The sequence below is a fragment of the Streptomyces sp. NPDC093097 genome (genome assembly GCF_044754325.1).
Taxonomy (GTDB): domain Bacteria; phylum Actinomycetota; class Actinomycetes; order Streptomycetales; family Streptomycetaceae; genus Streptomyces.
The window spans coordinates 1-179,811 of the sequence record NZ_JBIVOW010000019.1 but is presented as its reverse complement, the minus strand read 5'-3'; the positions used below and the strand labels follow the sequence as shown (position 1 = coordinate 179,811).

Here is a 179,811-nt window from a genome sequence, read left to right as displayed (position 1 = left end):
GCGGCCTGGATCAACAAGCCGGCACCAGACGGCCCACTGATCCCGGCACAGCGTTAGGACGATCTACCTGCCTTGATCGCTTTGACAGGTTCCGCCGTGTCAGTCGATGCGTGCAAGTACGGCACGGCCTCTGGCCTCATTGCGTCCTGGACGATGAACGTGTTCCCTCCCCGCTCGGCCGGAAGCGGGCCCGGTGTGGGGGTGCGCAAGTTGCTCCGGCCCCACATGCTTCAGAGACATGCGGTGATGCGGCTACTCGGTGAGGCCGTGCTGCGCGAGTTCGGCGACCGCTGCGTGGAGGTCGATGGCGAGTTCGTGAAGGAGCTGGGGAGCGGCGTGGCCGCGGGACCAGGCGACGGCGGTACGGCCCTCCAAGTGCCAGTGACGGTTGGCAAGTTGCGGTCCGCCGAGCACCTCGGGTGTCGTCACGGTGCGGTAGACGCGTCCGTCGGCGACGATCACGGTCGTGTCCGTGTGGCCGGGAACGTGGACGGGCCATACGTGGAGGAGGCGCTTCGGGGTGGAGGCGAAGTCGCTTGTGGTCGCGGGCCAGTACGGGCTCCGCGGGTAGACGCCGAGCAGGGGGAGCGGCCGGGGGAACCACAGGATGACGCCGGAGGACGGCAGCTCGTACGAGCTTCGGCCGGTGGGGCCCCAGCGGCGCTGGGTGCGCTGCCACAGCAGCGCTTCGACGGGGCCGTCGGTAGCGGTCAGAGCGGGCAGTTCGCCGGTGGCGGCGCGTTGGAAGGAGCAGGCGTAGAACAGCGGGCGCGGGGCCCGATCCTCTGCGGCTCGCCGCGCCTTACGGTCCCGCAGCGCCCGCCAATCAGGGCCGATTTGCTCCCATTCGGCATCCAGGTCTTCGGGCGTGAGTGGTGCGGGCCGGGGCGCTCCCTCCGGCCGCCTGCGTCGGCCGTTGCCCGGTCGAGCTCCATCCCTGAACGGCCACACGCCCGTCTACCTCCCGGAGTCGGATCCGCCGGCGCTCGCTGCTTCGTCGGGACACTGGACGGCTCCGTCCTTGTCCGTCATCTCCCGGCCGGCTTCCGGGAGATGGCTGTTGGTGAGGGTGCGTTCGATGACGCCGCCGCCGGCGTGGGCACCGCCGTTCGCCGCGATCTTGAAGCCTTCGCGAAGGGTCCCCTATAACGGCCCTCGGCGTTCTCGCGCGGGTAGGCGTGCATGTGGTGCGCACTCCAGCCGTCCGAGACGAAGCTGGTCGCGGTGGCGACCGCCGCGTATTTGTCGGCGGGCGTCTGGAAATTGGGAGCTTCGCTGGTGCCGCTCACCATCTCCGTGTACTGCGAGGTGGCTTAGGTGCACGTGTCGAGAAGCCCGAAAGCCTCACCGATCTCGATCGAGCGCATCGTCGACGAAGACCTCGATGTGCGCGGTGAGTTCATCGACGAGGGCGGTGAACTCGCCTGCAAGTTCTCGTATCTCGTCCGGAGGTGCCTGGAAGTGCTCTGCCGTCATGCTTGGTTCCCCCCGTCAGGTGCTCGTCGACCCATCCGCGGGTATGGGTGCGGCGGATGAGCCACCTGACCGTATGAGCCCGGGGCTTGGAACTGTCCGAACCGTACGCCGCTCTGACGTGCTCCATACGACTTCTTGCGCCGGTGCTGAGCGGCGGGGGACGGCAGCCCTCTTGAGGGGCTCCAGGGACCGTCCGATGGGCTGCCAGATGGGTCGACGGATGACCCAGCCGCGCCTACCGATGCGAAGAGGCCGTTCGTGACACCCGCAGTTCCGTGAGGTATCGCTTGGTGACCCGGCCTCCGTATCGCCTGTCGATCAGCCTGGCGATGCACTCCAGCAGTCCCTCCCGGGCCTCCGGCGGCAGCGCCCGGTGACCGGAGTAGGTCCGCAGCACCTCCAGGTACTCCGCCGTGGTGTAGGTCAGATCCCACTCGTAACGCCGGAAGACCACGGGTCCGAACCGACCGCTGCGTGCGGCCTCATCCGCGTGGTCCGAGGTGTCGACGTCGGCTGCGGCAGGAAGCCGCAGCCCCGGAGGGGTGGCCGGATCGAAACGCTCGTAGCAGTCCTGGACCTCGACGAAGAACTCCTCGCTGCCACCCGCCACATGCTGCGTGGCGACCACGGCGAGGGCACCACCGGGCCGCAGCGCATCAGCGGTTTTCGCCATCCGCACCGCCGGATCGATCCAGTGGAACGCCGTCGCCGAGACGACCACGTCGAACGGCTCCTGAGGCAGCGGCCAGGTCTCGAAGTCCGCCGTCACGATCTCCACCGTTTCGAACCCGGCCAGGTTGCGACGGGCGACGGCGGCCATGTCCGCGCCCAGCTCGACGGCCGTGACCCGCCAACCGCGTTCGGCGAGCGGCAAGGTCGCCTTGCCGGTGCCCGCTCCCACCTCAAGAACACGACAGCCGGGGCCGGTGCCGGCCAGGTCGGCGAGGTCGTCGAACAGTTCTGGCGGATATCCGGGTCTGGCGCGGTCGTACAGCTCCGCGTCCTCCTCGAAAGTCCGGCTCAGGTGGACACGGCGCGTTTCGTCAGGTGTGTCGTCACGCATGGCAGCCCGTTCTTCGCAGAGGGGACGGATGAGGCCAAGCATCAGGGGCCGGCTGGTCAACGTACACCTTCGTGCGGTGTTCCGGCGCCGCGTTGCGACATCGGCTTGCGCCTGCTCAGGGGCGGTGGAGCGCGGCCACCAGTTGCGTGTCGGCGGTGTGCGGCCCTTTGGCGGTTGACGGCAGTACGTCGATGCTGATCCGGGTGAACCCGGCCTCGTCCGGCGCCGTCGTCCACCCCTGCTCCTGAAGCACCCAGCGGCGGGTGGTGGTCGGTTCTGCGTTGGTCGTCTGGAGGGCCTGGTTTGAGGGCCTGCGCGGCCCAGCGCCTTGCGCGCCGATGACGGCGGCACTACGGAGGTGGGCGCCTCGTGCTGCTGCAGCCGCACGAGGCGCCCGGGTGCTTCAGTTGAGTGGTGGCTCAGCGGAAGGCGGCGATGTTGCGGGTCACCCAGTCGTTGAAGGGGCGGGGGGCGCGGCCGAGGACTTGTTCCACGTCCGGGCTGATCCGCAGTTCGGCCGGATTCGGGGCAGAGACGATGTCCAGGGTGTCGTCGGCGAGTTCCACCGGTACGAAACGTGTCATCTCGGCCTTGGCCTCGTCGCGGGTGAGTTCGTGGAACCGTACGGGCGAGCCGAGCGCGGCGGCGATCGACTCCGCCTGCTGACGCGGCGTGATGACCTCCGGCCCGGTCAGCTCGTGCACCCCGCCGGTGCGCCGGTCGTCGAGCAGGCAGGCCGCCGCGACCTCGGCGATGTCCGCCGGGTCGATGACCGGCACTCCTACGTCGCCAAACGGCGCGGCGACCGTCCCTAGCGTGCGGACGGACTCCGCCCAGGCCAAGGCGTTGGAGGCGAAACCGCCCGGTCGCAGGACGGCCCAGTCCAGGCCGGACTCCCGCAACGCGTCCTCCAGCGCGCGCATCGCGACCCGCGACGGGCCGTGCGGCCTGGTCGCCACGCCCTGCGAGGACAGCAGGACGACCCGGCGGACCCCACTGGCCGCGGCCAGGGCGATGATGTCGGCCGGCCTGGCTTCGGGGGAGTGCAGGTCGCCGGACAGCAGGAGGAACAGCGCCTTCGCCCCGTCCAACACGCCTATGAGGCTTGCCGGTTCGGCCAGGTCGGCCGCCACGTGCCGGACTCCGTCCGGCATCGCCACCGCGTGCCGCGACACCCCCGTCACCTGCTCGCCCGCCTCGGCCAGGGCCTGCGTCAAAGGTCGGCCCACATTCCCGGTAGCCCCGGTCACCACGATCATGTCCAGCTCCTAGTTCGTTGTGCACTGCGGGAATTGACGCTAGGAGGTGGGCTTACGTTTCGTAAGGACGTACCCAGAGGTAAGCTCCAAACATGAGGGAAGGCGCGCAGCTCACACAGGCTGAGACCGGCAAGCGGTATGACGTGTTTCACACCGACTGCCCTGCACGTGAGATGGTCGACCACGTGACCAGCAGGTGGGGAGTCTGGGTGCTGATCTCCTTGCGGAGCAGCGACCTTCGGTTCTACGAGCTGCGCGACAGCATCCAGGGCATCAGCGAGAAGATGCTCACTCAGACCCTGCGCGCGCTGGTCCAGGACGGTCTGGTCTGGCGCGAGGTCGAGCCGACGACGCCCCCCAAAGTCACCTACGGGCTGTCCGAGTTCGGTCAGGAAGTCAGCGAGCCACTGACGGACTTGTTCGACCGGATCACACAGCGGCTGCCGCCGCGCAGCCCGGGATAGTGCGGTAGCGGTCGGCCTCGAAGGTGAATCCGGCGTGACCCGGTGGCCTGTGTCGACCGCACGTGCCTGCGCTTCCTGGACACGGTGACACTCGATGCGTTCCTCACCGAGACCGGGTTCGAGATCGAGGCCCGGTATGGCGACTGGAGCCGCGGACCCGTCACCCCGACGAGCCCGGAGATCGTCACGATCGCCCGCCGGCCATGAGCAGATCGAACGGCCGGACGCTGCGGCCACCGCTCGATACGAGTGCCTGGGCGGTGCCTGCGGCAGCCGCGAGTGGAGCAAAGCAGCGTCGCCGTCGTTTCCAGGGAAAGCCTTTGCGGGTGTCGGCGCCTGGATGATGAGGTGGCACGATGACCAACCACGATGAGGCGGCTGTCCGACCACTGACCCTGGCGTGGGTGAGCCGGCACCTGGAGGTCGGCGAACGGATCGTCAAAACCGAGGCGTTGCACGGCGGCATCACCGCCGAAATGCGGCGGCTGACCATCGGCACGCCGGACGGCGGCACCCGTGACCTGGTGTTGCGGACCTTCGTCGACGTGGAGCACGCCGAGGACTGGCTGGACAGGGAGGCCGGCGCCCTGACCTTGCTCGCGGGGACCGGCGTGCCGGCTCCCGCACTGGTCGCGGTTGATCCGACCGCCTCGTATTGCGAGTATCCATCCCTCCTGATGACACATCTGGCGGGACGGACAGTCCTCGACGATGAGGGATTGGAGACGCGCGTCCCCCTGCTGGCCCGTCAACTCGTGGCGATCCACGCGGTGCGACCCGCCGAACGGCCCAGGAAGTACGTGGCGTTGACGACCGCCGACACCGTCGTGACTCCCAAGGGCGCCGACGCGGCGGTATGGGATGCGGCGATCAACGTGATCCGCAGGCCCGCACCGCCTTATGAAGGGCGGTTCCTGCACCGGGACTTCCAACCCGGCAACGTGCTGTTCGACGTGCCGCCCCCAGGACAGGCAGATGCCCGGATCATGGGGGTCGTCGACTGGGCAGCGACCTCCTGGGGTCCGGCGGATCTCGATGTGGCGCACTGCGCGACCGTCCTCGCGCTGCTGCACGGCCCGGCGTGGGGTCTGCGGTTCTCAAGGGCGTATGAGGAGGCCGGCGGGGTGCTGGCCGCGACGGCGAGCGAGCGGCTGTACTGGCAGGTGCGGGACGCGCTGGCGTGCTCGGAAGAAGTGCAGCAGGTGGCGCAGCCATGGCGGGAGGCAGGGCGGACAGAGCTGACGACGCGAACCGTGGAGGAGCGGCTGAATGCCTATGTCACCGCCCTGATGGAGACGTTGGGCTGAGCCGAAGCAGCCCGGGATGCGGGCCCGCGCGGCGAGCGCCGGGCCTGGCTGGCACGCCGGAGACGGGGCGGGACGCCGGCTGTGGCTCCGGTCCGCTGTCCGCAGCACCGCGCGACCGTGGTGGCCGTCGTCACCGGCGTCGACACCGGCGTCCGAAGTACGTATCGTGCGCGGGCCGTTGCCCGGTGACCAGGTAGTCGGTCACGACGTCGTTCCCGCAGGCGTTCGAGCCCGTCAGGTAGGCCACGTGCCCGCCCTGGTCGAGGGTGACCATCCGGGCCCGCTCGCCGAGGGCCCGGCGCGTACGCAGCGCCTCGGAGAGCGGGGTCGCCGGGTCGCGGGTGTTCTGGACCATGACGATGTCGGACGGTCCGCGATCAGTGATCCGCACTTTCGGCTCCGCGGGGGCCGGCCAGAAGGCGCACGGTCGGATGTTGGCCGCGAACGCGCCGTACATCGGGTGGCGGACGCGGTCGACGGCGACGTTGTGCTGGTAGGTCGCGAGCGCCGTCGGCCAGCGGGAGTCGCCGCAGATCACGCCGAGGTAGGCGGCGGGGTAGTTGTCTGTGTACGCGCCGCCCCTGGGGGTGTTGGGGCCCGGGAGCGGCTGGTTCGTGTCCAGGGCGTGCCAGATGGCGGCGAGGTCGGCGCGGTCGCTGTCCGCGCGGAGCATCCCGGCGGTGACGACGCGGAAGGCCGTGCCGTCGTATCCCTGCATGGACTTGTCGTCGAGGCGCGCGGCGAGTTGGAAGTACTTCGCGCGTACCGCGGCGGGTGTGCTGCCCAGGTGGTACTGGTGGTGTGCGGCCGCGGCGAACTTCGCGAAGTCGGGGAAGCGGGTCTCGAAGCCCGCGCTCTGGCTGCGCAGGTACCCGATGTCGTAGCCCTCGGGTGGCAGGCTGCTGTCGAGCACGATGCGGTCGCCTCGGTGGGGGAAGAGGGTGGCGTACACCGCGCCGAGGTAGGTGCCGTAGGACTCGCCGTAGTACGAGATCTTCGGTACGCCCAGTGCCGCTCGGATCCGGTCCATGTCCCGCGCGGTGTTCGCGGTGGTGATGTACGGCAGGAGGCTCGCGGTCTTCGACGTCGTGCACTGTGTGGCGAGCCTCTGCGCGGTCGCGGCCTGCTTCGCCACGTCGGCCGCACTGCCGGCGTTGGGCGGGTTGGCCGCCGCCTCCCCCCTGAGCGCAGGTGAAGTCGCAGGTCAGTGGGGTGCTTTGGCCGACTCCGCGGGGATCGAAGCCGATCACGTCGTAGCGGTCGCGCACCTTCTGGGGCAGCTTCATCAGTGCGGGAACGGGGAGCCCGGGCAGGCCGGGTCCTCCGGGGTCGAGCAGGAGCACGCCGCGCTTCTCGGCCGGTTTCGTGCTCGCCAGCCGGGACACCTCGACGTCGATCGTCCGCCCGTCGGGGCGACGGTAGTCGAGCGGCACCGCGAGCCTCGCGCACTGCAGGGACGCCTCCGTCGGGCTGGGGCACGCGCCCCATCGCAGCGGGGGCCGGGACGGCGCGCCCGCCCGCGACCGGGACTGCACGTCTGCCGTGGGCGTCTGCGCTGTGCACGAGGTCACTGCCGCCGCGCCCACCGTGACGGCGAGCGCCGCGAGCCAGATCCTGCGCATGGTTGTTCTCCTCACTTCAAGAGGGCAGCAGTGGGTGTCGGCACGTTCGGCCGGGCGTCAGCCGCTCGGGAGGGAGACCGGCCGGACGGCTGCCGCTGCCTGCCTGCGCCGCCTGCGCAGCAGGACGACGACGAGAGCGAAGACCTGGAGCACGAGGTCCAGGCCCGGCAGGTCGGCGGTCGCCTCGCAGTGGACGTGGCCGCTGTGGCGGATCGTGCCGGCGGGCGCACCGTCGTCGCCGATCATGGTGTACTCCCGGCCTGCCGCCGCGGTCCGCCGGAACGGGGTGACCCGCCCGGAGCACGTCCTGTGCCAACTGCGGCGCACCCGGTCCGTGGTCGCGAAGGCCGTCCCGTCGCCGTCGAGCAGTTCGTAGACACCACTGAGGCGGTGCGTGCGCACGAGGTAGGCGACCCCGCGCAGCGTGAACCGCGCGCCGCTGCGGCTTCTGCGGCCGCTGGGCAACGAGAACGTCGTCAACGCCCGCCCGCTCTCGGTGAGTTCGTACTCCTGGCTCGGCGGATGGATCCTCTTCGCGTGCAACATGACTTCACTGCACCATCGGCCCGCCGGTCGGACCCATGTCATGTGTCATGCATGACCGGGTGACAATCCGCACGGGGCGCCGGTCCTGGGTGGGCCATGCTTGTCTGCATGACCATGCCTCACTTCCCGGGCCGCCACTTGGGCACCGCTACGGCAGCCGGGCAGAGCATGACCGACGTGGGTGCACGCGGTCCGGACGAGTTCTCCGCCCGCCGGTGGCCGGACTGGAGTTTCTGGAAGGACCAGCGACCGGGCGGCCCCAGGGCATGGAGCCGAGGCCGTGTGGCTGTCGCCACGGCCACCGCGCTGGCCTCCCTCGCCTTGATCGCACGGGCCGAGGACCTCGCGCACGGCACCACACCTCCCCTGCTCGCCTCGCTCGCGATCGGCTTCATCGCCTGCTACGGCATCGGCTGCGTACTCGCGCCCTGGTACGGGCCGGTGGCGCCGCGCCGGGGGCGGATCGCCATCGTGGCCGCGATGTTCCTGCTCGGAGCGGCACCGGCCGTGCTCCTCGCATCGCCGTCCTACCTGACCGATCTGACCTATGCCCTGTCGATCGGACTCATGCTGCTGCCGCTGCGCCATGCGCTGGCGCTCGGCCTCGTCACGGTGTTGGGGCAGATCGTCTGGATGCGTCTCGCCCAGGGCCAAGTGGCCTGGGCGCAGGTGGCACTCCTCGTCGGCGTGACCGCGGCACTCGGCACCGTCTTCGCGCTCAACTTCACGATCGGTCACCTGCGGGCCGCGCGCGAGCAGGTCAAGAGGCTGGCCGTGAACCAGGAACGGGAACGGGTCGCCCGGGACATGCACGACGTCCTCGGCCACAGCCTGTCCACGATGACCGTCAAACTGGGGCTGACCCGGCGCGTCCTGGAGTCCTCCGCAGACGTGGCCCTCGCGGTCGCTCAGGTCACCGAGCTCGAAAACATGGCCCGCACAGCGCTGTCCGACCTGCGGGCCACCATTTCGGACTACCGCACCCTGTCGCTGGACAGTGAACTCGCCGGCGCCCGCCTGGCGTTGCACGCTGCCGGCATACGGGCCGAACTGCCCGCCGCGACGCACTCCGTGCGCGCCGAACTGCGCGAGGCGTTCGGCTACGTCGTGCGGGAGGCGGTCACCAACGTGCTGCGGCACTCCGACGCCGAACGGTGCACCGTCCGCATCGGACCCGGCTGGGTCGAGGTCACCGACGACGGCACTTCCGGCCGCGCGGCGAGGGCCGGGAACGGACTCACCGGCCTCACCGAACGGCTGGCCGCCGTGTCGGGCACGCTCGAACACGGACCTGCCCCTGGTGGCGGGTACCGGGTCGTGGCCCGCGGTCCGGCCCCGTCGATCCCCCTCGCACCTTCGAAGGAAGCCGAGCCGACATGATCCGCGTCCTGCTGGCCGACGACCAGGCACTCGTACGCGGCGCCCTCGCGTCCGTGCTCCGACTCGAACCCGACATCGACGTCGTCGCCGAAATCGGCACCGGGTCCGAGGTGCTGCCCGCCGCGCAACGGACCGCGCCCGACATCGCGCTGCTCGACGTACAGATGCCCGGCAGGGACGGCCTGACCGTCGCCGCCGACCTCCAGCGAGCACTGCCCGGCTGCCGCACCATCATCTGCACGACCTTCAGCCGACCCGGCTACCTCTGGCGGGCGATGTCCGCGGGCGCTGCCGGATACGTCGTGAAGGACTCCCCACCGGAACAACTGGTCGACGCGATCCGCCGCGTCCACACCGGCCTGCGCTTCGTCGATCCGGCCCTCGCCGCGGAAGCACTGGCCGGCGGCGCCAGCCCACTGACCGAGCGCGAGACGGACGTGCTGCGCGCCGCCGCCGACGGCGGCACCGTGGCCGACATCGCCAAGGCGCTCCGGCTGTCCCAGGGCACCGTGCGCAACCACCTGTCGTCGGCGATCGGCAAGACGCAGGCCCGCACCCGCGCCGAGGCAGCCCGGCTCGCGGAGACCAACGGCTGGCTGTGACCGCGGGGCCGTCGAACCGCAAACAGCGAGGGGGCGATGGAGACATGTCGACGGCGTTCGGGCGTTCAGTCGGCCGGGGTGGTGGGGCCTGGAGCGGGCCGCTCGGTTGCCGGGGAAGCAGCGGTCGCGGTGCGTCGGAACTCGCTTGGGTTTGCGCCTCGGACCCGTTTGAACGCCGCACTGAAACCGAACGGGTCGGAGTAGCCCACGGCGCGGGCAACGTCCGCGATGGTCATGGACTTCTGCTCGACCAGGAGGTCTGCCGCGAGTGTCATGCGCCAGTGGGTGAGGTAGGTCAGCGGCGGTTCGCCGACCTGGTCGGTGAACCGCTTGGCCAGCGTCGAACGCGACACTCCGGTGCGCTCGGCCAGCGCGGAGACCGTCCACGGTGCCGCCGGTTCGGCGTGGAGCAGGCGCAGTGCCTCGCCAGCCACCGGGTCGCGCTGGGCGGCCCACCAGGCCGGCGGCTCGCCGCCAGGCCGGTCGAACCACTCGCGCAGCGTGCAGACCAGCATCCAGTCCAGCAGCCGGTCGAGCACCACCTGCTGCCCCGGTGCGTCGACGCGGACCTCGGCGGCAAGGTGGTCCAGCACCGGGTCGGCCGTGTCCCCGCCGCCCACGCGCAGCACGACGGGCAGCGCGTCCAGCAGCCGGCGGCTGATCTCGCCGCGCACCGGATAGGCGCCGACGATCAGGGTCGTCGCACCGGCGCCGTCATCGGCGTCCCCGCCGCAGTCGTGCCAGCCGAGCCGGTGCCGGGTCCCGCCCTGCTCGGGTGTCGCGCAGTGCTCGCCGCACACGAGCGGTTCGGCGCGGGTGCCGGCCTCGTCGACGAAGGTGAACGTCGCGGGGCCGCGCACGATGATCGTCTCGCGGGCGCGAAGCGGCTCGGGCGGCCGGTGCTCCGGCACGATCCAGCCGGCCCCGGTGAGGACGGTGCACAGGGTCAGTGGCGCGCCGTCCACGAAGTGCAGTGCCCAGGGCGGGGACAGGGTCGAGCTGCCGAACAACGAGCCGTGGGCCCGCACCCCGCGGATGAGGTCACTGAACACGTCCACCCCACCAAGGTTAGACGGATACACAGATGATCCGGATCCTCACCCATGGGATCGTCCGAGTCGGCCGTGTTCAATCGGCGTCATGCGCAACGAAACCACTCTCGTCCTCGCCGCAACAGGCAAGACCGGCCGGCGGATCGCCGCCCGGCTGCGACTGCGCGGCACGCCGGTACGCGCCGCCTCGCGATCGAGTAGGACCCGGTTCGACTGGTCCGACCCCGGCAGCTGGGACGCGGCCCTGCGGGATATCGCCGTCGCCTACGTGGTGGCCCCGCGCGTGCCGGGCCTCGTGCACGAGTTCGTGGCCCGGGCCGAAGCAGCCAGAGTGCAGCGGTTGGTCCTGCTCTCCGGGCGCGGCGCCGACACCTGGGGCGACTCCGCGTTCGGCCTGGACATGCGCTCGGCCGAGGACGCCGTACGCGGCTCGGCGCTGGAGTGGACCGTCCTGCGACCGTCGAACTTCGCTCAGAACTTCGACGAGGACGTCTTCCACGCCCCGCTGGTCGCCGGGGAGTTGGCGCTCCCGGCCGGCGCGGTTCCCGAGCCGTTCATCGACGTCGAGGACGTTGCCGACGCTGCGGCTGCGGTGTTGACCGAGACCGGCCGGCACGCCGGACGGGTCTACGAGCTGACCGGGCCGCGTGCGCTCACCTTCGGTGAGGCGGTTGAGCTGATCTCCCGGGCGTCCGGGCGGCCTCTCAGCTACCGGCAGATCTCCTCCGCCGCATACGCCGCGACGCTGGTCGAGCAGGGCTTGAGCGAGGACGACGCCCACCATGTCGCCGAGATGTTCGTGCTGATGGAGCGGGGGCTGATGTCCACGACGACCGATGACCTCGTCACCGTGCTGGGACGGGCGCCCCGAACCTTTGAGGACTACGCCGTGCGGGCCGCAGCCGCGGGAGCCTGGCGGCGATGATCGGTCGGCGGCTCCGGCCTGCAGGACGCCGATCGATGAAAAGCGCTGCGTCCCGAGATGCCCGCCCGACAGCGGGTGAGCTGCTCGACCTCAAAACCATTCCCCCTCGTCTGTCAGAAGGGCCGTGATGAGCACCGACGCCAGTTCGCTGACTACCCAGGACCTTGAGTTCCTCCGGCGCCCCCTGTACGGGTTTCTGTCGACGGCCGGGGGTCCGCTCCCGCCACAGCCCCGGCCGGTGTGGTTCGAGGTCACCGCCCAGGGCACGATCCAACTGTTCACGGACCCGGAGTCGCTCAAGGTGCGGCGTCTACGCCGCGACCCCCGCGCCTCGATCGTCGTCGCCGCCCCCGTGGGCGAACGCGAGCGCTGGCTGTCGGTCGCCGGCCGCACCACGGTGGAACCCGACGGAGCACCCGACCTGTGCGCCCGCCTGGCCGCACGCTACTGGGACCTCGGCGACCCGGCCCGCGCCGACGATCTCGCCGGGATCCTGGCCGCAGACTGGGTTCGCCTCGTCATCCACCCGGAGACCGTAAGTCGCTACGCGTTTTGACCTCCGCGACAACCACGACCGCCAAGGCAAGCGGCTCGATCAGTGGATCGCCGGTGTCCAAGCTGATGACTTGCCTGCAAATGCGTGCGACAGCTACGTCTGTCCATGCAGTAGCGACCTGCTTGCTGGAAGGCCCTCCGGCGCGGTGCCCGGCGTCCTCGATCGTGGCGATGCGCTCAGTCCAGCCGGACTCGGCGATATCCCGAGGGCCTGGGTGAGACAGGTTTCGGCGACGTGCACTGCTTCGATCAGCTCGCCGAACAGCGAGGGTGGGATGGAGCCGTGACCGAGGCCGGCGTTGTGGACAAGCATGTTCAACAGTTGGTTCTGAGCCGTAGTCATCCGGCGGCGGACGGCATGGTGGCGCAGAACTTCTTTGGCTGCGAGAGCATCGCCGGATTCCGTGGCGTCTCGGATCAGCTCCGTGCACAGCCCCTCTTCCTGTCCTGGGCATGCCTGTGTGGCGAGGTCGACTGCGGTCAGGCCGAGTCGGAATCGGAAGAAGGTCTCCGCTCTGCCGGGCAGCGAGTGCATGGCGTCACGGACAGTCTCCAGCATCATCGCGACACCCTCAGCGTTCAGCCGGTCTATACGCAGGTCGGCGAAGGCGCGCAGGCATGCCGCTGCTGCCTGCTCCCATGGTTCGGCGTTCACGTCGGAGTCGAGGAGTGCGAACGCCGCGTCGGCGTGTCCATCGTTTAGGTGTGCGATGAACTGGACTTGGCGGGCGTCGCCCAGCCGCTCACGGGTTTTGTCGAAGGCCGTGGCGTGTGCTGCGGCCCTTGTCCACTGGTTGGTGGCGACCAAGAGGCGGGTACCGTCTTCGAGCAGGACATTCCGCAGCCACGGGACGACTTTGTGGCGGTCGGTGCTTGTTGTGGTGAAGGCATCGAAGGAGACGGACCGGCCGTGTATCTGGGCGCTCCCGGCGCCGTGTTGAACGGCGTGGTTCATGCTGTGCAACACCTGGTAGGCGTTATCAGGGTTGCCGGCCCGGCCGGTGAGGCGGGCGAGGTTGACGAGCGGCTGGAGCGAGGCAATCGCTATGGGGCCGGCCACTGGCCACGCCTTCTGGAGGACCTGGAACTGCCGCCAGCTCAGGTCGGCGGCGAAGCCTGGCATGCCGCAGTCCGCCACGATCAGGGCGGCTAGGTTCCAGGCAGAACATGCCCGTTCGAGGCGGCCCAGCGGGTCGGTTCGCCCTTCGCTTTCTTGGGCATACGCGCGGGCTTTCGTGATTCGGGTTTCGAGGTCCGGGCAGGTCAGTCGAGCGCGGGGCACCAAAGGGAACCGTGCGGCCAAGTCGCGCACGGCGGGCGGGAGCAGACCGCTCGACCGCGTGTTCGTCTTCCGGACGAGCGGGCCGAGAATGGCGGCGCGGGCCGCCCACGCGAGGATGCTCTGCTTTCGCGCGGGCAATCCGAGGCGGTTCCAGTGGAAGATCACGTGGTAGCTGAGGATGTGGCGCAGGCCCCGGTCCACCGTTCCGGTCCGGGCCGCTGTTCCGAGGGAGGCGCCTGCTTCACGGAAGGCGCCAGCCCAGTCGGCGGCGAACGAAAGAGGTCTGTCGTTGCCCAGCAGTGGCCCGTCCGGTGTGGTGTCGGCGAGCATCAAATGCTGCAGAGCATTGGCGAGTTCCTGGAGCTGGTCGGGACGAACGTCGTCGGGGAGGGGGCGTTCCTGGGCAACGCGGTGCCATACGTCTCCCTGCTCGTACCACTCCAGGGCGGCGGCGCGTAGCAGGGTTCCGCAGAGCATGATGGACAGTTCCCGGCGGCCGAGCGGGAGTTCCTTGTACAGGTTCAGGTCCAAGATGGCGCGGCTGTCGACGTGGAACAGCTCGTGGGCGATCCGCATGCTGTCGGCATTTCCGAACGCAGCTGCTTCCGGTTCGTAGATCCCCGTCCACCAACGGTGTAGGTGGCCGCTTGCGGTGAGTTCGTCCAAGCCGGAGCCGATGCGATCCTGCAGACCGTGGTCGTGTGGCCGTATGCGGAGCCTCCAGCAGGGGTGCTTGCGGATGAACCACCACTTGGTGGCGGCGCCGTCCGCTGCCGCGCTGTTCAGCAGGGGCATCAGGTGGCTGGATGCGACGTGCTCGGCCGCACCCCAATCTGTGAACTGGAGGTTCACCTGCCACCAGCGCTCGTAGGTCTGCTCCTTGAGCGTCGCCTTGTCCGGCTTGGACAGGGCGGTGTCGTCGAGGGTCAGTCGATCAGTAGGCATGCATCCCATCCGGAGGTTGGCGCCGTGTCCCGGGCGGCGGTGGTCAGGGCAAGAGCGCTGCCAGCGCTTCCTTCGAGGAACCCAGGCTCCCCTTCCGCGTCGGGCTCAACGTGGCGGATCAGAGTTTCGGCCAGGTGGGGCAGGGCCTGACGCAGTGCCGGGGTGGCAGCGTCACGGGCTGCGTGCCAGGCAGTCTGGTAGACGCCCGCCCAACCGTGGCACAGGCCGGCGCCGGTAAGGCGGGCCAACTGTGTTGGATCGGCGAGGCATTGGGCGAGCGCGATTTCGTAGAGGTGCTTGCGGTGCTGGTCGCCGGTGGCAATCGCGGCGAGCTGTCCGGCGCGGGCTATGCCCGGAGTGCCGTAGCACCAGCTTGGCCGTGCAGGTTGGGTCTGGCTGGGCTTGCCGGAGCGCAGCTCGGCTCGGGTGATGTGCTCCGGCCACCACGGGCCGGCCGCCCCGTCTTGCCGCCAGGCGTCCAACCACGTGCAGATGGTTTCGACGGCCTCGTCCTGGCCGTCCACGGTGATCCCGCGCCGCAGGGCTTGGCTCAGGAGGAGGAGCGGTCCGGTAATGCCGTGCGCGGTGCCGAGATTGCCATGTCCGCCCGGGTAGCGGGCGGACGTGCGGAAGCGTGGGTCATGGGCAACCCACCAGCCGGGCAACTCCTGGCCGTCGGATTTGAGTGGCTTGGTGAGCGCGACGAGATAGCGCAGGATCCGTTCCAGGGAGCTGCTGCCCGGGGAGCGGTGCAGGACAAGGGCGCCGATCCCCGTTAGGCCGTTGAAGATGTCGTACTCACGGAAGGCGGCGGGTTCGCCGCGGTGGATGCGGGCCATGGCCGTGTCGGTGTGACGGTGGGCCAGCGCAGCGACGTGCCGGTCCATGTGCTTGAGGGCGTCGCGGTATCGCGTGGTTGAGCCGATGCTGGCGGCATGCAGCATGTAGGCGATGGCGGGTGCGCCCAGGTACAGGCCGGTGGTGTCAGCGGCGCTGATCTGGCCGGCCGCCGCGTTGCTGATCCAGGTATGCGCCTGCTCCCAGGTGCCGTCGCCAATGTGGGCGCGTTCAATGTGGAGCAGGGCGATTCCAGCTGCACCTTGGGCGAGAGACTGTGCTGTCCAGGGTCGGTCGGGAGGTGGAGGTTCGGGCACTGCGAGGTGCTTGGCGAGCTGTTCTGCTGTGCTGGCCAGCTCAGTGGTGAAGAGCGCTGGGACGGTCATTGGGTCCTCCCGGCTGTGTGGCGCAATGCGCAGGCTCGTGCGAGGCGGCGGGTGACCCGTCGTTGGTCGGCATTGACACCGAGTGTGCGTACGTGGTGAAGGCGCAGGAGGGGGTGCAGCACCGTGAGCGGTTCGCGCTGCGCTGCCAAATGTTCTCGGTAGGTCGTCAGCGCGGCGGCACGCTTTTGCCAGGTTGCCGCCACGTTGACGCCGCCGCGAAGAGATCGCAGGGTTGCCCCGGGACCGTGTGGGTCAGCGACATCAAGGGCTTGGTCTCGCAGCGTCTTGTCCAACCATCCGTGTTCTCGCGGGAGTTGCTGGGTGAGCCAGGTGAGGCCGTCGTTGATCGACATTGCGAAGTGGGCCGCCAGATCAACCATGCTTGCCGCGGTGAGGGCCAGCGGGTTCACCTTGCCCAGGGTCGTCATGCGGATCTGAGCAAGGGCCGCAGCCGAGTCTGCGGCGAACACTTTGTAGGCAGCCTCCAGCGCTGGGCCGTGGCCGTACTGTCCTGACTGACGTTCGTAGGTGGTGAGAGTCAACTGTGCGATCAGGTGTTCTCGGCGCAACCGTTCCGCCCAGGTGTGGAGCTGTTCGGCGGCGCGGCTGTAGTCGCCTGGTTCGGGCAGGCGCAGGCACAGGGCGAGATGCTGATCAGCGTCGGGGCGAGGGTTCGTGCGATGACGGCTGAACCACCACAGCGGTGCGTGACCGAGGCCCTCGATCAGTCTGGGCAGGTGCTCGGTCAGGATCTCCTCGTAGCGTGCCGGATGGGCGTGCACCTGAGCGGCCAGGATGGTGGAGTGCCCCGGCAGGTGTCCGGTACTGGACGCGACAGAGTGCACAGGCATCGGTGCCGAGAAGGATTCGGCATCGGTGGGTGCCGTCGAGACCAGGGGGAGGAGGAGCTCGTGGGCTCGGCCGAGCCACGCCAGATCGCGTGGATCGGGGGCTTCGCGTAATTCGAGGCGCCCGGTGGCGTTGAGGCGGGTGCGGAGTACGAGGCGGTGGACGGGGTGGGTCAGGTCCAGGCGTAATCGCTGATCGTGTTCGGTCAGCGTGACGCGGTCAGGTAGGCGTAGCCTGGCTCGCCACGCCTCGAACTTGGCGTCCCACGCGTCCGCTTCGGCCTCCCGGCCCGGCAGGTCGCGACGGGTCAGCAGCCATCGCGCCGGCGCCAGAATGGTGCGTTTGTAGCGGACCTTGGGCAGAAACGGCAGGCGGGCGGCGGCCCCGAAGTCGAAGGACTTGTAGACGGCGCACCGGGCCGTGGAGATCTCCGCGAGGAACCGTGCGAGCGGAGGGGTGTGCACGCCGGCTTCCAGCGCGTGCAGGACCCGCGGCTCAACACGCCTACCGGTGGAGAGCTGCACAAGGCAGAGGCGGCGCGTGTCTGCGGTGACGGCGAGGTCCGCCAGCGGTATCGCGTCCTCGCTCGGCGCGTCGTGTTCGGCCAGGGAGATCACATGCGGAAGAAGACGCATGGTGCGTGCGACATTCTCGTTGCGTCGCCGGCGCGGCACGAACGAGAGCTGTGCCGCGAAGGCGCCGGGGGCGGCGGCTTGAAAGGTGCCAGCGAGCTGGTCTCGATCTCGGACGGGCAGGAGATGGGCGAAGCGTCCGGCCATGCTGCTGGCTGGCCTCGGCGTCCCGGTGACCAGCAGGTGGAACGCTCCGCGCGCCAGGGCGTCCGTAGAGGCGGCGTGGATCTCGACGGACACCTCCGCCCGTGACGCACACAGGGCGTCCGCGCCGCCGTCCGCCAGGTCGCTGATCAGCGGCTCGGTCAGCACGATCTCGTCACTGCCCTCCAGCATGGCCTGCTGGACGAGACACAGGAGTTTTTCGTCGCGCTCGGTCAGCTGCCGAAGAGCGTCGTCGTACGCAGAGCCGAGGAAGCCCGCAGGTAGGCCGAGCCCGCTGTCGGCCACCAAATCGAGTACGGGAACGACCGCTCCGAGGCCGTACCTCGCACGGAACCGGGCGTGGTAGTTGCGCCAGGCCGGATACCCCGACGGGTAGGGCGACAGGCGGTGCAGGATGCCGACAGCCTCCTGCGCCTCCACGGCCACCTGTTCGGGTATCTGGACATCACAGTTGAGGGCCGTGTCCGTCACCAGCGGCACCGACACATCACTGAGCTTTCGCATGCGATCAGCCAGACCAGAGCGCGCCGACCGCGCTTCGGCCGCCGCCGGACCAGCGAGCTCGCCGCGTATTACGAGCAACTCACCTACGAGGCTGGCGATGTCGGGGATGTCGTGCGCCGCGACGGTGCCGAGAATGGCACACACGTGCTCAAGGGCATCCAGGCGCGTCATGGGGGCCCGGAGGTTGGTGACCAGAATGTTCTGCGTGACCAAGCCGCCGAGCATGGCGTCGATCCGGCCAGCGGGGGCAGTCGGGAACTGCCGCGTCAGCAGTTGGCGCAGTTCGCGGTACTGAATGGGGGCGTGGGCAGCGGCAAGAGCGGCAGCGACCGGCCGCGTGTAGCGAACCGATACTTCCACGGGGGCCAACTCCTGCTCCTGTCCGTTCGTCGGCGAACCCGGCACGACGTAGCGGTCCCCTCGCACCTGCCCTGCGCCGCTTGAGACCACCGCCAGACGCTCGAGTAGCTGGGGACACTGGTGCAGGCGGGCGACAATGCTGGTCAGCCATTGCGCATCCGCCCGCAACGCCGCGTGGTGCTGGAGTCCCCACACAGCTTTCGGTGCCTGGGCGATCTGCACCGGGGCGACCCCGGCGAACAGCCCGAACGGCGTGGGGCGCTGCTGCCAGCGCAGCAGATAGGAGGCCACGGAGATCACGGCCCGGCGCACCTGACGCGGCTGGGAGCGCTCCCCGGCCAGCACCTCACCGATCCGCTGGCACAAGGAAGGGCTGGCGGCACTCAGGGCGTCGCGTACATCCTCGCGCCGCCACACTGCGGCCAGCCATCCCCGTGCCGCCGTCGTGTCACCGAAGAGGTCAAGATCTCGGGGTAGGTCCAAACCGCCAGGGTCAGTAGTGGCGCGGAGCATCGCACCAGGTCGCCATTGGTAGTTGACTGCTGATCTCACAGGTCGCCTCCACAGCAGTAACGAGGGCGCTGCTGGGGCGCCGGACAAGTGCCCAGCACCCCAGAAGCTGTTGAACCGTCAGGCCGGGTCGCCGATGAACGAGTCGCAGGCGCTGGCGCCGTTCTCGCAGGTGTTGCCGCAGCCGTCATCGGTGGGGCAGTCGCCCATCTCGGCCAGGGGGCCGGTGGCCACGACGACTCGCACATCGAGCGTGAAGTCGTCGTCCCCGCCCGGGTGTTCAGCCAACTTGATCTCGTCGTCCGCGAAAAGGACGTTCGGCATGGTGACCACTCTCCTTATTCGGTGGTGTGGTGCTGGGCTCCCTGGTCCCCGCCCGTCATCGCGGTCGAGGGCCAGGAGAGTGTGACCCGGCAGTGGGTTTTGTCGATCACCCGTGCGCCGGGAAGTTCGGGAATCTGGTCATCGGGGGTGCCGGCCGGGTAGACGGCGATGCGCGGGCCTGGCCCGCCGCGGTGTTCCTTGTCCCAGGTCTGCACGTGGTCGGCAATCGCTTCTGCCGCAGCGGGAGCGTCCGGGCCGAAGGCGTGGACCCCGTATTCGAAGGACTTGTTGTCGTCCGTGATACGCACCGTGAGGTACGCGAAGTTCGGACCATCCAAGTTGGCCATCGAGAACCGCTTGTTGTACGGGGCGACCCGGCCGGTGTCGAGGTCCGCGTCCACGGACATGGTGCAAAAGCCCGGCAGCACGGTGGCCATGTACATCTGGAGCCTGTCCACCGGTACCCCACGCTTGACGAAAACCCCGGTCCAGGTCTCTGCCCGCGGGCTGCGTACCGCGTTGTTCAGCAGGCTCGGCTCAGCGCCCGCGGGCAGCCCGTCATCGAACCGTAGAACGATCTCCTCGGTGCCGTTGAGCAGCAAGAGCTGAGCCTCGTGCTCCCCGGCGCCCTGCATGGATACGAATCCACAGATCCGCTCCGACGTGCTGACCAGGCGATTCTCCTCGCGCTGGAAGGCGATCGAACGTACAAGCCCCCGGATCCGCAGCGGTACAACGAGGCGCCCGTTGCCGGTGAGCTGCGCGACCCATGCCGGCGGTACGTCCCACGCTCCGACGGTGACCATGATCACGTCGTATGGGGCGTGGGCCGGAACACCCTCTGTGGCATCCGCGAGGATCACCCGCACATCCGAGTAGCCCGCTTCCGCCAGTAGGCGGCTGGTTCGTTCGGTGACTTCCGGGTCGATATCGACTGTCGTGACCTCGCCTGCGTCGCCGACCAGCTCAGCCAGGTAGGCCGCGTTGAGGCCACCGGAGCCGACCTCCAGCACCCGCATCCCCGGGCGGATCTCGGCCTGTTCGAGCATGAACGCCTGGATCTGCGGTGCGCTCACCGAGCTGACAGCCCTCCCGTGTTCGTTCCGCTTGGTGACCACGGCGTTGTAGGTGTGGTATGCCTCCTCCAAGCTCGCCTCGGGAGCGAACCGGTGCCGTTCGACCTTGCGCATCACGGCTTCAACTTCCTTCGAGGTGATCTCGCCGCGTTCGACAAGCTCGTCGACGACCGCGTCACGCAGCCGCGCAGCGCGCTCGTGGTCGGAGGTCACGTCGGTCATGTGAGGGCCTTTCTGCCGTTCATAAGACTGTTGAGCACGGTGTGACTACGGACAACTCCGTTATGAAAACGGGTGTTTGGCTTCGACCGTCTTCACTGAAGCGGAGGGTAGTCACGGGAAGCCATCCTTCTCGACGCCGCGCACCGTCAGCACGGGGAGCGATCAGAGATGACCGAAATGAAGGCATGACGTTCCCAGCGATGAGGGCGATCACCGCTGGAGAAAACGCCCCTCCTCGTGACGAGCACGCGTCCTTTCCAGCCATGGAGTGCACTCCCTTCGATGGCCTCCTGCCCACCCGGCGTTGCCGGGTGGTGCACCCGCCCGCCCAGGTGGACAGGTTGGGCAGGTCCGGGTGGGGCGGCTGAAGTCAGTGGTGGTTCAGCGCACCGGGCCGCGCAGAACGATGCCCTGCACAGACCCGCCCACGGTGATCGGGTAGCGCATCACGTGCTGCCAGTGGCCGTCGTCGAGCGCGTTGACCTCGCCCAACGTCAGGCCGCAGTGCTTGTGCTCCGGCGGCGTCAACTCGCGCACAGCCGTGGTGATGTGCAAGGTGCCGGTGCGCTCCCGCAACCACCGCCGACAGCCGCCGAGGAAGCGATGTCGGTCGAGGAACGGGAGCGACAGGCGGCAGGTGATCAAGTCCACTGTGCCGGGCCGGAGCATGTGGTGCTCCGAGTCGGTGGTGAAGTCGTACCGGTCGAACCGCAGGTTCTCGAACTCCTGGAACGTACCCCGGGCCGCGTCGATCGCGACCTCGGAGAAGTCGAGCCCGAGGACGTTGAGCCCCCAGCCGGCCAACGTGGCGGCCAGCGAGCCGCGCCCGCACCCCGCGTCGACGGCGAACTGGCCCGACTTGACCTGGGCGAGCGCGCGCAGCAGCTGCCGCTCTTCCCGTCCGACGGACAGGAAGCGGGCGCCCTGCCAGTAGGCGCGGTCCCAGTATTCGGGGGTGCGGGTCGCAGACACCAGCGAGGTGTGCTTCGTGGTGATCATGCCGCGGGCTCCGGCTCGTACACGAGGCCGGCCAGCCGCTGCGGGTAGCTCACGCCGGGCTTGACGCCGGCCGGAAGCTCCTCGGGCCGGGGCGTGGCGGGCGTGGCCTGCTCCAGGGCTTCGGAGGGAGGGGGCAACGGAGAACCTTTCAGTGCGTGGCGAGTCCGACCAGCAGGAAGACCATGAGGCCGGTGAGGACGGCGACGTAGAGGATCTGGGCGGCGATCTGCCGCCAGCCAATGTCGTGTTCATCGAGCCAGGTGTGAGGCGGCTTCACTGCTGGCCCTCGGGAATGAGGAGGTACAGGAGCGCGTTGCGTTCGCCGAGCCAGCGGACTTGCTGTTCGTACTGCGTGTAGTCCGCGGTGATGGTTGCCATGTCCGGGATGACGAGGCCGTCGGCCCGGCCGGTGTAGATCATGCTGATGGCCTCGGCATAGCCCTGCCGCTTGCGCAGGTCGCAGGCGGTGGTGTCCGTGATGTAGTAGATGACGTGGCGTCCGCGATCCTCCGCCAGTTCGCGGAGCCGGGACTGCACGGCGGAGGCGTCCGCCCCGGGCGGTCGGATCACGTAGCTGACCAGCCGCCGGTGCGAGCGGCCCGGGAACAGCTCCTTGACGTGGTCGTTGTACGACCCTCGAAGATGCCGAAGCCGTAAGGCCAGGTCCACCGCGATGCACGGCCGCCGCCTGAGCGTGAGGTCGATGTCCCGGTCCGTCCACGCGGTGTTGCGTGGCGTCTGGTTGAGCGCAGGGCGGACGAGGTGGTCGGCCATCAGATGCCTCCCAGGCCCAGGTACGGGTCGCACTCGTAGCTGTCCCAGAAGGCGGGGTCACCGTGGCGCAGGCGGAAGTCCCGGTGTTCGGTGGCGAGCGTGCGCCGTGTGTCGCGGGCCTTAACGCCCATGGCCCGCCTTCGTGCCGTTTGCGTCGCGGTCCGTTTCGGATTGCTGCTGTTCTGCTGCATCGTCGCCTCCAGCAAGCCAGTAGAGACGTGGCAGTGCCGACGTTCGCTTCTCTGGGCACAGCCACTCGATGCCGCGAGAGCTGAAAGCAGCCGTTCCTACTTCCAGGCATGCGGCAGGAGTTGGGCAGCCACGCTGGCCAATTGTGATTGCGCGATGACATCGCGTTACTGCCCGTCATCAGCATGCCGGTGTGCACATCGGTGCGCAACATGTGCACCCGAAAAAGCACATGTGAAACCTCAAGGCCATCGACGCGTGCAACCTGAAGAGGGCACAATGCAACCTGTCGGGTACAGCCACGCACCTCAGGTGCTCAACGGGCACCGCAGAAGGGCAGGATGATGCCGAATCAGAGAGCGAAGCCGACGCTTCGGCGTAGACAGCTCGGCAAGATGCTGGAGAAGTGCCGCGAGGACGCCGGCCAGACGCAGGCGATTGCCGCAGCCAGCATGGGGTGGCCGCACCACAAGCTCTCGAAGATCGAGAACGCGAAGGCGCACATCCCTGCGAAGGACGTCGAGCCGCTCTTGAAGAAGTACGGCGTCACAGACAAGGCGTTCATAGCCGCCCTTGCCGCACTGGCCAAAGACGCCGGCAGGAAAGGCTGGTGGGCCGGATATAGCGATGCGATCCTCACCACCTACATCGACCACATCAGCGTGGAAACGGAAGCAACCCGCGTTCGCTACTACGCGCCCACGCTGATTCCTGGCCTACTCCAGCCCAGAGGCTACGCACGGGAGGCCATCAAGGCGACTGGTGCCCTCGAACCAGAATTGGTCGAGGCGCGCGTCGATGTGAGGACGGCACGACAAGCCGTTCTGACGAGGACGAACCGGCCGTTGAACTTCTGGGCAGTGATCAACGAACCTGTCCTTCACCAGGAGTTTTGCGAGAGCCCAGATGCAATGTACGAGCAGCTGGCCCGCCTGCTTGAGCTCAGCGAACGACCGACCATCACCATCCAGGTGATGCCGGCGCGAGCCGCGTCCCATCCGGGGCTCCTCGGCTTGTTCAGCATTCTCGATTTCGACAAGCCTTACCCGTCGATTGTGCAGGTCGAAGACCTTCGAGGAAGCTCGTTCATTGAGGACAGTAGCGATGTGCAGACGTTTGAGGCGGCTTGGGAGCGAATCGTCGCTGCTGCCCTCCCCGAAGACCGCTCACGAGAGGTGATCAAGAAAGTGATGGAGGAGCATAGATCGTGATCGCTAACCCAACTGGCCGCGCTGCTAACGAACTTACGAAGGCTGCATGGTTCCGGTCGTCCTACAGCGGAGCCAACGGTGACTGCGTCGAGGCGGCGGTCAACCTGCCGGGGATCGTCCCGGTGCGGGACAGTAAGGACCCCTCGGGGCCGGCCCTGATCGTCGGGGCGACTGCCTTCGCTTCGTTCATCCGCGAGGTACGCAAAGGGCGCTTCGACCGCTGAAGCACTGCATGAAGGCGCCCTGCCCCCGGATAGCTGGGGCGGGGCACCTTCTTCTGTGTGCGCAACTCGAACGTACCCGCCCTCTCTGACAATGAGGCGGTGCGCGAGAGTGGCACGCTCTCTCGGCGTCGGTTGAATCGTGGTTCTGGATCACCTTCAGTGCTGGAGCCACGGAGGGTCACCAAAACCGCGATCATGAACGGCCGTGGCTGATGTCTCCCTCCCTCCAGAACCTGTGGTTCCACCAAGTCGAAGGCGTCGTGATCGAAAGCGTCGTGCTCGCTGATGAGTTGGTGGTCGTGCGAGCCTGGACGGCTTCAAGGCAAGCGGTGTGTGAGACCGGCAGGCTTCCGGCATCGCCGTCTACTTCGCCGACCCGCACAGCCCCTGACAACGGGGCACGAACGAGAACACGAACGGCCTGCTTCGCCAGTTCTTCCCGAAGGGCACCGACTTGTCCAGATGGAGTTCGAAGGAACCTCGAAGCGGTCGCCCGAACACTCAACAACAGGCCCCGTAAGACACTTGGATGGCGAACCCCGACGGAAGCCCTCGACGATGAACTACTCTCGCTCCAGGCCAGCGGTGTTGCGACGACTCCTTGAATCCAAGCAATATACGTTCATCAAGCTCACAACCCGGCTGGTACGGGCGAGAATTGAAGCGTTAATGGGTTGAGTCGGGGACAGTTACGACAATGCCCTCGCGGAGAATCTGTGGATGCTGGTCAAGATCGAGGGCCTCCGCGGCCGCACCTTCGCCACCCGGGCCGAGGCGAACCTCGCACTCTTCGAGTACATCGACGGCTTCTATAACCCCCGGCGCATCCAGGAACGGCTCGGCTTCCTCGGCCCGATCGAGTTCGAGGAGAAGCACTACACCGAGCACGTGACGGCCGATAAAGCGAACCTGAACACCCGTCAACCCTCCCTGACCTGCTGATCAGCACCTCCCGAGCGACGGGGAACCTCAATCGCGGCCGAGCCCCCCCCGCACGGGCGTTTCCGTCTACCGTCAGTACCGCGACTACGCGGCCGAGTACGGCATCGCCCTCGCCGTCGTCGGCAACAAGGTCACCGCGGCCGACGACGTGGCCTTCCTGAAGGATCAGGTCGGTGACGACTTGCTGGCCTGCCTGGAGTACTCCCCGTACGTACGCGCCCAGGAACAGGGCCGCCACGGCGCGCCGGAGGACCTGTACGGGCGGCCGGCGGCCGCATCAGAGGGTGAGAACCATCAGGATGTCGTCGCGGTCGTCCTCGGGTGCCACTCGCAACGCACCCGGCCGGCGGCCGACCTCCCGCCACCCCAGCCGGCGGTAGAAGCCCTCCAGTCGCATGCCCGCTCGGGCCGCGAGGTGGAGCTGCTCCAGGCCCATCTCGTCCCGCGCCGGTTCGTGGACGCGGCGCGTCTGCGCGGTCCCGATGCCCCGGCCGCGGAAACGCGGAGGTGTCTGGAGGTGGTTGACCTCGCCCCAGCGCGCGATCAGGGCATGCATGTCACGGCGGACGAGCAGCCACTCCGCGAGTTCGTCCCCGACGGTGGCAAGCAGTAGTCGGCTGCGCAGCGGATCGAGTTCGGCGATCAGCCGGCCGACCTCCGGGGCGACCTGCCCGGCATCGACTGGGGGAGGGGGAATCCGAGCGGCACGACCGGACCGCCGGCGTTGGTCATGGCCGCCCGGCACTCGATCAGCTCGCGCCTGCTTTTCGGGGGCATCTCCGGTGGCCAAGCGACCTGCCGGAACTCGGGCGCGTCATGTTCGGCCATGGTGGCAGTCATGGCGCGCAGGCTGCCAGACCTCCACAGCCCGGAAGGCCCGCCCCGTCGGGGGGATGCCATGGTCGGTCAGGGGCAGGGACTGCGGCCCGTGGAACGGCTGAGGTCCGTCGCCGAACAGCTTTTGCATATGACATTCGTTTTCATGTAGGTTGGGTGTCCTGCTCGTCTTTCCGATTCGTCTCCCGGAGGTTTCGACCGTGGCTGTGCCCAAGCGCAAGATGTCCCGCAGTAACACCCGCCACCGCCGCGCGCAGTGGAAGGCGAGCACTCCGGAACTCGCCCCGATCCACGTCGACGGTGTCGAGTACCAGGTGCCCCGGCGCCTCGTGCGCGCCTACGAACGCGGGTTGCTGCCGCTACCCGGGAAGAATTGACGGCCCCTCCGCCACCGCAGCACGCACGCCCGTACCCCGCTCCGTACGAGAACTGAGGAAGCCGTCCCGTGTCAGCCCCCGCCGCTCCGCCCCACCGCCGTCTGCCCGTCACCGTACTGTCCGGATTCCTCGGCGCGGGCAAGACCACGCTGCTCAATCACGTCCTGAACAACCGCGCGGGGCTGCGCGTGGCGGTGATCGTGAATGACATGAGCGAGGTCAACATCGATGCGGAGCTGGTGCGGGACGGGGGAGCGGAGCTGTCCCGTACCGAGGAGCGGTTGGTGGAGATGACCAACGGCTGCATCTGCTGCACGCTGCGGGACGACCTGCTGGAGGAGGTGGAGCGGCTCGCCCCGGCAGGCCGGTTCGACTACCTGCTCATCGAGTCCAGCGGGATTTCCGAGCCCATGCCGGTAGCCGCCACGTTCTCCTTCGCACGCGACGACGGCGCGATGCTCGCGGACGTCGCGACCCTGGACACCATGGTCACCGTCGTCGACGCCGCCAACTTTCTGCCCGAGCTGGCGCGCGGAGACGAACTGACGGAGCGGGGCCTCGACCAGTACGAGGACGACGAGCGCACCGTCAACGATCTGCTGATGGATCAGGTCGAGTTCGCCGACGTCATCGTGCTCAACAAGCTCGATCTGGTCACCGACGCGGAAGCCGACCGGCTGCGAGCCACTCTGGCCCGGCTGAATCCCTCCGCCCAGATCGTGCCCGTCAGTCACGGGCGGATCGACCCGGCCTGCGTTCTCGGCACTGGGCGTTTCGACGTGGAGAAGGCTCAGCAGGCCCCGGGCTGGGTCGCCGAACTCAACGGTGACCACGTCCCGGAGACCGAGGAGTACGGAATCTCCAGCCTCGTCTTCCGCGCCGAACGCCCCTTCCACCCCGAGCAGTTGTGGCGCTTCGTCGCCGAGGAGCTGGACGGTGGAGCGTACGGCGACATCCTGCGTTCCAAGGGATTCTTCCGGCTTGCCACCCGCCCCGTTGTCACTGGGCTGTGGTCCCAGGCCGGCGTCGTTGCACGCTTCGAGCCGGCCGGTGTCCGCGGCGGGGAGCAGCAGGCGCAGGAACTGGTATTCATCGGCACCGGCCTGCGCAAGGAGGCTCTGGCCGAACGGCTCACCGCCTGCCTCCTCAAGGACGGCGAGTCCGTGACCGGGCTGTGCGACCCGTTCCCGTCCTGGGAGACGTACGGCATCGACGATGCCTGTGAGCACGAGCACGCGTCCGGGCGCATCCACGCGGGCTGAAGCGAAGGCGATCGCCGGACCCATGGGTCACGCCGGATCGGGTGTGCCCCGGCGGCTCGATCGGGGTCAGGCCGTCCGGAAGAAGACAGCGGTCATCCGCTTGTCCTCCAGGGGGCTGCCCCAGTAGCCGGCGCGCTGTGCATCAGGTTTGCGGTGCAGAAGAGCAGCCGGATGCAGCGGTGCGGCACGCGTACGGCCTCGGTGAAGGAGTCGGGTGGACCCCAGTGCGTGCCGAGCGCGTCGACGAGGTTGTTGTGCGGCGCCGGCACCGTGTTCCCGCCGAGCCTGCCGCCCGGCAGGCTCTGGCGGTGGAAGCTGGTTACGCAGTCCTTGGGCACGTGCGGGTTGAGGTAGGGCATGGCGGCGCAACGGCACAGCGCGCGGGAGTCGGTGTGCGGGCGTGTGGCTGCGGAGGTCTCGAGCGAGAGCACATGTTGATGGGTTCCGGCATCACTCGTCGTCCGGAGAGTGCAGGGATATCAGTAAGAAGTAAGAGCACGTGAAGCGACACGGGCTCGCAGTGGCCGCGTGCGGGGGTAGTGCGGACCGTGGCAGGATGACGGCATGTTGATCCGAAAGGCCGATGCCGCGTAGGCGTCCGAAGGGGCTGCGCGCGGAGCGTTGGCGGCCCAGACGAGGTGTCCTGGTTCGCCGGATCCGTGGTGTTTCCGCGGCGACTCGCGTAGCGATCCGGAAGTTGGAAGAAGAGCGTCTGTGGCTGGGGGCTGTGGCCGCTGCCCTGGCGGAGTGCCGGTGGTATCTGGGGCAACCAGAGCGCGTTCTGCCAGATCCGGTGATGGGCTGCGGCTGCTGTGATCCTCTGGTTGCGCGAGACCGTCTGGAGGACGTGCTGCTGTGGCTTCCCCGTGGTGCTCGGGCAGACCTCGGCAGGCTCGTTGCCAGGTTGGACGCCGAGTTCGACCGCAGGTCCGTCCCCCTCAGCTCTCACCTCGTGCTGGCAACTCCGTTCAGTGCTTGCGGATATTGGCGCCGGCGATTCATGGAGAGCTGAGACCTCACGATGCCAAGTTGTCAAGCTGCTACGGCCAGTTGGGATGGGAACGCGATGTGCTCGTCGAACAGTTCACCGGTCTGGATGCAGTGGTAGAGCTGGCCGATCATGCGGTTGAACAGGTGCCGCTGGGCGGCTGCGTGCCAGTCTCCTTGCTTGCGTCGGCGACGGTAGTGGGCGTCGGCTCCGGGTGAGGACCGCAGGGCGGAGAAGGCCCACAGATAGCCGGCGTGGTTGAGTCGGTCATTCTTGACCATGCGGCGTCCGACATGGTGTTTCTTCCCGGATGCGCGGGTGACGGGGGCGGATCCCGCGTATGCCTTCATGCCGCGGGCGTCGGCGAACCGCTGACGGTCGTCTCCGATCTCGGCGAGTACCCGGGCGCCGAGCTGAACCTCGAGGCCGGGGAAGCTCAAGATCACCTCGGCGTCCGGGTGTTGGAGAAAAGACGCCTCGACCGCCTCGGTGAGTTCGTCAGCTGCGAGGCAGGCGGCTTCCAGCTGTCTCAGGAGGGCGAGGGTCTGTTTGCCGAGTGCGTCCTCGATCAGCCACGGCTGGCTTGCGTAGTCGCCCCGGAAGATCTCGCGGAGCCGCTCGGACTCTGCTTCGATGCCGCGGCTGCGACCGGCCCGTTTGAGGGCGGAGCGGAGCTGGGCGCGGGTGAGCCGCGCGGCCTGTGCCGGCGTCGGCGCCACCTTGAGCAGTTCGCGGGCTTCGGGGCGGCATAGGCCGTTCTGCCATCCGGCGAAGGCATCCAGGGCAGCGGGATAGTACTCGCGCAGTAGGGAGCGGAGCTGGTTGGCGATCTGCTGCCGGTTCCAGGTGGCGTCCTGCTGAGCACGGGCCAGGACTGCGATAGCGCGGGCCAGATCGGTGTCGTCCGGCAACGGGCGGTGCATGAGCATGTCGGTGCGGGCGATGAGGTTGCCGCGGATGTCGACCAGCCGCAGCCGCTGGACCGGATCTGGTCGCAGGAGTGAGTGTCTGGCGCAAGCTTCTCTGCTGGGGCGTGTTTCAAAAACACTGATCTCGACCACTTGAAGGGGACACCCACGGAACATTTCTGACGCGTTATGCAGAGCTATCCCCACCGGCACCGAGGCCGCTGAGGAGTTCGCTCGCCTGATCACGGGCGCGACCGATCGGGTCCGGGAAGATGCGCAGGCCGTGGGCGACCAGGGCTCCCTCGTGAAGCAGCATGAGTGTGCCGGCCAGCTCGCGGGCCTGGTCCGGGGCGAACTCCCGGACCAGGTCGGTGAACAGGGTGAGCATCCACTTCTTCTGGCCGGTGATGATCGCGTACGCGGGGTGGGACGCGTCGCTGATCTCTGCGTGCGCGTTGACCATGCTGCACCCCTTGGGGCTGCTGTCGGCCATCCACGCCTTGGAGGCGTCGAAGACCGCGAGGACGCGGTCGACGGATCCCGGCTCCATACGTTCGAGCCGCTCGGTGACGCATGCCCGCCAGCGTTCGTCGCGGTCGGCGAGGTAGTCGACGACGATCTGCTCTTTGGAGCCGAAGCGGTCGTAGAGCGTCTTCTTCGTCACCCCGGCCTCGGCGGCGATCAGATCCACTCCGACGGCATGGATGCCGCGCTCGTAGAACAGCCTCGCAGCGGCCTCCAGGACGCGCAGTGCGGCTGGCGTCATCGCGCTGCGTCGCAGCCTCTCCACAGTCTCCACGGCATCGAGTATACCGATCTGTATACTCAGCCGGGTAGACCGATCTGTATACCAGAGAGGATCATGTGAACGCCCTGCTCTCGATCGCCTTCGTGCTCTGCTGGAGTTCCGGGTTCATCGGAGCCAAACTCGGCGCGGACAGCGCGCCTGCGGTCACGCTCCTGATGTGGCGCTTCCTGCCGCTGGCGGCCATCCTGCTCGCCGTCGCCGCGTTCAGCGCCAGGACGTCGTGGCGACGGCTCACGGCACGGGACGTGGCCCGGCAGGCCGTGATCGGGGTGCTGTCGCAGAGCGGCTACCTGCTGACCGTCTTCTCCGCGATCCAACTCGGCGTGTCCACCGGCACCACTGCCCTGATCGACGGCATCCAGCCCCTGGTCGCCGGAGCACTCGCCGGACCGCTTCTGCGCCAGTACGTCACCCGCACCCAGTGGCTCGGCCTGTGCCTGGGGATCGGCGGCGTCGCCCTCGTCACCACGGCCGACGCCACAGCCACCACCGGCGCGGCCTGGTGGGCCTACCTCATACCGTTCCTCGGCATGCTCTCGCTCGTAGCGGCCACCTTCCTCGAAGGCCGCTCGCGCACACAGGTCGCCCCCGCGGTGTCGATGACCATCCACTGCACCACCAGCGCCGCCGTCTTCACCGCACTCGCCACATGCACCGGAGCCGCGAAACCGCCCGCCGAGCCCTGGTTCTGGGCCGCGATCGCCTGGCTCGTGACCCTGTCCACCTTCGGCGGGTACGGACTGTACTGGCTCACCCTGCGACGGTCTGGGATCACCAAAGTCAACACGCTCATGTTCCTCATGGCGCCCGTCACGGCCGTCTGGGGCGCCGCCATGTTCGGCGAACCGTTCACCCTCCAGACCGCCATCGGACTGACGGTGGCCCTCTCGGCCGTCGCCGTCGTGCACAGCGCCCGCCCACGCACACGGGAGGGGGCCGTTACCGCCACCCGTTGATGGCCGCGACGAGGATGGTCGCCTCGTAGGGACACCGGTGCGGGTGCGGAAGCGGATCCCGTTGATGAGCTGTCGCTTCGTCCACCTCGGCGGACGTCCCGGCCTCTTCCTCTTGGGTAACAGCGGTTCCAGCAGGGCCCACTGTGCGTCTGTCAGGTCTCCACGCGCCACGATCACCGCACGACCGAGATCCACTTTCGAAATGGACCCTGGTGCCGGCGGGTGCGGATCACGTCTCGTCGGAGCCGATTGCGGCGTTCAGCGCGCGCAGGGCGTCATCGTATGGGTGACGGTCGAACTGGAACGGACCGAAGGTCGTGTAGTCGCGGGTCTTGCGATGAGGCTGCTCGAAGGAGTCCCAGATCACGAGGTCGGCTGTCGTGGTGATGCGGGCCATGAGCGGCCAGCATCCCCACTCGCCGCATTCACAACCGAGAACGGGTGTCTTCGGCCTCCGCGCGGTGGTGGACCGTCCGAGGAAGTGATCCCGCATCGGGCCGAACCGGAAGAACTCCGGGATCAGACCACCGTAGGCGTCGCCTGCGGGCTGCATCCCAGCGGCGATCTCGAAGCTGTCGATCAGCTCGGTGAGTGGCGCTCCGTCGATGCGGGGGAGGACCACGAGCATGCCGCCGTCGCCCCGTTGTTGGCAGTCGAACCGAATCTCATTGCTGGTCATCCAGTGATTGTCTCAACGCAGTTGTTCCCTCCTCCCGCGTACTGGCCCGCTCGGCCCGCGGTCGCGGCTGGCTTCGTTGATTTCCAGGAACAGCTGTCCTTGGACGGCGAGGTCAGTCGGCTGCGAGGTGGTGACCCGGGCGGACTTGCACGCGCAGGATCGGGGTTTCACCGCGGCGTTCGTCTCGGCCTTCCCGCACGCGATCGACTCCGCCGTGGACCGGGATCGGGCACTGGGCAATGGCGCCGAACTCGCCCGCCGGGCCAAGGCGGGTGCAAGCTGCGCCCGGACTTCGTCCTGGAAGACCTGGTCGTGGTGCTCATGGCCGAAGGTGGCATCCGGACCACCTCGCCGGCCGCAGCGGTGGCCGCCTCCCGGAGGTTCGCCGCGCGGCTGATCCACGGTATACGGACCGAGCCGGCCATTCCGCCGCTGCTGCCTGCGGTCCGGCTGCCGCTGACGGTTGTGCCTTGGCTAGTTGTAGAACGCGCGGATGCCCTGGCTGCCGTCGCGCTGCTTGACGAGTTTGAAGCTCTGGGACCGGCTGCCCTTGTAGGGCTTGCCGCTGACGTCGGAGCGGTCCATGGTGAGGGCCAGGCCGGAGTACTTGTTGCGGATGCCTGAGCTGCCGTCGCGCTGCTTGACGATGTAGAAGCTCTGCGTCTGGGTGCCTTTGTATGGCTGGCCGGTGACGGAGGACTTGTTCATCGTGAGGGCCCGCTTGGAGTACTTGTTGCGGATACCTGAGCTGCCGTCACTCTGCCTGACGATGACGAAGCTCTGTGACCGGCCGCCGTTGTAGGGAACACCGAGGACGCGGGAGCCGTCCATCGTCAAAGCCGTGGGGGTGGCCGCCTGAGCCGGCGGTACGCCCAGTCCGGCGAACGAGAAGACGAGGGCGGTGCCTGCGAGGGAGCCGCCGATGCGCTTGTGTAGGGGGAGTTGAGCCATTCCCGAGCCTCCGAGTGTCACTGCAGGGCGGTGATGTTTCTCCCCGCCATGCCATGGGAGCCCACCCGTGCCCGTGTGCACCAGATTCAATACGGACGGTTACCTCAATCGGCCTTCGGGGGAAGCGGGGCCTGTGGGATCGAGGATGGGGGGCGATCGCTTGCATCTGACCATTTCCGGCAATTTCCCGTCGTGGGCGGAATGATGACTGATCTCTTCGATCGAGAAGTGACTTCGAACTGGACGCTGTGATTGGCTTGTTCCAGGTGGTCCTCCCGTGAGCGGCGTCGTTGTCGTCCCGGGCGCAGGGTTTCCAGGAGCTGATCGCGGCGCTCGACTGTGCTTCCGGGGAGGAGCCCGTTTCGTAGGAGAGATGTCCAGCTCAGGCGTTGGGGGCAGGCACTGTCCGGACGGTGGGGGCGCTGTCCGGGGTGGCGTCGCTCGGAATTTCGCGTGCCCGCCCGATGGGTGGTCGCCTAGCGTGTGCGGTATGACGCTGCAACTTGTTCAGGTGAACTTCAAGGCCCGGGACGACTCGACGCTCGGCCAGTTCTGGGCGGAGGCGCTCGACTGGGGAGTTTCCAGCGAAGGGCCCGGCGTCACCAACCTGGAACCCGCGGGCTTCGACTGGCCCAACCCGTCCGCCGTCTGCATCGACCTCGTCCGCGTCCCGGACCCGGAGACGGTGAAGTGCCGCGTGCACATCGAGCTCGCCACCACCTCCGACGCCCATCAGGCGGAGTTGGTCGCACGTCTGAAGGAACTCGGGGCGACGCTCGCTGATGTGGGCCAGGACGACGCGCCCTGGACGGTGATGGCCGACCCGGAAGGCAACGTGTTCAGCATCTTGGAGCCCCGGGCGCGCTACCGGGACACCGGACCGATAGCCGCCGTGGTCGTCGCCTGCGCGGACCCACGGGCCATGGTCCGGTTCTGGGGCGAGGCGCTCGACTGGACCGTCCACGAGCTGACCGACGACCGCGCCCTGCTGCGCTCAGTCAAGGGCGTCGGGCCGTACCTGGAGTTCCGCCGCACGCCCGACGACGAGGTCGTATGGAACCGCGTCCATCTCGACGTGATGTCCGACCCCGTCGAGGATCAGGCGAGGGAGGTCGCCCGGCTCGAAGGCCTCGGCGCGATACGGGCCGACGTGGGTCAGGGGGACGTCTCCTGGGTCGTCCTGGCCGACCCGGCGGGCAACGAGTTCTGCGTCCTCGGCCGGGGCTGACGCGGAATTCCGTCCGCGCCCTGATGGCGCCGCGGCCGTGCGCGGCGCCGGCTCCGCCCTCCCCGGCCGCCAACTCGCGACAGTCCGACCCGCACATACGACAGGAGAGCCCTCTTTTCGCTGTCGGCCCGATCGGCGGTCGGTGCTGTTCGTCGGCCACGCTCACCTCCACCGGTGTGTGATCGATCCGGACTTGCTCCAACAGCCTGGTGATTGCGGGCGGGCCCCCGGCCGACCGCAGCGGACGAGCCGTCTCGTTTCCCTCCCGCGCTGCGACCGAGGCCACCGCGCCCAGCCGCGCGATCCGGTGCAACACCGTTCCCCGCGAGGGAACCCGCGGCCGCGAACCCGGCAGCGGCGCGCAGCGAGCCGGGTCTTGGCCACACTCTCGGTCGACGGTGGCCGCTCAGGCGCCTCGACGCGGCGCTCAGTCGCGGGTCGGTAGCCCGGCGACCTCCGCGGCTCGGCGCAGCACGTCGCGGAGCATGGTGGGGGTGAGGGTGCGGGTGGACATGTTGCGCTGACTGGGGTGGTAGGTGCCGATCAGGCACACCTCCCGTTCGCCCTGTGGGTCGACGATCAAGGCTTCGGCGCCGTGCCCGAAGACCGGGCGTGGTCGGGGCAGCCGCCATCCGGCGCCGGCCAGCACGGGCAGCAGTGCCTGCCATGCGAAGGCGCCGAGGGCCACGAACGTCCGTAGGGTCGGCCGCAGCAGTTCCAACTCGTGGACGAGCCACGGGCGGCAGGTATCGCGTTCGGTGGTGGTGGGCCGGTTGTCGGGAGGTGCGCAGTGCACCGGAACGGTGATCCGTACCCCGTACAGCTCCATGCCGTCGTCGCGGTGGGTGGAGGTCGGTTGGGAGCAGAGCCCGATGTCGTAGAGCGCGGCGTAGAGGGCGTCGCCGGACGGGTCACCGGTGAAGATGCGCCCGGTGCGATTGCCGCCGTGCGCGGCCGGCGCCAGCCCGATGATGACCAGTGGTGCGTCCGGAGGTCCGAAGCCAGGCACTGGACGCGCCCAATAGTCCCAGTCCATGAAAGCCCTGCGCTTGACCCTGGCGACGTCCTCCCGCCAAGCCACCAGCCGTGGGCAGGCCCGGCAGGTCGCCACTACCGAATCCAGGTCCCGCACCGTATGGGCCCGAGGGGCCGTCACCACGGGAAAGTCGTCTTGTTCCTCCGGGTTTCTGGTGGGCATGCGGTGTTCCTCTCCCGGCGGCCAGGCTCCCAGCCTGCTCCCATCGGCCATCCTGCCAAATTAGTCAACATGTCCCAATTGGGCGTGCTGGCGGTGTTGTTGCGGCGGCAGTCGTCGACCGGTCTCCTGGTCGGGCTGACCGATGGGCCTGGCGGTACCGTCATGGCCAGGCAGGTCGCCTACCAGCGAAGCTACGAAGAGACCTCTCCGGAGGACGGCGAGCCGGTGTTCGTCCACCGCGTCTGGCCGCGGGGCGCGCCCAAGGAGGACGCCCGTCTGGAGGAGTGGCTGCGTGGTGTGGCCCTGTGCCGCGGAGCGCCTCGTACGCCTGTCGTCCCGTGGTGTCTCCTGACGTGCCGGCGCGCCGCCGCAGCAACGTACAAGCACGACACGATGCAAAGGAACGAACATGCCGTTGCCCACGATGTACATCCTCCAGGTCGACTTCCCGAGTAGCGGTCCCTTCGGAGATTCGATGGCGACCGAGTACCGGGAACTGGCCGAGAGCATCAACCGCGAGCCGGGGATGGTCTGGAAGATCTGGACCGAGAACAGCGAGGCCGGCGAGGCGGGAGGCATCTACCTCTTTGAGTCCGAGGCCACCGCGCGGAAGTACTTGGCCAAGCACACCGAACGGCTGCAGGCCTGGGGTGTCACCGACATCCGTGGGCGAGTCTTTGTCGTGAACGAACCGCTTTCGGCGATCAACCGAGCCCCGCTCGGGCGTGATGCCGACTAGTCAATCGTGATGCGCGCGACTGGGGACCTGCTTCCTCGTGCCGTCCACGTGTCACGTGCCTGGTGGTCGTAGACGACGCCGTACTGCCGACGGCCCAGGGCAACAGGGCCGGCCCGCCATGACGGAGTCCCGCGCCGCCGGGTGGGTCCGGCCCGCCCGGTGGCGGGGCCGACCGCACGGGCGCACAGCCCGGCCTGGCATGCGGTGGTGGCCGCGGTGCGCTGCTCCCTCGGCATGCGCCGCCGCGTCGCCGTGATTACGCTTTGTCGGCATGCGATTCCCTTGCGTAGTCGCCGGTTTCGCTGCACCGGCCCGGGCAGGGAGTGGCGCGGGCCGAGGAAATTCCTGGCAGCAGCCTCGAATCGGAGGAGCCCCATGAGGAATCGTGTTCTCGCCTACGTTCTGCCGATCGCCGCCACCGCCGGCCTGCTGGCCGGGCACATGGCGTCGACGGTGGCGGACACCCCGTCGAGGGCCGTCCAGACCGGCTCCCGAATAGCGGTCGGCACGCAGTACAACACGACACACGTGTACGTCCGGCCCGGTACGACGCCGGCCTTCGCCGCTGCCTGGAAGGCCACCTTCGGCGGCACCACCAGCACCGCTTCGGTCGCCGATGTCACCCCCACCCCGAGCCGGACCAAGTCCCAGCTCATCTTCTCGCCCGTCGGCACCCTGTCGGTCTTCGACTTCCAGACGCCCATCCCGTTCCCGTTCGGGACGGAGCGCACCGGGTGGCTGATGACGAGCATGCCCGCGGGGATCCAGCAGGCCCGGGCCAGCGGGGCCAAGGTCATCGTGTCCCCCTTCCCCGACCCGGTGGGCCAAGACGCGGTCATCCAGTTCCCCGGCGGGGTCAACACCCAGCTGTACTGGCACACCACGGCACCGGCGTACGCGCCGCTGCAGACCATCCCGGAGAACCGGGTGTACCTGTCCGCGGACGCGGTGAGCGCGTTTCTGAGCTCCTATCTGAGGTTCACCAGCGGGTCGGTCGAGTCGGACGTCCTGAAGGCGAACGCGAGCGAGATCGGGCTGCCTGGGCAGACGTTCCGCAGGATCCGCATCACCTCCCCGTTCGGCCGGACCGTCGTCTCGGTGACCAACGGCCACCTGCCCTACCCGTACGGGCACGAGATCACCGGCTACAGGGTGGCGAACCTCGCGACGACGCTGGGCAAGGCCAAGGCCGCCGGCGCCACGGTGCTGTCGGGTCCCCATCTCTCGGGTGGCCGCCACAGCGCCGTCGTGAAGTTCCCCGGCGGCTATGTCGCCGAGATCCACGACGTCATCACCGGCTGACCTTGCCATCGGTGCGCGCCTACGTACTCCAGATCGGCCAACAACCGCTCCATGTCCGTCATGAGCGAGCCGTAGACGTGCCACGCGCCTGGCCTGGTGAGGGTTCCCCGGCCGACCAGATCGGTCATGGTCTCGTGCCAGGCCAGCACGTCCTCGATCGCCTTCTGCAGCCGTTCGCGAGCGTCTGTGGGGTCGTCTTCCGCGCGCAGGTCGTCGACCAGACCATGGACCACCGCACCCGCCAGTTGCAGGATCTCGGCGTAGCGGTCCAGGAACTGGAGGCCCGGATGGCGGTCGGGGTGGTGGTCGTAGGCGCTGTCGGCGAGGGTCCGTGCGATTCCACGCACCTGGAGTGACACCCCGCGCAGGGTGCTGAACAGCTCCCCGTGCGTCACGCTGCAGTGTCGGGCGTGCGTGACGCAGCGCGCGTTCCAGCGCAGACTCTCGTCGGCCTGGCGCACCTGTTCCTGGGCGAACGCCAGGTGCTTTTCGAGTCGGCGCCCCCGGTGCAGCCAGCCATGGGCTTTGGAGCGCAACTCCCCCTGGGCCAGGCCGGCACCCATGTCGTGAAGCAGTTCCCCGAGGGTGTGGGCGAGGGTCCTTACGGCGGAGTCGGACTCGTCCACGTGCAGCGGAGGCAGCACCAGGGCGTTGACCGCGATGCCGACGGCCGCGCCGACCAGTGTCTGGAGCGCGGGTGCGACCAGGCCGCCCATCGGATCGCCCGCCATCACAGCCAGCGCGACGACCGCGGTGGAGGCGACCTGCAGGCGTCCCTCGGTCGTGCGGCGGGGGCCCGCCAGGACCGTGAGCAGGGCGATGACCGCGATGGCGCCCGCGGTCGGCCCCAGCAGCCGAACGGTCATCAAGGCGAGGACCAGGCCGACGACCTTTGTCGCGATGCTCTGCAGGGCGTTGGTGACCGAGCGGTACACCGTGGACGCGTTGACCATGAACAGGGCTGTGGCGACCGCCAGGTAGGCGCGCCCGTCGGGAGCCGCCGGGCCCGCGAGGGCCCAGGCGGTCAGTGCCGCTGTCAGTGCCTTGATCCCGTAGACCAGCTGGCTGGGCCGCCGGTGGCGGAACCTGCCGACGAGGCGGTGTACTCGCCTGACCGCGGGCACCGGCGGAAGACCGGGCAAGAAAGTTGAAAGTTGCACAATTGGATGATTGCACCCTATGCCGGGTTCGCGCCGGATGGTGGGCGGGTGACATCCCTCACCGTCGGGCCGGTGCGGTACCGGTCACGGCTCCAGCTCTCTCCACTCCCGGAGTGTCTGGGGGCGATAAACCAGGCCGAGACGAGGTCGTCGACGATCGCCAGGCCGCGCCCGTGCTCGGCCCGGGCCGTTTCCCCGGGCGGGACGCGTGCGACGGCGTGCGCGGAGGGTCACCGCGGGTAGGCTTGCGGGTGGCCGTGACCCACTTCACGCGGGAGGCCTCTTGAGAGTCCTGGTCGGCGCCATCGGTGCGCTGATCGTCCTTGGGACGTTCTCCTCGGTGCTGCGCACCCTGCTGGTCCCCCGTGCCACCCGGTCCGTCCTTACGCGGGTACTGCACAAGATGGTGCAGGTGCCGCTCCAGTTCCTGGCGGACCGCTGCCGCAGCACCGAGGCCAGGGAGCGGGTGCTGGCCCCGATGGCGGCCCTGTCCGTCGTGTTCCATCTGGTCGGCTGGCTGGCCGCCGCCTGGCTGGGTTACTCGATGCTCCAGATCGCCGTCAGCGGCTTCGGTGTGGGGGACGCGTTGAGGGAGACGGGCGTGGCGTTCTTCACCCTGGGCTTCGCCAGCAGCCGGCACGTGAAGCTCACGGTGCTCGACGTAGTGGCGGCCGCGACCGGCCCCATCATCATCGGCCTGCAGATCGGCTATCTGCCCGCGCTGTACAGCGCCTACTCCCGCCGCGAGGAGGAGGTGACGATGCTGCAGGCACGGGCCGGCAGCCCGCCCTGGGGGCCGGAGATCCTGGCCCGCTACGCACAGATCGGTCTGACCGACCGCGTGGGGGAGTTGTTCCGAGCCTGGGAGCGGTGGTCGGCCCAGGTCAGCGAGAGCCACACCAGCTATGTGGTGCTCAGCCGCTTCCGCTCGCCGCGCTCCGGCGACAACTGGCTGATCTCGCTGCTGGCGGTCATGGACGCCGCGGCCATGCAGCTCGCCCTCAACCCCGGCCTGCCGCAGGGCGATGCCCGCCTCGCGCTGCGGGCCGGATTCGTCTGCCTGCGCAACATCGCCGGCGTCTGGCGTGTTCCGTTCGATCCGGATCCGTCCCCCGACACGCCCATTCAACTCACCTACGAGGAGTTCGCCGAGGCGGTCGCCCACATCACCGCGTACGGCTACCCCGTCGAGCGCACCGCGGAGCAGGCCTGGCCGTATTTCTGCGGCTGGCGGGTCAACTACGAAGATCTCGCCTACGACTTCGCGCGTCTCCTGGACGCCGTACCCGCCCCCTGGTCCGGACCACGGCGCAGGCACACCGGGCATGTCGCTCCCGTCACTCCCGTGGACCGCACGCCGGACGCACCCCGGTGATGTCGGCGGACACCGGCGGTCCGAGGGTCGCGTCCGCCTGTTCTACCCGCCATCTCCGATGCCCGGCCGCACCACGGCAGCGGTGACGGCGACGCTCAACGCGCTGATCAACAGCGGCCAGCCCAGGTCGTGTTGGAGGACGAGCCAGCCCCCCAGCATGGCCCCGAGAAGCAGGACCACGACGGTGACGATGCGTCGTGGCGCGCGCAGATTGGTGCCGCCGGCCAAGGGGGAGTCGAAGGCAAGCCCGGTGACCGTCAAGGTCAGGACCGTCGTCGTCATATCCGGCACGCCCAACTTGCGCACCGTACCGTTGCGCATCCCCATGGCCACTGCCGTGAGGGCGATCACGGAGTACCTGATCCCGGACGAGGCGGTGAAGGCGACCGCCGTGGCGGCGCCGAGCAGCAGTGCCTCCACTCCGAGGCAGGTGCGCAGCCAATGGTGGCGCGGCCGCCGGCGCAGCGCCAGCTCCAGGCGCCCTGCCGCTACGGCCCCGACGGCGAACGCCGCCAGCGAGAGCAGAGACGCGGACACGGAGAACCCCGTGGCTCCCACCAGCGCGAAGGCGATGATCACCACATTGCCGGTCATGTTCGCGGTGAAGACGTGACCGAGCCCGAGGTAGCTGATCGCGTCGACGAGGCCGGTCACCATCGTGAGGACGGTGAGCACGCCGAGCAGCCAGGTGGGGTGGGTGGGATGGCGTCCGGTGCCGAGACTGTCCGAGTTCATTCTGAACTCATACCGTTCACGGTGTCGTCTCCGCGGTAGTGGCCGCGGCGGTTAGCCCGGGCGTGCTCGCGGAAGCCGGCTGGAGTGGCGGCAGAGGCCCCGCGGCGCACGCGGCGGCCGGCGCCGACAGGCCCGTCACCAGGCCGAGCGTGTCGTCCGGCTCGTCGCAGCCCTCAAGGGCGGGCTCTCTGCCTGGCCCGGCCGTTGTCATGGGAAACACCCGATCGCGCGGGTCGATTGAGATGCCTCCGTACAGGATTGCGACTAACCTCCAGAAGAGGGATGTAAGAGTGTTTTCGCCATTTTCGGTGCCGGTTCTCCGCGGTATGAGGCCGGCACTGCACGCTGAACGGCGGGCTCACGGCGCACAGTTGCCTCCCTGTGGGCCCGAGTGGCAGCCAGCCCTCCCGGCTCGCCAGGCCAGCAGTTCCTCCAGTGCGTAGCCCGACACCGCTCGACGCCGGTTTCCGCGCACTTGCCATCTGACCTCGCCCGGCGGCCAGTACGGACCGGGCCCGCAGCCCCGTGCGCTATGGAGCGTCCAGATGATCAACACCATGTCCGTAGACGGCATCGCCGTCGACCCGAACGCACAAGAACCGGCCGAACTGGTCATCCGCAACGGACGCATCCATACCGGAGACACCGCCCGGCCCACCGCCGCAGCCCTGGCCGTACGCGGCGGGCGGATCGTCGCCATCGGCGACGACGCGCGGATCGCCCCCTTCGTAGGGCCGGACACCCGCGTCATCGACGCGCTCAACCGACGCGTCATCCCCGGGCTCAACGACTCCCATCTGCATGTGATCCGCGGTGGTTTGAACTACCTCCTGGAAATGCGCTGGGACGGCGTCCCCTCGCTGCGCACCGCCCTGTGGATGCTGCGCGAGCAGGTCGCGCGCACGCCCAAGGGCCAGTGGGTGCGAGTGGTGGGCGGATGGACCGGAGAACAGTTCGCCGAACGCCGCCTGCCCACGGTCTCGGAACTGAACGCCGCAGCACCTGACACCCCCGTCTTCGTACTGCACCTGTATCAGTCCGCGATCCTCAACCGCGCGGCCCTGAAGGCGGTCGGATTCACCAAGGACTCCGTCGCGCCCCCCGGCGGACAGATCGTCCGGAACCACTCCGGTGAACCCACCGGCATGCTGCTCGCCGCGCCTGCGGCCGGCCTGCTCTACGCCACCCTGGCCAAGGGCCCCACTCTGCCGGAGAACGAACAGCTCGGCTCCACCAGGCACTTCCTGCACGAGCTGAACAGACTCGGCCTGACAAGCGCGATCGACGCCGGCGGCGGATTCCAGAACTTCCCCGAAAACTACGGGGCCGTGATGAAACTCGCCGAACAGGGCCTGCTGACCCTGCGCATCGCCTACCACCTGTTCCCGCAGACCGCCGGACAGGAACTGGACGACCTGCGCCGCTGGATCGGTTCGGTGCGGCCCGGCGACGGCGACGAGTGGCTGCGGCTCAACGGGGCCGGAGAGAACCTGGCCTGGTCGCCCGCCGACTACGAGAACTTCACCGAGCCGCGGCCCCTGCGGCCCGAGCGCGCCGACCGCGAACTGGAGGCAGCGGTACGCCTGCTCCTCGACAACGGCTGGGGATTCCGTCTGCACGCCACCTACGGGGAGACCATCGACGCCAACCTCGACGTGTTCGACAAGATCGCGGCCGACGGCGGCTTCCCACGCGGCGTCCCCTGGTTCTTCGACCACGCCGAGACCGTGTCCGAAGCGGCCCTGGACCGCATCGCCGCCATGGGCGGTGCACTGTCCATCCAGAACCGCATGATGTTCCAGGGCAGCGCCTTCCTCGACCGGTACGGGGCAGCCCGAGCCTCCGACGCGCCACCGATCCGCAAGATGCTCGACCAGGGCCTGACGGTCGGGGCCGGCACCGACGCCACCCGGGTCTCCAGCTACAACCCCTGGCTTTCCCTGGAATGGCTGGTACGAGGACGCTCCATCGGCGGACAGATTCTGGCCTCTCCCGAAAACCGCGTCGACCGGGACACGGCCCTGCGCATGTACACCGTGGCCGGGGCCCAACTCACCGGTGAGAGCGAGGTGAAGGGCATCCTCAAGAAGGGCTACTACGCCGACCTGGCGGTTCTGTCGGCGGACTTCTTCACGGTCCCGGAAGAGGACATCTCGCACATCGAGTCCCTGTTGACCGTCGTCGGCGGGCGCGTCGTCCACGCGGCGGGGGAGTTCGAAGGGCTCGCCCCGCCACTGCCCGGCGTGGAACCGTCCTGGAGCCCCGTCGCCTACTACGGCGGGTACCACCGCACGATGTTCCCGACCCCGCCTTCCGGACTTGGCCAGGCCCGGGCCCTGGTCGACGCCGCGGCCGAGTCCGAGGAACACCGCCAATGGCGCGTCGCCCGCGGCTTCGCCCCCGACGGCGACTCCGCCGCATCCGAGATCTTCGACGCCTGCTTCGTCCTGTGACCGACCGCGGAAAGAGACCGAGTGGCCGGCCGCCGACGGCCCAGATCGGCACCCGTCCAACCTGCACCAGCTGAAGGGTAGAAGAGACCATGGTCAACATCCAGGCCGTCAAGGCAGACCCAGCCGCGCAGCTCCTCACCCCCCACGACAGCGTCGTGGTGTTGGTGGACCACCAGCCGCAGATGTTCTTCGGCACCACCAGCACCGACCGCGGTGAGATCATCAACGCCACCGTGGCCCTGGCCAAGTCCGCCAAGGTCTTCGGCGTACCGGTCGTGCTGACCACCGTCGCCTCCAAGACCTTCTCCGGCCCCCTGCTGCCCCCCCTGGCAGAGCAGTTCCCCGACCAGCAGCCCATCGACCGCACCACCATGAACTGCTGGGAGGACCAGCGCGTCGTCGACGCGGTCAAGGCCACCGGGCGGCCCAAGATCGTTCTGGCCGGCCTGTGGACCGAGGTCTGCATCTCGCTGGCCGCGCTGTCCGCGACCGACCAGGGCTACCAGGTGTACGTCCCCACCGACGCCTGCGGCGGCGTGTCGGTGGACGCCCACAACAACGCCATCCTGCGCATGAGCCAGCGGGGTGTCGTCCCCACGACCTGGCTCACCACGCTTCTCGAATGGCAGCGTGACTGGAGCCGCACCGAGACCTACGAGCCGGTCACGGACGTCGTCATGCAGCACGCCGGAGCCTACGGACTGGGCGTCACCTACGCCCACGCCATGATCGGCGGACACTGATCCCGGCACGCCGGGCCGCATAGCCGCAACACCGGCGTGCACCACCACCGTTCATCCGCCCCTGGGCCCGCCACTACCACTCCTCCCATCCGAGAGGAACTGGGATGACTCCACCTGCGAACGGCGGTACGGCGGCCCCGGCCCAGCCGCCCGCCCCGCCGTCCAGCACCGCCTCGTACTGGGCGCCGCTGCACGTTCCGGTGTTCCGGACGCTGTGGCTGGCCCAGTTCGTCTCCAACATCGGCAGCTGGATGCAGACGGTCGGCGCCCAATGGCTGATCACCGAGCAGAGGGGGTCGCCAGGCCTGATCGCACTGGTACAGACGGCCGCCAGTCTGCCGGTCCTGCTGCTCGGCATTCCCGCCGGGGCCCTGGCAGACATCGTCGACCGCCGCAAACTCCTGTTCACCGCCCAGCTGGTCATGCTCATGGCCGCCGCACTGCTCGCCGCTCTGACCGCGCTCGGGCAGATGAACTCCTACGGTGTTCTGGCCCTGACCTTCGTCCTGGGCTGCGGCACGGCACTGATGAACCCGGCGTGGCAGGCCATCCAGCCCGAGCTCGTGGCCGAACGCGATCTGATCCCGGCCGCCGCCGCCCTGGGCGGGGTGAACATGAACATGGCCCGCGCCATCGGCCCCGCGCTCGGCGGTCTGGTCGTGGCTCTGGCCGGCACGGCCGCTGTCTTCGCCGTCAACGCCGCGTCGTTCCTCGTCACCCTGGCCGCACTGGCCACCTGGCACCGGCCGGCGAGCGCCGACACCATGGCCGCCGAGCGCATGGTGCCGGCGATCAGGGCGGGCTACCGATACGTGCGCCATGCGCCGAGGATCCGCAACATCCTCGGCAGACTGTTGCTCTACGTCCCCTGCGCGGCCGCGCTGTGGGCCCTCTTGCCTGTTGCGGCGCACCAACAGCTCGGGGTGGGGGTGGGCGGGTACGGCCTGCTGCTGGGCGCGGTAGGAGCAGGAGCCGTGCTGGGAGCCGTGGTGTTGCCACGGGCGCGCCGCAAGTGGTCCAGCAACACCACGCTGGCGGGCGGGGGCGTACTGCTCGCACTGACACTGCTCGTGCTCGCCGTGGTGCGCATCCCCTGGGTCGCCGGCGTGGCTCTGGTCTTCTCCGGCCTCGCCTGGGTCGGCGTTCTGTCGATCCTCAATGCCCAGATGCAGGTGACGGCTCCCGAGTGGGTACGGGCCCGAGCGCTGGCCGTCTACCTGACGATCTTTCAGGGTGGCCTGGCGATCGGCGCCGCGGTGTGGGGCACGATCGCCGACGCCATCAGTGTGCAGGGTGCTCTGCTGGTGGCGGCGGCGGTGCTGGTGATCGGTTCCCTGGCCGGACTGTTCATCGCCGTGCCGGACACCGACCTGGACCGGTCGCCCTCGATGCACTGGCCGACCCCTGCCATGGTCCTGGACCCGTCGGCATCCACCGGCCCGGTCCTCGTCACGGTCGAATACCGCGTCCCGGCCGACCACGCCGACGCGTTCACCCAGGCGATGGGAGCCGTGGGCCGCTCTCGCCTGCGCACCGGCGCCCTGCGCTGGGACCTGTTCCAGGACGGCTCCCAGCCGGACAGATACCTGGAACTCTTCACGGTGGCCTCATGGCAGGAACACGAGCGGCAACATGGCGGCCGGCTCACCGGATACGACCGCTCGGCCGAGGAGAAAGCAAGGTCGCTGCTGGAACCCGAGCACCCGTTCACGGTCTCCCACTACCTCCCAGTCCACCGAAGCAGCGGCTGAACCGGCGCCCGTACCAGAGCTCGTCCGCGGCCGTCGGCCCAGCGGCGCCGCCGATTCGCCCTTCCCGAACTGGAGGAGGAGTGCCATGCCCCAGATCCCAGCGCCCCCCAGCGCACCGAGGGCGGCCGACGGAAGCGACCCCCCTCCTCCCTCGCCGGCGGTGATCGCAGGCCACAGCGCCCTGGAATTCCTCCTGACACTGGTGCTCCTCTTCGGCGTCACCACCATCGTGCGATGGGTGATCGGCCCGTCCTCCATCTCCGAGTGGGCCCCGCAGATCCACCTGCAACTGCTGATCGTCGGCGTAGCGGTCGGGCTGCTCATCGCCGCTCTCATCCTGAGCCCACCGGGCCGGATGACCGGCGGACACATGAACCCGGCGATCTCCTTCGCCACATGGCGTTTTGGTGTCTTCCCCGGAGTATCCGTCGTCCCCTACATCGGGGCGCAACTCATCGGATCCGCACTCGGCGTACTCCTGGCCGGCGCTGCCTGGGGGCCGGCGGCCCAAGAACCACCCACCGCCTACGCCGTACTGCAGCCCGGCGCGGGCTGGACGGCCGCCGAGTTGTTCTTCGCCGAGGCGGCCAGCATGGGGCTCATCGTCTACCTCGTCGGGTACTTCCTACAGACTCCTCGTCTGGCCCCCCTGGTCCCCTGGCTGGTCGGAGTGCTGATCGGGGGAGCCATCGCCGTACTGGGCACCACCACAGGAGGATCGGTCAACCCGGCCCGCCAGTTCGGACCGGCCGTGGTCTCCGGCAAACTGCCATTCCTGTGGGTGTACTTGCTCGCACCCATGGTGGGAGCACTCGTCGCCGCCTTCATCCTCGACCGGGTGGGCAGGCACCGCGCCGTCCTGACGCATCGGCTGTGCGGCACCCAGGAAAGCGGTGCCCCTCTGCACGAACCACCCGATGAGAACAGGCTGCCCTGAATCAACCACCACCGCATCCAGGAAACCGCCACCATCGCCATGCACCGCACGGAACGGCCGCGCCTCATGCGTGCGGTGCGTTTCGATCATTTCGAGGACCTGGCCCGGACCGCTGCGCGGTCATCGCCGACACCCCGCACGACGTGGCGGGCGCGCATGCGGCCGAGGTCGCCTGCGTCGGCGTGGCCAGTCACCACGTCAACTCCGCCCAGCTCACCGAGGCCAAGGCCGACCGGGCCATCGATTCCCTCGAAGGCGGCCTGCCCAACGAGGCCCTGGAGCAAGACCTCCTGGAGCGCTGCTCCAGAGGCGGCCTGAGCCAGGAATCCCCTCCCTGAGGAAAGAGAGTCCACAGTCAACGGAGACGACTCATCGGGAGGTGGTGATGCTGGCCTCGGCGATCGACGGACTGGCCATGAGCGCGTCGATGATCTGCTGCTGAGAGGCTCGCGTGCGGTCGTCCATGGCGGCTCGGGCCGCGACCGGATCGCGGTCGCGGATCGCTTCCCAGACCGCGCGTCGTTGATGCGCGGCTGATGCCGAGAACGGAAGCGATTCCAAGGTGATCCGCAGAACTCGTTCCAGCTCGTCGAAGACCTGGATGACCGACCGGGCCAGCCTGTCGTTGCCGCAGTTGTCGGCGATGATCGCATCGAACTCCAAAGTGGCGCGGAGGAACGCCTCGATGCTCTCTGCATCGCGTAGCTCGTAGGACTGGCCGAGGAGTTCTTCCATACGGGCGAGATCACCCTGCGGGCAGCCGCGCTCTGCCGCGAGGGCGGCGGTCTCCGTCTCCAGAAGCCGGCGGAAGGCGCACAGATCGCGTGCCCCCTTCAAGGTCACAGGCAGGATCCGGTATCCCGAGCGGGGGAGCACATCGACCAGCCCATCGCGCTGCAGCCGGGTCAGGGCCTCCCGCACCGGCATGGTGCCGGCGTCGGTCAACCGCGTCAGATCAGTCTTGGTGACATGGGCGCCGGGCGCCAGGTCAAGCTCGATGATCCGCCGCTTGATCGCGAGATATGCGCGCTCGGTGGCGCTCAGGCTGGGGTGGTCCGTGCTGAGAATGGCGGGCAGATACTTCACGCACCCATCCTAGGGATGTGGTATCTCAGCTGGAAGTTCTTGGATCTTAGCGGTGGATGCAGGAGGAGCTGGATCCGGCAGGTGGTTCCGTCCGGGGAGATCATGTGCCGCACGTGGCGGCCGACGCCGTAGAGGTGACCCACGAGACGCCGGCCGTGATCGTCTTCGCGGCCGGCTGTCGGCAGCGCCTCGTGGCAGTTGCCGCCGCTGTCCGGTCTTGCCTGGCCCGACTGTCGGCATTCTCCTCGTCGGACCTCGCGGGGGCGCAACCGAGCCCGTCGGCCTGAGGGTGGCGAAACAGGGGGCCAGGGCAAGCGATCAGTCCGCCGTTGCCGTCCACTGCTTCACAAAGGTGTCTGCGACCTGCGCAACCCACTCTGGATTCTCAAGCGGCGGGTAATGCCCGATGTCAGGCGCCCTCAGCAACTGCGCCGCCGAGCCCATCTCGGCGACCGTGTCATCGACCAGCTCATTCTGCACGAAGAAATCGTCGGTGCCCTGGACGAGCAGGACCGGGCACCGCACATCGCCGAGCCGGCCGCGCAGATCGTGGGAAGCCCACGCCTGACCGTCGAACTGACCGGCCTGTTGGGAGGTGCTGCGTTGCAGCCACCTCAGCTCGGTTTCCTGCTCGGCTGTCAGCTTCTTGCTCGCCGAGGCCACCGCCGCATACTCGAGGTGATCCGTCCAGCCGGCATCGGGCGCGCTTGTCCGACCTGCCAGCAACGCGGCAGCCTCGGCCGACAGCGGTGTCCACGACGCTGCTTGCATCGCGACGACACCTCGATAGCTCTCTCCGTGGTGAGCGGCGAGATCCAGTGCCGTCAGGCCCCCGACAGAGGCGCCGAGCACAAACGGCGAGATTCCAGGCAGCACCGTGCGCACGAACGCGTGCACGAACTCGGCGTGGTCGTGAATGGAAGTCCCCGGCTGCCACTGCGCCGGGTAGGAACGGCAGTGCCCGGGAAGATCGGGCGCGATCGCGCGATATCCGCGTTCAGCGAGCAACGGCAAAAGGTGCCGATAGATCCGGGAGTCCGTGGCCCCCGGATGAACGCACACGATCGGGACGCCTTCACCGGCCTCGTCGAAGTAGGTGCGCGCACCGTTGACCGCGACATAGCGGCCCGTGATCGGTTCGAAGATCGTCATCACTCAACTCCTTGATGGTCACATGTGGGGATTTTTCTGCTGCATAGCAGCGGCCCACTGTCAGCATTAAGACATGTGAGATCTCTGTAAGGCAAACTGAGATCTCAGCCACCGGTCCGGCCTTGAGGGTGTCTTCCGGCAGGACCTTGGCGCGGTCGTAGGCGAGGTCGGGCACCTGGTCCGCGCCGGCCATCGAGAGGATGGCGAACTACCCACCCCGCCCTTGTGGTTGGCGGCCAGGAGGTTGTCCATCGAGGTCTGAAACAAGGCGGGAGAGGCCTCGTCGAGGGTCGGGGAATTCGTCAGATTGACGGCCGCAGCGGCGACGGCGGCGGAACCTCTTCGGCGTCTATTGGCGCCGGGGTCGGGGCGGTGTTGCCGGTGCGGCAGGCCGGCCGGCATCTTTGCAGCTCAGGGGTTGTGCAGGGCGGATTGGCGCGTGTACATGTGGCCTCCGGTGGACTGCTGCGCAGCCAGGCGGGAGTCCAGGGCAAGAAGGTGTACTCCACGTCGTTCTGCGACGAACACACCCGCCGCCTTACCCGCACGGTCCACGACCGCGACAGCAAGGACACCAAGAACAGCCGGATCGACGACACCAACTACACCTACGACCCGGCCGGCAACATCACCAAGATCGCCCGGATCCCGGGTGCTTCGATGCCCGACGGGGGCCAGCCCGGCACACAGTGCTTCACCTACGACGCACTGCGCCGGATGACCGGCGCCTGGACGGCGACCGACGCCTGCGCCAAGGCCCCGTCCAAGGAGAACGTCGGTGGCCCGCAGCCGTACTGGCACAGCTACGGCTACGACGCGGTGGGCAACCGAACCAAGCTCGTCGAGCACGACACCGAGGGCAACCTCGCCAAGATCACCGAAGGGGACCAGACCACCGAGAACCTCTACGACGCCGACGGTGAACGCCTCATCCACCGCGCCGCCGATGGCAGCACCACGCTCTACCTCGGCGACACCGAGCTGACCGAAGACAAGGACGGCAAGCTCGCCACCAACCGCTACTACGAACACCCTGACGGCGCCGTCACCGTGCGCACCGCCACGGAGGGCGATGGCACCGGCGGGAACGGCAGGCTCGAACTCCAGCTGACCGACCACCACGGCAGCGGCACCACCCAGATCGGCCTCGGCCAGGAGGGACTGCCGGTCGAACGACGCCTGCTCACCCCCTTCGGCACCAACCGCGGTGCCAAGCCCGCCTCGTGGGCAGGCAACCGTGGCTTCGTCGCAGGTCGCGAGGACGAGCACACCGGGCTCACCCAGCTGGGCGCCCGTGAGTACGACCCGACCACCGGCCGCTTCCTCTCGGTGGACCCGCTCATCGACTTCGGCACCCCGCAGGCGATGAACCCGTACGCGTACGCCAACAACGCTCCTGTCACGGAGTCCGACCCGGACGGCCTCTTCTGGGGCTTGATCGGCAGGATCGGGAGCAAGGTCGTCTCCAAGCTGTTCAAGGGCGACAATAAGGCAGCCCGCAAGGGTGGCAAGGGGAAGAGCGCCAAGCCCAACAAGGGCCCCTCCGCGGCGCAGAAGGCCCGGAACCGGGCAATCGCACGCCAGCGTGAAGCCGAGAAGCGCATGCGGCAGCAGCTGCAGCGCGCACAAAACAGGGCATCCCGCGAGGCCGCCCAACGTGCCAAGCGGGCCAAAGCGAACGCACTGCGCCAGCGGGCAAAGGCCAAACAGCGCACGGCCAACAGGGCAGCACCCAAACGCGCGTCGAAGTACCGCCACGTAGCCAAGCAACGGCCGAAGCCGCGCGCCAAACCCACCTACCGTCCCCGGACCAAGCCCGCGCCTAAGCAGGCCCGGCCACAGGGCTCGCGCCAGATCAAGCGAGAGATCAAGAGCGAGGTCAAGGAGCAAGCCAAGGAACAGGTCAAGGAGGCGGTGCAGCCGAGCAATGGCGGAAGTCGTCCTCAGAACGAGACGTCAAGTCTGAGTACTGCATGTACCAGATCCTCCGACTGTTCCATCCATACCAATCAGCCCGACAAGATCACCGGATACACGACGCATGGCCTGCATCAAGCCATCGGCCGAAACGATGGTCGAGGCGTCAATATAAGCAAGATGGTCGACGCCATGAGGAACCCTAAGTTGGTCACCCATGAAGAAGACCATCGAGGTGTCGGTTGGACGTTCACAGGAAGAGGAAAGAAGAAGGAAGTGGTCGTCCTAACCCAACAAGGTAGAGTCATCACGACATTCGGCGCGTCACGCGGAACCAATCCAGGAAAACGATCCTCGAGGCCGCGGTGGATGCACTAGCCGAGAACCTGAAGAGAGATCCGGCCTAGGAAGGCAGTTCAGTAGATGAACGAACACGAGGAGGGGCAGCCCGAGTGGTTCCCCGGCGGGAATCGCCTCTACCGCCTCCTATTGGAACTGACCGAGAATTCTCCTTCACCCCACGCCATCGCTTCCTCATCTACTTCCCCAGTGGAAGACGAGGCGGAAGAGCTGCTGGATTTCCTCTCTGCAGTTCTTGTGCGTAGAGGATTTGCCGGAGACTGGGAAATCACCCCCCTGGGAGACGATATCGAGACGCTCATCGACATCGTGAATCACATGATTCCTGAGGATTAGCTAGCGCTATCAAAATTTCTGGATCTCAGCAGCGCCCGACGCGTGCGCTACTCCAACATTTGATCTTCGTCGAACCCAAGTTCGTCTTCGATCTCCAGCTCGACGGCTGCGTGCCATCGGACAGGGTTGGGCCATGGCTGGGTCGTCATCTGACGAACGCACTCAAGCGACTCCGGCGTGCCAATCTCTCCCAGAGAGGCGATGACCTTCTGGCACAGCCAATACGCTGGCGCGTCCTCGACCACCGAACGTTCCGCCACCTGAGACAGGCAGGTGACCGCGCTCACATCCCGGATCTCGCCCAAAATATCCACGAGGTCCTCTTTGTTCGCTCCTGCGGCGCCTGAATCAAGGATCCCCTGAAGAATCTCACCCAGGCCTGCTACTCGAAGAGGAATGGCCAAGTTGGCAAACTTCCCGACCCTCGTCCAATTTCCCGCATCCGCCGCCTCGCGAATCCAGGGAATGATCACGTCGCAGATCCCAGGGTGCATTTCTGCAATAGACCTGGAATCCCGTTCCGTGACGAACCCATTCACGAGTGATTCCACTAGCTCGGCTTGAGGCCGTTGGCTGTTTTGCTGGGTCACCAGTCGCCCACCCTTCGAAATCCCGAAATTCTCGAGTTGCACACTTCGACCGATCCAGGCCTAAGGTCGAATGTTTCATGGCCGCGCTCCGATTTCAGGTGCACGGCGCCGCCATCTCGGCCAATTTTATCCGGAGTTTTACCTGACGAGATCAACGCGCTGCGGGTGCCCGGAGTCATTTCAAAGCGAACGGCTGGACGCCGACTCGACTGATGCTGACGGTTTGCTGACCCCTGGCCTGCCACTGCCGTCATGACCTGTAAGAACGCAGATCCGATGCCTGTGCGGGTTCCACAGGAACACCGCGATCCAGTGGGCGGCGCTTGCCCAGGACAGCTGGGCCGGCTACCTCGCGGCCCTCAGAGCTATCAAATAGCGCGGTCGGACCTCCGCCGACCTTCATCAGTCCGCGGAGTGCCCCAGCTACTGAAGAACGACGGTGACACCGCAGCGTTTGAGCAGCCGAACGATGTCCTCGAAATAGGAGAGACCCTCATCAGGTTCCGAGACGACGGCTGCCAGCGCTCGGCGGGCTACGTCCGCGTCGTGCCAGATCAGAGTGAAGGGCAGGGCCACGCCGAAACCACCACCCAGGCAGTCCGTGAACGCGTTCCACCCCCGGCCGAAGTAGCCCCCGGGCCCCACGAGGGCCTCTGCCATCGCGCAGTGCAGACCAGGCACGTCGGTGACGAACTGGCCGTCAAGATGGTGGGTGCCGCCGGAGCGGTCCGGGCGCTGGCCGCTGATGCGGGCGGCCGTTAGGTCAAGCCACTCGGATCTGCCCTGCGCGGAGTACGGGGCCCACTGGTTGCAGGTTGTTGGTGCTCCCCGATACCAGGTCTCCCAGATAGGCCGGGCCAACAGCGGAGGCCGATCGTCGCCGCCGTCGGCGAGCGTGATGTCGACGAGGGTGCCTCCGAGCACAGACGGCCGTGTCTTCTCGATGCGCAGGTACACGTTGTGGCGGTACATCACTTCGCCGTGGTGGTCCAGCGCCCACAATTGCACCCAGTCCCGGTCCCACTTGCGGGGTCGGCGCAAGACGGCGAGCAAGGGTTCAGCGGCTTCGCACCCGATGAGGTGCAGTGGAGTCGATGGCGGGGCCCCGCGCGAGACGAACAGCCCGTCCACTCCGACGCAGTGTCCAGCGGGACTGGCGGCCATGGTGGTTCCTGTGAACAGTTTGAACTGCGGAGACATCGGCAGGGTGTGGTCCCATGCGTGCTCTTCTTCGACCCCGGCCCCCACGACGACATCCACCAGGGCCGGGTCGCTCCGGTTCGGCTGGTGGGCGAGGACGACTGTGTCCACGAGGGTCCACCACTGCAGCGGCTGCTGCTCGTCCCATACCTCGACACACACATCGCCCAGCAGTCCAGTCGACTCTGCGGCTGGCGACAGGGCATTGCGCAACGCACCTGTGGGAGTACATCCTCGCAGCGTCAATACCTCGCGCGGCGGCACCTTGTCCACAAACATGCCCTCGACGCTCGCGCACCGCCCCCAGTACTTTTCCTCGCCCTCCTCGTCCTCACGGACCAGCAGGTACTTGACCGGGAAACCCCGATCCCAGGCAGCGTGATCTGCGATTCGCACAATTCCCCCGAACACTCGACCGATCTCCTGCCCAAGATACGGCGTCGGTCGGGAGACCACCGTCGCGGGTGACCGGGTGCTCAGCTGCTTGGTTGCTGTCGCTCTTCTCCGGGGCGGTACGGCGAACACCGAGGAATTGCGCAGGGTCGGAACGCTGCCTCTTCACCAGTAGACCGGCCGGGGTCGCCACCGACACCACAGGTCGACGACAAGCTCAGCGACAGGTGGTCGGCGAGGGCCACGGCAGGGGCGCCGAGCTGGACGAGCTGCGGCGCGGGCGCGCAGCCGCCGCCGTCGGTCTGAGCGGTGGCGGTCCGCCCGTTCCAGGGAAAGAGCCCCGGTGGAAGCGGCGCGTTGCCTCCAGGGGCGATCCATGGAGTGCCACGCTCACAGCATGATTGTTGCCTTCTCCGTCACGCCTCTCGGGGTCGGTGAGCACCTTTCTGACCTCGTGGCTGACGCGGTACGCGTGGTGCGCGCCTCCGGACTGCCGAACCGCACCGATGCGCTGTTCACCTCTGTTGAGGGCGAATGGGACGAGGTCATGCCAGTGATCAAACAGGCGGTGGAGGCGGTGACCGCGCGGGCACCGCGATCGTTGCTCGTCCTCAAGGCGGATCTGCAGCCTGGCGGTGGCGGTGGTCTGACCCGCAAGGTGGAAAGCGTCGAGCGCAGCCTCAGCGGCGGCTGACGGGCGCGGGGGACCACTGGCGCTCGACTGCGTCGGAAACGCCCCGCGGGCCTCCGGGCGCGGGAAGCCCCAGTCATCGGCTGTCCCGTCGCCCCGCACCCGTGTCCCGAGGTCGGAGCACCACGAGCTCTACTCACACCCCGTCAGAAGTTTTGACGGCTATGCCGGTCTTCTGGTTCCGACTCCTACTGGCCCCCAGCTACCGCAAGTTGATGCGGGAGAACCAGCGCATCGTCGCCAGGGCCGACGCACGGCTGCGGTCCGAGATCCGGCGGGAGCGGAAGCACAGGGGAGTGGAGGGCGAGGCCCTGATGGAGGCGACGCGGGTGCCTGTGGTGGACCCGCGCACCGGGTAGCCGGCTGTCGGTCCTGTCATCGGTCGCGGTCCTCCGGTCCTCCGGTCGTCCCGGTCACGGTCCGCCGGCCGGGGCCTCGGCCGTTGATCAGGCGTCGTGGCCGAGGTAGGCGGTGACCAGTTTCGGGATGTCGTCGGCCAACGTGTCCCACGGCATGGCGACTACCTCCTCCATGTCGGGCGAGGTGGCGACGCGCCACTCGAGGAGGGACTGCACGGCGCGCAGGGCGAGCAGGATGTTGCCGCGCGTGATGTGCGGGGGGCGGTCGGGAAGCGCCATGAAGACGTCGCACCGCTCCTGCGCCAGCTGGTCGAGTCGCTGCTGAGCGGCTTCCCGCAGCGCCGGCACGGCAGCCGCGTACACGATGAACTCGCGGACCAGGCAGGCGTGGTCCCGGAACAGGGCGAGCAGTTGCTCCGCGTACAGGGAGACGGCCCGGACGAAGTCCGGCTGCTGCACCGCGACCGGCAGGAACTGCTCCCGCTGGGTCCGGGCGACAGTGTCGAGCCAGCGTTGCTGGGTCGAGACGAGCAGGTCCTCCTTGTTGGCGAAGCGCTGGTAGACGGTGCCCACGGCCACGCCGGCGCGCGCGGCCACCGCGCTGAGGGTGAATCCGGCAATGCCTTCCTCAGTGATCAGTTGCTGAGCGGCTTCCAAGATCCGTTCCATCGCCGCTTGGCTGCGTTTTTGCTGGGGAGGGCCGGGACGCGTGGTCATGGGCTCATCCTCACACAGTTAGAAATGAATCTGTATTCACGTTCATGTTACGGTCGTGGAACCAGACGGTGGCCATGACAGGGCCACCTGCTCGAACCAGGAGGTCGCGGTGCTCACCTATGCCGCTATCGCCGGAGCCGGGCTTGTCGTCGGCGCGATGTACGCGCTGCTGCGCATGCGCTCACCCGCTCCTTCGCTGATCGCCCTGACCGGACTGGCGGGAATGCTGATCGGCTACGGAATCCCGAGAGCCCTGACATGACCGGCATCCGCGCAACAGCCGGGCGCTACGCCCTGTCCCTGGGCGCGGGCATCGCCGCCGGACTGCTGTATTGGGTCATGGGCGTGCGCTCACCGGCTCCGCCGTGGCCGGCACTGCTCGGCCTGCTCGCCATCGTGGCGGGCGAGAGCGGAGTGCGCGGTCTGCTGACGCGGATGCGCTCCGCACGCACCAGGCCAGGGCCCCACCCCGGCCCTGATCACGCGGGCCGCGGGACGCCGGCTGTACCGGCCGCCGCACCCGACCCCGCGATGACACACGGAAAGTGAGAATGGGAATGCCTTTCACCGGCCTTGACGCTCTGCTCGCCCCGGCCCCGCTGCCGCTGGAGACCGGCTTCGAACGTGATGCGGACGGAGTCCTCCACATCGCTTGCCGTACCGACCTGCACGGCGTCAGCGGCGAGATGTTCGAGTGGTGGTTCCGCTCCCGTCCCCTCACCCAGCAGTACATCTGGTGGCACCCGATCGACCACGTCGCCAGCAACTGGGCCGAGGGAGTCGAGGGAGAGTTGCCGGGCTCGGTTCACCTCGCCGAGGAGCGCTTCGGGCATCTGCCCGCACAGCAGGTCGCCGTTCAGTTCCGTGACCCGGAGGAGTTCTTCACCCCCGCCGCCTACCGGCAGGCACGCAGCGAGGGCCGGATCACCGGCGCGGTCTGCGGCCGCATCGGCAACGGCTTCGATGCCGAACGCGACGAGGACGGCCGGTTCCTGGGCAACCGGCTCATGCACCTGTGCCGCGACACGCCCTGGGGCAGCGCTCTGCGCAGCAACTTCTACTTCGGCGTGGATCTCGTCGGCAAGCTGACGCCGCAGCAGATGGCCGAGACCTTCACGGATGAGTTCGGCCGCGAAGTGCTGCGGCACTGCTACAACGAGTTCACCTTCCTTGCGCGATTCCTGCCCTCCCTCTACGCGGGCGAGCACCGCGACACCATCCCGGTCCCCGAACCCTGGTGACCTGCCCCGGATTCTGGTGCCTTCCCTCCGGGACCTTGGTGATCTCCCCGGAGACAGTCCGACACGCGCTGCCTCCGGGGGTTCGCCGTCGGCATCGGCCTTGTCCGGCACATCACCGACCGGCTCGGCAGCCACAGGTCGCGGATCGCCTGGCGCTGTATGAGGATGTTGCCTGATTCCTGTGCTGGCTCATGGGTGTGCCACCCCGGCCCCGCCGTGGATTGCGCTGGTCGGCCTGTTCGGCATCGTCATCGGCGCATCCGGAGGACGTCTGCTACTCGCCCGGCTGCGCCGCCGCCCCGCCACTTCGTCCGGTGTCCCCGCTGTGGACGGCGGCGAGTCCGCTCGTCACGTCGACGACTGAAAGAAGGGCCGTGCCATGCTTCCCGTGACCTACTACCCGGTCGCCACCCAGGCTCTGTTCCGGCACAACAGCGAACGGATCAAGGGCAAGCCGTACGCCAAGTATTTCAACGGCGACCTGTGGCTTCACGACGACGTGATGCCCGCCATCCAGAGCGCCATGCCCTCCGATGCGGCCATCAGCAGCTCGCCCGAGGATCTCAACACCCTGCTGGACGCCGGCTACCACAAGGTCGAGACCGGCTTCTGCGTCACCGACGACGGCCACCCGTACGTCACCAGCCTCACCCGCTTCCCCGGCTGCACGCCGGAGATGTTCACCTGGTGGTTCTGGTGGCATTCCGTCGAGCCCGAGCGCTACTCACTCTGGTATCCCTACAACCACCAGCAGGCCGTCCCCCGCGACCAGAACGTCCTCACCCGGCCCGGGGTCACTGACGTCGATCGCTACATCGGCAACACCCACGACGTCATCGAGTACATCGGACCCATGCGCTCGGAGCTCACCATCCGGTTCCTCCACCCTTGCGAACTGGGCTTCGACACCAGCCGCTTCGCCGAGTCCGAGATCAGCGCCCACGCGTGCGGCAAGCTCAGCCTCAACAACGGCGTCATGCTCCACCTCGTTCGCACCACAGCCGACGGTTTCGAACTGCGCAGCCGCTACCTCTTCGACCGCGGCAAGACCTACAGCACCGACGAGGAACGCAGTGAGGCGCTCGGCTTCGCCTACGAGATGCTGCTGCACGACCAGACCGAATTCACCCACCTGTCCACCTTCCTGGCGTCCATCTACCAGGAATTCGCCAACCAGGGATGAGCCGACCGGGCTGGTCCCGGGCGGCCCGCCGGACGAAGAGTGTCGCCGGCGGTCGAGGCGGTGCGGACGGTGACCTTGGCGCCTTCCAAGGTCACGAAGTCGCGGGCTCCGCAGTTCCCCGAACCTCCGAGGACGTCCCTGCCGCCCTCGACGTACAGATCCCAACTGCTGGTGCCACTGGGCACGTTGACGTTGGCCCAAGGCGGTGCCGTCGGTGGAGACAGTCCGCCGAGCGACGAGCAGTAGGTCGATTACCCGGCCAAGGCTGCCTGGCGAACCACTAGTAGTACCCCTTTGCCCCGTCGAGCAGCTCCCTGACGATGTCTGCGTGCCCCGCGTGGCGTCCGGTCTCCTCGACGAGATGGATGAGCATCCAGCGGAGATTGGCGTTGCTGGAGCGGAAGTCGGGGTGGCGGCCGACGTCGTCCAGGGAGGCCGCGGCCACGATCTCATTGCTTCGGGTGCACTGGGCCTCGTACTCCGCGAGCAGTTGCTTCAGCGGGACACCGTCGACTCGCCAGTCAGCGCTCTCGTCCGTCTCGTCGAAGGACGGGTTCTGCGTCTTGTCGCCGCCCAGGAACAGCACCTCCAGCCAGGTGTGTTCGACCCACCGCATATGGCTGATGAGCCCGGCCATCGTCATCGCCGGCGAGGTCGGGATGACGGAGCGGTGCGCGTCCGCCTCGCTCAGGCCCTCGCACTTCCATCGCAGGATCTGTCGTTGCAGATCCAACCAGCCGATCAGCGCGGTGCGTTCGTCGGCCTGGAAGGGGGGACGCTCAAGTGAAGGTGCCATGCCTACGGACGTTAGGGCGTCCGGTTCCCGGCTGTCGCCTGATTTTCGACTGCGCACGGCATGGGATCCCCGCTCCTGTCGACGACCACGTAACTCCCCAGGGGATGTAGTCACATCGTTCCCCACGTGGTGGCTGTAGCAGCCGTTCGGCGTCCGCATCCGGCCGGCCGATGAGCGGGTGGATCTGTCCGATCAGCCCAGCGATGCGCTCGCTGCACGCAGCTCGTCCAGGGCCGCCAGGACGTATCCGGCGAGTTCGTCCTTGCCGTCGCGGTCGCCCTCGGACCATTGGGCGAATCCGCGCTTGAAGGCGAGGATGCCCAGCTCGCTCGCGAGGGCCGCGGTGGGGTCGGGCAGGCCGCGGGCGACCAGGGCGGCCGTCATCGCGGCGGCGAGGCTGATGGTCTTGAGGGCGTCACGCTCTTGCAGCTCGGCGCTGGCGGCGACGGCCGCCTTCACGCGCGGGGCGAGCTCGCGGTTCATGGGGCCCATCGCGCTCGACGCGCGCTCAAGGCCGGCGGCGACCGCCTCCAACGGGGTGGCGCGGCCGGGGGACTCGGCGATCCCCTCGGTCAGCAGCCGGCTCAGCGTCTCCTGTCCGGCCACCAGCAGCTCGCGCTTGTCGGGGAAGTGCCGGAAGAAGGTGCTTTTGGTGACCCCGGCACGCTCGGCGATCTGCGCGACCGTCGTGGCGTCGTACCCCTGCTCGTTGAAGAGGTCGCACGCGGCCACGACGAGGCGTTCGCGTGCGCCTGGTTCCCATCTACCCATAGGGCCAGCATATGTGATGGGACTCTTGTCCCGTCGCCTGATAGCGTGTGACGGGACAAGAGTCCCATCGCTTGAAGGGGTTTCCATGCGTGTCTTCGTCACCGGTGCCACCGGTCTGATCGGATCCACCGTCGTCGCCGAACTGCTCGGCAACGGCCACACCGTCCTCGCACTCGCCCGCTCCGACGCGTCCGCGCTTGCCGCCGAGGCGGCCGGCGCCGAGCCGCTCCGGGGAGCCCTCGCCGATCTGGACGTCCTCCGGGCCGGCGTCACCCAGGCCGACGGGGTCGTCCACCTGGCGTTCGGCAATGACTTCAGCAGCCCCGAGGCCCTCGCGAAGAACGTTGCCGAGGAGAGCGCCGCCCTCGCGGCCCTAGGCGAACAACTCGTCGGCAGCGACCGCCCCTTCGTGACCGTCTCGGGTACGCCCCAGGCCCCCGGCCGCGCCTCCACCGAGGCCGACCCGGTGCCGACCGACGGACCGGTCGGCGGTCGCAGCCGCGCGGTCTCGGCGGTCCTGAGCCTTGCCGCGCGCGGGGTCCGGAGCACGGCCGTACGCCTGCCGCGCACGGTCCACAACCAGGGCTCGGGCGGGTTCGCCGGCCTGCTGACCGGCATCGCACGCCAGACCGGGGTGTCCGGCTACCCGGGCGACGGCACACAGCGCTGGCCGGCCGTCCACGCGCTCGACGCGGCGGTCCTCTTCCGGCTCGCCCTGGAACAGGGGGAGGCCGGCAGCGTCTGGCACGCCGTGGCCGATGAGGGAGACCAGGTGCGAGACATCGCCGCGGTCATCGGCCGACGGCTGGGCCTGCCGGTCGAGTCGGTGCCGCCGCAGACGTACGGCCCGCTCGGCCCGATCTTCGCGGCCGACCAGCCCTCGTCCAGCGCCCATACCCGGCAGGCCCTCGGCTGGGAGCCGAAGCACCCCAGCCTCCTGGAGGACCTGGAGAACATCCAGCCCTGACCGGCGACCGGGAGGTTCGCTTACGACGCTCGCACCGACAACGGCAGACCCACGCCCCGCACCTACGTCACTCGCGCTCAGCACGATTGTCAGCGGGCGGCACCCGCGGTCCCCGGCGAGATGGATTTTGCTGGTGAGTCCGCCCCGGGACCGGCCGAGCAGAGCGGCTTTCAGTCGGAGCCTGCGGCGTCGTCGGATGCGCCGTCGCTCTTCCCTGCCGGGGTCGTTTCCGCTGCCTTGCCCGTTGTGTCCCTGTGATTCACCCCTTTTTGCCGGGCCCGCTCCTGTTCGGCAGCGGCTTCCTCCAGCGCCTCCAGTACCTCTTTGTCGATCCTCATCCCGGCGGCGTCGTGGTGTGCGCGGACTGTCGTGGAATCCACGCTGATCAGGGACAGGTCTGCCTTCCCTCGGCGGGCGGCCTCGGCGATCAGGCATTCCAGGAGTGCGGTGAACACACCGGCGTCACGCCAGATTCGGAAACGGCCGTAGACCGTCGGCCAGGGGCTGAACTCACCGGGCATCTCCCGCCACTGGGCACTGGAACGGAATCGCCAGATCACCCCTCGAACTGGTCCCGCAGCCGCTGCGGGTACGGGCCGTACTCACCTATCGGCAGATACGGCTCGATGAACTCCCACTGATCATCGGTGAGTTGCCTGCACGTCACACCCGACGTCCTACCAGGTTCGGCTCCCGAACGGGACAGAACCCGAGAATGATCACGACCTCACACAGGCCCTAGCTCTCCAACTTGACGGATATGGCGGGGCGTTGGGCCCTTCCCGTCACCCCTCGCAGACGCGACGATCGGCGCCAACTTGCCGCAAGCGTCACAAAAACCGACGTCGAGTCGGCGGACTGTGACTGCCGCCAACGGAACACACGATCAGCTGCCGGACCACGGCGCTCGGCCGCGGTCCGGGGACCGGCTGGCTTCGTCGGAGGTCGACGCAGTCTTCGCCTTGGTCGAGCAGGGCTCGTATGTGCGGGGTCCGGTGAAGCCGAAGCCTGCGGTGACGAGGATCGTTGCTTATCGGTTGTGGGTCGTGGTGTTTTCGCGTTCATGCCAAGCGGTGTTCCTGGGGCGAACTGGTGATGAGTTCGTCAGTGACCCATCGTGCAACGCCTGCGGGGTAGGGCGCCGGCAGGCCGAGGATGATGTGGTGGAACCCGGCGCTGATGGCCTCGCCGATCGCGTTCCGGGTCGTGTCGGGGTGGTCGTAGGAGACCGGCAGCACGGTCGAGCGGGCGATGGCGGCGGGGTCGCGGCCGATCTCGGCGCAGTAGCGGTCCAGCAGTGCGTTGCGCTGTATCGCGTCGTCGATGTCGCCGCCGGGGATGTTCCACACATCGGCGTGCTGGGCCACGACCCGCAGCGTCGAGGTGGTGCGTCCGCCGATGATGAGGGGTGGGTGGGGGCGTTGAACGGGTTTGGGGTTGCCGAAGGCGCCGGTCAGTTGGATGTGGGTGCCGTGGAAGTCGAACGGTTCGGCCTCGGTCCACAGTCGCCGGATCACGGTGCAGGCTTCGGCGAGGTGGGCCACGGCGCGGTCTGTGTCGTGGAAGGGCAAGCCGTGGGCTTCGTACTCGCGCCGGGCGCCGGGGTGGCTGGGGCGCGATCCGACGCCGATGCCGAAGTCGAGGCGTCCGCCGGAGATGACGTCGACGGTCGCGGCGATCTTGGCCAGTAGCGCGGGCGGGCGGAAGCGGTTGCTCGTCACAAGCACGCCCAGGCGCAGTCGTCGGGTGTGGGCCGCGAGGGCGGAGAGGAGTGTCCAGCCTTCGTAGGTCACCCCGTTGGGGTCGCCGCCGATCGGCATGAGGTGGTCGAACAGCCAGGCGTGCTCGATCTCAGGGATGGTGTCGGCCTCGTGCCAGACCCGCAGGATGTCGTGGTATTCGACCTGCGAGGGAGCCGTCATGATCCCGAAGCGGGGAGGAAGGGATTGCGTCATGGGCGTTGGGTCCTTGTTCGTTCGGATGACGTGCGGTGCGGACTGCTTGGTGGTGTCGGCAACCCCTGCCGGGCGCCTCTCGGGCGGGGCGGGCGGCACCTCGCGGCCCGAGGCAGGGGCGCCCGGGTGTCCGCTCCCCGTGCCGCGTACCGGCACCGCGCAGAGTGGGTCCCGGTGCGTTCGCCTACTTGCTCTGCAGCTTCCCCAGCGCGTTGGGGTCGCCTTCCAGTGCGGTGGCCGCCGCCTTCCAGCCGGCGTCCTCGCCGTGCAGGGCACTGCGGAGGAAGGCCGTGGTGAGGTGCTGGATCAGGGCGACGCGCTTGGGACTCTCGTCCGTCGTTTCGGTGACCTGGTGGCCGGGGATGCCGCCGAGCGAGTGCTCCGCTCCGAACAGGGTGAGCAGGCTCTTGTTCACCGGGCTGTGGGTGTAGGGGTCGGTGAACCAGTCCGGTCCGCGGGTGGACAGGTGGGACTGGTCGTGGTCGCCGGCGACGATGAGGGCCGGTGTGGTCATGGTGGTGAAGGACGGCTTCATGAAGGGGAAGTGCTCGGTGGCGAACGGGGTCAGGTCGTCGCCGAGGCCGGTCAGGGCGAGCAGCACACCGGCCGTGACGCGAGGGTCGGACATGTCCTCGCCGGGCGCGCCGTCGGAGTCGAGGACGCGGGCGCCCAGCAGCGTGCTCGCTGTCTGGGCTCCCCAGGAGTGGCCTGCCACGGCGATGCGGTCGCGGTCGAGTCGTCCGGCGAGGCCGGGCACGGAGGCTTCCAGGACGTCGAGTCCGTCGAGCGCGCGGGTGAGGTCTTCGATGCGGAAGCGCCAGATCCGCGGCGTGCGGGGGTCCTCGGCGGAGATGCCGAGTGTGCGGGAGTCGAGGTGGGTGGGCTGGATGACCACGAAGCCGTGTGCGGCCCAGTGGTCCGCCAGCGGGGCGTAGCCGTCCATCGACCAGCCGAAGCCGTGGGAGAAGAGGATGACGGGCAGGTTGCTGCCGGTCGCGGGGGCGGCCACGCGAACCTGGAGGTCCTCGCCGCGGTCCGGGGCGGCGAGGACGACTGGCCTGGCGGAGACCACCGTGGTGGGTGCGTCCGCGATCTGCTGGGTGTTCGCGGTGTTCGAGTGGGACATGGAGGCGCCTTCCGTTCAGTGTCTTCGCGCTGTCTGGTTCGCTGGCGGCGTCGCAGGGCTGGCGCGGGTGCGGAGCGAGGAGTGCTTCTCTTGAGACGCCGCTTCGGCGACGGCCACCGGCGGGCCGTGCTCTTCCGTCCGGGTGGAGCACGATGGCAGCAGCAGCGGCCCTGGTGGACCGCTCGCCGGTACTATCGGATAGAAACGGAACGTTGCTCCGCTCACAATACGGAACGCCGTTCCGGTTTGCAATGCGCCTCACGAAAGGAGTGCCGCGGTGAACGACAGCGGCCAGGTCCCGGGCAGCTCGGCCCAGTCCAAGCGCAAGGACGCCCGGCGCAACCAGCAGACCCTGCTGGACGCTGCCGCCGCGGTCTTCATCGCCTCGGGAGTGGAAGCGCCGGTCCGCGACATCGCAGCCAAGGCCGGCGTCGGCCTGGGCACGATCTACCGGCACTTCCCGACCCGTGCAGACCTCGTCATCGCCGTCTACCGACACCAGGTCGACGCCTGCGCCGAGGCCGGCCCGGCGCTACTGGCGGCCGGCCCAACACCCCACGCCGCCCTGGGGAGGTGGGTCGACCTCTTCGTCGACTTCCTGGTCACCAAGCACGGCCTGGCCGCCGCCATGCAGGGGGACGGCGCCGGCTTCGAGACGCTGCACACCTACTTCCTCGAACGTCTGCTGCCGGTGTGCACCCAGCTCCTCGACGCTGCCGCCGCCTCCGGTGAGATCCACTCCGGAATCGATGCCTACCAGCTCATGCGTGGCATCGGAAACCTCTGCATCGGCGCCGAGAGCGACCCCCGGTACGACGCACGCCGACTCGCCTCACTCCTCGTCTCGGGGCTGAGTCAAACACGATGACAGCATTGCTCCGGCGCCCGCCTTCGGCGGCTGCGAGCCACGGGGCCGCGGCACACCCACCGGAAGGACAGCCGACGCTTCCCAGTGGGTTCACCTTCCAGTAGGTTCACCGCCGTGAGTACGGAACCGGGCGACGCCGTCACCCAAGCGGCCAACGAGCAGGAGTTCCCCAGCAATTGGGGCCGATGGGGTACGGACGATGAGCTGGGCACGCTCAACCTGATCACCGAGGAGGCCCGGGCCAGGGGCGCCGCGGAGGCCCGTACCGGACGAGCGGTCTCACTGGCCCAGCCGATCCGGCCGGCACCGCTCGTCAGCGGCCCCTTCACGCCCACGACCCAGGACGGCTCGCCGGTCCAACAGCTGATGCAGTACACCGGAAGCGCACCCGCGACGGCGGACGTGATGCTGGTGACCAACCATCACGTGCGCTCGACCCACCTCGACGCCCTGAGCCACCAGATCCTGGACGGCCAGGTCTACCCGGGACGTCCCCTCTCTGAGAGCGTGACACCGGCCGGCGTGCGACACGGCTCCACGGCAGCGTTCGCCGCCGGGATCGCCACCCGGGGCATCCTGCTCGACCTGGCATTCGACGGCCCGCTGCCCGTGGGGCACCCGGTCACCTCGGAGGACTTCGAGGCGGCCGAGGCGCGCCAGGGCGTACGGCTGGAGTCCGGGGACGCCTTGGTGGTGCGCTGCGGGTGGGTCCACACCATGGACCCCGACAGGCCCATGCCGGGCATCAGCCTGGACGCGGTGCGGTGGATGCACCGGAGCGGCGTGTCCCTGTACGCCGGCGACCTCGGCGACGCCGACCCGCCTCTGGATTCCGCCGTCCCCGGCCCCCTGCACCGCGTCGCTCTGCCGCTGCTGGGCATGCCCCTGATCGACGCCGCGGAGCTGGAAGAACTGGCCGCCGTCTGTGCGGAGTCGAACCGCTACGCCTTCCTGCTCACGGTGGCACCCCCGCGCATCCACGGCCTGACCGGCATCCCGGTCAATCCGCTGGCGATCTTCTGACGGAGCCTGCCCTGGTGTTGTCTGCGACCAGGTGACCCCGTCGTGCTGGCGCACCGCGGTCTACCCGACCTCGTCGCTCGAGTGACCGCAGAGCTGGGGGCGCTCGCGTTGAAGATCTCCTACGAGCGGTGGAGCGACTTGGGCAACACCGATGAGTTCAGCGCCGTTGCCCGACAGGCCCTTAGCGAGGTACAAGCCGCCACTTCGACCGTCCGAGGGTGTCATCGCCTTCCGACGGGCGCAGCACCCACCCCATGAACCCGGACATTCCCGGGCACCGATGGGGCCGCGGCGCCATCCATACCGCCGTCGCCGACCTCCTTCCCGAATGCACCGCTGGCCACCAGGACACCCCTGCCCCGGAACTGCCGGTCACTCTCGCGATGCCGGGCAAGGTCACCGACTTCCTCCTCGCAGCCGAACTGGAGCCCGCCGTCCGCGCCACGCTCGACCGAGGCGTGACCCTACGACGTGGCCAGGGCTACCCCCTGTGCGTCGCTGCCACCCCCACGGCACCAGGCCGGCCGCAGGCGCGCCGCATGATCGCGTCCAGTGCCTGGCGGTCGCGGCAGGGGCACTCGTACCGGCAGTTGTGGCGGCTATGAAGTCCGCCTGCAGACTGGTGGAAGTCGTCGTACTTGGCGGGAACGTTCAGCGGTCGGCGTAGTAGGTGGCGGCCTGGCGGACCATCTCCAGTGCGGGGCCGCTGCCGTCCATGGGCAGGACGGTCCGCGACGCGATCGACCACCGGCCGTCTTCACGGACGAGGGACCATCGGTTGGCGACGATGCGATGGATGCGGAATCCGGTCGACGTTCCGTGGTTCGCCAGTTCGCGCTCTTGCCCCTTCTCGTCCGGCGTGATGAGGGCGATATACGACGTGGCGACGGCGGTGTCGCCGTGCAGTTCGACGAGCGGTAGGTTGCCGAAGTGCGCGAGCCCGCCGGCGATCGCGGTGTGGTGTGCTTCACTTTCGACGAGTTCGACCATCTTGTCGCGACCGCGTACGCCAGACAGCCCGGCGCCGCGGTCGAACACGAAGGCCCCCGTGTAGATGGATTCGATGAAGTCCGGCTCGCCGGTGTCCGCACTGAGCGGGTGCGAAGCAAGCAGGTTGTAGATCGCCAGCCGGTCTTCGATGACGCGTAGCCGGTCGTCCAGGGACTTGATGTCGTTCATCGGCGGCCTTTCTCGCGTGGAAATCTGGTGGATGGGCCGAAGGTCGGTTCAGGTCGGCTGCTCGGCTGTCACCGTGGTCGTGTCACGGGGACCTTGTCTTCGCCGTCGCGGGGAATCGGGGTGCCTTGAGCAACAGGGCCGTCGCGCCGAAGCGCAGCCCCGCCGGCATCAGATTGCTCCCGGTCGCGGCGCGCCACGCCAGGAGCAGCGGGCCGCCGCCGAGGCTCGGCGTGAACAGTCCTTAGGCGAACAAATCGATCATCTTCTTCGTGTCGTAGAAACCGATGATCTCAACGATCCGATCGTCGACGACCCGGATCAGCCAGCAGTACTGCATGCTGAAATCGGATCCGTTGTGCCCGTGGACACCCTCACTGCGGAAGCGCACCATCGCCCACTCTCCGTCCACGAGCATCTGCTCGACCGTCGGGCGGATCGGGGTGGCCAACCGTTCGTGCAGCCGAGCGAGGACCTTTTCGCTGTACTCGGCCTTGCTGGTGTAGCGCCCGGCCAGCGGTGAGGTCCCGGTGGCGGTGAACACGAGGTCATCGGCGATCCGGTCGAGAAATTTCTTACCGAATCCGGATTCCGAGACCGAGCGGAAGACGTCGTCCAACGTCGCTCTGGTTGATCCATCGCCCATCGATGCTCCACTGCGGACGAAAAATACAACTGGTGAGTTGGATTTTAACGTGCCGCCCGAACGAGTACAACTGACGAGTTGGAGATTGGTACCATGACGTCATGGCCTGGGACACCGAGCGAACCAGGCAGCGGCTGTTGGACGCCGCGGTCTTCGAGTACAGCGAGCACGGCCCGCTGGGCGCGCGAGTGGACCGCGTTGCCGCCCGTGCCGGGGTCAACAAGGAGCGGATCTACCAGTACTTCGGCAGCAAGCAGAAACTGTTCAGTGCGGTGCTGGAACAGGAGATGAGCAAGCTTGCCGTCGCCGTCCCGCTGACCGAGGAGCAGGCCGCGGACCTCGGGGAGTTCGCCGGCCGGGTATGGGATTACCACCGGACCTACCCGCACTACCTGCGGTTACTGTTGTGGGAGGGGCTCGACCCGGATCCGCTGCAGTCCGGCCGCGCGTCGCTCGCCGCGGCCCGGGAACGGTCCGAGCACTACGCGGACAATGTCCGCGCGATCGCCAAGGCCCAGGCCGACGGGTACCTGCGGACCGACGTCGCCCCGGCGTACCTGCTCTATTCCGCCCGCGCGCTGGCGGCGTGGTGGCTGGCCGTGCCCTCGGCAGTAACACTCATGCTGGGGGAGGCCGCGAACGAAAGCTCCCAGGAGCGGCGGCGGGTCCTGGTGAAGCTCGTCAACGACGCCACGAGGAACCCGTGACTCAGGCGCTCGTTGCTCCGGCCTCGCCTGAACCCGTCCGGTCCAGGGAGCCGAAGAGGGTGCGCAGGAACGCGTCACCGTGCCCGAAGTCCTTGGCGACATCCGGGCGCAGGCCGACCTGCAGGTTCGTCGGCAACGTTGCCCGATCGGCTTTCCACCCTGACCGGCGCCCGACGCGGCACGAGTTCACGTGCAGAGTTGAGTGCGAAGTTTCGGCTGGGGCGAGGGCGTCAGCCCTCGCCCCAGCCGCGTGGGGCTGACCCGACTTACGCCACCGGGGCCCATCCGCCCCGCCTGGTGAGCCAGTAAGTCACTGGCCTGGACTATCGCAGGTCACCAAAGAGGAGCCAGGGCAACGGATTTGCGCATCCCGTGTCGGGGATGCGCAACACGTCGCGGACGGGCGTGAGAATCACGTCGGCGCGGCAGGGAAGACACTCAATCGGCAGGCGGTGATTGAGTTGCAGTCAGTCCTGAGCGCGTGGCTGCGCTTCACTCAAAGAACCAAGAAGTCCGACTGAGCGGCTATCACGTTGTCTCAGCCGAGGCGCCGCTGCGCACGAGCCGGTCGAGGGGCACTGCCCCTGCCTTCCCAGTCCATCAGGGTCAAGGTCGGGCCGGTGAGGTTGGCCCAGTGCAGGTCGCCGTGGCAGGTGGTGAAGGTGATTTCGCCGGGGGTGATGCCGGTGTGCTCCGGGACGCGGCGGCGAATGTACTGCTCGCGGACCGCCTGACGGCTGGTGGGAACGGCCGCGAGGTGTTCCAGCGCCCGGTGCAGGCCATGCCACCAGGCCTCCGGCAGCTGCACTTCACCGACGGCGACCGGACTGCGGCACACCGGCGGTGCGGTGATGCGTTCGTAGAACTCACCGCGGTAGTCGAAGCCGTCAGCGGACCAGTCCGCCAAGTCGATCAGTCGCGGCCGCGGCACGACGGCGGGCACCGACGCCTCGGCTTCCTTCGGGCCCTCCCACAACTTCCCACCGGCTTTGCCTGCCACTTCGCTGACCAGCCGCAACCGGGCGGGCCCGCCCGGGGCCTCGGCGGGGCCGGACAGCGTCCGGCCGGCTTACCCCCACACCTCGCCGCCCGCGACGCGATCCAGGCCCAGTAGGGCGTGGGCGTGGTCGCGGGCGGCGAGCGTGCGGTCCCTGACGTGGGGTTCAGGGGCAGTGAGCATCGGGGCTACCTTCTGTGGCTGACGGCGGCGACGTCGGCGGTGACCAACTCGGTTGCCAGGGAGGCGATCTGGCCGACGGAGAGCTGCGAGGCTACCGCCAACTCCCCCAGCGATAGGCTCCGTCCCTCCGTCAAGGACTTGATCACCGTCAGAGCTGTGGCGGCGAGCGTCCAGTGCTGCCCGCCCGCGCCCATCACGAGGCGGCCTTCGTCGTCCACCTCGTACCAGGCGCCCGAGGCGGTCAGACGGACGAGGAGGTCCGTCTCGGCGGGGATTCCGTCGACGTACGGCAGCGAGGGCGTCGGCCGGCCCGGGTCCATCGTGCCCCGCGCGGCCAGGAACTCCTCGATCACCCCCTCGTGCAAGCCGGCAGTGAACTCCTTCAGCAGCGCAGCCAGATGGGCGAGCTGCGCCTTGCGGGGAGCGTGGGTGGGGAGGTTGGCGCGCACCGTTGCCGAGGCCCGCAGCTGATCTGTCAGCCAGGTGAGCAGGTCGGCGCCGGTGGTGGGGGTCAGGCCGCAGGTCAGGTGCAGGGAGCGGCCTTCGGTGGCGTTGACCGCGTGCCACCAGCCGCGCGGCAGGTAGAGCATGTCGCCGGCCCGCAGCACGATCTCCGCAACCGGCTCCCCCTCCGGCGGCGGGGGCGCTTCGACATCGACACGTAAGGGGTCGATGCGGGTGGGCGGGTGGATCTTCCACCTCCTAATGATGTTGTCAAGCCGTAGCGGTGACGGGGAGGTTGCTTTGGTGGCACTGTCCGTCGCGGATGAGAGCCCACAGGACGTTTACGTGTCGACGTGCCAGGGCGAGGACTGCCTGGATGTGCCGCTTTCCTTCAGCACGCTTGCGTTCGTAGAAACGGCGCGAGTCGTCGCAGCTGCGGATGCTGATGAGCGCAGAGGTGTAGAAGACACGTTGCAGGCCGCGGTGGTAGCGCCTGGGCCGGTGGAGGTTGCCGCTGACGTTGCCCGAGTCCCGGGGGACCGGAGCTACTCCAGCAAGGCTGGCCAGGCGATCGGCGGTGCCGTAGCGGCTCATGTCGCCGGCGGTGGCCGCGAGGAACTCAGCACCCAGCAACGGTCCGATGCCGGGCATGCTGGAGATCACTTCGGCGAGTTCGTGGTCGCGAAACCGGGCAGCAATGAGCTTGTCGCTGTCGCTGATCTGCTCGTTGAGGTTCATCACCTCTGTGGCCAGGGAGTGGATCACCTGCGCGGTGATCTTCTCCCCGGGGACGGCGGTGTGCTGGCGTGCAGCTGCTTCCAGGGCAGCCTCGGCCAGGGCCTCGGGACTGCGCACGCTGCGGTTGCGCAGCCAGGTCACCAGTCGCTTTCCTCCGGTCCGACGAAGGGCGGCAGGAGTCTGGTAGCCGGTCAGGAGGACCAGCGGTCCGGCGATTCCCAGGTCAAGGGCCCGTTCCAAGGCCGGGAATATACCGGTGAGTTGACCCCGCAGGCGGTTGATCCTGCGAGTGCGGTCCGCGGTCAGGTCGGCCCGGCGGTTGGTGAGGACCCGCAGCTCGATGGTGTGCTCGTCGTCCGGCCGCAGGACCGTCAGGTCTCGGCGCATCCGGGCCTGGTCGGCTATGACGGTGGCGTCCTTGGCGTCGGTCTTGCCCATGCCCCGGTAGCCCGCCGAGGCTCGGTTGACGGCCAGGCCGGGTATGTAGACGAGGTGCTGGCCGTGGTTGAGCAGCACACTGATCCACAGGGCGGCCATGCCGGCGGCGACGTCGACCGCCCAGACCACGTCCTCGTCGAGGGCAAGCACGTCGGCGAGCAGGGCCAGCAGCTCCGGCTCGTCATTCAGGATGCGCCGCGACAGCAGCCGTTCGCCCTCCGCGTTCAGAACCACGCAATGGTGATGGGTCTTGCCGATGTTCGTACCCGCCCAGATCCGGGCCACCAGTTCCTCCGGTCGTTCGATGTGCTGTTCTCCCGGACGACCTCGCCGGCGCGGTCCTACTCAGCGATCCGCTCGAAGGCGTTCGCAGCTCCTAATCAGCGGCCGAGTCGTCGTGAGACACCGGGCGGCCAGGTGGATGGAACCATCGCGGGCAACCGCTTGGAAGCCATACCCGGTGTCCCTGAGCCTCTGGACCTTACGACGGCCCGTCCAACCCACGAACAAGGTAGGACCGCTTGGGCTGCGGGACGAAGCCCCTGCCCTGGTCGTCCGGGTTGCGTCGGACCACCTCGACGGTGATGTCCAGGAGTGCGCCGTGGATGATGACCTCGTCCTTGAAGCCTTGGTCCACCAGGGCTTTCTCCAGGCGGTTTCCACACCGTGCGGCCGCCCTGTCGAGCAGGGCCACCCCGGCGGCGTTGTCGTGTGCCGACGCGGCCAGGACGACAACGCCGATGATCAGTCCGAGCGCGTCGACGGCCAGTCCCCGCTTGCGCCCCGGCGTTTGCTTGTTGGCGTCCAGTCCCGTGGTGGTCTTCGGGACACCCGCGGCCGCACGCACCGACTGGGTGTCGATGACCACCAGGGACGGGTCCTCTCATCGGCGGGCCTTCTCCCTCACCTGGCAGCGCAGGAGTTCCTGGATTCGCTGGTCAAGCCCGTCCTGGCGCCACAGCGTGAAGTAGTAGAAGACCGCCGAGCAGGCCGGCAGGTCATGGGGCAGATATCGCCACTGACAGCCCGTCCGGTTCTGGTAGAAGATCGCGTTCACGACCTCCCGGAGATCGCAGGACCCGGGGTCTCCCGTCGCTGACCGGCTCACCCGGTCCTGCTTCCAGGCAGTGATCATCGGCTCGATCAACGCCCAGTGCTCGTCCGACAAGTCGCTCGGATACGGTCTTCGCTCCATGCCCCGCATCCCCGCATGCACATGCCGAAAAACGGACCCGTGCGACGATCAGTACCACGAACGAGCGATCACGAACCGAGAGGCAAGGGACTTAACGACCTCTCACATTCGGCCCTGATGGACAGAGTGCGACGTCGAGTCGGGGACAGATGCATCCTGGAACTGGTAAAGGCTTTCCTCAAGTCGGGCATCCTCGGAGAGGACCGTCTGCTGCGGGAAACCACCGCCGGGACCCCACAAAGGTCAATTCTCGCGCCCCTGCTCAGCAACGTGGCGCTGTCGGTCCTGGACGAGTACATCGCCCAGGCGCCGGGAGGCCCGGCTGCCAGCAAGGTGGACCGTGCCAGACGGCACCGCCATGCGGAAGCGGTCACCGCCCTCGTAGGTCAGATATCCGCTGGCGGCCATCGCGGCGAGCCATTCGCGGACGTTGCGCTCGGTGGTCCGGGTGCGCTCCGCAAGCTGCTCCGGGGTGACGGCTTCGCCGTCCACGAGGGTCCGGAAGAGCCCCAGCCTCTCCCCGAGCAGAGCCAGGGGCACCGCCGCGACCGCGCCCAGGTCGGTCATGACCTTCCCGAGGAGTTCGTTCAACTTCGCTTCGTCCACAGTGCTCATGTCGACCGACACGACCACGTCTCCGATCGATCAGGAAGAGCAAAACCGATCTTTATGCCATCCCCTGAGTCTGTCTGTCTGGGAATGCAGGAGTGCGCCCGAGCAGCTCGGCGGCGCGTTCGGCGATGGCATACACGGTGGCGTTGGTGTTGGCCGACACCAGGGACGGCATCACCGAGGCGTCGGCGATCCGCAGACCGCTGATGCCGTGCACCCGCAGCTCCGGGTCGACGACGGCCATCTCGTCGTCGCCGATGGGGCAGGTACCGCAGTAGTGGAAGTAGGCGAGCAGGCTGCGGCGCAGGTAGCCGAGGACGGCGGCATCGTCGCGGACGTCCGGGCCGGGCTGGACCTCGGCCTCTCGCCAGGAGCCCAGGGCGGTGGCGCCCCCGATCTCGCGGGCGATGCGCAGACCGGCCCTCATCGTCGCCACGTCCCGTTCGTCGCCGAGGTAGTTCGGGTCCACCAGCGGCATCACCCGGGGGTCCGCGGCGGCCAGCCGGACCGAGCCGCGGCTGCGGGGGGCCATCGCGGCGAAGCCGAGGGCGTAGCCGTTGTCCGGCCCGGTCAGCGAGGGTGTGCGGTAGGGCAGGCTGACACAGACGATCTGCAGGTCGGGGCCGTCCGTGGCGGCACCTGTGCGGACGAGGCCGACGGCCTCCCCAGGCGGGTTGTCGGGGTTGTGGGAAACGGGCCGGCGCGAGCTGTAGACGAGCGTCGACATCGGGTGGTCCTGGAGGTTGGCACCAACTCCGGGAAGATGCAGCACCGCCTCGACACCGACCTCGCGCAGATGGTCCCGCGGCCCGATGCCGGACACCATGAGCAGCTGTGGGGTGGCGATCGCTCCGGCGCTGAGCACGACCTCTTCCGCGCAGTCGGCGGCCCGCTCCAGGCCCTCGTGGAAGTACTCGACCCCGGTGCAGCGCCCACCGGTGACGCGCACCCGGGTGACAGTGGCCCGGGTCACGACGTCGAGGTTGGGCCGGTCGCGCAGGACCGGCCGCAGATAGGCGTCGGCGGCGCTCTGCCGCCGGCCGTCGGCGATGGTGTTGTCGCACCAGCCGAAACCGGTCTCCAGACCACCACTGATGTCGTCCGCCCTGCGGTGGCCGACCTCGACGGCCGCCTCGACGCACGCGGTGATCACTGGATGCGGCCGGAGCGGCGGCCCGACCGTCAGCGGACCGTCCTGCCCACGCAGGGCGGGGTCGTGGCCGGGAGCGTGCTCGCTGCGTCGGAAGTACGGCAGCAGGTCAGAAAAGCCCCAGCCGGCGGCGCCCAGGGCCGGCCACCGGTCGTAGCTCGAGCAGTGGCCGCGCACGAAGTTCAGTCCGTTGATGCTGGAGGACCCGCCGAGCCCGCGTCCTCGAGGAAGGGGCATCGTCGTCCCCGTGAACCGCTGAGCAGTCGAGACACCGGCCCAGTCGGCGCTGCTGCCCATCAGCGCGGGCCACGCTCCGGGCGTGGCCATCAGGTCAAGCGGTCCGGCTTCCCCCGCCTCCAGCAGCAGCACATGTACGTCGGCATTCTCCGACAGGCGCGACGCCAACACGCTCCCGGCGGTGCCTGCGCCGACGACGATGTAGTCGTATCCCATGATGGTCGATCCCGTGATCGTTTCTTTGGGGCAGCCGAAGATGAGGACGCCGCGAATATTCTTGCCGTTGCGGAGGCCCTGGTATCCCTGGTTCACCCGATCCGGCGGGTATGTGGCGGTAACCAGACCGTCCAGCTGGAGACAACCGGAGCGATGCTGGTTCAGCAGCCGGGGAATGTCTGACCGGGGATTCAACGAGCGCTGAGCTTCCCCCGAGATGAGGTCTGAGACCGGATTTGGCGCGGAGGGACGGGGGAGCGGACAGGGGTGGGGTGTGGTTGGGGCCTCTGCTCAGTTCACGGAGTTTCATCTGTCGCCGTCTCCAATCATGAATTGCATTGCTTCATCATTCCCGTACTTTTCAAGGTGCAGGCCGACCAGGAAATTGATTAGAGAAGTCCCGGATCGTATGCAGAGTCGACATAGTCGGCCCTTTAAGTGGCAGCTGCGTGCAGAACAGACGAGCAAGCCGATCGGCTGGAGGTGACACTGGAGGTAATAACGCACCAGGACCGCACCGCCTGGCGGGTCACGTTGCGGGCGGGGTGTCCGTCGGGGACTGGAGAAGGGGTGACCGTGTCATGCAGGAGGTGCGTGCGCGCCGCGTTTATGAGCACGCCGGACCGTCCGACGGTAGACGGGTGCTGGTGGACCGGCTGTGGCCTCGCGGCCTGTCCAAAGAAAAGGCCCACCTGGACGAGTGGCTCAAGGCGGTGGCGCCATCCACTGAGCTGCGCCGTTGGTATGGCCATCAGCCTGCCAAGTTCGCCGAGTTCAAGCGCCGCTACGAGAGCGAGCTGACAGAACCGGAGCGGGCCGAGGCTTTGAGTCACCTGCGTGATGAGGCCCAGAGCGAGCCGGTGACGTTGCTGACCGCGACGAAGGATCTTGAGCACAGCGAGGCAGAGGTGCTCGCACAACTTATCCGTTCGGAATAGAACGCACGGACCGCTGCCAGGGGGCGAGTACGCCGGAAACCAGGCGCCCGGTGTCGGGCCGGCACGGGCATGGCCAAGCCTGTTGGCAAAGGGGCCGCTGCGGTCCCGCCCATCACGTTCGGTGGAAGACTCGAAGGTGATGCGCGTCCGTAGGCCCGTTGGATCAGCTCGTGTGCCCCTACGTCTACCGGGGAGCGGCAGGCGCCGCCACCGCGGTGCGGCGCCGCAGCGCGAGGTGGTTGTCGGTCGTGCCGACTACTCGGAGGCATCGATGCGGTAGCGCAAACGGCAGATGACGGCGTCGGTGTGACGGCGGATGGCGCGGTCAAGGATTGCGCCGCGTTGGTTCTGCAGCAACCGAAGCCAGGGGCGCGACAGATGCACCTCCGGGATCAGCACCACTACGCGCTCGTGCCGGCCCTCGGCATCGACCTTGCGAAGGTAGTCGACGACCGGACGGGTGAGTGAACGAGTGGGACTGCGCACCACGGTCAGCGGGACTCCCGGCTGCCATGCGCTCCACGCCGCGCGAAGCTGCTCGGCACGTTCTTCCGGCGCTTCCGTGTGGACGATCGTGAGGGCCCGGACCTCGTCGCTCAAGGAGAGGGCCTCGCCGAGTGCCTCCTTGGTGATCACGTTGACGGCGCCGACCGGCACCACTACCAGGGAGCGCCGCTTCACCGGCGGGCCGGGCGCCTCACCGAGACGAATGGCCGTGCCGATCCGCCGGTAGGCACGCTGGGTCGCTGCGAACAAGGAGGCGAGCACAACCACCGCCACGATGACGAGCCAGCCGCCCCGATAGAATTTGGCAATCAGCTGGATGACGAGGGCTACAGCGGTCAGAACCGCTCCCAGACCGTTGAGGGCAGCCCGCCAGTGCCAGCCCGGACCGCGGTCCAGGTACCAGTGCCGCACCATACCGGCCTGGGAGAGGGTGAAACCGACGAAGACCCCGATGGCGAAGACCGGCACCAGCGTCTGAGTGTTGCCCTCCGCCGCAATGATCAGGATCAGCGCGAGAACGGCGAGAACCACGACGCCATAGCGGTAGACCTGTCGGTCGGCGCGCAGCCAGAAGACGTGCGGCAGGTTGTTGTCACGGGCCAGCAGCGAAGCGAGCACGGGCAGGCCGCCGAACGAGGTGTTCGCCGCCAGTGCCAGCAGCGTCATCGTTGCGAACTGGACCACGTAGTAGCCCACGTTGTGGCCGATCGAGGCATCGGTGAGCTGCGCCAGCACGGTCTTGGTGGGATTCGGTGCGACATGGAACTTGCTGATCAGCACCGACACCCCGAGAAGCAGCAACCCCAGCAGCGCACCGAGGGCGACTTCGGTGCGCTGCGCTCGCCTGACTCTGGGCTTGCGGAACGTCGGCACGGCGTTTGCGATCGCCTCCACCCCGGTCAGCGCCGCGCTGCCGGAGGCGAACGCCCGCAGCAGGAGCAAGGCCCCGACGGTGCTGACAGCCGTGCTGGAAGGGTGCGTGGGAGCGGTCACCGGATGCGAGCGCAGTAGCCCGGTCACGATCACCGTGAAGATCGCCCCTACGAACACCACAGTCGGCACGATCATCGCTTTGGCGGCCTCGGCGATCCCGTACAGGTTGACTGCCGTGATGAGGACGAGAATCAGCACGCACAGCAAAACCCGATTGCCGTAGAGGGAGGGGTAGGCCGAGGTCAGCGCGGCCACTCCGGCGGTGATCGACACCGCCACGTTCAGCACGTAGTCGATGATCAGTGATGCCGCTGCGACCAGGCTGGCATGCCGGCCCAGGTGCTTCCCGGCCACCGCATAAGCGCCACCACCCTGCGGGAACGCCTCGATGACCTGGCGGTAGGAGAGGGTCAACGCGATCAGCAAGATCACGATCGCCACCGTGACCGGCAGGGTGAACGCAAGGCCCGTGCTCCCAGCCACAGCCAGGACGACCACGATCGCCTCCGGGCCGTAGGCCACGGAGGCCAACGCGTCCAGCGACAGCGCCGCCAACCCCTCCGGTACCGTCAGCCTCTCGCGCTCACGCTCGCCCGCCGGGGCGTCCCCTGGCCGGTCACGAGGCGAACGCCCCGCACCCGTGCCGTTCGCCTCCATGACACCTCTCTCCCGCAGATCGCTCGATGCCTGTCACGCGCGCCTACCGCATCTTGAGCGGCCACAGCTCGGTGCGGCGTGCTGAGGACGCCAAGTGGGTCAGCCAGGCCGACTTCCCATCCCGCGGCGGCTCGGGTGACTGCGGGCGAGTAGGACGCGAGGCAGCGTCGGAAGGAGTGTGCCGATCACTGGTCGGGCCGAGGGGGATTCATCTGGCCCACTGCCACAGTCGCCGTTCTTCCCCATGCCTGAACAGTGACTACGGCGTGAGCTGGTCGGGGCACGCCCGTCGAGGTCATCGTGGACGGCCCGGACGTTTGCCCGTTCCGGGTGGATCTGTGACGGTGTCAGGCGGTGGCACGGCTGAGGAAGTCGCGGATCTGCTGGGTGATGGTCTCCAGATGGCTCTCCAGTGCGAAGTGCCCGGATTCGATCAGGTGGATCTCGGCCGCGGGCAGGTCCCGCTGGAAGGCGCGGGCGCCCTCCGGGCCGAAGATCTCGTCGTTCGCGCCCCAGACGGCCAGCAGCGGCACCTGGGAGTCACGGAAGTACTGGTGCACGGCAGGATAGAGATCCACGTTGGTGGGGTAGTCGCGGAAGAGCTTGAGCTGGATCTCGTCATTGCCCGGCCGGTCGAGCAGCGCCTGGTCGTGGATCCAGTTGTCGGGGCTGACGAGGCTTTGGTCAGCCACGCCGTTCACGTACTGCCAGCGGGTGACCTCGGAGGTCAGCGCGCCGCGCACCGGTGCTTCGGTTTGTGGACCCGGTGCCTTGGCGTAGGCGAACAGGCCGTCCCAGAAGGGCTTGACGAAGCCTTCGGTGTAGGCGTTGCCGTTCTGACTGATGATTGCAGTGATGTGTTTCGGGTCCTGCAGCGCAAGCCGCCATCCGATGGGTGCGCCGTAGTCCTGTACGTACATGGCATACCGGTTGATGCCCAGGCGGTCGAGTAGCCCCGAGGTGATCCCGGTGAGGGCGTCAAAGGTGTAGGGGAACTCATCGAGGCTCGGCATCGCCGACTGGCCGAAGCCGATGTGATCGGGCGCGATGACCCGGTAGCGGTCCGAGAGAGCCGGGATCAGATGGCGGAACATGTGCGAGCTTGTCGGGAAGCCGTGCAGCAGGAGCACGACGGGTGCTTGCGAGTCACCGGCCTCCCGGTAGAACACCTCCAGGCCGTCGACGGCCTCGGTACGGTGGTGCACGGCGTATGCCATCGCTCCGGCCCTTTCGTTCAGCACGACGAGGAACGCCGGGCCGGACAGCTCTGCCCCTGCATGAGGCGCAGAGACGCAGGAGGGGCGGGACCGCAGCGGTGAGCCGTTCGCGTGATCGCACTTCCAACGCGGTGTCGCCCGATGCTTGTTGGAGCCTTTACGGCCGCCGGCCGACGTCTGATCACCAAGGCAACCTCAGCGACGGCCTCGCGGCAAGCCGGGACCAGCAGATCCGAACCGATGCCGCGTCGGGATCGGCATGCCCCCGGCGTGCAACCTCCGAGGGAGCGGCAGCCGCGTGTGGTGCGCGCGGTCAGCCTGCTTGTGCGGTCGCGTTTTTCCAGTTCAGCGGTGCAGCGAACCAGTTGCGAGCCACCGGCGGGCCAGTGCCGAACCACAAGCGGTCCAGCGGCGAGCCACGGGCGGGCCAGTGCCGAGCCACCGCGAACAGTGCTCCTCTGCGAGGGAGAGGCGGTGCGTTGCGGTGGCCAGGGGGCCTCATGCCGTCCGTCCATTACCGCGGGGCAGGCCGCGCGGGGTCACGTCACGCGTAGTCGCGTAGGTCGGGACAGGCCCCCTGTCCCAGGGGCGGCGGAGGCGGTGCTGAGGCCAACGTGGCTGCCCTGTGCGATGTTGTGCAAGCCGTTGGGGCGGGCGGCGGCTTCGCGGACGTGTCGGACGTAGTGGGTGGCGTACCGGGGGCGTAGGTGGGGCCGAGGGCGAGCACCCACCGGGCCAGTGGTGAGCCACCCCGGAGCCGCTGCCGGGCCACGTGTGGCCGGGTTCGATGGATTCGCAGCTACGGGGGCGGATTTTCTCTGTTCGATTGCGGACGGCTCGGGAGGGCAGACGAGGCTGGTCAGGGGCGCGGGCCGGTGGCATGACGTCGTACGTCGCGGTCCACTGGGCCGGTCGTCGAGCGGGGGTGGAGCGGAGCCGGTCTGTGGGTGGCGCGAGGGGGTGACAGGGGTGGCGGTGAACGTCGTCCGCCCACTCCCGCAAGGAGCAAGCGCATGCGCCACCTCTCGCCTCTTTCCTCGCGTTCCTCTGCCTGTACGCGGTCCAGTGACCCTTCGCCGCTGCACAGACTGGAGGAGTGCTTCCTCGCACTTGCCACGGCGCCGGAACCGCTGACGCTGCCCGCACACCTCGTCTGCGAGGAGCCGGAGCAGGCCGCGCTGCCCGTCGACCAGTTCCGCTCCCGCCTGGCCCACCCCGGTACGTCACCGGTGTTGCGGAAGCGGGCCTGGTGCGAGGCCGTCGACCGTGCCCAGCGGCTCGGGGAGCCGTGGGACACGGTGGCCATCGGGCTGACCGTGCCGGTGCTCCACCGGATCCTGGCCCGGCTCGGGCGCCCGGTTCACCTGGAGCGTGCGGAGCTGGAGCAGGAGGCGCTGGTCGCGGTGACCGCGGCCCTGCACGGGGTGGAGGCGAAAAGCACGGACTGCGGCCGGGAGTTGTTCGCGGCGGCTGATCGGGCGGTGCACCGGCTGGTCCATGCCGCACACCGCCGCGCCGCGCGGGAGGTGGCGCCGGAGGAAACGGGCCCGGGCCGGTTCGTGGGCGCGACAGACCTCGCCGACGCGTCGGCCAAGTCCCTGGAAGCGGTGGGTGGTGAGGGCGGGGACGCGTACTCGGCGCTCACCCTCGCCGTGACCGCACACGTCATCAACGTTGCCGAGGCGCGGCTGATCGCTCGTACGCGCCTGGAGGGTGAACCGATGCAACGCCTCGCGACCGAGCACGGGGTGAACATGCGTGAGCTGTACCGCCACCGTGCGGCTGCCGAGCAGCAACTGGCGGCGTATCTGCGGTATCAGCTGCGCGAGGGGTGAGGCACCCGTACGGGGGAGATTTTCCGGGCGGATGTCAATTCCGCGGCCGCAGATCTCTATTACAGGTGAGCGCCCGCTGCTGGATGCGCGCCATGCATCCGGCGGCAGGCGCCCGGCACAGTACGGCGGCCATGGTGCTGCCGGGCGTTGTTGCCGGTGGTGGGGTGAGCGCATCCGTCTCGTGCTGACACCCGAGCCCTGTTCCCGCCGCTTTCCTGAAGGAGGACGGCCCGGACAGGGGATCCGCGCTCACCCCACCGCGGCGGCAGGTGCCTGGCACGCGCCTTCCGCTGCCGCCCGTCTCCGGGTTTTCCCTTTCTCCTGCTGTCCGTTGTCTGTTGGAGGTGCGTCCGCCATGTTCGCAAGGATCCGCCGGCCGTGCTGCCGGCCGCTCCGCCCGGCCGGCCGGTGGGTCGCCCGGTTCGTCTGCACCGCTGCGCTCGTGGTGGTGATGTCGGTGGCGAATGAGCCGCGGGGATGGGCCGTCGCCAGCATCCCGACCGTGATCTCGAACCTGCGGAACTGGATCATCGGCATCCTCGCCGCTCTCGCCACGCTGTTCCTCACCTTCGGCGGGCTGCGCTACCTGATGGCCGGCGGCGATCCGGGGGAAGTAGAGTCCGCGAAGCGGGCGTTGCGGGCCGCCGCGATCGGCTACGCGCTGGCGGTACTGGCCCCGGCCCTGGTCACCGTGCTCCAGGGCATCGTCGGGGTCGGGAAGTGAGCCGCGCCGGGCGCCTCGTCCCCGCCCTGCTGGTCCTCCTCGGCTCGGCTGCCCTCGCCCTGGGACCACCGGGTGTCGTGCCCGCCGCCGCGCAGGTCCCGCACACCGTGGTGGTGACGCCGACGGTCCCGGAGCCGCCGCGGCCCGAGCCGCAGCCCGTGCCGGCCCCCACCCCGGCACAGTCCAAGCCCACGTCACCGCAACCGACACCCACGCCCGGGCCCACGCCCAGCCCAGGGCGCCCCTCACCTCAGCCGTCGCGGTCGCCGTCTGCGGAACCGGCCCCCGGGCCCACGCCGCCGGCCTGCGAGGCCATGGGGAAGGAGTGCGTCAAGGACACGTCCTCGGGCTGGGACGCCCTCACCGACATCCCCGGCATGATCGTGAACGCGATCACCTCGTTCCTCGGCACGCTGATCGAGCAGATCATGAAGCCGGTCCGGGAGTTCCTCGCCGACACGTTGCTCGCGACCCCCGACGTCACGAAGCACGCCGACATCAAACGGCTGTGGAAGGCGATGCTGGGGATCACCGCCGGCATCTACGTGCTGTTCGTGACCGCGGGCGGCATCACGGTCATGGGCCACGAGACCGTCCAGTCCCGCTACGCCCTCAAACAGATCCTTCCCCGGCTGCTGGTGGGGATGGTCGCGGCCGCCACCTCCCTGACCGTGATGGGCAAGGCCATCGGCCTGGCCAACGCCCTCGCCCACGCGATCATGGCCACCGATCTGGCCGACGCCGGCCAGGGCATGGTCGAACGCGTCCTGCCCTTCGCGCTCTTCGGCGCCGCCGGACTCAAGCTCTATCTGGTCCTGCTGGCGATCGCGGTGATCGCCCTCGTCCTGGCGGTACTGATCGGCTTCATGGTGCGGGTCGCGGTGATGGCGCTGCTGGCCGTCTGCGCACCCCTGGCCCTGGCGTGCCACGCCCACCCGGTCACCGATCCGGTCGCCCGGATGTGGTGGCGGGCGCTGGCCGGCTGTCTGACCATCCAGATCGCGCAGTCGGTGACGTTCGTCCTCGCCCTCAAGTTGTTCTTCGCCCCCGGCGCCTCCACGTTGGGCATCCCGAAGTCCGACCAGTTGGGCACGCTGCTGGCCGGACTCGGGTTGTTCTGGGTGCTGTTCAAGATTCCCGGCTGGGCGCTCCAAGTCATCCTGCGGGGCACGCCGGCACCGCAGCCGCAGATGTCTGCGGCCGTAGGGGTGTTCAAGCACCTGGCGATGTACCGGCTGGTGGACCACTACCTGCCTGCCGCCCGTCTGCTGCGGCGCCCTCACGGCGGTACGGGCGGCGGTGGGGGAGGGGGGTTCGGGCGGGGCCGTGGCGGGCCGGGTGGCAGGCGCGGCGGGCCCGGTTCCGGGGGAGGGGGCGGCAGTCGGCCGCCTGCTTCGGGGCCTGGACGTGGTGGCGGGGCTCGGGGGCCTGCCGGTCGGCCGGCCGACCGGTCCGGACCTGCTGCCGGGAGCCGGGGGACAGGCGGTGCGCCGGCGGCCGGTGGAGCGCGGCGGAGCGGCTCGACCGGCGAGCGGAACACGATGCCGGCCGGCACGACAACTGCCCGCCCAGCGCTCAGACACAGCCCTTCCGGCCAGGCTCGCCAGCGCCTTGGCCCGCATGCCGCCCCCGTCACCGCCCACGCAGTGAACGGCCCAGGAACCGCGCGCCACCCCGCCCAGGCCGGTCGGCGCGGGCAGCTCGCCGGGCCCGTTCCCGCCGAAGGCGTCCCGGTCCGGCCGTCCCGACCGGCCCAGGCACCGTCGCCCCGCCCCACCGAACGCCCACCGGCATCCCCGGAGGCCCGGCGGACCAGGGCGTCGCCGCCCCCGCGCTCCGGTTCCCCCGCGACCGTACCCCCGCCGCCCGCGCAGCGCCCGGTACACCCCAGGCCCACCGAACGCCTGCGCCTGCGGCCACCGCGCCCCCTGCCACTGCAACTCCCCTTCGAACCGCCCCGGAGGTAACCCATGCCAGGACCCGACGACCCGGCCGACTACGCCAACGCCACGCGCATCCCGGCCGACATCTCCCGCCCGGACCGGATTCTGGGGCCGCTCACCGCCCGCCAGTCGGCGATCCTCGCCGCCGCGGCACTGGTGCTCTACGGCGGTTGGTGGGCCACCCGCCCGGTCATCGCTCCGCTCGCCTACGCGGCCCTCGTGCTCCCGATCGCCGGGGCGGTGGCCGCGCTCGCCCTCGGGCGACGGGAGGGGGTCGACCTCGACCGCTTCCTGGTCGCCGCTCTCCGGCACGCCCGAACCCCCAAGCGCCGCGTGCATGCTCCAGAAGGCATCCCGCCGCTGCCAGGCATCGTCCCCGCCCGCTGGGCGCAGCGCGCGGGCCCGCCTCCCACCGCGCTGCACATGCCCTACGACGGGGTCACACCCGGCGGTGTGCTCGATCTCGGCAGTGCGGGGAAGGCGGCCGTGGCGGAGTGTTCATCGGTCAACTTCGAGTTGCGATCGGCCGCCGAACAGCAGGGCCTGAGCACGGCGTTCGCCCGCTGGCTCAACTCCCTCACCGGCCCGACCCAACTGCTGGTGCGCTGCCACCGCATCGACCTCGCACCGCTCGTCGACGACCTCCAGCACCACGCCGCCGCGCTGCCGCACCCCGCACTGGAGCGGGCCGCCCGCGACCATGCCGACTTCCTCGCCGACCTCTCGCTCCGCCGTGACCTTCTGGGCCGGCAGATCCTGCTGGTCGCGCGGGAGGAGAGCGCGGGGCGCGGCGTGCGGGGCGCGGCGGGGGAGGGGCGGGCACTGCAGCGTCTGGAGGAGGCGGCCCGCGGGCTCGCCCCGGCCGATGTCGCCGTCGCGCCCTTGGACGGGCGCCGGAACGCGGCACTGGTGCGCGCGGCCTGCAACCCCGACACCCCCACCCAGAGCGGCAACCGACCGGAAGGCGGCCTGTGATGCCCCGTCCCCGCATCCTCCGCGGCCGCCGTCGTCCGCACACGGTGCCGCAGGTGACCGATGCCGGTGCGCTGCTCGAAGCGTCCGGACCCGAGTCCGTCGAGGTCCACGCCCGGGCGCTGGCCGTCGGAGCGGGGGTGGCCACCACGCTGGTCGTCACCGGCTATCCGGCCGAGGTCACCCCCGGCTGGCTCGCCCCGCTCCTGAATTTCCCCGGACACCTCGACATCGCCGTGCACATCGACCCCATCCCCAACCCGGTGGCGGCCGCCGGGCTCAAGAAGCAGCGCGCCCGTTTTGAATCCGGTCGCCGGGCCGGCTTCACCAAGGGACACCTCGACGACCCGGAGGTGGAGGCCGCCGCCGCGGATGCCGCGGAACTCGCCTACCGCGTCGCCCGCGGCGAGGGGAAGCTCTTCCACGTCGCCCTGTACCTCACCGTCCACGCACCGGAGGAGGACGCGCTCGCCGACCAGGCCGCCGCCGTGCGGGCGGTCGCCGAGTCGCTGCTGATGACGGTGGCACCGACCACCTACCGCGCGTTGCCTGGATGGCTGGCCACCCTGCCGCTCGGCATCGACACCCTCAAGATCCGCCGCACCCTCGACACCGCCGCCCTCGCCACGTGCTTCCCCTTCACCAGCCCCGACCTGCCCGTCCCCGCCACCGCCGACGGCGTGGCGCCCGGGGTGCTCTACGGCCTGAACACGGTCTCCGGCGCCCCGGTGCTCTGGGACCGCTTCGCGCAGGACAACTACAACTCCATCACCCTGGCCCGCTCCGGCGCCGGCAAGTCCTACCTCGCCAAACTGGAGCTGCTGCGGCTGCTGTTCACCGGCGTCACCGCCTCCGTGATCGACCCCGAGGACGAGTACGTCCGCCTCGCCGAAACCGTCGGCGGCCACGTGGTCGCCCTCGGCTCCCACGGCGTCCGCCTCAACCCCTTCGACCTGCCGACCTCCGCGGCCGACGGCGAGGACGTGCTGACGCGGCGCGTGCTGTTCCTGCACACCTTCCTCGCCGTCCTGCTGAACACCGAACCGACCGCCGCGGAGAAGGCGGTGCTCGACAAGGCGATCCTCGCCGCCTACGCACACGCCGGGATCACCACCGACCCCCGCACCTGGCAGCGCACCCCGCCCACCCTCGCCGACCTCGCCGCCACCCTGGGCGAGGACGGCCACGAAGCCGCGACGACGCTCGCCGACCGGCTGACCCCGTACACCACCGGCTCGCACGCCCCCCTGTTCAACGGCCCCAGCACCACAACCCTCTCCGGCCACCTGGTCGTCTACGCGCTCCGCCGCCTACCCGAGGAGGTCAAGGCCCCCGCCATGCTGCTCGCCCTGGACGCGATCTGGCGCCACGTCACCTCCCGCCCCCACACCGGCCGCCACCTGGTCGTGGTGGACGAGGCCTGGACCCTGATGCGCGAGGGAGCCGGCGCCCACTTCCTGTTCCGCCTGGCCAAGGCCGCCCGCAAGCGCTGGACCGGACTGGCCGTGGTCACCCAGGACGCCGACGACGTCCTCGCCTCCCCGCTCGGCCGGGCCATCGTCTCCAACGCCGCCACCCAGATCCTCCTGCGCCAGGCACCCCAGGCCATCGACACCGTCAGCGAGAACTTCCACCTCTGCCACGGCGAGCGCGAGTTCCTGCTCACCGCCTCCCGCGGCGAGGCCCTCCTGCTCACCGGCGACCGCCGCCACAAGGTCGCCCTCACCAGCGTCGCGGCACCCGGCGAACACGACGTGATCACCACGGACCCCAGCGAACTCGCCCCACCTCAAGGCGACGAACCCGCCTACGCCGCCGACGGATACGCCCCCGAACTCCCCCTGACCGGCCGCGAGGAGAGGATGCCATGACGCGCCCCGCCCTCTCCCTCGCCCTGGGCCCTCCGAACGGTCCGCTGGTCGGCTTCCTCACCGATCCGGGCAGCCTCTGGGAGCACCTCGGCCGCACCACCGCCCGCGCCCTCGCCACCCACGCCCCGATCCTCGCACCGTGCGCGGCGATCGCCGTGACCTGCGTCGTAGTGCTGCGTCGCATGCTGCACCGGTGGCGTCAGCGCCACCTGGCCGCAGGCGCCCGCTGCGTGGAGGTGCTCGCGCCGCCCGACGTCGCCGCGAAGGGCGGCGAGGTCCTGTGGGCCCAGCTGTCCGGCCTCCTGCGGCCGTGGTGGCGCCGCCTGACCACCGGGCAACCACACCTCGCCTTCGAATACACCTGGTCCCACGCCGGGTTGCGGATCGCCCTGTGGGTGCCCGGCACCGTCCCCCTGGCACTGGTGCGGTGCGCGGTGGAGGCCGCCTGGCCCGGGGTCCACACCCGCGTGATCACACCGGCGCCCCTCGTGCCGTTGGCGCATGAGGTGACCGCCGGGCGTCTGCGCACCGCCCGTACCGACGTCCTGCCGCTGCGCACCGACCACCCCACCGACCCGCTACGAGCGCTCCTGCAAGCCGCCACCGGCATGGCCGAAGGCGAAACCGCCTGCGTGCAGATCCTGGCCCGCCCGGCCACCGGAGCCGCGCTGCGACGGGCCAGACGCCAGGCACGCCGACTCAAGGCCGGCCACACCGCCGCCCGACCACCGGCCCTGGCCGCACTGTTCCTCCACCGCCGCCAGGTGCCCGCCACCGGCAAGCAGGACCCCGAACACGGCACCGTCGTACGGCAGTCGGCGCAGAAGCTGACCGGCCCGCAGTGGCAGTGCGCCCTCACCTACGCCACCACCTGTCCCCCCAAGCACGAGCGTGCCCAGGACATGGTGCGGGGCCGGGCTCACGCATTGGCCTCCGCGTTCGGCCTGTTCGCCGACCGCAACCACCTCGTCCGCACCCGCCTGCTGCGCTCCTGCCCCCACCTGAACGCCCGGTCCTTCCCGGCGCGCCCCACGCTGCTGTCCGTACCGGAACTCGCCGCCCTGGCCCACCTGCCCACCGACACCGACGCACCCGGCCTGCAACGGGCCGGCGCACGCTCCGTCCTCCCGCCACCCCAGATCCCCCGGCCCGGCCCCGGCAACAGCGTCAAACCCCTGGGCCTCGCCGACACCGGCGCCCGCCGCGAAATCGGCCTCGCGGTGCCCGACGCCCGCCGCCACCTCCACGTCATGGGCGCCACCGGCTCCGGCAAGTCCACCCTCGTCGCCCACCTCGTCCTCGACGACGTCCGCAACCACCGCGGCGTCATCGTCATCGACCCCAAAGGCGACCTCATCACCGACCTGCTCGACCGCCTCCCCGACACCTGCGCCGACCGCCTGGTCCTCATCGACCCCGACGACCCCCGACCACCCCCCTGCCTCAACGCCTTCGACGGCCCCGACACCGACGTCGTCGTCGACAACATCACCGGCATCTTCCGCCGCATCTTCGCCGCCTTCTGGGGACCACGCACCGACGACCTCATGCGCGCCGCCTGCCTCACCCTCCTCAAACACCGCGACCACACCCACCAACAGGTCACCCTCGCCGACATCCCCCGCCTCCTGAGCGAGTCGGCCTACCGCCTCCGCATCCTCCCCACCCTCAACGACCCCGTCCTGCGCGGCTTCTGGGCCTGGTACGAGTCGATGTCCGAACCCTCCCGCGCCGCCGTCGCCGGCCCCCTCATGAACAAGCTCCGCGCCTTCCTGCTGCGCGACTTCGCCCGCCGCGCCGTCGCCGGACCCTCCACCTTCCACCTCACCGACGTCCTCGACGGCGGCATCCTCCTCGCCCGCCTCCCCAAAGGAGCCCTCGGCGAGGACACCACCCGCCTCCTCGGCTCGTTCCTCGTCGCCGGCACCTGGCAGGCCGCGACCGCCCGCATCCGCACCCCCGAACACCAGCGCATCGACGCCACATTGAGCATCGACGAAGCCCACAACTTCCTCACCCTCCCCTACCCCCTGGAGGACATGCTCGCCGAGGCCCGCGGCTACCGCCTCTCGATGCTCCTGGCCCACCAGCACCTCGCCCAACTCCCACGCGACCTGCGCGAAGGCATCTCCGCCAACGCCCGCAACAAGATCTTCTTCAACGCCTCACCCGAAGACGCCGCAGCCCTCGAACGCCACACCCTCCCCGCACTGGCCGCCCACGACCTCGCCCACCTCGGCCGCTACCAGGCCGCCGCCCACCTCCTGACCGACGGCGCACACAACAGCGCCTTCACCCTCACCACCCGCCCCCTCCCACCCCCCGTCCCCGGCCGCGCCGCGGCCCTGCGCACCACCACCGGCCGCAACCGCCCCCGACCCACCACCCACCCCTGAAACACCCACCGCAGACCCGACCCGAGGAACCTCCCATGCCCGCACTCCCGCGCCCCGCCTCCGTCTCCCGCTACGTCGCCCGCGCCGTCACCACCCGCCCCCGCCCCCACCACCGCATCAACGTCGCCCTCCTCTCCCGCAACCTCACCGACCGGGACCTCTGGCTCGTCCACATGCTCCACGAACACCGCGTCCTGACCACCCACCAGGTCACCCGCCTCGCCTACCCCTCACTGCGCACCGCCCAACGCCGCCTGCGCACCCTCCACCAACACGCCGTCCTCGACTCCTTCCGCCCCCTGACCGCCTCCGGCTCCGCACCCGAGCACTACGCCCTCGGCCCCGCCGGAGCCATCCTCCTCGCCGCCCACACCGGCCTCGACACCACCACCCTGGGCTGGGACGCCTCCGCCATCGGCCGCATCGCCTACTCCCCGTGCCTGGGCCACGACCTCGGCGTCAACGAACTCCTGACCCACCTCGCCGCCCGCACCCACAACGCCCCCACCACCGCGCTCCGCCTCTGGCTGTCCGAACGGTCCGCAGCCCGCCGCTGGGGCGACATCATCCGCCCCGACGCCTACGCCCACTGGCACCACGGCGACCGCCTCCTGCCGTTCTTCCTCGAATACGAGACCGGCAGCCAGGCACTGGCCCGCGTCGAGGCCAAACTGCCCGGCTACGCCGCCTTCACCGCCACCACCGGCACCCGTCCGGCCCTCCTCATCCACACCCGCACCCAATGCCGCGACCAGGCCCTGCGCCACCGCCTCGCCGGTACCGTCCACGAACTGGACCTGCTCGTCGCCACGGCCTCCGCCGACCTCACCACCACCACGCCCTGGGGCCCCTGGTGGACACCCCTCCACCCCGACGCCCACCGCGTCACCCTCGCCGAACTCGCCACCCACTGGCCCCGACTCAGCCCCGCCACCGGCCTGGAACCCACCGACACCGACACCGCCCTCACCCGCCCCGTCCCACCCCTGCCACCCCTCGCCCGCACCCAGGCCGGCACGTGACCTCCCTCCTGGGAAAGGCGATCGGCGGCATCGGCTGCGCGGTGCTCTGCCTCCCCCTGCTCGCCGCCGTCACCGTCGCCGCGGCCCTCGGCGGCCTCACCGCGGACAGCAGCACGGCGGCCGCCCCCAGCACCCACGCGATCAACGACATCCCACCCCGCATGCTCGCCCTCTACCAACGCGCCGCCCTCGCCTGCCCCGGCCTGTCCTGGACCGTCCTGGCCGCGATCGGCAAGGTCGAGACCGACCACGCACGCCACCCCACCATGGTCTCCACCGCCGGCGCCGTCGGACCGATGCAGTTCCTCCCCACCACCTTCCACGCATACGCCCACCCCGTCCCGCCCGGAGGCAGAAACCCACCCACACCCTGGGACCCCGTCGACGCCGTGCACGCCGCGGCCCGGATGCTGTGCGCCCACGGCGCCAGGAACGGCAAGAACCTCCCAGCGGCCGTCTTCGCCTACAACCACTCCCACACCTACGTCAGCGACGTCCTGGCCACCGCCCGCCGCTACGCCGCCCGCACCCCGGCCCCAACAGGCGCCGCAGCGCAGGCAGTCGCCTTCGCCCGCGCCCAACTCGGCACCCCCTATGTCTGGGGCGGCAACGGCCCCGCCGACGGCGGCTTCGACTGCTCCGGCCTCACCCGGACCGCCTACGAAACCGCAGGCATCCACCTCCCCCGCGTCGCACAAGCCCAATACGACACCACACCCCACCTCCCCGCACACACCCAACTCGCCCCAGGCGACCTGCTGTTCTACGGCACCGACCCCCACCACCTCACCCACGTCGCGCTCTACACCGGCAACGGCAAGGCGATCGACGCACCCCACCCCGGCGCCACCGTCCGCCAACGGCCCGCACGCACCGCCAGTCCCACCTTCCAAGGAGCAACCCGGCCCACAGCCAGAGCACGAGGCGGCGCCCGATGACACCGGACGCCGCCACAGGCGACTCGCGGGCCTCAGCTCACCGCGACCTCCTGACACCGTGCGATGCGGCCGGCGTTCAGTTCCATGTGCCTGCCGGCGAAGCGGTTCCGCAGGCGGCGGTCGTGCGTGACGACGACGACCGCGCCTCGGTAGCAGGCCAGGGCTCCCTCCAGTTCCTCGACCAACGCGGGGGAGAGGTGGTTGGTCGGCTCGTCCAGCAGCAACAGGTCGACGGGCTCGCTGACAAGGCGGGCCAGTTCGATCCGCCGACGCTGCCCATAGGACAGCTCGCCCACCCTCAGGCGCAGGTCGGCGGGGCCGAACAGGCCGAGGGACAGGAGACAGTCAGTGTGCTCGTCCAGGTCGCCGCCGCGGCCGTGGGCGAACGCCTGCGGGACGGTCAGGCCGGACGGCCACGGTGTCTCCTCCTGCCTCAAGTACCCGACCCGACCCCGCGTGCGCACCATCCCCTCATCGGGCCGCAGCTCACCGGCCAACACCCGCATCAGCGTCGTCTTGCCGGCCCCGTTGGGCCCGGTGACCAACAACCGCTCCGCGCCGCCGATCCGCAGCGACGGCACCCGCAGCCGGCCCTCGACCCGAATATCGGCGAGTTCTGCCGCGGCCTGTGACGTCTGACCGTCGGCGGTGGTCATGCGGGCGGCGAACACCAGCGGTTCGGGCGGCGGCGCGACAGGATCGTCCGTCAGCCGTTCGAGGCGCTCCTTCGCGTTGCGGATACGGACCGTCGCCCCATGACCACGGCCGCGGGCACGGAAGCCGCCGTGGCCGAACACGGCAAACGGCAGCTTGCGAGGGATCGCGTCCAACCGTGCCACGTTCGTGGCGGCCAACCTCTGGTTGCGGGCCAGTTCCGCGCGCCAGTCCGCGTACTCCTGCAGACGGCGCCGTCGCTCCGCGGCCTTGGCGGCGAGATAGCCGTCGTAGCCGTCGCCGTAACGCCGCACCTTGCCCTCGCCGACCTCCAGGATCGCGGTGGTGACCCGTTCCAGGAAGACCCGGTCGTGGGTGACCGCGAGCACCGTGCCGCGATGCGCCCGCAGATGCGCCTCCAGCCAGCCCACCGCCTGGTCGTCCAGATCGTTGGTCGGCTCGTCCAGCAGCAACAGCTCAGGCTGGGACGCCAAGGTCGCCGCCAGCGCCAGCCGTGACCGCTCACCGCCCGACAGCGTGCCGAGCGGCCTGTCCCGGGCCAGGCCAGGCAGCCCCAGTCCGTGCAGGGCGAGGTCGACCCGCGCATCGGCCTCGTACCCGGCGCGCGCCTCGTACCGGGCGACCAGGTGGGCATAGGCGTCCAACGCCGCGGTGAGCTCCGCCCCCGCCAATCCCTTGAGCCCGGCTTCGGCGTGGCGCATCCGCGCCTCCAGATCACGCAGCTCGGCGAGAGCCGTATCCACCGCGTCCTGGACGTCGGCCTCGGGCGGCAGGGACAACGACTGGGCGAGATAGCCCAAGCCGCCCGGTGCGACCACGGCCAGTTCGCTGTTGTCGGGCCGGTCCTGCCCGGCGATCAGCCGCAGCAGGGTGGATTTCCCGGCCCCGTTGTCCCCGATGATGCCGACCCTCTCGCCGGGCTTGATGCTGAGGGACACGTCGTCCAGCACAACGTGGTCGTCGTAGCGGCGGGTGACGTTCTGAAGAGATAGCTGTGAGGTGAGCACGGAGCCCCCCGTTCTCGGCTGCGCCGATCTGCATGGGTGGACGGACGCATCCGCGCACGCCGGCACCCTCCGCGACGACACGCCAGACAGGCGGGATCACGGGAGAGCGGAAGCACGGATGAGAATGCGCGACGGCGGAGCCAAGCTCAACGCAGCCGCACGGGGAATGTCACAGGGAACCCATGCGCAGCACCATAGGCGTGAAATCCGCACGCCGACAAACCATTTCTCCGCCCGACCGGCCCCTGACCCAGGCCACGACACCGCCCGGAGCCCCCAGACCGGAGCACCACCCACCGACCGGCAACGCCCTCGCGACACACCCGGCGCTTGACTTCTCGCACGAGCAGAGCGTCCATGGGTCGTGGCCGACAAGCGCAGCGGGTTCACGATTACTCAACCCGCTTGCTCTCACGGCCCGTTCGCCCGGAAGACCGCGCTGCGCACGCGCCGGGCAACACCGCGAACCGCACACGCGGCCGCACCCCGGCCGGGGACCTCAACCACCCGCAACACCAAGGAAATCGAGGACCCCAGATGTCCAACCCGACCCCCGATACCGCACCCGCACACAACGGCCCGTTCACGGGCCTGACCGGCGCAGCCGCCACCGTCTACACCGAACTGCTCGGCCAGACCGAACCGGTGACGGTCGCCGCCCTCGCCGACGCCGCAGGCCTCGGCCACTCCACCGCCGGACGCGCCGTGGCCGCCTTGGAGAAGCGCGGCCTCGCCCACCGAACCGCCGGCGGCCACGACGGCCCACGCCGCATGCCCGACCGCTGGCAAGCGGCCACCTCCTCACCCGCCCCAGACACGGCCAACACGCCGTGCAACGACGGACATCCGCCCCGCGACCAGGAGGAGACCACACCCGACGACGCCGCGCAGCACAACACCGACGGCAGCACAGAACCCTCCCAGGATCCGCAACGGGGGAGCACGCCCAACGACCCTGCGCCGCCCAGCGGCGAGACAGCCGACTCCAACAAGGAGAACGAAGCCCACGCCCTCCAGGAGATCTCCGACGATCCGGTGCCGGCGCCCTCCGAGCCCTCCGAGCCCTCCGAGCCCTCCGAGCCCTCCGAGCCCTCCGAGCCCTCCGAGCCCTCCGAGCCCTCCGAGCCCTCCGAGCCCTCCGAGCCCATGGAGCCCCCGGAGCCCATGGAGAGGACTTCCGGGAACGAGGGGGACAACGACCGGAACAGCAACAGCCCGGAGAGCGAGCACAGCACCGAGGGCCACTCCGCAACACCGAGGGACACCGAACCGACGGCCACGCCCTCGACCACACAGACAGGCCGGCTGGTGCCGGGAGCACTCCGGCAGATGGTCATCGACCACCTCCAAGCACACCCCGACGAAGCCTTCACCGCCACCCGCATCAGCCGCATCATCGAGAGGTCCTCGGGCGCCATCGCCAACGCCCTGGCGAAACTGGCCACAGCCGGCATCGTCGAGCAGGTCACCCACCAGCCCCGCACCTACCGCCTGACCCGATCCACTCCCGCCACCCCGACCAACCACCGCTGAACCCCACCACGCCGGGCGCACCTCGCACATCGAGCAGGTGCGCCCGGCGCAGTCCTGGCGCCCGAATCCCCACAGGGCACAGGGCTGTTCACCACCACCGGGCAGGCCCGCCGCACCAAGCATCAAGCCGATGGCGCTGTCCTCGCGCCACGGCTTCCACCGCGACAAGCTGTACTTCCTCGACTGCGCCCGGCACGCCCCGGCGGTAACGGACAGACGACATGAGGCGCCCTGACCGCTGCACCACCGACCCTCGCGGTGAGTCGCCGCCGGCGCCTCCACGTCAGCAGGCACTGGTATGGGGAGCGGCAGGTGACCAACTCGACGAAGCACCACGGGAGCCGAACCAGGAGCCGAGCCGGAGATCGTCCACACCGAGCTCGACTGACGACGCCGCTCCCCACGCCGCGTGGCGGACCGGCTCCCAGACAACCGGCCCGGACGCGGGGCACGACACCAGGCCGCGCCACCCACTCGGGGCAACCGTCGACGGCCGGCACGTGCAGTCCACCGAGCGTGCTGCTTGGGTGGGGGTGAATCCGCTGCAGGGAGGCTGGGATCAAGAGCACTCAGGCACCTGGAGAGTCCCGTGGCGCAGGCGACTGCGCACGTCGTCGCGGCCGGCCCGCGTCCGGCCCGAGGCGGACGGGCTGCGACGCATGAGCGCGCGACCGATCGCTGACCACGCTCTGCTGTCCGACTGCCGCTCGGCCGCGCTGGTGACGTCCGACGGCTCGGTGGACTGGCTGTGCCTGCCCCGATTCGACAGCCCGGCGATCTTCGCTCGACTCCTCGACGAGGACGCCGGCCACTGGTCCATCCGACCCACCGCCCCCGCCGATATCAGCCGCCGCTACGTCGAGGACACCCTTGTTCTGGAGACGACCTTCCACACGCCCGGGGGGCGGGCGGTCCTGCGCGATGCGCTCGCCCTGGGGCGGCGGGAACGCGGGCACGCGCTCGGCATCGCCTCCCCCGGAACGCTCCTGCGGCAGATCACCTGCACCGAAGGACAGGTGGACGTCGAGATCGCCTACGCTCCGCGTCCGGAGTTCGGACTCGTCTACCCACTCCTCTCAGCCGTGCGGGGCGGGCTCGCGGCATATGGGGGAGCCCATGTTCTGCTGCTGTCGAGCCCTGTCGACCTGCAGGTGAGCGGCTCCACCGCATACGCCCGAATCCCGCTCTCCGCGGGGCACCGCCTCGGATTCGCCCTACACGTCCGGCCGGCGTGGGAAGGGAAGTCGGTGGGCTGGCGGGCGGGGCGCATCCGGCGGCGCATGTCCGACACCATCAAAGGCTGGCGCTCCTGGTCGAAACTCCACCGCGGTTACCTCGGCCCCTGGCAGGACGCGGTGGGCCACAGCGGACGCGTGCTGCGAGCCCTGACCTTCGCTCCCACCGGGGCCATCGTCGCCGCGGCCACCACCTCCCTGCCCGAGACAAGGGGCGGGATGCGCAATTGGGACTACCGCTACACCTGGGTCCGCGATGCGAGCTTCACCCTTCAGGCACTCGGCACGGCCGCCTGCGAGAAGGAACGGAACCGGTTCTTCGATTTCCTCGCCAGGGCCGCGGCAACCCAACTCGACCGCGGCGTCGACCTGCAGATCATGTACGGCATCGGCGGCGAACACGACCTGAGCGAGCGGCTCCTGCCGCACCTGACCGGCTGGCGCAACACCGGCCCCGTACGGATCGGCAACGGTGCCTGGCGCCAACGCCAACTCGATGTCTACGGCGAACTCCTCGACGCCGCTCATCAGACCCTTCCACCCGGTGAGCCTCTCGCCCCGACCACCCGGACCTTCCTGGTCCAGGCAGCCGAGACAGCAGCCCAGCGGTGGACCCAACAGGATCAGGGCATCTGGGAAAGACGCGGACCCAGCAGGCACTTCCTGCACTCGAAACTGATGTGCTGGGTCGCCCTGGATCGTGCCATCGCCATGGCCTCCGCCCTCCAGGCCCACGAACGCCTGCCCTACTGGGAGTACGAACGCGACCGGATCCGCCAGGCCATCGAACAACGCGGTTGGAACGCCCGCCTGGGCGCCTTCACCCAGGCATTCGGCAGTGACGACCTCGACGCCTCCGCCCTGATGCTGCCCATCGTCGGTTTCCTGCCGCCGAACGACCCCCGAGTCCAGTCCACCGTGCTGGCCATCGCCACCCACCTGACCGACAGCAACGGCATGGTCCGCCGCTATCTCACCGACGAGCTGCAGGAAGAAGAGGGCGCCTTCTTGCTGTGCACCTTCTGGCTTGCCCAAGCCCTCGCCCTCACCGGGCACCTCACCCGTGCACGACACGCCTTCCAAGCCGCCCTCGCACACGCCAACGACCTCTGCCTGCTGGCCGAGGAAACAGACGCCACCACAGCAGAGGCCCTCGGCAACTTCCCCCAAGCCTTCAGCCACATCGGGCTCATCAACGCCGCCCGCGCCATCCGCGATGCCGAACGACAGACAACGCACGCCCAGTAGGCGAACAACCTCTGTGTGCGCCGTCGGCGGCCGTTCCTGCCCAGGAGCGGCCGCTCCGCGTACTCGGTGCCGCGTATTCGAGACCGGAGCCAGTCGGTCATCACGCTGTCGTTGCTGCCGCTTCTGCAGGGGGAGGATGGCCACAGCCGGCAGGAGCGAACGCCGGAGCCGACAGACCACTGGTCGGCTTGCGGTCCTGCACCTTCGCCCCACGGACACCTCGCGGGGGTCAGCGCGACCACCGTCCACCGCTGATGCCCACTGGGCCGATGGCTCGCCGGCCAACGAAGCCAGCAACAACGCGGCGTCCTGTCAGCTGAACGGCAGCAGGCCCTCGCTGCCATCGACCCTTGGTGGCGCCCGCCCTGGAACCTGAAATGGCAACGCAGCTACCATCGCGCCCGAGACGCCGCAGACGGTCAGCCTCTCCGTCCCGACACCGGCTTCATCGACCTCGGCGACGCCCTCGCCGCGCGATGGCCGGCCCTCGGGCCGGGACCGCCGCGTGCCGAGGACGTGTGCCAGGCGCGGCGCCGTGCAACCCGGAGCCTGCGGCCCCCGGTATGGGGCCTAGAAGACGTCGCGCAGGGTCTCCACGAGGCGGGCGATATTCGCTTCGTCGCGGCGGTAGTACGTCCACTTGCCTCGCCGGGTGGCGACCACCAACCCTGCTTGCCGCAGCATCGTGAGGTACTGCGAGGTAGTTGGCTGACTCAGACCCGCACGCCGCTGGATGTCGGTCACGCATACACCGATCTCGACGTCGTCGAGCTCCTGGCCGGGGAAGCTCATCGGCTCCTTGAGCCACACCAGCATCTGGCGGCGGGCCGGATTGGACAGGGCCCGGAACACAGCCAGCAACTCCGCCTCCGAAAACACATGCGCATCGTAGCCCAGATACATATTGACGATTTGAAATATGCCAATCTATGGTTGCCGCATGTCGACTTCGATGCGTGTGATGGAACTCGTCCGCTTCGGTGGCCCGGACACCGCGTTCACCACCCGAGAGCTGCCAAGACCTACTCCGGGGCCCGGCCAGGTACTGGTGCGTGTGATGGCCACGTCCGTGAACCCCCTCGATCTGCAGACCCGGCGCGGCGACTACCACGACCAGGTGGCGCTGCCTGCGGTGATCGGCAACGACGTGTCCGGCGTGGTGATCGAGACCGGCCCCGTGGCAGACGACTTCCAGCCGGGCGACGAGGTCTGGTACATGGCGCCGGTGTTCGCCGGGCAGGGAACCTATGCCGAGTTCCACGTGGTCGACCAGGCATTGGTCGCCCACAAGCCCGCGCGCTTGTCGCATGTCGAGGCTGCTGGTCTCGCGCTTGTGGGCGTGACGGTGTGGGAGGCACTGGTCGAACGCGCCGGAGTGCGGGCCGGGGAACGGGTCCTGGTGCACGGCGGAGCGGGCGGGGTCGGCTCGGTCGCCGTCCAGATCGCCAGCGCGCTCGGGGCCGAGGTGGTGACCACCGCGCGGGCCAGGGATCACGAGTTCGTCACCGAACTGGGCGCCGACCTCGCGATCGACTTCTCGACCGGTGACTACGTGCCGCAGGTCCGCGCGATGGGCGGGGTGGACGTCGTACTGGACACCGTAGGCGGGGACACCCTCACCCGCAGCCCGGAGGTCCTCGCCGACCGAGGCCGCGTAGTGTCCCTCGTGGACATCCCCGAACCCCAGAACCTGCTCGCCGCGTGGGGCGTGAACGCGACCTACCACTTCGTCTTCGCCAGCCCCGGCCGGGCGAAGCTCGAGGCCCTCGGCCAACTGGTCGACCAGGGAGAACTTCGACCGATGATCGGCGCCGTGCTACCGCTGGCCGACATCGCACAGGCGCACACACTGCTGGAAGGCGGCTCTACCAGTGAGGGCCGCAGACGCCCCCGCGGCAAGATCGCCATCGCCGTGCACCCCCTGGACCAGCCGCCGCACGGGACAGGGCCCTTGGCTCGGAAGAGCTAGCAGAACCGCTTGACGCCCATGTCCTTTCGCCCATCGGCTCACTGAGCAGGTCGCGAGGAAGAGGCCCTCATACGTCACACGGCCCTGCGTCCGCGCCACCTCCAGCCAGCGCCACACTGTGCGCACATCCACCCCACCGACCTGGGCGCCCGCACGCACATGCGCCGCCCTCAACGCCCCTGCCGCATCGAGCTCCAACAGCCTTGGGGGCTGCCGCCCAGCCCGTGGGTCAGCGGCGGCCGGTGCAGACCGCATAGCCCTTGGGATCGCGCCAGGGGCCTTGGTTGCTCGCGAACCATCGCCGTACCTCGTCGCTGATCCCCGCCGCGACCGCCTCGCGGTGCGAGGAGTCGTCCCCGACGCCGTAGAAGTTCATGAGCGCTTCTCCGAACGCGATGACCGGCTCGGACGAGTCGAAGACGAGGCAGTTGTCGTACACCACCGTTCGGACCTCGTCGAAGACATCGGCCAGTTGGTCCGGCAGGCTCCCGGAGTTCACGGTGGCGTTCGGCGAGGCCATGGGCGCGAGACCGCGCGCCGCCGCCTGCTCCCGCACGACGGAAGCGATGCGGGGAGTTACCTCGGCGTGGTTGACGACGGCCACGACTCGCCCTCCAGGGCGCAGGACTCGACTGGCCTCCTTCAGTGCCTGCGACACATCTGAGACGTGGTAAAGCATGTGACGCGCCGTCACGGCATCGAACTCGTCATCCGGGAACGGCAACGCGATCGCGTCCCCGGTCACGGCCCGCACGCCCCTTACGGCGGCGCACGCCTCCGTCGCGGCTGGGGAGGAATCCAGCCCACTCAGGGCGCCGATATGTCCAGACTCCCGAAGGCGGGACAGGAACGAGCCCGTACCGCAACCGACATCAAGCAGCGATTCGGCGGCAGCCAACCGGAGTTCAGCGAGGACGGCGGCCTCCACGTCGTCGACACGCTCGCTGTACCGGCGATGGGTCTCGATTCGGGTCTGCAGGGGGCCAAGTCGCAGGTACTCTCCGGAGAAAATGGACATGGACCTCGTCCTCACAGTTGGATCGCCGTGGCGGCGGGGAGTTTCCTCATCAAGAGTGTCTGCTGGATAGCGCGCTTGCTGCGCTCGAAGTACACCGCAGGAGACTCCGCCGCCCTGATCTCCGGATGCCTCGACATCACCTCCCGCCAGACCTTCGCGCCGCCGACCAGGCCCTGGTCACGACGGCCAACGGTCCCCGCTACCCGGTTGCGTTCAAGGGGCGCTGATCGGTGCCGGGTTCTCGGGGAGCTGCCAGCTGCCGCCGCGGTCCTCCTTCGAGAGGCGGGCGACGAGGTCGGGGACGTGCAGGAAGCAGGCGAGCGCGGTGGCGGCCTGGAAGGCGCCGATCGCGCGTCGGGTCGTCGGCATCCCCAGACGCAGGAGGCGCGGATTCACCCCGCCCTGGATCTCGTCGACGAAGGGCCGCAGCGTCCTGTCGTAGTTCGCCAGCGCGGTCGGCAGGTCGCCCGGGTGGCGGTTGATCTCACCAGCCAGGACGTGGGCGCCGACCAGGCCGCCGGAGATGCCCATGCCGCTGTAGGGGGAGGCGCAGTGGGCGGCGTCGCCGACGAGGACCACGCGGCCCTTGGACCAGGTGTCGGTGCGGACCTGTACGACCTCCTGGGAGTAGAAGAACGGGCTGGTCCGCATGCCCTCGATGAAGCGCTCGGTCTGCCACCCGGCGTCGCGGAACCTGCTCGCCCAGAACTCCTGCTGGCGCTCGACGGGTGCGCGGTGGATCGCCGAGGCGTCCTCGGACTCCTCCCGCATCACGAAGTACACCTGGGTCTCGGTCGGGTTGTGGCTGCGGCGCATGATCTGACGGCCGCCCGGGACCATGTAGGTGTCCCGGATGTTGCCGTCCGACGCGATGCGCGGAACGAACCAGTACGCCATGTGGACGCCCACCCGCCAGTACGGGTCGAAGCCCTTCGGCAGGATCGCCCGCCGGATGCGCGATCCCTGCCCGTCCGCGCCGACCAGGAGGTCGAATGCGCGGGAGGGTCGGTCGGAGAAGTGCGCGACGACCTCGTCCTCGTCCTGCTCGAAGCCGTCCACGGCGGTGCCGAAGACGTACTCGGTGTCGTCCTTCGTCGCGTCGTGGAGGATGCGCACCAGGTCGCCGCGCATGATCTCGTACTCGGACGTGAGGGTCTGTCGGCCCCGGCCGGAGGTGTTGGCCATGATCGTCGCCTTGGCCCTGCCGCGGTCGTCGACGAAGGCGACGCCCGCCTCGTCCACGAGCTTGCCGCGGATGGCGTCGAGGAGCCCCATCCGCTCGGCGGCCTCGATGCCCTGCCCTCGGAGGTCGACCTGGGCCCCGGCGGCCCTCAGCGCTGGGAAGCGCTCGGCGACGGTCACCCGGTGGCCGCCCTGCGTGAGCCAGTAGGCCAGGGCCTGGCCTGCGATCCCGCCGCCGGCTATGAAGATCCGCAGGGGCTGCGTTCCCGACGTCTGTGCCATATCGCGATCACCCCAGAATTTATCAGTGAATGATTCCTTCCCAGGGTTGTTTATCAGCGATAGATTGTCAACGTGACCAAGATCAACCGTGCGGCCGTCGTCGCCGAGGCGCTTGACCTGCTCGACGAGGTGGGACTGGACGCCGTCAGCACGAGGCGCCTGGCGAAACGGCTCGGCGTGGAGCAGCCGGCGCTCTACTGGTACTTCCGCACCAAGAAGGACCTCCTCGCTGCCATGGCGGAGGCGGCGATGGCGCCCCACGCGACCGCCCCTCTGCCGGAGCCCGGCGACGACTGGCAGGAGTGGTTCCTGGACAACACACGCAGCTTCCGGCGCACCCTGCTGATGCGCCGGGACGGCGCGCGGGTGCACGCCGGCAGCACTCCCGCCGGCGACCTCGACCGGATCCGCCGCAAGATGGACTTCCTCGTCACCTCCGGAGTGCCCGAGCGGGACGCGCAGATGGCGATGCTGGCCGCCGGCCGCTTCACGGTCGGCAGCGTCCTGGAGGAACAGGCGGATACCGGCGCCAGCGCGGAGCTACCGGCTGACGTGCCGGTGATCGATCACGAGTCGGCGTTCGAAGCGGGCCTCGCCCTCATCCTGAACGGGTTGGCGCAGCGCGCCGGGACGTAGAACTGGGCCCTGTTCTCCCGAAGTTACGGCGAAGTGGTAAGCAGCTCTCTGCAATCAGAGTGGCGCTCGATCAGGGAGAGCGAGGCGAGGTCCAGGGACTTCGCCGGCCTGGAGGGCGGCGAAGTCGGCGTGGGCTTGTTCGACGGCTTCGGGGTATGCCTCGCGCTTGGGGTGTTCGGTGAGCGCCCGGTAGATGCTGGCGACGGAGGGGTTCTGGCTCTTGCGCTTGCCGGTGGGGATGATCGGGTCGGGCTGGATCTGCTCGACGGACTCTCCGCCCGCGCGGTGCCGGAGCACGGTGTGGAGCATGTCGTCGGGAACAGCAGCTCGCCCGGGCCTGTGGGGTCGTAGAGGCCAGGCAGGGGCAGGCGAGCATCTCCCGGAGGATTTCAAGTCCAGTGAGACGGTCGTGATGCTACGAGGTTTGTGGTGCGGGCTCCCTGCGCTTGGCTGGGTCGTTGATCCACGCCGTCTGGGGTATCTCGGGTGGTCGGGGGCAACGTCGACGCGGTCAGGCGCGGTGCAGAGGTCCAAGGAGTCGGTGCGAGTGTTGGGGTCGACGTAGTATGCAAGCCACAGAGGGTTGGATGAGTTGTTGGTGACGGTACAAATCTTCCACATAACAGTGTTCTCCTATCCCATGTGTCGACCGTAGTCAGTCGGATTGGGCTTGATTCGGATTGACGGACATTCAAGATCAGGGGTTCTGCCCCGGGCTGTGTCTGGCCGCCGTCATCGACATCACCACCCGCTGCGTGATCGGGTGGGCCACCGCCGACCACCTGCGCACCGAGCTGGTCGCAGACGCTCTCAACGACCATCTACGAAGCTGATGGGTTTCCTGCTCGTTGGTGGTGCGCCAGCAACGAGCAGGGACGGATGAGTTGCTGGAGAACTTGGTGCGCGGGGCGGTGTTCAGGCGATGTTGGACTACGCCCTGGCCGATATCGGGCACACTGGTGTGCTGTGGACCTGCGCCTCGGTGAGGGTGCTGATCGAGCTGGTCTGCGGGGTGTCGAAGACCGAGCAGGGAGTGGGCACATCGCACGTGGCCGCGCCGGCACGGCCTGCCCGCCGCTCGTACTGGCAGTAGCCGGAAGCAGTGCGGGCGTGGCCGGAGGAGGAATATCCGGCGATCGCCGTGTGGGCGAAACGGGAGTAGACCGAGCTGGTCCGGGCCGATTGGTGCGGTCGGCGCCCAAGGCCGCCCCGCCGGGCCGGTCTTGGGCGCCGACCGGGCAGACCCCGCTGGTGCAGGTCTACGGCCACCGCTTCAAGGCAACATCATGCCTGCTGTCGCCTCACGTGGCGCCCTGTGGTTCACCGTCTTTCCCGGCAAGTTCACCGCGGAGGTGATGTGCTCGTTCCTCGAACGCCTCGCCCGTCAGGCCGACCACAAGGCCCACATGAGCGCCGACCGGCACCCGGTCACCGCAGCAAGACCGTCTGGGCCTGGCTCGAGAAGCACGCCGAGCGCCTCGAGCTGCACCTGATGCCCGGGTATAGCCCCGAGCTCAACCCCGACGAGCTGTTGAACGCCGGCCTGAAACACCATGTCCAAGCCCCCCGCGCCGCCTTTCGTCGGCGACAAGACCTGGCGCTTCCTGCACCGCAGAAAACGACAACCCCGCATCGTCTGTGGCTACTTCAGAGCCCGCCACGTGCGCTACACGATCCTGCAGGAAACCCACCATTTTCGGTTCAATAGCGGAACATCACATGAACCTGGCCGTCGAAAAGGGCGAGGCCTGGTGCCTCAGGCATGCTGTTGTCCTCGGTGATGCTGAAATCATGGGTCCAGGAGGTACTGCCATCAGGGGGTGTGGTGCTGCGCCCGACGTGTACGTGGTTATCTGGGCCGAAGTAAGCCATCCACAGCTGTGAGCCGTCAGCGGCCATCGATGGTCCAGCCTGGGTGCGCCAGGAGTCGATATCACCGTATTGAGTCTTAGCCCAGACGCCACTTTGACGAGTGGCGACATTAATACGGAATTCGGTCCCCCTACGGGCAACGCGCAGAAAACCGTTAGCGTTGCAGGCCGCTACAGGGCTTGCAGTATTCCAGTCGGGGATGAGTTGCGGCGAACCCCACCCCAGAAGGGCATTGTATTCGGTGAAATAAGTGCTCCCGGCCACAGCTCCCCGAAACACCAGAAATAGACTGTTCCCGATTCCAGCAAGCGCAGGCGACATTGAATCGATTGAACTGCTGGTGCCCGGGACGCGCTCAGGGGAGCTCCAGCTCGAGCCGTTATAGAAGTTCACCCGAATGGTGCGGTCGCCCCTGTCGATATAGGCGCAGTACAGTCGGTTATTCCAGACAGTCAGCGTCGCGGCGAAGTTTGACGCGAAGGACTGGCCTACGGGGCCCAGTGTTTGTGGAGTTCCCCATTCCCATGCCCCGTTACTGTAGCGATTCCACACCAAGGTCCCGTCGAGCCTGGCGAAGACAGCGTACAGCTTACTGTTGTATTCACAGAGAGTCGGCGCGGTCGAGGCACTCCACCTCTGGCTGGGTGCTTCGTACCAGTTATCGCTTCCCCTGCGGATCCAGTGGTGGACAGGATTACCGACGGTGAAGTTGTCGTCGAGGGAGACCTTGCCAAGCCTGGGAGAGAGAGCCCAGGTGGCAGCGTACGTAGCGAGCTGGGACTGAGTGCCGAACTGCCCGTACAGGAAATTGGTTGCCCTGTCGTGAACCGTGTCCTGAAAGTCCTCCAGGGGAACGAGGCTGGATGCGCTGGTTCCGGCCTTGTTGGGGAAATGGTTGCGGATGAGCTGTGGGCTGATGCCAAGGTCGGCGCCGGTGGCGAGGATATTGAGGATGGCCTGTTGGGACATCTTCGCGGTCTCGGAGGCGATACGTACACCGTCGCCACCCTTGAGCATGGTGTCATCGCCCCAGATCTGGAATGGGATGGTACGTTCCGGGGCGGAGACCCACAGGGACTGTTCATTGTAGTAGTCGTGGAGGGCCGCCGTGGACATCTGGGTGACGCCGTTGGTCAGGAAGTGCAGGTAATTACTGTACGCGGTGTCGAGGTCAGGGCCGGATACGCCGGAGGCGGCCCTCCGTTGTTCGTAGGTATCCATCTCCTGGGCCGTTTCGGGATCTTTGACGGTACCCGTATAGGGCCAGCTGGTGTACATGCTGCGCGGGGCCAGCCCGGGCTGCAAGTCTGTCGTCATCGTCTTGATCTGATCCCAGTCCCCAGTGGGGATCCCCCTAATCGCAACCCATTCGACGAACCACTGCATGACCCAGGTCTTGTTGATGAGGTGGCCGGCGGCAAAGGAGTCCTGTAGGAAATGGTCGGCGTAACCGTGATAGAGCCACGCCTTGTATTGGTTCTCGGCCCTCGAAGCTCCATCTACCGCGTTGAAGGAATTCATCGCGTATTCCCGGGAGATCATGTGGAACTGATACCAGCGATGCCACGAATACGGCGCGAAATGGCACGCGTTGCGGGCAAGTAGCCCATTGTAATGAGCGACCCCATGTTCGCCAACATCCCTTGTCAGGTAATTCATCGCCCCGGTCTCGAGAACCTTCTGGACCCACCCCAACCATCCCCAGTCAACCAGATTGTTGGCAAAGTTCGCGCTTGGCGCATTCAGGAGCCAGTCCGCCCCAATCTTGTTGTACGTCTCCTGGCGCACAGTCTGCAGGATGGGCAACAGGATGTCCTTGCCCAGGGTGTCCAGGACGGCTGGCTGGGGCAGGTAATCGGCCAGAGTGTTCAACTCTCCATAAGTGACGAGTAGTTGGCTGCCCTGCAGCCTGATGGCGTGAATGTCGGGGAAATGTGCCTGCATCTGCGCTTCTGTTACGCTCTCGGGATTCGTTTGCCACAACTGCAAAAGCTGGCGCATCTTGTTCAGAAACGTCCCGGAATCACCCTGACTTTTGTTGAGGGATCTGGCAACCACGTCCAGCGAGTTGGTATTGCAGTCGCCGAGCATGCGGTGTTCCCAGGAGGAATGGCACTGAACCAACATCGTTGCGGCATCTGTAAGCCGCTGTGGAGCCGCCGCCGGGCCCGGCACCTTCCGACCGGACACCACAAGAGTGGCAACCTCGTCCGCCACGTACTCGCTGAGGTCGTCATACGGCTGTACCCACTCCGCGTCAGCCGCTCCAGACCCATCGCCCTGCCGCGCAGCGTGCGCCACCTCATGCGCCAGCAGCCATCGCCCCACACTGCTTCCCGGATTGAAACAGCCATCCCGGAAGAAAATATCGGCGCCCACCGTAAACGCCTCAGCCCCGAATGCCCGGGCCAGCCCGTCAGCCTCGGCACCTGTGTGGATACGCACCTGCCCCATATCCACGCCGAAGCTACCTTCAAGCCACGACCGCACCGTCTGTTCTAGCGCCACACCTCCACCCAGCTCCCTTCGAACACGACGCGCAACTGAATCGCGAACAACTGGCACAGGAATCACCAACCAATCAGTGAGAAATCAGATACAGATACCCGAAAAGGCAGTAGGATTCGTCGCGATAACACGGAGAGTGGGGGGTGATATTCAACCGGTGCGGCGGGAAGAAAATAACCGAGTTATTGGAGCTCTTCCATCCTGGGCAACTGCAGGTAAGGAGGGTGCGGACGGCCTGGACGACGCCGCTGACGCAGCTGGTGGAGCATCGGGCCCGGCGGAAGATGCATCAGATCTTCAATCGGGCGAAGACGCGTTCCCCGGGAGCCCGCATCTTGGCGTGGACGTGGTTGAACCGCTTGCAGTGCCCGCGGAGTTCACGGTGCCCGCGGTACGGGATACGGAAGACTGAGCCGCCTCCCCAGCAGGCCCGGTCGGCGAGGGCGAGGCTCCGTCGGAGGAGACAGGACTGCACAATGCCGTCGGCTCTGGCTGCAGTCAGGTCGTGGGTCCGTCTCGACAGCGCACGGGAGAACCACAGCGGGACCTCGTCGGCACGCCCGATGACCTGCACGTTCATCCCGTGACGCTCGTGCTTGTGCGAGGAGTACGGCGCATCGGCTGCGATCCGGCCGGTGGGGACGAGAGCGCCGTCAACGACGACGAAGTGCCCTTCACCCAGGCCCTCCGGAGCTCCCGCGAGCCAGGGGCCCAGGCCGCAAGGACCTCGAGCGTCTCATCGACGTACCGCCAAGCAGCCGCCACAAAGAGTCTGAAACCTGCCCCGACCTACGCGAACGTCTCGTTGTCCCGCAGATGGCCGGAGCGAGCAGGGCCTGCTTGAAGCAGACCAACCGCCGCCCCCAGGTTCCGAGTTCACGCCGACAGGCGTGGGTCGGCCACGAGACAGGCTCGACCCGCTCATAGGGACATCGAGCACGGCAGATACGGAACCGACGAAGCCCCCTCCGCCCGGGCGCCGCACGTCCTGGTCGGCCGCGTGAGGAGTGACATAAACTCTTATAGTCCACACCGCAGCTGTCTCCCTCACGTGAACTGCCCCGAGTTTCGGAACGGCATGTGGGTGTGTCAATCTTTACGGCTCTGTCTCGCTTTCGGTGGTGATGGAGAGTCGTGAGGGAGCGTTGATATCGGTGTCATGGACGTCAACGAGCTTGTGCAGACGGGGACTTCCTGGCTGCCGAGCACTGGGTGGACGCCGGCTATCCCACCGCTGCTCGCATCCTCGGCGCCCTCGACGATCACGGCGTCGAACTGCACGGGCCGCTGATCGGCAACGCATCGGCCAAGCCAAAGGCGCCTTCGGGCTGGACGCGTTCACCCTCGACTGGGAACGCAGGCAGGACACCTGCCCAACGGGGCCACCGCCACGCAGTGGTACCCTGCACCGATTCCAAAGGCCTGCCGGCCATCCGCGTGCGGTTCCCTGACAGCAGCTGCGGCCCCTGCTCCGACCGGCGTTCGTGCATCAACTCGGCCACCAGCCGCCGCCGCGAGATCATGCCGCGGCAGCAGCAGGCCGAACACGACGCCATCCGCACCATTCGCGCCGAGCAACAGACCGGCACCTGGAAAGAGCGCTACAAGATCCGCGCCGACGTCGAAGGCGTCATCTCCCAGGACGCCGGACACTGCGGCCCGTGCAGATCCCGCTACCAGGGACCAGCGAAGACCAGCCTCCAGCACCAGCTCACCGCAGCAGCCCTCAACCTCGCCCCCATCGACGCGCACCTCCCCGGCACACCCCGAGCCCGCACCCGCACCAGCCACTTCGCACGACTTTGCCCCGCCGAGCTGACGCTCGACGGGGCAAATCAGGGGCCGAATCAGCCAACAGCGTCGGCAGACACAGCGCGGCCCCTCCGTACCTGCACCCGCTCTACGCCGCCGCGGCGACCTTGGACTGCTTCAACCGCCGGACGCAGCTGACACGTAGGAACGCGTGCTCAGGACACCGGCTCGAGGCGGAACCTCTGCGCGTAGAGGTCCCTGCACGGGTACTGGTCAATCAGAGCGCTATCCGCGGTGCTCCCATCCCGGACGGTGAAGCACTTGTCCACAAACGTCAGGATCTCGACCCGCCCGTCCTCGAGCGGGCGGATGCGGAACTTCTGTGCGACGAGGTCCACGCAGTGGTACTGGTCGATCAGAGCGCTGTCCGCGGTGCTCTCATTCCAGACCGTCAGGCACTTGTTCGTGAACGTTCTGATCTCCCACCGCCCGCCACTGACCGAGTGGAAGGTGAACCTCTGGGCGCTGAGGCCCCTGCACGGGTACTGGTCGATCAGAGCGCCGTCCTCGGTGCTCTCATTCCGGACCGTCAGGCACTTGTCCGCGAATGTCACGATCCGGTAACTCACGTCTTGTGAGATGGAAGCCTCAGATGCTGCGGCGGCCTGCGGCGCCCACATCAATGGGGACAGAACTGCCACCGTCGCGGCTGCCTTGACCACCGACCGCCACGGAACATTCCTCATCTTGCCGATCACTTGGATCCTCCCTCATTCACGGCGGGACATCTCCCGCGCTGACAACCGGCGTCGGACCTGGACGGCCGAGCCGTTCTGGCCATCGGACGGGCAGCGCTGAGGAGATGAGCCAAACCACCTGAGCCGGAGGCGCAGGAAGCATCACAAGAAGCGCCAGAACCGCCCCCGCCCGCCGTCGTGCGCCTGCCATGCCCGCACGAGGATCCCCGTCTCACAGGCGATGGCGAAGGCGTCCGGGAGTGTCCGGGACCTCCACCCTGGCCTGCTTCACCTCGCTGCCGACACCACCTGCTTGAGACGACTCCGAACCTCATTCTGAAACGATCAGTAAGCTTGTCGTTTAGGGTCCGGCGTCGAACGCGGATCGAACTTGACCGGCGTTTTCGCAGTTCAGTGGACGTAAGGGCGGCCTTCGACTGATCCTGTGCTCCGTCACAGAGGCAGAGGATCAGCGCGAAGGCCGTGGTCGTGAGTTTGGTGCATCAGAGCGTCCTGCGGGATGCGTTCGCGGAAGTGTCACACTTCCGGTCGGAGCTGTACGCGTGTCTGACCGCCCGAGGCGACGCCTTGGTCGAGTTGTGCGACGCGCTGCTGTGCACAGACGGGCCGGTGCGGACACTGGTCGATCTCGCGCTCGCGCCCGAACACCGCCGTGGGCACGGAGCCCTGTATGGCGGACTCAACCAGGGACGGGTCGACGTCGCCCGGCTGCGTCGGGCCCTGGCCGGGGCGCCATTGCCGAGGGCGGCGGACGGTCGGCTCGTGCCGGCGGTGGATGTCTCGCCGTGGCTGCGACCGGACGCCAACACGTGTGCTGACCAGGCCTTTTGCCACACGTTCGGTCGGGGCGAGGGCAAGCATCAGATGGTGCCCGGCTGGCCATACTCGGTGGTCGCCGCGCTGGAGACTGGCCGCACGTCCTGGACGGCAGTGCTGGACGCGGTCCGCCTGGAGCCCGGCGCCGACGTCGCCGCAGTGACCACGGTGCAGATCCGCGAGGTCGTCGAGCGCCTCGTCGCCGCCGGCCAGTGGCGACCGGGTGACCCGGAGATCCTGGTCGTGCTGGACGCCGGATACGACGCCCCGCGCATCGCCCACCTGCTGGCCGGGCTGCCCGTCGAGATCCTCGGCCGGCTCCGTTCGGACCGGGTGATGCGGCGTCCGACCCCCTCCCGCGAAGAGTTCCACCTGGCCAACCCCGAGGGCGGTCGGCCGCCCAAGCACGGCGGCGAGTTCGTCTTCGGCGATCCCACGACCTGGGGCGCCGAGCAGGCCGTGACGGTCACGGACACCCGGCTCTATGGGAAGGCGACCGCGCAGGCGTGGGACCGGCTGCACCCGCGGCTGACCCGCCGGGCCGCGTGGCTCGACCACGACGGGCCGCTGCCTCTCATCGAGGGCACCGTCGTCCGCCTGGTCGTGGAGAAGCTGCCCAGCGGCGGGGTCAACAAACCGGTCTGGCTGTGGTGGTCACAAACCGGAGCCACCAAGGCGGATGTCGACCGCTGCTGGCAATCCTTCCTCCGCCGCTTCGACATCGAGCACACATTTCGCCTGTTCAAGCAGACCCTGGGGTGGACCAGGCCCCGGCTCCGCAGTTCGGAAGCGGCCGACCGGTGGACCTGGCTCGTGATCGCTGCCTATGCCCAGCTCCGGCTCGCCCGACCGCTGGCCGCCGACCTCCGCAGGCCCTGGGAGAAGCCGACGGAGCCGAACAGGCTGACACCCGCCCGCGTCCGCAGAGGGTTCAGGAACCTGCACGCGAAGACCGGGTCTCCAGCCAGTGCACCGAAACCCTCAACACCCGGACCAGGAAGGCCATTTGGCTCGAAGAATCGCCGCCTGGCCGCCCGGCATGACGTGGGCAGAGTCCTCGCCACCGGCGAGGCGTTCAGCCGCCCCGCCCACCACAAAGTCGGTACGAAACCGCGTCGAACTGGATAGACGACAAGCTAACCGGAGATCCGGTGCCAAAGGGGGCAATGCGTGCGCAGGGACGGCCCAGCAGCAACCGCTGCTCCGGATGCCCGGCCATTCCTGCCGAACTCCCTTATTTCGTCGCAGAGGTAAGCGCGACGAGGGAGATCGCCCTCATGCCCTGCGCTGGAGTTCTCTACGCGCTCGATCTACGGGCGTCTTCGACGGTCCGCGCCCGGGTCCTGACCGGTTTGTCGGCCGGGTGGGCGAGGTGGGCCCTGGTGGCGGTCCCGCCGGGGATCTGTGCGTCGAGATCCCCTGGGTGCTGCCGCGCCATTCGATGGGTCAGGGTAGTTCGGATTCGAGGCGGCGCTGCAGCTCACCGAGGGTCTCGCGTGCGAGGTCGAGCCTTTTCGGGTCGAGACCTTCTGTGGTGCGGAGGGCAAGCTGGGTGTAGGCCGCCTGCATCCTGTGCAGTGCTGCGCGGCCGGTCGGGGTGACCTCGAGCAGCTTGGCCCGCTGGTGCGCGGGATTGGGTCGGTAGCAGGCGAGTTCGTCCTCGACGAGCAGGTCCGCGACGCGCTGGACTGCCTGGCGCGTGTGGCCGAGCCGGCAGGCGATGGCGCCGACCGGGGCGGCTTCGTGTTCGACCTCGGCGAGGACCTGCCAGCGCGCCAGGCTCTGGCAGGTCGGACGGGCGATGCCGTTGCCGATCGCCTCGACGGCGTCGGCGAGTCTGCCGACCTGGTCGATCAGCGCGCTGTAGGCATCACAGGCCCGGTCGCCATCCTTGACAACATGTTGTCGTGTCACTACCTTCTCGGGCATAGCAACATGTTGTCATGTTGCGCTTCGGGCCGCAATGAGCGAATGAGGAGAACCGCATGTCCTCCGTACCCCGCCCCCTCTTAATCTCACGCAGCATCGTCATCGCCGCACTACCCTCGGCGGTGTTCTCGGTGCTCGCCGATCCGCACCGCCACGCCGACTTCGACGGCTCAGGCACCGTGAAGAACGCGGTCTCGGGACCCGACCGCCTGGGCCTGGGCGACACGTTCAAGACAGCCATGAAACTGTTCGGTGTGCGCTACCAAATCGTGAACACGGTGGTCGAGTTCGAGGCGGACCGGCGCATCGCGTGGTGCCACCCCGGCAAGCACCGCTGGCGCTACGAACTCGAAGCGGTCGACGGCGCCACACGGGTCGTCGAGACCTGCGACTTCTCCACCTCGCCTGTGCGCGGGCTGCTCCTGCGCACACCGTGGCCCCGCTGGAGCGCCGAGGGCATCGAGAAGACCCTGCCGCGGCTCAAGGCTCTGGTCGAGAACGGCGCCTGAACCGACCAGCCGGGGCGGCCCGACCCACCTGCCGCGGCCGACCGCACACCGTGCGGTCCCCCCGGGTACTCGGACTGCCGGGACCATCGCACCACTTCGACATGCTGCGCGGAACGGTGGCATGTCGCCGAACCACGACGCGCAGAGGCGAATGTTGCCGCGCGCCCAACACCACCTTCAGCGGTGTGCCGCCGCAGTGTGCACTGCACAAGCCAGGTGAGTCGCATGGCATCCGAACACCGCCCCTTCCGGATCGACATACCCGAAGAAGATCTCATGGACCTCGCGGAGCGCCTGGACCGCACCCGCTGGCCCGATGAGCTGCCTGGGGCCGGTTGGTCCTACGGCGTCAACAGGGCATGGCTGCGGGACCTGGTCGGTTACTGGCGCGAGGGCTACGACTGGCGAGCGCACGAGGCGGCGCTGAACAGGCATCTGCAGTTCACCACAGAGATCGACGGGCAGAACATCCACTTCCTGCACGTCCGTTCCCCCGAGCCGGACGCGACACCCCTGATCATCACGCACGGCTGGCCCAGCACGATCGCCGACTTCCAGGCGATCCTCGAACCGCTCACCGATCCCCGTGCACACGGAGGCGACCCGGCCGACGCCTTTCACGTCGTCGCGCCCTCCCTGCCCGGGTACGCCTTCTCCGGCCCGACCCGCGAGCGCGGCTGGGGCGTCAACCGCACCGCCCGCGCCTGGGCTCAGCTCATGGGCGACCTGGGGTACGAGCGCTACGCGGTCCAGGGCGGGGATTTCGGCAGTCTCATCGCGCCTGAGCTCGGTCGGGTTGCCGGACAACAGGTGATCGGAGTGCACGTCAACGCATTGGCCTTCGCCGCGTGGCCCGTGTCCCCCGATGAGCTCGACATACTCGGCGAGGCCGATCGCGAACGGGCGCTCGACCATGAGCGCTGGTGGTATGGGCGTTCCGGCTACATGCACGAGATGAGCACCCGCCCACAGACGATCGCCTACGCGCTGAACGACTCGCCGGTCGGGCAACTGGCCTGGAATTCCGAGTGGTTAGTCGACTACGACCCCACCGCGACCAAGCACACCGCCATCGACCGGGACGCGATCCTGACCAACGTCAGCATCTACTGGCTGACCAGGACAGCGGGCTCGGCCGCACGCCTCTACTTCGAGGCCGGGGCTGAACTGCCTGCGGGAAGGCCGTCGCCGTCGGGGGTCCCGACAGCGGTGGCGAACTTCCCCGGGGACCACGCGATCCAGGATCTGGCGAAACGGTCGCACATGATCACGCGCTGGCGGGAGTACGAGCGAGGCGGGCACTTCCCCGCCCTCCAAGCCCCCGAGCTACTCGTGGCCGACATCCGGGAGTTCTTCCGAAGCCTGCCCGGCACACCCTGACGCAGGACTGACCTCACCACAGAGAGGGACCACTGTGCAGATCGGCATCGGACTTCCGAATCAGGTCCGCGATGTCACGGCGTCGACCGTTCCACGCTGGGCGGTTCGGACCGAGGGCGCGGGGTTTTCCACCCTCGCCACGACCGGGCGCTACGCATACCCGGGCGTGAGCGACACCGTCGCGCTCGCGGCCGCGGCCGGGGCGACCACCACGATCGGACTGCTCAGCGCGGTCCTGCTGGCCCCGACGTGGCCCGGTGCCCTGCTGGCCAAGGAGATCGCGGGCATCGACGGTGTCTCCGGCGCCCGTCTCACGCTCGGTGTCGGCGTCGGGTCGCGCGAGGACGAGTTCACCGTGCCCGGGCACGACATGCACGGTCGTGGCGCGCGGTTGGAATCCGACCTGGCGACGTACCGCGAGATCTGGAGCGGGGCGCCGGTCGGCAACGGACCGAACCCGGCCGTGCCGTCGGGCACCCGGCAAGTCCCCATGTTGTTCGGCGGGTACTCCGCTCGTGCGCTGGACCGCATGGTGCGCTGGGGAGAGGGCTACATCGGCGGTTCGCTGCCTCCGGCCATGACAGCGCCCAGCTTCGAGGCGGCGAAACGGGCCTGGCGGGAGGCAGGCCGCCGGGGCGCCCCGAAACTCGTCGTCCTCGCCTATTTCGCACTGGGCGACCCCGAGGCCGGACGGGCGAACATCGAGGACTTCTACCGGCTGGCCCCCAAGGACATCGCCGCCAACGCGGTGCTTCACACCACCCGGGAGACGATCGAGCGGTCCATCACGGAGTACACCGACCTCGGTGTGGACGAGATCATCTTCGTTCCCGCCACGGACGACCTCGATGAGGTCACGAGGCTCGCCGACATCGCCACCTGAACAGCTGTCAGGAGCCGACATTCAGCAAGACCTTCAAACGTTCCGTGAGCATCACCGAACGTGACGAGTGAGGGTCTTCCTTCTTGGGTGGGTGTGCGCGCCCTCCTCGCGCTCTCGGTCTTCGTCGCCGTCGGCCGCTTGGCTTTGTGCACCTCAAGCAGCAGCGTTTGTCTGCTGGTTTGGGCAGCAGTTGGTGATCTTGAAGCTCGTAGATGTTCGGCTCGGCAGCCCGATAGCAGGTGCGGCGCAGGCCGAGTTGGTGGCCACCAACTTGAGATCGATCAAGGAAGCGCGCAACGAAAGTGTGGCGCTGTGCACTTGTCAGGCGTCGAAATGACGGCGCGCGTCCTCGATGTGACCGAGGTACTGGTGGGTCCAGCCGCATATGGCGTCAACCGTGGCGCGCAGGGCCCGGCCCGGCTCGGTGAGGGTGTACTCGACCCGCGGTGGCACGGTGGGGTACACCTTCCGGTCGACCAGGCCGTTGCGCTCCAGTATGCGCAGGTTCTGGGTGAGCATCTTGTGGCTGACGCCCTCGACCTCGTTCCGCAGTTCGCTGAAGCGCAGGGTGCGCTCGCCGAGCGCCTCGATGATCAGGAACGCCCACTTGTTGGCGACGTCCGAGAAGATCTCCCGCGCCAGGGAGTCCGCGCGCCTCAGGTCAGCGTCCTCAGGCAGGTCCTTGAGCAGTTGCTTGGTCACCATCAGGTTCCTCAGTCACCGAAAAGTGCGTTCTTCCAGTTCAGCCGTCACTCTCCTACGGTTCCTGAGTAACCACAAGAGAGCAGTTCAGGAAGGCGAACACCATGACCGTGATCGATGTTTTCAACCACAACGTGCGGGCCGAGAGCGACTTCGGCTACTCGCAGGCGATCAAGTCCGGCGACCTGATCCACGTCTCCGGACAGCTCTCGCTCGACGAGGCGGGCGTGTTCCTCCACGCGAACGATTTCGCCGCCCAGCTCAAGCAGACCTACGTCAACATGGACAAGGTCCTGGGCCACTACGGAGTCACCCGGAAGCAGATCGTCTCGCAGGTTCTGTACGCGGTGGACCTGCAGCAGAACGCCGCGGCGACGCTGGAGGGCAACCTGGCGTACTTCGGCGACCACCGCCCGGTCAGCACCGTTCTCGGCATCACTGAACTGACCTTCCCCGGCCAGGCCATCGAGATCAGCTTCGTCGTCGACACGAAACTGCCCGCCTGAGCTCGCCCACAGCGCGCGGCGCGTCCAGGCCCGCCCACAGGATCCCGTCGATCACCGGCTTGTAGGGCTCCGGCAGCGCGACGGCCGCAGTAGCGGCCATGGGCGGTGGTCTCCCGGCCGTCAGGCCGCCGAACGTAGAGCGCCGATCAGGAATGCCCTCAGCGGCCGGCCCTCGACTACGCGCAGATGTCAGGTGGCCTGAGCGGCAGCGCCTCGTCCGAGGGTGGCCCAGAGGGGCTGGGGGAGTGCGCGCGGTGTGCGTCGTCTGCCGCCAGTCAGGCGCCGACTCCGGGCATGGACGCCGAGTGGCGCAATCGGGCTATCTCGCGCAGAGTTGAGCCTATCGGCCAAAACGGCTCCATATCGGCTGTGTGGAGCCGTCCAACCGTGAATACCAGGAGGAGTCATGGAAGAAGTCCGCGACACCACCGAAGCCGACACCGAGGTCCTGGAGCCCGTGGAGGAGGAAGACCTTCCCGAGTTCGCCCTCATGGTCGACGTTCCCCGCTGACTCCGGACCTCTGTTCGGACAGGGGTGTTGTAGAGCGCCCCAGGTGCGGGGCCGGGCTTTGTCCGGCCCCGCACCGCGCTGTTCACCGCACCGAGAGGGGTGGCAACGTGCAGGTCGCGCCCGACGTGGAGGCCGCCCGGGAGGACGAACGAGGAGTGGCCCGACTGGTGCACGCCAGCCTGTCCCGCGTGCTCCCCCTGGTCTCCCCGCCTCTGGACCACGAGATCGCCTACCCCGGCTACCACGCCGCCGCCCACCGAGCGCAGCGCCTCGCACGCCACGGCCTACCCGACGCCGACCAACTCGACCGATTCGCAGGCGAGTTGAGCGCCGTCGGTGACCGTGCTCGCGCCAGTGCCGCGCGGGCCGCCCGGCGCACCGCGGACGGGCGGTGGCTGGTCGACCTGCCACCCGCGGAGGAGCACCTCAGAGCGAGCCTGAACCGAGCCCGCTCCTGCATCCCACGACGACCCGACCGCGCCGCGGACCTCGCCGCGCTCACCGTCGCACCCTGGAACGCCCGCCACCACCAGGCCTTCGACGAGGCCTATCGCCTCCTGGGCCAGGTCTGGCCGGAGATGCTGGCCGAGATCTCAGCCGTCGTACGACAGGTGGCGCTGCTGGAGGGGTGGGGCATCGACGGGTTCACCGACTTCACCGTGCACGGCGTGGTCTTCGTCAACAGCGCACGGGTCGTCCCGACGGCCGACCCGCACAACCCCGACGCAACCCCCCTGCCCGCGCCGCTGCCCCTGGTCGAGGCCCTGGTCCACGAGGGAACACACAACCGTTGCGACGCCGCCGCGGCGAACACGCCCTTCCTCACCGACGCGTCGGGGGAACTCCTGCGGACACCGCTGCGCGCCGACCCCCGCCCGCTGTCGGGCCTCTTCCAGCAGGTCGTGGTCCTGGCCAGGAGCGTGCTGCTCTACGAACGGCTCCTGGCAGCGCCCCACGGCATGCTCCAGGACGGCAGGGCCGCGGTCGAGGCCCGGCACGACCTGCTCACCCGCCAGGGCATCGACGGCTGCAACGCCTTGGACGAGCAACACGACGGACTCACCGACCACGGCCGCTCGATGACCGCGCAGGCACGCCAGGTGCTGGAACGGGCCGCGCGATGACGTCCGAGCACGCGGGTGATGAGCCCGGGCGGCCATGGCCGGTGCAGACCTTCGTACCGTTCCCCACCGCCCCCGACCTGTTCTTCGCGCGCACCGCCGCCCGGTCCCAGGCATTCTCGGCGAACGACGCGGCAGGCGGCCGGCCCGTCCTGATCGGCGCCGCGGCCGGAACGGACCGCGCCGAGGTGGCCGTCCGCGCCCGCGGGGAACTGGCGGAACGCGTGGACAACGTCCTGGCGGGCCGCCAGGCGGAGGCCGGCAGACGCGGCAGTGTGGCGGGCTCCTACGACGTGCTGCGCCGCAAAGGCACCCCCGTCCTCGACCCCGCGACCTGGCCCGAACTCCGCAGCGCCGCCCACGAGTTGCGCACGGCCGAGATGCTATGGGTGCCCGGCACGTCCCTCACCCATGGCCACCAGACCCTGGTCCCGGCGTGTGCGGTGTATCTGGCGCACCGCCCGCCGCCCGGCTGCGCCGCACCGCTGCACCCGGGCTCCACCGGCCTGGCCGCCCACCACACCCGCTCCCAAGCCGGACGGCACGCCGCCCTGGAAGTACTGGAACGCCATCTGCTGTGGCACGCCTGGTACTCCAACGGCCCCCGCACCGCTTACGCGACGGGGGCCGAACCCACCCTGTCGCAGCCCCTGCGCGAGACCCTGACGGCGCTCGGGGTGCTGGCCACGTTCGTGGTACTGCCCGGCCCGGCGCATACGGCCTGCGTCGTGGCCTGCCTGCACGCAGCGGACCGGACCGGACAGAGCTTCGGCGCCCGCGCGACACACCTGACCACCACCCACCACGAGACCCTGCCCCGCGCGGCGGCGGACGCGGCCTGCCACGAGGCGCTGATGGTGCGCTGGAGCCTGGGCACGACCGCCGCCCACACCGCCTGGCGCCGACTGCAGGCAACCGGCGACGAACCGCCGTACGGGCCACTGGAACACGCCCTGCACACCTACCACCGGCAGGACAGCCTGGCCCACCTGCTCACCGGAAGCACCCCACAGACCCCCAACAGCCCACCAGGCCGACACCGGCCCAAAACACCCGGCGACGAACTCACCCACCTGGCACACACACTCGCCGACCTCACCGAGAACGACGTGGTCCTGGTGGACACCACCAGGGCCACCGGCCACCACGGACCGGGCGAGGCCGCCGCCGTGGTCCGCCTGGTCGCCCCCGGCATGCACCGCCTCCCTGCCGACGAACGCACCCAACGGCCGCCGACCGACGCCCGCACCCGCCTGCCCCACCCCCTGGGTTGACCCTCCCCACGCCGACGACCCCGCACCACCACCGAGGAGACGCCTCCATGTCCGCCGACACCGACACCGGCTCCGCCCACCAACCCGCCGCCGCACCAGCACCGGGGGAACCGGCCGACTCCTACGCCACCCGGTTCGCCGCACGCTACGACGACTGGTTCGGCCACGCGGCCCCCACCGAGGACACCGTCGCCCTCCTCGCCCAACTCGCCGGCCCAGGACCCGTACTGGAACTGGGCCCCGGCACCGGCCGCGTCGCGCTGCCACTGGCCGCACGCGGCCTGGAGGTCCACGGCGTCGAGGGATCACCGGAGATGGCGGCCGAACTGCGCTCCCGACCCGGCGGCGACCGCATCACGCTCACGATGGGCGACTTCACCGAGGTACCCGTCGACGGCACCTACTCACTGATCTACCTCGCCAGCGGAACGTTCTTCGAAATCCCCTCCCAGGACGCCCAACTGCGCTGCTTCGAGGCGGCGGCACGCAGACTGGCACCGGGCGGGGTGTTCGTCTTCGACGCCCTGCTGCCGGAGACCCTGTCCGCACCGCAGTCGGCCGCCGGCTGGGTGCTGCCCACCGCCGACGGCTCGCTGGTGGTCCGGCACCGCCAGGTCGACCAGGCAACCCAGCGCTACGCCTCCCACTACCTGATCACCAGCGAGGAACAGCTGCACCACGTACACGTCCGCTTCCGCTACGCGGGGGCGGGCGAGCTGGACCTGATGGCGCGTCTGGCCGGTCTGCGACTGCGTCGACGCCACGGCAGCTGGGCCGGCGAACCGTTCCGGGACGGCTGCGCCTACCACGTCTCGGTCTACGAACACACCGACCGGCCCTGACCGGACGCACAGAAGGGCCGCCACCGTGTTCCTCCACGCCGTCCTCGAAAGCACCGCACTGGTGCTGCTCGTCCTGTTCGTCGTCTGGGGCGTACGGACCTCCCCGCACCGGCCGTTCTCCTGGGGGATGTACTCCGGATCCTCCAAGGGATTCCTGTGGACCCGGGCCGAGACGGACGGCGCGCGGTGGCGGCCGGTGCGCCACCGCGAACTGGGACTGGAACCCGAAGGCCACCTCCTCAACGTCCCGGAACTGCACCGCCTGCTCGGCACCACCGCACCACCGGTGCGATTCGACGGCCTGATCACCGGCTCGGCAGGTGACTGGCGGATCCGCTACGAAGCCGGCGAGCCAGGAGGGCCGGCGGGCCGGCTCTACGCAGCCCCCCTCACCCCCGGCACCGGACACGCCCGCCTCATCGCGGCACTGCAGGAGCTGCAATGACCGTCCCGCACGGCCTGCCGGCCCCGATGGCCAGCGCGGCAGCCATGTGCTGCCTGGCCCTCGCCCTCGCCTGGCGGGCCGGCTTGGCACTGCTCGACGACCGCCTCATCCGCCGCAGCTACCCACGGGCCGGAACCTACCGCCTCGGCCGCGGCTGGGCCGGACCGGACGACTGGGCCACCCAACGGCACCGCGCCCTGACCGGACTGGCAACCGCCGCGCTGCTGCTGCCCGCGGCCTTGCTGCCCCCCTCACCGTGGACGGCCGGCGCCGCACTGCTGTGCTGCGCCGCCGCCGCGGCGGGGATCCTGCGGGAGGGGGCCCACCGATACACCGGCGTGTGCCTGCTCGTCCTGCTCGCCGTCCTGGCCCTGCAGCAGACCACCGTCCTGGCCCGGGGCATCCCGTCCACCGCGCTCGTGGGCTCCCTCGCCTCGTTCTTCGCCGCGCAGATGTACCTCGTGGCAGGCATCCGCAAGCTCCGCTCACCGCACTTCATCAGCGGCCACGTCCTCATGGACAACATCGCCTACAACGCCTGGCAAGCCGCCGCCGGCAGCCGCGACTTCCTCCCTGTGCCACGCCTGCCCCACCTCGCCACCCTCCTGCGCACCCCGGCGTTCCGCTCCGCCTGCAAGGCCGCGGCCCTCGCGACCGCCGCGGTCGAAGTCCTCCTCGGCCTGGGCGCCGTGGGCCTGCTCCCCGCAACAGTCACCCTGCTGCTGGCCATCCCCACCCACCTGGCATTCACCGCGATCAGCCCCCGCCGCATCGTCCCCTTCTCCGCGGCATCCCTGGGACTCCTCCTCCTCGCCCTGCCCCACCCCCTGCTCACCACGATGAGCTGGTGAAACCGAGGGCCCCCTTCTCCCGTGAAGGAAAGGTCAGCCGCCCGTGCGAGGCTCGGCCAACAGGGCCTCCACCCCATGACGAGGGCGGTAGCCGAGCACCGCACCCGCCCGCGCCGACACGTACACACGATCGATCGACGTCGGAAGCGCCCATCCGTTCCGGCCGAACCCGGCCACCACCTCAGGGGCCCGCCGCCTGACGAGCGCGACCGGATCGTGCCGCAGCCCCGTTCGGTCCTCCGCCCGCCACGGATACGGACCCGCGATGTTCAGCACCCCGGCCGCCTGCTGCCGCCCACGGACGGCGGACAGATGCGCCTCTGCCACATCGGCAACGTCCACACCCCGGTAAAGCCGGTGCCGAGCCCGAATCGCCGGCGGCTCGGGGAAGCACCGGGCGATGCGCAGGCACACCGCGCCCATCGTGCCCGCCGCGGAGAGCACGAGGCGTTCGGCCGCCAGTTTCGTCTCGTCGTAGATGTCCCGCGGCCGGCAGGTGACGTCCTCGGTGACCCAGACAGCCTCGTCCGCCGACTCCAACGCATGCCCGTACACCGAGGTCGAGCTCGTGTACACAAAACGGCGCACCCCTGCACTGGCCGACGCCTCCAGCAGATCCCGGGTCGCCCCGACGTTGACCTCACGGAACTCGTCATCCGAATGCACACCGACATGCGGTGCGTGCAGAGCTGCCGTGTGGACGACCGCATCGGCCCCGGCCAACGCGTGCCGCCACGCCGCGGCGTCACGCAGGTCCGCCACCACGGACGTGTCAGGAGACGACAGGCGGTCGATTCCCACGACCGGGCAGCCCGCGGCCCGGAGACGGCGCACGATCGCCGAACCGACGAAACCGGCGCTCCCGGTCACCACGACCTGCGGCTGCTGCCCTACCACTGACACCCTCCCTGGGTGAACTGACGTGCACGACCCACACATTGAGCGTAGAACACACCGGAGGGACGGGGCTTGTCCATTCTGAACTACACGCTCCTACTGGGGCTTTGCCAGGTCCTGCAGTGTGTGGTTCTGGGCGTGACGCTGGTTGGACGCAAATGCGGCAGGCGCCGGTCCAGGTGGCCAGGAGTGTCTGTAACGCGCGGAGGACGGCGTAGAGGGGCAGGCCGGCGCAGGGACTTCTGGGTCGATTCGCAGCATCATGCAGATGATCCACGTTTGTGGCACGTGCAGATCTGACGGATGCACAGTGGGCCCGGCTGGAGCCACTGTCGCCCAAGGGCAAGAAGCCAGGTCGGCCGCCGGTATGGACCCGGCGACAGCTGATCGACGGCATACGGTGGCGGACCGGACCGGGACGCCGCGGCGGGACACCCCGGAGCGGTACGGGCCCTGGAGCCAGCCGTACGACCCGTTCCGCCGCTGGCAGCGGGACGGAACCTGGGCCCGCATCTTCACCCGGCTCCAGACCGAGGCAGCCGCGAAGGGCCTGATCACCTGGGAGAGCAATGCCGACTCCACCGTCTCGGCTGCCGTGCGCCACACACGGCGTCACGTCCCCCCGTTCGACGGATACGACGGTTGATCCGATGCGGTTGTCATCCGGCGGGGACACCTTCCTTGCCCGGGCACCGGGGAAAGCACCGTCCGAAGAAGAACCCGCCTGCCATGGGGGTTCCACACCGCTTGCCCGCCATCCACCTGCATGACTGCAGACGTGGTTGCAGAAAGGACGCTTGAGTTGACTGATCCCGTCGTCCTCATCACAGGCGCGCTCACCGGCATCGGCCGCGCCACCGCCGTCGCCTACGCCCGCCAAGGCGCGAACCTGGTGGTCTCCGGCCGCCATACGGACGCAGGCGAGCAACTCGTAAGGGAACTGACCGACCTCGGCGCCACAACTGAGTTCGTGCGCGCCGACGTCCGCTTCGACGCCGAGGTCAAGGAGCTCGTCGACCGCGCCGTCACGCGGTTCGGACGCCTCGACGTCGCCGTCAACAACGCCGGCACCGAGGGAACAAACAGCCCGGTCACCGAGGTGACCGACGAGCGCTACCAGGCCACCTTCGACACCAACGTCAAGGGAACACTGTTCTGCCTGAAACACCAGTTCCGCGTCATGAAGGAACAGGGCAGCGGGAGCATCGTCAACGTCAGCTCCTGCTTCGGACTGATGGGATACCCCGAAACGGCCCTGTACGCCGGCAGCAAACACGCCGTCGCCGGCATCACCAAGGCAGCCGCCCTCGAAGGCGCCACCCTCGGCGTCCGCGTCAATGCGGTCGCGCCCGGCTTCATCCGGACCGCCATGTACGAGCGGTTCACCGGCGACGACACAGCACGCACCGCGTTCGACGCAGTGCTGCCCATGCACCGGCCAGGCACCCCGGAGGAGATCGCCGAAGCCATCCGGTTCCTGGGATCAGACGGAGCGAGCTACGTCACCGGACACATCCTCCTGATCGACGGCGGCCTCATGGCCGGCGGGCCCCTGCTCCCCAGCTCGTGAACCACGAGGCCGACAGCGACCGTACCGGCCTCAGCGGGCCCGGGCTGTACCGGGCACGGAAGCGGACGGAGCCGATGTACCAGGCTGTTGTCGGCGCCGGAGCCCATCGCGGCCCGCTCGGGCGGCACACCGTCGACCGCGAGGCTCGGCGTGCACTGTCGGTCGTCAGTGTCCAGGCTCCTCGTCTGCAGCACGGACGATGGACAGGGAGCGCTTCTGCCGGCCTTCAGCGTCGAAGTTGTCGGGCGAGAGCCATTCCCGCAACGCCTTGCCGACGCGCGGCCATTCGGAGTCGATGACGGAGTACCAGGCGGTGTCGCGGCTGCGGCCCTTGTAGACCATGGCCTGGCGGAAGATCCCCTCGAAGGCGAAGCCCAGCCGCAGGGCCGCCTTGCGCGAGGGCGCGTTGAGGCTGTCGCACTTCCACTCGTAGCGGCGGTAGCCGAGTTCGTCGAAGGCGTAGGACATGAGCAGGAACTGGGCCTCCGTGGACACCGGAGTCTGCTTCAGCAGAGGTGAGAAGGCCACGCTGCCGACCTCGACGACGCCGTCGGACGGATCCTGGCGCATCAGGGAGAGAGTGCCCACGGCCCTGCCGGTGCGCAGGTCGACGACCGCGTACTCCAGGGGGTCGTCCACCTGCGTCGCCGCCGTCACGTAGGCGCGGTAGTCGGCCGGGTCCTCGAAGGGACCGGACGTCATGTACGTCCAGTCGCTGCCGTCCGCCGCGAGGGCGTAGGCGGCGTACAGATCGTCGGCGTGGCGGTCCGCATCCAGGGGCTCCACCCGGCACAAGCGGCCCTCAAGGGTGACCCGGGCGGGCGCGGGACGCGCCGTCCAGTCGGGCAGAGGGGGGCCGACGGGCTGGCCGTATGCGTTGAGACCTGCGGACATGCTCTTCTCCAGGTGTATGCCGGTCCTTGCCAGGCTGGGCAGGACGAGCTGCTGCGCGGCGGGCACCGCTGCGAACAACTCGCCCTCGCCCACGTCATGGACAGCGGCCAGTACAGCAGACACCTCGCTCGCCTGCGCCGCCTCTACCGCCGTCGGCGAGACACGCTCAGGACCGCACTGCCCGAACACTTCGACGTGCCCCCAACCGACCCGCCGTACCCACCGCCGGTCCGCAGCCTGGAGACTGATCCGGGCTTGATCCAGAGGCGGACCGAGCGGCGGGACGGTTCCATAGCCGGAAGCTACGGACAGGGCTCCTCGGAGCGGTCGGTCAGGACAGGATCTCGACGTACCCGTCCGTCCCGTGCACGCGGATCCGCTGCCCGTCCCGAATCAACCGGGTGGCCTGCTCCACGCCCACGACGGCCGGCAGGCCGTACTCCCGGGCGATCACCGCGCCATGGGTCATCAGACCGCCCACCTCCGTCACCAGGCCCGCGATCCCGACGAACAACGGCGACCAACTCGGGTCCGTGAACGTCGTGACCAGGATGTCGCCCGCCTCAAGATCAGCCTCCGCCATGTCCAGGATGACCCGGGCCCTCCCCTCGACCGTCCCGGCGGAAACCGGCAGCCCGGTCAGGGCGCCGGCCGGCACATCGTCGCGCCGGTACGCCCCGGTGACCGCCTCACCGTCCGAGGTGAGCACCCGCGGCGGGGTGAGCGCCTGATACGACCGGAACGCCTCCTTGCGCTGCTCGATGAGCGCGTCATTCACCCGGTTCGAACGCACGACGTCATGGAATTCCTGAAACGTGAGGTAGAAGACGTCCTCCTTCTCAGGAAGCACGCCGGCCTCCACAAGGCGCCCGGCCTCCTCCAACAAGGCCTGCTTATAGACGAAGTAGCGGCTGACGATGCCGTACTTCGGATACTCCCGATACCCGATGAAGGTGCGGACCCGGTCGATCATCCGCTTCGCCTCCTCGGCCTTCCCGTCCCCGTCCGGCAGGGCCCGCAAGCGGGACAGCACCTCCTGCTCCTTCGCCTGCGCCTTCTGCCGCCCCTGCTCGAAGCGCCGCTCGGCGGCGCCCGGCTCGAAGTTCCGGACGTTGTCGAGGATCACCGGCACCAGCGTGGTGGGACGCTCACGCCAACGCGGCCTCGTGATGTCGATCTCGCCGACACAGCGCATGCCGTACCGGTCGAGGTAACCCTCTATGGCCTCGCGCGCCTCGGCCCCGCCCGCAAGCTTCGGCAGCTCCTCCAGGAAGCCCTCGTCCTCGACGCCCTGCAAGAACGCCACCACCTCAGGCCGCGCACGGATCACATCCGCGACATCGAGCAGCGCCAGTCCCATCTCCGACGTGACGTTGTCGGGCGCGGACAGCGTCAGCGTGTCGGCCACGTTCTTCTCGCCCAGCCACTCCTGCAGCTTGTCGTTGAGCCACCACGTGGCCTCCATCCCAGCCATGATCGCCTGAACGCTCAACGGATCGCGCAGGACGTGCTTGTGCTCCTCGATGGCCTTGAGCAGGAAGTCGAACAGCGCCGGTCCGGACTTCGTCCGGATGTCGCGCTCCAGAGCCGCGACGACCGCCTGGCTGCGCTCGATCAGCTCGGCGACGATGCCCGGATCGGTCTCGATCGGGGCGGGGGCACCGCCGGCCGGGCGCCCACCGGGACCCGCGTCCGGCACCGGCAGGGGGAAATCGTCACGGTCCAGGACGGTCTCCAGAGCATCCCTGACCAACGGATCTCCCCTCCCCATGAGGTCCAGGAGAGCGGCACGGTTCACGGGCGAGGCCAGGCGCCCGGTGGCGTCGACGAACAGCCTCCCGCCGGCCGCATGCATCGGCACCATCGCCGTCAGCTGCCACATGGAGAGCCCCAGAGGCTTCATGGCGTCGGTCATCATCTGCTGATGACCGACGGAGACATAGACGTGATTGTCCTGGTCGCCGATCTCGGGGAGGGGGAACAGCGTCGTGATCGGCCGGCTCTGCACGATCCGGAAGCCGCCATCGACCAGGCACCACTCGATGTCCTGCGGACGACCGAAATGCGCCTCGATCCGCCGCCCGAGCCGCACCAGCCGCACGACCTGCGCATCCGTCAACGCCGGCTGCTCCTGCCGCTGCGAGCCGATCGCCACCTCCTGCGTACCGCCCGCCGGCAGGGCGTGAACAGCACGCTGTTTGGCGGCGATCGTCCTGGCGACGACCTCACCGTCGCGCACCGCGAAGACGTCCGGGTTCACCAGGCCGGACACCAGCGCCTCACCGAGGCCGAAACCGGCGTCCACGGTGGAGACCTTCCGATTGCCCGAGACCGGGTCGGCCGTGAACAGAATGCCGGCCGCATGCGGGAAGACCATCTGCTGCACCACCACGGCCATGTGGACCGTACGGTGGTCGATGCCGTTGCGCTGACGGTAGGTCACGGCCCGCTCGGTGAACAGCGAGGCCCAGCACCGGCTGACGTGCCGGAGGATCTCCGCCGGCCCTACCACGTTCAGGTACGTGTCCTGCTGCCCGGCGAACGAGGCCGTCGGCAGGTCCTCTGCCGTCGCGCTGGACCGGACGGCGCAGGCGGCCTGCTCGCCGAGCCTGCCGAGCGCGCGGGTGATCGCCGCCGCGAGATCGCCCGGGATGGCAATCCCTTCGATGGTCCGACGCATCTGCGCACTGAGCGTGCGCAGCACCTCCCGGTCGTCCGGCTCCAGGCGCGACAACCGATCGAACAGACCGTCCATCGACGGCGCTTCCGCCATGATCCGCCGGAAGGCGTCCGTCGTCACGCAGAAGCCCCCCGGCACGCGGATGCCCTCGATCCGCGACAGCCCGCCCAGATGCGCACCCTTGCCGCCGACGACCGCGACCTGCATCTCGTCGACTTCTTCCAGACCCAACACGTACTGCTCAGTCACTGCGACACCTCCAAGGCAACCGTGCTCCGTCGTACTGCGGTGGCCGATCGCCTCACCGGCGCCCCCACCTCTGCCGAACCCCTCGTCGAGCACGCCCTCATCCCTGATCGCCTTCCCTCTGACGAACCGGCCGGCCGCCCCGCCCGGTCAAGCGGCGCGCACCCCCGCACCTCCGCCCCGAGCACCCACAACTGCACTGACCGTCCCACCGCTGGCTCGACGTCAGCGTCTCCCGCATACGCCGACAACAACACACGCACGTCGTGCCCTCATTTCCGCAGGTTGTGGCATCGGCCGATGATTCTGCGCCCTACCCCGGGCCTTGTGGCAAGCCCCCCTGTGCGCTATATGTTGAGAGTGGCAAGGAGAGTGTTCTCCTTGCCATTGCCATTGCCGCCCGACGGAACTGACAAGCCTCTCGCGAAGGAGAGGCGCGACGCCTACGCGTACGCGGCGTCGGCCCAGGCAGATGTCGTGGACACCGGCGACGGGCCGGTGCCGGCGCACTCCGAGACACAGGACGCCAACGCGACCTGGAAGCGGACCCCCGTACACCACCCCCTGGTCGCATACGTCGACCACACAGCAGCCGGGCCCGGGAAACCAGTGGCCGTACCGCTGCGGCCGGGCAACGCCGACAGCAACACCGCAGCCGAGGAAGCCGAGCCCTCACGAGCCACCGCACCAAACCCGACCCTGCGGAAGGCCCCTCAGGTCACGTCGTCCCACCGCCGGCGCGGTCGGCGTCAGCGTCCGGCTGCCCGGGCAGGCCCTGGCGGGCGGAGACCGATTCCACCTCGCCGATGTCCTGCGGCGTGACGTCGAGGTCGGAGATCTCGTCATCGCCTGGTCCCGCTGCCTCTCTTCGGGCCTTGCGCCGGTCATGGAGAAGCGAGAAGACGACGGCGGCGAAATAGAGCACCCAGATCGGCGCGGCCAGCGCCAGCATGGTCAACGGGTCCGCGCTCGGCGTCGCCACCGCCGAAAAGATCGTGATCCCCATGACCATGCCGCGCCACCGGCCGAGAATCCGTCGGCCGGACAGCATCCCGGTGAGGTTCAGCATCACCAGCAGCAGCGGCATCTCGAAGGCGAGACCAAAGACCACCACCATGCGGGTCACGAGGTCGAGCAGATCGTCCAACGGCAGCAGGTTGTCCACCCCGTGCGGGGTGAAGCCGATCAACACCTTCGCGGTCGCGGGCAGCACCCTGTAGGCGAAGAAGGCGCCGCCGAAGAACAGCGGCACGCCCGCGCCGACGAACGCGTAGGCGTACTTCCGCTCGTGCCTGTGCAGACCAGGGGCAACGAACGCCCACAGCTGGTACAGCCATACCGGCGAGGCCAGCACGACGCCGGCCATCAAGGACACCTTCAGCACCAGGGTGAAGGGCGCCAGCAGACCGCTGATCGTGATCCGCGCGCAGGTGGTGTCCGCGGTCTGCCTGGCCAGATCGGCGAAGGACGTCGGGCAGCCGACGGAGTCCAGCACCGGCCTGGTGAGGAAGTTGACGATGCCCTTGTAGGAGAAGGCCGCGGCGATCGTGACGACCAGGATGGCAAGAACGGCCTTGGCGAGCCGGTTGCGGAGCTCACGAAGGTGCTCCGCGAGCGGCATCCGCCTCTCGGGATTCTTCTCCTTGTTGCGGGCCGAATGGGACACGCCACGTCCTCATCTCGTGCGGCAGAGCGGGAACCACCGGCCCTGCGTTGGTACTTGATCGTCCCCGCCACTCGGTGGGGTGCGAGTTGGCCACGGCGCCGGGTGCGGCCGGCAGCGCGTCCAGGAGGCAGTCGGCCCAGGTCGGTACCCCGTGCCGCGAGCTGATCTGCCCTGACCGGCCCGAGGGCGGGCGGCTGACGAAGGTCCGTGGACCGTCCGCCGTCACGCGCCGCCCTCTCGTGCGGGGATGAGCCAGGGCGCGCAGGACCGGGCTCAGTCTCCGTGGCCGGTCGGACTGTCCGTGGGGGCGGTGCGGGCGCTGGCGGTGTCTCCGGGAGCGTCCGAGACCGTCCGCGGTCCCGGTGCAGGCTCGGACTCGGGGCGCGGCTCGTTCGAGGCGCCGTCGTCCTTCATGGCCTTGGTCTCGCTCTTGAGGATCCGCATGGACTTGCCCAGCGCCCTGGCCATGTCGGGAAGTCTCTTCGAGCCGAAGATCAAAACCACCACCGCGACCAGGATCAGCAGATGCCAGGGTTCCAACGCATTGCGGAACATCGTCACACCACCCCTTCGAACGCGCCGGCCTTCAGACCTGCCTCGGCGATCCGTGCCGCTTGCTCCCGCGCGGCAGCGGTGAGAGCGGGAGCGGGAGTGCCCGCGGCGCAACGTGGAGCGCCGCCCCAGGCATGCGCCCATCGGGCTCCGGGCGCGCGCAGGCCGGCGTCCGCGCCCGCGGTCTCGTGCGCGGGCGCCTGGGAGGTGGTTTCCCGGTGCACTGGGCACGGCGGTTTCACTGGTGTCCGCCGCCGGCGCCATCGGGAGATGCGCACGGCGTCGTCCAGCCAAGCCACGCACGTGAATGCATCGCCCGTCGCCGCCGCAACGGTGGGCAGCTCGACCGGCAACGGGTGTACAACGAGGCGCAGTTCGCCGCCTGATATCTGCCCGGCCACCGGTGCCGGCTGCCCGGTCCGCGGAGTGTACGGGGGCGTTGGGGTCGGCTGGCGACCCAGCCGCTGCCCCTGGGAGCAACCACGTTGGGGCATCCGGCACAGTCGATGGGTCTTCACGTTCGGCCACGGTGTGCTCATCGGCTTTCCCTGGATCGGCCGTTCCTCTCGCCGACCGGCGCGCTGCTCACACGTGGCTGTCGGGTGCGGAAGGCGAGGCGAGTGGAGTCGGCCGGCTACAGCGGGGGACTGCCGGGTGTCGATGTCCTTGCGGGTCATGTCTCCTTCTTCCGGTCGGGCCGGGGCCCAGTCAGCTGCCGGGGCACCCGGCGGCCGTCCAAGCGGCGTACTCCTGGCGGACGTAGAGGCGGTGGCTGGGCGCGAACGCGGTCGCGTCGGGGTGGTGCGGGCCGGCCACCAGGTCGGGATGGCGGCGGTCGTGCAGAACGAGTTGCTCGGCGGTTTCGGCAGCGGCCGCGGCCGGGCCGGGGCTGGGGTCGTCCAGGGCCATCCGGTCCATGAGGGCTGCCTGGCGGAGCCGCCAGGCGCGTTCGGCGGCCGCCGCATCGACCGGAGGGCCGGTGACGGGCCTGGCCTGACGGCCGTCACGTTCGGCCCCGAGAGCGAGCACGTGGTGCATCTCGCGGCGCAGGTCCGGCGCATGCGCGTACGCCTCATGCGGAGACGGGGCGCTGATGACCTCACCGCAGTCCGGGGTGACGTCCACGTTCACACCTCCGCCGGTCCGTAGGGGCGGGACCCGTCGCTGTACGGCAGCGCCGGCCCCGGCAGGGGAGCGCAGCTCGTGCCGCACGCCCGGCCCGGTCATGACGAGCACCTCAGACAGGCACGGACTTCGCGGCCGCTGCGTGTCTGGTGGACCTCGGTCGACTGGGCGAGGCACTGGACGATGCCGGTGCCGCGGCCGTGTTCGTCGGGGGCGATGTCCGGGCGATGGCGTTCCACGGGCGTGCCGGAGTCAGTGACCACAATGTGCAAAGTGCCGTGGTCGAGGGCGAGCAGCAGGGTCATGCGCTCGCGGCCGTACCGCGCGGCGTTGGCGGCGAGTTCGTCGACGATGAGAACGGCGGAGTCCCGCTCGCTTGCGGGCACGCTCCAGGACTCCAGCAGATCGGCCGTGAAGTGACGAGCGGTGGCGACGTGCGCCTCCTGCGCGGGCAGGGTGAGCAGCGCCTGGCGCCGGCAGGGCCGGCCGAGCAGCGAACTCGGACTGGGGGAATCGGTCACAAACATGGTCTTCCGGCTCTTCCGTGGAGGTGCGGATGCTGGAACGGTGAGACCGCCGATAGCTTCCGGGACGGTCGGTGGACGGGATCCTGCATGGCGCGCTCACTGAGTTCCACGGGCGGCGCATGCCGAACGGTTCGAGTCATCCGCCCCTTTTGTGCGACTTCTTGTGAGCCATGCAGCGCGGCCCGCCCGGACCCACTCGCCTCTGCCGGACCTCGATGCCGTACGCGGCCGGACCAGACACCGGCGCCTCGGTCTCCTCGCCCGTGGTTTTCCGGGCGGCGTCGCGGAAACCTCACGCCGCAGAGCCGGACGACCGTCCCTGCCTGCATCTCGGCTTGATCGCGACACTCGGCGCGCAGGCATCCTGGATCCCCTTCTCCGGGCTGCACGAACTCCGGAGGAAAAGAAGAGCTGAGGCTGTCGGCCGGTTGGTGAACCGCATCCCGCGGCTCGCGCGGGGGAGGGGAGAACACCTCGGCCGGGCCGTCGTGCAGACCGGACGGCGCCACCGGCCAACCGGACAGGGAGTGCACGCCCCGCCCGCAGCACGACCCTTCGGCGGCGACGTCCTCTTGGCCGCCTGTGCCGCCGTGCGCTCACACCCGACAGCCGCGGTCGCGTCACGCCCGCATGGTGACCAGCTTCTGACCGTTGTCTGCGTGGATCTCGAAGCTCTTGATGGCTCCCGGGGACAGGGCAGTCGCTCCTGGGATCGTGGTGCCGGGCGCGTACTGGCCTGCCCGCCAGGTAGCGACATCCGTCCTGGCTCCACCGGGCCCGACCGCCTGCAGTCGGCAGGTGATTCCGGCGGGTGCGCCCTTGGCGTAGGCCTGCAGGGTGCTGCCCCAGGCAGAGGGCGAGACCTTCACCGAGGCGGAGACGCCGGTGGTGGGATCGCTGCCGGAGAAGGTGCGCCAGGTAGCCGGCGCGGTCGGCCCAGGCGGCTTCGCCACACTGCCCACGGATCCGACAGCCGCCAGCCATGTGCCGCCGGCCGCTGCCGCCATGAGCGCCAGCGAGGCGGCGGCGCCGGCCAGTTGCAGACGCCAGGTCCTGCGGCGCCGGGACGCGGCCTGCTGGAGCAGTCCCTCCAGCACGCCCCCCTCTGGTGCCTGCGACCCCGCGGGCGTGGCGGGCCGTTCGGGCGGGGGGCCCTGCGCGTCTTCGGCTGCCCGTGCCACCAGCCGGTCGGCCAGCTCCCCGTCGGCCGCCAGCACCGTCCGGCCCGTGGCTTCGGCCTCGGTCACCATCGCCAGCAGGTCGGGAAATCCTGCCAGCTGGGCGTATTCGGCCTGGCATTCGGCGCATTCCGCGAGGTGGACGCGTACCTGTTCCCGTTCCGCCGAGGGCAGCGTGCCCAGGACGTATCCTCCCAGCGCCAGTCGGAGGGCGTCGTGCTCCGCAGTCATGGTCGCCGCCTTCCGCCCGTCACGGTCATGGCTCGATCCCCCGCTCCTGTAGCGCCAGCCGCAGGGCATGCAGGGCGTAGTACGTCCGCGACTTCACAGTGCCCAGCGGGATGCCCAGTACCTGCGCGGCCTCCACCATGGTCCGGCCGCGGTAGTAGGTCTCCAGCAGGACGGCGCGGTGGTCCGGGGACAGCGACCGGATCGCGTCGGCAATCTCCCAGCTCTGCAGTGCCTGCTCGATCTCGTCCTCGCCAGGTCTCTGCTCGGCGGCTCGCTCCAGCACCTCGCCGCCGACCTCGGCCGGCCTGGCCTGCCGGGCCCGATGGGCGTCGATGACCAGATGCCGGGCGACCGTACACAGCCATGCCCGGGCCGGGCCGCGTGCAGGGTCGAACGCGGTGGGATGCTGCCACGCTCGCAGCATGGTCTCCTGCACCACATCCTCCGCCCATTGCCGATCTCCTGAGGTCAGTCGCAGCACGTAGTGGAAAAGTGCTCCCGCGTGCTCCGCGTACAGAGTGCGCAGCAGTTCCTCGTCTGCGGTCGAAAGGGTCCCTCTACCAGAGACACGGTGCGCGGAGCGATCCGGATCGGTCCTTCGGCCGCGTTTTCGGGAACTCCAGGGCATGAGCTGATCATCGCGCACATACACCGCTTTGTCCTGTAACGCACGGAATGCCGCACGTGGCGCTCTGTGGCCGCGGCGGGCGATACGTCCCTGCCAGGCCCTGCGACACCACCAGGACCAAGCGTGCGCGGCCCCCAGGGGAGGTCGGCCGATCCGCCGCGGCATCAAGAGGTCTCACAAAAAGTGCGTATCTACCGAACCGTGGGAACCCCGCCGTCCGTGGAGCCGGACAAGAGCCGACTCGCACGCAATTCCCCATCGATTCCCCACGCAACAAAAGGGGGACCAGAGGTGACCGAAAAACGCCGCGCGACGCACGCACTCCCGGCACCGGCCACGCCCACCCCGCCCCCGCGCACCGAAGCCGGCGACACCGCACAACCTCGACCGGTGCCCGATCGCCGGGCCCGTGCGGGGCACGCGCCCACGTACACGGCATCCCCACACATCCCCGCGGTTGCGTGCGCCCAGCCGGAGCGGACCCCGTCTCCACCCGATCAGTGAGGAACGGACACCATGTACCTGAACTTCCGCACACCAGCCCGTCGATCACGGGCCGCGGCCGGACTGGCCGTCGCCACCCTCGCCACCGCCGGCACCCTGGGGCTCCTCAGCTCGTGCGGCCAGCCGTCGCATTCCTCACCCACCGGAGCCGGCGCCCTCACACCCGGTCCGGGCCAGCACCAGACGGCAGGCATGCCCGGAGCCACGGGGCCGGGGAACACGACAGGCTCCACTTCCGGCCACTCGCCGATGCCCGGCATGCACAAGCCGATGAACCCTTCGGGCACGGGCGCACCGACCGCACCGGTCGCCGGAAACACCGTGGCGATCAAGAACTTCGCGTTCTCCCCGACCACGCTGAAGGTCAAAAAAGGCACGACGGTGACCTGGACCAATCGGGACACCGACGCCCACACCGTCACCAGCGCCGGATCGGGCGGCCCGCTGCATTCAGCCGCCCTGACCACCAACGCCACCTTCAGCTACACGTTCACCAAACCCGGCACCTACGCCTACGTCTGCACCATCCATCCGTTCATGACGGGCACCGTGGAGGTGACCTGATGACCGACCACTACGACAGCCACGACGGGGCATCGACCGGAGACACCGGCCGGCCCGATACCGAACACGGCATGAATCGACGCCAACTCCTGCGGCACGCAGGGTGGTTCGGCGGCGCGGTGGTACTGACCGTCGCCAGCGGCGAGGTGATCAGCCACATCGCGGGCTCCCAGGACACCAACGCCAGGGCCGCTGCAGCCGGAAGCGGCACGTTGCGGTTCGTGCAGGTCTCCGACAGCCACATCGGATTCCAGGGACCGGCGAACCTGGACGTGGTCGGCTCCTTCACCGAAGCGGTCAACCAGGTCAACTCGCTCGGATTCAGACCGGACTTCGTCATGCACAGCGGCGACCTGACCCACCTGTCCACGGCCGGGCAGTTCGACCAAGTCAAGCAGCTGATGACCGGCATGAAGACAGACCGCATCTTCACCGTGCCGGGCGAGCACGACTCCATCGGCGACGCAGGCCGCGCCTACCGGCGGACCTTCGGCATGGGCACACTCGGCGACGGCTGGTACAGCTTCGACACCCACGGTGTGCACTTCATCGCCCTGGTCAACACCCTGAGCCTGGAGAAGCTCGGCCACCTCGGCAACGAACAGATCGACTTCGTTCGCAAGGACATCGCCGGACTGTCGTCGGACACCCCCCTCGTGGTCTTCAGCCACATCCCGCTGTTCGCCATGTACCCGCAGTGGGGTTGGAGCACCGACGACGCCCTCAAGGTCATCGCCCTCCTGCGCCGCTTCTCCTCCGTCACCTGTCTCAACGGACACGTCCACCAGCTGTTCACCAAGACAGACGGCAACATCACCTTCCACTCCGCCACCACCACGGCCTACCCCCTGCCCAAACCGGGCCGCGCCCCCGCCCCCACCCCGCAGGTCGTCCCCGCCCGGCAGCTCAAAGAGGCACTCGGCATCCGCAGCGTCGGCTACCGCCAGGGCGACCGCGAACTGGCCATCAAGGATCAGAGGCTGGCATGAACACCCGAAGACTCCCCGCCCCCGTCCTGCGGGCGGCAACCGCCGCAACCCTCGCCGCCGGCGGATACCTCCACGCCCAGCTCTACCTCGACGGGTACCGCTTCATCCCCGTCATCGGCCCCCTGTTCCTGCTCCAGGCCGGCGCCTCCTTCGCACTCGCCGCCCTCCTGCTGATCGGGACGCCACCCCTGCTGCTACGGACCGCCGCGGCAGGCATCGCGCTCGGCGCCCTCGGAGGCTTCATCGCTTCGCGCACCGTAGGCGTCTTCGGATTCACCGAGCACGGTCTCCAGCCCGAGCCGCAAGCCATCCTCAGCCTCCTCGCCGAAACCGGCACGCTCCTGCTCCTCGCCATCTGGCAGGTGACGATGACCAAACAACCCCGCGCTGCCGAAACGCCCGTCAGGACACCCGACCGGGCCACCACCCGCACACCATCCCACTGAACCACCACGAAGCCGCCCGGGATGCCTGCATCCCGGCTCGGGGGCGGCGGGCCCGGCGGCGCTGCCTGCGCCGCCCGCCCCTCATCAGGAAACCAGGGAGTACCCCCATGTACCTGGAACCGCGCCCGGGAATCGCCTGGCCGACCCCGCACCTCCGCGAACTGAAGGATGCCGTACGCGCCCTGCTCGGCCTGGACGACGACACCGCCGTCATATTCCGCCAACTCGTACTCGTCTGTGGCGAATTCGGCTGCCCCCAGAGGGAAACCGTCGTCGCGGTGCTGCCGATGGACGGTGAGGCCCAACGCTGGACTCTCCACCGACCCGCTGAGCAGATCACCGAGAACGAGCTACGGGCCACCCTGCTCCACCACCGACCGAGCTGACCGGAACCTGACCTGACTGCCCCGGCCCTGCCGCCTTCAGGAGCCATAGAGGTCAAGGGAATCCGGCGTCGTTCGGGAGTCCGGCCCGCTTGGTGTCGCGTCCACCCATGGCCGTCGTTTGCATCAGGGGACTTTGGACAACAGCGAGCCGGTATCGCTGTCGATGATCAATCGCCGCACGGCGTCGACGACGCACTGGGTGGCAGACTCGTCGTCAAACCGCGATGGACAGACCGCATTGGCGCGTACGGAGTACGGTGCTCCGCCGCTACTTCAAGCCGTCCCCAGAGGCGATCGCCGAGCGCACGAGCCTGCTCGCTCCCGGCGATAACAGCCGATGAGCCTCGTTCCTTGATCGTTCTCAGCGCTAACGGTGCCGGCCCCATTCTCCTCGCGGGGCCGGTCCCTTGACACCGCGGCACCTTTTTGGCCTTTTCGGCCCTCGGTCATAGTCGGCGCCATGGACTATGACGTAGTGGTGGCCGGAGGCGGCCCGGTCGGACTGATGCTGGCCTGCGAGCTCCGGCTCGGAGGCGCGCGGGTGGCCGTCCTGGAGCGCCTCACCGAAGTGGACCCGACGATCAAGGGTGGGGCGATCACCACGCCCAGCGCCGAAGCGCTCTACCGCCGAGGCATGCTGCCCGCGCTGGCCGAGGTGCAGCGGCAGGCGACGGACCGCTTCCAGGCGTTCATGCGTGAACGGAATGGCAGGCACGGAGGCGGGGCCGCGGGCCAAGGGCTCGGGATCGTCGGGCACTTCGCCGGAATCATGCTGCGCGCCGACCTGGTCGACCGTACGGAGCCGGGCCTCGGCGACACCGGACCCGCCGGCGAGATCGCTTTCGTGGCGCAGCAGGACATCGAGCGGCTGCTCGGCGGGCGGGCGGACGAGCTCGGCGTCGACGTGAGCCGGGGAGTGGAGCTGACCGGCTTCGACGCGGACGACGGGGCCGTCACCGTGCGGACCAGCCACGGGTCGATACGCGCCGGCTGGCTCGTGGGCTGCGACGGCGGCCGCAGCACGGTCCGCAAGCTCGCGGGGTTCGAATTTCCCGGTACGGACCCGGAAATCACCTGTCACCAGGCGATAGTGGAGATGACCGGCACCGAGGACCTGAAGGTCGGCTGGACCGCAACGGACACCGGGGTATACGCCCACGGGCCGATGCCGGGCCGCGTCGTCACCGTGGAGTTCGACGGCCCGCCGGCCGACCGGGACGCGCCGGTCACCACCGAGGACCTCCAGGCACGGCTGCGCCGCGTCTCCGGCGTGGACGTCACGATCACCGAGGTGCGGACCGCCACCCGCTTCACCGACCACGCCCGCCAGGTCACCGAGTACCGCAAGGGCCGGGTGCTGCTGGCGGGCGACGCGGCGCACGTGCACTCCGCGTTCGGCAGCCAAGGGCTGAGCCTGGGCATCGGGGACGCGATGAACCTCGGCTGGAAGCTCGCCGCGGTGATCGGCGGCCGGGCGCCGGAAGGGCTGCTGGACACGTACACCTCCGAGCGGCACCCGGTCGGTGCGTGGGTCCTGGACTGGACCCGCTCCCAGGTCGCGGCCATGCGCCCGGACCCGCAGTCCCGGGCCCTGCGCGAGATCGTCAACGACCTGGCGGAGACGGTCGTGGGCACCACGTACCTCACCTCGCGGCTCAACGGTGGCGGGGTGCGGTACGAGCTGCCGGGCGAGCACCCGCTGACCGGCCGCAGCACCCCGGACCTCGAACTCACCGACGGCGGCCGCCTCGCGGACCACCTCCACGGCGGCCGGGCGCTCCTGCTCGACCTCACCGACGACCCGGAGCTCCGGGCCCTCGCTGCGGGGTATGCCGGCCGCGTCGACACCCTGACGGCCGGCTGCCCGTCCCGCCCGGAACTGGCGGCGGTCCTCGTCCGTCCGGACGGCTTCACGGCCTGGGCGGCCGACGCGAGGGCGCAGGCGCCGACGCCGACGGCCGGGCTGTCGGAGGCGCTGGAGGAGTGGTTCGGAGTGCCAGAGGGTGCGGTGACGCCGGGCTGATCCATCGTTCTGTTGACTGACTCGAACCACGAGCCAATCCCACCCACGGCCGCCGCACCAGCCCCGTGTGGCGGCCGCCCGCACCCCAGTCCCGGCCCAGCAGCAGCCCGGAGCTCTCACCGGCCGCCCATGTCGGACGGGCTCGTTCTTCAGGTCTGGCCGCACCAGGTGGACGCCCAGGTGGCGGGTGGAGGGGAAGCCGAGCAGGACCTGGGCGACGGCCAGGCACAGTAGTTCGGCGTCTGTCAGTTTCGGGGGTCGCCCGATCCGGCGACGCGGGGCCACATGGTCGTCGATGAACACGTAGAGTGCCGCCAGAAGGGCGTCCAGGCTGGTAGTCACACACGAGCCAACGGGCGCCCTTCGCCATAGTCGCGGCCGGCACAAACATCGGACTCATTCATCTAGCGGTTCAGCCAGGTCGCGATGTCGTCCACCACGGCCGGCTCGACATGCCCGGGACGGGCGTACTCGGCCGGCGTGGGACGCCCGCTGCCGGGAAAGAAGAGGTGGTTGGCGTCCTGGTGGATCCGGAACGCCACCTCGGGCCGGTGTGCCAGAGCGGCCTGCCAGCGCGTCAGGTCATCGGCAACGGTCACCTGGTAGTCCCGACCACCCTGCAGAATCAGCATCGGACAGGCCAGTCCGGCTGCCGTGGCCACCGGATCGTAGGCACGCAGGTCGAGCCAGTAGGCGGCAGAGAACCCCAACGGCAGGAGATGCGAGGGCGTGTCCGGAGTGAGCTCGGCACTGGCCACCACTGAGGCCTGACCAAGGAGCGTGGCCACCAGCTCATCCGAACTCGCGCCAGGGGAAAGCGTCGCGAGATAGCGCGCCACCCGGACAGCAGCCTCATGCATCGGCTGCGCGTCCGCAGCGAGCAGCGCCAGGCCCGCGATCGACGGGTCGGCGGCGGCGATCCGGGGCGCCACCTTGCCGCCCATGCTGTGGCCGAGCAGATGGATCCGGTCCGCGGCCACTTCGGGCAGCTGCCGAAGAAGTCGGACGGCGGCGAGCGCAGACGGCAGGTACTCGTCGGCCATGGTGAAATGCGGCGACAGGCGATCCGGGTGCGCGAACGTCACCTTGTCGAAGCGCAACACGGCCACCTGCCGGGAGGCGAGACCCCAGGCGAGATCCTTCAACGGCTTGTTCGGGCCGCTCCTTCCGTCCCGGTCGAACGGGCCGCCACCACTGAGCAGCACGACGGCCGGCCATGGCCCGGGGCCAACAGGCAGACTGAGCGTCCCCGGCACAGCAAGCGGTCCCGTCCCGACCAGCACCTCCCGCTCGGTGAACCGCTCCGCTTCCGCGTACTGCGGTGTCTGCCACTCGGCGCTCCCGTGCGGATCAAGTCGCAACCCCTGCAGCAGGCCGTCGCCGCCCACCGATACGACCACGGCGAAGCTGCCGCTGGTACAGGTCACCGGGATGCTCACACGCACCAGACCGGCCTTGCCGGCCGCCTCGACCACCGGCTCCTCGACCGACTCGAACCCGCCGTGCCCGGCAACCTCGGTCACCCACGCGAGCCGTAACGCCGCAGCGGAGACCGCGGCCCGCAGGGGAGGTGCGAAGAGTTCCACGGCCTCGTCGAAACGCTCTGCCCGAAGCCGCGCAACGAAGCCGCGCGCCTCCTCCAACGCCCCACCCTCATCCATTCTCATACTTGAGAAAGGTAGCAGTCGTGAGAGAGTTGGGCCATGGACTCCCTGACCCTGCTCGCACACCCCATCCGGTTGCGGATCGTGCATGCGATGGGCGGCGGACGACTACTGACCACCGCTCAGCTCTGCGCCCGAATCCCCGAAGCCTCCAAGGCCACCGTCTACCGCCACATCGACCTCCTGGTGGACGGCGGGATCCTCGAGGTCGCCGAGGAACGCAGAGTGCGCGGGGCAGTACAACGGCACTACCAGCTGCGACAGAACCGAGCCGTGATCGACTCAGAAGCAGTCCGCACGCTCGGCCCCGAAGACCATCGACAGGCATTCGCCACCGCCATGACCGCCCTGCTGGCCGAGTTCAACGCCTACCTCGACCGCGAGGGCAGCGATCCGGTGGCCGACCAGGTGGGGTACCGGCAACACGCACTCTGGCTCAGCCCGGGGGAACTGGAGGAACTGATCAGCGAAATGCGTGCGGCCATCGTCCCGAAACTGGCCAACCGGCCGAGCCCCGAACGGGCCCAATACCTGCTCAGCCCCATCCACTTCCCGATAGAGCCCCGACAGCAGCCGGCCGAGCCACCGACGACCGAAGCCGAGCACCAGCCGGGCACGTGACCGGCCGGACAACTCCGCGCCGTCCCACCGAAACGCCCTCGCCCGGCAGTTGAGGCGAGGGCGGATCTCGCCGGCCGAACCCCTCAACCGAAGGGCGGCCCGGTATGCGAGATCTCGTGCTTGAGCACCTGATCGTCGTTGATGTCGACGGATACGGACGGGCGCGGTGCCACCGTCCGAAAGGCGCCGAGGGCCTCCTGCGACTCCCAGTGCTCGAAGTTTTTCACCCGGCCCGGCTCGACCGGGCCGGGTGAGATGGACAGATCGAGGCAGCCCGGGTGGCTGCGCGCCGCCTCCACGATGACGCGGTGCTCCTCGACGAATCGACCCCTGCCCTCCGGATCCACATACAACTTGCCGGCAACGATGACGGACACGCCGGTCTTCCCCTCTCTCGTATCTTCGGGGAGACAGCCCAGGCAAGGGCCGACCGGACGGCTGCGGCCCACGTATGTGGACTTTCGACATCCGCGAGACTCATCGCGCGAATTGACCTACGCGTCCAGAGGCTGCGCCTGCGATACGCCGCTCGGTTCCCGGCAAGAAGCGGGGCACAACCCATCACGGGCCGCGGGACGCGGACCAACCCCGCGCTCTGAGCTTGAGCCGTCGGTTTGCGGCGTCCCGGCCGCACGGGGATGGTCATCGTTCGGTTCTTGCGGCATCGGAGCCGTCCTGGACAGCGCCCTTCACGGGGCCGAGTCCGGCCGACAGGCCGGAAGGCTCAGTCTTCGTCGCCCTCGTCGTCCTCGTAGTGGATGGTGCCGTCCTCATCGAGCACGGGGTGAATGCGGCTGGGGGCATGTTGGTTGACGTCGGATGGCCGCGGCCCTTCGGGCCCGTCAGGCCCCCAGCGCAGCAGACGACGGGCACGGCCGATTCGGTAGAAGGTGCCCAGAACCTCCAGATCGTTGACCCGGCCGGTGCGCAGCCGGTCGGCGGCCTCGACGTACGCGGTCAGCTCTCCGGCCGCGGAGTCGGCGTTCTCTGCCACCTGGGTGCGGGCGTCGACATCCCGGCCTGCGTGCATAGGAATGAGGCCGCGCCTGCGCGGCTCCCACCACGTCAGGGAGAAGTCCAGCGTCTTGCGTGCATCATGCGCGCTGGCGTGCAGGCCGCTGCCTGACTTCCATCCCGAGTCGGTCCGCTCCACGATCTTGAACGTCGTGGGTAGCAGCAGGATGTCGGGGTAGGTGTTCACGGCCTGGTGGGAGTCGAGCAACACGTCTTCGGGGTACCGGGAACCGGCGTAGGCCATGCCACGCAGCATCAGCCGTTCCGCAGCCTGGGCGGGAGTGACCGGCGCGTCCGGATCCAGGACCAGACCGTCATCGATGTCCGCATCCCTGAAGCCGCGATCCCAGTCGGGGGTGACAGGCTCCGGATCGGTCGGGCGTGGCTGCTCGATACCGTCCGGGCCCATGCCGGCGTACTCCTCGGCGCGCACGATGCGGTAGCGGGTTCCGAGCACGGTGAGTTCGTCGACACGCTCGCTCTCCAGGTGGGCAACCGCCGCAAGCAGAGCACGACGCTCCACCTTGTCCTGGGCCTCGTCCTTCGCACGGAACCACAGCAGTGAATTCAGGCTGTCGCGCGCCATCTGCGGACAGCCCCTCGTGACCGCGACCACCACCCGCCACCGCTGCCCGTCGTCCGCATCCTGCGCGGCCACACCGAACAGCGGACCGCGAACTCCCACATCACCGGCCTGCACCGCGGCATCAACTGCGTCGGCTTCCACAGCGGCCTCGACCGGTTCCACCGGAACCCGCACCACCACCGGCCGCACCCCGCCCGGCCTCATATCCCCAAGGTCCATGCCCTCATCCTGCCGCCCACGGCATGCCTTTGAGGCGGATTCCTCCGAATCCGTGCTTATGCGGAGTAGGTCATGTGCGCGCCGCTCAGAAGAGCCACTCACTGAGCACCCTCGCGCCAGGCGACCTTGACGCCCCGTCACCAAGATTCGGCCGTCCGCTAGCGTGACTGCTCACCAACAGCAGTCCACCCCCTGCCCGACTGCAAACCGTGGCCGAAGAAACCGGAGCCCTCCGGATGGATCGACGGTTCATCCGGGCTGCTCGTGCCGCCGTCACTACCATGAGTACTTCAACGGACGGGGGATTCGTGGTGGATGCGCGTCTTAGAGGTCCTAACAGAAGTGGTTGATCATGTGACTGTTGGCCTGTCCGCTCGTTGGTCTGGTTGTGGGGAAACGTCAGTCGCGGCCGTGGATCGTGTCAGATGAAACTGTGGGCGTTGGTCGAGAGCAATGCTCAGAACTTGTGGATCGCTCCTGACGGAAGGAGGCGTACCTTCCCGATGGATCGATCGGTAGGTCATCGAGCAAGGTCGGCGTTGCCGCGTCGGTCGGGAAGGCACGCCTGTGCTTACGGTAGTCAACGAGGACGGCACCGCGCCAAGCGGCAGTTCGCTGCTGGATGAGATCGTCCGGGAAGGTGCACGGCGGATGCTGGCCGCCGCGCTGGAGGCCGAAGTAAGTGCCTACATAGCCGAGTTGGCTGATGAACGCGACGACAAGGGGCGCCGCCTGGTGGTTCGCAACGGCTATCACCAGCCCCGGAGGTTCGCCACCGCGGCCGGCGCGGTCGCGGTGAGGGCGCCGCGGGTGAACGACAGACGGGTCGACGAGGCCACGGGCGAGCGCAAGCGGTTCTCCTCCGCGTCCTGCCGCCGTGGTGCCGCAAGTCCCCGAAGATCAGCGAGGTGTTGCCGCTGCTCTACCTGCACGGCCTGTCCTCCGGCGACTTCGTACCCGCCCTGGAGCAGTTCCTCGGCTCCTCCGCCGGGCTCTCGGCGGCGACGGTCACCCGGCTGACGACGCAGTGGCAGGCCGACCATGCCGCGTTCGTGGACCGCGACCTCGCGGAGGTCGACTACGTGTACGTGTGGGCCGACGGCATCCATCTCAACGTTCGCCTGGAGGAGGCCAAGGCCTGCGTGCTCGTCCTGATCGGGGTGCGGGTCGACGGCTCCAAGGAACTGGTCGCGCTCAGGGACGGCTACCGCGAATCGGGCGAGTCCTGGGCGGACCTGCTGCGTGACTGCGCCCGCCGGGGCATGCGCGCCCCCATCCTCGCGGTCGGGGACGGTGCCTTGGGCTTCTGGAAGGCACTGGCCGAGGTGTTCCCCGACACCCGCGAGCAAAGATGCTGGGTTCACAAAACGGGCGACGTCCTCGACGCCATGCCGAAGTCCGCGCAGCCGGGCGTGAAGAAGGCCGTCCAGGACATGTACAACGCCGAGGACCGCAACCACGCCGAGGCGGCGGTCAAGACGTTCGTCCAGTTCTACGGCGCGAAGTTCCCCAAGGCCGTCAAGAAGATCATTGACGATCAAGAGGAGCTGCTGGCGTTCTTCGACTTCCCGGCCGAGCATTGGATCCACTTGCAGACCACGAATCCGATCGAGTCCACGTTCTCCACCGTCCGCTTGCGGACCAAGGTCACCCGAGGCGCCGGCCCCCACACTGCCGCCCTGGCCATGGTCTTCAAACTCGTCGAGTCCGCCCAGCAGCGGTGGCGGGCGGTGAACGCACCCCACCTCGTCGCTCTTGTCCGCGCAGGGGCCCGCTTCGAACGCGGTCAGCTCGTCGAACGAATCCAGGAGGCAGCATGACAGCTGATGAGCACGCGGGTTTCGACCCCGCGACCACCCTCGATCAGATCAATGCCGAGACCGAGCACCTCATTGAGACGGCGGCCCGGTTCACTGACGCCGACGTGCGCGCGGCTTCCCTGTTGCCGGCCTGGTCACGCGGGCACGTGCTGACCCACCTGGCCCGTAATGCCGACGGCGGCCGGAACCTGCTGTTCTGGGCCCGGACTGGAGAGGAGACGCCGGAGTATCCGAGTCTGGCCGCCCGGGACGAGCAGATCGAGGCAGGGGCGGGCCGTAGTACCGCCGAACTCGTGGCCGACCTGCGTAGTGCCGCCGTCCGGTTCGCCAGGGAGTACCGCAAGATGCCGCCCGAGGCGTGGAACCGGATGGTGCGCTGGACTCGCGGCCAGGAGCGAGCCGCCGTGCGTGCCGCCGACTCCCGGTTGTGCGAGGTGCTGATTCATCACGTCGATCTGAACGCCGACTACACGCCTGCCCAGTGGCCAACCGGCTTCGTCCGGGACATGCTCGGCCGGGTAGTGGCGTCCTTCACCGCTCGCGACGACGCTCCTGCGATGCGGCTGCACACCACCGACACCGAGATGAGCTACGACATCGGCACCACACGACCGACGCCGATCATCCACGGCCCACAGACCTCACTCCTGGCCTGGTTGATGGGACGCGCCCAAGGCGCCGACCTTGACGTCAACGGAGCCTCGGAGCTACCCAGACCACCGTTCCTCTACTGACCGACAGCCTCGAGCCGCCGAGCACCTCGATCAACTCATCCACAACTCTTGACTATTACTCACGCGTGTTTGTCGGTGAGCAAGGTGCTGAGCATGATGGTCTGCCCGGTGCCCGGTGCCCGGTGCCCGGTGCCCGGTGCCCGGTGCCCGCCCGGTGTGCTTGGGGCAGTGGTCTGTACGCGTCGCGAAGTGAGCTTTACCGGCTGCCAGCGGGGACTTCGCTCTCCTGCGCGGGCTCCGACACAGAGATGGTCTGAAGATTGCGGACGCTGGGGACGAACAGGAGGACCACATTCGTCAGGAGGATGCCCAGGGCACAGGTCCACATCACGGCGGGTGCGCCCAGCCAGTCGGCCACGCTGCCGGCGAGGACATATCCGAGGGGAACGAGAGCGTTCTCGCCGAGCATGGTCAGCGAGGTAACTCGGCCGATGAGGTGCTCGGGAACCTGCTGCTGCTTTGCGGTCTCGAAGAAGACGACCGCCAGTTCCAGGCTCATGCCGCTGACCAGCATCGAGATGAGCAGCCAGGGGAGCTGCGGTGCGGTGGCCAGAACGGCGAGGGGCAGAGGCCAGATCAACTGCACCACCACGCAGGCCAGCATGAGGTGCTGCGGGTGCCAGCGGAGGGCCACGACAGAACCTGTAACCATGCCGGCGGAGAATGCCGAGACCGCCCAGCCCCAGTAGGACGCCCCGCCGGACGTGCCGGAGAGGATGAGCGGGCCGAGGAGTTGGTAGCCCGCGAGCCAGAGAGGCACGGCCAGGGTTCCGGCGAGCGCGTACCCCCACATCCACGGGCGGGACGAGAAGGCCTGCCATCCTTCGCGCCAGCTGTGGCGGGCGGCTGTGCGGGGTCGGTCCTGCGCCTTCGGACGCAGACCCATGAGGATGAGGGAACAGGTGGCGAAGGACAGGGCTCCTGCGATGAGGACTTGCCCGAAACCGAAGGTAGCACCGAGCAGGGATCCGAGACCGGGGACGGCGATGCGGGCCAGGTTGAGGACGAGGCGCAGTGAGGCGTTCGCCTTCTGGAGCGTGGCGGCGGGGACGAGTTCGACGATCAGCCCCTGGAAGGCGGGCTGGACGGCGGCGGTGGCGGCTCCGGTGACCGTGGCGGTGGCCGCGAACATCCACACGGCGGCGTGCTCGGGGGCCGCCGTCAGGAGCGTCCCCAGGAGTCCCTGGACGCAGGCGAGGACAAGATTGGCACCGACGGCGAGGGCCCTGCGGGGGATGCGGTCGGCGAGCACTCCGCCATAGGGGAGCAGCAGGGTCTGTGTCGCCACGGAACAGCCGAGGACCAAGCCGGCCGAGAGGCCGCTGCCCCCCACCTGAAGGACGGCGAAGGCCATCACCACGTTGACCAGGTTGGTGCCGGCAGTGGAGACGCCCCGGCCGGCGACGTAGCGCAGGTAGGGCCCTCGCCAGGAGCGGTCGGAGGTGGCAGGAGAGGAGTGTTTGTCGTGGCGCATGCAGCCGCAGACTCTCGTTCGAGGGGGTGGGAGGAACTCAGGCCGACGGTACGTAGTCGGGCCGGGGGACGGCATGCCGTGTGGTGTTGTTCAAGCCGGGACAGATGATCTTGACAACGGCGAAGTCCTCGGTAGTGCTGAGGTCAACTGCCATGGGCTCGTGGCCTGTTGCATCGGCCACGAGCCGGCAAGCCCAGCGCAGTTCGGCGTCGATGTCGTCGAAAGTGCGACGGTGTCCCACCAGCGCGTCCTGGTAGGCGCCGGCCCGGGGGTCGACGATGGGTTTGCGGGTGGATCCCCGCAGTACGTGGGAGTAGCTGGCGGTCAGGTCGTCCCGAGCGCCGTTGATGAGGGTCAGACGGCTCTGCACTGCTTCGGTCAGAGCTCGAGAAAGGGCGACGCTGGCCGAGGAGTGAGCACCCGACCCTGCGGTGAGCAGGGCGAAGTCCTCGCTCCATACGAACGCGGCGAAGCAGGGTACGCCCCACCGGTTGGGCACCGTTGCCACGTCGAGGAAGACGCTCTTGCCGAGGATCTGTTCGATCAGGGGGGCGCACACCGAGTCGTCGATGGGCAGGCCGCGGCGGGTGAGGAACTGCAGGATCCGGCGTGTGCTGGTGCCGGGCCGGTCAGCGGGCAGAGACCAGATATCGGCCTCGTGGATGGGGGGCGTCCGCGCCGAGGCGGGCCAGCAGGATGCGCAGGCTGCGGGCGGCGAGACGCTGCACCTGTTCGTCCCAGCCCTGCTGCCTCGCGTGGTGCCGGAAGTCGTCGAGCAGGGCCTGGGCGGCGGGGATGAGGGAGGACAGGCGGTCCAGTTCCCCGACGGCTCGGGGTTGCGAAGCCAACCGAGATTCGGGAGCCCCTGTTACCGCAGTTCTACGTGGTTGTGCCGGTGGGGTTCAACTCGGCCTCCCCGTGGTGTGATTGTGTCGCCCACCGGTCCGGAAGCGCAGCCGATCACCCGGAACGTGTTCGGCGGTATCCGTCGGATATGACGGACGCGCGTGACGGACGCGCCGCCTGACACGGTGCCAGGCGGCGCGTCGTATCACAGCGGCGCATTGGTCTGATGCGGTATCAGGCCCAAGGGATCCACCCTGACGACATCCATGTTGCCGCTGCGACCCCGCACAGAACACACAGCGCCTTGTCCGCCCAACGGGGCGCGCCGAGCTTCACCGTCGCGTCTGCCGCTTCGACCGTGATCAGCAGACCGCTGAGGAGGACGAGAGGAGCGTTGCTCCAAGTGACCTGTGGGCGGCCGATGACCAGCCAGCCGACCGCGATGCCGAACAGACACAAGCAGGTGTAGAGCGCGCGCGGGTTGGGACTGGAGCGGGGTTTGTTCTTCGACCGGTGGATAAAAATGACCGTGAGTTGCGCCAGCAGCGCTATCAGCGCGAACATTGTGCATGGCTCCTAGAACTTGCAGGCAGCTTGGACGGCGGAGATACCAAGGAGCGCTGCGATGGCCTTACGGTGCGCCGAGGTCACCTTCCGGCGCTTGGCATAGGTGCGGACAAGGTTCGCCGTCTTCTTGACGCCAATCCGCTTCACCAGCCGGACGGCAGTCAACACGCGTGCCGAGGAGCCTACGGGCGTCAAGGTGGCGATGACGCCTGCGATGGTCGCTGCGCACTTGGTGATTTTCCATGTGGTCGACCAGAAGCCGGGGTCGATCACGATGGGGAAAGCGCTGGCCGAGGAGAATTCGACGTTCTGGACGATCTTGTTGCCGACGACCTTGTAGGAGGTGGGCACGTCCTTGCCGTTGGCGTCCTTGGCCCAGGGGGCGTCGAAGAAGGCAGCGGCGTCCTTCGCGGGCGCCTTTTCAGCATTGTCGTCCCCTGCCGAGTACAGGGAGACGGAGCCGTCGTCGTGAGTGACTGCGCTCATGCCCACGGGGATCTGGAAGCTGGTTTCGTAGGTGTTGGGGGCCGCGCTGCTCTTCAAGATGTTCAAAGTGCGTGAGTCACCGTCCACGGTGGGTTGGACCACGGTGTCGACGGGCCCGGTGGAGTTGTAGACGACATTGCCGCCGACTTGAGTTCCCTTGGACCCGGCCTCCGGAATGGTGAGCTGGTTGGGCATGATGGCGTTCTTGATGTCGATGGTGTCGTTCTTGCCGTCCCAGGGGATGGAGACGATGTTGTCCTCGGTCACCGCGATGGAGGCGTAGGTGGAGTCCGACGAGGTGGCTGCCGTGATGTCGGCCGCCTCGGAGTAGGTGTTGGCCAGGCCCAGTGTGTTCTCGGCGGTGGTCGGCTTCCAGGAGGTGTCGACGGTGAAGCGGACTGGGTCGGACCAGCCGTTGGCGTAGTGCTGGCCGTCGTAGGTGGTGGTGCGGAAGCTGTAGGTCTTGCCGGAGGCAAGTTTACCGGCGGGCACCTTGACCTGTGAGGTGGCGTTCGACGCCGCCGCAGGTGCGTTGATGGTGGTCACGACCTCGCCGGTGGCGGTATCGGTGATCTCGTAGGTGCCGACGATGTTGTCGTCACCGTTGGGGTCCTCGGTGGAGAATCGCAGGATCGGGGTGGTGGTGTTGACCTTGAAGATGCCGCCGTTGGAAATGAAGGGCGCCCCGGCCTGCAGGTTGGCGCCGTTGCGCGGCCGGTAGTTGTAGGTCACCTCCAGGGTGGGGACCTTGGTCTGGTCGGCGGCGTCGGCGGAGTAGAAGCGCTTCCAACCGTAGGTGTCGGACTCGTCGGCGGCGTTCAGCGCGATGCTGCCGGTCTCGGCCTTGGCTGAGGACCAGGTCTGGGCGAGCCTGGTGATGTCGGCCGTGGCCCAGCCCTCGGTCTTACACGTCGCGGACTTCGTGTCCGAAGAGGTGGCGATCTTCTCGAGACGCGAGGGCTGCTTGGTCCAGCGAGTGCTCTTGTTCGCGGCGCCCGCGGCCCACACCTCCCAGGCGCGCTTTTCGCATGACCAGGAGTGGTAGTTCCACATCTTCAGTGATGCCTTCGACACGAGCGCGTCGGCGAAGTTGGAGGTGCGGAAGGTGAGGAAGGAGCGCGCGACGCGTTTGGTGCTTCCCTCGTAGTCACCCGGCCAGCCGACCTTCAGGTCGGTGTTCACTGACTGGTCAGTGGTATCGCCGCCCTGCACGAAGGTGTCGAACAGCACGTCAAGAGCGTCGGTCGAGGGGTCGATGGTGACCGGGTACCGGGTGTGCTTGTCACGCAGCCATTCGGTGTCGGGCCGCAGGCTTAGCTCGGCGGTGTTGCCGGACTGGGCCGCCTCCATGGCGATCCTCTTGCGGTTGGTGTGTTCCAGGGAGCGTGGGTCGACCTGGTTGTCCCACATTGTGGGCGCGGGCATGGTCGCGACGATCTCGCCGGACGCGTCGCGGAAGTCGATGCCCCCGTCATCGGAGGCTTTGGCCTGCATGCCCTCCGGGAGAACGAGCGGCAACACCAAGGGAGCGTCGTCCTGCGGAGCCTTGTGCAGCTTGAGGTACTGCTCGAAGCCCGTTCGGGTGGCCTCGACGACCAAGTCGCCCCCCGGCACGGCCTCGGGGTAAGTGGCCGTGTTACCGGACAGTTGAGGGGCGGGCAAGCCACCCTTCCACTGCATGGCGATCCTCTGCTTACCCTTGCCGAGCACGACCAGGTCGCGGGCGGCATCCTGCGGGGCCGCCGCGGCAGCCTTCAAGGATCGTGCCTTGGTGCCGCCCGCGCCGGCCAGCCGCAGGCCCTCCGGGTGCGCGGTCGCCGTGACGCCCCCGTCGGGGGTGTGCTTGAAGTCGAGGTCGATGTCCACCCAGCGGCCGTCCTTGACCATGCGGACCGGTCCGGCTGCGGAGGTACGGGTCAGAGTACCGTCCGCGTTGGCGTAGACCGTGTCGGTCTCCGTACGCATCTGCAGAACCTCAACCCGGCGGTCCTGCACCTTCGCAACCGTCAAAGCCGCCTCAGCGGTCTCCGCCTCGCGGATCGGATTCTTCGCGAGATCCGCAGCGGCTTCCAGCAGCTCCGTGACCGCCTTCTCCGCCTCGGACTCCCCGCCCCCGCCGCGGTCGCCAGCAACAGCCAGATGCGGCGTGGAAAGCAGAACCGCGCCAGCCGTTATCAAGGCGACGCTCCCCGCGCGCCAAGTCCTCTTCACTTGTGTCCTCCCCTTGCTTAGCTCGCCAACCGCACAGGTCATCGCGGAAACCGAACTTTCTTAACGTCAGTCATATAAGCACATATTTATGCCTCTCGACTAAGTCTGAACTGCAACTCTGAGAAGAACAACTAAGCAGCAAAGAACGAAAGTTGGGACACGTGGCCTGGGCTCGCAGCTCCGGCTGGGTCAGGGGCAGTTGATGGAGAGTGACGCGAAAGTGAGCCGCTCCGGGCTCGGTGGAGATCTCAGACTGTGGCGTTGACCTGAGGTTTCATGAGTTTTGTAGAGTCTGCGGTGGTTGCGTCAGTCGGACCGCTCGGTGGTAGCGAGCTCGAGCTGTGAGAGTGTTTTGCAGGGACGCTGAGGTTTGGCCAACTCTATTTTTTACAGGCCGATCGCGCTTTCCATCAGGGCGTTTTCGCAGACCGTCGGCCAAGCTGATGGAGGCGGCGATGTCAAAGGCCTCCAGATGCTCGGAGGGCCTGAAAGCCGTGAACCGCGACCAGGCTTCCGGAGCGATGAGCTAACTCACCTAATTTTATTGGAAGTTGTCTGCGGTCACGTTGCCAGATTGCCGTCTCCAGGTATCGAGGACGAAGCCGGGTCCTTGAGGGGGCGACCAGATCCGGCGAGAGAAGGTGTCCACGACGAATGCGACGTAGACGACGCTGGCCCAGGTCTTGAAATGGGTGAAACCCGCCCCGCCCTCGGCGCCGGTTCGGGGCCCAGGCTACGAAGTCGCGGCTGATCGCCGTGCATCGCCTGTTGGCCTCCGGTGACCGGCCGCCATGGACCGGGCCCGGGAGATCGTGGAGAGCCACGAGGGCGGCGTCACGCTGGGCCCGGAGGCGTACGAGGAGATGGCGACCGGCCGGTGGGAGCTCGCGGGCGCAGTGTGGCAGGAGACCGACCTGCTGCTGTGGAAGCCGCCTGCGGCCCCGAGATTCCGCGACCGCCTGTTTATCCAGGTCAGACCAAGTTTCGTACTGAACCGCCAAGTTCGTACGGAAGGACCCATGCTCTGATCCATGCCGAGATCGATGCCGTCTTCACCGAGGGCTGGCCGTTGGCCACTGCCTGGAGCAGGTGGCCCGGCTCGGCGCGAAGCTGATCATCCAGACGGCGCTGAAGGCGGAGGTGGATGAGTTCCTCGGCCGCGCCCGGTACCAGCGCGCGGATGCCGCCCCGACTTAGGGCTTGCAGATCTTCAACTCGTGGCTTTCTGCTCGATGGTTCGTTGGTCTGGCGTGAGCGGGTTGGAAGGTCAGAGGGCTGTGCTGGCAGCCAAGTTCGGGGCGATTCTGCCGCATCTCGACGAGCGTCAGCGCCGTCTGTTGATAGGGGCGGAGGCCCAGTCTCTCGGTCATGGCGGGATCAGAGCTGTCGCTCGTGCTGCCGGTGTCCGTGAGGCGACTGTGTCTGCCGGTGTGCGGGAACTCAGCGCTGGGGAGGCCCCGTTGGGGCGCATCCGTCGGCCCGGCGGTGGCCGCAAACGCGTCGTCGACCGGAATCCGGCCGTTCGGGAGGCGCTTCTCGCGCTGGTCGAGCCCGACGTCCGTGGAGATCCGATGTCGCCGCTGCGTTGGACCACAAGCTCGCCGAGCAGCTGACCCGGCAGGGCGACAGGATTTCTGCGGACACGGTCGGCGACCTGCTGCGTGAGGAGGGCTTCAGTGGTTGGAGAGAAGGAGCCGGCGATCGAGGGCCTGGCCTCGGTACGGCTCGGCGATGGCGCCGACCGGCAGAGCCAGGCGACCTCTGAGGTCCTCGATCCGGTCGTGGACGAAGGCGAGCTGGGGTGGCAGTGCTGCCATGCCGGTCGTGTCGGGGAAGTGGGCGGTGTGCCCGGTCCATCGTGCAGGGGTCGGTCCGGCGAGGGCGTAGCCGAAACCGAGTTCGCGGCCCTTGAGAGTGTGCCGTCCAGCGACTGCGGACCGATCCCGGAACGCAGCTTCCGAAAGCTCGCCCCCTGAAGCTGAGGGTCGCCGAGGTAAGCCCAAAAGGGGCCACGGGGTGATCGTGAAGCTCTGACGGCTTGCTACGAGGTCTCGGCCCCAAGGGCGTTCACGCGGTTCGCGTACTCGCGGCGGGCCTTGCGCTGGGCCGGGATCACGGCGGTGCCGTCGAGGGGCTGTCAGATGTCGAGGAGTCGGCGGTGGACCGCGGGGGTGGCGGTGACGCGCAGGGTGTAGCCCTGGCCGCGCCGTACGGTCACGCCCTGGTCGAGCGCGGTCCGCTCGGCGGGCTCCAGTTCGGTGGCGCGCAGGTAGTCGGCGACGTTGCCCGGCATGTCGAGGACGGTCGGCAGCTCCAGGGCCGGGGCGCCCGGGTCGGCGGCGGTGTGGTCGGACAGGAGGTCGGCGACGGCGGTACGGATGGCGCCGCGGCTGACGTTGTGGTCGCGGGCGAGGGCCGCGATGGATCGGCCCCTCCAGGTACGCGATGCGCACGTCGTCGGTCTTCCCGGCTGGGACGGCGGGACGGCGTCCGCCCTTGTTGCCCTGGCCTCGGCGGCCCGCAGTCCGTCGTAGGCCAGTTCCCGCTGGAGGTCGCGCTGGAGTTCGCCGGCGGCGGTGAGGGGCTGGACCATGAACTTCACGGTCGACAGCAGTTCTCCGGTGCGCGGGTGGCGGGCGGTGAGGTCCATCGCGGAGAGCGCGCCGTCGTGGATGCGCAGCGCCACCCGCTCGCGGTGCAGGACGTCGAGCACGTCGAGGATGTGGCCGGTGCCGCGCACCAGGCGGAACATCTCGGAGATGTACACGGTGTCGCCCGGCCGCGCCTAGGCGAGCAGTTCGCGGAACTTCGGGCGCTGGAGGGGGTGGAGGCGGCCGGAGGTGCCCGGGGCCTCCTCGAAGACGACCGGCTCCTCGATCCCGGCCTCGTCCAGGACGAGGTTCTGCCGGGCGGTCGACTGCTGGTCGGTCGACACCCTCTTGTAGACCAGGTTCGCCACCAAGAAGCCCCCTCCGTACGGAGGATCGGGCCCTGTCTGTCGTCAAACCCTGTCAGCAATCACCATCGGATCTGATGGGATTCACGCCGCCGCGAACCCCCGGATCGCACGGGTTCATTGGACGCGTCGGCCGCCTGTCGTCAAACTTGCCGACAGGCGGGGCGTCGGCGGAGCGAGCATGTGGGCCTATGGCTGCCTCTGCTGCCTGTGGGTCCGGAGTGGTGGGTGGTCACCCCGCCAGGTGCTTGCCGAAGAACTCGGCGAGCTCGGCGACGGCGGGGGTGACGTATTCGTCCTTGTCGTACAGGTCGATATGGGTGGCACCGTCGATGACGACCAGTTCCTTGGGCTCGGCCGCCTGCGCGATCGCTTCCCGGCTGAAGTAGGCGCTCTCCGCCTCCGAACCGGCGATCATCAGCAGGGGGCGGGGCGAGATCAGCTCGATCATCGCGTACGAGTCGTACTGGGCAAGCTGGTCGACGCTGCGCAGCACCCATCCCTGGACCGCACAAGGGTGGTAACCGCGCGGGGTGCAGTAGAACTCGAACGTCTCGCGGAACTGCCGGGTAGCGGTCTTCAGCAGTTCCTCGGCGTTGTCGGGAATCCATGCCCCCAGCTCCGGGGCCGCGCCGCGTGCCTCGGCGGTGCGCGCCGCACCGGCCTGGTCGAGCAGGGCCTTGAGGATCGCCGGGTCCTGGGTGCGGCCCAGTCCTTCACGGACCACCGAGCCCATGTCCACGGCACTGACCGTGGCCACGCCCTTGATGCGGTGTTCGGTCTGTGCGGCGTAGGGGACGTAACCGCCGGAGGCGCAGATGCCCAGGGCTCCGATGCGGTCCGGGTCGATATCGTTGTGTGTGGTCAGGTAGGACACGGCGGACTTGATGTCCTCGGCGCGTTGGAAGGGGTTCTCCATGCCGCGCGGCTCGCCCTCGCTCTCGCCCTGGTAGGCGGCGTCGAAGACGAGCGCAGCGAATCCAGCGTGGGCCAGGCGCTCGGCGTAAACGCTCGGGCTCTGCTCCTTCACGCCGCCTCCCGGGTGGGAGATGACAAGGGCCGGCAGCCGACCGTCGATGTGGTCGTCGGGGGTGAAGAGAATCCCGGCGAGGGCGAGATCGTTGCTGGGGAAGGTGACGCTGGTCTTCACGGTCTGTGTCTCCTGGTGCAGATGGGGAGGTGCTGGGACCGCGACGGCGCGGATTCCTCCGGCAGGACCTCCGGCAGGGCCGTCGTCTTCGGGGCGGTCCGTCCGCCGGCCACGTCATCGACACTCGCACGCGGAACGCGGGCGGGTAAGAGGCTTCTTTTGTCCCCGGACACTGCGGTCCTGGGACAGGGCAGGCCCACTGTCACTGGACCGGCGGGCTGTGACACTTGTACCTATGAGCAGCAGCAACACCCGCGACAGCGAACTGGGCGCCTTCCTGAAGGCTCGGCGCACAGAGCTGAGCCCGGCCGAAGTGGGGCTGCCCGACTCGGCCGGCAGGCGCAGGGGCAAGGGCCTGCGCCGCGAGGAGATGGCCTTGCTGGCGTCGATCAGCCCCGACTACTACACGCGCCTGGAGCAGGGCCGCCGCCAGGCCTCCGAACCAGTGCTGGACACCCTCGCGCGTGTCCTCCGGCTTGATGACAGTGAGCGTGCCTACATGTTCGAACTGTCCGGTCGAGACGCTGCCCGGCCGCGTCGGCGCACCACGCAGAAAGTCCAGCCGCAGCTGCAGCGCCTCCTGGAGGACCTCTCCACCACACCGGCCGTCGTCCTGGGCCGCCGCACGGACATCCTCGCCTGGAACGCCATGGCGGCCGCCCTGTTCACCGACTTCGCGCGGATCCCGGAGAAGAAACGCAACTTCGTGCGGCTGGTCTTCTGCGAACCGGCCATCAGAGCGCTGTACCCGGACTGGGAGTGGGTAGCGCAGATGACCCTGGCGCAGCTGCGCATGGAGGCCGTCCGCGATCCGAAAGATCCGCGGCTGGCCGAACTGGTGGGTGAGCTGTCGCTTCAGGAACCCGACTTCCGGCGCTGGTGGGGCGCCCACCGCGTCGCCACCCAGGGATCGGGCACGAAAACGCTGAACCATCCCGTTGTCGGCCCCCTCACCCTCGACTGGTCCTTCCTCACCTCCACCGACGACCCCGACCAGCAGCTCATCACCCTGACTGCCGAGCCCGGCACACCCAGCCACGACCGTCTGCGCATCCTCGCCTCATGGGCCGCGCAAGCCGCCGACCACCCGATTGCGGACCGTTAGAGACTCGCCCGGTTCCGGGGCCAGCAGGCTGTGCAGAGGACATCGTGGCCGATGCCCGCGTGATCGACGTAGGCGCGCTCGGCGCGGTACAGACACAGTCCCGTGCGTACGGGGGTGTTCGCCGTCCCGCCGCTCGCTCCGACCCGGCTGGGCATCAGGCAGCCTGGCCGAGGCCGGCGGTGGTCAGGTCCTGCTCGCGCAGCGGGGTGAAGTCGACGTCGAGCTTCGGGTCATAAGCGTCGGGTCGGATATCGAGTTCGTGGGTGCTGTACTCGCCGAACCGTTTGACGTACTCGGTCAGGTAGGGCGAGATGTGAGCCAGGTCCTCGGGGCCGATCTTCCAGCCTTCTTCCAGGAGTTGGCGGACGATCTCGGCGATGTCCAGGGCGTTGTGGCGTTCTGCTGTGGGCGGGCATTGCCGAGGAATTGTCCTCCTGCCGTGCTACCCGGCGCTGTCGACCTCGGTCAGGAAGCCGAGGACGCGGGCGTTGACCTCGGCGGCCGCTTCGCCGGCGATGGCGTGTGTCGCAGACGGCCACAACTCGACCCGGACATCGGCCAACTTGTCCCGGGCCCGCGCCGCGGCCGGCGCGCGTCGTGCATGACGCTGCGGCCGGCGATGAGCGCGAGGGCTGGAACACCGATGGATTCCAGCTGCGCGTCGGTGAACGATGTCGGGACCGGCAGTGCGATACGAAACGTCCGCATGCCTTCGTCGACCACCGCCGCGACGGGGTCGTCATCCGGCACCTCGGCGCCGTCGCTGATCCAGCGCAGGAACGCCGGCCGCGCCCAGCGGCTGACACCGGGGACGGCTATGAGCGCCGAGCGCGCCAGCAGCGCGACCGGGAAGCGGGCGAAGGTCTGCACCGGGTCGATCAGCGTCAGCGAGGCGAGGCGGGCGGGAGCGCGCACGGCGAGGTTCGTGGCGAGCCAGCCGCCGAAGGAATAGCCGACCAGATGTATCCCGCGGAGATCGAGCGCGTCGAGCGCGGCGTCGATCCAGGCGGCCTGGTCGACCGCGGACCGGATCTCGCCGGTCTGTTCGCTACGCCCCGGCTCTCCGATCAGGTCGAGCGCGTACACCGGCCGATGCGCGGCGAACGCGGCCAGGTTGGGCGCCCACATCACGGTAGTGCCCGCACGTCCGGGCAGCAGCACCATCGGGGCGGGGCCGGGCCTGCCGAAGCGATAGACCCGGGCCGTGCCGAAGTGCGTCGCGACATCGTGCTGCTCGGCAGGCGCGGGCAGCACCGCGAAGCCGCGATCATAGACCGCGTCGTACTCGCGGCGGGCCTGCGGAGAGCGGTATCGGCCCAGTGCCATCGGGACCTCCAGTTTGCGATACGACTCGGGTGGTAAGGCGACTGGTGTGGGCCGGCTCGCCGGCTGGCCCTCTCAAGGATTGAGGCCGAGGACGCGGTCGGGCCGGCCGTGCCATCGAGCGGGGTCCACCTGCAGCGCGATGCTCACGAACTTCACGAGCGCGTCCTTGAGTTGAGCCCGGTGGGCGGCTGATTCCTGCACTTCGAACTGCCGGGTGCTCGCACGCGAGACGAGGTACTGACCAAACAACGATCCACCCGCGCCGAAGCGCAACCCCTGCGAGAGACGACAACGGCGGCCCCAAGGTTCCCCAAGATGCCGCGGCTGGAGTCTCTCAACACCGGGCCTACCCTTGAGGAGAGCGGGGATGCCCGTCCGCCAGTCGCGCAGAGCAATTGCGGGACGGCCCCGCAGAGAACGGACCGAACCGTCCGCGCACAGCACCGCATCCGCCCATTCGAACAGGGCGTCCGCACGTCTGGCCAGGCAAGAGGAACCCGCTGACAGCGGCGTCGACATCGTCCAGGCCGTCGGCCGCGTGCTGCGCCTCCACCCCGACGCCCTGGCAACTCCGTTGCGATCGTGCCGATCGTCGCGCCCGTGGACGGAGCAGCCTCACGGATCCGATATGATCATGATGCAGCTTCACCCCGCGATCAGCGGGCGGAAGTCATGCGTCTGTGGTCCAAGGAAAGACGCCCACCAACCGGTGGGAAATGCAGGTGCAAGGCCTGCCGGGCGCTCCACCAGAAGGTCCCCTCCTCGCATGAGAAGGGGACCTTCGCTGTTGGCAGCCGCGCGTCCGCCGTCGGCCACCTCCGATGGTGCGTAGGCGAGGCTGTGAGCAAAGGACGGTTCCGTGCATGACGTACCCGCCGACCACGCCCAGGGCATCGACATCGGCCCCCGGAACGGGCCTTGAAGCCTGCCATCCACCACCTCAAGGACCACCGAGCCGAGATCATCGTGGTCAGGGACCGACTCCGAGCCTTCGAAGACCGCTACAACGCCACGGCACAGCCGTTCCAGTGGGGGTTCACCACCTCCGACCTGGACGATCTGCCGGCCAGGCTCGACCGGCACACCGCCGATCACCACGAGGAATCCTCTGCCGCAGCGTGAACAACCCCCGAAGGATTTACGGCGCCGACCAGTTGGCCTCGATCCACACCTCTCACCGAGAGAAGCTGACCAGGCATCAAATAGTCCATGCCCCACACGCGGTCTGCACCTGATGACACGGACCGCCAGGCAAGGGTCGGCCGCGCGGAACTGGCAGCCGATACGGAACCGGGTCAGCCCCAGAACTCCCGCAGGGCGGCGTTGACGGCGGCGGGCTCCTGGGGGTGCGGGTAGTACCCGGGCACCCGCAGGAGGCGGCCCCCGAGGGAGTCCGTGAGGGACTCGGCCACGGCCATGAGGGGGAGCCCCACGTGCTCGCGGTACGCGGCCGGCGCGCGCTCCCAGGTTCCGCAGATCACCAGAATCGGCAGGGCGGCGCCCCGGATCACCTCCAGTGGGATCTCCGCCTCCCAGATGGGCCGCTCCCTCATGGAGGTGGCAACGGCACGGAGCCGGCGCGACGTGGGCTCGGGCATGTCCATCCCCAACCCCTCGGTGGACGCCCGCAGATACTGCTCCGGCGTGACGCCGTCCGGGATGCCCGGGGCGCCGTCGCGCACCCGGTCGAGAAGGTCGGCGACGACCGGATGGTGCGCGGCGGCGGTGAAGGCGGAGGGCTGGATGAGGGCGAGGGAGCGGACGAGGTCGGGTCGGCGCGCGGCGGCGATGAGCGCGGCGACGGCGCCGTTCCCATGCCCCACGAGGTGGGCGCCGCCGAGCCCCACGGCAAAGGCCCCGTCGCCGAGAACCTCCACCACGTCCTCGGCGTCGACGTCGAAGTCGCTGCGCGCGGTGTCCGGGCTGTCGCCGTAACCCCGGCGATCCATCAGGAGGAGCCGCCGGCTGTCTGCGAGGGGCCGCTGTCCGGCAAACCCGTACGCGGAGTCGCTGCCCCAGGTGAAGATGTTGTGGACGAAGAGGGCGGGGGCAGCAGCGGCCGCCGGAGGCGCTGGGACCCTCGAAGCCGTCGGGGCCCGGTCTCCTCCGGCCCGATCGCGGTCATCCCACACGGTCACGTGCACGGCTGCCATAGGTCATCCTCCCGAAGCCGAGGAACGTCAACTCCCGTGAGCGTAAACCTCGATCCACATCTGAAGCCTGTGGATGACGTTGGGGAAAATGGAGGAGTGCCTTGTGGCCTGGGATGACGGGAGTTCTTCACGCTTCCAACACGCGCACTCAGCAGGGCACTTCCGAGACGCAGGTTGCCGCTACGTCGTCGGCGGTCTCGGCGTGCGGCACCTGTCGCGCGTGAGGGCGTCCACGTCCGCGCGAGCCGCGCAGGGTGTTCTCGCGGGCGAGGCCGCCCACGACGCCGTGTCGCCGCCGACTCCGCCGAGGCCGATCTCCCTCGTGGTCGACGGGCGCGGGTTCGCCGGTCAGCGGGCCAGTGGACCGGCGATCCGGCGGCCCGGACCCGGCGTACCCCCCACCGCCAGGCGGCCACACGCCGGACGGCATCGCCCGGTCGGCCGACGATTTCCCGGAAGGGCAACCAAAGGCGTCGGCCGGGCGGGGAGCCGGACCTCCGGGCGATGCCGTGATCAGTCCGCACGGTCAGGCGAGGGTGACCTCGACAGGCAGTTTCTTGATGCCGTTCACGAAGTTGGAGCGCACCCGCGGGACGTCTCCGGCGAGCTTGATGCCCGCCAGACGCGGGATGAGCTCCTCGAACATGATGCGGATCTCGGTGCGCGCGAGCAGGTTGCCCAGGCACAGGTGGGGGCTGCCCTTGCCGAAGGTGACGTGGTCGTTGTCCTGGCGGGTCACGTCGAAGTCGTAGGGGTTGCCGAAGATTTCCTCGTCGCGGTTGCCGGAGGCGAACCACATGACGACCTTGTCGCCCTCCTTGACCTGCTTGCCGCCGAGTTCGACGTCACGTGTGGCTGTGCGGCGGAAGTGGTAGACGGGGGAGGCCCAGCGCAGGAACTCCTCCACCGCCGTGGGGATGAGGGAGGGGTCCTCCTGGAGGCGGGCGAGCTGTTCGGGGTGCTGGAGGAGGGCCAGCATGGAGTGGCTGATGGTGTGGCGGGTGGTCTCGTTGCCGGCGACTACCAGGAGCAGGAAGTAGTTGTCGAAGTCCTGTGCCGAGAGCGGCACCCCGTCGCGCGGGGTCTCGTTGACGAGCTTGGAGATGAGGTCGGTGCCGGTGCCGCCGCGCCGCTGCCGGGCGAGCTCGCGACCGTACGCGAAGACCTCCAGCGAGGCGGGGGAGCGGAACGGCAGGTCGCGGTACTTCTCGCTCTCGTCGCTGTGCAGGAGGACATCGGCGTAGTCGGGGTCGGTGTTGCCGATGATGCGGTTGCCCCAGTCGATGAGCTGCTGGTTGTCCTCCGGGGGCACGTCCAGGAGGCGGGCGAGGACGTTGATGGGGAAGTCGGCGGAGACCTCCTTGACGAAGTCGAAGGTGCCCTTGGGCAGGGCCGCGTCCAGCGTGGTGGCGGTCAGGCCGCGCAGGAAGTCGGCGTAGCTGTTGATGACGCTCGCGCCGAACTGGCGCTGCAGGAGGCTGCGCATGGCGCGGTGGCGCACTCCGTCCAGCTCCAGGATGGAGGCACGCTTCTTGATCTGGTCGTCGTCGACCTCCTCCAGGTTCACGAACCTGGTGGAGGTGAACGTCTCGGCGTCCCGGTCGACGCGGGCGATGTCGGCGTGCCGGGTGACCGCCCAGAAGCCGGAGTTGGGCGCCTCCTCCGGCTGCCAGTGGACGGGGTCCTCATGGCGGAGGGTGTGGAACATGCGCCACGGTGTGACACCGTCGGTGAAGTTGTCGAGATCAGCCAGGTTCACCTGGTCCAGGGGCATCGGCTCGTCGATGGCACCGGACGGGGACGGTGTGGTCGTCACGGAGGTCATGGGTTCGTCTCCTCGGCATTTACAGGTGGTAGGCGTACTCGGTGAACTCCCAGTCGGTGATGTGCCGATGGAAGCGTGCGACCTCGTCGCGCTTGTACGAGAGGTAGGCGGTGGTGAAGTCCTTGCCGAGCGCATCGGTCAGAGCGGTGTCCGCTTCCAGCGCGTCGAGGGCGTCGGGCAGGGTCATCGGCAGGAGGGCGGACCTGGTGGTGTCGTAGCCGTAGCCCTCCAGCGGGGCGGCGGGTTCCTCGCCGGCGATGACTCCCAGAAGCGCTGCCGCGATGGTTCCCGCGATCAGCAGGTAGGGGTTCGCGCTCGCGTCTCCCAGGCGCAGTTCGAGGCGGGTGCCGGAGCCGCGTTCCGGCGGGATGCGGACCATGGCGCTGCGGTTGTCCAGTCCCCAGTCGATCAGCCAGGGTGCGAGGGTGTCGGGGCCGAAGCGCTTGTAGGAGTTGACCGTCGGGTTGGCCAGCGCCGCGAGTGCCGGGGCGTGGGCGAGGACGCCGGCCACCGCGTGGCGTGCGACGGCGGTCAGGCCGTACGGCGCGGACGGGTCCGCGAAGGTGTTGTTGCCCTTGTCGTCCACGCAGGACATGTGGAGGTGGAAGCCGGATCCGCCCGCGCCCTGGAAGGGCTTGGCCATGAAGGTGGCCAACCGGCCCTCCTTGCGGGCCAGTTCCTTGATCGCGGATTTGAAGCGGAAGGCGCGGTCCGCGGCTGCCATGGCGGCGGAGTGGTTCAGGTTGATCTCGAACTGCGAGCCGTCGAACTCGTGGTTGCCGCTGCTGATGTCGATGTCCAGGTCGCGCAGCTGGCGCAGGGTGCGCAGCAGGTGGTTGTCGCCGTCCGCGCGCAGGCCCGCCGTGTAGACGACGCCCGCGGCGTCGCTGTAGCGGCGCCAGCCCTGCGGGTTGCCGGGGTCCGGGTCGCACAGGAAGTACTCCAGCTCCGGGCCGATGACCGGGTTCAGGCCGTACTCGCCGCATCGGTCGAGGACCGTGCGCAGCAGATCGCGGGGTGACTCCGGCGCGGGCAGTCCGATGGCCGGGTCGGTGACGTCGCCGAGGCAGCTGGCGACGCCGGGTTCCCAGGGCAGGGCGGTCAGGGTGTCGAGGTCGGGGCGTACGCAGATGTCGGGCAGGCCGGCGTCCAGCCCTCCCGCGACCGGGACCACATCGCCCTGGGGGGTGGTGTGGTAGACGGCGCGGCAGAAGGCGAGGCCGTGCTCGCAGGCCGAGGGCAGGTGGTCCAGCAGGACGTCCCGGGCCCGTTCGGTGCCGATGAGGTCGGGATAGGTAACCCGGACCACGTCGATGCCCTCGGCGGCCAGCCGCTCCATGTGGCGGCGGACGGATGGGATGTCGGATGCGCTCACCGGTGTCTCCTCAAGGGGAAGTGGGGCGCCTCCCCGGCGCTCGCGGCACGGGGGGAAACGGGATGTGAGGGCTCGGACCGCGGGGGGACGCGGGATGCCGCTCGCTTGGTGGTGGCAAACGGTAGGGACGTCGGTCACCGTCCCGCAAGGGTTCCGGCACAGAAATTTATCCATCCGGATAGCTATTGACCGGAGCCCGGCCGGTTTCTATGTTGTTTGATGCCAAACGAGTTAGGGGCCGGTGTTCACCGCACCCCTTTGGCCGGGGCCCGGCCCCCGTGGGTCCGGGCCCCCTCTTTCTTCCTCTCCCTTTCCCGACGCTCCCCCCAGCACCAGGAGGAACGGTCATGCAGGTCGTCGTCGACATGAACAAGTGCCAGGACCACGGCCAGTGCGTCTTCGCCGCCCCCGACGTCTTCCGCTTCGACGACGACGGACGTCTGGCCTACGTCGCCGACCCCGACGACGCCCTGCGCGGCGACGTCGAAGAAGCCGCCGACGTCTGCCCGTTGCAGGCCATCCGGATCGAGGACTGAGCCGTGAACGCACCCATCGTCGTGGCCGGCGCCTCCATGGCCGGGCTGCGCGCCGCCGAGCAACTGCGCGCCGCGGGCTGGGACGGGCCGATCACCCTCGTCGGGAACGAGCCCCACATGCCCTACAACCGGCCCCCACTGTCCAAGGAAGTCCTGGCAGGCAGGGCGTCCTTCGACTCGCTCGCCCTCCGGCCTCGGGCCGACGTCTGCGACGTGCGATGGCGCCTGGGCACCACGGTCGTACGCGCCGCCCTCGACCGGCAGGCCGTCGAACTCGACGACGGCGAGACCCTGCCGTACCGCGGTCTCGTCGTGGCCACCGGCATGCGCCCCCGGCGACTGCGCTGCCCCGGTCCCCTCGCCGGACGGCACACCGTCCGCACCCTGGACGACGCCCAAGGGCTACGCGAGGCGCTGACCCGGCCGGACGCACGCGTGGTCGTCGTGGGAGCCGGATTCATCGGCTGCGAGGTGGCCGCCACCGCCCTCGCCCTCGGCGCCGCCGAGGTCACCGTGGTCGACCCGCTGCCGCTGCCCATGGCCGGGCCGCTGGGCGAACTGCTCGCCGGGGCGCTGCTCAGGCGCCATGAACAGCGAGGCATTCGCTTCGCCCTCGGCACGGGCGTGACCGCCTTCCACGGCGACAACCGGGTCACCGGGGTGGCCCTGGCCGACGGCAGGGTCCTCGCCGCAGACGTGGTGGTGGAGTCGGTCGGCTCCGCGGCCAACACCGAATGGCTCGAAGGCAACGGCCTGGACCTCTCCGACGGCGTGCTCACGGACGAGCACCTGCGGGTCGGCGGACGCCTTGACGTGATCGCCGTCGGCGACATCGCACGCTTCCCCAACGCCCGGTACGACGGCGTCCCGCGCCGCGTCGAGCACTGGTCCATCCCCACCGACACGGCCAAACACGCCGCGAAGGCGCTCGCCGCACACCTCACCGGCACCGACGCCGACCTCGCGCCGTTCGCGCCGCTGCCGACCTTCTGGAGCGACCAGCACGACTTCCGTCTCCAGTCCTTCGGCGCCCCGGCTCTCGGCAAGGACGACGTACGCGTCCTGGACGGCGACCTCGACGGGGACGTCCTGGTCGGCTACCACCGCGCGGACCACCTGGTCGGCGTCGTCGCCCTGGGCGGCCGGGCCGCCGCGGCAGCCGCCGCCCGCTACCGCGCCGAACTCCTCAAGCAGCCCTCCCTCACCGCGTAAGGAACCCAAGTGGCCAGTGTCCGTGGATACTTCCACCCCAAGACCGCGACAGGCACCTCGTCGCTGATCCCCTCGCCGCCGTGGCACTACTCCGGCGACCTCCTCACCGTCGAATACCGCACCGACCCCTCCCGCGTGCGCGAGCTCCTGCCCGAGCCCCTGGAACTCGCCGACGAGGACCCCGGCGCCGTCGCACTGATCTGGGCCGATTGGCAGTCCTGCGCCGCCTCGGGGCAGGAACTGCTCGACCCGGTGCTCGCCCAGTACAAGGAGGCGTTCGCGGTCGTGCGCTGCAAGTACAAGGGACGGACCTACACGCGCTGCGTGTACATCTGGGTCGACAAGGACTTCGCCATCGCCCGGGGACTGCACCAGGGTTACCCGAAGAAGCTCGGCTCCATCCACCAGACCCGCCCGCACCCCTACGGGCCCGCACCCCGCATCGAGGCCGGCGCCCGGTTCGGCGCGACCCTCGCCGCCGCCGACCGGCGCCTGGCCCAGGCCGTCGTCACCCTGCGCGAGCCGTCCGGGACCAACGGCTTCGTCAACGGCCATCCCATGGCCCACCACCGCTGGCTGCCCTCCATCGAGAAGGGCAGGGGCCCGGCCCTGGACGAGCTGATCGAGTCCGGCGCCGCCTCCTTCGAGGGCGGCGAGCCCTGGGCGGGCGACGCCGACCTGGAGCTGTTCGCCTCGCCCACCGAGGAGCTGGCCCGGCTGGAGGTCCGCGAACCGATCGCCGCCTACTACCGCCAGGTCGGCGTGGTGTGGGACGGCGGCCGGCTGCTGGAGTCCAACACCTCCGGCGCCGAATGAGCCCGCACCGCACCGACCACGAGGACGTGAGAACATGAGCGAACACCTCACCACCGTCGCCGGAGTCGCCGTCGACACCCGGCACTGGATCGGCGGCGAACGCGTCGCGTCCACCGAGACCTTCACCGATGTCTCCCCCATCGACGGCAGCGTCCTCGGCGAGATCGCCCGGGGCACCGCGACGGAGGCCGCCGCGGCGGTCGCCGCCGCCAAGGCCGCCTTCCCCGCCTGGGCCGCCACCCCGCGCTTCGAGCGCGCCCGCATCCTGCGCGCCATCGCGGACGGCGTCGAGCGGCGGCTCGAGGAGCTGGCCGCCGTGGAGACAGCCGACAACGGTGCCCTCCTGCGCTCCCACCGCCGCGGCGTCATGCCCCGCGTCGCACACAACTTCCGGTTCTTCGCCGACTGGCTGCTGCGGCTCGACCACGAGGACTTCGACACCCGCGGCCACACCAACCACGTCAGCTGGGACCCGGCCGGCCCCTGTGTGCTGATCACCCCGTGGAACGCCCCGCTGATGCTGGCCACCTGGAAGATCGCCCCGGCGCTGGCGGCCGGCGACACCATCGTCCTCAAGCCCGCCGAATGGACCCCGCTGACGGCCTCGCTGCTCGCCGACATCGCCGCCGAGGCCGGGCTTCCGGCCGGTGTCCTCAACATCGTGCAGGGGTACGGCTCCGAGATCGGCGACGCCCTCACCTCCCACCCGGACGTACGCCGCATCAGCTTCACCGGGTCCGTGCCGACCGCCCGGCGCATCGCCTCGTCGGCCGCGGCCAACCTCACCCCGCTCAGCCTCGAACTGGGCGGCAAGTCCCCGCTGCTGGTCTTCGCCGACGCCGATCTGGACCTCGCCGTCGACCTCGCCGTCGAGCAGTACGACAACGCCGGCCAGGTCTGCCTGGCCGCCACCCGCATCCTCGTCGAGGAGACGGTGGCCGAGGAGTTCACCCGCCGCTTCACCGACAAGGCGTCACGCCTCCGGCAGGGCGACCCGCGCGACGAGACGACCGACATCGGACCCAACATCCACCTCCGGCAGCTGGAGAAGATCGACGGCTTCGTCCAGCGGGCTCTCGCGGCCGGGGCCCGCGCCGTCATCGGCGGACACCGGGGCGGGGGGCAGTACTACGCCCCGACCCTCCTCACCGATGTCGCCCAGGACTCCGAGATCGTCCAGGAAGAGGTCTTCGGCCCCGTCCTGACCCTGCAGACGTTCACCGACGAGGACGAGGCCATACGCCTGGCCAACGGCACCCGCTTCGGCCTCGCCGCCACGGTCGCCACCGGCGACGCCGGGCGCGCCGAACGGGTCACCGCACAGCTCGTCGCCGGCACGGTCTGGGTCAACTGCTTCTTCGTCCGGGACCTCCGGGCCCCGTTCGGCGGCTCCCGCCACTCGGGTGTCGGCCGCGAGGGAGCCACCTGGAGCTTCGACTTCTACTGCGACCTCAAGAACACCGTCACCGCACCGAAGGGAGGGAAGGACCATGGGTGAGATCGTCGGGGCGGGCCTGCTCGCCCACGTCCCCACCATCGTGCTGCCCGAGGAGACCAGGCGGGAGCTCAACGAGGGCAAGGAGATCACTCTCGTCACCGGCCTGCGGCAGCTGCGCGAGGACGTCTTCGAGCGCGACGACTACGACACCGTCGTCGTCCTGGACTCCCATTGGGCGACCACCGTCGAGTTCGTCGTCACCGCTCAGCAGCGCCGCGCCGGCCTGTTCACCTCCGAAGAACTGCCGCGCGGCATGAGCCGCATGCCCTACGACTACCCCGGCGACCCCGAACTCGCCCACAACATCGCCTCGTTCGCCGACAAGTACGGCACCTGGATCACCGCGATCGACGACGCGTACCTGCCGGTCTACTACGCCACGATCAACCTGTGGAAGTTCCTCGGCGAGGGCCTGCCGGACAAACGGTGGGTGACCATCGGCGTCTGCCAGACCGGCGACATGGAGGACCATCTGCGCCTGGGCCGCGCCCTGGCCGACGGCATCGCCGCCACCCCCGGCCGACGCGTGCTGCTGATCGCGTCCGGCGCGCTGTCGCACACCTTCTGGCCACTGCGCGAGCTGCGCGACCACGAGTCGAGCGACCCGGCGCACCTCTTCACCCCCGAGGCGAGGGCGGCCGACCAGGAGCGGATCGCCTGGTTCAAGGAGGGCAGCCACGACAAGGTCCTCGACACCATGGACGAGTTCTGGAAGTACAAGCCCGAGGCCAGGTTCTTCCACTACCTGATGATGGCCGGCGCCCTCGGTGAGCGGGCCTGCAAGGCCAGGGCACGCCAGTACGGCGCGTACGAGAACTCGATCGGCACAGGCCAGGTCCATCTCTGGTTCGACCGCCCGCAGGACGGCTGGACAGGCGCCGCCTAGGCCCTCGTCCCCGCTCACACACCCCCTCAGCCACGCCTGGAAAGGCTCCCGCCATGCCCGAGTACCGCCGCATCCTCCTCGACGGCGCCGCCGTGGAGACCCTTCGCGACGGCGACGAACTGGTCGCCGGTGACGGCCGGCGCGTCGCGATCGCCGACGCCCGTCACCTGCCGCCCGTCGTTCCCTCGAAGGTGATCGCCGTCCACCTCAACCACCGCAGCCGAGTGGACGAGTTCCAGATCGGTCTGCCCGACACCCCCACGTACTTCCACAAGCCGACCTCGGCGCTCAACTCCCACCAGGGCGCGATCGTGCGACCCGAGGGCTGCAAGTGGCTCAACTACGAGGGCGAGGTCGCCATCGTCATCGGCAGGACCGCGCGCAACATCTCCCCGGCCGAGGCGGGCGAGTACATCGCCGGCTACACCGTGGCCAACGACTACGGCCTCCACGACTTCCGTGACACCGACGCCGGCTCCATGCTCCGCGTCAAGGGCTCCGACACCCTGTGCCCGCTCGGCCCCGGACTGGTCACCGACTGGGACTTCCACGGCAAACGGCTGCGCACCTACGTCAACGGCGAGGTCGTCCAGGACGGCTCCACCGACGAGATGACATGGGACATGCACTATCTCGTCGCCGACATCGCCCGCACCATCACCCTGTACCCCGGCGACGTGCTGCTGTCCGGCACCCCGGCCAACTCCCGGCCCGTCCGGCCCGGGGACGTCGTCGAGGTGGAGGTCGAAGGGCTCGGCCGGCTCACCAACCACATCGTCACCGGACCGACCCCGATCCGGGCCGACGTGGGGGCCCAGCCCACGGAGTCGGAGGAAGTGCTGTCCACCGCGCTCGGCGGCGACTGGGAGTTCCGCGGCATCCGGCCGCCGAAGCGCTGACCGGCCCCCCGGTAGGGTCGGTCTCATGACGGACCCCGCCCGGCCCTCCGGCGAGCGCAGCCCCCGCAAGCGCGTGACGAACTACGGGACGGGCCGAGCGGCCCTGCTGGACGCCGCCATACGCGTGGTGGCCCGGGGCGGGCTGCGCAAGCTCACCTACCGGGCCGTCGCCCAGGAGGCCGGAGTCACCCATGGGCTCGTCGTGCACCACTTCGGTTCGCGCGACGCATTGATCGAGGAGGCCGTCACCCATGCCATCCGCTCCTCGTTGGCCAGCAGCACCCCCGACATCGGCACGGGCAGTCCGGCCGACTTCGCCGCCGGTCTCGTGGCCATGGTCGAGTTCGGCCCCGAACTGCAGGCGTTCCAGTACGAGTTGCTTCTGGAGGCCCGGCGCAGGCCCGAGCTCAAATCACACCTGCGCAGCCTCTACGAGGAGTACTTCGAGGCCACTCGACGTGAACTGGAGGGCATCCTGCCCACCCCCGTGAGCCGCGGTACCTCCCGGCTCGCCTTCGCCGCGCTGGAGGGCCTGGTGCTGCACCAGCTGGTGTTCGGCGAGCGCGAGGCCACCGAAGAGGCGCTGGCGGAGCTCAGGAGCCTTCTGCAGGAACTGGCCGAGGAGCCGGACGGGCGCTGAGCCGCTCCGTCGGAACCCCGGCCGCCCGGTCGCCGGCCGGGCCGTCGGCCATCGGGGACGCCATGGCCGCGGTCCCGGTCGGTCGCGCCCGCGGTCTCGGTCCCGTCCTCGTAAAAAGTCCGGAAGACGACTGGTCTTCCTGTCCCGCAACCCCTTGCCAAGCGGATAGTTGCACCCCACTATGAGGCAACTCGTTTGGCCTGAAACGAACCCTCCTCAACTGGCAGGTGATCCGAGTGGACAGTCGGACGGCTTCCGCCGAGCGGACCGTACGGGACGCCCCCACTGCAGCCACGCTCAAACCCAACGCCCTGGGTGTCCTGGGCATCCTCTTCTTCGTGCTGTCCGGTCAGGCCCCGCTGACGGGCATCGCGGGCGCCGCCCCGATATCGGTCGCCATCGGCAACGGCTCCGGCACTCCCGCGGCCTATGTGGTGGCCGGCGCAGTGATACTGCTGTTCTCCGTCGGGTTCATCGCGATGGGCCGGCACGTCGTGGACGCCGGCGCCTTCTACACATACATCGGCGCCGGCCTCGGCCGTGCCGCCGGCGCCGGCAGCGCGAGCGTCGCCCTACTCGCCTACTGCGCCATCCAGGCAGGGATGTACGGCCTGTACGGCTCGATCGTCAGCGGGCTCCTCGCCGACCACACCTCGCTCCACGTCCCGTGGTGGGTCTGCACACTGGTCACCATGGCCGTGGTGCAGGTCCTCGGCGCCGCAGGAATCGAGATGGGCGCGCGGGTCCTGGCCGTGTTCGTGCTCGCCGAATTCAGCATCCTGCTGCTCTTCGGCCTGGTCACCCTGTTCAAGGGCGGCGGACCGGAAGGGCTCGGAGTGGCCGGCAGTTTCTCCCCCTCGGCCGCGCTGCAGGGTGCGCCGGGCGTCGCCGTGATGTTCGCCCTGGCGTCGATGTTCGGCTTCGAGGCCACCGCCATCTACGGCGAGGAGGCGAAGAACCCCAAGAAGACGGTGCCGCGGGCCACGTACCTCTCGGTGATCGTGGTCACCACCTTCTTCGCCCTCACCTCGTGGAGTCTGATCTCGGCCCACGGCGCCTCGAAGGCACCAGGGGCGGCGAAAACGGCACTGGCCGGCGGTGACTCCGCCGGTTTCGTCTTCGGGCCCGTGGCCGACCTGTTCGGCGGCTGGGTCAACGGCGTTCTGCCGGTCCTCCTGGCCACCTCACTCTTCGCCGGCGTCCTGACCTTCCACAACTCCGCCAACCGCTATCTGTTCTGCCTCGGCCGTGAGGGACAACTGCCCGCGAAGCTCTGCCGGTTGAACGACCGGCACGCCCCCTGGATCGCGGGCCGGGCACAGACCGCCATCGCCGCACTCCTGATCGTGCCCTTCGCCCTGGCCGGCAAGGATCCGGTGCTCACCCTCTTCTCCTGGTTCAGCGGGCTCGCCGTCCTGGCGATGATGCTGCTCTACCTGCTGACCTCGGTGTCGGTCGTGGTGTTCTTCCGCCGCCGACGCGTCGACAGCAGAGCGTGGAACACCCTGGTCGCCCCCGTGCTGGGCGCGCTCGGCATCGCCGGTGCCACCTGCCTCATCCTGGCCAACTTCACCACCCTGATCGGCGGCGAGGCGAGCACGGCGCTGTGGCTGGTCCTGCCGGTGCCCGTCGTCATGGTGCTCGGTGTGGTCAACCACCGGATCCGCCACCGACGCACCGCACCCGGCACCGGCTGACCCCTCGCCCCTGGCGTGCGCCCGGAAACCGGGCGCACGCCAGGGGCACGGCCCCGCCGCCGGCTTCCGCTCCGATCCGCTTTGATCCGCTCCGCTTCACCGACGTGGTCTGGAGGACCGCATGACCCGCGCCACGTACGACGATTGGCTCCGCCGTGCCGAGACGCTGAAACCGACCGGTGCGCACCTCATCGACGGCGCCGACGAAGCCGGTGGCAGCGTCACGTTCTCCGTGGTGTCGCCCCGCGACGGACAGGTACTGGCCGAGGTCGCCGATGCCGGTGCAGCCGAGGTCGACGCGGCCGTCGCCGCCGCCCGCCGCGCTTTCGACGACGGCCCCTGGCCGCGCCTGTCTCCCGCCGAACGAGGCCGCGTCCTGCTGCGACTCGCCGACCTCCTGGAGGAGCGGCGATCGGAGCTGGCGCTCACGATCAGCCTGGAGATGGGCAAACCCGTCTCCGACGCCCACGACATCGAGATGCGGGCCGTCATCAGCACCTTCCGCTGGTACGGCGGGCTCGCCGACAAGCTGACCGACGAGTCCCCGCACACCGCGTCCGACGCCCTGGCCCTTGTCACGCGGGAGCCCGCCGGTGTCGTCGGCGCGGTCGTCCCCTGGAACTTCCCCCTCACGCTGGCCGGCTGGAAGATCGCCCCGGCGCTGGCCGCCGGATGCACAGTCGTGCTCAAACCCTCGGAGAACTCGCCACTGTCCGCGCTGCTGCTCGGGCGAATCGGCCTGGAGGCCGGGCTGCCGCCGGGCGTTCTCAACGTCGTGGCCGGCAACGGACCCGTGGCCGGACGGGCCCTCGGGCTGCACCCGGACGTCGACGTCCTCGCCTTCACCGGCTCCACCGCCGTCGGCCGCCACTTCCTGCGCTACTCCGCCGACTCCAACCTCAAGCGGGTATGGCTGGAACTGGGCGGCAAGTCGCCCAACATCGTCCTACCCGACGCCCCCGACCTGGAGAAGGCCGCGGCCACAGCCGCCTGGGGCATCTTCTTCAACCAGGGCGAGATGTGCACGGCACCCTCCCGGCTGCTGGTGCACACCTCCGTCGCCGAACAGGTCACCGACGCCGTTGTGGCCCGTGCCCACGCACTGCGCGTGGGCGATCCCCTGGATCCCGCCACCGAGATGGGCGCCCTGGTAAGCGAGGACCATCTCGACCGCGTGCTCGGCCACGTCCACACAGCCCTCGACGACGGCGCCCACCTGCGCACAGGCGGCACGCGCATCCGAACCGGGACCGGTGGCGTCTACCTCGAACCAACCGTCTTCGACCAGGTCGCCCCGGACAGCCGCCTGGCTCGTGAGGAGGTCTTCGGCCCCGTGCTGTCCGTCATCACCTTCGACGACCTCGACGAGGCCGTCGCCATCGCCAACGCCACCGAATACGGCCTCGCGGCCGGACTGTGGACGTCCGCCCTGTCCACCGCCCACAAGGTCTCCCGCGCTCTCAAGGCCGGCACGGTCTGGGTCAACTGCTACGAGGAGGGCGACCTCACCGTGCCGTTCGGCGGCATGAAGCAGTCCGGCAACGGACGCGACAAATCCGCCCATGCCCTGGAGAAGTACACCGAACTCAAGACCACCTGGATCCAGCTGTGACCCACCGCCCCCTCATCGCGATCCCCGCCCGTTTCGCCGCCACCACCTCCGCCCTGCGCCACGCCGCGGAAGTCAACGCCCGAGCCCTGATCGACGCCGTCTGGCGGGCGGGCGGCGAACCCGTCACCCTCCACCCGCACGCTCCCGAAGGCACGACCGATCCCGCCGAGGTCCGCGCCCGGCTCTCCCGGTTCGACGCACTCCTGCTCCCCGGCGGCGGCGACATAGCCCCCCACCGCTACGGCGCCCCCCACATCCATGAGGCCGTCTACGACGTGGACGACGAGCAGGACGCGTTCGACCTGGAACTCGCCCGGCAGGCCCTCGCGAGCGCGCTGCCCTTGCTGGCCGTCTGCCGCGGACTCCAGGTGGTCAACACGGCCCTGGGAGGCACCCTCCACCAGGACATGGGCGGCCCCGGACACGAACACCGCAACGTCCGCCACCCCGTCTCCCTCGCCCCAGGCTCCGCCCTGACCCGTATCACGGGTACCGACAAGGTCGAGGGGTCCTGCTACCACCACCAGCACGTGGACCGGACGGGGGAAGGACTGGCCGTCACCGCCCGGGCCGCCGACGGAACGGTCGAAGCCGTCGAACTCACGCGGCACGACGGCTGGTTCCTGGCCGTGCAGTGGCATCCCGAGGACACCGCCCACGAGGACGCGACCCAGCAGCGCATCTTCGACGCACTGGTGCGTGCCGCGCGGGAAGCCGCCTGAGTCCGTGCTCCCCGGCGCGTGTTCCCCGGTGTTCCACCGTCGGCCATCGGGAAGCACGGGCGAGGAGCCCGTTCACGCCGGTCCGTGCGGACACTGCTGGTAAAAGGCCCGGTCGCGCCGCGCGTGGCGCGACCGGGGGCCGACCGGGGCCGCGTCAACCGCGGGCACGCCGCGACAGGTGAAGCGCGGGCTTCACCAGCTCAGGCGCGTCAGCCGATCGACGCCGCGTCAGCCGCGGGCACGCCGTCCGCTGCGGCGCGGCGCGGGTTCCTCGCCGTTCAGCAGCGACCGACGCCGGTCCTCGCCCTCTTCCTCGACCTGGAGCACCACACGCCGCAACCCGTCGGCGAGGCTGCGGCACTCCGCATCGCTCAGCCGTGAGGTGACGAAGGACTCCTCCTCGTTGAACGCCGGGAACACCCGCCGCATGAAGTCCTCACCGTCCTCGGTGAGCGCGAGCAGCACCAGCCGTCCGTCGGTGGGATGACCGATGCGCCGCAGCAGGCCGCGCGACTCCAGTGTGCGGGACACCCCGGTCAGCGTGCCCTTGGAGATCCCCGCCTCCTCGGCGACGTGCCGCGTCTCGGACTCGCCCCAGACCCACACCACCCACAGCACCACAAAGGCGGTCCAGGTCAGGTCCGAGCCGCGCAGCACCGAGTTCTCCAGATGCTGCCGCACGGCGGACGCGGCACGGTAGACGTTGGCCACAGCGGCCATCCGTTCCCGGCTGATGGGGGCGCCGCCGAGCTTCGCCTCCACGAGCCTTTCCGCCTCGTTGATGGACCGCTGGCTGGGCACGGGTGCTCCCTCGTGTCGTCACCGCACCGCGGACCCGGCCGGGCCCGCGGCCGTTCGATGTCGCATTCTACGGGCGGCCGTAACTGCGTGTGTCCGGCGGCCACTCGGATCCCGGCCGTCCTGTTTGCCAGAAGCGCCGACGGCCAGGGGCCAGGCGTTCCTTGTACTCGTCGTACATGCCGGCAGTACGTCCGGTCGCCACTCTGGGCTGCGGATTCAGCGGCCGTTCGGGGCCTCTCTGTCGCCCAGGGACTTCTCAGGGACATTCGATCGCCAGTCGTCGTCCGATGATGGACCTTCGTCCGATGAAGGATCTTGGTCGAACCACTCGTCCATGGCGGCGAGACCCCGCTTACCCGCCTCGGGCATGAAGTGTAGTGGTGACGTCGGGTATTGGAAGCGTTTGAATGCCTGGCCGGTTCTTGATCGACAGGGGTGTGATCGCTTTGGCAGGGTGTGCCGATGCGGATACCCAGACAGGCAGCAAGAGTCGCGGTGCTGGACCCGGCCGGAGCGGTCTTCATGTTCCGGTATGACAACGAGGAAGTCGGTGTCCACTGGGCGATGCCGGGCGGTGGCATGGATCCGGGCGAGACACCGCTGAAGACAGCTGAGCGCGAGTTGCGCGAGGAGACCGGGTGGACCGACATTGAGGTCAGCACCGTGTTCTGCCTCTGGCAACATGACTTCACCCGAGCCGGAGTCCCCGTCCGGCAGCACGAGTACATCTTCCTCGCGCATGCCCCTCGCCGAGACCCAGTGGGTGACCTCGCTGCCGCTCATGCGGCCGACAAGATCCTGCGCTGGCGATGGTGGACACCGGATGACCTGTCTGGTGACACGGAGCCGTTGTGGCCGCCGCAGCTGCCGGAACTACTCGCTGGTGTGCGGAGAGATGGTCCGCCTGCGTCGCCGGTTGACCTTGGCTATGTCCCGAATCCTGAATAGAGCCATCAGCTTGGACTCGTGCCCTTGTCTCAGGAGTCCTTCCGGCGGCTGACTTCGGCGGCGTAAGTGGCCCAGACGCCCGCGGAGAGACGCTGCCAGGCGACGGCAACGTCGGTGCGGATGCCCAGAGTGCGGGCGAGGATCGCGGCAGGGATCTCGGTGGCGAGCTGGAAGAGAGCGGTGCTGCGGGCCTGGTTGGGCCGGATCCCGAGCTGGTTCAGCCGCTGGGTCAGCTGTGTGGTGCTGATCGGCCGTCCGGGCTGGCCACCGGGGAAGAGCCATGGAGACGGGGCCAAGGCCCCGATGGTCGCGTGCCCCTTGCGGTTCGCGGTGACCACGCGGGCCAGCGCGGCGACGGGCTCGGTGGTCAACCGGTGGATTGCCGAGGGCCCTTGGCCATAGAGGAGGAGAAGCAGCCCGGCGAGGCGGTCTTCGGGTTTCAGGGTGTCGTCGTGCAGGAGTCGGCGTGCGACGTTCCAGCGGTGTTCGTCGTCGGGCGGCTGAGTGGGGCCGTTCCAGCGGACGGCGGGGACGTGGACGGTGGTGAGCTTGTCGGTGCAGGCCCAGCGGATGAAGTGCCCGCCACTCATCCACGTGGCCGGGCGTCCAGACCCACGGGTATTCGTTGGTGTACTCCAGAAACCGGCGTACGAGCCGTTCCCGGGGAGTGACCGTGTCCTCGCGGAGCCCACGAGCGGCCTGTTGAGCCCGCCAGCCCCGCAGCATCGCCTCGACCATCGCGTCGCGGACGCAGCTGGACCACCCCGGAGACCAGCTCCAGATGAGCCGCCCCAGCCAGGTCGGCGCGTCGCTGAAGACCCACTTCCGCCCTCCCTCCCAGAGGGCAATTCCTGCATCAGATGGGATCAGATCAATGAACTCCCAGCTCAGGAGGTCAAGTTGTAGGCGGATGGAGACCGCTCCGGGCCATACTCTGACCTCGCGACCTCCGGCTTCTCGCCCGTCTGATGCAATTTCCGAGGTTTAGCGTAGTGCTTCAGCGTGGTCTGTGGTGAGGCGTGCCCGAGCCACTCGGCGACGCTGACGAGCGACTCGCCGGCTTCGAGTTGGGTGCTCGCGAACGTGTGCCGGAGCGTGTGGAACATGTCCTCGCGCGAGAGCTCGTAGACGGGTACCGGCGCGTGCGGCCGCCGTGCGTCTCGGCCTTCTCGCCGATGACCTTCAGGACGCCGGCCGCCGCGAGTGCTGGCCGCCAGCTCCGTTTGTTCCACGTCGAGTAGTTGACGCGCTTGCCCTGCGACGTGCTCAGAATCAGCCGGACGGAGATCGGTTTGCGCTGTCGCGTTTCTAACTCGCTCGTCGGCGGCTCCGGATTGCGCCACGGGAGCGTGCAGACGACCGGAGGGAAGCGATACAGGTGGTGCCGGACACGCTTGGCGAGGTTGGGGGAGACGGGCACTTCTCGCGTCTTGCCGCCTTTCGGCAGGCAGAAGTACGGCCTTCCCCTGGAGTCCCATCGCAGCTGCCGACGGATGTGCACGACGCCGGCCCCGACGTGCACGACGCCGGACTGGTCGTCGCCCGCCGCCTCATCTGCGCAGGACAACTTGTCACCAAAGACCACGTGATCGCCCAACTCCCCACACTCTGCGACGTATCGGTGCTGGAATAAGCCCATGGCAGCCACCCCAGCGAACGCCCCGCACACCACCGACACCGACACCGACACCGACACCGACATCGACCTGATCGTCATCGGCGGAGGGCCGGCGGGCTGTGCCGCCGCCCTTACCGCGGCCGGCGTCGGCATGCGCTCCGTGCTGGTCGAGCAGGACGACGTCCTGTGCCGAAACCTGCACCGCATCCCCGCGCTCAACAACGTCCTGGGAGGACACACCAACGGCCCCGATCTCGCCGACTCCATAGCGAAGGACCTGGCCCGCACACCGCTGTGTCACCTCGAACTGGGGCGCCGTGCAAGGCAAATCCAAGCCTTCGACGACCACGTCGCCATCACCCTCGACACCGACGTCCGCCTCACCGCCCCGCACGCGGTCCTCGCCACCGGCGTCGGCCCCCTCCAACCCCGCCACGTTCCGTGGATCACCGCCCCGCCGGAACTGACCCTGCCCCCGCTGTGGCAGGAACCGATCAACGCCGAAGGACGGACCCTCCTCGTCCTGGGTGGCGACCGCCCCATTGGGACCTTCCTACGCGCCCACCCCGACACCGACACCCAACTCCTCGTGGCATACCCGGCAAACGACGACTACAAGGTCGACGAAATCCGCGACGACCCCCGCGTCACGCTCCTCCCCGTCCAACACGTCACGCTGCATCCGACACAAGGACCAACGATCACAGCCGACATGGAGAGCCGGGACGGGCAACGCAACACCGTCTCCGCCGATGCCGCGTTCCTCAGCCTCGGCAGCGCCCCAACCGCCCCGCCCGGCGACCTTGCCCGTGACGCCGCCGGCTACTGTCCGCCCTCCGAACAACACCCGCGCATCGTCGTTGCCGGTGATCTGAGGTCGGCCCGCTTCCAGCGGATCATGACGGCCATCGGCTCCGGCAGCGAAGCCGCCCTGCGCGCGTACTACGTGACTCGGTAGGGGGTCGGCGTCGGGTACGCGGGCGGCTACCTGGGCGAGGGGGGTGGCGCGCTGGTCGAGCGGCCAGAGAAGCTGGTGGTCGAGGGCCGGCTGCCCCGAGACGGTGCCGGTTCCTGTGGCTCGGCTTCGTGGCCGGGGAGGCGGCAATAAGGCAGGTCGCAACGGTCGGCACGGCCGCCTCTGCGAGAAAACGTGCCAGGCGCTCGAGCCACTCAGGCGGAGCAATGTGTGATGCGCCACCGCGCTGACGGGTGTTGCATGACGGGGAGGACGCGTCAATGCGCGGGTGCATTCACGAAAACCCCGGGCGCGGATACCAGGCACATGTGATTTCCGAATCCCTCATTCGATGTCATGTCGTCCGCGGACCGCCAGTGCCGCCTCAAAAGGAGATGCGTCGATGGAAATACCCGGGCTCGCGCACAGTCGTCGTCGCTTCCTTGGTGCCGCGGCCGCTGCTGCGGCGGCGACGGTTCCGTTCGGAATGTCCGGTAGCGCGCAGTCCGAGTCGGAAGGACCTGTGACGCGCCCCGCAGCTGATCGTGTGACGCGGACATCCTTTGGTCCCGTGAAGCAGATCAATGCCGGCGATCTGAACGTGGGGTATGTCGAGGTCGGGCCTGTAAACGGGCAGCCGGTCATGCTTCTGCATGGATGGCCCTATGACATTCACAGCTACGTCGCGGTCGCACCTTTGCTTGCAGCGAAGGGGTACAGGGTGATTGTGCCCTATCTGCGAGGTCACGGCACGACGCGATTCCTTTCTGGTGAAACGCCCAGGAAGGCCCAGCAGTCGGCGTTCGCTGTCGACATCATCGCCCTGATGGACGCCCTCAGGATCGATAGAGCCATACTCGCCGGATACGACTGGGGATCGCGGACGGGTGGCATCATAGCGGCCCTCTGGCCGGAGCGTTGCAAAGCGCTGATCTCTGCGGCCGGATATCTGATCGTAAATGTCGAAGCCAATAAGGTGCCCTCGCTGCCGAAGAGCGAATGGGCATGGTGGTATCAATACTATTTCTCCACCGAAAGAGGCGTCCTCGGCCTCGACGAGTACCGACACGACCTGGCCAAACTGGTATGGCGGTTCAACTCTCCGACCTGGAATTTCAGCGACGCCACGTTCGACCGCACGGCAGCGGCTTTCCAGAACCCGGACTACGTCAGCATCGTGATCGATAATTACCGCTGGCGGCTTGGTCTCGTAAAAGGTGAGCGCCGGTACGACGCCCTGGAAAAGCGTCTCGCCGCCGCTCCTGCCATCGGGGTGCCGACAATCACCATTGAAGGATCACGCGACCCGTTCACCCCGCCGGGAAACGGATCGGCCTATCGGAAGAAATTCACGGGAAAATACGAGCACCGGACCCTGGACGTGGGACACAACGTTCCGCAGGAAGCTCCGCGGGCCTTCGCAGAGGCTGTCGTAGACGTCGACAGATTCTGACCGGGTAGTCGCACATCGGGTCTCGGTCATGGAACAACGTCAAGGTACCGATCCGGCGCCGCAGCGGCCACAAGCACGCCCCGCCGCACAGCATCCCCCACGCCGAGCCCACGGAACACTGACCGGTCCCTTCCAGCCCTCACCGCCCATGGCTCGCCAAGGTCCAGCAGGCGGGTTGCAGCAGTTCGACGAGATCGTCCTCGGGACGAGAGAAAGAGGCGAGGCGGATTCCGGGCCGCTGTGCCGACGTCGGCCGGCAGGCAGTGCGGCCGCCGTGGGCGGATGCGGTGTCGAGGACGGTGTCCAGGTCGTCCACGGTCAGCGCCCAGTGGAAGTAGCCCTGGGGCCCGCGCCGTCGACGGGGTCGGTGAAGTGCTGCGATGCGGATGCGTGGGGCCCACTTGGATGTACCGAGGAAACGGTCACTCCGCTGATCTGGAGTTTCTGCGCTGGTTGGCGTTGAAGCGCGCTTTCTTCTGGCGATTCCCGCATGTGTTCATGTCGCACCATTTGCGGGTGCGGCTTTGGCTGGTGTCGAAGAAGGCGGCTTGGCAGGTCGGTGACGCACACAAGGCCAGTTTTCCGTCTCGTTCGCCCGCGATGATGCTGATCGCGTCGGCGGCGATCACGCCGAGGGCGTCCTCCACGCAGGAAGCCGAGCTGAGCCGCCATCGCCGCTTGCCCTCGGGCGTCAGGATCGCCGCGGCCCGACCCTGAGCGCTGCGGTCATTGATGACTTGGACGGCGGATGCGGGGAGAGCGTCCTGGATCGCGGCTGCTGTCGCGGCGGTGTGAATCGACTCCCTCAGTTCCCGAGCGAGGTCGAGCTGGGCGGTGGTGCAGGAGTCCACGGCGAGGCCGCTCACTGTCAGCCAGTCGACGAGTCGGTGAGGGGTGGGAATGCGCTCGACAGCCTCGCCATGACGCTCCGACAGGGTCCCCGTGAAGCTGGTCGCCAGCACATTACCGAGGCGGAAGTCAGGGAACTCAGCACGCATGGAACCACCTTAGCTGGTTGCAGCGTGGCTCGGAGAACTGCTAGAACCGCCTTAGCCGGTTCTCAATAGGTCGTAGCCTGTTCCACGATGGCCAGGAGGTCTCATGCCCCGTCCAACCAGCGACGTACAAGCATTTGAAGCCCACGCAACCGACGCCGACCTCGACGATCTGCACGCACGACTGGCCGCGGCACGACTGCCGGAGGCCGAGACGGTCTATCGCGCCGCGCCCGACCCTCGCCGATGGGAACAGGGCGTTCCTCTCGCCGACCTCGTCGATGTCGTGAACTACTGGCGCACCGGGTACAACTGGCGGTCGTTCGAAGAACGCCTCAACCGGATCGGCCAGTTCCGCACGACCATCGACGATCTGGGAATCCACTTCCTGCACCGCCGATCCACGCGCGCAGACGCCACTCCTCTGATCCTGACGCACGGCTGGCCAGGCAGCATTGCCGAGTTCATCGACGTAGTGGACGAGCTGGCAGACCCGAAAGACGCAGACGCGCCGGCCTTCCACGTCGTGGTCCCGTCGTTGCCAGGCTTCGGTTACAGCGACAAGCCGGCCACCACCGGATGGGGAACCGAAAAGATCGCGGCCGCATGGGTAGAACTGATGGGAAGGCTCGGCTACAGCAAGTTCGCCGCCCACGGCGGCGACTGGGGAGGCAACATCACCACGGTCCTCGGCGGCAGGTTCCCGGCGCACGTTCTCGGCATCCACACCACGTTCGCAGAGGCACCACCCGGGTTGACAACGGACGGGCTGACGGTGGCCGAGCGTACATGGACCGAGGAAACCCGCGACTTCTGGCGCCACCGCGCGGCGTACGCGAAGCAGCAGGCGACCCGACCGCAGACCATCGGCTACTCACTCGTCGACTCCCCGGTCGGGCTTCTCGCCTGGATCCTCGACAAGTTCGCCGAGTGGTCAGACACCGAAGACAGCCCGTTCGAGACGATCTCCCAAGACCGCGTTCTCGACAACGTCACCCTGTACTGGCTGACACGAACCGGCGCATCCGCAGCCCGCATCTACTACGAAAGCCACAACTCACTCGACCCCGAACTCCGAGTCGACGTCCCGTCAGCAAACACCATGTATCCCCGCGACATCGAGAAGTCTCCACGCACCTGGTCACAGGAACGGTACCGACAGATCGTCCGATGGCGATCACCCGAAAACGGGGGACACTTCCCGTCGCTGGAGGTTCCCGAGTACTTCGTCAAAGATCTACAAGACGGCCTCGCGGCAGTGCTCGCCGCCAATCCGTGAACACCGCTGGGCGCCGGCACTCGATCACCGCCCGATCCGGCTCAAGGCATGGCCCGACGGCCTCCCGACCGAGTTCATCGCGACGGAGGGGCCGATACGGTGGAAGAAGCGTACGGGCACGGTCAGTTGACCTCCGAGGGCCAGCAGGCGGCGCATCCACCGTCGACAGGCAGGGCGGCACCGGCGACGAAACTGGACCGCCGGAAGCACAGCCACACGACGGCGTCAGCCATCTCCTCGCGTTCGACAACCCCGCAGGCACGGGTGTCGCCACCGCACCGCCACCACTACCGGTCATCGGCCCTCCACGATCACCGGTGTGTCGACGAGCCCGGCGACGACGGCGTTGCCCCGGATGCCGTCCGGCCCGTAGCCGAGCATCCCGGCGGGAGCGGGGCCCATGAGGACGGACTGAACGCAGAGGCGACCGCAGACCGCATCCGTCACACCACGGTCGCGGTGGAACACCCCTACGACACGGCCGTGCCGGATATCCGCCGCGTCGCACAGTGAAGTCGCGCAGCCCGTCAGCCGATAGTTAGCCTGAACTCAGACCGTGGCACCGACGAGCCGCCTGCCACGATGCGCGTGGCGGGCGCGCCGGCCGGTGCAGGTGCCGACGCCGCCCACAGGGGGACGCCAGCCTCAGACCTCCATAATCCGCCGGGCCCCGGAGTCCCACAGACCCCCGCTCCTGCCGATCGAAGCGCGCCCTCGCCAGACCTTCACGGCGACGGCCACCCCCGCTGCCTGCGCGACGGGCATCGCACAGCCGGCGCCCCTCCGCCCCGCCAGTGGCCGTGGCATGGAGCGTGTCCGCACAGTCACCCCAACCGGAACGGACTCGGCATGCGCACACAGGGAGCCTGTCATGACCGAGAGCCACGCACGGACCCCGGCAACGCCGAGCGTCCTCGTCGATCCGCTGCGCAATCGAGGCGTGGCCTTCACACCCGAGGAAAGAGATGCGCTAGGTGTATTGCCCTGTGAGGTTGGGGACGCGGCTGGCGGGTGGTTGGCCCTTGAGTGCGGTGTGTCTGCGGTGGTGATTGTAGGTGTGAAGCCAGGCG

The 179,811-nt window shown here is 68.8% G+C and carries 174 protein-coding genes and 15 pseudogenes; 97 read left to right on the top strand and 92 right to left on the bottom strand.

Annotation, left to right across the window (positions count from 1 at the left end; genetic code table 11):
- Window positions 1–252: 252 nt before the first annotated feature.
- The 5 genes from ACIQE0_RS28700 to ACIQE0_RS28680 form a co-directional block, all read right to left on the bottom strand.
- Window positions 253–951: a hypothetical protein gene (locus ACIQE0_RS28700; RefSeq protein WP_402337605.1), complete on the bottom strand. Its 699-nt coding sequence runs from the start codon at window positions 949–951 to the stop codon at window positions 253–255.
- A gap of 393 nt (window positions 952–1,344) precedes the next feature.
- On the bottom strand, window positions 1,345–1,476 hold the full coding sequence (locus ACIQE0_RS28695; RefSeq protein WP_402337602.1) for a hypothetical protein: 132 nt from the start codon (window positions 1,474–1,476) through the stop codon (window positions 1,345–1,347).
- A 235-nt stretch (window positions 1,477–1,711) separates the two neighbouring features.
- Window positions 1,712–2,539, bottom strand: a complete 828-nt coding sequence (locus ACIQE0_RS28690; RefSeq protein WP_402337599.1) for a class I SAM-dependent methyltransferase — start codon at window positions 2,537–2,539, stop codon at window positions 1,712–1,714.
- Between the two features lie 115 nt (window positions 2,540–2,654).
- The gene (locus tag ACIQE0_RS28685; protein WP_402337596.1) at window positions 2,655–2,792 is read right to left on the bottom strand and encodes a hypothetical protein; all 138 of its coding nucleotides are present in this window, start codon (window positions 2,790–2,792) and stop codon (window positions 2,655–2,657) included.
- Window positions 2,793–2,958: 166 nt separating this feature from the next.
- Window positions 2,959–3,798, bottom strand: coding sequence for an SDR family oxidoreductase (locus ACIQE0_RS28680; RefSeq protein WP_402337593.1), 840 nt, complete (start codon window positions 3,796–3,798; stop codon window positions 2,959–2,961).
- A 92-nt stretch (window positions 3,799–3,890) separates the two neighbouring features.
- Between ACIQE0_RS28680 and ACIQE0_RS28675 the strand changes: the two genes are divergently transcribed.
- The 3 genes from ACIQE0_RS28675 to ACIQE0_RS28665 all read left to right on the top strand — a co-directional run bounded on the left by ACIQE0_RS28675 (window position 3,891) and on the right by ACIQE0_RS28665 (window position 5,569).
- Window positions 3,891–4,262 (top strand): helix-turn-helix domain-containing protein, encoded by a 372-nt coding sequence (locus ACIQE0_RS28675; protein ID WP_366336372.1) that lies wholly within the window; start codon window positions 3,891–3,893, stop codon window positions 4,260–4,262.
- A gap of 42 nt (window positions 4,263–4,304) precedes the next feature.
- Window positions 4,305–4,469 (top strand): hypothetical protein, encoded by a 165-nt coding sequence (locus ACIQE0_RS28670; protein WP_402337590.1) that lies wholly within the window; start codon window positions 4,305–4,307, stop codon window positions 4,467–4,469.
- A gap of 149 nt (window positions 4,470–4,618) precedes the next feature.
- Window positions 4,619–5,569, top strand: coding sequence for a phosphotransferase family protein (locus ACIQE0_RS28665; protein ID WP_402337587.1), 951 nt, complete (start codon window positions 4,619–4,621; stop codon window positions 5,567–5,569).
- A gap of 130 nt (window positions 5,570–5,699) precedes the next feature.
- On the opposite strand, the gene ACIQE0_RS28660 is transcribed toward ACIQE0_RS28665, so the two are convergent.
- Both ACIQE0_RS28660 and ACIQE0_RS28655 read right to left on the bottom strand, forming a co-directional pair.
- Window positions 5,700–6,704, bottom strand: coding sequence for an alpha/beta hydrolase (locus tag ACIQE0_RS28660; RefSeq protein WP_402337585.1), 1,005 nt, complete (start codon window positions 6,702–6,704; stop codon window positions 5,700–5,702).
- Between the two features lie 544 nt (window positions 6,705–7,248).
- On the bottom strand, window positions 7,249–7,737 hold the full coding sequence (locus ACIQE0_RS28655) for a hypothetical protein (protein WP_402337582.1): 489 nt from the start codon (window positions 7,735–7,737) through the stop codon (window positions 7,249–7,251).
- Window positions 7,738–8,019: 282 nt separating this feature from the next.
- Between ACIQE0_RS28655 and ACIQE0_RS28650 the strand changes: the two genes are divergently transcribed.
- Window positions 8,020–9,117 (top strand): sensor histidine kinase, encoded by a 1,098-nt coding sequence (locus ACIQE0_RS28650; protein ID WP_402337579.1) that lies wholly within the window; start codon window positions 8,020–8,022, stop codon window positions 9,115–9,117.
- Window positions 9,114–9,719: a response regulator gene (locus ACIQE0_RS28645; protein ID WP_402337576.1), complete on the top strand. Its 606-nt coding sequence runs from the start codon at window positions 9,114–9,116 to the stop codon at window positions 9,717–9,719. The genes ACIQE0_RS28650 and ACIQE0_RS28645 overlap by 4 nt, the downstream gene beginning before the upstream one ends.
- A 65-nt stretch (window positions 9,720–9,784) precedes the next feature.
- Here ACIQE0_RS28645 and ACIQE0_RS28640 read toward each other — a convergent pair whose 3' ends face one another.
- A complete protein-coding gene (locus ACIQE0_RS28640) occupies window positions 9,785–10,777 on the bottom strand; it encodes a cupin domain-containing protein (RefSeq protein WP_402337573.1) in 993 nt (330 codons plus the stop codon).
- Window positions 10,778–10,859: 82 nt separating this feature from the next.
- On the opposite strand from ACIQE0_RS28640, the gene ACIQE0_RS28635 reads away from it, so the two are divergent.
- Together ACIQE0_RS28635 and ACIQE0_RS28630 are read left to right on the top strand one after the other, a co-directional pair.
- Window positions 10,860–11,696, top strand: a complete 837-nt coding sequence (locus tag ACIQE0_RS28635; RefSeq protein WP_402337570.1) for an NAD(P)H-binding protein — start codon at window positions 10,860–10,862, stop codon at window positions 11,694–11,696.
- Window positions 11,697–11,823: 127 nt separating this feature from the next.
- On the top strand, window positions 11,824–12,252 hold the full coding sequence (locus tag ACIQE0_RS28630; protein ID WP_402337568.1) for a pyridoxamine 5'-phosphate oxidase family protein: 429 nt from the start codon (window positions 11,824–11,826) through the stop codon (window positions 12,250–12,252).
- A 93-nt stretch (window positions 12,253–12,345) separates the two neighbouring features.
- Here the strand turns inward: ACIQE0_RS28630 and ACIQE0_RS28625 are convergent, their stop codons facing one another.
- The 10 genes from ACIQE0_RS28625 to ACIQE0_RS28580 all read right to left on the bottom strand — a co-directional run bounded on the left by ACIQE0_RS28625 (window position 12,346) and on the right by ACIQE0_RS28580 (window position 22,247).
- The gene (locus ACIQE0_RS28625) at window positions 12,346–14,478 is read right to left on the bottom strand and encodes a thiopeptide-type bacteriocin biosynthesis protein (protein WP_366337584.1); all 2,133 of its coding nucleotides are present in this window, start codon (window positions 14,476–14,478) and stop codon (window positions 12,346–12,348) included.
- On the bottom strand, window positions 14,460–15,701 hold the full coding sequence (locus ACIQE0_RS28620) for a lanthionine synthetase C family protein (protein WP_402337565.1): 1,242 nt from the start codon (window positions 15,699–15,701) through the stop codon (window positions 14,460–14,462). The genes ACIQE0_RS28625 and ACIQE0_RS28620 overlap by 19 nt, the downstream gene beginning before the upstream one ends.
- Complete coding sequence (locus ACIQE0_RS28615; RefSeq protein WP_402337561.1) at window positions 15,698–18,694, bottom strand: lantibiotic dehydratase; 2,997 nt, start codon at window positions 18,692–18,694, stop codon at window positions 15,698–15,700. Before ACIQE0_RS28615 ends, ACIQE0_RS28620 begins: the two co-directional genes overlap by 4 nt.
- Window positions 18,695–18,841: 147 nt before the next feature.
- Window positions 18,842–19,045, bottom strand: coding sequence for an FxLD family lanthipeptide (locus ACIQE0_RS28610; protein ID WP_366337590.1), 204 nt, complete (start codon window positions 19,043–19,045; stop codon window positions 18,842–18,844).
- Window positions 19,046–19,059: 14 nt separating this feature from the next.
- A complete protein-coding gene (gene fxlM / locus ACIQE0_RS28605; protein WP_366337592.1) occupies window positions 19,060–20,343 on the bottom strand; it encodes a methyltransferase, FxLD system in 1,284 nt (427 codons plus the stop codon).
- 381 nt (window positions 20,344–20,724) lie between these two features.
- Window positions 20,725–21,342 carry a class I SAM-dependent methyltransferase gene (locus ACIQE0_RS28600; RefSeq protein WP_402337557.1) on the bottom strand — a complete coding sequence of 206 codons (618 nt, stop codon included), beginning with the start codon at window positions 21,340–21,342 and terminating at the stop codon, window positions 20,725–20,727.
- Window positions 21,339–21,479, bottom strand: a complete 141-nt coding sequence (locus ACIQE0_RS28595) for a hypothetical protein (RefSeq protein ID WP_366337595.1) — start codon at window positions 21,477–21,479, stop codon at window positions 21,339–21,341. Before ACIQE0_RS28595 ends, ACIQE0_RS28600 begins: the two co-directional genes overlap by 4 nt.
- An 11-nt stretch (window positions 21,480–21,490) precedes the next feature.
- Window positions 21,491–21,619: a hypothetical protein gene (locus ACIQE0_RS28590; protein WP_366337597.1), complete on the bottom strand. Its 129-nt coding sequence runs from the start codon at window positions 21,617–21,619 to the stop codon at window positions 21,491–21,493.
- Entirely contained in the window at window positions 21,616–22,116 is a 501-nt protein-coding gene (locus tag ACIQE0_RS28585; protein WP_366337599.1) for a hypothetical protein, read from the bottom strand. The genes ACIQE0_RS28590 and ACIQE0_RS28585 overlap by 4 nt, the downstream gene beginning before the upstream one ends.
- Window positions 22,116–22,247 carry a hypothetical protein gene (locus ACIQE0_RS28580; RefSeq protein ID WP_366337601.1) on the bottom strand — a complete coding sequence of 44 codons (132 nt, stop codon included), beginning with the start codon at window positions 22,245–22,247 and terminating at the stop codon, window positions 22,116–22,118. The genes ACIQE0_RS28585 and ACIQE0_RS28580 overlap by 1 nt, the downstream gene beginning before the upstream one ends.
- A gap of 399 nt (window positions 22,248–22,646) precedes the next feature.
- On the opposite strand from ACIQE0_RS28580, the gene ACIQE0_RS28575 reads away from it, so the two are divergent.
- The 5 genes and pseudogenes from ACIQE0_RS28575 to ACIQE0_RS28555 form a co-directional block, all read left to right on the top strand.
- On the top strand, window positions 22,647–23,516 hold the full coding sequence (locus ACIQE0_RS28575) for a helix-turn-helix transcriptional regulator (RefSeq protein ID WP_366337603.1): 870 nt from the start codon (window positions 22,647–22,649) through the stop codon (window positions 23,514–23,516).
- A complete protein-coding gene (locus ACIQE0_RS28570) occupies window positions 23,513–23,740 on the top strand; it encodes a DUF397 domain-containing protein (RefSeq protein WP_402337550.1) in 228 nt (75 codons plus the stop codon). The genes ACIQE0_RS28575 and ACIQE0_RS28570 overlap by 4 nt, the downstream gene beginning before the upstream one ends.
- 349 nt (window positions 23,741–24,089) lie before the next feature.
- Window positions 24,090–24,345: pseudogene (locus ACIQE0_RS28565) on the top strand (IS30 family transposase); the annotation flags it as partial.
- A gap of 115 nt (window positions 24,346–24,460) precedes the next feature.
- Window positions 24,461–24,682 (top strand): IS3 family transposase, encoded by a 222-nt coding sequence (locus tag ACIQE0_RS28560; protein ID WP_366337606.1) that lies wholly within the window; start codon window positions 24,461–24,463, stop codon window positions 24,680–24,682.
- Between the two features lie 43 nt (window positions 24,683–24,725).
- A pseudogene (locus ACIQE0_RS28555) lies at window positions 24,726–24,917 on the top strand (ATP-binding protein); the annotation flags it as partial.
- 42 nt (window positions 24,918–24,959) lie between these two features.
- Here the strand turns inward: ACIQE0_RS28555 and ACIQE0_RS28550 are convergent.
- Window positions 24,960–25,427 carry a GNAT family N-acetyltransferase gene (locus tag ACIQE0_RS28550; RefSeq protein ID WP_402337546.1) on the bottom strand — a complete coding sequence of 156 codons (468 nt, stop codon included), beginning with the start codon at window positions 25,425–25,427 and terminating at the stop codon, window positions 24,960–24,962.
- A gap of 292 nt (window positions 25,428–25,719) precedes the next feature.
- Between ACIQE0_RS28550 and rpmF the strand changes: the two genes are divergently transcribed.
- Both rpmF and ACIQE0_RS28540 read left to right on the top strand, forming a co-directional pair.
- Window positions 25,720–25,896, top strand: coding sequence for a 50S ribosomal protein L32 (gene rpmF, locus ACIQE0_RS28545; protein ID WP_366337610.1), 177 nt, complete (start codon window positions 25,720–25,722; stop codon window positions 25,894–25,896).
- 68 nt (window positions 25,897–25,964) lie between these two features.
- Window positions 25,965–27,158: a GTP-binding protein gene (locus ACIQE0_RS28540; protein ID WP_402337543.1), complete on the top strand. Its 1,194-nt coding sequence runs from the start codon at window positions 25,965–25,967 to the stop codon at window positions 27,156–27,158.
- Between the two features lie 66 nt (window positions 27,159–27,224).
- Here the strand turns inward: ACIQE0_RS28540 and ACIQE0_RS28535 are convergent.
- From ACIQE0_RS28535 to ACIQE0_RS28525, 3 genes and pseudogenes are all read right to left on the bottom strand, one after another.
- Window positions 27,225–27,562: pseudogene (locus ACIQE0_RS28535) on the bottom strand (hypothetical protein); the annotation flags it as partial.
- Window positions 27,563–28,190: 628 nt separating this feature from the next.
- Window positions 28,191–29,285: pseudogene (locus ACIQE0_RS28530) on the bottom strand (transposase); the annotation flags it as partial.
- Complete coding sequence (locus ACIQE0_RS28525) at window positions 29,242–29,820, bottom strand: TetR/AcrR family transcriptional regulator (RefSeq protein ID WP_402337631.1); 579 nt, start codon at window positions 29,818–29,820, stop codon at window positions 29,242–29,244. The pseudogene ACIQE0_RS28530 and the gene ACIQE0_RS28525, both read right to left, overlap by 44 nt.
- Window positions 29,821–29,918: 98 nt before the next feature.
- Here ACIQE0_RS28525 and ACIQE0_RS28520 point away from each other — a divergent pair, with 98 nt between their 5' ends.
- Complete coding sequence (locus ACIQE0_RS28520; RefSeq protein WP_402337540.1) at window positions 29,919–30,818, top strand: DMT family transporter; 900 nt, start codon at window positions 29,919–29,921, stop codon at window positions 30,816–30,818.
- A 39-nt stretch (window positions 30,819–30,857) separates the two neighbouring features.
- Here the strand turns inward: ACIQE0_RS28520 and ACIQE0_RS28515 are convergent.
- The 3 genes and pseudogenes from ACIQE0_RS28515 to ACIQE0_RS28505 form a co-directional block, all read right to left on the bottom strand.
- Window positions 30,858–30,989 (bottom strand): annotated as a pseudogene (locus ACIQE0_RS28515) (transposase); the annotation flags it as partial.
- Window positions 30,990–31,047: 58 nt separating this feature from the next.
- Entirely contained in the window at window positions 31,048–31,497 is a 450-nt protein-coding gene (locus tag ACIQE0_RS28510; protein ID WP_366337616.1) for a hypothetical protein, read from the bottom strand.
- A gap of 474 nt (window positions 31,498–31,971) precedes the next feature.
- Window positions 31,972–32,448, bottom strand: coding sequence for an RICIN domain-containing protein (locus tag ACIQE0_RS28505; protein ID WP_402337536.1), 477 nt, complete (start codon window positions 32,446–32,448; stop codon window positions 31,972–31,974).
- Between the two features lie 490 nt (window positions 32,449–32,938).
- Here ACIQE0_RS28505 and ACIQE0_RS28500 point away from each other — a divergent pair, with 490 nt between their 5' ends.
- A complete protein-coding gene (locus ACIQE0_RS28500; RefSeq protein WP_402337534.1) occupies window positions 32,939–33,676 on the top strand; it encodes a VOC family protein in 738 nt (245 codons plus the stop codon).
- A gap of 427 nt (window positions 33,677–34,103) precedes the next feature.
- On the opposite strand, the gene ACIQE0_RS28495 is transcribed toward ACIQE0_RS28500, so the two are convergent.
- Window positions 34,104–34,874 (bottom strand): uracil-DNA glycosylase, encoded by a 771-nt coding sequence (locus ACIQE0_RS28495; protein ID WP_402337532.1) that lies wholly within the window; start codon window positions 34,872–34,874, stop codon window positions 34,104–34,106.
- Between ACIQE0_RS28495 and ACIQE0_RS28490 the strand changes: the two genes are divergently transcribed.
- The 3 genes from ACIQE0_RS28490 (at window position 34,812) to ACIQE0_RS28480 (ending at window position 36,915) form a co-directional block, all read left to right on the top strand.
- The gene (locus tag ACIQE0_RS28490) at window positions 34,812–35,330 is read left to right on the top strand and encodes a hypothetical protein (RefSeq protein WP_402337529.1); all 519 of its coding nucleotides are present in this window, start codon (window positions 34,812–34,814) and stop codon (window positions 35,328–35,330) included. The genes ACIQE0_RS28495 and ACIQE0_RS28490 overlap by 63 nt on opposite strands.
- Window positions 35,284–35,613 carry a monooxygenase gene (locus ACIQE0_RS28485; RefSeq protein WP_402337526.1) on the top strand — a complete coding sequence of 110 codons (330 nt, stop codon included), beginning with the start codon at window positions 35,284–35,286 and terminating at the stop codon, window positions 35,611–35,613. The genes ACIQE0_RS28490 and ACIQE0_RS28485 overlap by 47 nt, the downstream gene beginning before the upstream one ends.
- A gap of 375 nt (window positions 35,614–35,988) precedes the next feature.
- Window positions 35,989–36,915, top strand: coding sequence for a glyoxalase (locus tag ACIQE0_RS28480; protein WP_402337523.1), 927 nt, complete (start codon window positions 35,989–35,991; stop codon window positions 36,913–36,915).
- On the opposite strand, the gene ACIQE0_RS28475 is transcribed toward ACIQE0_RS28480, so the two are convergent.
- The gene (locus ACIQE0_RS28475; RefSeq protein WP_402337520.1) at window positions 36,879–38,039 is read right to left on the bottom strand and encodes an aromatic acid exporter family protein; all 1,161 of its coding nucleotides are present in this window, start codon (window positions 38,037–38,039) and stop codon (window positions 36,879–36,881) included. The genes ACIQE0_RS28480 and ACIQE0_RS28475 overlap by 37 nt on opposite strands.
- Window positions 38,040–38,358: 319 nt before the next feature.
- On the opposite strand from ACIQE0_RS28475, the gene ACIQE0_RS28470 reads away from it, so the two are divergent.
- Window positions 38,359–39,450: a hypothetical protein gene (locus ACIQE0_RS28470; protein WP_366337629.1), complete on the top strand. Its 1,092-nt coding sequence runs from the start codon at window positions 38,359–38,361 to the stop codon at window positions 39,448–39,450.
- A 42-nt stretch (window positions 39,451–39,492) separates the two neighbouring features.
- On the opposite strand, the gene ACIQE0_RS28465 is transcribed toward ACIQE0_RS28470, so the two are convergent.
- Window positions 39,493–40,185: a YoaK family protein gene (locus ACIQE0_RS28465; protein ID WP_402337516.1), complete on the bottom strand. Its 693-nt coding sequence runs from the start codon at window positions 40,183–40,185 to the stop codon at window positions 39,493–39,495.
- A 545-nt stretch (window positions 40,186–40,730) separates the two neighbouring features.
- On the opposite strand from ACIQE0_RS28465, the gene ACIQE0_RS28460 reads away from it, so the two are divergent.
- From ACIQE0_RS28460 to ACIQE0_RS28440, 5 genes are all read left to right on the top strand, one after another.
- The gene (locus tag ACIQE0_RS28460) at window positions 40,731–42,638 is read left to right on the top strand and encodes an amidohydrolase (protein ID WP_366337633.1); all 1,908 of its coding nucleotides are present in this window, start codon (window positions 40,731–40,733) and stop codon (window positions 42,636–42,638) included.
- A gap of 89 nt (window positions 42,639–42,727) precedes the next feature.
- Window positions 42,728–43,381: a hydrolase gene (locus ACIQE0_RS28455; RefSeq protein ID WP_402337513.1), complete on the top strand. Its 654-nt coding sequence runs from the start codon at window positions 42,728–42,730 to the stop codon at window positions 43,379–43,381.
- Window positions 43,382–43,485: 104 nt separating this feature from the next.
- Window positions 43,486–45,132, top strand: a complete 1,647-nt coding sequence (locus ACIQE0_RS28450) for an MFS transporter (protein WP_402337510.1) — start codon at window positions 43,486–43,488, stop codon at window positions 45,130–45,132.
- 85 nt (window positions 45,133–45,217) lie between these two features.
- The gene (locus tag ACIQE0_RS28445; RefSeq protein WP_402337508.1) at window positions 45,218–46,069 is read left to right on the top strand and encodes an MIP/aquaporin family protein; all 852 of its coding nucleotides are present in this window, start codon (window positions 45,218–45,220) and stop codon (window positions 46,067–46,069) included.
- The gene (locus ACIQE0_RS28440) at window positions 46,066–46,407 is read left to right on the top strand and encodes an HAD family hydrolase (protein WP_402337628.1); all 342 of its coding nucleotides are present in this window, start codon (window positions 46,066–46,068) and stop codon (window positions 46,405–46,407) included. Before ACIQE0_RS28445 ends, ACIQE0_RS28440 begins: the two co-directional genes overlap by 4 nt.
- A gap of 31 nt (window positions 46,408–46,438) precedes the next feature.
- On the opposite strand, the gene ACIQE0_RS28435 is transcribed toward ACIQE0_RS28440, so the two are convergent.
- From ACIQE0_RS28435 to ACIQE0_RS28425, 3 genes and pseudogenes are all read right to left on the bottom strand, one after another.
- Window positions 46,439–47,155, bottom strand: a complete 717-nt coding sequence (locus ACIQE0_RS28435) for a GntR family transcriptional regulator (RefSeq protein WP_402337505.1) — start codon at window positions 47,153–47,155, stop codon at window positions 46,439–46,441.
- 318 nt (window positions 47,156–47,473) lie between these two features.
- Entirely contained in the window at window positions 47,474–48,307 is an 834-nt protein-coding gene (locus ACIQE0_RS28430; RefSeq protein WP_402337502.1) for an alpha/beta fold hydrolase, read from the bottom strand.
- A 109-nt stretch (window positions 48,308–48,416) separates the two neighbouring features.
- A pseudogene (locus tag ACIQE0_RS28425) lies at window positions 48,417–48,631 on the bottom strand (LysR family transcriptional regulator); the annotation flags it as partial.
- A gap of 336 nt (window positions 48,632–48,967) precedes the next feature.
- On the opposite strand from ACIQE0_RS28425, the gene ACIQE0_RS28420 reads away from it, so the two are divergent.
- Together ACIQE0_RS28420 and ACIQE0_RS28415 are read left to right on the top strand one after the other, a co-directional pair.
- Entirely contained in the window at window positions 48,968–50,602 is a 1,635-nt protein-coding gene (locus ACIQE0_RS28420) for an RHS repeat-associated core domain-containing protein (protein WP_402337624.1), read from the top strand.
- Window positions 50,603–50,647: 45 nt separating this feature from the next.
- Entirely contained in the window at window positions 50,648–50,920 is a 273-nt protein-coding gene (locus ACIQE0_RS28415) for a hypothetical protein (RefSeq protein WP_366337651.1), read from the top strand.
- A 47-nt stretch (window positions 50,921–50,967) separates the two neighbouring features.
- On the opposite strand, the gene ACIQE0_RS28410 is transcribed toward ACIQE0_RS28415, so the two are convergent.
- A complete protein-coding gene (locus ACIQE0_RS28410; RefSeq protein ID WP_402337499.1) occupies window positions 50,968–51,510 on the bottom strand; it encodes a HEAT repeat domain-containing protein in 543 nt (180 codons plus the stop codon).
- A 423-nt stretch (window positions 51,511–51,933) separates the two neighbouring features.
- Window positions 51,934–53,121, bottom strand: a complete 1,188-nt coding sequence (locus tag ACIQE0_RS28405; RefSeq protein ID WP_366337655.1) for a barstar family protein — start codon at window positions 53,119–53,121, stop codon at window positions 51,934–51,936.
- A gap of 379 nt (window positions 53,122–53,500) precedes the next feature.
- Between ACIQE0_RS28405 and ACIQE0_RS28400 the strand changes: the two genes are divergently transcribed.
- Together ACIQE0_RS28400 and ACIQE0_RS28395 are read left to right on the top strand one after the other, a co-directional pair.
- Window positions 53,501–53,797: a thiamine-binding protein gene (locus ACIQE0_RS28400; RefSeq protein WP_366337657.1), complete on the top strand. Its 297-nt coding sequence runs from the start codon at window positions 53,501–53,503 to the stop codon at window positions 53,795–53,797.
- 161 nt (window positions 53,798–53,958) lie between these two features.
- A complete protein-coding gene (locus tag ACIQE0_RS28395; protein WP_402337640.1) occupies window positions 53,959–54,153 on the top strand; it encodes a hypothetical protein in 195 nt (64 codons plus the stop codon).
- 87 nt (window positions 54,154–54,240) lie between these two features.
- On the opposite strand, the gene ACIQE0_RS28390 is transcribed toward ACIQE0_RS28395, so the two are convergent.
- Window positions 54,241–54,870, bottom strand: coding sequence for a TetR/AcrR family transcriptional regulator (locus ACIQE0_RS28390; protein ID WP_366337659.1), 630 nt, complete (start codon window positions 54,868–54,870; stop codon window positions 54,241–54,243).
- A gap of 55 nt (window positions 54,871–54,925) precedes the next feature.
- Between ACIQE0_RS28390 and ACIQE0_RS28385 the strand changes: the two genes are divergently transcribed.
- The 5 genes from ACIQE0_RS28385 to ACIQE0_RS28365 all read left to right on the top strand — a co-directional run bounded on the left by ACIQE0_RS28385 (window position 54,926) and on the right by ACIQE0_RS28365 (window position 57,294).
- Window positions 54,926–55,132: a DUF1427 family protein gene (locus ACIQE0_RS28385; RefSeq protein WP_402337495.1), complete on the top strand. Its 207-nt coding sequence runs from the start codon at window positions 54,926–54,928 to the stop codon at window positions 55,130–55,132.
- Window positions 55,129–55,419, top strand: coding sequence for a DUF1427 family protein (locus ACIQE0_RS28380; protein ID WP_402337492.1), 291 nt, complete (start codon window positions 55,129–55,131; stop codon window positions 55,417–55,419). Before ACIQE0_RS28385 ends, ACIQE0_RS28380 begins: the two co-directional genes overlap by 4 nt.
- 2 nt (window positions 55,420–55,421) lie before the next feature.
- Complete coding sequence (locus ACIQE0_RS28375) at window positions 55,422–56,111, top strand: DAPG hydrolase family protein (RefSeq protein ID WP_402337489.1); 690 nt, start codon at window positions 55,422–55,424, stop codon at window positions 56,109–56,111.
- 181 nt (window positions 56,112–56,292) lie between these two features.
- The gene (locus tag ACIQE0_RS28370; RefSeq protein ID WP_402337486.1) at window positions 56,293–56,475 is read left to right on the top strand and encodes a hypothetical protein; all 183 of its coding nucleotides are present in this window, start codon (window positions 56,293–56,295) and stop codon (window positions 56,473–56,475) included.
- Window positions 56,476–56,490: 15 nt separating this feature from the next.
- Window positions 56,491–57,294 (top strand): DAPG hydrolase family protein, encoded by an 804-nt coding sequence (locus tag ACIQE0_RS28365; RefSeq protein ID WP_402337483.1) that lies wholly within the window; start codon window positions 56,491–56,493, stop codon window positions 57,292–57,294.
- A 280-nt stretch (window positions 57,295–57,574) separates the two neighbouring features.
- Here the strand turns inward: ACIQE0_RS28365 and ACIQE0_RS28360 are convergent, their stop codons facing one another.
- Both ACIQE0_RS28360 and ACIQE0_RS28355 read right to left on the bottom strand, forming a co-directional pair.
- The gene (locus tag ACIQE0_RS28360) at window positions 57,575–58,090 is read right to left on the bottom strand and encodes a DinB family protein (RefSeq protein WP_402337481.1); all 516 of its coding nucleotides are present in this window, start codon (window positions 58,088–58,090) and stop codon (window positions 57,575–57,577) included.
- Window positions 58,091–58,282: 192 nt separating this feature from the next.
- The gene (locus ACIQE0_RS28355) at window positions 58,283–58,861 is read right to left on the bottom strand and encodes a helix-turn-helix domain-containing protein (RefSeq protein WP_366330945.1); all 579 of its coding nucleotides are present in this window, start codon (window positions 58,859–58,861) and stop codon (window positions 58,283–58,285) included.
- A gap of 85 nt (window positions 58,862–58,946) precedes the next feature.
- Here ACIQE0_RS28355 and ACIQE0_RS28350 point away from each other — a divergent pair, with 85 nt between their 5' ends.
- Complete coding sequence (locus ACIQE0_RS28350) at window positions 58,947–59,828, top strand: SDR family oxidoreductase (protein ID WP_402337477.1); 882 nt, start codon at window positions 58,947–58,949, stop codon at window positions 59,826–59,828.
- Between the two features lie 3 nt (window positions 59,829–59,831).
- Here the strand turns inward: ACIQE0_RS28350 and ACIQE0_RS28345 are convergent.
- The 3 genes and pseudogenes from ACIQE0_RS28345 to ACIQE0_RS28335 form a co-directional block, all read right to left on the bottom strand.
- A pseudogene (locus tag ACIQE0_RS28345) lies at window positions 59,832–60,495 on the bottom strand (transposase); the annotation flags it as partial.
- 394 nt (window positions 60,496–60,889) lie between these two features.
- Window positions 60,890–61,783: an LLM class flavin-dependent oxidoreductase gene (locus ACIQE0_RS28340; protein WP_402337475.1), complete on the bottom strand. Its 894-nt coding sequence runs from the start codon at window positions 61,781–61,783 to the stop codon at window positions 60,890–60,892.
- 184 nt (window positions 61,784–61,967) lie between these two features.
- Window positions 61,968–62,909, bottom strand: a complete 942-nt coding sequence (locus ACIQE0_RS28335; RefSeq protein WP_402337472.1) for an alpha/beta hydrolase family protein — start codon at window positions 62,907–62,909, stop codon at window positions 61,968–61,970.
- A 277-nt stretch (window positions 62,910–63,186) separates the two neighbouring features.
- Here ACIQE0_RS28335 and ACIQE0_RS28330 point away from each other — a divergent pair, with 277 nt between their 5' ends.
- The 3 genes from ACIQE0_RS28330 to ACIQE0_RS28320 all read left to right on the top strand — a co-directional run bounded on the left by ACIQE0_RS28330 (window position 63,187) and on the right by ACIQE0_RS28320 (window position 65,405).
- The gene (locus tag ACIQE0_RS28330; RefSeq protein ID WP_366336508.1) at window positions 63,187–63,777 is read left to right on the top strand and encodes a TetR/AcrR family transcriptional regulator; all 591 of its coding nucleotides are present in this window, start codon (window positions 63,187–63,189) and stop codon (window positions 63,775–63,777) included.
- Between the two features lie 114 nt (window positions 63,778–63,891).
- Window positions 63,892–64,800, top strand: a complete 909-nt coding sequence (locus ACIQE0_RS28325; protein WP_402337469.1) for a cyclase family protein — start codon at window positions 63,892–63,894, stop codon at window positions 64,798–64,800.
- Window positions 64,801–65,018: 218 nt separating this feature from the next.
- Window positions 65,019–65,405 carry a hypothetical protein gene (locus ACIQE0_RS28320; protein WP_402337466.1) on the top strand — a complete coding sequence of 129 codons (387 nt, stop codon included), beginning with the start codon at window positions 65,019–65,021 and terminating at the stop codon, window positions 65,403–65,405.
- A 46-nt stretch (window positions 65,406–65,451) separates the two neighbouring features.
- On the opposite strand, the gene ACIQE0_RS28315 is transcribed toward ACIQE0_RS28320, so the two are convergent.
- Together ACIQE0_RS28315 and ACIQE0_RS28310 are read right to left on the bottom strand one after the other, a co-directional pair.
- Entirely contained in the window at window positions 65,452–65,979 is a 528-nt protein-coding gene (locus tag ACIQE0_RS28315; RefSeq protein ID WP_402337463.1) for a nuclear transport factor 2 family protein, read from the bottom strand.
- Window positions 65,980–66,220: 241 nt separating this feature from the next.
- Window positions 66,221–66,595, bottom strand: coding sequence for a nuclear transport factor 2 family protein (locus ACIQE0_RS28310; RefSeq protein WP_402337460.1), 375 nt, complete (start codon window positions 66,593–66,595; stop codon window positions 66,221–66,223).
- 128 nt (window positions 66,596–66,723) lie between these two features.
- On the opposite strand from ACIQE0_RS28310, the gene ACIQE0_RS28305 reads away from it, so the two are divergent.
- Entirely contained in the window at window positions 66,724–67,329 is a 606-nt protein-coding gene (locus ACIQE0_RS28305) for a TetR/AcrR family transcriptional regulator (protein ID WP_402337458.1), read from the top strand.
- 1 nt (window position 67,330) lies between these two features.
- On the opposite strand, the gene ACIQE0_RS28300 is transcribed toward ACIQE0_RS28305, so the two are convergent.
- The 7 genes and pseudogenes from ACIQE0_RS28300 to ACIQE0_RS28270 all read right to left on the bottom strand — a co-directional run bounded on the left by ACIQE0_RS28300 (window position 67,331) and on the right by ACIQE0_RS28270 (window position 73,635).
- A complete protein-coding gene (locus tag ACIQE0_RS28300; protein ID WP_402337455.1) occupies window positions 67,331–67,465 on the bottom strand; it encodes a hypothetical protein in 135 nt (44 codons plus the stop codon).
- Window positions 67,466–67,867: 402 nt separating this feature from the next.
- On the bottom strand, window positions 67,868–68,329 hold the full coding sequence (locus tag ACIQE0_RS28295; protein WP_402337452.1) for a hypothetical protein: 462 nt from the start codon (window positions 68,327–68,329) through the stop codon (window positions 67,868–67,870).
- 185 nt (window positions 68,330–68,514) lie between these two features.
- Complete coding sequence (locus ACIQE0_RS28290) at window positions 68,515–69,201, bottom strand: JmjC domain-containing protein (RefSeq protein ID WP_402337621.1); 687 nt, start codon at window positions 69,199–69,201, stop codon at window positions 68,515–68,517.
- 22 nt (window positions 69,202–69,223) lie between these two features.
- On the bottom strand, window positions 69,224–70,414 hold the full coding sequence (locus ACIQE0_RS28285) for an IS110 family transposase (protein WP_402337449.1): 1,191 nt from the start codon (window positions 70,412–70,414) through the stop codon (window positions 69,224–69,226).
- Between the two features lie 205 nt (window positions 70,415–70,619).
- Window positions 70,620–71,324: pseudogene (locus ACIQE0_RS28280) on the bottom strand (IS5 family transposase); the annotation flags it as partial.
- Window positions 71,325–71,567: 243 nt separating this feature from the next.
- Complete coding sequence (locus tag ACIQE0_RS28275; protein ID WP_402337446.1) at window positions 71,568–71,939, bottom strand: hypothetical protein; 372 nt, start codon at window positions 71,937–71,939, stop codon at window positions 71,568–71,570.
- Window positions 71,940–71,991: 52 nt separating this feature from the next.
- Entirely contained in the window at window positions 71,992–73,635 is a 1,644-nt protein-coding gene (locus ACIQE0_RS28270) for a GMC family oxidoreductase (RefSeq protein ID WP_402337443.1), read from the bottom strand.
- A gap of 485 nt (window positions 73,636–74,120) precedes the next feature.
- Between ACIQE0_RS28270 and ACIQE0_RS28265 the strand changes: the two genes are divergently transcribed.
- The gene (locus ACIQE0_RS28265) at window positions 74,121–74,477 is read left to right on the top strand and encodes a DUF488 domain-containing protein (RefSeq protein WP_402337440.1); all 357 of its coding nucleotides are present in this window, start codon (window positions 74,121–74,123) and stop codon (window positions 74,475–74,477) included.
- Window positions 74,478–74,732: 255 nt separating this feature from the next.
- Here the strand turns inward: ACIQE0_RS28265 and ACIQE0_RS28260 are convergent, their stop codons facing one another.
- Both ACIQE0_RS28260 and ACIQE0_RS28255 read right to left on the bottom strand, forming a co-directional pair.
- A complete protein-coding gene (locus ACIQE0_RS28260; protein WP_402337437.1) occupies window positions 74,733–76,574 on the bottom strand; it encodes an APC family permease in 1,842 nt (613 codons plus the stop codon).
- Between the two features lie 347 nt (window positions 76,575–76,921).
- Window positions 76,922–77,791 (bottom strand): alpha/beta fold hydrolase, encoded by an 870-nt coding sequence (locus ACIQE0_RS28255; RefSeq protein ID WP_402337434.1) that lies wholly within the window; start codon window positions 77,789–77,791, stop codon window positions 76,922–76,924.
- Window positions 77,792–78,804: 1,013 nt separating this feature from the next.
- Between ACIQE0_RS28255 and ACIQE0_RS28250 the strand changes: the two genes are divergently transcribed.
- From ACIQE0_RS28250 to ACIQE0_RS28215, 8 genes are all read left to right on the top strand, one after another.
- Entirely contained in the window at window positions 78,805–79,626 is an 822-nt protein-coding gene (locus ACIQE0_RS28250; RefSeq protein WP_402337431.1) for a hypothetical protein, read from the top strand.
- A gap of 355 nt (window positions 79,627–79,981) precedes the next feature.
- Complete coding sequence (locus tag ACIQE0_RS28245) at window positions 79,982–80,350, top strand: pilin (RefSeq protein WP_402337428.1); 369 nt, start codon at window positions 79,982–79,984, stop codon at window positions 80,348–80,350.
- A 314-nt stretch (window positions 80,351–80,664) separates the two neighbouring features.
- Window positions 80,665–82,317 carry a hypothetical protein gene (locus tag ACIQE0_RS28240; RefSeq protein WP_402337425.1) on the top strand — a complete coding sequence of 551 codons (1,653 nt, stop codon included), beginning with the start codon at window positions 80,665–80,667 and terminating at the stop codon, window positions 82,315–82,317.
- A gap of 3 nt (window positions 82,318–82,320) precedes the next feature.
- Window positions 82,321–83,268 carry a PrgI family protein gene (locus ACIQE0_RS28235; RefSeq protein ID WP_402337422.1) on the top strand — a complete coding sequence of 316 codons (948 nt, stop codon included), beginning with the start codon at window positions 82,321–82,323 and terminating at the stop codon, window positions 83,266–83,268.
- Window positions 83,268–85,136: a VirB4 family type IV secretion system protein gene (locus tag ACIQE0_RS28230; RefSeq protein ID WP_402337419.1), complete on the top strand. Its 1,869-nt coding sequence runs from the start codon at window positions 83,268–83,270 to the stop codon at window positions 85,134–85,136. The genes ACIQE0_RS28235 and ACIQE0_RS28230 overlap by 1 nt, the downstream gene beginning before the upstream one ends.
- On the top strand, window positions 85,133–87,532 hold the full coding sequence (locus ACIQE0_RS28225) for a type IV secretory system conjugative DNA transfer family protein (protein WP_402337416.1): 2,400 nt from the start codon (window positions 85,133–85,135) through the stop codon (window positions 87,530–87,532). Before ACIQE0_RS28230 ends, ACIQE0_RS28225 begins: the two co-directional genes overlap by 4 nt.
- Window positions 87,533–87,567: 35 nt before the next feature.
- Entirely contained in the window at window positions 87,568–88,554 is a 987-nt protein-coding gene (locus ACIQE0_RS28220) for a replication-relaxation family protein (RefSeq protein ID WP_402337413.1), read from the top strand.
- Complete coding sequence (locus ACIQE0_RS28215) at window positions 88,551–89,492, top strand: NlpC/P60 family protein (protein ID WP_402337410.1); 942 nt, start codon at window positions 88,551–88,553, stop codon at window positions 89,490–89,492. Before ACIQE0_RS28220 ends, ACIQE0_RS28215 begins: the two co-directional genes overlap by 4 nt.
- Before the next feature lie 32 nt (window positions 89,493–89,524).
- Here ACIQE0_RS28215 and ACIQE0_RS28210 read toward each other — a convergent pair whose 3' ends face one another.
- Complete coding sequence (locus ACIQE0_RS28210; protein ID WP_402337407.1) at window positions 89,525–91,174, bottom strand: TlrC/CarA/OleB/SrmB family ABC-F type ribosomal protection protein; 1,650 nt, start codon at window positions 91,172–91,174, stop codon at window positions 89,525–89,527.
- 537 nt (window positions 91,175–91,711) lie between these two features.
- Here ACIQE0_RS28210 and ACIQE0_RS28205 point away from each other — a divergent pair.
- Both ACIQE0_RS28205 and ACIQE0_RS28200 read left to right on the top strand, forming a co-directional pair.
- Window positions 91,712–92,707, top strand: a complete 996-nt coding sequence (locus tag ACIQE0_RS28205; RefSeq protein ID WP_402337404.1) for a MarR family transcriptional regulator — start codon at window positions 91,712–91,714, stop codon at window positions 92,705–92,707.
- Between the two features lie 659 nt (window positions 92,708–93,366).
- Window positions 93,367–95,190 (top strand): glycoside hydrolase family 15 protein, encoded by a 1,824-nt coding sequence (locus ACIQE0_RS28200; protein WP_402337401.1) that lies wholly within the window; start codon window positions 93,367–93,369, stop codon window positions 95,188–95,190.
- A gap of 570 nt (window positions 95,191–95,760) precedes the next feature.
- Here ACIQE0_RS28200 and ACIQE0_RS28195 read toward each other — a convergent pair.
- On the bottom strand, window positions 95,761–96,069 hold the full coding sequence (locus tag ACIQE0_RS28195) for a metalloregulator ArsR/SmtB family transcription factor (protein WP_366336646.1): 309 nt from the start codon (window positions 96,067–96,069) through the stop codon (window positions 95,761–95,763).
- Between the two features lie 61 nt (window positions 96,070–96,130).
- On the opposite strand from ACIQE0_RS28195, the gene ACIQE0_RS28190 reads away from it, so the two are divergent.
- Window positions 96,131–97,159 carry a zinc-binding dehydrogenase gene (locus tag ACIQE0_RS28190; RefSeq protein ID WP_402337397.1) on the top strand — a complete coding sequence of 343 codons (1,029 nt, stop codon included), beginning with the start codon at window positions 96,131–96,133 and terminating at the stop codon, window positions 97,157–97,159.
- A gap of 229 nt (window positions 97,160–97,388) precedes the next feature.
- Here the strand turns inward: ACIQE0_RS28190 and ACIQE0_RS28185 are convergent, their stop codons facing one another.
- The 3 genes from ACIQE0_RS28185 to ACIQE0_RS28175 form a co-directional block, all read right to left on the bottom strand.
- Window positions 97,389–98,177: a class I SAM-dependent methyltransferase gene (locus ACIQE0_RS28185; RefSeq protein WP_402337394.1), complete on the bottom strand. Its 789-nt coding sequence runs from the start codon at window positions 98,175–98,177 to the stop codon at window positions 97,389–97,391.
- Window positions 98,178–98,188: 11 nt separating this feature from the next.
- Window positions 98,189–98,314 (bottom strand): hypothetical protein, encoded by a 126-nt coding sequence (locus ACIQE0_RS28180; RefSeq protein ID WP_366336562.1) that lies wholly within the window; start codon window positions 98,312–98,314, stop codon window positions 98,189–98,191.
- Window positions 98,315–98,390: 76 nt separating this feature from the next.
- Window positions 98,391–99,641 (bottom strand): FAD-dependent monooxygenase, encoded by a 1,251-nt coding sequence (locus tag ACIQE0_RS28175; protein WP_402337390.1) that lies wholly within the window; start codon window positions 99,639–99,641, stop codon window positions 98,391–98,393.
- Between the two features lie 72 nt (window positions 99,642–99,713).
- Between ACIQE0_RS28175 and ACIQE0_RS28170 the strand changes: the two genes are divergently transcribed.
- Window positions 99,714–100,277 carry a TetR/AcrR family transcriptional regulator C-terminal domain-containing protein gene (locus ACIQE0_RS28170; protein ID WP_402337387.1) on the top strand — a complete coding sequence of 188 codons (564 nt, stop codon included), beginning with the start codon at window positions 99,714–99,716 and terminating at the stop codon, window positions 100,275–100,277.
- Between the two features lie 54 nt (window positions 100,278–100,331).
- Here ACIQE0_RS28170 and ACIQE0_RS28165 read toward each other — a convergent pair whose 3' ends face one another.
- Window positions 100,332–100,574: a hypothetical protein gene (locus ACIQE0_RS28165; RefSeq protein WP_402337384.1), complete on the bottom strand. Its 243-nt coding sequence runs from the start codon at window positions 100,572–100,574 to the stop codon at window positions 100,332–100,334.
- A gap of 383 nt (window positions 100,575–100,957) precedes the next feature.
- On the opposite strand from ACIQE0_RS28165, the gene ACIQE0_RS28160 reads away from it, so the two are divergent.
- The 3 genes from ACIQE0_RS28160 to ACIQE0_RS28150 all read left to right on the top strand — a co-directional run bounded on the left by ACIQE0_RS28160 (window position 100,958) and on the right by ACIQE0_RS28150 (window position 101,985).
- The gene (locus ACIQE0_RS28160) at window positions 100,958–101,110 is read left to right on the top strand and encodes a hypothetical protein (RefSeq protein WP_366336653.1); all 153 of its coding nucleotides are present in this window, start codon (window positions 100,958–100,960) and stop codon (window positions 101,108–101,110) included.
- 89 nt (window positions 101,111–101,199) lie between these two features.
- Window positions 101,200–101,370, top strand: coding sequence for a hypothetical protein (locus ACIQE0_RS28155; RefSeq protein WP_402337381.1), 171 nt, complete (start codon window positions 101,200–101,202; stop codon window positions 101,368–101,370).
- 222 nt (window positions 101,371–101,592) lie between these two features.
- Entirely contained in the window at window positions 101,593–101,985 is a 393-nt protein-coding gene (locus tag ACIQE0_RS28150) for a transposase (protein WP_402337379.1), read from the top strand.
- Here the strand turns inward: ACIQE0_RS28150 and ACIQE0_RS28145 are convergent.
- On the bottom strand, window positions 101,979–104,723 hold the full coding sequence (locus ACIQE0_RS28145) for a DUF4157 domain-containing protein (RefSeq protein WP_402337617.1): 2,745 nt from the start codon (window positions 104,721–104,723) through the stop codon (window positions 101,979–101,981). The two genes, ACIQE0_RS28150 and ACIQE0_RS28145, sit on opposite strands and share 7 nt — an antisense overlap.
- 133 nt (window positions 104,724–104,856) lie before the next feature.
- Window positions 104,857–105,671: pseudogene (locus ACIQE0_RS28140) on the bottom strand (transposase family protein); the annotation flags it as partial.
- Window positions 105,672–105,836: 165 nt separating this feature from the next.
- On the opposite strand from ACIQE0_RS28140, the pseudogene ACIQE0_RS28135 reads away from it, so the two are divergent.
- Window positions 105,837–106,499 (top strand): annotated as a pseudogene (locus ACIQE0_RS28135) (transposase); the annotation flags it as partial.
- Window positions 106,500–106,624: 125 nt separating this feature from the next.
- Here ACIQE0_RS28135 and ACIQE0_RS28130 read toward each other — a convergent pair.
- Entirely contained in the window at window positions 106,625–107,167 is a 543-nt protein-coding gene (locus ACIQE0_RS28130; RefSeq protein ID WP_366336573.1) for an RICIN domain-containing protein, read from the bottom strand.
- Between the two features lie 468 nt (window positions 107,168–107,635).
- Here ACIQE0_RS28130 and ACIQE0_RS28125 point away from each other — a divergent pair, with 468 nt between their 5' ends.
- Window positions 107,636–109,111 (top strand): NF041680 family putative transposase, encoded by a 1,476-nt coding sequence (locus tag ACIQE0_RS28125; protein WP_402337376.1) that lies wholly within the window; start codon window positions 107,636–107,638, stop codon window positions 109,109–109,111.
- Window positions 109,112–109,429: 318 nt separating this feature from the next.
- Here ACIQE0_RS28125 and ACIQE0_RS28120 read toward each other — a convergent pair whose 3' ends face one another.
- Window positions 109,430–109,912 (bottom strand): MarR family winged helix-turn-helix transcriptional regulator, encoded by a 483-nt coding sequence (locus ACIQE0_RS28120; RefSeq protein ID WP_402337373.1) that lies wholly within the window; start codon window positions 109,910–109,912, stop codon window positions 109,430–109,432.
- Window positions 109,913–109,968: 56 nt separating this feature from the next.
- Between ACIQE0_RS28120 and ACIQE0_RS28115 the strand changes: the two genes are divergently transcribed.
- The 3 genes from ACIQE0_RS28115 to ACIQE0_RS28105 all read left to right on the top strand — a co-directional run bounded on the left by ACIQE0_RS28115 (window position 109,969) and on the right by ACIQE0_RS28105 (window position 112,684).
- Window positions 109,969–110,421: an SRPBCC family protein gene (locus ACIQE0_RS28115; RefSeq protein WP_366336579.1), complete on the top strand. Its 453-nt coding sequence runs from the start codon at window positions 109,969–109,971 to the stop codon at window positions 110,419–110,421.
- Window positions 110,422–110,646: 225 nt separating this feature from the next.
- A complete protein-coding gene (locus tag ACIQE0_RS28110; protein WP_402337370.1) occupies window positions 110,647–111,801 on the top strand; it encodes an epoxide hydrolase family protein in 1,155 nt (384 codons plus the stop codon).
- A gap of 34 nt (window positions 111,802–111,835) precedes the next feature.
- On the top strand, window positions 111,836–112,684 hold the full coding sequence (locus ACIQE0_RS28105; protein ID WP_402337368.1) for an LLM class flavin-dependent oxidoreductase: 849 nt from the start codon (window positions 111,836–111,838) through the stop codon (window positions 112,682–112,684).
- 321 nt (window positions 112,685–113,005) lie between these two features.
- On the opposite strand, the gene ACIQE0_RS28100 is transcribed toward ACIQE0_RS28105, so the two are convergent.
- The gene (locus ACIQE0_RS28100; RefSeq protein WP_402337365.1) at window positions 113,006–113,389 is read right to left on the bottom strand and encodes a winged helix-turn-helix transcriptional regulator; all 384 of its coding nucleotides are present in this window, start codon (window positions 113,387–113,389) and stop codon (window positions 113,006–113,008) included.
- 101 nt (window positions 113,390–113,490) lie between these two features.
- Between ACIQE0_RS28100 and ACIQE0_RS28095 the strand changes: the two genes are divergently transcribed.
- The 6 genes from ACIQE0_RS28095 to ACIQE0_RS28070 all read left to right on the top strand — a co-directional run bounded on the left by ACIQE0_RS28095 (window position 113,491) and on the right by ACIQE0_RS28070 (window position 118,936).
- Window positions 113,491–113,892, top strand: a complete 402-nt coding sequence (locus tag ACIQE0_RS28095) for a RidA family protein (protein WP_384096892.1) — start codon at window positions 113,491–113,493, stop codon at window positions 113,890–113,892.
- A gap of 618 nt (window positions 113,893–114,510) precedes the next feature.
- Complete coding sequence (locus ACIQE0_RS28090; RefSeq protein ID WP_402337363.1) at window positions 114,511–115,527, top strand: aKG-HExxH-type peptide beta-hydroxylase; 1,017 nt, start codon at window positions 114,511–114,513, stop codon at window positions 115,525–115,527.
- A complete protein-coding gene (locus ACIQE0_RS28085; protein ID WP_402337360.1) occupies window positions 115,524–116,798 on the top strand; it encodes a YcaO-like family protein in 1,275 nt (424 codons plus the stop codon). Before ACIQE0_RS28090 ends, ACIQE0_RS28085 begins: the two co-directional genes overlap by 4 nt.
- Before the next feature lie 47 nt (window positions 116,799–116,845).
- Window positions 116,846–117,640 (top strand): class I SAM-dependent DNA methyltransferase, encoded by a 795-nt coding sequence (locus ACIQE0_RS28080; protein ID WP_402337358.1) that lies wholly within the window; start codon window positions 116,846–116,848, stop codon window positions 117,638–117,640.
- A gap of 25 nt (window positions 117,641–117,665) precedes the next feature.
- Window positions 117,666–118,085, top strand: a complete 420-nt coding sequence (locus tag ACIQE0_RS28075) for a hypothetical protein (RefSeq protein WP_402337356.1) — start codon at window positions 117,666–117,668, stop codon at window positions 118,083–118,085.
- The gene (locus ACIQE0_RS28070) at window positions 118,082–118,936 is read left to right on the top strand and encodes a hypothetical protein (RefSeq protein WP_402337353.1); all 855 of its coding nucleotides are present in this window, start codon (window positions 118,082–118,084) and stop codon (window positions 118,934–118,936) included. The genes ACIQE0_RS28075 and ACIQE0_RS28070 overlap by 4 nt, the downstream gene beginning before the upstream one ends.
- A 33-nt stretch (window positions 118,937–118,969) precedes the next feature.
- Here ACIQE0_RS28070 and ACIQE0_RS28065 read toward each other — a convergent pair whose 3' ends face one another.
- Window positions 118,970–119,833: an NAD-dependent epimerase/dehydratase family protein gene (locus ACIQE0_RS28065; protein WP_402337350.1), complete on the bottom strand. Its 864-nt coding sequence runs from the start codon at window positions 119,831–119,833 to the stop codon at window positions 118,970–118,972.
- A gap of 281 nt (window positions 119,834–120,114) precedes the next feature.
- Here ACIQE0_RS28065 and ACIQE0_RS28060 point away from each other — a divergent pair.
- Together ACIQE0_RS28060 and ACIQE0_RS28055 are read left to right on the top strand one after the other, a co-directional pair.
- A pseudogene (locus tag ACIQE0_RS28060) lies at window positions 120,115–120,479 on the top strand (transposase).
- A 156-nt stretch (window positions 120,480–120,635) separates the two neighbouring features.
- Window positions 120,636–121,403, top strand: coding sequence for a glucose 1-dehydrogenase (locus ACIQE0_RS28055; RefSeq protein ID WP_366336601.1), 768 nt, complete (start codon window positions 120,636–120,638; stop codon window positions 121,401–121,403).
- A 165-nt stretch (window positions 121,404–121,568) separates the two neighbouring features.
- Here the strand turns inward: ACIQE0_RS28055 and ACIQE0_RS28050 are convergent, their stop codons facing one another.
- Window positions 121,569–122,420 carry a GNAT family N-acetyltransferase gene (locus ACIQE0_RS28050; RefSeq protein WP_402337346.1) on the bottom strand — a complete coding sequence of 284 codons (852 nt, stop codon included), beginning with the start codon at window positions 122,418–122,420 and terminating at the stop codon, window positions 121,569–121,571.
- 208 nt (window positions 122,421–122,628) lie between these two features.
- Window positions 122,629–125,226 (bottom strand): rifamycin-inactivating phosphotransferase, encoded by a 2,598-nt coding sequence (gene rph, locus ACIQE0_RS28045; RefSeq protein ID WP_402337344.1) that lies wholly within the window; start codon window positions 125,224–125,226, stop codon window positions 122,629–122,631.
- A gap of 495 nt (window positions 125,227–125,721) precedes the next feature.
- Between rph and ACIQE0_RS28040 the strand changes: the two are divergent.
- Window positions 125,722–125,883 (top strand): annotated as a pseudogene (locus ACIQE0_RS28040) (IS1380 family transposase); the annotation flags it as partial.
- Between the two features lie 53 nt (window positions 125,884–125,936).
- On the opposite strand, the pseudogene tatC reads toward ACIQE0_RS28040, so the two are convergent.
- From tatC to ACIQE0_RS28010, 6 genes and pseudogenes are all read right to left on the bottom strand, one after another.
- Window positions 125,937–126,889 (bottom strand): annotated as a pseudogene (gene tatC, locus ACIQE0_RS28035) (twin-arginine translocase subunit TatC).
- Between the two features lie 273 nt (window positions 126,890–127,162).
- On the bottom strand, window positions 127,163–127,444 hold the full coding sequence (tatA, locus tag ACIQE0_RS28030; protein ID WP_402337342.1) for a Sec-independent protein translocase subunit TatA: 282 nt from the start codon (window positions 127,442–127,444) through the stop codon (window positions 127,163–127,165).
- Between the two features lie 705 nt (window positions 127,445–128,149).
- Complete coding sequence (locus tag ACIQE0_RS28025; protein WP_402337340.1) at window positions 128,150–128,566, bottom strand: hypothetical protein; 417 nt, start codon at window positions 128,564–128,566, stop codon at window positions 128,150–128,152.
- Window positions 128,567–128,664: 98 nt separating this feature from the next.
- Window positions 128,665–129,093: an ATP-binding protein gene (locus tag ACIQE0_RS28020; RefSeq protein ID WP_366336611.1), complete on the bottom strand. Its 429-nt coding sequence runs from the start codon at window positions 129,091–129,093 to the stop codon at window positions 128,665–128,667.
- Window positions 129,094–129,713: 620 nt separating this feature from the next.
- A complete protein-coding gene (locus ACIQE0_RS28015) occupies window positions 129,714–130,502 on the bottom strand; it encodes a zf-HC2 domain-containing protein (protein WP_402337337.1) in 789 nt (262 codons plus the stop codon).
- Window positions 130,503–130,527: 25 nt separating this feature from the next.
- Window positions 130,528–131,130: a sigma-70 family RNA polymerase sigma factor gene (locus ACIQE0_RS28010; protein ID WP_402337334.1), complete on the bottom strand. Its 603-nt coding sequence runs from the start codon at window positions 131,128–131,130 to the stop codon at window positions 130,528–130,530.
- Window positions 131,131–131,646: 516 nt separating this feature from the next.
- Between ACIQE0_RS28010 and ACIQE0_RS28005 the strand changes: the two genes are divergently transcribed.
- The 5 genes from ACIQE0_RS28005 to ACIQE0_RS27985 all read left to right on the top strand — a co-directional run bounded on the left by ACIQE0_RS28005 (window position 131,647) and on the right by ACIQE0_RS27985 (window position 136,042).
- Window positions 131,647–132,198, top strand: a complete 552-nt coding sequence (locus ACIQE0_RS28005; RefSeq protein WP_402337331.1) for a cupredoxin family copper-binding protein — start codon at window positions 131,647–131,649, stop codon at window positions 132,196–132,198.
- Window positions 132,198–133,187, top strand: coding sequence for a metallophosphoesterase family protein (locus ACIQE0_RS28000; RefSeq protein ID WP_402337328.1), 990 nt, complete (start codon window positions 132,198–132,200; stop codon window positions 133,185–133,187). The genes ACIQE0_RS28005 and ACIQE0_RS28000 overlap by 1 nt, the downstream gene beginning before the upstream one ends.
- The gene (locus ACIQE0_RS27995; RefSeq protein WP_402337325.1) at window positions 133,184–133,633 is read left to right on the top strand and encodes a hypothetical protein; all 450 of its coding nucleotides are present in this window, start codon (window positions 133,184–133,186) and stop codon (window positions 133,631–133,633) included. The genes ACIQE0_RS28000 and ACIQE0_RS27995 overlap by 4 nt, the downstream gene beginning before the upstream one ends.
- Window positions 133,634–133,740: 107 nt before the next feature.
- Window positions 133,741–134,019: a hypothetical protein gene (locus tag ACIQE0_RS27990; RefSeq protein ID WP_402337322.1), complete on the top strand. Its 279-nt coding sequence runs from the start codon at window positions 133,741–133,743 to the stop codon at window positions 134,017–134,019.
- A gap of 460 nt (window positions 134,020–134,479) precedes the next feature.
- Window positions 134,480–136,042, top strand: coding sequence for an FAD-dependent monooxygenase (locus tag ACIQE0_RS27985; protein WP_402337319.1), 1,563 nt, complete (start codon window positions 134,480–134,482; stop codon window positions 136,040–136,042).
- A 404-nt stretch (window positions 136,043–136,446) separates the two neighbouring features.
- Here the strand turns inward: ACIQE0_RS27985 and ACIQE0_RS27980 are convergent, their stop codons facing one another.
- Window positions 136,447–137,685, bottom strand: coding sequence for a serine aminopeptidase domain-containing protein (locus tag ACIQE0_RS27980; protein WP_402337316.1), 1,239 nt, complete (start codon window positions 137,683–137,685; stop codon window positions 136,447–136,449).
- Window positions 137,686–137,745: 60 nt separating this feature from the next.
- On the opposite strand from ACIQE0_RS27980, the gene ACIQE0_RS27975 reads away from it, so the two are divergent.
- A complete protein-coding gene (locus ACIQE0_RS27975) occupies window positions 137,746–138,327 on the top strand; it encodes a helix-turn-helix domain-containing protein (protein ID WP_402337312.1) in 582 nt (193 codons plus the stop codon).
- Between the two features lie 83 nt (window positions 138,328–138,410).
- Here ACIQE0_RS27975 and ACIQE0_RS27970 read toward each other — a convergent pair whose 3' ends face one another.
- Together ACIQE0_RS27970 and ACIQE0_RS27965 are read right to left on the bottom strand one after the other, a co-directional pair.
- Window positions 138,411–138,704: a putative quinol monooxygenase gene (locus ACIQE0_RS27970; protein WP_402337309.1), complete on the bottom strand. Its 294-nt coding sequence runs from the start codon at window positions 138,702–138,704 to the stop codon at window positions 138,411–138,413.
- A gap of 347 nt (window positions 138,705–139,051) precedes the next feature.
- Window positions 139,052–140,146 (bottom strand): DUF5954 family protein, encoded by a 1,095-nt coding sequence (locus tag ACIQE0_RS27965; protein ID WP_366336630.1) that lies wholly within the window; start codon window positions 140,144–140,146, stop codon window positions 139,052–139,054.
- Between the two features lie 567 nt (window positions 140,147–140,713).
- Between ACIQE0_RS27965 and ACIQE0_RS27960 the strand changes: the two are divergent.
- Both ACIQE0_RS27960 and ACIQE0_RS27955 read left to right on the top strand, forming a co-directional pair.
- A pseudogene (locus tag ACIQE0_RS27960) lies at window positions 140,714–141,966 on the top strand (IS256 family transposase).
- Complete coding sequence (locus ACIQE0_RS27955; RefSeq protein WP_402337306.1) at window positions 141,963–142,700, top strand: maleylpyruvate isomerase family mycothiol-dependent enzyme; 738 nt, start codon at window positions 141,963–141,965, stop codon at window positions 142,698–142,700. The pseudogene ACIQE0_RS27960 and the gene ACIQE0_RS27955 overlap by 4 nt, the downstream one beginning before the upstream one ends.
- A 196-nt stretch (window positions 142,701–142,896) precedes the next feature.
- On the opposite strand, the gene ACIQE0_RS27950 is transcribed toward ACIQE0_RS27955, so the two are convergent.
- The 5 genes from ACIQE0_RS27950 to ACIQE0_RS27930 all read right to left on the bottom strand — a co-directional run bounded on the left by ACIQE0_RS27950 (window position 142,897) and on the right by ACIQE0_RS27930 (window position 148,251).
- A complete protein-coding gene (locus tag ACIQE0_RS27950) occupies window positions 142,897–144,174 on the bottom strand; it encodes an MFS transporter (protein WP_402337303.1) in 1,278 nt (425 codons plus the stop codon).
- 37 nt (window positions 144,175–144,211) lie between these two features.
- A complete protein-coding gene (locus ACIQE0_RS27945) occupies window positions 144,212–144,775 on the bottom strand; it encodes a YcaO-like family protein (protein ID WP_402337614.1) in 564 nt (187 codons plus the stop codon).
- A 28-nt stretch (window positions 144,776–144,803) separates the two neighbouring features.
- Window positions 144,804–145,022 carry a hypothetical protein gene (locus ACIQE0_RS27940; RefSeq protein ID WP_402337301.1) on the bottom strand — a complete coding sequence of 73 codons (219 nt, stop codon included), beginning with the start codon at window positions 145,020–145,022 and terminating at the stop codon, window positions 144,804–144,806.
- Between the two features lie 232 nt (window positions 145,023–145,254).
- Window positions 145,255–145,584, bottom strand: a complete 330-nt coding sequence (locus ACIQE0_RS27935; RefSeq protein WP_366338049.1) for a hypothetical protein — start codon at window positions 145,582–145,584, stop codon at window positions 145,255–145,257.
- A gap of 12 nt (window positions 145,585–145,596) precedes the next feature.
- Entirely contained in the window at window positions 145,597–148,251 is a 2,655-nt protein-coding gene (locus ACIQE0_RS27930) for a DNRLRE domain-containing protein (protein ID WP_402337297.1), read from the bottom strand.
- An 824-nt stretch (window positions 148,252–149,075) separates the two neighbouring features.
- On the opposite strand from ACIQE0_RS27930, the gene ACIQE0_RS27925 reads away from it, so the two are divergent.
- Both ACIQE0_RS27925 and ACIQE0_RS27920 read left to right on the top strand, forming a co-directional pair.
- Window positions 149,076–149,312, top strand: a complete 237-nt coding sequence (locus ACIQE0_RS27925) for a hypothetical protein (protein WP_402337294.1) — start codon at window positions 149,076–149,078, stop codon at window positions 149,310–149,312.
- Between the two features lie 204 nt (window positions 149,313–149,516).
- Window positions 149,517–149,962, top strand: a pseudogene (locus ACIQE0_RS27920) (ISAzo13 family transposase); the annotation flags it as partial.
- On the opposite strand, the gene ACIQE0_RS27915 reads toward ACIQE0_RS27920, so the two are convergent.
- The 4 genes from ACIQE0_RS27915 to ACIQE0_RS27900 form a co-directional block, all read right to left on the bottom strand.
- A complete protein-coding gene (locus ACIQE0_RS27915; RefSeq protein WP_402337637.1) occupies window positions 149,958–150,101 on the bottom strand; it encodes a hypothetical protein in 144 nt (47 codons plus the stop codon). The pseudogene ACIQE0_RS27920 and the gene ACIQE0_RS27915 overlap by 5 nt on opposite strands.
- Window positions 150,102–150,421: 320 nt before the next feature.
- Window positions 150,422–151,051 carry a hypothetical protein gene (locus ACIQE0_RS27910; protein ID WP_402337290.1) on the bottom strand — a complete coding sequence of 210 codons (630 nt, stop codon included), beginning with the start codon at window positions 151,049–151,051 and terminating at the stop codon, window positions 150,422–150,424.
- 18 nt (window positions 151,052–151,069) lie between these two features.
- Window positions 151,070–151,246 (bottom strand): recombinase family protein, encoded by a 177-nt coding sequence (locus ACIQE0_RS27905; protein ID WP_402337287.1) that lies wholly within the window; start codon window positions 151,244–151,246, stop codon window positions 151,070–151,072.
- 226 nt (window positions 151,247–151,472) lie between these two features.
- Window positions 151,473–152,390: an alpha/beta hydrolase gene (locus ACIQE0_RS27900; protein WP_402337284.1), complete on the bottom strand. Its 918-nt coding sequence runs from the start codon at window positions 152,388–152,390 to the stop codon at window positions 151,473–151,475.
- 235 nt (window positions 152,391–152,625) lie between these two features.
- Here ACIQE0_RS27900 and ACIQE0_RS27895 point away from each other — a divergent pair, with 235 nt between their 5' ends.
- On the top strand, window positions 152,626–153,495 hold the full coding sequence (locus ACIQE0_RS27895; protein WP_402337281.1) for a helix-turn-helix domain-containing protein: 870 nt from the start codon (window positions 152,626–152,628) through the stop codon (window positions 153,493–153,495).
- 154 nt (window positions 153,496–153,649) lie between these two features.
- On the opposite strand, the gene ACIQE0_RS27890 is transcribed toward ACIQE0_RS27895, so the two are convergent.
- Both ACIQE0_RS27890 and ACIQE0_RS27885 read right to left on the bottom strand, forming a co-directional pair.
- A complete protein-coding gene (locus ACIQE0_RS27890; RefSeq protein WP_402337611.1) occupies window positions 153,650–153,880 on the bottom strand; it encodes a hypothetical protein in 231 nt (76 codons plus the stop codon).
- A gap of 80 nt (window positions 153,881–153,960) precedes the next feature.
- The gene (locus ACIQE0_RS27885) at window positions 153,961–154,821 is read right to left on the bottom strand and encodes an alpha/beta fold hydrolase (protein WP_402337278.1); all 861 of its coding nucleotides are present in this window, start codon (window positions 154,819–154,821) and stop codon (window positions 153,961–153,963) included.
- A 918-nt stretch (window positions 154,822–155,739) separates the two neighbouring features.
- On the opposite strand from ACIQE0_RS27885, the gene ACIQE0_RS27880 reads away from it, so the two are divergent.
- On the top strand, window positions 155,740–155,943 hold the full coding sequence (locus ACIQE0_RS27880; protein ID WP_402337276.1) for a hypothetical protein: 204 nt from the start codon (window positions 155,740–155,742) through the stop codon (window positions 155,941–155,943).
- 173 nt (window positions 155,944–156,116) lie between these two features.
- On the opposite strand, the gene ACIQE0_RS27875 is transcribed toward ACIQE0_RS27880, so the two are convergent.
- From ACIQE0_RS27875 to ACIQE0_RS27865, 3 genes are all read right to left on the bottom strand, one after another.
- A complete protein-coding gene (locus ACIQE0_RS27875) occupies window positions 156,117–156,974 on the bottom strand; it encodes an alpha/beta fold hydrolase (protein WP_402337273.1) in 858 nt (285 codons plus the stop codon).
- 526 nt (window positions 156,975–157,500) lie between these two features.
- Window positions 157,501–158,799 (bottom strand): cytochrome P450, encoded by a 1,299-nt coding sequence (locus ACIQE0_RS27870; protein ID WP_402337270.1) that lies wholly within the window; start codon window positions 158,797–158,799, stop codon window positions 157,501–157,503.
- A gap of 19 nt (window positions 158,800–158,818) precedes the next feature.
- Window positions 158,819–160,174, bottom strand: a complete 1,356-nt coding sequence (locus ACIQE0_RS27865) for a glutamine synthetase family protein (protein ID WP_402337267.1) — start codon at window positions 160,172–160,174, stop codon at window positions 158,819–158,821.
- Window positions 160,175–160,521: 347 nt separating this feature from the next.
- On the opposite strand from ACIQE0_RS27865, the gene ACIQE0_RS27860 reads away from it, so the two are divergent.
- From ACIQE0_RS27860 to ACIQE0_RS27815, 10 genes are all read left to right on the top strand, one after another.
- Window positions 160,522–160,710 (top strand): ferredoxin, encoded by a 189-nt coding sequence (locus ACIQE0_RS27860; protein WP_366338074.1) that lies wholly within the window; start codon window positions 160,522–160,524, stop codon window positions 160,708–160,710.
- A 3-nt stretch (window positions 160,711–160,713) separates the two neighbouring features.
- A complete protein-coding gene (locus ACIQE0_RS27855) occupies window positions 160,714–161,922 on the top strand; it encodes an NAD(P)/FAD-dependent oxidoreductase (RefSeq protein WP_402337264.1) in 1,209 nt (402 codons plus the stop codon).
- Window positions 161,923–161,931: 9 nt separating this feature from the next.
- Entirely contained in the window at window positions 161,932–162,738 is an 807-nt protein-coding gene (locus ACIQE0_RS27850; RefSeq protein WP_366338078.1) for an acetoacetate decarboxylase family protein, read from the top strand.
- A gap of 34 nt (window positions 162,739–162,772) precedes the next feature.
- The gene (locus ACIQE0_RS27845) at window positions 162,773–164,236 is read left to right on the top strand and encodes an aldehyde dehydrogenase (protein ID WP_402337261.1); all 1,464 of its coding nucleotides are present in this window, start codon (window positions 162,773–162,775) and stop codon (window positions 164,234–164,236) included.
- Window positions 164,229–165,122 (top strand): 3,4-dihydroxyphenylacetate 2,3-dioxygenase, encoded by an 894-nt coding sequence (locus ACIQE0_RS27840; protein ID WP_402337259.1) that lies wholly within the window; start codon window positions 164,229–164,231, stop codon window positions 165,120–165,122. The genes ACIQE0_RS27845 and ACIQE0_RS27840 overlap by 8 nt, the downstream gene beginning before the upstream one ends.
- Window positions 165,123–165,175: 53 nt before the next feature.
- A complete protein-coding gene (locus ACIQE0_RS27835; RefSeq protein ID WP_384096768.1) occupies window positions 165,176–166,021 on the top strand; it encodes a fumarylacetoacetate hydrolase family protein in 846 nt (281 codons plus the stop codon).
- Window positions 166,022–166,046: 25 nt separating this feature from the next.
- Window positions 166,047–166,661, top strand: coding sequence for a TetR family transcriptional regulator (locus tag ACIQE0_RS27830; RefSeq protein WP_366338086.1), 615 nt, complete (start codon window positions 166,047–166,049; stop codon window positions 166,659–166,661).
- 236 nt (window positions 166,662–166,897) lie between these two features.
- Window positions 166,898–168,358: an APC family permease gene (locus ACIQE0_RS27825; RefSeq protein ID WP_402337254.1), complete on the top strand. Its 1,461-nt coding sequence runs from the start codon at window positions 166,898–166,900 to the stop codon at window positions 168,356–168,358.
- Between the two features lie 121 nt (window positions 168,359–168,479).
- Window positions 168,480–169,970, top strand: coding sequence for an aldehyde dehydrogenase (locus tag ACIQE0_RS27820; protein WP_402337251.1), 1,491 nt, complete (start codon window positions 168,480–168,482; stop codon window positions 169,968–169,970).
- Window positions 169,967–170,692 (top strand): gamma-glutamyl-gamma-aminobutyrate hydrolase family protein, encoded by a 726-nt coding sequence (locus ACIQE0_RS27815; RefSeq protein ID WP_402337249.1) that lies wholly within the window; start codon window positions 169,967–169,969, stop codon window positions 170,690–170,692. The genes ACIQE0_RS27820 and ACIQE0_RS27815 overlap by 4 nt, the downstream gene beginning before the upstream one ends.
- 228 nt (window positions 170,693–170,920) lie before the next feature.
- On the opposite strand, the gene ACIQE0_RS27810 is transcribed toward ACIQE0_RS27815, so the two are convergent.
- On the bottom strand, window positions 170,921–171,493 hold the full coding sequence (locus tag ACIQE0_RS27810) for a MarR family transcriptional regulator (protein WP_366338094.1): 573 nt from the start codon (window positions 171,491–171,493) through the stop codon (window positions 170,921–170,923).
- A gap of 462 nt (window positions 171,494–171,955) precedes the next feature.
- Between ACIQE0_RS27810 and ACIQE0_RS27805 the strand changes: the two genes are divergently transcribed.
- The gene (locus ACIQE0_RS27805; RefSeq protein ID WP_366338096.1) at window positions 171,956–172,441 is read left to right on the top strand and encodes an NUDIX domain-containing protein; all 486 of its coding nucleotides are present in this window, start codon (window positions 171,956–171,958) and stop codon (window positions 172,439–172,441) included.
- Window positions 172,442–172,470: 29 nt separating this feature from the next.
- On the opposite strand, the gene ACIQE0_RS27800 is transcribed toward ACIQE0_RS27805, so the two are convergent.
- Window positions 172,471–173,031, bottom strand: a complete 561-nt coding sequence (locus ACIQE0_RS27800) for a hypothetical protein (RefSeq protein ID WP_402337244.1) — start codon at window positions 173,029–173,031, stop codon at window positions 172,471–172,473.
- A 297-nt stretch (window positions 173,032–173,328) separates the two neighbouring features.
- A complete protein-coding gene (locus tag ACIQE0_RS27795) occupies window positions 173,329–173,547 on the bottom strand; it encodes a tyrosine-type recombinase/integrase (RefSeq protein WP_402337608.1) in 219 nt (72 codons plus the stop codon).
- Between the two features lie 389 nt (window positions 173,548–173,936).
- Here ACIQE0_RS27795 and ACIQE0_RS27790 point away from each other — a divergent pair, with 389 nt between their 5' ends.
- From ACIQE0_RS27790 to ACIQE0_RS27780, 3 genes are all read left to right on the top strand, one after another.
- Window positions 173,937–174,074 carry a hypothetical protein gene (locus ACIQE0_RS27790; protein WP_402337241.1) on the top strand — a complete coding sequence of 46 codons (138 nt, stop codon included), beginning with the start codon at window positions 173,937–173,939 and terminating at the stop codon, window positions 174,072–174,074.
- 4 nt (window positions 174,075–174,078) lie between these two features.
- Window positions 174,079–175,017, top strand: coding sequence for an FAD-dependent oxidoreductase (locus ACIQE0_RS27785; RefSeq protein WP_402337238.1), 939 nt, complete (start codon window positions 174,079–174,081; stop codon window positions 175,015–175,017).
- 400 nt (window positions 175,018–175,417) lie between these two features.
- Window positions 175,418–176,467: an alpha/beta fold hydrolase gene (locus tag ACIQE0_RS27780; RefSeq protein WP_402337235.1), complete on the top strand. Its 1,050-nt coding sequence runs from the start codon at window positions 175,418–175,420 to the stop codon at window positions 176,465–176,467.
- Window positions 176,468–176,606: 139 nt separating this feature from the next.
- Here ACIQE0_RS27780 and ACIQE0_RS27775 read toward each other — a convergent pair whose 3' ends face one another.
- Window positions 176,607–176,783, bottom strand: a complete 177-nt coding sequence (locus ACIQE0_RS27775; RefSeq protein ID WP_366338108.1) for a hypothetical protein — start codon at window positions 176,781–176,783, stop codon at window positions 176,607–176,609.
- A gap of 106 nt (window positions 176,784–176,889) precedes the next feature.
- Window positions 176,890–177,465 carry a CGNR zinc finger domain-containing protein gene (locus ACIQE0_RS27770; protein ID WP_402337232.1) on the bottom strand — a complete coding sequence of 192 codons (576 nt, stop codon included), beginning with the start codon at window positions 177,463–177,465 and terminating at the stop codon, window positions 176,890–176,892.
- Between the two features lie 103 nt (window positions 177,466–177,568).
- Between ACIQE0_RS27770 and ACIQE0_RS27765 the strand changes: the two genes are divergently transcribed.
- The gene (locus ACIQE0_RS27765; RefSeq protein WP_402337229.1) at window positions 177,569–178,741 is read left to right on the top strand and encodes an epoxide hydrolase family protein; all 1,173 of its coding nucleotides are present in this window, start codon (window positions 177,569–177,571) and stop codon (window positions 178,739–178,741) included.
- A gap of 871 nt (window positions 178,742–179,612) precedes the next feature.
- The coding region (locus ACIQE0_RS27760) for a hypothetical protein (protein WP_402337634.1) at window positions 179,613–179,811 on the top strand (199 nt) is incomplete at its 3' end.

What these genes read in the sequence shown, in the direction of transcription:
- ACIQE0_RS28695 (WP_402337602.1), bottom strand. Translation starts at nt 1,476, where the DNA reads ATGACGGCAGAGCACTTCCAGGCACCTCCGGACGAGATACGAGAACTT.
- ACIQE0_RS28690 (WP_402337599.1), bottom strand. Translation starts at nt 2,539, where the DNA reads ATGCGTGACGACACACCTGACGAAACGCGCCGTGTCCACCTGAGCCGG.
- ACIQE0_RS28680 (WP_402337593.1), bottom strand. Translation starts at nt 3,798, where the DNA reads ATGATCGTGGTGACCGGGGCTACCGGGAATGTGGGCCGACCTTTGACG.
- ACIQE0_RS28675 (WP_366336372.1), top strand. Translation starts at nt 3,891, where the DNA reads ATGAGGGAAGGCGCGCAGCTCACACAGGCTGAGACCGGCAAGCGGTAT.
- ACIQE0_RS28665 (WP_402337587.1), top strand. Translation starts at nt 4,619, where the DNA reads ATGACCAACCACGATGAGGCGGCTGTCCGACCACTGACCCTGGCGTGG.
- ACIQE0_RS28655 (WP_402337582.1), bottom strand. Translation starts at nt 7,737, where the DNA reads ATGTTGCACGCGAAGAGGATCCATCCGCCGAGCCAGGAGTACGAACTC.
- ACIQE0_RS28645 (WP_402337576.1), top strand. Translation starts at nt 9,114, where the DNA reads ATGATCCGCGTCCTGCTGGCCGACGACCAGGCACTCGTACGCGGCGCC.
- ACIQE0_RS28635 (WP_402337570.1), top strand. Translation starts at nt 10,860, where the DNA reads ATGCGCAACGAAACCACTCTCGTCCTCGCCGCAACAGGCAAGACCGGC.
- ACIQE0_RS28630 (WP_402337568.1), top strand. Translation starts at nt 11,824, where the DNA reads ATGAGCACCGACGCCAGTTCGCTGACTACCCAGGACCTTGAGTTCCTC.
- ACIQE0_RS28625 (WP_366337584.1), bottom strand. Translation starts at nt 14,478, where the DNA reads ATGCCTACTGATCGACTGACCCTCGACGACACCGCCCTGTCCAAGCCG.
- ACIQE0_RS28620 (WP_402337565.1), bottom strand. Translation starts at nt 15,701, where the DNA reads ATGACCGTCCCAGCGCTCTTCACCACTGAGCTGGCCAGCACAGCAGAA.
- ACIQE0_RS28610 (WP_366337590.1), bottom strand. Translation starts at nt 19,045, where the DNA reads ATGCCGAACGTCCTTTTCGCGGACGACGAGATCAAGTTGGCTGAACAC.
- fxlM (WP_366337592.1), bottom strand. Translation starts at nt 20,343, where the DNA reads ATGACCGACGTGACCTCCGACCACGAGCGCGCTGCGCGGCTGCGTGAC.
- ACIQE0_RS28600 (WP_402337557.1), bottom strand. Translation starts at nt 21,342, where the DNA reads ATGATCACCACGAAGCACACCTCGCTGGTGTCTGCGACCCGCACCCCC.
- ACIQE0_RS28585 (WP_366337599.1), bottom strand. Translation starts at nt 22,116, where the DNA reads ATGGCCGACCACCTCGTCCGCCCTGCGCTCAACCAGACGCCACGCAAC.
- ACIQE0_RS28580 (WP_366337601.1), bottom strand. Translation starts at nt 22,247, where the DNA reads ATGGGCGTTAAGGCCCGCGACACACGGCGCACGCTCGCCACCGAACAC.
- ACIQE0_RS28575 (WP_366337603.1), top strand. Translation starts at nt 22,647, where the DNA reads ATGATGCCGAATCAGAGAGCGAAGCCGACGCTTCGGCGTAGACAGCTC.
- ACIQE0_RS28560 (WP_366337606.1), top strand. Translation starts at nt 24,461, where the DNA reads ATGCTGGTCAAGATCGAGGGCCTCCGCGGCCGCACCTTCGCCACCCGG.
- ACIQE0_RS28525 (WP_402337631.1), bottom strand. Translation starts at nt 29,820, where the DNA reads ATGACGCCAGCCGCACTGCGCGTCCTGGAGGCCGCTGCGAGGCTGTTC.
- ACIQE0_RS28510 (WP_366337616.1), bottom strand. Translation starts at nt 31,497, where the DNA reads ATGACCAGCAATGAGATTCGGTTCGACTGCCAACAACGGGGCGACGGC.
- ACIQE0_RS28505 (WP_402337536.1), bottom strand. Translation starts at nt 32,448, where the DNA reads ATGGCTCAACTCCCCCTACACAAGCGCATCGGCGGCTCCCTCGCAGGC.
- ACIQE0_RS28500 (WP_402337534.1), top strand. Translation starts at nt 32,939, where the DNA reads ATGACGCTGCAACTTGTTCAGGTGAACTTCAAGGCCCGGGACGACTCG.
- ACIQE0_RS28490 (WP_402337529.1), top strand. Translation starts at nt 34,812, where the DNA reads ATGGGCCCGAGGGGCCGTCACCACGGGAAAGTCGTCTTGTTCCTCCGG.
- ACIQE0_RS28495 (WP_402337532.1), bottom strand. Translation starts at nt 34,874, where the DNA reads ATGCCCACCAGAAACCCGGAGGAACAAGACGACTTTCCCGTGGTGACG.
- ACIQE0_RS28485 (WP_402337526.1), top strand. Translation starts at nt 35,284, where the DNA reads ATGCCGTTGCCCACGATGTACATCCTCCAGGTCGACTTCCCGAGTAGC.
- ACIQE0_RS28480 (WP_402337523.1), top strand. Translation starts at nt 35,989, where the DNA reads ATGAGGAATCGTGTTCTCGCCTACGTTCTGCCGATCGCCGCCACCGCC.
- ACIQE0_RS28465 (WP_402337516.1), bottom strand. Translation starts at nt 40,185, where the DNA reads ATGAACTCGGACAGTCTCGGCACCGGACGCCATCCCACCCACCCCACC.
- ACIQE0_RS28460 (WP_366337633.1), top strand. Translation starts at nt 40,731, where the DNA reads ATGATCAACACCATGTCCGTAGACGGCATCGCCGTCGACCCGAACGCA.
- ACIQE0_RS28455 (WP_402337513.1), top strand. Translation starts at nt 42,728, where the DNA reads ATGGTCAACATCCAGGCCGTCAAGGCAGACCCAGCCGCGCAGCTCCTC.
- ACIQE0_RS28450 (WP_402337510.1), top strand. Translation starts at nt 43,486, where the DNA reads ATGACTCCACCTGCGAACGGCGGTACGGCGGCCCCGGCCCAGCCGCCC.
- ACIQE0_RS28445 (WP_402337508.1), top strand. Translation starts at nt 45,218, where the DNA reads ATGCCCCAGATCCCAGCGCCCCCCAGCGCACCGAGGGCGGCCGACGGA.
- ACIQE0_RS28430 (WP_402337502.1), bottom strand. Translation starts at nt 48,307, where the DNA reads ATGACGATCTTCGAACCGATCACGGGCCGCTATGTCGCGGTCAACGGT.
- ACIQE0_RS28420 (WP_402337624.1), top strand. Translation starts at nt 48,968, where the DNA reads ATGCCCGACGGGGGCCAGCCCGGCACACAGTGCTTCACCTACGACGCA.
- ACIQE0_RS28415 (WP_366337651.1), top strand. Translation starts at nt 50,648, where the DNA reads ATGAACGAACACGAGGAGGGGCAGCCCGAGTGGTTCCCCGGCGGGAAT.
- ACIQE0_RS28400 (WP_366337657.1), top strand. Translation starts at nt 53,501, where the DNA reads ATGATTGTTGCCTTCTCCGTCACGCCTCTCGGGGTCGGTGAGCACCTT.
- ACIQE0_RS28395 (WP_402337640.1), top strand. Translation starts at nt 53,959, where the DNA reads ATGCCGGTCTTCTGGTTCCGACTCCTACTGGCCCCCAGCTACCGCAAG.
- ACIQE0_RS28390 (WP_366337659.1), bottom strand. Translation starts at nt 54,870, where the DNA reads ATGACCACGCGTCCCGGCCCTCCCCAGCAAAAACGCAGCCAAGCGGCG.
- ACIQE0_RS28380 (WP_402337492.1), top strand. Translation starts at nt 55,129, where the DNA reads ATGACCGGCATCCGCGCAACAGCCGGGCGCTACGCCCTGTCCCTGGGC.
- ACIQE0_RS28375 (WP_402337489.1), top strand. Translation starts at nt 55,422, where the DNA reads ATGGGAATGCCTTTCACCGGCCTTGACGCTCTGCTCGCCCCGGCCCCG.
- ACIQE0_RS28365 (WP_402337483.1), top strand. Translation starts at nt 56,491, where the DNA reads ATGCTTCCCGTGACCTACTACCCGGTCGCCACCCAGGCTCTGTTCCGG.
- ACIQE0_RS28360 (WP_402337481.1), bottom strand. Translation starts at nt 58,090, where the DNA reads ATGGCACCTTCACTTGAGCGTCCCCCCTTCCAGGCCGACGAACGCACC.
- ACIQE0_RS28355 (WP_366330945.1), bottom strand. Translation starts at nt 58,861, where the DNA reads ATGGGTAGATGGGAACCAGGCGCACGCGAACGCCTCGTCGTGGCCGCG.
- ACIQE0_RS28350 (WP_402337477.1), top strand. Translation starts at nt 58,947, where the DNA reads ATGCGTGTCTTCGTCACCGGTGCCACCGGTCTGATCGGATCCACCGTC.
- ACIQE0_RS28340 (WP_402337475.1), bottom strand. Translation starts at nt 61,783, where the DNA reads ATGACGCAATCCCTTCCTCCCCGCTTCGGGATCATGACGGCTCCCTCG.
- ACIQE0_RS28335 (WP_402337472.1), bottom strand. Translation starts at nt 62,909, where the DNA reads ATGTCCCACTCGAACACCGCGAACACCCAGCAGATCGCGGACGCACCC.
- ACIQE0_RS28315 (WP_402337463.1), bottom strand. Translation starts at nt 65,979, where the DNA reads ATGAACGACATCAAGTCCCTGGACGACCGGCTACGCGTCATCGAAGAC.
- ACIQE0_RS28305 (WP_402337458.1), top strand. Translation starts at nt 66,724, where the DNA reads ATGGCCTGGGACACCGAGCGAACCAGGCAGCGGCTGTTGGACGCCGCG.
- ACIQE0_RS28275 (WP_402337446.1), bottom strand. Translation starts at nt 71,939, where the DNA reads ATGAGCACTGTGGACGAAGCGAAGTTGAACGAACTCCTCGGGAAGGTC.
- ACIQE0_RS28265 (WP_402337440.1), top strand. Translation starts at nt 74,121, where the DNA reads ATGCAGGAGGTGCGTGCGCGCCGCGTTTATGAGCACGCCGGACCGTCC.
- ACIQE0_RS28260 (WP_402337437.1), bottom strand. Translation starts at nt 76,574, where the DNA reads ATGGAGGCGAACGGCACGGGTGCGGGGCGTTCGCCTCGTGACCGGCCA.
- ACIQE0_RS28255 (WP_402337434.1), bottom strand. Translation starts at nt 77,791, where the DNA reads ATGGCATACGCCGTGCACCACCGTACCGAGGCCGTCGACGGCCTGGAG.
- ACIQE0_RS28250 (WP_402337431.1), top strand. Translation starts at nt 78,805, where the DNA reads ATGCGCCACCTCTCGCCTCTTTCCTCGCGTTCCTCTGCCTGTACGCGG.
- ACIQE0_RS28245 (WP_402337428.1), top strand. Translation starts at nt 79,982, where the DNA reads ATGTTCGCAAGGATCCGCCGGCCGTGCTGCCGGCCGCTCCGCCCGGCC.
- ACIQE0_RS28240 (WP_402337425.1), top strand. Translation starts at nt 80,665, where the DNA reads ATGGGGAAGGAGTGCGTCAAGGACACGTCCTCGGGCTGGGACGCCCTC.
- ACIQE0_RS28235 (WP_402337422.1), top strand. Translation starts at nt 82,321, where the DNA reads ATGCCAGGACCCGACGACCCGGCCGACTACGCCAACGCCACGCGCATC.
- ACIQE0_RS28230 (WP_402337419.1), top strand. Translation starts at nt 83,268, where the DNA reads ATGCCCCGTCCCCGCATCCTCCGCGGCCGCCGTCGTCCGCACACGGTG.
- ACIQE0_RS28225 (WP_402337416.1), top strand. Translation starts at nt 85,133, where the DNA reads ATGACGCGCCCCGCCCTCTCCCTCGCCCTGGGCCCTCCGAACGGTCCG.
- ACIQE0_RS28220 (WP_402337413.1), top strand. Translation starts at nt 87,568, where the DNA reads ATGCCCGCACTCCCGCGCCCCGCCTCCGTCTCCCGCTACGTCGCCCGC.
- ACIQE0_RS28205 (WP_402337404.1), top strand. Translation starts at nt 91,712, where the DNA reads ATGTCCAACCCGACCCCCGATACCGCACCCGCACACAACGGCCCGTTC.
- ACIQE0_RS28200 (WP_402337401.1), top strand. Translation starts at nt 93,367, where the DNA reads ATGAGCGCGCGACCGATCGCTGACCACGCTCTGCTGTCCGACTGCCGC.
- ACIQE0_RS28190 (WP_402337397.1), top strand. Translation starts at nt 96,131, where the DNA reads ATGTCGACTTCGATGCGTGTGATGGAACTCGTCCGCTTCGGTGGCCCG.
- ACIQE0_RS28185 (WP_402337394.1), bottom strand. Translation starts at nt 98,177, where the DNA reads ATGTCCATTTTCTCCGGAGAGTACCTGCGACTTGGCCCCCTGCAGACC.
- ACIQE0_RS28180 (WP_366336562.1), bottom strand. Translation starts at nt 98,314, where the DNA reads ATGTCGAGGCATCCGGAGATCAGGGCGGCGGAGTCTCCTGCGGTGTAC.
- ACIQE0_RS28175 (WP_402337390.1), bottom strand. Translation starts at nt 99,641, where the DNA reads ATGGCACAGACGTCGGGAACGCAGCCCCTGCGGATCTTCATAGCCGGC.
- ACIQE0_RS28155 (WP_402337381.1), top strand. Translation starts at nt 101,200, where the DNA reads ATGTTGGACTACGCCCTGGCCGATATCGGGCACACTGGTGTGCTGTGG.
- ACIQE0_RS28120 (WP_402337373.1), bottom strand. Translation starts at nt 109,912, where the DNA reads ATGCCCGAGAAGGTAGTGACACGACAACATGTTGTCAAGGATGGCGAC.
- ACIQE0_RS28115 (WP_366336579.1), top strand. Translation starts at nt 109,969, where the DNA reads ATGTCCTCCGTACCCCGCCCCCTCTTAATCTCACGCAGCATCGTCATC.
- ACIQE0_RS28110 (WP_402337370.1), top strand. Translation starts at nt 110,647, where the DNA reads ATGGCATCCGAACACCGCCCCTTCCGGATCGACATACCCGAAGAAGAT.
- ACIQE0_RS28100 (WP_402337365.1), bottom strand. Translation starts at nt 113,389, where the DNA reads ATGGTGACCAAGCAACTGCTCAAGGACCTGCCTGAGGACGCTGACCTG.
- ACIQE0_RS28095 (WP_384096892.1), top strand. Translation starts at nt 113,491, where the DNA reads ATGACCGTGATCGATGTTTTCAACCACAACGTGCGGGCCGAGAGCGAC.
- ACIQE0_RS28085 (WP_402337360.1), top strand. Translation starts at nt 115,524, where the DNA reads ATGACGTCCGAGCACGCGGGTGATGAGCCCGGGCGGCCATGGCCGGTG.
- ACIQE0_RS28080 (WP_402337358.1), top strand. Translation starts at nt 116,846, where the DNA reads ATGTCCGCCGACACCGACACCGGCTCCGCCCACCAACCCGCCGCCGCA.
- ACIQE0_RS28070 (WP_402337353.1), top strand. Translation starts at nt 118,082, where the DNA reads ATGACCGTCCCGCACGGCCTGCCGGCCCCGATGGCCAGCGCGGCAGCC.
- tatA (WP_402337342.1), bottom strand. Translation starts at nt 127,444, where the DNA reads ATGTTCCGCAATGCGTTGGAACCCTGGCATCTGCTGATCCTGGTCGCG.
- ACIQE0_RS28020 (WP_366336611.1), bottom strand. Translation starts at nt 129,093, where the DNA reads ATGTTTGTGACCGATTCCCCCAGTCCGAGTTCGCTGCTCGGCCGGCCC.
- ACIQE0_RS28015 (WP_402337337.1), bottom strand. Translation starts at nt 130,502, where the DNA reads ATGACTGCGGAGCACGACGCCCTCCGACTGGCGCTGGGAGGATACGTC.
- ACIQE0_RS28010 (WP_402337334.1), bottom strand. Translation starts at nt 131,130, where the DNA reads ATGCCCTGGAGTTCCCGAAAACGCGGCCGAAGGACCGATCCGGATCGC.
- ACIQE0_RS28005 (WP_402337331.1), top strand. Translation starts at nt 131,647, where the DNA reads ATGTACCTGAACTTCCGCACACCAGCCCGTCGATCACGGGCCGCGGCC.
- ACIQE0_RS28000 (WP_402337328.1), top strand. Translation starts at nt 132,198, where the DNA reads ATGACCGACCACTACGACAGCCACGACGGGGCATCGACCGGAGACACC.
- ACIQE0_RS27995 (WP_402337325.1), top strand. Translation starts at nt 133,184, where the DNA reads ATGAACACCCGAAGACTCCCCGCCCCCGTCCTGCGGGCGGCAACCGCC.
- ACIQE0_RS27990 (WP_402337322.1), top strand. Translation starts at nt 133,741, where the DNA reads ATGTACCTGGAACCGCGCCCGGGAATCGCCTGGCCGACCCCGCACCTC.
- ACIQE0_RS27985 (WP_402337319.1), top strand. Translation starts at nt 134,480, where the DNA reads ATGGACTATGACGTAGTGGTGGCCGGAGGCGGCCCGGTCGGACTGATG.
- ACIQE0_RS27975 (WP_402337312.1), top strand. Translation starts at nt 137,746, where the DNA reads ATGGACTCCCTGACCCTGCTCGCACACCCCATCCGGTTGCGGATCGTG.
- ACIQE0_RS27965 (WP_366336630.1), bottom strand. Translation starts at nt 140,146, where the DNA reads ATGGACCTTGGGGATATGAGGCCGGGCGGGGTGCGGCCGGTGGTGGTG.
- ACIQE0_RS27955 (WP_402337306.1), top strand. Translation starts at nt 141,963, where the DNA reads ATGACAGCTGATGAGCACGCGGGTTTCGACCCCGCGACCACCCTCGAT.
- ACIQE0_RS27950 (WP_402337303.1), bottom strand. Translation starts at nt 144,174, where the DNA reads ATGCGCCACGACAAACACTCCTCTCCTGCCACCTCCGACCGCTCCTGG.
- ACIQE0_RS27935 (WP_366338049.1), bottom strand. Translation starts at nt 145,584, where the DNA reads ATGTTCGCGCTGATAGCGCTGCTGGCGCAACTCACGGTCATTTTTATC.
- ACIQE0_RS27925 (WP_402337294.1), top strand. Translation starts at nt 149,076, where the DNA reads ATGGACCGGGCCCGGGAGATCGTGGAGAGCCACGAGGGCGGCGTCACG.
- ACIQE0_RS27915 (WP_402337637.1), bottom strand. Translation starts at nt 150,101, where the DNA reads ATGGCAGCACTGCCACCCCAGCTCGCCTTCGTCCACGACCGGATCGAG.
- ACIQE0_RS27895 (WP_402337281.1), top strand. Translation starts at nt 152,626, where the DNA reads ATGAGCAGCAGCAACACCCGCGACAGCGAACTGGGCGCCTTCCTGAAG.
- ACIQE0_RS27885 (WP_402337278.1), bottom strand. Translation starts at nt 154,821, where the DNA reads ATGGCACTGGGCCGATACCGCTCTCCGCAGGCCCGCCGCGAGTACGAC.
- ACIQE0_RS27875 (WP_402337273.1), bottom strand. Translation starts at nt 156,974, where the DNA reads ATGGCAGCCGTGCACGTGACCGTGTGGGATGACCGCGATCGGGCCGGA.
- ACIQE0_RS27870 (WP_402337270.1), bottom strand. Translation starts at nt 158,799, where the DNA reads ATGACCTCCGTGACGACCACACCGTCCCCGTCCGGTGCCATCGACGAG.
- ACIQE0_RS27860 (WP_366338074.1), top strand. Translation starts at nt 160,522, where the DNA reads ATGCAGGTCGTCGTCGACATGAACAAGTGCCAGGACCACGGCCAGTGC.
- ACIQE0_RS27845 (WP_402337261.1), top strand. Translation starts at nt 162,773, where the DNA reads ATGAGCGAACACCTCACCACCGTCGCCGGAGTCGCCGTCGACACCCGG.
- ACIQE0_RS27840 (WP_402337259.1), top strand. Translation starts at nt 164,229, where the DNA reads ATGGGTGAGATCGTCGGGGCGGGCCTGCTCGCCCACGTCCCCACCATC.
- ACIQE0_RS27835 (WP_384096768.1), top strand. Translation starts at nt 165,176, where the DNA reads ATGCCCGAGTACCGCCGCATCCTCCTCGACGGCGCCGCCGTGGAGACC.
- ACIQE0_RS27830 (WP_366338086.1), top strand. Translation starts at nt 166,047, where the DNA reads ATGACGGACCCCGCCCGGCCCTCCGGCGAGCGCAGCCCCCGCAAGCGC.
- ACIQE0_RS27820 (WP_402337251.1), top strand. Translation starts at nt 168,480, where the DNA reads ATGACCCGCGCCACGTACGACGATTGGCTCCGCCGTGCCGAGACGCTG.
- ACIQE0_RS27805 (WP_366338096.1), top strand. Translation starts at nt 171,956, where the DNA reads ATGCGGATACCCAGACAGGCAGCAAGAGTCGCGGTGCTGGACCCGGCC.
- ACIQE0_RS27800 (WP_402337244.1), bottom strand. Translation starts at nt 173,031, where the DNA reads ATGAGTGGCGGGCACTTCATCCGCTGGGCCTGCACCGACAAGCTCACC.
- ACIQE0_RS27795 (WP_402337608.1), bottom strand. Translation starts at nt 173,547, where the DNA reads ATGTTCCACACGCTCCGGCACACGTTCGCGAGCACCCAACTCGAAGCC.
- ACIQE0_RS27785 (WP_402337238.1), top strand. Translation starts at nt 174,079, where the DNA reads ATGGCAGCCACCCCAGCGAACGCCCCGCACACCACCGACACCGACACC.
- ACIQE0_RS27780 (WP_402337235.1), top strand. Translation starts at nt 175,418, where the DNA reads ATGGAAATACCCGGGCTCGCGCACAGTCGTCGTCGCTTCCTTGGTGCC.
- ACIQE0_RS27770 (WP_402337232.1), bottom strand. Translation starts at nt 177,465, where the DNA reads ATGCGTGCTGAGTTCCCTGACTTCCGCCTCGGTAATGTGCTGGCGACC.
- ACIQE0_RS27765 (WP_402337229.1), top strand. Translation starts at nt 177,569, where the DNA reads ATGCCCCGTCCAACCAGCGACGTACAAGCATTTGAAGCCCACGCAACC.